Origin of the sequence: Blautia coccoides (genome assembly GCF_034355335.1) — a bacterium.
GTDB classification, from domain to species: Bacteria; Bacillota; Clostridia; order Lachnospirales; family Lachnospiraceae; genus Blautia; species Blautia producta.
In genome coordinates this window covers 1,780,760-2,011,445 of record NZ_CP136422.1, presented here as the reverse complement: position 1 = coordinate 2,011,445, position 230,686 = coordinate 1,780,760, and the positions used below count along the sequence as shown (strand labels likewise).

210 protein-coding genes, 6 tRNA genes, 3 pseudogenes, 1 riboswitch and 1 other annotated feature (2 of these 221 cut by a window edge) are annotated in these 230,686 nt (G+C 46.1%); of the genes and pseudogenes, 34 read left to right on the top strand and 185 right to left on the bottom strand.

The genetic code is table 11. The annotated features are described in order from the left end of the window. From BLCOC_RS08845 to BLCOC_RS08835, 3 genes are all read right to left on the bottom strand, one after another. Positions 1-212 carry the 5' end (the start) of a DUF3793 family protein gene (locus BLCOC_RS08845; RefSeq protein ID WP_115625061.1) on the bottom strand. The gene continues 340 nt to the left of window position 1, outside the view, so only the first 212 of its 552 coding nucleotides appear in the window; it begins with the start codon at positions 210-212; the stop codon falls past the left edge of the window. 6 nt (positions 213-218) lie between these two features. Next, positions 219-506, bottom strand: a complete 288-nt coding sequence (locus BLCOC_RS08840; RefSeq protein WP_018593533.1) for a DUF2325 domain-containing protein — start codon at positions 504-506, stop codon at positions 219-221. A 283-nt stretch (positions 507-789) separates the two neighbouring features. Further along, complete coding sequence (locus tag BLCOC_RS08835) at positions 790-1,590, bottom strand: MBL fold metallo-hydrolase (protein WP_115625060.1); 801 nt, start codon at positions 1,588-1,590, stop codon at positions 790-792. 198 nt (positions 1,591-1,788) lie between these two features. Here BLCOC_RS08835 and BLCOC_RS08830 point away from each other — a divergent pair, with 198 nt between their 5' ends. Beyond that, the gene (locus BLCOC_RS08830; protein WP_115625059.1) at positions 1,789-2,259 is read left to right on the top strand and encodes a DUF1648 domain-containing protein; all 471 of its coding nucleotides are present in this window, start codon (positions 1,789-1,791) and stop codon (positions 2,257-2,259) included. Positions 2,260-2,366: 107 nt separating this feature from the next. On the opposite strand, the gene BLCOC_RS08825 is transcribed toward BLCOC_RS08830, so the two are convergent. The 22 genes from BLCOC_RS08825 to BLCOC_RS08720 all read right to left on the bottom strand — a co-directional run bounded on the left by BLCOC_RS08825 (position 2,367) and on the right by BLCOC_RS08720 (position 23,391). Continuing rightward, a complete protein-coding gene (locus tag BLCOC_RS08825; RefSeq protein WP_115625058.1) occupies positions 2,367-3,974 on the bottom strand; it encodes a xylulokinase in 1,608 nt (535 codons plus the stop codon). A gap of 79 nt (positions 3,975-4,053) precedes the next feature. Continuing rightward, entirely contained in the window at positions 4,054-4,743 is a 690-nt protein-coding gene (locus BLCOC_RS08820; RefSeq protein ID WP_018593537.1) for an L-ribulose-5-phosphate 4-epimerase, read from the bottom strand. A 3-nt stretch (positions 4,744-4,746) separates the two neighbouring features. After that, complete coding sequence (locus BLCOC_RS08815) at positions 4,747-6,417, bottom strand: ribulokinase (RefSeq protein ID WP_115625057.1); 1,671 nt, start codon at positions 6,415-6,417, stop codon at positions 4,747-4,749. A gap of 14 nt (positions 6,418-6,431) precedes the next feature. Continuing rightward, positions 6,432-7,538, bottom strand: a complete 1,107-nt coding sequence (locus BLCOC_RS08810) for a GntR family transcriptional regulator (RefSeq protein ID WP_018593539.1) — start codon at positions 7,536-7,538, stop codon at positions 6,432-6,434. Between the two features lie 146 nt (positions 7,539-7,684). Then, positions 7,685-8,707, bottom strand: a complete 1,023-nt coding sequence (locus BLCOC_RS08805; protein WP_018593540.1) for a DUF7309 domain-containing protein — start codon at positions 8,705-8,707, stop codon at positions 7,685-7,687. Between the two features lie 78 nt (positions 8,708-8,785). Then, on the bottom strand, positions 8,786-9,466 hold the full coding sequence (locus BLCOC_RS08800) for a TIGR00266 family protein (protein WP_018593541.1): 681 nt from the start codon (positions 9,464-9,466) through the stop codon (positions 8,786-8,788). Between the two features lie 118 nt (positions 9,467-9,584). Next, positions 9,585-10,520, bottom strand: a complete 936-nt coding sequence (locus BLCOC_RS08795) for a GNAT family N-acetyltransferase (protein WP_115625056.1) — start codon at positions 10,518-10,520, stop codon at positions 9,585-9,587. Positions 10,521-10,573: 53 nt separating this feature from the next. Next, positions 10,574-11,167, bottom strand: a complete 594-nt coding sequence (locus BLCOC_RS08790) for a methyltransferase family protein (protein WP_018593544.1) — start codon at positions 11,165-11,167, stop codon at positions 10,574-10,576. A 409-nt stretch (positions 11,168-11,576) separates the two neighbouring features. Beyond that, positions 11,577-12,455, bottom strand: a complete 879-nt coding sequence (locus tag BLCOC_RS08785) for an SPL family radical SAM protein (RefSeq protein WP_115625054.1) — start codon at positions 12,453-12,455, stop codon at positions 11,577-11,579. 15 nt (positions 12,456-12,470) lie between these two features. After that, positions 12,471-13,166: an HD domain-containing protein gene (locus BLCOC_RS08780; protein WP_115625053.1), complete on the bottom strand. Its 696-nt coding sequence runs from the start codon at positions 13,164-13,166 to the stop codon at positions 12,471-12,473. A 69-nt stretch (positions 13,167-13,235) separates the two neighbouring features. Then, positions 13,236-14,252, bottom strand: a complete 1,017-nt coding sequence (locus BLCOC_RS08775; RefSeq protein WP_026255299.1) for a nucleotidyltransferase domain-containing protein — start codon at positions 14,250-14,252, stop codon at positions 13,236-13,238. Positions 14,253-14,365: 113 nt separating this feature from the next. Then, positions 14,366-15,016 (bottom strand): DUF3786 domain-containing protein, encoded by a 651-nt coding sequence (locus BLCOC_RS08770; protein ID WP_115625052.1) that lies wholly within the window; start codon positions 15,014-15,016, stop codon positions 14,366-14,368. Between the two features lie 526 nt (positions 15,017-15,542). Beyond that, positions 15,543-15,914 carry a DUF4180 domain-containing protein gene (locus BLCOC_RS08765; RefSeq protein ID WP_018593551.1) on the bottom strand — a complete coding sequence of 124 codons (372 nt, stop codon included), beginning with the start codon at positions 15,912-15,914 and terminating at the stop codon, positions 15,543-15,545. 79 nt (positions 15,915-15,993) lie between these two features. Beyond that, positions 15,994-16,377, bottom strand: a complete 384-nt coding sequence (locus BLCOC_RS08760; protein ID WP_115625051.1) for an MATE family efflux transporter — start codon at positions 16,375-16,377, stop codon at positions 15,994-15,996. A gap of 30 nt (positions 16,378-16,407) precedes the next feature. After that, positions 16,408-16,986 carry a TetR/AcrR family transcriptional regulator gene (locus tag BLCOC_RS08755; RefSeq protein WP_115625050.1) on the bottom strand — a complete coding sequence of 193 codons (579 nt, stop codon included), beginning with the start codon at positions 16,984-16,986 and terminating at the stop codon, positions 16,408-16,410. 142 nt (positions 16,987-17,128) lie between these two features. After that, on the bottom strand, positions 17,129-17,503 hold the full coding sequence (locus tag BLCOC_RS08750) for a TnpV protein (RefSeq protein ID WP_115625049.1): 375 nt from the start codon (positions 17,501-17,503) through the stop codon (positions 17,129-17,131). Next, positions 17,484-17,690, bottom strand: a complete 207-nt coding sequence (locus tag BLCOC_RS08745; protein WP_029469819.1) for a hypothetical protein — start codon at positions 17,688-17,690, stop codon at positions 17,484-17,486. Before BLCOC_RS08745 ends, BLCOC_RS08750 begins: the two co-directional genes overlap by 20 nt. A gap of 213 nt (positions 17,691-17,903) precedes the next feature. Then, entirely contained in the window at positions 17,904-19,409 is a 1,506-nt protein-coding gene (locus BLCOC_RS08740; RefSeq protein ID WP_115625048.1) for a 4Fe-4S dicluster domain-containing protein, read from the bottom strand. Between the two features lie 140 nt (positions 19,410-19,549). Continuing rightward, positions 19,550-20,356 (bottom strand): ABC transporter ATP-binding protein, encoded by an 807-nt coding sequence (locus BLCOC_RS08735; RefSeq protein ID WP_018593557.1) that lies wholly within the window; start codon positions 20,354-20,356, stop codon positions 19,550-19,552. Between the two features lie 14 nt (positions 20,357-20,370). Continuing rightward, positions 20,371-21,375, bottom strand: coding sequence for a FecCD family ABC transporter permease (locus BLCOC_RS08730; RefSeq protein ID WP_018593558.1), 1,005 nt, complete (start codon positions 21,373-21,375; stop codon positions 20,371-20,373). After that, entirely contained in the window at positions 21,368-22,375 is a 1,008-nt protein-coding gene (locus BLCOC_RS08725; RefSeq protein ID WP_018593559.1) for a FecCD family ABC transporter permease, read from the bottom strand. The genes BLCOC_RS08730 and BLCOC_RS08725 overlap by 8 nt, the downstream gene beginning before the upstream one ends. After that, complete coding sequence (locus tag BLCOC_RS08720) at positions 22,375-23,391, bottom strand: ABC transporter substrate-binding protein (RefSeq protein WP_115625047.1); 1,017 nt, start codon at positions 23,389-23,391, stop codon at positions 22,375-22,377. The genes BLCOC_RS08725 and BLCOC_RS08720 overlap by 1 nt, the downstream gene beginning before the upstream one ends. 295 nt (positions 23,392-23,686) lie before the next feature. Between BLCOC_RS08720 and BLCOC_RS08715 the strand changes: the two genes are divergently transcribed. After that, positions 23,687-24,682 carry a helix-turn-helix transcriptional regulator gene (locus BLCOC_RS08715; protein ID WP_165907201.1) on the top strand — a complete coding sequence of 332 codons (996 nt, stop codon included), beginning with the start codon at positions 23,687-23,689 and terminating at the stop codon, positions 24,680-24,682. On the opposite strand, the gene BLCOC_RS08710 is transcribed toward BLCOC_RS08715, so the two are convergent. The 7 genes from BLCOC_RS08710 to BLCOC_RS08680 form a co-directional block, all read right to left on the bottom strand. Then, on the bottom strand, positions 24,649-25,227 hold the full coding sequence (locus BLCOC_RS08710) for a GNAT family N-acetyltransferase (protein WP_029469821.1): 579 nt from the start codon (positions 25,225-25,227) through the stop codon (positions 24,649-24,651). The genes BLCOC_RS08715 and BLCOC_RS08710 overlap by 34 nt on opposite strands. A 4-nt stretch (positions 25,228-25,231) precedes the next feature. Next, a complete protein-coding gene (locus BLCOC_RS08705) occupies positions 25,232-25,366 on the bottom strand; it encodes a hypothetical protein (RefSeq protein ID WP_313735758.1) in 135 nt (44 codons plus the stop codon). Between the two features lie 23 nt (positions 25,367-25,389). Further along, on the bottom strand, positions 25,390-25,830 hold the full coding sequence (locus BLCOC_RS08700) for a GNAT family N-acetyltransferase (protein ID WP_115625045.1): 441 nt from the start codon (positions 25,828-25,830) through the stop codon (positions 25,390-25,392). Between the two features lie 27 nt (positions 25,831-25,857). Further along, the gene (locus BLCOC_RS08695; RefSeq protein WP_165907202.1) at positions 25,858-26,706 is read right to left on the bottom strand and encodes a class I SAM-dependent methyltransferase; all 849 of its coding nucleotides are present in this window, start codon (positions 26,704-26,706) and stop codon (positions 25,858-25,860) included. Between the two features lie 42 nt (positions 26,707-26,748). Continuing rightward, the gene (locus BLCOC_RS08690; RefSeq protein WP_018593568.1) at positions 26,749-27,372 is read right to left on the bottom strand and encodes an NUDIX hydrolase N-terminal domain-containing protein; all 624 of its coding nucleotides are present in this window, start codon (positions 27,370-27,372) and stop codon (positions 26,749-26,751) included. 495 nt (positions 27,373-27,867) lie between these two features. Then, positions 27,868-28,215 carry a hypothetical protein gene (locus BLCOC_RS08685; protein WP_115625043.1) on the bottom strand — a complete coding sequence of 116 codons (348 nt, stop codon included), beginning with the start codon at positions 28,213-28,215 and terminating at the stop codon, positions 27,868-27,870. Between the two features lie 23 nt (positions 28,216-28,238). Beyond that, on the bottom strand, positions 28,239-28,763 hold the full coding sequence (locus BLCOC_RS08680) for a hypothetical protein (protein WP_115625042.1): 525 nt from the start codon (positions 28,761-28,763) through the stop codon (positions 28,239-28,241). A 479-nt stretch (positions 28,764-29,242) separates the two neighbouring features. On the opposite strand from BLCOC_RS08680, the gene BLCOC_RS08675 reads away from it, so the two are divergent. Both BLCOC_RS08675 and BLCOC_RS08670 read left to right on the top strand, forming a co-directional pair. After that, positions 29,243-30,043, top strand: a complete 801-nt coding sequence (locus tag BLCOC_RS08675) for a MerR family transcriptional regulator (protein WP_115625041.1) — start codon at positions 29,243-29,245, stop codon at positions 30,041-30,043. Between the two features lie 12 nt (positions 30,044-30,055). Then, entirely contained in the window at positions 30,056-31,126 is a 1,071-nt protein-coding gene (locus BLCOC_RS08670) for a BtrH N-terminal domain-containing protein (protein WP_018593573.1), read from the top strand. Positions 31,127-31,252: 126 nt separating this feature from the next. Here the strand turns inward: BLCOC_RS08670 and BLCOC_RS08665 are convergent, their stop codons facing one another. The 18 genes from BLCOC_RS08665 to BLCOC_RS08580 form a co-directional block, all read right to left on the bottom strand. Continuing rightward, complete coding sequence (locus BLCOC_RS08665; RefSeq protein ID WP_115625040.1) at positions 31,253-31,969, bottom strand: alpha/beta hydrolase; 717 nt, start codon at positions 31,967-31,969, stop codon at positions 31,253-31,255. Between the two features lie 13 nt (positions 31,970-31,982). Beyond that, positions 31,983-33,293 (bottom strand): MFS transporter, encoded by a 1,311-nt coding sequence (locus tag BLCOC_RS08660; RefSeq protein WP_115625039.1) that lies wholly within the window; start codon positions 33,291-33,293, stop codon positions 31,983-31,985. 285 nt (positions 33,294-33,578) lie between these two features. Next, positions 33,579-34,499, bottom strand: a complete 921-nt coding sequence (locus BLCOC_RS08655) for an aldo/keto reductase (protein WP_115625038.1) — start codon at positions 34,497-34,499, stop codon at positions 33,579-33,581. Next, complete coding sequence (locus BLCOC_RS08650; protein WP_115625037.1) at positions 34,499-35,935, bottom strand: four-carbon acid sugar kinase family protein; 1,437 nt, start codon at positions 35,933-35,935, stop codon at positions 34,499-34,501. The genes BLCOC_RS08655 and BLCOC_RS08650 overlap by 1 nt, the downstream gene beginning before the upstream one ends. Positions 35,936-36,087: 152 nt before the next feature. Continuing rightward, positions 36,088-37,281 carry a Gfo/Idh/MocA family protein gene (locus BLCOC_RS08645; RefSeq protein ID WP_165907203.1) on the bottom strand — a complete coding sequence of 398 codons (1,194 nt, stop codon included), beginning with the start codon at positions 37,279-37,281 and terminating at the stop codon, positions 36,088-36,090. An 89-nt stretch (positions 37,282-37,370) separates the two neighbouring features. Further along, positions 37,371-38,219 carry a sugar phosphate isomerase/epimerase family protein gene (locus BLCOC_RS08640; protein WP_165907204.1) on the bottom strand — a complete coding sequence of 283 codons (849 nt, stop codon included), beginning with the start codon at positions 38,217-38,219 and terminating at the stop codon, positions 37,371-37,373. Positions 38,220-38,238: 19 nt separating this feature from the next. Beyond that, positions 38,239-39,390: a Gfo/Idh/MocA family protein gene (locus BLCOC_RS08635; RefSeq protein ID WP_115625034.1), complete on the bottom strand. Its 1,152-nt coding sequence runs from the start codon at positions 39,388-39,390 to the stop codon at positions 38,239-38,241. Between the two features lie 19 nt (positions 39,391-39,409). Further along, positions 39,410-40,201 (bottom strand): sugar phosphate isomerase/epimerase family protein, encoded by a 792-nt coding sequence (locus BLCOC_RS08630; protein WP_115625033.1) that lies wholly within the window; start codon positions 40,199-40,201, stop codon positions 39,410-39,412. A gap of 112 nt (positions 40,202-40,313) precedes the next feature. After that, positions 40,314-42,059 carry an extracellular solute-binding protein gene (locus tag BLCOC_RS08625; protein ID WP_115625032.1) on the bottom strand — a complete coding sequence of 582 codons (1,746 nt, stop codon included), beginning with the start codon at positions 42,057-42,059 and terminating at the stop codon, positions 40,314-40,316. 164 nt (positions 42,060-42,223) lie between these two features. Further along, positions 42,224-43,126, bottom strand: coding sequence for a carbohydrate ABC transporter permease (locus BLCOC_RS08620; RefSeq protein ID WP_115625031.1), 903 nt, complete (start codon positions 43,124-43,126; stop codon positions 42,224-42,226). Positions 43,127-43,142: 16 nt separating this feature from the next. Beyond that, positions 43,143-44,087 (bottom strand): ABC transporter permease, encoded by a 945-nt coding sequence (locus BLCOC_RS08615; protein WP_330412209.1) that lies wholly within the window; start codon positions 44,085-44,087, stop codon positions 43,143-43,145. A 16-nt stretch (positions 44,088-44,103) separates the two neighbouring features. Continuing rightward, positions 44,104-45,552 (bottom strand): L-fucose/L-arabinose isomerase family protein, encoded by a 1,449-nt coding sequence (locus BLCOC_RS08610; RefSeq protein ID WP_242999067.1) that lies wholly within the window; start codon positions 45,550-45,552, stop codon positions 44,104-44,106. Positions 45,553-45,575: 23 nt separating this feature from the next. Beyond that, the gene (locus tag BLCOC_RS08605) at positions 45,576-46,451 is read right to left on the bottom strand and encodes a class II fructose-bisphosphate aldolase (RefSeq protein ID WP_242999066.1); all 876 of its coding nucleotides are present in this window, start codon (positions 46,449-46,451) and stop codon (positions 45,576-45,578) included. Positions 46,452-46,469: 18 nt separating this feature from the next. Further along, entirely contained in the window at positions 46,470-47,321 is an 852-nt protein-coding gene (locus tag BLCOC_RS08600) for a sugar phosphate isomerase/epimerase family protein (protein WP_115625030.1), read from the bottom strand. Between the two features lie 43 nt (positions 47,322-47,364). Further along, positions 47,365-48,198, bottom strand: a complete 834-nt coding sequence (locus BLCOC_RS08595; RefSeq protein WP_115625029.1) for a sugar phosphate isomerase/epimerase family protein — start codon at positions 48,196-48,198, stop codon at positions 47,365-47,367. A gap of 25 nt (positions 48,199-48,223) precedes the next feature. Then, positions 48,224-49,138, bottom strand: a complete 915-nt coding sequence (locus tag BLCOC_RS08590; protein WP_115625028.1) for a carbohydrate kinase family protein — start codon at positions 49,136-49,138, stop codon at positions 48,224-48,226. Positions 49,139-49,147: 9 nt separating this feature from the next. After that, complete coding sequence (locus tag BLCOC_RS08585) at positions 49,148-49,807, bottom strand: aspartate/glutamate racemase family protein (RefSeq protein WP_115625027.1); 660 nt, start codon at positions 49,805-49,807, stop codon at positions 49,148-49,150. A gap of 40 nt (positions 49,808-49,847) precedes the next feature. After that, positions 49,848-51,023: a serine hydrolase domain-containing protein gene (locus tag BLCOC_RS08580; protein WP_165907205.1), complete on the bottom strand. Its 1,176-nt coding sequence runs from the start codon at positions 51,021-51,023 to the stop codon at positions 49,848-49,850. Between the two features lie 255 nt (positions 51,024-51,278). Here BLCOC_RS08580 and BLCOC_RS08575 point away from each other — a divergent pair, with 255 nt between their 5' ends. The 3 genes from BLCOC_RS08575 to BLCOC_RS08565 all read left to right on the top strand — a co-directional run bounded on the left by BLCOC_RS08575 (position 51,279) and on the right by BLCOC_RS08565 (position 56,436). Then, a complete protein-coding gene (locus BLCOC_RS08575) occupies positions 51,279-53,096 on the top strand; it encodes a sensor histidine kinase (protein ID WP_165907206.1) in 1,818 nt (605 codons plus the stop codon). A gap of 22 nt (positions 53,097-53,118) precedes the next feature. Next, positions 53,119-54,627: a response regulator transcription factor gene (locus tag BLCOC_RS08570; protein ID WP_115625024.1), complete on the top strand. Its 1,509-nt coding sequence runs from the start codon at positions 53,119-53,121 to the stop codon at positions 54,625-54,627. A gap of 99 nt (positions 54,628-54,726) precedes the next feature. Then, positions 54,727-56,436 carry a hypothetical protein gene (locus BLCOC_RS08565; protein ID WP_115625023.1) on the top strand — a complete coding sequence of 570 codons (1,710 nt, stop codon included), beginning with the start codon at positions 54,727-54,729 and terminating at the stop codon, positions 56,434-56,436. Between the two features lie 231 nt (positions 56,437-56,667). Here the strand turns inward: BLCOC_RS08565 and BLCOC_RS08560 are convergent, their stop codons facing one another. The 24 genes from BLCOC_RS08560 to BLCOC_RS08445 form a co-directional block, all read right to left on the bottom strand. Further along, positions 56,668-58,260, bottom strand: a complete 1,593-nt coding sequence (locus tag BLCOC_RS08560; RefSeq protein ID WP_115625022.1) for a BCCT family transporter — start codon at positions 58,258-58,260, stop codon at positions 56,668-56,670. Positions 58,261-58,295: 35 nt separating this feature from the next. Further along, positions 58,296-60,404: an acetate--CoA ligase family protein gene (locus tag BLCOC_RS08555; RefSeq protein WP_115625021.1), complete on the bottom strand. Its 2,109-nt coding sequence runs from the start codon at positions 60,402-60,404 to the stop codon at positions 58,296-58,298. 58 nt (positions 60,405-60,462) lie between these two features. Further along, entirely contained in the window at positions 60,463-61,002 is a 540-nt protein-coding gene (locus BLCOC_RS08550; RefSeq protein WP_018593578.1) for a 2-oxoacid:acceptor oxidoreductase family protein, read from the bottom strand. Positions 61,003-61,004: 2 nt separating this feature from the next. Next, the gene (locus BLCOC_RS08545; protein WP_018593579.1) at positions 61,005-61,742 is read right to left on the bottom strand and encodes a thiamine pyrophosphate-dependent enzyme; all 738 of its coding nucleotides are present in this window, start codon (positions 61,740-61,742) and stop codon (positions 61,005-61,007) included. Between the two features lies 1 nt (position 61,743). Continuing rightward, the gene (gene vorB / locus BLCOC_RS08540) at positions 61,744-62,796 is read right to left on the bottom strand and encodes a 3-methyl-2-oxobutanoate dehydrogenase subunit VorB (RefSeq protein WP_115625020.1); all 1,053 of its coding nucleotides are present in this window, start codon (positions 62,794-62,796) and stop codon (positions 61,744-61,746) included. 12 nt (positions 62,797-62,808) lie between these two features. After that, complete coding sequence (locus tag BLCOC_RS08535) at positions 62,809-63,012, bottom strand: 4Fe-4S binding protein (protein ID WP_018593581.1); 204 nt, start codon at positions 63,010-63,012, stop codon at positions 62,809-62,811. Positions 63,013-63,092: 80 nt separating this feature from the next. Beyond that, complete coding sequence (locus BLCOC_RS08530; protein ID WP_029469831.1) at positions 63,093-64,343, bottom strand: MFS transporter; 1,251 nt, start codon at positions 64,341-64,343, stop codon at positions 63,093-63,095. Positions 64,344-64,412: 69 nt separating this feature from the next. Continuing rightward, complete coding sequence (locus BLCOC_RS08525; RefSeq protein WP_029469832.1) at positions 64,413-65,585, bottom strand: Glu/Leu/Phe/Val family dehydrogenase; 1,173 nt, start codon at positions 65,583-65,585, stop codon at positions 64,413-64,415. 243 nt (positions 65,586-65,828) lie between these two features. Next, complete coding sequence (locus tag BLCOC_RS08520) at positions 65,829-66,587, bottom strand: IclR family transcriptional regulator (RefSeq protein WP_115625019.1); 759 nt, start codon at positions 66,585-66,587, stop codon at positions 65,829-65,831. 434 nt (positions 66,588-67,021) lie between these two features. Continuing rightward, entirely contained in the window at positions 67,022-67,306 is a 285-nt protein-coding gene (locus tag BLCOC_RS08515) for a metal-sensing transcriptional repressor (RefSeq protein WP_018593585.1), read from the bottom strand. A gap of 33 nt (positions 67,307-67,339) precedes the next feature. Next, entirely contained in the window at positions 67,340-67,927 is a 588-nt protein-coding gene (locus BLCOC_RS08510) for a DJ-1/PfpI family protein (protein ID WP_115625018.1), read from the bottom strand. Then, the gene (locus BLCOC_RS08505; protein ID WP_115625017.1) at positions 67,902-68,564 is read right to left on the bottom strand and encodes an ABC transporter ATP-binding protein; all 663 of its coding nucleotides are present in this window, start codon (positions 68,562-68,564) and stop codon (positions 67,902-67,904) included. Before BLCOC_RS08505 ends, BLCOC_RS08510 begins: the two co-directional genes overlap by 26 nt. Further along, positions 68,554-69,498: an ABC transporter ATP-binding protein gene (locus BLCOC_RS08500; RefSeq protein ID WP_174717649.1), complete on the bottom strand. Its 945-nt coding sequence runs from the start codon at positions 69,496-69,498 to the stop codon at positions 68,554-68,556. The genes BLCOC_RS08505 and BLCOC_RS08500 overlap by 11 nt, the downstream gene beginning before the upstream one ends. Before the next feature lie 9 nt (positions 69,499-69,507). Then, complete coding sequence (locus tag BLCOC_RS08495; RefSeq protein WP_115625016.1) at positions 69,508-70,374, bottom strand: ABC transporter permease; 867 nt, start codon at positions 70,372-70,374, stop codon at positions 69,508-69,510. Further along, positions 70,367-71,359 carry an ABC transporter permease gene (locus tag BLCOC_RS08490; protein ID WP_029469839.1) on the bottom strand — a complete coding sequence of 331 codons (993 nt, stop codon included), beginning with the start codon at positions 71,357-71,359 and terminating at the stop codon, positions 70,367-70,369. Before BLCOC_RS08490 ends, BLCOC_RS08495 begins: the two co-directional genes overlap by 8 nt. A gap of 118 nt (positions 71,360-71,477) precedes the next feature. Then, entirely contained in the window at positions 71,478-73,157 is a 1,680-nt protein-coding gene (locus BLCOC_RS08485; protein WP_026255301.1) for an ABC transporter substrate-binding protein, read from the bottom strand. A gap of 223 nt (positions 73,158-73,380) precedes the next feature. Continuing rightward, positions 73,381-74,217, bottom strand: a complete 837-nt coding sequence (locus BLCOC_RS08480; RefSeq protein ID WP_115625014.1) for a hypothetical protein — start codon at positions 74,215-74,217, stop codon at positions 73,381-73,383. 73 nt (positions 74,218-74,290) lie between these two features. Further along, positions 74,291-75,118, bottom strand: coding sequence for an ABC transporter permease (locus BLCOC_RS08475; protein ID WP_018593593.1), 828 nt, complete (start codon positions 75,116-75,118; stop codon positions 74,291-74,293). 15 nt (positions 75,119-75,133) lie between these two features. Next, positions 75,134-76,054, bottom strand: coding sequence for a nickel ABC transporter permease (gene nikB, locus BLCOC_RS08470; RefSeq protein WP_115625013.1), 921 nt, complete (start codon positions 76,052-76,054; stop codon positions 75,134-75,136). A gap of 57 nt (positions 76,055-76,111) precedes the next feature. Then, complete coding sequence (locus tag BLCOC_RS08465) at positions 76,112-77,725, bottom strand: glutathione ABC transporter substrate-binding protein (protein ID WP_115625012.1); 1,614 nt, start codon at positions 77,723-77,725, stop codon at positions 76,112-76,114. A 20-nt stretch (positions 77,726-77,745) separates the two neighbouring features. After that, positions 77,746-79,254 (bottom strand): argininosuccinate lyase, encoded by a 1,509-nt coding sequence (argH, locus tag BLCOC_RS08460; RefSeq protein WP_115625011.1) that lies wholly within the window; start codon positions 79,252-79,254, stop codon positions 77,746-77,748. Between the two features lie 8 nt (positions 79,255-79,262). Continuing rightward, a complete protein-coding gene (locus BLCOC_RS08455; protein WP_115625010.1) occupies positions 79,263-80,645 on the bottom strand; it encodes an MmgE/PrpD family protein in 1,383 nt (460 codons plus the stop codon). Next, positions 80,646-81,620: an ABC transporter ATP-binding protein gene (locus BLCOC_RS08450; protein ID WP_115625009.1), complete on the bottom strand. Its 975-nt coding sequence runs from the start codon at positions 81,618-81,620 to the stop codon at positions 80,646-80,648. Continuing rightward, positions 81,621-82,601 (bottom strand): ABC transporter ATP-binding protein, encoded by a 981-nt coding sequence (locus BLCOC_RS08445; protein ID WP_115625008.1) that lies wholly within the window; start codon positions 82,599-82,601, stop codon positions 81,621-81,623. 386 nt (positions 82,602-82,987) lie between these two features. Between BLCOC_RS08445 and BLCOC_RS08440 the strand changes: the two genes are divergently transcribed. From BLCOC_RS08440 to BLCOC_RS08420, 5 genes are all read left to right on the top strand, one after another. Continuing rightward, on the top strand, positions 82,988-83,851 hold the full coding sequence (locus BLCOC_RS08440) for a helix-turn-helix transcriptional regulator (protein WP_018593600.1): 864 nt from the start codon (positions 82,988-82,990) through the stop codon (positions 83,849-83,851). Between the two features lie 284 nt (positions 83,852-84,135). Continuing rightward, the gene (locus BLCOC_RS08435; protein WP_115625007.1) at positions 84,136-84,783 is read left to right on the top strand and encodes a TetR/AcrR family transcriptional regulator; all 648 of its coding nucleotides are present in this window, start codon (positions 84,136-84,138) and stop codon (positions 84,781-84,783) included. Between the two features lie 200 nt (positions 84,784-84,983). Beyond that, positions 84,984-86,402 (top strand): trimethylamine methyltransferase family protein, encoded by a 1,419-nt coding sequence (locus tag BLCOC_RS08430; protein WP_165907207.1) that lies wholly within the window; start codon positions 84,984-84,986, stop codon positions 86,400-86,402. Positions 86,403-86,430: 28 nt separating this feature from the next. Continuing rightward, positions 86,431-87,660, top strand: coding sequence for an MFS transporter (locus tag BLCOC_RS08425; RefSeq protein WP_165392452.1), 1,230 nt, complete (start codon positions 86,431-86,433; stop codon positions 87,658-87,660). 151 nt (positions 87,661-87,811) lie between these two features. Continuing rightward, a complete protein-coding gene (locus tag BLCOC_RS08420; RefSeq protein WP_130180991.1) occupies positions 87,812-89,344 on the top strand; it encodes a BCCT family transporter in 1,533 nt (510 codons plus the stop codon). A 118-nt stretch (positions 89,345-89,462) separates the two neighbouring features. Here BLCOC_RS08420 and BLCOC_RS08415 read toward each other — a convergent pair whose 3' ends face one another. From BLCOC_RS08415 to pdxA, 8 genes are all read right to left on the bottom strand, one after another. Beyond that, positions 89,463-90,740 (bottom strand): TRAP transporter large permease, encoded by a 1,278-nt coding sequence (locus BLCOC_RS08415; protein ID WP_115625003.1) that lies wholly within the window; start codon positions 90,738-90,740, stop codon positions 89,463-89,465. An 11-nt stretch (positions 90,741-90,751) separates the two neighbouring features. Then, on the bottom strand, positions 90,752-91,246 hold the full coding sequence (locus BLCOC_RS08410; protein WP_115625002.1) for a TRAP transporter small permease: 495 nt from the start codon (positions 91,244-91,246) through the stop codon (positions 90,752-90,754). A gap of 85 nt (positions 91,247-91,331) precedes the next feature. Then, on the bottom strand, positions 91,332-92,399 hold the full coding sequence (locus BLCOC_RS08405) for a TRAP transporter substrate-binding protein (RefSeq protein ID WP_115625001.1): 1,068 nt from the start codon (positions 92,397-92,399) through the stop codon (positions 91,332-91,334). Positions 92,400-92,415: 16 nt separating this feature from the next. Further along, on the bottom strand, positions 92,416-93,477 hold the full coding sequence (locus tag BLCOC_RS08400) for a uroporphyrinogen decarboxylase family protein (protein WP_115625000.1): 1,062 nt from the start codon (positions 93,475-93,477) through the stop codon (positions 92,416-92,418). Between the two features lie 28 nt (positions 93,478-93,505). Further along, positions 93,506-94,549, bottom strand: coding sequence for a zinc-binding dehydrogenase (locus BLCOC_RS08395; protein WP_115624999.1), 1,044 nt, complete (start codon positions 94,547-94,549; stop codon positions 93,506-93,508). Continuing rightward, positions 94,546-95,592 (bottom strand): zinc-dependent alcohol dehydrogenase, encoded by a 1,047-nt coding sequence (locus BLCOC_RS08390; protein ID WP_115624998.1) that lies wholly within the window; start codon positions 95,590-95,592, stop codon positions 94,546-94,548. Before BLCOC_RS08390 ends, BLCOC_RS08395 begins: the two co-directional genes overlap by 4 nt. Further along, entirely contained in the window at positions 95,546-96,856 is a 1,311-nt protein-coding gene (locus BLCOC_RS08385) for a four-carbon acid sugar kinase family protein (protein WP_115624997.1), read from the bottom strand. The genes BLCOC_RS08390 and BLCOC_RS08385 overlap by 47 nt, the downstream gene beginning before the upstream one ends. Before the next feature lie 9 nt (positions 96,857-96,865). Next, a complete protein-coding gene (gene pdxA, locus BLCOC_RS08380) occupies positions 96,866-97,906 on the bottom strand; it encodes a 4-hydroxythreonine-4-phosphate dehydrogenase PdxA (RefSeq protein ID WP_115624996.1) in 1,041 nt (346 codons plus the stop codon). Between the two features lie 218 nt (positions 97,907-98,124). On the opposite strand from pdxA, the gene BLCOC_RS08375 reads away from it, so the two are divergent. Beyond that, positions 98,125-99,924 carry a sigma-54-dependent Fis family transcriptional regulator gene (locus BLCOC_RS08375; RefSeq protein ID WP_115624995.1) on the top strand — a complete coding sequence of 600 codons (1,800 nt, stop codon included), beginning with the start codon at positions 98,125-98,127 and terminating at the stop codon, positions 99,922-99,924. Between the two features lie 70 nt (positions 99,925-99,994). Here the strand turns inward: BLCOC_RS08375 and BLCOC_RS08370 are convergent. The 13 genes from BLCOC_RS08370 to BLCOC_RS08310 form a co-directional block, all read right to left on the bottom strand. Continuing rightward, positions 99,995-100,068, bottom strand: a tRNA-Met gene (locus BLCOC_RS08370). Between the two features lie 32 nt (positions 100,069-100,100). After that, positions 100,101-100,173 (bottom strand) — tRNA-Val (locus BLCOC_RS08365). Between the two features lie 38 nt (positions 100,174-100,211). Next, positions 100,212-100,285: transfer RNA gene (locus BLCOC_RS08360), tRNA-Met, on the bottom strand. A gap of 31 nt (positions 100,286-100,316) precedes the next feature. Further along, positions 100,317-100,389 (bottom strand) — tRNA-Val (locus BLCOC_RS08355). A gap of 313 nt (positions 100,390-100,702) precedes the next feature. Next, complete coding sequence (locus BLCOC_RS08350) at positions 100,703-102,256, bottom strand: response regulator (RefSeq protein WP_115624994.1); 1,554 nt, start codon at positions 102,254-102,256, stop codon at positions 100,703-100,705. Further along, entirely contained in the window at positions 102,249-104,021 is a 1,773-nt protein-coding gene (locus tag BLCOC_RS08345; RefSeq protein WP_165907208.1) for a sensor histidine kinase, read from the bottom strand. The genes BLCOC_RS08350 and BLCOC_RS08345 overlap by 8 nt, the downstream gene beginning before the upstream one ends. 74 nt (positions 104,022-104,095) lie before the next feature. After that, positions 104,096-105,412: an extracellular solute-binding protein gene (locus BLCOC_RS08340; protein ID WP_018593603.1), complete on the bottom strand. Its 1,317-nt coding sequence runs from the start codon at positions 105,410-105,412 to the stop codon at positions 104,096-104,098. A 159-nt stretch (positions 105,413-105,571) separates the two neighbouring features. Continuing rightward, positions 105,572-106,750: a M20/M25/M40 family metallo-hydrolase gene (locus tag BLCOC_RS08335; protein ID WP_115624992.1), complete on the bottom strand. Its 1,179-nt coding sequence runs from the start codon at positions 106,748-106,750 to the stop codon at positions 105,572-105,574. A 20-nt stretch (positions 106,751-106,770) separates the two neighbouring features. Continuing rightward, positions 106,771-107,292 carry a dCTP deaminase gene (gene dcd / locus BLCOC_RS08330; protein ID WP_115624991.1) on the bottom strand — a complete coding sequence of 174 codons (522 nt, stop codon included), beginning with the start codon at positions 107,290-107,292 and terminating at the stop codon, positions 106,771-106,773. A 201-nt stretch (positions 107,293-107,493) separates the two neighbouring features. Beyond that, positions 107,494-108,792 (bottom strand): TRAP transporter large permease, encoded by a 1,299-nt coding sequence (locus tag BLCOC_RS08325; RefSeq protein ID WP_115624990.1) that lies wholly within the window; start codon positions 108,790-108,792, stop codon positions 107,494-107,496. A 16-nt stretch (positions 108,793-108,808) separates the two neighbouring features. Further along, positions 108,809-109,300, bottom strand: coding sequence for a TRAP transporter small permease (locus BLCOC_RS08320; protein ID WP_018593607.1), 492 nt, complete (start codon positions 109,298-109,300; stop codon positions 108,809-108,811). Between the two features lie 70 nt (positions 109,301-109,370). Then, complete coding sequence (locus BLCOC_RS08315; protein WP_115624989.1) at positions 109,371-110,444, bottom strand: TRAP transporter substrate-binding protein; 1,074 nt, start codon at positions 110,442-110,444, stop codon at positions 109,371-109,373. Positions 110,445-110,736: 292 nt separating this feature from the next. Then, positions 110,737-111,861 (bottom strand): CdaR family transcriptional regulator, encoded by a 1,125-nt coding sequence (locus BLCOC_RS08310; RefSeq protein ID WP_115624987.1) that lies wholly within the window; start codon positions 111,859-111,861, stop codon positions 110,737-110,739. 337 nt (positions 111,862-112,198) lie between these two features. On the opposite strand from BLCOC_RS08310, the gene BLCOC_RS08305 reads away from it, so the two are divergent. The 3 genes and pseudogenes from BLCOC_RS08305 to BLCOC_RS08295 all read left to right on the top strand — a co-directional run bounded on the left by BLCOC_RS08305 (position 112,199) and on the right by BLCOC_RS08295 (position 114,342). Next, positions 112,199-113,398 (top strand): uroporphyrinogen decarboxylase family protein, encoded by a 1,200-nt coding sequence (locus BLCOC_RS08305; RefSeq protein ID WP_115624986.1) that lies wholly within the window; start codon positions 112,199-112,201, stop codon positions 113,396-113,398. 170 nt (positions 113,399-113,568) lie between these two features. Beyond that, a pseudogene (locus tag BLCOC_RS08300) lies at positions 113,569-113,781 on the top strand (replication initiator protein A); the annotation flags it as partial. Between the two features lie 333 nt (positions 113,782-114,114). After that, positions 114,115-114,342 (top strand): hypothetical protein, encoded by a 228-nt coding sequence (locus BLCOC_RS08295; protein ID WP_115624985.1) that lies wholly within the window; start codon positions 114,115-114,117, stop codon positions 114,340-114,342. Positions 114,343-114,470: 128 nt separating this feature from the next. Here the strand turns inward: BLCOC_RS08295 and BLCOC_RS08290 are convergent, their stop codons facing one another. After that, positions 114,471-115,934 carry a GntR family transcriptional regulator gene (locus BLCOC_RS08290; protein WP_115624984.1) on the bottom strand — a complete coding sequence of 488 codons (1,464 nt, stop codon included), beginning with the start codon at positions 115,932-115,934 and terminating at the stop codon, positions 114,471-114,473. Positions 115,935-116,093: 159 nt separating this feature from the next. On the opposite strand from BLCOC_RS08290, the gene BLCOC_RS08285 reads away from it, so the two are divergent. The 4 genes from BLCOC_RS08285 to BLCOC_RS08270 all read left to right on the top strand — a co-directional run bounded on the left by BLCOC_RS08285 (position 116,094) and on the right by BLCOC_RS08270 (position 121,462). Beyond that, positions 116,094-117,746, top strand: a complete 1,653-nt coding sequence (locus BLCOC_RS08285) for a diguanylate cyclase (RefSeq protein WP_115624983.1) — start codon at positions 116,094-116,096, stop codon at positions 117,744-117,746. Between the two features lie 18 nt (positions 117,747-117,764). After that, complete coding sequence (locus tag BLCOC_RS08280; protein WP_018593618.1) at positions 117,765-118,127, top strand: Hpt domain-containing protein; 363 nt, start codon at positions 117,765-117,767, stop codon at positions 118,125-118,127. Positions 118,128-118,132: 5 nt separating this feature from the next. Next, positions 118,133-120,691 carry a hybrid sensor histidine kinase/response regulator gene (locus BLCOC_RS08275; RefSeq protein ID WP_115624982.1) on the top strand — a complete coding sequence of 853 codons (2,559 nt, stop codon included), beginning with the start codon at positions 118,133-118,135 and terminating at the stop codon, positions 120,689-120,691. A gap of 249 nt (positions 120,692-120,940) precedes the next feature. Further along, positions 120,941-121,462: an RNA polymerase sigma factor gene (locus BLCOC_RS08270; protein WP_242999064.1), complete on the top strand. Its 522-nt coding sequence runs from the start codon at positions 120,941-120,943 to the stop codon at positions 121,460-121,462. Between the two features lie 22 nt (positions 121,463-121,484). Here BLCOC_RS08270 and BLCOC_RS08265 read toward each other — a convergent pair whose 3' ends face one another. The 8 genes and pseudogenes from BLCOC_RS08265 to BLCOC_RS08230 all read right to left on the bottom strand — a co-directional run bounded on the left by BLCOC_RS08265 (position 121,485) and on the right by BLCOC_RS08230 (position 133,128). Next, positions 121,485-125,252 carry a phosphoribosylformylglycinamidine synthase gene (locus BLCOC_RS08265; RefSeq protein WP_115624981.1) on the bottom strand — a complete coding sequence of 1,256 codons (3,768 nt, stop codon included), beginning with the start codon at positions 125,250-125,252 and terminating at the stop codon, positions 121,485-121,487. Between the two features lie 225 nt (positions 125,253-125,477). Beyond that, complete coding sequence (locus BLCOC_RS08260; RefSeq protein ID WP_115624980.1) at positions 125,478-126,053, bottom strand: hypothetical protein; 576 nt, start codon at positions 126,051-126,053, stop codon at positions 125,478-125,480. Continuing rightward, the gene (locus tag BLCOC_RS08255; protein WP_115624979.1) at positions 126,050-128,317 is read right to left on the bottom strand and encodes a CRISPR-associated endonuclease Cas3''; all 2,268 of its coding nucleotides are present in this window, start codon (positions 128,315-128,317) and stop codon (positions 126,050-126,052) included. Before BLCOC_RS08255 ends, BLCOC_RS08260 begins: the two co-directional genes overlap by 4 nt. Continuing rightward, on the bottom strand, positions 128,317-129,192 hold the full coding sequence (locus tag BLCOC_RS08250) for a type I CRISPR-associated protein Cas7 (protein ID WP_115624978.1): 876 nt from the start codon (positions 129,190-129,192) through the stop codon (positions 128,317-128,319). Before BLCOC_RS08250 ends, BLCOC_RS08255 begins: the two co-directional genes overlap by 1 nt. Further along, the gene (locus BLCOC_RS08245) at positions 129,185-131,329 is read right to left on the bottom strand and encodes a type I-C CRISPR-associated protein Cas8c/Csd1 (RefSeq protein WP_165907209.1); all 2,145 of its coding nucleotides are present in this window, start codon (positions 131,327-131,329) and stop codon (positions 129,185-129,187) included. Before BLCOC_RS08245 ends, BLCOC_RS08250 begins: the two co-directional genes overlap by 8 nt. After that, complete coding sequence (locus BLCOC_RS08240) at positions 131,319-131,510, bottom strand: hypothetical protein (protein WP_242999125.1); 192 nt, start codon at positions 131,508-131,510, stop codon at positions 131,319-131,321. Before BLCOC_RS08240 ends, BLCOC_RS08245 begins: the two co-directional genes overlap by 11 nt. Before the next feature lie 270 nt (positions 131,511-131,780). Next, positions 131,781-131,921 (bottom strand): annotated as a pseudogene (cas5, locus tag BLCOC_RS27540) (CRISPR-associated protein Cas5); the annotation flags it as partial. 1,057 nt (positions 131,922-132,978) lie between these two features. Continuing rightward, positions 132,979-133,128 carry a hypothetical protein gene (locus BLCOC_RS08230; protein WP_165907210.1) on the bottom strand — a complete coding sequence of 50 codons (150 nt, stop codon included), beginning with the start codon at positions 133,126-133,128 and terminating at the stop codon, positions 132,979-132,981. Between the two features lie 32 nt (positions 133,129-133,160). On the opposite strand from BLCOC_RS08230, the gene BLCOC_RS08225 reads away from it, so the two are divergent. After that, positions 133,161-134,405, top strand: coding sequence for an MFS transporter (locus tag BLCOC_RS08225; RefSeq protein ID WP_115624975.1), 1,245 nt, complete (start codon positions 133,161-133,163; stop codon positions 134,403-134,405). Between the two features lie 21 nt (positions 134,406-134,426). Further along, positions 134,427-135,308 carry a LysR family transcriptional regulator gene (locus BLCOC_RS08220; protein ID WP_115624974.1) on the top strand — a complete coding sequence of 294 codons (882 nt, stop codon included), beginning with the start codon at positions 134,427-134,429 and terminating at the stop codon, positions 135,306-135,308. 17 nt (positions 135,309-135,325) lie between these two features. Here the strand turns inward: BLCOC_RS08220 and BLCOC_RS08215 are convergent, their stop codons facing one another. From BLCOC_RS08215 to BLCOC_RS08160, 12 genes are all read right to left on the bottom strand, one after another. Further along, positions 135,326-136,081, bottom strand: coding sequence for an ABC transporter ATP-binding protein (locus BLCOC_RS08215; RefSeq protein ID WP_115624973.1), 756 nt, complete (start codon positions 136,079-136,081; stop codon positions 135,326-135,328). Positions 136,082-136,083: 2 nt separating this feature from the next. Then, positions 136,084-136,869, bottom strand: a complete 786-nt coding sequence (locus BLCOC_RS08210) for an ABC transporter ATP-binding protein (RefSeq protein ID WP_115624972.1) — start codon at positions 136,867-136,869, stop codon at positions 136,084-136,086. Positions 136,870-136,896: 27 nt separating this feature from the next. Beyond that, on the bottom strand, positions 136,897-138,498 hold the full coding sequence (locus tag BLCOC_RS08205; protein WP_115624971.1) for an ABC transporter substrate-binding protein: 1,602 nt from the start codon (positions 138,496-138,498) through the stop codon (positions 136,897-136,899). A gap of 2 nt (positions 138,499-138,500) precedes the next feature. Further along, positions 138,501-139,343: a nickel transporter permease gene (gene nikC / locus BLCOC_RS08200; protein ID WP_115624970.1), complete on the bottom strand. Its 843-nt coding sequence runs from the start codon at positions 139,341-139,343 to the stop codon at positions 138,501-138,503. Next, a complete protein-coding gene (gene nikB / locus BLCOC_RS08195) occupies positions 139,340-140,287 on the bottom strand; it encodes a nickel ABC transporter permease (protein WP_115624969.1) in 948 nt (315 codons plus the stop codon). The genes nikC and nikB (BLCOC_RS08195) overlap by 4 nt, the downstream gene beginning before the upstream one ends. After that, positions 140,284-141,996 carry a M14 family metallopeptidase gene (locus tag BLCOC_RS08190; RefSeq protein WP_115624968.1) on the bottom strand — a complete coding sequence of 571 codons (1,713 nt, stop codon included), beginning with the start codon at positions 141,994-141,996 and terminating at the stop codon, positions 140,284-140,286. Before BLCOC_RS08190 ends, nikB (BLCOC_RS08195) begins: the two co-directional genes overlap by 4 nt. Then, positions 141,989-142,762: a class I SAM-dependent methyltransferase gene (locus BLCOC_RS08185; RefSeq protein WP_207660203.1), complete on the bottom strand. Its 774-nt coding sequence runs from the start codon at positions 142,760-142,762 to the stop codon at positions 141,989-141,991. The genes BLCOC_RS08190 and BLCOC_RS08185 overlap by 8 nt, the downstream gene beginning before the upstream one ends. A gap of 219 nt (positions 142,763-142,981) precedes the next feature. Beyond that, entirely contained in the window at positions 142,982-143,353 is a 372-nt protein-coding gene (locus BLCOC_RS08180) for a RidA family protein (RefSeq protein ID WP_115625566.1), read from the bottom strand. A gap of 147 nt (positions 143,354-143,500) precedes the next feature. Next, positions 143,501-144,628: a Gfo/Idh/MocA family protein gene (locus tag BLCOC_RS08175; RefSeq protein WP_115624966.1), complete on the bottom strand. Its 1,128-nt coding sequence runs from the start codon at positions 144,626-144,628 to the stop codon at positions 143,501-143,503. Next, positions 144,616-145,377, bottom strand: coding sequence for a hydroxypyruvate isomerase family protein (locus BLCOC_RS08170; RefSeq protein WP_115624965.1), 762 nt, complete (start codon positions 145,375-145,377; stop codon positions 144,616-144,618). The genes BLCOC_RS08175 and BLCOC_RS08170 overlap by 13 nt, the downstream gene beginning before the upstream one ends. Before the next feature lie 18 nt (positions 145,378-145,395). Next, a complete protein-coding gene (locus BLCOC_RS08165; protein WP_242999063.1) occupies positions 145,396-146,442 on the bottom strand; it encodes a zinc-dependent alcohol dehydrogenase in 1,047 nt (348 codons plus the stop codon). Between the two features lie 78 nt (positions 146,443-146,520). Continuing rightward, positions 146,521-147,906: an extracellular solute-binding protein gene (locus tag BLCOC_RS08160; protein ID WP_115624964.1), complete on the bottom strand. Its 1,386-nt coding sequence runs from the start codon at positions 147,904-147,906 to the stop codon at positions 146,521-146,523. Between the two features lie 261 nt (positions 147,907-148,167). On the opposite strand from BLCOC_RS08160, the gene BLCOC_RS08155 reads away from it, so the two are divergent. Further along, positions 148,168-149,343, top strand: coding sequence for an IS110 family RNA-guided transposase (locus BLCOC_RS08155; RefSeq protein WP_115622538.1), 1,176 nt, complete (start codon positions 148,168-148,170; stop codon positions 149,341-149,343). A 169-nt stretch (positions 149,344-149,512) separates the two neighbouring features. On the opposite strand, the gene BLCOC_RS08150 is transcribed toward BLCOC_RS08155, so the two are convergent. The 11 genes from BLCOC_RS08150 to BLCOC_RS08100 form a co-directional block, all read right to left on the bottom strand. Continuing rightward, positions 149,513-150,364, bottom strand: coding sequence for a carbohydrate ABC transporter permease (locus BLCOC_RS08150; protein WP_115624963.1), 852 nt, complete (start codon positions 150,362-150,364; stop codon positions 149,513-149,515). A gap of 18 nt (positions 150,365-150,382) precedes the next feature. Then, positions 150,383-151,312: a carbohydrate ABC transporter permease gene (locus BLCOC_RS08145; RefSeq protein WP_018593647.1), complete on the bottom strand. Its 930-nt coding sequence runs from the start codon at positions 151,310-151,312 to the stop codon at positions 150,383-150,385. Positions 151,313-151,340: 28 nt separating this feature from the next. After that, positions 151,341-152,381 carry a LacI family DNA-binding transcriptional regulator gene (locus BLCOC_RS08140; RefSeq protein ID WP_165907298.1) on the bottom strand — a complete coding sequence of 347 codons (1,041 nt, stop codon included), beginning with the start codon at positions 152,379-152,381 and terminating at the stop codon, positions 151,341-151,343. Positions 152,382-153,003: 622 nt separating this feature from the next. After that, positions 153,004-155,412, bottom strand: a complete 2,409-nt coding sequence (locus BLCOC_RS08135) for a helicase C-terminal domain-containing protein (RefSeq protein WP_115624961.1) — start codon at positions 155,410-155,412, stop codon at positions 153,004-153,006. Continuing rightward, on the bottom strand, positions 155,405-155,599 hold the full coding sequence (locus BLCOC_RS08130; protein WP_147298909.1) for a hypothetical protein: 195 nt from the start codon (positions 155,597-155,599) through the stop codon (positions 155,405-155,407). The genes BLCOC_RS08135 and BLCOC_RS08130 overlap by 8 nt, the downstream gene beginning before the upstream one ends. A gap of 754 nt (positions 155,600-156,353) precedes the next feature. Beyond that, on the bottom strand, positions 156,354-156,581 hold the full coding sequence (locus BLCOC_RS08125; protein WP_018593653.1) for an HPr family phosphocarrier protein: 228 nt from the start codon (positions 156,579-156,581) through the stop codon (positions 156,354-156,356). Between the two features lie 312 nt (positions 156,582-156,893). Further along, a complete protein-coding gene (locus BLCOC_RS08120) occupies positions 156,894-157,736 on the bottom strand; it encodes an Mrp/NBP35 family ATP-binding protein (RefSeq protein WP_029469883.1) in 843 nt (280 codons plus the stop codon). A gap of 31 nt (positions 157,737-157,767) precedes the next feature. Continuing rightward, on the bottom strand, positions 157,768-158,142 hold the full coding sequence (locus BLCOC_RS08115; protein ID WP_018593655.1) for a metal-sensing transcriptional repressor: 375 nt from the start codon (positions 158,140-158,142) through the stop codon (positions 157,768-157,770). Between the two features lie 163 nt (positions 158,143-158,305). After that, positions 158,306-158,536 (bottom strand): hypothetical protein, encoded by a 231-nt coding sequence (locus tag BLCOC_RS08110; protein WP_018593657.1) that lies wholly within the window; start codon positions 158,534-158,536, stop codon positions 158,306-158,308. 125 nt (positions 158,537-158,661) lie between these two features. Further along, a complete protein-coding gene (locus tag BLCOC_RS08105) occupies positions 158,662-159,936 on the bottom strand; it encodes an alkyl/aryl-sulfatase (protein ID WP_115624957.1) in 1,275 nt (424 codons plus the stop codon). Positions 159,937-159,970: 34 nt separating this feature from the next. Then, the gene (locus BLCOC_RS08100) at positions 159,971-160,669 is read right to left on the bottom strand and encodes a 5'-methylthioadenosine/adenosylhomocysteine nucleosidase (RefSeq protein ID WP_018593658.1); all 699 of its coding nucleotides are present in this window, start codon (positions 160,667-160,669) and stop codon (positions 159,971-159,973) included. A gap of 181 nt (positions 160,670-160,850) precedes the next feature. Here BLCOC_RS08100 and BLCOC_RS08095 point away from each other — a divergent pair, with 181 nt between their 5' ends. Next, positions 160,851-161,423: a xanthine phosphoribosyltransferase gene (locus BLCOC_RS08095; RefSeq protein ID WP_115624956.1), complete on the top strand. Its 573-nt coding sequence runs from the start codon at positions 160,851-160,853 to the stop codon at positions 161,421-161,423. A gap of 201 nt (positions 161,424-161,624) precedes the next feature. Beyond that, positions 161,625-162,146 carry an ECF transporter S component gene (locus tag BLCOC_RS08090; protein ID WP_115624955.1) on the top strand — a complete coding sequence of 174 codons (522 nt, stop codon included), beginning with the start codon at positions 161,625-161,627 and terminating at the stop codon, positions 162,144-162,146. A gap of 130 nt (positions 162,147-162,276) precedes the next feature. Here BLCOC_RS08090 and BLCOC_RS08085 read toward each other — a convergent pair whose 3' ends face one another. From BLCOC_RS08085 to BLCOC_RS08075, 3 genes are read right to left on the bottom strand one after another with little or no spacing between them, the layout of a single operon-like run. Beyond that, positions 162,277-162,720, bottom strand: a complete 444-nt coding sequence (locus BLCOC_RS08085) for a GNAT family N-acetyltransferase (protein ID WP_018593661.1) — start codon at positions 162,718-162,720, stop codon at positions 162,277-162,279. Positions 162,721-162,774: 54 nt separating this feature from the next. After that, positions 162,775-162,972 carry a hypothetical protein gene (locus tag BLCOC_RS08080; RefSeq protein WP_018593662.1) on the bottom strand — a complete coding sequence of 66 codons (198 nt, stop codon included), beginning with the start codon at positions 162,970-162,972 and terminating at the stop codon, positions 162,775-162,777. Beyond that, positions 162,965-164,278: a DNA polymerase Y family protein gene (locus tag BLCOC_RS08075; RefSeq protein WP_115624954.1), complete on the bottom strand. Its 1,314-nt coding sequence runs from the start codon at positions 164,276-164,278 to the stop codon at positions 162,965-162,967. The genes BLCOC_RS08080 and BLCOC_RS08075 overlap by 8 nt, the downstream gene beginning before the upstream one ends. A gap of 193 nt (positions 164,279-164,471) precedes the next feature. On the opposite strand from BLCOC_RS08075, the gene BLCOC_RS08070 reads away from it, so the two are divergent. Then, a complete protein-coding gene (locus tag BLCOC_RS08070; protein WP_115624953.1) occupies positions 164,472-165,665 on the top strand; it encodes a metallophosphoesterase in 1,194 nt (397 codons plus the stop codon). A 31-nt stretch (positions 165,666-165,696) separates the two neighbouring features. Here the strand turns inward: BLCOC_RS08070 and BLCOC_RS08065 are convergent, their stop codons facing one another. The 4 genes from BLCOC_RS08065 to BLCOC_RS08050 form a co-directional block, all read right to left on the bottom strand. After that, the gene (locus tag BLCOC_RS08065) at positions 165,697-166,836 is read right to left on the bottom strand and encodes an aminotransferase class V-fold PLP-dependent enzyme (RefSeq protein ID WP_018593665.1); all 1,140 of its coding nucleotides are present in this window, start codon (positions 166,834-166,836) and stop codon (positions 165,697-165,699) included. A 21-nt stretch (positions 166,837-166,857) separates the two neighbouring features. Continuing rightward, a complete protein-coding gene (selD, locus tag BLCOC_RS08060) occupies positions 166,858-167,901 on the bottom strand; it encodes a selenide, water dikinase SelD (protein WP_115624952.1) in 1,044 nt (347 codons plus the stop codon). Between the two features lie 589 nt (positions 167,902-168,490). After that, on the bottom strand, positions 168,491-169,246 hold the full coding sequence (locus BLCOC_RS08055) for an exodeoxyribonuclease III (RefSeq protein ID WP_115624951.1): 756 nt from the start codon (positions 169,244-169,246) through the stop codon (positions 168,491-168,493). 20 nt (positions 169,247-169,266) lie between these two features. Then, entirely contained in the window at positions 169,267-169,767 is a 501-nt protein-coding gene (locus BLCOC_RS08050; RefSeq protein ID WP_018593669.1) for a DNA-deoxyinosine glycosylase, read from the bottom strand. A 391-nt stretch (positions 169,768-170,158) separates the two neighbouring features. Here BLCOC_RS08050 and BLCOC_RS08045 point away from each other — a divergent pair, with 391 nt between their 5' ends. After that, the gene (locus tag BLCOC_RS08045; protein WP_115624950.1) at positions 170,159-171,577 is read left to right on the top strand and encodes an amidophosphoribosyltransferase; all 1,419 of its coding nucleotides are present in this window, start codon (positions 170,159-170,161) and stop codon (positions 171,575-171,577) included. A 42-nt stretch (positions 171,578-171,619) separates the two neighbouring features. On the opposite strand, the gene BLCOC_RS08040 is transcribed toward BLCOC_RS08045, so the two are convergent. The 35 genes and pseudogenes from BLCOC_RS08040 to BLCOC_RS07870 form a co-directional block, all read right to left on the bottom strand. Beyond that, entirely contained in the window at positions 171,620-172,366 is a 747-nt protein-coding gene (locus BLCOC_RS08040; RefSeq protein WP_115624949.1) for a sugar phosphate isomerase/epimerase family protein, read from the bottom strand. A 192-nt stretch (positions 172,367-172,558) separates the two neighbouring features. Further along, positions 172,559-173,425, bottom strand: coding sequence for a YitT family protein (locus BLCOC_RS08035; protein WP_029469898.1), 867 nt, complete (start codon positions 173,423-173,425; stop codon positions 172,559-172,561). Between the two features lie 19 nt (positions 173,426-173,444). Beyond that, positions 173,445-174,431, bottom strand: coding sequence for a diaminopimelate dehydrogenase (locus BLCOC_RS08030; protein ID WP_029469899.1), 987 nt, complete (start codon positions 174,429-174,431; stop codon positions 173,445-173,447). 126 nt (positions 174,432-174,557) lie between these two features. After that, positions 174,558-175,895, bottom strand: coding sequence for a sodium-dependent transporter (locus BLCOC_RS08025; RefSeq protein ID WP_115624948.1), 1,338 nt, complete (start codon positions 175,893-175,895; stop codon positions 174,558-174,560). A 131-nt stretch (positions 175,896-176,026) separates the two neighbouring features. Then, positions 176,027-176,914, bottom strand: a complete 888-nt coding sequence (locus BLCOC_RS08020) for a carbohydrate ABC transporter permease (RefSeq protein WP_029469900.1) — start codon at positions 176,912-176,914, stop codon at positions 176,027-176,029. Between the two features lie 14 nt (positions 176,915-176,928). Next, positions 176,929-177,876, bottom strand: coding sequence for an ABC transporter permease (locus BLCOC_RS08015; protein ID WP_115624947.1), 948 nt, complete (start codon positions 177,874-177,876; stop codon positions 176,929-176,931). Between the two features lie 11 nt (positions 177,877-177,887). After that, positions 177,888-179,354, bottom strand: coding sequence for an ABC transporter substrate-binding protein (locus BLCOC_RS08010; RefSeq protein WP_165907299.1), 1,467 nt, complete (start codon positions 179,352-179,354; stop codon positions 177,888-177,890). Positions 179,355-179,549: 195 nt separating this feature from the next. Next, entirely contained in the window at positions 179,550-180,818 is a 1,269-nt protein-coding gene (locus tag BLCOC_RS08005; RefSeq protein WP_029469903.1) for a response regulator transcription factor, read from the bottom strand. Further along, complete coding sequence (locus BLCOC_RS08000; RefSeq protein WP_115624945.1) at positions 180,796-182,541, bottom strand: sensor histidine kinase; 1,746 nt, start codon at positions 182,539-182,541, stop codon at positions 180,796-180,798. The genes BLCOC_RS08005 and BLCOC_RS08000 overlap by 23 nt, the downstream gene beginning before the upstream one ends. Before the next feature lie 136 nt (positions 182,542-182,677). Beyond that, positions 182,678-184,903, bottom strand: coding sequence for a beta-glucosidase BglX (gene bglX / locus BLCOC_RS07995; protein WP_115624944.1), 2,226 nt, complete (start codon positions 184,901-184,903; stop codon positions 182,678-182,680). After that, a complete protein-coding gene (locus tag BLCOC_RS07990; protein ID WP_115624943.1) occupies positions 184,900-186,906 on the bottom strand; it encodes an alpha-L-rhamnosidase-related protein in 2,007 nt (668 codons plus the stop codon). Before BLCOC_RS07990 ends, bglX begins: the two co-directional genes overlap by 4 nt. A 235-nt stretch (positions 186,907-187,141) precedes the next feature. Beyond that, positions 187,142-188,041, bottom strand: coding sequence for a carbohydrate kinase family protein (locus tag BLCOC_RS07985; protein ID WP_029469908.1), 900 nt, complete (start codon positions 188,039-188,041; stop codon positions 187,142-187,144). Then, the gene (locus BLCOC_RS07980) at positions 188,042-189,409 is read right to left on the bottom strand and encodes a family 4 glycosyl hydrolase (protein WP_115624942.1); all 1,368 of its coding nucleotides are present in this window, start codon (positions 189,407-189,409) and stop codon (positions 188,042-188,044) included. 21 nt (positions 189,410-189,430) lie between these two features. Next, positions 189,431-190,300, bottom strand: coding sequence for a carbohydrate ABC transporter permease (locus BLCOC_RS07975; protein WP_029469910.1), 870 nt, complete (start codon positions 190,298-190,300; stop codon positions 189,431-189,433). Positions 190,301-190,362: 62 nt separating this feature from the next. After that, a complete protein-coding gene (locus tag BLCOC_RS07970; RefSeq protein ID WP_115624941.1) occupies positions 190,363-191,661 on the bottom strand; it encodes an ABC transporter substrate-binding protein in 1,299 nt (432 codons plus the stop codon). Positions 191,662-191,691: 30 nt separating this feature from the next. Continuing rightward, positions 191,692-192,537, bottom strand: a complete 846-nt coding sequence (locus BLCOC_RS07965) for a carbohydrate ABC transporter permease (RefSeq protein ID WP_029469912.1) — start codon at positions 192,535-192,537, stop codon at positions 191,692-191,694. After that, on the bottom strand, positions 192,534-193,532 hold the full coding sequence (locus tag BLCOC_RS07960; RefSeq protein ID WP_115624940.1) for a LacI family DNA-binding transcriptional regulator: 999 nt from the start codon (positions 193,530-193,532) through the stop codon (positions 192,534-192,536). The genes BLCOC_RS07965 and BLCOC_RS07960 overlap by 4 nt, the downstream gene beginning before the upstream one ends. 402 nt (positions 193,533-193,934) lie before the next feature. Beyond that, positions 193,935-194,984 (bottom strand): NAD(P)-dependent alcohol dehydrogenase, encoded by a 1,050-nt coding sequence (locus BLCOC_RS07955; protein WP_029469914.1) that lies wholly within the window; start codon positions 194,982-194,984, stop codon positions 193,935-193,937. A 204-nt stretch (positions 194,985-195,188) separates the two neighbouring features. Further along, positions 195,189-196,367: a phosphoribosylaminoimidazolecarboxamide formyltransferase gene (locus tag BLCOC_RS07950; protein ID WP_029469915.1), complete on the bottom strand. Its 1,179-nt coding sequence runs from the start codon at positions 196,365-196,367 to the stop codon at positions 195,189-195,191. Positions 196,368-196,394: 27 nt separating this feature from the next. After that, complete coding sequence (locus BLCOC_RS07945) at positions 196,395-197,108, bottom strand: IMP cyclohydrolase (protein ID WP_115624939.1); 714 nt, start codon at positions 197,106-197,108, stop codon at positions 196,395-196,397. Positions 197,109-197,244: 136 nt separating this feature from the next. Further along, positions 197,245-197,323, bottom strand: a riboswitch (ZMP/ZTP riboswitch). Between the two features lie 243 nt (positions 197,324-197,566). Then, the gene (locus BLCOC_RS07940; RefSeq protein WP_115624938.1) at positions 197,567-198,766 is read right to left on the bottom strand and encodes a class I SAM-dependent rRNA methyltransferase; all 1,200 of its coding nucleotides are present in this window, start codon (positions 198,764-198,766) and stop codon (positions 197,567-197,569) included. A gap of 18 nt (positions 198,767-198,784) precedes the next feature. Further along, positions 198,785-199,612, bottom strand: coding sequence for a hypothetical protein (locus tag BLCOC_RS07935; protein ID WP_242999124.1), 828 nt, complete (start codon positions 199,610-199,612; stop codon positions 198,785-198,787). Positions 199,613-199,641: 29 nt separating this feature from the next. Beyond that, positions 199,642-199,713, bottom strand: a pseudogene (locus BLCOC_RS27740) (helix-turn-helix domain-containing protein); the annotation flags it as partial. Positions 199,714-199,817: 104 nt separating this feature from the next. Next, entirely contained in the window at positions 199,818-200,420 is a 603-nt protein-coding gene (locus tag BLCOC_RS07925) for a M48 family metallopeptidase (protein WP_242999062.1), read from the bottom strand. Then, positions 200,414-201,286 carry a methionyl aminopeptidase gene (locus BLCOC_RS07920; protein WP_029469919.1) on the bottom strand — a complete coding sequence of 291 codons (873 nt, stop codon included), beginning with the start codon at positions 201,284-201,286 and terminating at the stop codon, positions 200,414-200,416. Before BLCOC_RS07920 ends, BLCOC_RS07925 begins: the two co-directional genes overlap by 7 nt. Positions 201,287-201,291: 5 nt before the next feature. Then, positions 201,292-201,945: an SGNH/GDSL hydrolase family protein gene (locus BLCOC_RS07915; protein ID WP_115624937.1), complete on the bottom strand. Its 654-nt coding sequence runs from the start codon at positions 201,943-201,945 to the stop codon at positions 201,292-201,294. Between the two features lie 3 nt (positions 201,946-201,948). Further along, complete coding sequence (locus BLCOC_RS07910) at positions 201,949-202,491, bottom strand: GNAT family N-acetyltransferase (protein ID WP_207660206.1); 543 nt, start codon at positions 202,489-202,491, stop codon at positions 201,949-201,951. Next, positions 202,491-202,991: a GNAT family N-acetyltransferase gene (locus BLCOC_RS07905; protein WP_242999061.1), complete on the bottom strand. Its 501-nt coding sequence runs from the start codon at positions 202,989-202,991 to the stop codon at positions 202,491-202,493. The genes BLCOC_RS07910 and BLCOC_RS07905 overlap by 1 nt, the downstream gene beginning before the upstream one ends. A 567-nt stretch (positions 202,992-203,558) precedes the next feature. Beyond that, entirely contained in the window at positions 203,559-204,155 is a 597-nt protein-coding gene (gene rbr / locus BLCOC_RS07900; protein WP_115624934.1) for a rubrerythrin, read from the bottom strand. Between the two features lie 75 nt (positions 204,156-204,230). After that, a complete protein-coding gene (locus BLCOC_RS07895; RefSeq protein ID WP_115625563.1) occupies positions 204,231-204,833 on the bottom strand; it encodes a cytidylate kinase-like family protein in 603 nt (200 codons plus the stop codon). 228 nt (positions 204,834-205,061) lie between these two features. Beyond that, the gene (locus BLCOC_RS07890; protein WP_115624933.1) at positions 205,062-206,522 is read right to left on the bottom strand and encodes an FAD-dependent oxidoreductase; all 1,461 of its coding nucleotides are present in this window, start codon (positions 206,520-206,522) and stop codon (positions 205,062-205,064) included. Between the two features lie 171 nt (positions 206,523-206,693). Continuing rightward, positions 206,694-207,128 (bottom strand): MOSC domain-containing protein, encoded by a 435-nt coding sequence (locus tag BLCOC_RS07885; RefSeq protein WP_115624932.1) that lies wholly within the window; start codon positions 207,126-207,128, stop codon positions 206,694-206,696. A gap of 4 nt (positions 207,129-207,132) precedes the next feature. Then, a complete protein-coding gene (gene moaA, locus BLCOC_RS07880; protein ID WP_115624931.1) occupies positions 207,133-208,113 on the bottom strand; it encodes a GTP 3',8-cyclase MoaA in 981 nt (326 codons plus the stop codon). A 224-nt stretch (positions 208,114-208,337) separates the two neighbouring features. Next, positions 208,338-208,877 (bottom strand): rubrerythrin family protein, encoded by a 540-nt coding sequence (locus BLCOC_RS07875; RefSeq protein ID WP_115624930.1) that lies wholly within the window; start codon positions 208,875-208,877, stop codon positions 208,338-208,340. A 32-nt stretch (positions 208,878-208,909) separates the two neighbouring features. Further along, positions 208,910-209,260 (bottom strand): MmcQ/YjbR family DNA-binding protein, encoded by a 351-nt coding sequence (locus BLCOC_RS07870; RefSeq protein ID WP_115624929.1) that lies wholly within the window; start codon positions 209,258-209,260, stop codon positions 208,910-208,912. Between the two features lie 132 nt (positions 209,261-209,392). Next, positions 209,393-209,651, top strand: a binding site (T-box leader). A gap of 69 nt (positions 209,652-209,720) precedes the next feature. On the opposite strand from BLCOC_RS07870, the gene ilvB reads away from it, so the two are divergent. After that, a complete protein-coding gene (gene ilvB / locus BLCOC_RS07865; protein ID WP_018593707.1) occupies positions 209,721-211,439 on the top strand; it encodes a biosynthetic-type acetolactate synthase large subunit in 1,719 nt (572 codons plus the stop codon). A 13-nt stretch (positions 211,440-211,452) separates the two neighbouring features. Further along, positions 211,453-211,950 carry an acetolactate synthase small subunit gene (ilvN, locus tag BLCOC_RS07860; RefSeq protein ID WP_018593708.1) on the top strand — a complete coding sequence of 166 codons (498 nt, stop codon included), beginning with the start codon at positions 211,453-211,455 and terminating at the stop codon, positions 211,948-211,950. 196 nt (positions 211,951-212,146) lie between these two features. Here the strand turns inward: ilvN and BLCOC_RS07855 are convergent, their stop codons facing one another. Together BLCOC_RS07855 and BLCOC_RS07850 are read right to left on the bottom strand one after the other, a co-directional pair. After that, positions 212,147-214,441, bottom strand: coding sequence for a sensor domain-containing diguanylate cyclase (locus BLCOC_RS07855; RefSeq protein ID WP_242999059.1), 2,295 nt, complete (start codon positions 214,439-214,441; stop codon positions 212,147-212,149). A 165-nt stretch (positions 214,442-214,606) separates the two neighbouring features. Next, positions 214,607-214,801, bottom strand: coding sequence for a hypothetical protein (locus tag BLCOC_RS07850; RefSeq protein ID WP_115624927.1), 195 nt, complete (start codon positions 214,799-214,801; stop codon positions 214,607-214,609). A gap of 212 nt (positions 214,802-215,013) precedes the next feature. Between BLCOC_RS07850 and BLCOC_RS07845 the strand changes: the two genes are divergently transcribed. Both BLCOC_RS07845 and BLCOC_RS07840 read left to right on the top strand, forming a co-directional pair. Continuing rightward, a tRNA-Tyr gene (locus BLCOC_RS07845) sits at positions 215,014-215,095 on the top strand. A 35-nt stretch (positions 215,096-215,130) separates the two neighbouring features. Beyond that, positions 215,131-215,216 (top strand) — tRNA-Leu (locus tag BLCOC_RS07840). An 83-nt stretch (positions 215,217-215,299) separates the two neighbouring features. Here the strand turns inward: BLCOC_RS07840 and BLCOC_RS07835 are convergent. From BLCOC_RS07835 to BLCOC_RS07825, 3 genes are all read right to left on the bottom strand, one after another. Beyond that, entirely contained in the window at positions 215,300-216,556 is a 1,257-nt protein-coding gene (locus tag BLCOC_RS07835) for a tyrosine-type recombinase/integrase (protein ID WP_072522834.1), read from the bottom strand. Then, positions 216,549-217,382, bottom strand: coding sequence for a rolling circle replication-associated protein (locus BLCOC_RS07830; RefSeq protein WP_174717641.1), 834 nt, complete (start codon positions 217,380-217,382; stop codon positions 216,549-216,551). The genes BLCOC_RS07835 and BLCOC_RS07830 overlap by 8 nt, the downstream gene beginning before the upstream one ends. A 161-nt stretch (positions 217,383-217,543) precedes the next feature. Then, positions 217,544-217,864 carry a hypothetical protein gene (locus BLCOC_RS07825; protein WP_033143642.1) on the bottom strand — a complete coding sequence of 107 codons (321 nt, stop codon included), beginning with the start codon at positions 217,862-217,864 and terminating at the stop codon, positions 217,544-217,546. Positions 217,865-218,027: 163 nt separating this feature from the next. On the opposite strand from BLCOC_RS07825, the gene BLCOC_RS07820 reads away from it, so the two are divergent. The 3 genes from BLCOC_RS07820 (at position 218,028) to BLCOC_RS07810 (ending at position 220,424) form a co-directional block, all read left to right on the top strand. Next, a complete protein-coding gene (locus BLCOC_RS07820; protein WP_115624445.1) occupies positions 218,028-218,444 on the top strand; it encodes a helix-turn-helix domain-containing protein in 417 nt (138 codons plus the stop codon). 262 nt (positions 218,445-218,706) lie between these two features. Beyond that, positions 218,707-219,207, top strand: coding sequence for a GrpB family protein (locus tag BLCOC_RS07815; RefSeq protein WP_165907354.1), 501 nt, complete (start codon positions 218,707-218,709; stop codon positions 219,205-219,207). Positions 219,208-220,241: 1,034 nt separating this feature from the next. Next, positions 220,242-220,424, top strand: coding sequence for a hypothetical protein (locus BLCOC_RS07810; protein ID WP_115624925.1), 183 nt, complete (start codon positions 220,242-220,244; stop codon positions 220,422-220,424). A gap of 60 nt (positions 220,425-220,484) precedes the next feature. Here the strand turns inward: BLCOC_RS07810 and BLCOC_RS07805 are convergent, their stop codons facing one another. The 11 genes from BLCOC_RS07805 to BLCOC_RS07755 form a co-directional block, all read right to left on the bottom strand. Then, the gene (locus tag BLCOC_RS07805) at positions 220,485-222,611 is read right to left on the bottom strand and encodes a glycoside hydrolase family 13 protein (protein ID WP_018593713.1); all 2,127 of its coding nucleotides are present in this window, start codon (positions 222,609-222,611) and stop codon (positions 220,485-220,487) included. Between the two features lie 505 nt (positions 222,612-223,116). Then, on the bottom strand, positions 223,117-224,949 hold the full coding sequence (ftsH, locus tag BLCOC_RS07800; RefSeq protein ID WP_018593715.1) for an ATP-dependent zinc metalloprotease FtsH: 1,833 nt from the start codon (positions 224,947-224,949) through the stop codon (positions 223,117-223,119). Between the two features lie 27 nt (positions 224,950-224,976). After that, the gene (hpt, locus tag BLCOC_RS07795; protein ID WP_018593716.1) at positions 224,977-225,498 is read right to left on the bottom strand and encodes a hypoxanthine phosphoribosyltransferase; all 522 of its coding nucleotides are present in this window, start codon (positions 225,496-225,498) and stop codon (positions 224,977-224,979) included. After that, positions 225,491-226,834: a tRNA lysidine(34) synthetase TilS gene (gene tilS, locus BLCOC_RS07790; protein WP_115625562.1), complete on the bottom strand. Its 1,344-nt coding sequence runs from the start codon at positions 226,832-226,834 to the stop codon at positions 225,491-225,493. Before tilS ends, hpt begins: the two co-directional genes overlap by 8 nt. 41 nt (positions 226,835-226,875) lie before the next feature. Further along, positions 226,876-228,363: a SpoIIE family protein phosphatase gene (locus BLCOC_RS07785; RefSeq protein ID WP_018593718.1), complete on the bottom strand. Its 1,488-nt coding sequence runs from the start codon at positions 228,361-228,363 to the stop codon at positions 226,876-226,878. Positions 228,364-228,483: 120 nt separating this feature from the next. Continuing rightward, on the bottom strand, positions 228,484-228,783 hold the full coding sequence (locus BLCOC_RS07780) for a septum formation initiator family protein (RefSeq protein WP_018593719.1): 300 nt from the start codon (positions 228,781-228,783) through the stop codon (positions 228,484-228,486). After that, positions 228,734-229,210, bottom strand: a complete 477-nt coding sequence (gene yabQ, locus BLCOC_RS27535) for a spore cortex biosynthesis protein YabQ (RefSeq protein ID WP_226985307.1) — start codon at positions 229,208-229,210, stop codon at positions 228,734-228,736. The genes BLCOC_RS07780 and yabQ overlap by 50 nt, the downstream gene beginning before the upstream one ends. Positions 229,211-229,223: 13 nt before the next feature. Then, positions 229,224-229,511 carry a sporulation protein YabP gene (gene yabP / locus BLCOC_RS07770; RefSeq protein ID WP_018593721.1) on the bottom strand — a complete coding sequence of 96 codons (288 nt, stop codon included), beginning with the start codon at positions 229,509-229,511 and terminating at the stop codon, positions 229,224-229,226. Positions 229,512-229,629: 118 nt separating this feature from the next. Continuing rightward, positions 229,630-229,869, bottom strand: a complete 240-nt coding sequence (locus tag BLCOC_RS07765; protein WP_018593722.1) for an RNA-binding S4 domain-containing protein — start codon at positions 229,867-229,869, stop codon at positions 229,630-229,632. 5 nt (positions 229,870-229,874) lie between these two features. After that, a complete protein-coding gene (locus BLCOC_RS07760) occupies positions 229,875-230,150 on the bottom strand; it encodes an HU family DNA-binding protein (protein ID WP_018593723.1) in 276 nt (91 codons plus the stop codon). A gap of 181 nt (positions 230,151-230,331) precedes the next feature. Further along, a protein-coding gene (locus tag BLCOC_RS07755; protein WP_029469935.1) for a phospho-sugar mutase crosses the window boundary here: on the bottom strand, positions 230,332-230,686 show its end. It continues 1,382 nt past the right edge of the window; the window shows 355 of its 1,737 coding nt (coding positions 1,383-1,737); its start codon lies beyond the right edge, outside the window; it ends in the stop codon at positions 230,332-230,334.

The window sequence follows — 230,686 nt, the reverse complement described above, 5'->3', positions numbered from 1 at the left end:
AGCTTCTGCCTTCTGTACACATAAATCAATGCCGTGCCTTCCCGTCTTCTCACTACGGAAAAGGATATCCCCTTTGCCGCAAACTGCTGCGTCAGACTTGTAAGCTGCTCCTCCAGTTCTTCCCAGGACTTGTATGGCATATTAAAAAGATTTGCTGTCTTGATAGATGCCAGTGTGGGTGAACAATGTTCTACCAGATAACGTTCCAGCATAGTTACTCATTCCTTTCCTGCATACTCTTCCAAAACATTGTGCAGGGCAGCCGCACTGCTTGTGTGTACCCTGGCTACCGGGATCTGATTCTTTTTCGCCTCCTGAAGAGCACTCACCACCATTTTATGTGAGACAGTGTTGGTGAACAGGATCATCAAATCCGGGCAGCCCAGCTTTTTTTTCATGGCACCTTTCTCTTTTGCAAAAACCTTGGCCTTACAGCCATGACATTTACAGATATTTTGATACTGACAGACCATTCTTTCATTCCCGCCTACAATGACAATACTCATGGGCAAATTCTCCTTTTTCGAGTTAGCTTTAACTAACTTATGTTTTTTATTATAGCGGATGTATCAAGGTACATCCGCTTATTGGGTTATGTATGTGTGTGTGGAGTGATAAATTGGTTAGCTTTAGCTAACTTATTACATACTATACACAGTTTTTTGGCTTGTGTCAATATATTTTTCAAAAAATATAAGAAGAGAATGTCTGAAGTTACCGTTGGCGGGCTGCTATCCCGGGAGACGTTCCCCCCAAGAGGAGGCTGTGAACAGTAACTGTCAGAAAAATTTATAGCTCAAAACACTCCAAATCTTCCGGAACAAAAAGATTTCCGCTATAGTACGCTTCGCCCTCCTCTGTATAAAGGCGTTTTCTGTGGGCCAAATTTCTGTCCTCTGTATGATACAGTATAAGATTGGGCACCTCCAGCTCCCCGGCTGTCACGCAGGCATCCTTTACCGTGCTGTGATGTTTTTCATAGGGTTTAAATACATCTCTCTGTGAATAGAGACAAAAGGCCTCGTGCATGAGCCAGTCACTGCCTTTTATAAATACTTCATCCTTCTCGTTATAAGGCTCGTCTCCCGCACAGGTCAGCCTGACTCCCTCTTTCGTCTTCAGGGTAAATCCGAACTGTTTCGCTTTTGTTGAAAATATGTCAAAAAAGACCGTCTCACAGCCCAGAATTTCCGCCCGTCCTCCATGTTCCACTGTGACGAAACGGATGCGTTCCCCCAGGTGCCTGGTCACTTTCTTCTGAATGGTCATTTCCGTGATGGTGGTGAGGATTTTTTTCAATTCCTCGTGGCAGTAAATCCGCAGTTCTCCATTATACTTTCCCTGTTCTACTGCAGTGCCTATCATGCGTATCATCCAGACAACACCGAGAAGGTGATCCACATGTTCATGTGTCACAAATATGTCATGTATATCTGTGATGGAAATATCTGCCGCCTTCAGTCTTCCCAGAATTCCGTTTCCCCCTCCTGCATCCACCAGAAAGTGCTGTCCGCCTTCCGTCAGGGCAAAACAGGTATTGTAACATTTTGTCACCGTAGCATGGCCGGTGCCAAGCATAGTAAGTTTCATAAATGGCCTCCCTTTTGTTAAAAACCGTATATCATAAACTATCATAGACATATTTCGGAAAAAAATCAATTTCTTTCTGTGTTTTATCTTCTGTGTTTTATCTCCTGTTCCCTATTTCCTGTCTTTTATGCTGTGTGTCTTGACATTCTGAGTTCTATTGTCTATATTAGCCGTAAATACAGATTGGGGGACTACTGCATGAAGATCAAATTACCTGTTACGCTTTACCAGCGTATTCTCGGCATATTGTCGTTTTTGTTCCTGATGGGACAATTTATATGTCTCATACTTCGGTGGAATCACATGCCTGATGAGATTCCCATCCATTTCGGACTGAATGGCCGGGTGGATGCTTATGGTACCAAGGGGAGCGTACTGTTACTGCCTGTCATAAGTATTCTGATCTATCTCCTGATCCTATTTGTAGAAAAATTCCCTGAACTCTGGAATGTCCCCGGACACGTGACACCTGAGAATATGGGGTGGATCTATGGAAACGTGAAAAGTATGCTGGCCTCCACAAAGTTAGGCGTCTGTTTTATATTCTTTTATATCAATTACTGTACTGTATTTAGCCGTAATCTGGGTGCCTGGTTCATGCCTGTCTCTCTGCTCTATCTTTCTGGCTCCATGGCTTTCTTTCTCTGGAGGGCAGTACACTTTAAATGATCCTGCGCGCTCTGCCGTGCCACATATAAAAGTACACACATAAAAGTGAAAAGCATACTATAAAGGGCACATAAACGCATTTTCATGCATTCATGTGCCCTTTTTACTTATTTCAGTGTGTCAACAGCAGCTCTCTCAATTGTAAGTCCTTCTTTATACCGTTTGATAAATTTATCATATCCGGCTGCATCTGCCGGGTCCGGAGCGATCTCACTGCCTGTTTCCCCTGCAAATACTTTATTTGTCAGATAATCATCCAGCGTTTCGTTCTCCTCTTTGCGGATCATATAGGATGCCAAAAGGGCAATTCCCCAGGCTCCGCCTTCTCCCGCAGTCTCCATCACAGATACAGGCACATTGATCGCCCCTGCCATAATTTTCTGTCCCACGCCTTTTGTCTTGAACAGACCGCCGTGGCCCAGGATCTTGTCCAGCTTCACACCCTCATCCTTTAACAGAATGTCAAGACCTGTCTTCAACGCGCCCAGGGCAGTGAACAGATGTACCCTCATAAAGTTAGCCAGATTGAATCTGCTCTCCGGCATACGGACAAACAGGGGACGTCCCTCCTCAAATCCGGTGATATGCTCTCCTGAGAAATAATTGTATGCCAGCAGTCCGCCGCAGTCATCATCTCCCTCAAGCGCTTTATTGTACAGGGTTCCGAACAGCTTATTCATATCCACTTCCACACCGAACGCCTCTGCGAATTCCTTAAACAGAGATACCCAGGCGTTCAGATCAGAGGTACAGTTGTTGCAGTGCACCATCGCCACAAGGTTGCCGGTGGGAGTGGTCACCATATCGATCTCTTTATATACTTTGGAAAGTTCCTTCTCCAGAACGACCATGGCAAATACGGAGGTTCCGGCAGAAACATTGCCTGTGCGTTTTGCAATGCTGTTCGTGGCTGTCATGCCTGTACCGGCGTCTCCCTCCGGCGGGCATACCGGAATACCTGCCTGCAGGTTTCCGCTCACATCCAGTAGTTTTGCGCCTTCCGCAGTCAGTACACCTGCATCTTCGCCTGCGCTTAACACCTTCGGCAGAATGTCTCCCAGCTTCCAGGAATAATTTTTCTCTGCCACCAGCGCATCGAACTGCTCTATCATACGTGCATGATAGTCCCCTGTGTTCATGTCGATGGGGAACATACCGGAAGCCTCCCCGACTCCCAGCACCTTTTCTCCTGTCAGTTTCCAGTGAATGTATCCGGCCAGAGTTGTCTGGAATCTAATCTCTGATACATGCTCCTCTTTGTTCAGAATAGCCTGATACAGATGGGCAATGCTCCATCTCTGGGGAATATTGAAATCAAACACTTCTGTCAGCTTGTCAGAAGCCTCCTCTGTCATGGTATTTCTCCAGGTGCGGAAAGGTACCAGCAGTTCATCCTTTTCATCGAATACCATGTAGCCGTGCATCATGGCGCTGAATCCCACAGCTCCCAGTTTTGTAATGACAACACCGTATTTTTCCTTTACGTCCTCTGCCATCTTTGCGTAGCTGTCCTGAAGCCCTGCCCAGACATCCTCCAGAGTATAGGTCCAGATATTATTTTCCAGACGGTTTTCCCAGTCATGGCTGCCGGATGCAATGGGGGCATTATCTTCCCCGATGAGCACTGCTTTAATGCGGGTGGAACCAAACTCAATACCCAGCACTGCGTTTCCGCTTTCAATCACATTTTTTACATTTTCCAGATCAAATCCCATAAAATCTTACCTCCGATATTTTTCTCATTTCGTAACTGTTCAGTACCCTTACAGTTACCTGGCTGTTACTTGATTTTCACTATTTCTGTCCGTAATAGGCATTTGCCCCGTGTTTTCTGTAATAGTGCTTGTCCTGCAGTTCCTGGGGTGCCGGCTTTACCTGCGGATTGATCGTCTCACACCGCGCCGCCATCTTTGCAACCTCCTCCAGAACCACTGCATTGTGGACTGCCTCATGGCCGTCTTTGCCCCAGGTAAACGGGCCGTGGTTCTTGCACAGCACTGCCGGAACCGCTTCATAGTCATTATTTTTGAAATATTCCGCAATAAGAAGGCCTGTATTCTGCTCATATGCCCCGTCAATCTCTTCTTTTGTCAGGCATCTGACGCATGGGATTTCTCCATACATATAATCCGCGTGAGTGGTGCCATAGCAGGGGATTCCCCTTCCGGCCTGTGCCCAGCTCGTGGCCCATGAGGAATGTGTATGTACGATACCGCCGATATTTGGAAATGCTTTATAAAGCTCAATATGTGTAGGTGTATCGGAGGATGGGTTGTATTTTCCCTCGATCTTATTTCCTTCCAGATCCATGATGACCATATCATCCGGAGTCAGTTTGTCATAGTCAACACCACTTGGTTTGATGGCAAAATAGCCTGTCTCCTTGTCGATCTGACTTACATTTCCCCAGGTAAAGGTTACCAATCCATACTTTGGCAGCAGCATATTCGCTTCGTACACCACTTTTTTCAATTCTTCCAACATCATTTATCTCCTCGCTTCCGCTTTTATTTTTTTCAGTCTTTTCATAACATCATTGCCGCCCCGCCCGAAATGATCGTGCAGGATTTTATATTCCCGGTACAGTCTGTCATAAGCTGCCGCATTTTCCGAATTTGGCCTGTAGGTCCTCTCCTCTACACGTCCCATGGCTTTGGCCGCTTCAAAGATCGTATCATAGCCGCCCTTTTCCTTTCCTGCCGCCACAGCGCCGAACATGGCTGAACCAAGGGCAGGGGACTGGTCAGAGGCACCGATAAAAATCTCCCGGTTGGCAACATCCGCGTAAATCTGCATCATCATGGCGTTCTTCTTGGAAATGCCGCCGCAGGCGTAAAGCTCCTCCACCGGTACTCCCGCCTCCTCAAAATTATCAATGATGGTGCGCATACCATAGGCTGTGGACTCGATCAAAGCCCTGTAGATCTCCTCCGGCTTTGTGGTCAATGTCAGACCCAGGATCATACCTGTCAAATCTGCGTCTACCAGCACAGAGCGGCTGCCGTTCCACCAATCCAGAGCAATCAGCCCGCTCTCCCCTATTTTCAGACGGGATGCCTTCTCTGTGAGAAGCTCATGGATATTCATGTCTCTGCTGTCCGCCTCCTGATAATATCCCGCGGGCACACAGTTCTTTACAAACCATTCAAACTGGTCCCCCACACAGGGCTGTCCCGCCTCATATCCGTAGAGACCCGGAAGGACACCGTCCTCCACTACGCCGCAGATGCCGGGAACCATTTTCTCCTGACTGCTGCACATAATACCGCAGGTGGAGGTACCCATGATCATCAGCAGCTTATTGGGCTCAGTGATCCCCACTGCCGGCAGGGATACATGGGCATCCACATTCGCCACCCCCACTGCCATGCCTTCTCTAAGACCCAGACGCTTCGCCATCTCTTTTGTCAGTTCACCGGCTTTCATCCCCTGGGGGCAGACCTCAGCTCCCAGCTTCTCCTTAACCACATGCTCCAGGCGCGGATCGAGAGCCTTAAAAAATCCGGGGTCAGGGTATCCTTCCCTCTTATTCCAGAAAGCCTTGTATCCGGCAGCGCAGCCGCTGCGCTTTTCCTGATCAGTCAGCTTAAAGATCACCCAGTCTGCAGCCTCCACAAAACGGTCAGCCTGTTCATAGACTTCCGGGGTCTCTTTCAAGATCTCCATAAGTTTTGGTATCATCCACTCAGAGGAAACTTTGCCCCCGTATCTTGAGAGAAATGTCTCTCCCCGCTCCTCTGCCATGCGGGTACAGATATTTGCCTCCTCCTGTGCCGCGTGGTGCTTCCACAGCTTCAGCCATGCATGGGGAACATGTTCCCACTCCTCCTGCAGACAGAGAGGCGTGCCCTCTGCGTCCACCGGCATGACGGTACAGGCTGTAAAATCAATAGACAGGCCAATAATATCCCCGGGATCCACACTGCTTTCCCTCAGAACAGCAGGTATGGTGATATCCAGTACCTCCAGGTAGTCCAGAGGATGTTCCAGTGCCCAGTCCGGGGGCAGCCTGGTTCCGTCCGGCAGGTATTCCTCCATCACTCCGTGGGTGTAAGGTTTTGTGCTCTGGGCGATCACGGTTCCGTCAGACACATCCACAAGGACTGCCCGTCCGGACTGTGTGCCGTAATCCACGCCGATTGCGTATTTTCTATTCATCTGCCTTATTTCTCCTATTTATTCTCCGTATTTCTGCTTTTAGTAGACCCGCGCACGATCAGCTCCGGCTGGATCAGACGCGGAATCCTGCTTTTATCCTCCGGTACTTTACGGATTTTTTCCAAAAGCAGTTCAGCAGCCATTTCACCCAGCTTTTCCTGGGGATGTGCAATGGTTGTCAGTCCCACGGTACCCTCTGCGATGACGGAATTGTCATATCCCGTCACAGAAATATCTTCCGGCACTCTTTTTCCGTTTTTCTGAAGGGAACGGATGACTTCCAGTGCGATCTGGTCGTTGTAGCATACAACGGCATCCATCTCCACCTGCTGCTGAAGCAGAAGTTCTGTCATCTGGGCAGGTTTCATCTTCCGGTCCTCTGTATGGAACCATACCACCATGTCAGGATCATAAGAAAGCCCGCTCTCCTGGAGCGCTTTCACATATCCCTTGTGCCGTTCCTTTCCCTGAAAGTCATCGGCCTTGAATATCCCCAGTATTTTCCTGTGTCCGCAGTCCAGCAGATGTTTTGTGACAAGATAGCCGCCCTTGCAGTCGTCCATTAAGATATGGGGTTTGTCCATCATCTGCGGATATACCCCCTGAATAAATACATAGGGGATCTCATACTGGTCCAGCATTGCATACAAGTTTGTGTGCCTGCAGAAAATCTGGCTCTTGCTCGGTTCAATGATCAGGCCTTCTATATCCTTTGTCAGAATGTCCTCCAGAACACGTTCCTCTATGGTACGGCTGTTGGCTGTGTTTTTCAGGATGATGCTGTATCCGTTGGCTGTCATCACCTTGTCCATGCCCTGTATCAGGCGCGGAAAAATATAGTCGGATATGTAGGTTGTCACAACTGCAATATTCCTTGAATTCTTCATGTGCCCCATGCGTTGGGAGCAGAAGGTTCCGCGGCCGTGCTCCGCTTCGATATACCCTTCATTTATGAGAATTGACAGGGCCTTGCGCACCGTATGGCGGCTGATCTGATAGCGGGCAGACAGTTCATTTTCCGAGGGCAGCTTCTCTCCCGGCTTGATTTCTCCGCTCAAAATGGACTGCTTTAGTTCCTCCATGAGCACATAATATTTTGTCTTTCCGTTTTCGTTTGTCATATGCCCCTCCTTATAGTTGTTATTGTACAACTTGTATGGTTCTCTTCACAAGTTGTTTCCAAACAAAGAAATGAATTTTTAGACACACTTTGGCGTAGATAGAAAAAGAGCCCGGTTTTACCGGACCCCTGCGATATTTTGTTTTTTCAAAAATTCTCAAACATATGCTCCCTGATCTCACTTATGATCTGGTCCATCTCCTCCAGCTCATCTTTTTCAAGCTGGATACCGCACTCCTCGCAGATATCCCGAAGAGCAGCAAATACCCATGGATTTCTGGCTTTGATGCGCAGCATCTTCCCGTTATCCTGCAGATAGTTCACAAAGAAATCAAGCACTACATCTATCTCTGAATCCTCAGGATTCACCATCTTCATGTCCAGAACCATACCCGACGCGTGGTCCAGTGTCACAAACAGAAGGGGACTGATGGGACGTTCGTATTCTTCAACTTCAATACTGGCGTGGACGTATGCGAAATCAACGGAAATCTCTGTCCCTACCTTCGGCCTTTTTTTCAGACGTCTTTTCAGGATCTCATCCTGCAGTACAATGATTGGATATTCCCGCTCCACCATAGGAATGGACTCTGCAAACATGTTCCACAGCCCTGTCTTTTCATTATAGGCTCTCCACAGTATTTCTCCCTTATCCCAGTCCACAAAAATCCTTTCTTCTTTCACAGCACGCACTGCCATGAACAGGTTCTGAAAGGTTTCCGTGAGTACCTCCACCTCCCGTGCATCCGGTGTACAGGGCACGAATCTGGGCATACAGGACTGATAAAAAGGCCATGCCCCACGTCCTCGGAATTTGAGTTCCAGCTCTTTTATCATTTTTTTCTGGTCAGGGGGAACTTCTTCCCTGTCTCCGAAATAACAGGTAAGCGAACGCTGTTCCAGCATTGCATAGTCAGGAGGAAGCCCGGTTTCCTCTGTAGAGGCGATCATATCAAAATCCCTCAGACCTTCCAGCCCTTCGTAGACACTGACCCCGTAACAGTTTCCGCCGCAGCCCATAATGCTCACGAAAACAGGCTCCTCACTGTCTTGTAAGAAGATAGCTACAAGCTGTGTGTCCCAGAAATATTTCCACGGCTCCAGAGCCTTCAGATTGCAGGTTACCTCATATAATCTCTCCCACTGCTTCGGCGATGCCTCATCTCTCATACACAAACCTCCTCCTACGCTTTTATCCGTCTTTCCCTGAAGTAAGCAGCTGCCCGCTTCCCTCTTTTCATCAGGAGATCAGTCATGGGACGGTATGTACTGGCGGATCCTGCCGCAGAATTCTCCGAAGTTCTGGGTCTGTAAAATGATCTTTCCCGGTCCGGTAAGCCTTGTGAGAAACAGCCCCTCACCTCCCAAAAAGATATTCATACCGCCTTTTACCATCTCGATCTCGTACTGTACACTGGACTCAAAGCCCACCACATTTCCGGTATCCACCTTGATAACCTCTCCCGGCAGAAGTTCTTTTTCTACCTTATTTCCATCCACTTCCAGAAATACCATGCCATTTCCCTGCATCTCCTGGAGAATAAAGCCTTCCCCTCCGAAAAAGCCGGAGGACACTTTCTTTGTAAATGCCACTTTTGTCTCCACCATGCTCTCCGCGCAGAGAAAAGACCCCTTCTGGCAGTAAAATCCTCTGTACTGCCTTAAGTCAACCGGGACAATTTCACCCGGAACCGTGGACGCAAACGCAACCATGGCTCCATCCATCTCCGCCTGATAGCTTGTCATGAAAAAGGATTCTCCGGAAAACATACGGCCCAATCCCCGCATAAGACCGCCTCTCGCATTGGTGCTCATGCTTATGCCCTCACTCATCCAGCACATTCCGCCTGTCTGCGTATAAATACTCTCTCCTCTGTTCAGCAGCATTTCCACTGCCGGCATTACACTGCCCTCCAACTTATATCTCATGATCCATGCGCCTCCTTTTCTCTCATTACTTTTTCAACCAGTTTTGGCTGTATCTCAGGATATGTCAAAGCCTCCGGAAGTCTGTCAAAAAGCTCTCTGTTTAAGCGTCAAATACACTCTAATCCTCGATTTTATACCCCATCACATAATCATCCATATAAAATCCATTGCCTATATCATTTTTTTCTTCCCTGAGAATCTGAAATCCCATATGCCTGTATATTTCAACAGCAGGATTATTTTTATTCACATTCAGAAAAATCTCTCCCAGCCCCATCTCCGCCGCTTTTTTCCTCACAAATCCCAACATATGGCCAGCGTATCCTCTGCCTCTTTTGCTGTTTTTCAGATAGAATTTACTCAGATAAAGCATACCTTCCCGGGGATAAAAAGCCAGAAATCCAGCTTCCTCACATGGGTCCTTTACTATATAATAAGTGTAACCTCTGTCCAACTGTTCTTTTATGGCGGAAACCGTCTGGAATAAATTAATCATATAGTCATTTTGTTTTGCACCGATAATGGGGTCAAAGAATTCCTTAACGATAGAGGATGCCATATGTGACAAATCCTCCACACGCTTTTCATCCTGCAGTGTTATCTGCTCAAATTCCAGCTCTCCATATCTTTCATATCTCATAAGAAACTCTGTTTCTCCAGTCTCTGTATCCGTCTCTGTCTTTTGTATGGCAAAGCCGGATTTTTTATAAAAATGGACCGCTCTTTCATTTTTCTCATATACACGCAGCGACAGCTCCGTATTATGTCTGCAGACTTCTCTCAGAAGTGCAGTTCCGATCCCCCGTCCCTGATTCCCGGTCCGTACAAAAAGCCCTGCTATATAACCATCCTGTACGCCTATAAACCCCTCTGCCTGATGATGTGTCTCATAGACAAGAATCTCTGCTCTTGGAAGCTCCTGCCTGACATATTCATAATGCTCTTCCCAATAGGACGAGGGTATAAAGCTGTGAGCCTGACAGTTGGCCTGCAGCCAGATTTCCATTAGTACTTCTATATCGGCAGGGGTAAATTTTCTTATCATACCTGTCATTTCTATTTTCCTTTGTAACTGATTCACAGCCTTTTCTTTTACTTATCAGCCTATCACTCCGCCCGGCAGTTCCTGCCCAGATAACGGAAAACTTTTCTTCTGTATTCCCTGTATTCTATTCCAAAAACTTTTTCCAAATATTTTTCTTCCTGCAAAATCTGCAGATGCAGTGTAAATATGGCAAAGCAGGTAAATACAAGAAGCGGGATATTAAAGAACATAAGTAAGATTCCAATGTAAGTCAGATCAAACCCGCAAAACGCAGGGTTTCTACTGATTGAATATATACCTTCAGACACCATTTTTGTCCTGTCACTCTCCGGAATGCCTGCACGCCAACTGTCACGCATGGTATACACAGAAAGTCCAAAAATCATCACCCCAACTGTGGCAATGATCAGCCCTGCAATACGCATATTCTCAGATGCCTTATTGATTCCCCATAAGATAGATACCAACTCATAAACAGGTACGCCGATGGTTGCTATTTTCATGATAAACTCTATGTACATGAGTTCCTCCGCTTTGTCCCCCTTAGCAATCTGGTTCGTCCTGATTCCTTTCTTTTTCTGCCCCAGCATTTTGCCGAAATAGATGCCATAAAACACAAGCAATAATACAATGCTGCCTGACTGAAACTTGTCCATTTGTGGTATCTCCTCTGTTATGTTATTGTCCGAATCCACTTTCTATCCTGTCACAGACGCCGGAAGCTTCCTGCTCTTTTTCACTCTGTTCTAAGCAGTACACTCTGCCACGTGCAGATATGGAACATCCACTCTGCATCACACTAACAGCCCTGGAGCTTTCCTGCATTCTGTATGAAAATCTGTATGAAAACACCCGGCAGAACAGCAGTCTGTGGACAGCAGTGAATTCTTTCAATACAGTATACCCTACATGCCTCAGGATTGCAATTGCTAAAATTTTGAGGTATATGGGCAGCATATCTCGGGCTTTTACATTGCTGTATGGCCTGATAAACCCAGGATTCCGTAACAGTCAGCCGGCTCAAACTATCGGTCTTACGCTGCCCTTGCTGCGTTATCTCTATATTCACATAAAATCAAAAAGGCTCATCTGGCTGGCCGTATTTTTCTCCTCGAACTTATGCAGGTAAGAAAAGATTTTGTCCATATTGCTTTCCAGACCATTTTCCCTGCAAATCTCATAAAAAACGGATATGAGTCTCTTTCCGTTGGGACTGCCCACTTCATAGGCATTTCCATAAGTTTCGATATATTTTCTGCGAAGCCCAGGAAAATGCTGTTCCAGTTTTTCATAAAAATACTGCCTGTCACCATCCCGCAGGGTGACTCCCATGCCAAAGTTCAATACACCGTATGTTTTTGCCCTGGCCGCATAGTCCATAACGCCCCTTATATTTTCCTCCGTATCATTTATAAAAGGCAGAACAGGACACAGCCATACTACTGTGGGAATTCCTTCTTCCCGGAGGATATTTAATACCTCTGCACGCCGTTTTGTGGTACACACATTCGGCTCCAGGATACGACACAAGTCCTCATCCGCTGTAGTCAGGGTCATCTGCACCACGCACTTTGTCTTTTCATTGATCCTCTTCAGCAGATCCAGATCCCGCAGGACTAAATCGGATTTTGTCTGCACCGCTGCGCCGAAACCATAATGTTCAATAAGCTCCAGACATTTCCTGGTCAGGCAGAGCTTCTTCTCCAGGGGCAGATAGGGATCACTCATAGCTCCTGTTCCTATCATGCACTTCTTCCGCTTGCTTCTGAGGGCTGATTCCAAAAGCTGCGGAGCATTTATCTTTACTTCTATATCCTCAAAATCATGTTTCATTCCATAGCAAGTACTCCTGGAATCACAGTATATACAGCCATGGCTGCAGCCACGGTACAGGTTCATACCATTTTGGGAGGATAAAATAGATTTTGCCTCTGCTTTGTGCATACCGCTGTCTGCCTCCTATGATAAACTGCCATTCAATCTCTCTTCCAAAATTTCTGTTCCTGTATGGAAAGCGCTGTTGACTTCCCGGTAAAGATTTTCATAGAAATCAACTGCCGCGGCTTTCCGTTCCATAGCGATTTCACGGCCTCTCTTGGTGTGCATCATATCATAAATCTTAATGAGCTTATGTTTATATTCATGGAAATAGGAGTCCGCTGTCTCTTCTTCCCCGTTCGCTATCTGTCCGTCAGGCAGACGTGTATATATGGGTTCGGACTCCTGTCCCCCATACTGAAGTGTCCGGGCAGCCCCGACAGCGCCGGTCACATCAATTTTGTCTGCGTCAAACAATATTTTCGCCTCTGTACTTTCCGGCTGTGTTCCTTTCCCTTTCCTGAACCTGTGCGCCCGGATACAATGTTCTACTTTGGCGATATAATCCCGGTCACAGCCCCGTTCTGCCAAAAATCTTCCGGCCATCTCCGCGCCTGCCACAGCGTGGCATATCTTTTTCCCCTCCGCTTGCGCTTTCCTGCCGATATCGTGCAGAAGACAGGCACAGATCAGAACATCATGATCAACATCTTTCTCATGTTCTGCAATGTCCAGAGCTGTATAAAGAACACGGTAAATATGTTCCACATCGTGTGCACTGTCCTGCATACAGGATTTCATATACGCCTCTATCTGTTCATATGTCTTTTTATCCATTTTTATTTTCACTCCCTTCTGATCTATGTAGGATCATACGTGTTTTTCTGAGCAGATGGTACCTTCGCATTACATGTCAACAGCAATTCTGTTCACATGCTCCACAAAAGCCTCCACCCTCTCCATATCAGGATTGTCCGGCAGACAGCTCTCGTTGGACGCCTTCTCCATTCTCAACTCATAGTCTGCCAGGATATCATAAAATTCACTGGAGAATGTTTTATCCTCTTTCTGAAATCCTCCGTTCCGTATTTTCAGGAGCAGATCCAGATCTTTCTTCCGATTTGTCCGTATTTCCCCTTTTTCCAGAATATCAATGGCCATCATAAATAACCGGATCAAATGCATGGCATGTTTGTTCAGATGGTCATCATCCTTTTTCCGGTTGCGTTTCCCCACTTTATCATAGTCTTTGACCACATTATGCATGACTGACCACATATTCTCATAGTCACGCAGAGGCAGGTGCTGATAATCCGCATCCACAAAAATTTCCGTTTCCAGATCCGGGTTCTCCGATTTGTCTATATATAAATGTATCCTGCCCTTGTCAAAACTGCTGTAACGCCGTTCAAAATCATTGAGCGCGTTTCTGACGGAATTCAAAATATGCTTCTCCTTTTCCGTCTGAGGAAGTGCATCCCTGGCAGCGGCATTCTGGAGCCTTCTCAACTGCGCTCCTGCGTAGCCGCCAAAAGATTTGACTGCCCGCTTTGATAAAAACAGCCCCCTGTTGTCCAGAAGCTCCTGCCCAAGCTCTGTCCTGATCAGATACTGTTCCTCGTCCAGGCCTAAAATCTCACAGGTATTCGGATTACAGTCCAGCAGCAATTTGACTATCTTATTAAAAGCGTAGATCACGGTATCTGTTTTCTTGTCCTCATACTGTTCAAACACGGTCAGTCCCAAAAGGTCAGAAGGCAGGTTCAGGGTAATTCCCCTGAAATCCACATCACTGTTCTCATTATTTGTCCCGTAAGCGTAGCTCCCGCCCAAACCCAAAAGAATGATCCTGTCCCCCAGCCTCTTGTCTTCCCTCAGAAAATCATAAGCTTCTGTGCGCATCAGCTGCCTGAAATCTATCATTTCCTGCTGCCCGCCTTTCCTATCGATCAAGAACAGTATACACGCCCAAACATGACAACCGTGTGTCATATTTTTTCCAACTGTCCTCATTTACCGTTCTCCTGCCGCATATGTTACATTGCAAACATTTTTCCTTTTAACTCTGCCCCCGCCAATTCTGCCAGCCGTATGATCCCCTCCTCAGCCAGCGTCACTGTGGACTCCACATGGATAAAATCCGTCACGCTATAGTCAAAGAGGATATTTCCCTGTGCCGGGAATTCCTCATCTTGGTCCCAGAACAGATACTGCATGGGAATACAGGAAAATGCATTCAGAATATATCCCGCATCCCCCTGCCGGACGGGCCTGCCGCCCATTTTTTCGGCGGCATACTTCAGTTCCCGGGTCTTCCCTGCAAAGGTCATGGCAAAAGGTTTCAATATATTTCTTTCAAAGGCCGGCGCAAAAGGTCCGGCATTTTTTACATCTCTGAAAGGCACCCAGCGATCTGCAAAACTCACATTCTCCTTGGAATACCAGAACAGGTTGTAAATATTCATCCTGGTCCCGTTACTGATGGGACTGCTGTCCTCCATGGCTTTTATATATCCGTCTTTTCTGTGGATGCCATATTTCCTTCCGAAATGTAAAACAGTCAGGTACTCACCTTCCGCTTTTATTTCCGGCAGTTTCCTCATCAGCGCTTCCTGGTCCATCTGTAAAAATTTTTCTCTCCAGGTTTCACTGAGCTTATCGTAATTTGATTGCTGCGGCTTCTGCATCTTTCCTCTCCCTTCTGTCCCCTTAATATGAACGGATGCCTTCTCTGTCCTATTACCAAATATATGTATACGACAGTTGTTTTCTATTGCTTTATTATACCGGATTCCCTTAGTGATTACAATCAAATACCGGCATTGGAATACTGCCGGCCCGAATGTATAACGTTTTTTTCATCCTTAAAAAAGAAAAGCGCATACCATAATGGCAACGCCCCATAAGGAAGTTTTTATGTAAGGTACAGTGTAACCTCAGAAATGGGGTTGCACCGTTTCCTTTTGCCCTTATGCTACAAAGCGGAAGTCCTGCGAATTTTCCCGTATTTCTTCCATCATAGCAAGGATTTCCTGTTCGGTAGGAATGCCTTAATTTTATTTACTTCTTCATCCGAAAGAAACAAGTGCGTTGCCCGAACAGAATTTTCCCAAACAGTCAAGAGTACTTCCAGCAACTGCTGATTTCTGTCCTGTACCTCGTATATTCTCATATTATCGTATCCTCACAACTTTAGATTTATCTTCTCATCTTTTATTTGGAATACCCAGAGAGTTTATCCACGGCACGAGAAACACTTGGTTGAAAGAAAATATCTTTACCTCTATTGCTCTCGTACATAAAATCTCTTAATGGCTTGCTTGTATATTGTGAGAAATCGCCGTATATAGCAAATTTCACTCCATAATTTATAAACTTTTGAAGTATCTCTCCTGCCATACAGGTACTCAAAATGAAGAAATCATCCACAATCGCTTCTTTGTTTACCGCAATATTTTTACATCCCGTTTCATATTTTACACTCATAATCAGATCCAACGCTGACTGAACATCCGTGATTAAGTGTTCATCGCTATGAATAACAGCAACAGACACATTATTCTTTTTTACAACTTCTGTTTTCATTTTTACCTCCATAAATTCTATATTGTTTTTATTACTGACTTCGTTTGCCAACGATTGCCTTTATATCGCAAAGCAACAATTACACTTGATACACACCATCCGCAGCAAGAAGCCCTAATTTCCCTATAAAAAGAATAGTAACGAGCATTTTTACCATAATGAAAGCAAGTGAGTAAATCCCCGCAATCAGCGTATCGCCTGCTTCTGACAGGACATCGCCTAAACCGTATATTATGGCATTAACTGGATAAAACCACAAACAAACTTTGAAGTAACTATAACCAATTAAAATCATTGCTTTGTTATTACCAATAATCAATCCCAATATTTGCTTCCCGCCCAGTAATAATGCGACAGACAGCGTTATTGTGACCGCAATAGAAAGAACTACACCGAATCTCGTTCCTCGCTTCATTCGCTCCTTTTCATTCGCACCAATGTTTTGCCCCGCAAAAATACTCAAAGAATTTCCGAGAGCTTGAACAGGTAATAGTTACTCATATAAATCGTCAATCAATTTGTCAGCCATAAAATCAAAGACTTCCAAATGATTTTGCGGTAAAATATCTTTATTCTTGATATTCATAATCAGCGAATAGATAACTGAAATAGCCATATTGGCATTGACTCTAAATTTCAAAGCGGGGTGACAAAGAAATAGTTGTCTGCTTAGTTCGCCTGCTTGTTCCATTTCTTTTGCCTGTTCCTCTGATACTTTGTTCATTAGAATTGTATAGTCGGCGGTATCCGAGCCATACAAAAAAGAATTCTTATCATAAGCTCGATAGATAAGTTTCAAGGCTTTTACCACACCTGATTTTCCTTTTTCTTCTTCCATTGCCGCCTCAGCCATTTCACAAATTTCACGCTGTACAGAACACAATACCTCACAAAAAAGAGCTTCTTTCGACTCAAAAAAAAGATAAAATGCTCCTTTGGATATGCCAACCTGTTTACACATTTCATCAACACTTGTTTTTTTATATCCATACTGTGTCCAGCTCTGCTTACAAATGTCAATCAAACTTTTTCTAATATTTTCTTTTTCCCTTTCAGAAAAGCTCCTTGCCATAATTCAATCTCCCTTCTATGACTTAAAATACCAATTCAGTCATAGATATAATAACACTTAAATTTTCACAAGTCAAGTAGGATAAAAAATCTGCTTTTTTGCTAAAAACAGACAGAGGTTTTACACCCTGTCTGTTATCCATTTATGCATAGATTATCTCGCTATTCACAATTTCCATAGCACACACCCGTATGTTATTCATTCGTCCAACCCATTCTAAAGCGTTTTCAGCTTTTAACTGCTCCGTGATACCCTGTGCCTGTTTCATCTGCTCTGTGAGCGTTTCAAAGCATTCCTGTGCCTGTCTGTCAATGTCGGCAAGGTAAGCATTCAGTTTGCCGCTTGTGAGCAGATTAGTGTATGTAATTCTGTGATGTTCCTTTAAGTACCGCAAATGCCGCTGACCGAATAAGCCTATCGGCTGTTCCTTTTCGGTTGGTAAAGTAAGGCAGGGTATAAAGTAATCGTCCCGCATTTCGTATGTACCGCCCATTTCTTCAAAAATTGATTTTGCCATTGTGTTGTCCTCCATAAATGATTTTGAATTTCTTTTTCTTGGCGTTTGCAAATTTTATGAGCAATTCATTTACTGCGTCTGTGTATCTGCCTTCCGAAAGCAAGCGGTTACGCAATTCATTTAGACTTCGTATAATAACACCTCCCTCAAGCTCATCAAAAACTAAATAATAATTCTGCTCTCGCATAGCTTCGACCTCCTTGTTTACATTTGTAAACAAACGGGGAAATAATTACGAATGTGCGATTTGATTTTTTATACAGAAAAAGACACCGAGAAAAGTATTTCTACCTTTCTCAGTGTCTTTCGCCTTTGCAACGCCCGTAATGGTTAGTATTCTGATGTGTTTTCAAATTACTTCCTTATCGGGCGTTAGCAAAAGGTATACACTTTTTCTTAGTTAATCCAATTCTATCTCTATGAGTTCTGCCGCCGGAAGTTTTTTGGTAGAGGAAGCCTTATACTTCTTCAACTCCGCTGCCGCCTCCTTTAACGGAATGTTGGTTCCCGCTCCCGCCATACATCCGCCGGGACAGCCCATGCCTTCTATGAGACATCCTTTCATTTTGCCTGCCTTGGCTAGGGTGAGCACTTTTTTACACTCTGCCAGGCCTTCTGCATGTTCAATATGTACCGGGACATCCGGGTGGTATTCCTGCAGACATTCCTCAATGGCCTGTGCCACGCCTCCTGCTACCGCATAGCCTCTTCCGGCTGCGGTGGCATTGTGCAGGCTTCCATCTTCCTCCATCAAAGCCGGGTCTATCTCTTTTGCGTCAAACATGCCCTGCAGTTCCTCAAAGGTAATGACAAAATCCACATCGCTGCGGACATCGGTTCTGGATGCCTCCAGTTTTTTTGCCGCACAGGGACCTATGAAGACCACACCTGCATTGGGGTATTTCTGCTTAATGCTTCTCGCAGAAGCCACCATAGGAGTCAGTTCCTGGGACACACTTTCTATCAGATCCGGGAACTGCTTCTTAGCCAGCATAGACCATGAAGGGCAGCAGGATGTAAGCAGAAACGGAAGTTCTCCGGTGCTCACCTTTTCCGCATAGTGATGGGCTTCCGCAATTGCCCCTATGTCGGCTCCGAGCGCTACCTCGTATACTTCCTGAAAACCCAGTTTTATCAGTGCTGCTTTGAACTTTGCCGGGGTTACATCCTTTCCGAACTGCCCTACAAATGCCGGCGCTACTTCTGCAATGATCTTTTTTCCCTCGCGCAGCGCTCTGGAGAGCTGGAAGATCTGGGATTTATCCGATATTGCCCCAAAAGGACAGCTCACCATACACATGCCGCAGGATACACATTTCTCCGGGTCAATGGCTGCTCTGCCCAGATTGTCGCTGCCGATGGCTTTGACACCGCAGGCCCTGGCACAGGGACGTTCCATTTTGGAGATGGCATCATAAGGGCAGATTGCTTTGCATTTACCGCATTTGATACATTTTTCCTGATCGATCACAGACTTTCCATTCACTATGGAAATGGCATCCTTGGGACAGACCTGTTTACATGGATGAGCCACACAGCCTCTGCACATATTGCTGACCTGATATTTGTTCGGCTCACAGGCATCACAGGCAGAGGGGATGACCTGCATAAGGGGAGGCTCATAATACTTTTCATCTATGTTGCTATTTTCCATTCCGGCAGTGATGTGAACGGCTTCATTTTCCGGCCGCAGGGACATACCCATGGCAAGGCGGACACGTTCGCTGGCAACCGCTCTTTCCCTGTAAATGCTCTCCCTGTAGGAGGCCCGCTCTTTCACAATGTGATACGGAATGGCTTCTATCTCGTCATTGAAATTATCCTTTGTGGATTCAAAAGCTACCTTGCAGATTTCTGTAAATACTTCACGCCTGATTTTCTTTACCGGGGTTTCCACACTTCTCATTTTAAAATCTCCTGTTCTCAATCGCGCTCTAATACCATCTATCCGCACTAAAATGGTTAGAATCTATAGTTTCATACATCTTCCATTCTATGGATTGTCAGAAGAAATGCAAGTTTTTTATTCCATACACGACATATCTGCTACATCTCATTCCTATCTTTTTTCATCATCTTATAAGACAGACATATGGGTTTACCCGTCCACGGGTCCCGGCTGATACAGGCATCCAGGGAAAATACATCCGCCAGAGTTTCTTTTGTCATGATCTCTTTTGGGGTTCCCTCATACAGCATTCTGCCGGAGCGCATGGCTATCATCCAGTCCGAAAATCTGGCTGCCAGATTCAGATCATGAAGGACCATGGCTATGGTTTTCTTCTGTTTTTTATTCAATTCCTCCAAAAGCTCCAGCACTTCAAGCTGGTGAGCCATATCCAGATACGTGGTCGGCTCATCTAAAAGGATCAGGGGCGTATCCTGGGCAAGAGCCATAGCTATCCAGGCTCTCTGCCTCTGCCCTCCGGAAAGAGCATCTATATCCCTGTCTGCCAATTCCTCCATATCGGTGATGGACAACGCCCACTTCACTGCTTCCTGGTCTTCCTTCTTCAGACGTCCGAATCCCTTTTGATGAGGATATCTGCCGTAAGCCACCAGTTCCTTTACGGTCAATCCCCCCGGTGCCTGAGGCCCTTGTGGAAGAATCGCCATTTTCTTTGCCACCTCCACAGTGGACATCTTGGCAATCTGTCTGCCGTCCAGCAGTACATGGCCTTCCCGAATGGGTGTCATACGGGACAGGGCTTTTAAAAGGGTGGATTTTCCGCATCCGTTAGGACCGATGACAGAAGTAATACGTCCTCTTGGAATCTGCACATCCATGGCGGGGATGACAATGTTTTGATGGTATGCAACGGAAACTCCTTTTCCTGAAAGTACAGCATCCATATTAAAATTCTCCTTTACGTTTTGATCAGCAGATACAGAAAATACGGGGCACCGATCACGGCCGCCACGATTCCAACAGGAATCTCATTTGGTGACAACAGTGTACGTGAGATCATATCGGAATATGTCATCAGCACGGCCCCCGTAAGCACTGCAGCCGGAACCAGTATCCTGAAATTCGGCCCCACCAGGCGGCGTGCCATATGTGGGCAGACAAGTCCTACAAAGCTCAGTCCGCCGCCCACTGCACAGCAGAGACCGGACATGGCAACGGCCGCTCCCAGAAGGATCACCGTCTGTCGTGGCACGTCTGCTCCCAGTCCTGCCGCAGTCTGATCACTGAGGGACAGCACATTCAGGGTACGGCTTTTGTAAAAGACAAACAGCCCAAGAATAAGAAGGCAGTAAAAAAGCAGCCGCACATTCTTCCAGTCAGCACCCCAGATGCTGCCTGACAGCCATTTCTGCACAAATGCGTGATTGCTGTCAGGCAGGCGCAGCATTAATATGGTAGTCACACTTGACACAGCAGTGGAAACTGCCACGCCCATCAAAAGCAGCCTGCCAGGAGAAATCCCCTGTCTTGTAAGCGCCAGTCTGTAATCCAGCGCTGCCACTGCTATCGAACCGGCAAAGGCCAGAAGAGGAAGCAGCACGGTCAAACTGACTGGACTTTGCGGTACAAATACCAGAAATCCCGCCACAAAAAGTCCGGCTCCAGCATTGATTCCCAGGATTCCGGGTTCAGCCATATGGTTTCCGGATACTCCCTGGATCACACAGCCGGAGACTGCCAGGCCCACACCCACCAGAAGACTGGTAAAAACTCTGGGAAGCCTCAGGTTAATAAGTGTATAACGTACACCTTCTGCACCTTTGCCCCGCAGGATTTCCCAAATTTCCTCCGGACTTATCTTCCGGTAACCCGCGTTTATCTCCAGCCATATTCCCCAAAGCAGCAGCAGGGTCAAAAGGATAAATACCGTACCTGTACGGATCCTGCGTCTTCTCTCACTCAAAAGTCCTCTCCTCCTTCCGGGCTGTCCAGATAAAAAACGGCACACCGATCACAGCAAATACCAGGCCCACAGGCACTTCTCCCGGCGCGTTGATAACTCTTGAGAGAATGTCTGCCGCCAGCATAAAGAAAGCCCCCGCTGCCATGGAGCAGGGGATAACTGACCTGTAATCCGCACCGGTAAAATACCGCACAACGTGAGGCACCATCAGCCCCACAAAAGCCACCGGACCGGCAAGCGCCACAGAGCCGCCGGCAAGCAGCAGCACGGTCAAAAGACAGACTGCGCGGGAGCGTTCCACAGAAAGGCCAAGACCTCTCGCAGCGTCCTCCCCCAGACTCAGAAGAGAAACCCTGCCGGAAAGCGCGGCTGCCCCTGCAAGCCCCAAAAGGATCACTGGTCCTGCAAATATAAGCTGCTCTCTTCGTATCCCCGCCACACCTCCTGCAGTCCAAAAGGTAAGATCATATCCGATTTTATACAAAATCGCCACTGCCTGACTCAGAGAGGTGAGAAATATACTCACAGCACTTCCCGCAAGCACAAGCCGTACCGGGTCCAGTCTGCGTCTGTTCAGGCTCATAAGACCATATACCACCAGCATAGCTGCCGCTGCCCCCAAAAACGAAAAAACTACCACGCCGGAAAAACTCAGCCCCGGAAGAAAGGCCAGGCAGAGCGCCAGCGCAAAAGAAGCGCCTGCATTGATGCCCAGAAGCCCGGAATCTGCCAGAGGGTTTCTTGTCACTCCCTGCATCATGGCACCTGCTGTTGAAAATGCTGCGCCTACCAGAATACATCCCGCTGTCCGCGGCAGCCTCAGCTCCCGAATGACCAGATGCTGCTGGTCTGTAAGATCCGGGTTTATCAATGCATTCATAACCTGCCGGGGAGGAATACCGGTGCTTCCATATAATATGGAAAGGACTGCGGCAGTCAAAACCGCCGCAGCTCCTGCTGTCAAAAACCATACTGTTCTCTTTTTTGCATTTAGGCCCATTATTTTCCCTCAAATCCTCGGAAGAAATCAATAAAGATATCAAGCTGTGCATTATAGGTGATGGGGTCCCTGTGCATAAAGGACACCTGCTCATAAGGAAGTATCCGCCCTTTTTGTACAGCTTCCAGACTGTTCCAGAGCCGGGAATCATCCACATAGGATCCGTCCGTATCAGCCAGAACGCCATACAGGATAAAATCCCCTGTATATTCCGGCAGGGCTTCCAGAGATACCACCTGATACTGGGTATCGCCGTCCACCATTTCTCTCTGTACTGCCTCAGGTGCTTTCAGTTCCCACATATCGTAGAGAATGGAGCCGCCCCTTGCAAAGTGACTGCCCATGGTGTAAATCTGCTGAGGCCATACCTCCACTATAGATACGGTCCTGTCACCTACAATCCCTTGTATCTCATCTTTTACACTCAGCGCACGCTCCTTAAAATCAGCAATGTACTCCTCCGCTTCCCCGCTTTTTCCTACCAGATCGGCAATATAGCGGAAGACTTCCTCATCACTTCTCTTTCCGTCCTGAATATAAACAGTGGGAGCAATTTCAGAATATTTCTCATAATCCGCCTCTGTAATCGTCACGATCAGATCCGGCTCCTTGGCCACTATCATTTCCAGAGAAGTCTCCGCACTGGTAATGTCCATTTCTTTAATGCCCTCCGTTTTATCTGAAAGAAACGGATTAGACAGAGAATAAGGAGAGGCTATGGCCGGTTTTACATCCACAGCCAAAAATTCACCCAGATAATAGTCAGAAACAATGGTCTGTGGATTTTCAGGAATTTCAACCTGACCTTTATCTGTCTGGACTGTGCGCATTCCCTCCTTCACTGCGGAAGAGGAAATATTCTTATCAGGACTTTCTGCACCCTGAACCGTACTCTCGTTACCTGTACCCACCTTTCCTTTTTCTGCATCTGCCCTCTGTCCCGAACAGCCTGTCAGCAGGCCCGCAGCAGTCAGTACAGCAAAAAACGGTACCAGTTTATTCCTCATATTCATCATAATGTCTGCCCTTTCTCCATACCATAATTTTCTTTAGTTAGTTATAGCTAATTGACAGCAGTCATTCTAGCATACTATACTATTTAAGGCAACATTTTTTTATAATTGCACCTAAATAGAATATATCTGTCACCGTATTAAAAAACATGATTTATGTGGTAAATCACAGAAGCTGAGGAATAATAAGATTACATCTGGATAATAAGAATGCCGATGCAGGATGATCCGAACTGCTGTCTACGAGACGGTTATGGCTGCTGATAAGTCGTTTCATCATCGGAAAAGGAGTATAAAAATGAGTATACACAGTCACCGTGACCTTCAAAATAATATTCTGCAAAACCTGGGATTTCATTCGGTCAAAGGTAATCACTGCACCCGTTTTGCCAACAAAAGCCGCCCAGAGGACGGAATTTTTGTTTTATATGAACGGCCCGGTCTTTACTCACTTGCCGCGGCAGACTATACGGCTGCAACCTCCTTTTCTCTTGCCTTTGAATCAGAGGAGACCGTGCTCCGGTTCGGCAGTTTCTACGACGGCAAAACCCATTTTGAAATTGAAGGGATTACGTCACACTCCTCCTCCCCTTCATCCTTTCTGGTACGGGAGGAGAAGATAAAGGGCCGGCAGTTCTGGAATGCAGGACAGTACTGCAGGGGAATTGAATTTGCCTTATTCCCTGCTTTCTTAAAACAATTAAAAACAATCGACCCGCATGCTTCTGTACTGGACAGTCTCTCCAAAAACCGCACTTACCATTCATTACCCCCGGCAATCATCACCATATTTCACCAATTATTACCAATAATACAAACAGACAGCCTCACCCCGCTTATGCTGGAAGGCTGTCTGCTGCAGTGCATGGGAATACTGACCGAGTCCATCAGGCAGGGGGCACTCCGTGCACCGGATGTAATGCCCAGCGTATTTTTAGGCAGGAAAAAAATCACCTTTGACGAGTTTGATCTGTCGGCAGTTCAGCAGGCTAAACAGATACTGACAGAAAATCCGGCCAATGCTCCAACCATCTCACAACTCAGTAAACAGGTTTGTCTAAATGAACAGAAGCTGAAAGCAGGTTTTTCCATGTGCTTTCACATGACCATTGGCCGCTACCTGAAAGAATGCCGTATGGCTAAGGCTGCCGACCTGCTCACCTCCACCTCCCTGAGTGTCCGGGAGATTGGGTTAGCTGTGGGGTATACAAGCAGTGCTGCCTTTATCAAAACCTTCCGGCAGCACTATAAAATGACGCCTCAAAAGTTCCGCTGCGCGGATACCCCAAAATAGTCCTCTGCCAATATGGCATACCCTGATGCATCGCATATCCCCTGGTTATTCCTGTCCGCCTGTCTTCTGGTACCTTCGTAAACCATACCGCATTTTTTCATTACTTTTCCAGAATTGACATTTCGTGGGTCATGGCGGGTTTCTACACGATTTACCTTCACTTCCTCCATGAAAAAACGGATGACCTCTTTAAGCGCCTCCGAAGTCACACCCTGATGCCACCATCTCTTTCCAATACAGTAACCGATGTGAACCATCTCTATGGAGTCATCTTTGGAAACAACTGAAATAGAGCCTATAGGCTCCTCCCCGTTTTCCTTTACAGTGATCGCCCACTGATAGAAATCCTTCTCACCATAGTGGAAAATCCAGTCTTCCAAAACTTCTCGGGACACCTCCGGGCTTTTGTGGGACGGCCACATAAGGTATTTTGTTACCTGGTCATCATTTGCCCAATTGCGGAACATAGCTGCTGCATCCCGTATGGTAAAACGCCGCAGGATCAATCTTTCTGTCTGGAGTTTCTCTGTTCCTTTGTGCTGCATATTTTCATTCCCCTTCCTTTATTAGTATTCTAAAATAGTTCATCCAGCAAGATATAATACCTGATCTTATCCCAGTCTGGAACAATTCCCAACTCCTCAAAAAGCTGTTTTTTACACTTTCCGGAAGCTTTCTTTCCATAACTGCCTCTCATTCTATTGTGGTCAGAGCTGCTTTTTCATAAAGATCAAATCTTTCTCTGTCTCAAAACCGTTCTTTTCATAAAAATGCTCTGTGGCATTCCCGCGCAGGGTCATAAGCATAATTTCTTTAATGTTTCTCTCACGCAGTCTTTTCTCAAATTCCCGGTAGATAGCCGAACCGATGCCATTTCCCCGGCTGGCATTTTTCACACAAAATTCTTTTATTTCAAATAATACTCCATCATAAAACTGTTCGGCAAATCCGAATATCATACCGCAGAGCACTTCCCCCTCAAACGCACAGATACCATAAAATGTCTTTGCCTCTGCCATCTGCCTAAGCCTGATCTCTGCGGTCTCCTGGGACCACGCATCATTCCAGGGCGGGGCATTAAAGGTTTCCACATACATGGCCGCAAGAGCTGCCAAATCATCTTTTTCAATTTCTTTATATGTAAACATCAAACTGTCCTCCTCTTTATGTTTGTTTTATTCTGTCCGCAAAAAATGTTTCTGCAATGGGCCTGCATAAACCATGGTATGGTTGGGCATCTTCAGAATATCCGATACTGCATACCTGTCAAATGCTTTTTCCAATTCCAGGATATACTCCTTGTACCCTTTATCTGTCTCTTTCAGTGAATAAGAACCAGAGCGGCTCCTTTTGATAAATTTTTCTTTGGTAAAATACAACGGATGATCAAAACTCATGACTTCACAGACGTTTCGGAAATCTGCTTCACATTCCCCCATATCAGCAGCGCTGCTTTCCAGATACTCCTCTCCTGTAAAAAACTGACGAATGCGGCTGTCATTCTTTTTTATCCCACCGCCAAAGCCCAAAAAACCGGGACAATATTTTTTATAAATCTGATAGCTTTCTCTGTTTATTTCACAATCCATATCCCGCATATTCCAAATCAAAAACACATAGCCTCCGGGCTTTAATATCCGTATACATTCCCGTCTGAAATCCAGTGGGGAAAACCAGTGAAATGCCTGGGCAGCCGTCACAAGATCACAGCTTGACACAGGCAGATTCAAAGAAGACGCATCTCCTTTCACAGAACAAAAAAGTGGATTCTTTCCCAAAATCCGCTCTGCTTCCAGCCGCATGTGTTCATTTGGCTCCACACTATATACACGACAGCCTAGTTTCAGGAGCTGGCCGGAAAACTTTCCTGTACCAGAACCAATATCCGCTGTTACAGTTGCAGAACCCACACCAAATCTTTCAGCCAGCAGCTTTATAAACGCCTCTGCGTAAAGAGGCCTTCCATGTGTGTAATCAAAAGCACGTCCTGTAAACATCCCTGTATCCATCTTCTCACCTTCCATATACTCAGCTTCCATTATTCCTCGCGATGTTTATACCATATCTCAGTCAAACTGCGTCTTCCAGTGCTCCGCTCTGGCTGCTTCAAAACACATAGCAATCTGTTCCCTTGTATTTTTATCTTCTGCCAACAGGGGAAGTTCATCCATGGAAAAATAACCGCTGTCCACAGTTTCCAGATTTTTCTCAAAATGTCCGCCTATTACTGTACACAACACAATCACTTTGCAAATTTTATAGGCGTACCGGGGCTGATTGTGTTTTTCCCTGTCTTGTATGGCAATAACCATATCAGCCGTCACATCAAGGCCTGCCTCCTCCTTCACCTCTTTGATGGTATTCTCCTTCACAGACAGATCTACATCCACCCATCCGCCGGGCATGGACCATCTGCCGTCATTTTCTTTCACCAAAAGGATCTTGTCCCCCTCAATGATCGCTGCCCTGCAGTCCATTTTCGGTGTCTGATACCCCACCTCACAGCAGAACAAATCCTTTGCTTTCTCAAAAGGCATTTCTGCCTGCTGGCTGATGATCTCCGCAGAGATTTCACGGATACGTTCAAAACGTTCTATATCGTACTTATCTTTGCAGTAATACAGGGCACTCTGGGCCAGACTCTGCAGTTCCACTGCCCAGTCTAACCAGTTTTGTTTTTCGTCTTTCATATGTACTGATTGCAGGTTTTTCCCACTGATGCTATACGGTGAGAAGCCACGGCTTTTCCGGCCTGCTGCTCCTTTCTTTATTCAGTTATTCTTGTAACTGCCTAATCCCTTCACTGTTACCAACAAAAATCCATGCCATGCCTGTACCGTGCCTTCCCCAAAGCCGTTTTGATAAGTCTCATCTTCCATTAACCCCATCTACTGAATACACAAAACAGCACTACAATTGGCAGGACAGCGGTACCTGGTCCTTTGTTTTGATTATACAAGATTCTTTATCTATTGACAACGGAACCTCTGCATTTCCTGCAGACATATCACAAAAGCCTGCGTACATATTTACAGTTCTCCACCGTCTGTGATAGTTATGGGCATAAAAATGCCCCTTTGAGGTAAGGAATGCCGCATTTTGATTCATACCCCAAAAGAGCTGTTTTTATTTATGATACAAAGTAATTTATATTGTCAATGTAGACTAATAAATCTTATAAATTATTACAATTTATATTTATTCTTAAACTTTTTCCTTCTCAAAAATATCACTCCAAAAATTATAAATACAATAACTGCAGAGGCTGTTATCACATACTGTGCAATCGGCTGTGACTTTTTTCCAATATCTATTACTGCTGATCCACCCCCTTGCCCAAATGTATCCGGAACATTGGCCGCCGCTTGCATTGCGCTTTTAAAATCGTATGCTTGAAAGCCATCTGGATCTGAAGGCTCCAGTTCTTCATCTGAATATATATTACTACGCGTTTTACTGCTGTCAGTTATCATTGCAGCAGCAGATGTCCGTGCTGGAATCACATACAAAATTCTCTCGTTATCAAGTGCCATGAATAAAGGCTGTCTAATAGGAGCTACACCACCGACCAAAAAAATTGATATGCATTGATTCCAATTTCGTTTTTTTCCAGAGATGCGTTTAACTGTTCTTCTAGTGTTAAATTTCCGGGTTCGTAAACATACACCCCTTCCACTCCCCATGGGCCAGTCTGCTGCCCATTTTCATCTCGTTCTCTTGTAACACAAGCTTCATACAAAACATCATCAGCACGAATAGAAACTATCCACATATACGGACTTTTGTTTAAAGCATCCATTGCTTCTGCATAATCAATAAGCTTATTTTCAATTAGAGGTGTATCTAAGTATTCCTTAACTGCATTATCAAGGTCAACATCCTCAATTGTTATTTGTCGTCCTCCTGATGATGTCGTTGGACCATTATTTACAAATTGAACAATTTGACTTTCAATATTATATATTGAATCATAATCCTCGGAGTCCTTTAATTTTTCTATAGAGTCTGCCATGACATCTTGAGCTATAAAAAAGATTGAAATCAGCACTCCCAGTATAATAACCCTGCTCTTCTTTTTCATTATTGTCCCTTCTCCTTCGCCGTGTTTTATTTAAATCACGTGCTACTAAATAATGCCTATTAAGTCGTGTTGACGTATTCTTCCAATTGGCATAGATTTCATACAGATTATTTTTATCATTCGTTTATTTGTAAGTGCTCTTAAGCTTCTGTTACGGCAAAGAAGACCGGAAATAAAATTGCTGCATAGAAGTGACCCGTGAAAAACTGGATACGATCCTGTAACCTATTATCAAAGAGTTGAGATTTAGTCTCGTCAGAACTCCTTTGTTTTGATTATACAAGATTCTTTATCTATTGACAACGGAACCTCTGCATTTCCTGCAGACATAACACAAAAGCCTGCGTACTCATTTACAGTTCTCCACCGTCTGTGATAGACTTGTTTTATATCAGGCAGAGAAATTCCTGCGAAATACTTTCGTTTCTCTTGACCTTCCCCTGCAGGGGACGGTTTAAACTAGAATAAGAGGAGGTTATATGTATAAAATCAGTCAATTTTCCAAAATTTCCGATCTAACTGTGAAAGCACTGCGTTATTACGATAAAGAAGGGATTCTGTCACCCTCCTTCCGGGATGAGGAGAATCAATACCGGTATTATAATGATGCGGATTTTGAAAAAGCCCGGCTCATCAAATATCTTCGTTCCCTGGACTTCTCAATAATGGAAATCCGAGAAATTCTGGAAACTGCAGAGACTGAGAATGATTTGGCATTTATACTAAGAGAGAAAATAAAAATAATTGAAAAGAATATTTCAAAGGAAAAAGAACTCATACGAAAAATCAGCAAAGGACTCCCTGCATATGAAACAAAACAGCCTGCTCTGCCATACAAGATTGACGTTACAGACGTAAAAGAAATGCTTGCAGCCACAATTCGCTTTACAGGCAGATATAGTGACCTTGGAAAGTATGTGCCGCTTCTCTATCAGGCAGTGAAGGACTGCAAGACAGGCAGACATTTTAACTGTTATTATGATGACGCCTGTGTGGAACAGGCAGATATTGAACTCTGCCTGCCCGTCAAATGCAGAATAACCCATCCATCTGTGACTTGCAAAAAACTGCCCGGCATTAAAGCACTGCGTACCCTCCATTATGGCAGCTACGATACTTTATATCTTGCGTATAAATCTGTCTTTGCCTATGCCAACGCCAACAACTATAAAATTTTGGTTCCCACAAGAGAGGTATACCTAAAAAGTCCCGGCATGATTTTCAAAGGAAATCCTGCCAACTATACTACAGAGATTCTTTTACCCTTTGAAATCCTTTAAAGGAGTAAAAATATGAAAACAATAATTGAAGATTTTATCCCTCAGGGTGGAAAACATTGTATCACCAATTCCCTGAAACAGATTTTTACCTATTACGGATATCCCATGTCAGAGGAAATGATATTCGGTCTGGCATCCGGTTTGTCCTTCCTCTACCTCAACCAGTCAGACAGCCCTATGGTAAATGGCAGGATAAAAGTATTTGAATTTGAAGAAAAACTGGCAAAACGCCTTGGTATCTCCATTAAATGTAAATCCGGAAGACATTATCCTCAGATTTTTGAAACCACAAAGCAGCTCATTGAGGAACAAAACCCCGTTCTTATCTACACGGATATGCCGTATCTGAAATACTTGGGCATGGATCCAAACAGCCACTTTGGAGGACATGCCGTGGTTCTGTTTGGCTTCGATGATACTGCGCAGAAATTCTTTGTAAGCGACAGAGATAACCACGATTTTCCCATCAAAGTCCCCTCAGGTCAGATAGCTGAGGATTATCACATGGTAGATTATGCAGAAATTGAAAAGGCCCGCAGGAGTTCACACAGACCATTTCCGGCCAACAACAAGTATTTGACATTTGATTTTAGCGGATACAAAAAGGCAGAAAAAAAAGTCCTGTGTCAGGCCATAGAAGAAACCTGTACCACAATGCTATTTCCCTCCGCACAATTGCTGGGTATAAACGGCATCAAAAAGTTTTCAAAAGAAATCCTGAAATGGAAACAGTTCAGCTCCCAAAAGCTTCGGCTGGCAGGTACCACTAATTATTTTCAGATCAATGAGGCAGGCGGCACCGGCGGAGGGATTTTCCGCAGAATGTATGGTGATTTTCTCATAGAATGCGCACCTGTTTTTCAGGATGAAAGGCTTGTGGACTCAGGACAGCGTTTCCTCTATGCCTCCCGGCAATGGGATTCCTTGGCTTTAGATCTATGGCAGTTATCCCTTGACCCAGACACGGAACTTTTAATAAAAATGTCAGCCGCCATCGCAGACCTTTATGTCATTGAAAAAGATATTTATTTGTCATTGCTTGAGACTGTGAAACAACATACCTTGGACCGGGAAGAAATGTAACATACGATTCTGGAAACACACTTGAATGGATTTTCTTCCCCTCTGCTTTAACCTTAAGGATTATATAAAAACAAGCCGTACAACATTTTTATCTGCTGCACGGCTGTTTTTCGTTACTCTTTTCTTTTACATCGGATACACTCCGAACTCTTCCCGCAGCCACCTTCTATACCGCTCAAGCTGCCCCTCAGTATGAAAATAGTGTTCCCCTTGTTCCGCCACTTCCAGGCGGCACGAGAAGCGTTCTGTAAATGCCAGTATCCTGTCATACTCACACAAATCGTCCTCACTGCCATACAGGATACTTGTGGGAGAATTCCATTTCACAATAGGATTTTCCTTTGTATAGCAGTAATAGTCCCAGTAAAGCTTTTGTCCAATGGGGGTATCCAGCTCTCCGTTTTCTTTTAGCTGACCGGATGTAATGTGAAACCAGGCCATCATATTTTCTATTATCCGCTCCATATCCACCACCGGGGACAAAAACAGGCATCTTTCAAATTCCTCTTCCCTATAAGCTAGGAGACTGAAATACGCGCCCAAACTGCAGGCAAATAATCCCACTGTGTTCCATTTTTCTCGGACAAATCCCAGGATTACTTTCAGTTCTTCCACACAATTCTGCACCTTACAGGGAATTCCTTCTTCTTTTCTCTCCCCGTGTTCCGGCAGATCAAAGCTAAGTACCTGATACCCCTTTTCCGAAGCTGTCTCTGCCAGGATCCGCACAGGTACATCTGTCTTGCTGGACTGGTTTCCATGTACTGCCACGATCACCTTGTCCGCCTGCTCACCATATAGAACAGACGGTATCTTATCTATCTGAAAAATCTGCATCTTCATATTACTTCTGTCCTCACCTTTCTTCTTCCAACTCCCACAGATGTCTGTCCTTTCTAAAATACAGGCAGATAAGCACACCCGCTATTCCCAGAAAGAAAAACAGCATTGCAGCCCCGGAACCTTTTCCGCTCCCAAAAGCACGCACCAGATAACTTCCCGATGCCTGTGTGCCCATTATAGGTTCAAACACTTTATCCACAAACAATCCGCCTAAAAGATATCCCACCGGGATTGTAAAAAACTGCAGAGTGTTGCGCACAGAATACACGCGTCCCTGTATTTCCAGAGGGGTATGGGAACGGATCAGCACATCCATATTGGCTGACATAAAGGGAATAAACAGCCATCCCAGCACCGCCCCCAAACACCAGACCGGTGTACTTTTCCCAAAGGCCAGAAAAAAGTTCTCTGTACTCATGGAAAACAAAAGGGAATTACAGATGATCCGCATTCTGCTCTTCGGTGGTGCGGACATAGATACCCAGATACTGCCTGCCAGATTTGCAATTCCTCCACAGGCGTTCACCCATCCAAGCGCCATTTTACTGCCTCCGTTTCTGGACAGAAGCATAGCCGGCAATGCCGCGTCGTACATGGATGCCACCAGATTGATGGCTGCCAGAAAAAGGATCAGGTCCAGGATCCCTCTGTTCTCCCGCATATATCCAAGGCCTTCCCCGGCCGCTTTTATAAGAGAACCCGGCCGCTCCCCGGATACCGGCCTGTTCTCCGGGATCCGGATAAAAAATGCAAGGGTAAAAAACGCAGCGGCGAAGGTTGTCAGGTCAATGGCTATCACCGCCCCAATCCCCCAAAAGGACATAACCGTCATGGCAGCAATGGGATTCAGCACAGTGATAAGAGAGTTGGAAAACGAACGCATACCGCTCACCCTCTGGTATTGTTTTTTCGGTGTGAGCAGGCTCACCGCCACATCCGAGGCAGGCTGCTGAATGGTATTCATCAGGCCGTTCAGCCCATTGATAAAATACAGGTGCCAAATTTCCAGGCTTCCTGCCCTCAGCAGATAAAATACCGCTGCTGTACTGACTGCCGCAATGGTGTCGCACACAAGCATGGTATGCTTTTTGTTCCATCGGTCACTCAAAGCCCCGGCAAAAATGCTCAGAAGTACATAAGGAGCATAGGAACAGATTGCCAGAAGGGAAGTAGACAGCGCCGAACCGGTCTGCTGATACGACCAGATCACTAAGGCATAGCTTGTCATGGAACTGCCCAGCGCGGAAAGCGCCTGGGTCGCCCACAGCAGAATAAAAGTATGTAGTCCTTCAAATAGTGCTTTTACGTTATTTTGTTTTTTCATTTTGACTTTGCCCTTTCTTTCATAAACTTGGTTTATTCAAAGAACGCAAAGTCTGACGGACGAAAAGGCATTACACCCAAAATTCGTCTCCATACAAATCCGTCCGCATCTCAGACTTTGCATGGAGCTTTTAAAATGCAGAGCATCACTGTTATCATCCTCTCTTCGTTTTTTTGATATTATCATTAACTGCGGTATTTGTAAAGGTTCCTCTGCTGACTGCCAAAAACACGGCAGATGGCAAAGCGGAGCGTATTTGTCCAATGCGCCGGCAGGATAAAAATCTCATGGAAGTCTGTGTCCTGCCGCCAGATAAAGCCGGTACCACTCTTCTCTGGTCAGCTTAACATCCGCCGCCTTTGCTGTCTCTGCAAGCCTCTCTTCGTTCATGGTCCCGGCGATCACCTGGATTTTGGCAGGATGGCGCAGGATCCAGGCTGCCCCCACAGCCGCAGGCGTGATCCGGTACTTATCACTCAACTCCTCCATCACCGAATTTAGATCCGAATAGTTTTCATTTCCAAGGTAAGTACCTGTTCCGTCCCCCGCCTGGAAAGGGGACCATGCCTGGATCGTGATATCCTCCAGCCTGCAGTAGTCCAGTATGCCTCCGTCCCGATCCTCTGCTCCGTCTGTATCCATATTCACTTCCATTCCCCTGGAGATCATCTGGGAAAATGGGATGCTGAACTGAAGCTGATCTACAGCAATGTGCTGCCTCACACATTTTTTTAACAGGCGGATCTGGGAAGAATTCTGATTCGATACACCAAAGACCCTGACCTTCCCGGACTGTTCCAGCCGGTCAAAAGCTTCCGCAACCTCCTCCGGCTCCATCAAGGCATCAGGCCGGTGAAGCAGAAATACATCCAGATAGTCTGTGCGCAGACGCTTTAAGATTCCATCTACAGAGGAAAGGATATAGCTTTTGGAGCAGTCATATCCCACTCCCGGAAGAATACCGCATTTGGATTGGATCATAATTTTCTCCCTCACCGAAGATGTCATGGGAAGCGTTTTTGCGAAAATCTCTTCGCAGTATCCGCCTCCATAGATATCTGAATGATCAAAAAAACAAATCCCCAGCTCCAGGCACTTGTGCAGATAGGATGCAGCCTGCTTCTCATCTAATCCATTAAGCCGCATACAGCCGGATGCGATCACCGGCACCGAAAGCCCCGTTTTTCCCAATTTCATTGTTCTCATCACACAACTCCTCCTTGTCTTCCTTCCAGTATGGATACCACACGCAGCAAATCCGTATCTGCTCCCACATTTCCCGGAAATACCACATAAGGGATTCCGGGAAAACGGCTCTCACTTCCGGGCATCCATACAGGAATCCCGGGCAGGATCTGTCCCGGCACATAGGCCCTTTTCACCTTCAGCGCCTTGGTTCCAATATCACTGGAGGTAATTCCCCCCTTGGCCACCAGATATTTTGGAATTACAGGCAGGGTGGATACAATCTGCGTCACTGCATCAGAGATCTGTACAGACAGCCTTAAATTTTCCTCCCTGTCAGCCTTCCCTGCCTCTATCCTCTCCCTGCTTGTATAGACTGCCACTGTTTTCCCTTCCTCCAGCAGCTCTGCACACAGTTTTCTTACCCTTTTCTGCTCCTTTAAAAATGCGGTCTTATCTGCCGCCATCCCCACATGAAATTCCAGAAAAGAGATTCCGGGATATGTCTCCAGAGCTTTCAGTTGTCTAGTGGTTTTATTCACATGGGAACCCACCACGATCAGTCCGCCCGTCCCCCTGTCCTCTACGCCCAGCTCTTCCCTGGTAAGAAGCGGCTTTTCCGGTATCCCCCCAAGCACTCTCACCGCCGAGGCCGCCGTTCTCAGCATAAAACGTTTTCCCTGGGAAACGGCTCTGGCAAACACCGTCGCAAATACCTTCAGATCCCCGTAACAGGCCGCGTTTACTATGATTTTTCCAAAAGCATTGACATCCATCAGCTTTCGGATGATCTCATCGATCCGCCTCTCCCGCAGTTCTTCCACTGTGATGGACTGTATCTCCTCCCTTTTGACAGCTCCATGGGTTTTCTCCTCTACCCAGTCTTTTATATCAGAGCTGCGGTAGCCGAACGTGGCATCCCCGGCAAACTCCGTTTCCCCCGCAGGAGTCAGAGTGCCGTCTGCACCTCTCACATAATGGATATCCCCAATGGTAAATCTTCCCCCTTCCAGAAAAAATGGGCAGAGGATCTCCCCGTCTGTCCGGAATCCCTGCTGCTCTAATTCTTCCTTTAAAGCCGCTGTCTCTGCGGGATAATGCCCCCTCAAAGTGGAATCCCCCCTGCTTACCAGCAGAAAATCTTTTCCTGTCTCTTTTGACACAGCCGCCACATGGTAGGCAATCTCCCTGTGGATCCTGACAGATTCCTCCTCCCCCATGCTCCGGGAATTGGTCAATACATAAAAAACCTTCTCATCCCCGTCAAATCCCTTTCGTATGGTTTCCAGGTCCCAGTCTGTGTACACATAGATTCCATGCACGGTTTGAATTCCTGTCGGATCATCATCCAACACCACGATCTTTGCATCCAGTCCTTTTACGGCATCCAGATACGCTTTTTCTTCCGGCTCCACTAAACAGCCTTTTCCTGAAGAAATAATCTCATCTTCTCTCATCCCTAAACTCCTTATCCGTTTTCTTTTCCCATTCGTTTTCCTATCCGCTTTTCCATCCGTTTTTTCATCCGCTTTTTCACCAGGATTTACACAATAAAAAGAAACAGGAGACGGGTAGCTTTCAACTCCCGTCTCCTCTGCATCTCTGACTTTTATTTTGTATCAAGACAAGCTTCCGCCGCCGTATCGTAGATGAATCCCTGTGGGATCATAACAGGCTGCTCTGGCTTTGTTGTCATATGGTACATTTTTTCCGCTCTGCAGCTCTCTCCGATCCCGTCGATGATTTCGATGGCGTGCAGTCCCAGTTCAGCGCTGCAGCGGTGGGCACGTCCGTTTCTGATGGCCCAGGCCATGTCAGCCACACCGATTCCCCGGTAGCTGTCTTTCCAGGTCCTCTCCTCTCCGGTCATATCGGGAGTTTCCGGTATCATTTTTCCGTATCCGTGAGTCAGCGGTACTGCCACTGTCTCCTCCTCCCGGTCTCCTCTGACCAGCTTCACCGGTCCGTAAAAATAGTTGGGATCCTGTAGGATCAGTGTACCCTCCGTTCCATAGATCTCCAGGCGGGCTGTCTGTTCCCTGTGACTGTCGCTGATCGCGGTAAATGTTCCGTAACACCCATTATAGAAATCAAGTGCTCCTGTCACAGAGGTTGGGAATTTCATATCAAAAGGTTTCTGATATCCCGGATTTCTGGGATTGCGCTGCATCTCCTTGGCATGGAATGCCTTTGACAATCCTGTCACCCGTTCCACCGGGCCAAGCAGATGGATGAGTGCGTGAAGGTAATAGCACCCCATATCATAGGGAATACTTCCCCCCGCAGTGAACACAAACGGCAGATCCGGATGATTCTCATCCTGAGCCAGATTATAACATCTTGCCACCATAGCCTGTGCATTCACCGGTTCGCCGATCATCCCCTTGTCGATCAAGTTTCTGGCTGTCTGCAGCCCGCCCCCAAGAAAGGTATCCGGAGCCTGGCCTATGCGCAGTCCTTTGCTCTTTGCCAGGTCATAAAGCTCCTTGGCAGACGCAAAATCCGTGGACATCATCTTCTCGGAGAAGACATGTTTTCCTGCCTCCAGCGCTCTTTTGCTGATCTCATAGTGGGATAACGGATAAGTGAGATTTACTATGATCTCGATATCCGGATCATTTATGATCTCATCCACGGTCATCTGACGAACCTGAAACTGTTCCGCTCTTCTCCTGCTTTTCTCCTCCACTATATCGGCAATTCCCATCACCTCAGTGATATGAAATGTCTGTGTCATATTCTTTAAGTATGTATAGCTGATTCCGCCGGCGCCGATCACACCGACCTTCACTCTCTCGACCATGATTAGTCTCCCTTCTTCTCTATCTGTCATTGACTGTCTGCAGTTGGCAGCAGCTCAGACAAGCTGAACTGTTGCCACTGCTTTTCCTTTTATTCAAAGCAGACACCGTTATATTTTTCCAATGCCCGGATTCCAAATTCCGCTGCCTTCAGCATATTTTCTTTGTACGCGCTATTGGCACTGCTGAGTTCGATAAAACCATATTCCACATCATTGTATGCAGCAGCCGCATCCAGAACTTCCTGTATGTTCATCACTCCCGTTCCGATATCTGTCGCCACATCAAAATTATATTTTCCCATAAATTCGCCGTCGATGACGGTATTCTCGGGCAGACCGTCAAAGAAGCTTCTGTGCTCCATATATTTCGGATGGAAATCATCCACGTGGAGCATCTTCACACGGTTTCCGAACTTTTTCAGGACCTCCACGGGATCCTCTCCGCCGCGGAATACCCACATGGTATCAATCTCAAAATTCACATAGTCCGGGTCAGTATTCTCCACCAGCAGCTCCAATGCGGATTTTCCCTCAAATTTCTGAAACTCATGGGCATGGTTGTGATAGATATATTTAAGCCCATTCTCTTTTAAGAGCTTTCCCTGCTGATTATATTTCTCACAGCGCTCCAGAACGTCATCCCTGCTCCTGAAAAAATCAGAAGCCAATACCAAATATTCTCCGCCTATGATATGCAGCCTGTCAATATCCTGATAAATGTCATCTCCTATATTAAAGTGCTTGGAGGGATGGACGATGCCCAGATCATCCATTATTTTTTTCAGCTCACACAGTTCTGCTTTCAGTTCCTCTGTAAACATGGTTCCTGCGGACTCAATGTATCGATAGCCGTAGCCAGCCAACTCCTTCAGTGTCCCATAAGGATCATTTAAAAACGCATCCGTCACGGAACAAGCCTGTAATCCACCTTTTATCACGTCAAATCCTCCTATATTCCTATTTCATTTTCTCATAAAAATCTTCCGGAAGACGTTCTGTCCCCTCAAAAGTCGTCTGGACCTGATACGGTTTTCCCGTAGCGATGGCGATGTTAAAGCCGTCTAAAAGCTCTGTCACATGACAGGCAAAATCGCCGTTGGCCCTGGCTGTCCGGCCCTCCTTGATCGCCTCGATCATCTCGCACAACCCCAGGCCCCTGTTCTCAGCCGGAGAGGAAAAGATCAGCGGAATATCCTTCTTGTAAGCATCTGCATTGCTGGATCTCTCCCTGGAAATCTTTCCGTCTTCCCCCTTCAAATCCTCCTCCAGCAGCACGTGAACTCTGCTTCCCTCGCCGTAATTGTCGGGATCGGATAAAAACAGAGAGCCTTTTGTGCCGTAGACCTGGACGCAGGGACCGTTCTGGGCACCCCAGGTATCCCAGCTAAAATTCACACTGGCACTGGTTCCGTTTGCGAATTTAACGATACCGTTGTAATTCGTGTTTACTTCCACGTCCACAAAGTGATCCTTGATGGGCCGGTGGGGGATCCCAATCCCCCCGTAGCAGCAAAGCTCCACTGCCGGCCCCATAAAATACAGCATTTCCGAGATTCCATAAGGACCGATGTCCAGCATAGGACCGGCACCCTTTCTGTAAAAGAAATCCGGTGCGGGATGTATATTCTCAGGTCCGTGATACATATTGGCAACCTTTGCACTCATCACTTCGCCGATCACACCATCCTCAATGACCTTTTTACAGGTCTGCACCCCTGCACCCAGGAATACATCCGGAGCACATCCCACATACAGATTTTTCTCCCTGGCCAGCTCTGTGATATCGGAAGCCTCCTTCAGGGTAAGTCCCAAGGGCTTTTCTGAATAAACATGTTTTCCTGCGCGAAGCGCCCTCATATTTACATCGTAGTGGGCCTGGGGATTGGTCAGGTTTACGATCACATCGATCTCGGGTTCCTGAAAAATCTCATCCAAAGTAAGTACATGGGCAATTCCGTGGCGGTCTGCCAGAGCTTTGGCCCGTTCCAGATCCAGGTCGCACAGAGCATAGATTTCCATGTTTCGGAAACGGCTGGTGATATTTGGCACATAATTTCTCGTACTGATGTCCCCGCAGCCGATAATACCTATCTTAAATACTTCTTTCATCCTCGGTTCCTCCTGTCCTTTATGCCCCGAATTTTACCATTCCGTCATAGCTTCTCTGCGCACATCCGTAAGGCTCCATATCGTAACAGGAATCCTGCTCCACCACAGCATACTCCACACCGATCTCCTTGCAGGCTGCCACTACAGACGGCCAGTCAATATTTCCCTGTCCCACTTCCGCAAAGCGTTTCTCAACCTGTTCACAGCTCTCGATACCCGGAACGATGGCATAATCCTTAAAGTGTATGATCTTCATTCTCCCTTTTACTTTGCGGATCCAATCTGCCAGCACGACGCCGCCGCAGGTCATCCAGTGGGTATCTAAGATAAAGTTCACACCTTCCGGGTCTGTCTCATTGATCAGAATATCCATACCGATCTCTCCGTCACCAAAGGAAGCGTACTCCAGGGCATGAGGATGATAGAGAATGGTTTTTCCTGCTTTTTTCGCCACTTCAGCCACTTTATTCAGCTTGTCTGCATACTCCCTGAATCCCTCTTTTGTACTCCGGTATTCCACGGGCATGGTGTTCACATCGATATAATCCGTCTCAAACAGATCGGACATCTTGATGGCATCCTGGATCGCCTGGGGATCTTCTGACATTTTTTCAAAGCTGGCACCGCAGCAGAGATATTTCATCCCGTGTTTGTCGAGCAGTGCTTTGTATTCCTCGGGTGTCACATAGTCTGGGATGATATACTGTACAGCCTCATATCCCATCTCTTTTGCCTTTCCCAACACTTCATCCAGTTTTTCTTTATCTCCCATATATTTCTGGAGGATTGCTAATATAATACCTTTTTTCATCTCATTATCTCCTATTTATTATGTTATCGTTTGTAACTGTTCAGCGGCCAGGTAATAATCCCATCGCCAACCGCGGTGCTGAACAGTTACCATTGTTTATACCTTATTTACATTATTTCGTTGCTTCCTGAATTGCCTGGCTTGCTTCCTGGAAGTTCTCCATATCATAGGCCACCACATCATCGTAGCCAAATCCTTTGATCTTATCTTTCATCTCGCTCCACAGGGAATCAAAGGTACTCTGGTCCTCGGCATAGATCATCTGCCAGGAATAAGCCTTGATCACTTCCCCGCACTCGGAACGTTTTGTTTTGATATCACCGGGATCCTGCGGTTTCCGGAAGGAATTGCCGGGCATAGGATCCAGAGCATTCTTTTCTTTCAGATAATCCAGCGGCCATTTTGCCCCAAAGGTTTCTGTCCACTGCTCGTCAATTTTAGAACGGTTCTCGTCCATTGTGGTAGACCACATGGAAGGATCGTATGGCTCATTGTATGTAGGATTGGTATCCATCTTATAGACAACTGAGGATACGATACGGTTTCCTCCGTCTGAGAAGTTACCGCCGCCCCACTCTTCCGGCACAGGGATATTCTGCGGATCTCCTCCCTGCAGCGCTTCTTTTCCATATTCAGTCAGATATGGCCTTCCATCCTTTTCCTCCCAGGTCAGACCCTCCGGGCCTGCAAATGTGAGCATCATACCTTCCTCTGAATTCAGCCATTCAAAGAATTTAAATACACGTTCCGGATCCTTCACTGTGGAACCCATGGCCATAGCTGCGCCCTGGCCGTGAACGGAATGTCCGAGAGGAGCATAATCCATATCGCCCACCGGCACAAATACCTGTCCTTTGCCCTCGCTGATGTGTTCCGGCGTATTGTACTGGTAGATGGGGAACGGAGAGTTGAACGCCGCGCCGTCCGCTACTTTCGCATTCAGATCATCAAAGGACTGTGTGCTGGAATCGGGATCCAGCATTCCCATCTGATTAGCCTTAAAATACATCTCAAGTGTTTTGTGGTAGATTCCGTCATCGTCATCCAGCACAAAGTAATCTTTGCCGTTTGCTTTGTAATTCACAAATCCATTGTCATTGCGTCCATACCCATACATGATCGCGTATTTATCGGCACAGGTCATGGAAGTTCCGTCCCAATCCGGGAACAGGGAAAAGGCATAGGCCGGTTTTCCGGAATCACTGGTTGGATGGGCATCCTGCATCTGCTTGCTCACAGTCAGGATATCATCCATGTTCTTGATCTCCGGCGCGCCCAATTCATAATAATAGTCCCATCGGGTATAAAAGCCGTTCTCTGGTGCGCCGTTTCTCACCTGAGCCGCATCTGTGTTCTTTGCAATGCCGGAAGCATTGACCGGATAAGCGTAAATCTTTCCCTCTGTACCAAAATAATCGGAAAATGCATCGGCACCTTCTTCAAAAGGTTTTAACACATCGCTGTCTTTTGCCAGATCCGTCATGTCATAGATCAGCCCGGCTTCCACACAGTCCTTCATCTTATCCGCATCCAGGCAGATAATATCCCCCAGTTCGCCGGCTGCGGAGCGTGTCTGATAGACGGATTCCCCGGAAATATTCTGTGAGATGATATTCATCTCAATGTTAAACTTATCCTTTATGATCTTGGCAAACCAGCCGCTCTGGATTCCCTGATAGTTGACATTACGGGAAAACACATCAATGGTGAGCAGGTCTTCCTTGCCCTCTTTCGACGCTGCGGAAGCGTCTTTTGAATCTGCGGAATTATTTGATTTCTCTGAGGAACACCCCGCAAAAGATGCTGTCATAGCTGCGCAGAGCATCAGTGCTGTAACTTTTTTCATTCTTTTTTTCATAACTTTCTCCCTTTCTTGTTTTGCTTTTCCTCTTCATTATTTTTATGGATACATTTACTTTTAAAGATTCTTTTGATCCCCCTTGTTTAGCTGTCACCTCCTACTAATTCTATGTCATATCCATCCCCTACACAAGCCAAATATCACGCTGGCCACGCCTGTCTCTATCCCTTTACAGAGCCGATCATAATACCCTTTACAAAATATCTCTGGAAATACGGATACACCAGAAGAATGGGCAGGATCACCACCACGGATACCGTCATGCGTATGGAGGTAGGCGTCTGCATGGTAGCCAGGGAGGCAGTGCTCATGACAGCTCCGTTTTTCATCATGGCTGCCAGGGAACTTGCTTGGTTGATATACTGGTAGAGTAAAAACTGCAGGGTGTACAGCTTCGGCTCTGTCATCAGGATCAGGGTATCCTGGAAGGAGTTCCACTGGTTCACAGCAGAGAAGATCGCGATGGTGGCCATAATTGGCTTTGCCAGCGGCAGCATGATCTTATAGAAAACTTTGAACACACTGGCGCCATCGATCTCAGCGGCCTCCTGAAGAGCCGTGGGGATAGACTCCATATAAGTTTTTACCAGGATAATATTAAACGGCTGCACAATAGCAGGAAGCACATAGGCCAAAAAGTTATTGGTCAGATGCAGGTTCCTCATGGTAATGTACCAGGGGATCAGACCCGCGTTAAAATACATGGTGATCACTGTAAAACGGTACCAGAACTTTCTCCCCCACATATTCTGCTGAGAGAACATAAATCCCAGAAAAGCCGAACCCAGAACTGTGACAACCGTGCCGATCACGGTTCTGGCTACCGTCACAAATGCGGCGTTTGCCAGAGCAGGAATCTTAAATACATCTATGTAGTTTTGCAGATGTATGCCCTTGGGCCAGAATATGATATCCCCGTTAGCACTCAGTTCATTAGAGCTGATGGTGTTGATGATCAGGTAGTAAAAAGGATAGATGCAGACAATTGTGAATGCGGTAAAAAAAAGTATCAGGCAGAAGTCAAACACCTTGTCTCCGGTAATCCGTTTTCTCTTTTTATTCATTTAATTTCCCTCCTCTCTAAACGATAGACTCACCGCGCACCGCCTTGGAAATCCCGTTGACACAGAATAAAAGAGTGACACTGATGATGCTCTTTAACATACTGATCGCCGTGGCCAGAGAATAGTTGCCTGTCTTGATACCCAAATTGTATACGTACAGATCCAGCACCTGGATCTTATCTGTGTTAAACGCGTTCTGGAATACCAGAAATTGATCCATACCATTGTTCAGGAAGTTGGCCACGTTCATGATCAGAAGTACAAAGAACGTGGGCAGAAGGCTTGGAATCGTAATATTCCAGATGAGCCGGAACCTTCCTGCTCCATCTACTCTGGCCGCCTCATACAGTTCCTGGTCGATACCGGCTATAGAGGCTAGATACATGATGGCTCCCCAGCCAAGTCCTTTCCACTGTCCCCACAGCCACATGTTCAGCCACGTATGGGAGTTGTCCTGCAAAAACTGGATGGGCTTTGTGGTGATCCCTAAAGCCTGCAGCAGATGGTTTGCCATACCCGTTGAGGAAAGCAGAGAAAAAGCAATGGAGTAAACCAGCACCCAGCTAATAAAGTTGGGGATCGTGGTAAAAGTCTGGACTGCTTTTTTAAATCGTCTGCCCTTGATCTCTGAGAGCAGGATTGCAAATGCCATGGGAAGCCAGGAGGTCAGAAGCGCCAGTCCGCTCATGACAAAGGTATTGCGGAGCACTTGAAGTATCTGCAGTCGTTTCTCCGGCGTGCCCACCATACTTTTAAACCAATCCAGTCCTACAAAGGCACAGTCGGAAAGGCTTTTTGGGGGTCTGTAATCAAAAAACGCATAGATCCATCCATAGAGCGGCAGGTAACTGAACAGGAACAAAAGTACCAGAAATGGCAGGACCATCAGAAACAACTGCACACTTTTACTCTTTTTGTTCATTGTAATATTTTTTCTCGTTTTTGTTTTTACCCCATACAAACTGACTCCTCCTCCTTTACCACAGCCTCTCACCGGGCTGTGGGTATTCCGTTTCCACCGGGTCTGCCTCCACGCCGTTCAGGTATTTTACAGCTTCCCGGAAAATACGGGCGTACGTTCCGTAGATACCGGTACAGTGGTGAATGTACGGCCCGCAGACAAACTTGCGCTCCCAGGCAGGCCAATCTCTGAATTTTGCCCACACATAAGTTCCTTTGCTGTATGGTCCTGTGGTGGTCTTTCCCTCCCCATACAGGAGCTTGTAATCTCCGCGCAGCGAGTCAAAACGAAGCAGTGTGATATCTCCCTGTTTTAACTCAAACTGCCCTGCCCCCTTAAAACCTTTTCCCTGATGGCATCCGATGGTCACACCCTGATTCCCTGCAAGGCTGGGCGGAAATACACCGCAGTGCCACAAAAGCTCTGCATTGTCATCCGTGGGATGACGCCCCGTAAGATCCGCGAAGAAGGGGGGAGCGGATGCCCCGTTGGCACCCAGAGCCATGATGGAGGTGACTGCGCCGTGAATGTCATTCTCACAGGCAATGGGGAATCCTTCATCTGTGCTGTCCCCCATGAGATAACAGGGAGCGATCCCCGAAATATCCGTGAAAGGTGCCCAGCACTGGGTTGCGGCGGCACTTAAATTTTCTTCTGCCGCCCATTCCCGTATGGCCATCTTCATGGCGCAGATCCGCTCCACTGCGTCTCTTCCCACGATCTCCTGCTTAGCCTTTCCCAGGATACCCTCAAGCTCTTCCTGGAACAGGCTGTCTTTTTTTTCCAGGATCTTTTCAAACCGCTTTTGCATCTCCACCAGAGTCACCGGAACCACTTCCACTCCAAACCGTTCCAACAGCTCCGCCTCATTGCTTTTTACAGACCAGAAGGCTGCCGGCCGTACACTGATCTGCCCGATCCTGGGAGCGTTCATGGCCTTGGCCACCCCTGCGGCTGACAAAAAGTCTGTGACTCCGCTCTTAAACGTCTCCTCTTCCACCCAGCAGTTCGTGATGTAGGTAAACGGAAGGCCAAACCGCATCAGTACCTTGCTGCTGGCAAACACCCCGCACTGGGCATCCCGGAAACGAAAGCCCTCCGGTTCCGGGGCATCATCTCTCACTGCCCACAAAAGCACCGGCTTCTTCATCATAGATGCCAGACGGCAGACTGCCTCCTCACATCCAAAGTTCACATGTGCAATGAATATGGTGTCCACTTTTTCCTTTTTAAAATGTTCCGCCACCGCCTCGGCATCCCTGCTTCTATAGAGCAGCCCTTCCTCGTTGAGAAAGTCGATGTTTACAAAGTCCACTCCCAGATCATTCAGGCGCGCTTCCACTTTTTTCTTTGTCTGCGCGGCACGGTCCAGACGGAATGCGGTATCACTGTAGGTTTCCCTCCTGGTGGGGACGAACCCTAGTTTGACCCGGTATCTCTCCTTATACGTCTCTCTGATTCCCATAGTATTGGATCCCTCTTCCTCTCTTAAACCCGTCCGCTGCTTAAAAGGTAGTGTGTCATCTTGTCCTCCACCAGCTCTGTCACAGCCTGGTGCGCCAGCTTTAACTCTGCCTCTCCGATTTTCGGAACGTCTTCGTTGGTGATGGATTGTGACAGACCCAGCGCGTTTAAAAAGGCCTGCTCCAGATCCGTAGCAATATTGATCTTGCTCACCCCGCCATTTGGAAGTGTAATAGCATCCTGCACCAACTGTGCCGGAACCCCGGAGGCCCCGTGGAGTACCAGAGGCAGATCCACCCTTCTCCGTATCTCCTCAATACGTTTTAATTCGATATGGGGTTTTCTAGTCAGATAAGCCCCGTGTACTGTTCCCACGGAGACTGCCAGCAGATCTACGTCCGTTGCATCCACAAATTCTGCTGCTTCATCGGGATCTGTGTACAGCTCCGTACTGGAATCCGTCTCTATCCTGTCATTGGAGGAGATTTTTCCCAGCTCTGCCTCCACTTCCACACCGTAGCTGTGAGCGTATTTCGCCACCTCTTTTACAATGGAAATATTTTTGTCCAGTTCATATTCCGAGGCATCGATCATCACGCTGTCAAAACCGGCTGCAACTGCATCCCGGATCACCTGAAGATCCTTTGTGTGATCCAGATGCAGTATTGCTGGCACCCGGATATCCAGTTCTTTTTCACAGCGCCTGTATTCCCGCGCAAACTCCTCACAACTGCCTCCATACCGTTTCAGCTCTTTCTGGGATACCTGTACGATCACCGGTGAATTTAAATTCTGGGCTGCCTGCAGTACAGGGCTGATATTCGTAAGATATCTGGCTGAAAAAGACCCCACCGCGTATCTCTCATCTCTTGCTTTTAATAAAATTTCTTTTACACTCATCTCATCTCTCCTCTGCTGTCATCTTTCACAACGCCTGAAGGCTTCTGCCGACTGGATAATACTGGTCTCAGGATCCTGAACGGCAAACCGGTCTGTGGTGGGGATCATAGGCTCCAGCATAGCCGGCCCCTGGTATCCGTATTTTTCAAAGAGCTGGTAGATTCTCGCGGCGTCGATGACCCCTGTAGTCATAGGCATGGCCCTGACCTGATCTTCCTGTTCATCCGGCCCTTTTCCTGCAGCTCCGTCATTCAGATGCAAATTCACCATACGGTCACAGTTCGCTGCCGCAAAGTAGAGATCATCCTCCCTGCCGCTTCCGCAGAACCAATGATACGTGTCAAACAGGAATCCCGTCTTTCCTCCCGCCGCGTCCGCAATGGACAGCACACCGCTTATGGTATGTACAAATGGATGAGGGTGTTTTACCCGCAGCTCATATGGTCCCAGACATTCAAATCCATACAGAATTCCATAGTCCGTAAACACTTTCTGAAGCTTTTCAAGCCGTCTCACATGCCATTCAAAGTTCTCATCAAAGGGCCTCACACTGCTGGGCCAGATATGGTTGTATGCATACTTTACCCCCATTTTTTCTCCGGTCTCTGCCCATCGTTTCTGAATCTCTATTGCCTTTTCCAGACGTCTCTCATCCACGCTGTCGTCAAAAAAATCTTCCACCGTGGGTAAAAGTCCCCATTTCAGATCATATCTTTTCATTGCCTCCTGGGCAGATTCTACCCGCTTCGGATCATCCAGGATAGCCGCCGGGACATCCAGTCCCTCCAGACCATGTTTTTTTGCCAGCGGAGCCAGTTCCTCCACTGTTCCCGGAATCTTCAGCAAACGCACATCCAATACCTGATACATCTCTTTGCCTCTCTTTCTTTTTTTATCTTCCTATGTCACAAACTTATAGCCCGCACATAAAATGAACTGCTTTTTGGAAGTCCTCCTCGGACTTGATCCCATGAAGGATCATTCCCCCCTGATATCCGGCCCTGTCAAGCTTTTCTATAAAATACGGAAAATCTACGATTCCATGGCCGGCGTAGGTATATTGAAGCGTTTCCCCCTCCAAAATATCCTTGCCGTGGGCCAGGCAGATCTGCTGTCCCAGCCGTTCAAATGCATCATCCATATATGCTCTCACATGTTCTTTTTTTGCCTGTCCTTTCGGAAACAGGTTTGCCACATCCATGATGATCTTAAGATGGCTGTCCCATCCGAAATATTCCAACAGCTCCTGGGCTTTTTCAGCAGAGTCAATACAGTTGTTTGGCTCGCACTCAATACCCAGGACCACATCATACTTTCTGGCAGACGCAAGTGCTTCTGTCACAGTTTTTTTCAGATCTTCCATAGCCTGCGGCAGTTGATTATCCTCATGGCCCTTCCACATATTATCCGCATTTCTGCTTCCCGTGCACAGGGTGACAATACCGCATCCCAATGTCTTGCAGGCCTTTGCGATCACTTCCAGTCTCCGGGTGCCTTCCTCCCGCACTGCCGGATCCGGATGGATCATGTTGTACGTCCCATTCACGGATACGATCTGGATCTGATTGGCATCCGCGGCTGCCCGTATCCTGCAGAGCAGGCTGTCATCCAGCCTTTCTGGCATCTGCTCTTCACATACAGATCCAAAGTCAAACTGCATCTGTGAAAATCCATATGACTTTACAGACTGAAACAGTTCTTCCACTGTAGGGCGTTCCAATTCAATTGAATACATTCCAAGCTTCATAGTTTTCCTCCTTATGGACAGCCGGTCAAGCGATCCGGTTTATCACTTCTTCCAGTGCAGGTATCCCTTTTCTTCCGCCTATCTGGCCGCAGGTCAGGCTGGCAAAAACACCTGCGAATTCCATACATTTTTTAAGCTCCCAGCCCTGTCCCAGGGCATACAGGAAAGCACCGTGGTAATTATCCCCCGCCCCCGTGGTATCCACCACAGGTACGTCTATAGATTCCATATACAAAAAGCTTTCCCCATCAAATCCCACAGCCCCTTTTTCTCCTCTTGTCACTGCGGTGAACATCCCTTGTTTTCCCCTGGAGGCATAGTATCTGCAGGCTTCTTCCGCGTCCAGATCCAGAGTCTTCTCTGTCGTGGCCTCATCCAGGATCCAGATATCCGTGTAGGGAAGGAGCTGATCTGCCAGTTTTCTCGGAAGATTTCCCCCGTCAATAGAGAGCAGGACTTCCCCCTCTTCCCTGCAGAATTTTGCAAGATCCACCATCAGCTTCTCCCCCATCACACCAAGATGGATGACTTTCGCGCTTTTTAAAAGGTTTTTATCCAGCATCTCAAATTCCAGATCATAGATACATCCCCCATAGTGGGTAATGCTTCGGCTTCCATCTCTGTCCACAAGGATCATGCTCACAGAAGATCTGGAATGGGATGTCTCGATCATCTGCACTGCCCGAAACCCCTGCTTCGCCAGGTCCTGCCGGATAAATGTCCCCGCCTCATCCTCTCCAACAATGGTGATCATGCCTGTGACGCCTCCCAGACTCTGATGGGCCGCCGCTGCCGTGGCAGATACGCCGCCGCAGCACTGCACATACTCAGACGCCTGTACTCTCTGGTCACTGCCCGGCATCTGCTCCACCCGCATCATGAGATCCTGGGTGCTGCCCCCGATAAACAGGCAGTCAATGGGCTTTTCTTCTCGTCTCATGCCGGTCTCCTATTCTCCAAGAATCTCTTTTACTCTCTCGATACACAGCCTTGGACTGGTGAGCACAGGTGTCTCTATACTGCTTACCAGCGGCAGAAGCACCGTCATACTTCCCTGGGCCAGCACCACCACGTCATTTTCTTTGGCGGCTTTTTCCACTTCCCCAAGCACCATCCTGTTATGTGTCTCAGCGTCATTTTTCTCAATGAGAACCATCATCGCGCCTTCCACCAGATGCAGGTCCACCTCCACCTCTTTGCCCAGCTCTTTTGCTTTTTTCTCGATCAGCCGGACACTGGGGCCTGTGGTGGATTCCACCGTGGCCACCACTGCAATCTTTCTCCCCATCTGTACCGCTTTTTCAGCCATGGCCTCATCAATCTTCAGGATAGGAACATTCAGAAACGGGGCGATCTGGTCCGCTGCCTCCCCCACACTGGAGCACTGATTGACGATAAGATCCACTCCCAGCTCCTGGGCATTTCTGAAATACTCAAACATCCTGCGCTTTACAAAAGGTGTGGGGCCTCCGTTTTGATTTACTTCCTGTATCAGGCTCTCATCTATGATCTGTGTCACTTTCACATTAGGGATGATCTCCCGGCACAGCTCTTTTAACTCTGCAAAGGAAACCGCGCTGGTCTCCACAATGGCGATTGATTTACTCATATTCCTCTGTCCTCCTATATTTTTACACTTGCTGTCTGCCTCAGATGATACTGTACACCGCATTTAAAATCCGTGGATGGCAGAACTCCTCCCGGTTATCAGGCATAAGCTGATGGGCATATACCACAGACAGCCTGTTTACCGGATCCATGGACAAAAGTGTCCCTGCAGCCCCGGCCCAACTGAATTCCCCGGAACTTCCCAGGCAGTTGGAATCTGCCAGGTCTATCAGGGTCTTCACGCCTAATCCATACCCATAACCGGACATAAAGTTCCAGCCATGGCGGTGCGTATCCTGGAAATCTTCCAGGGCCTCCCCCCTGAGATGATTCCTGCTCATCAGTTCAATGGATCTGTAATTTAAAATCCTTTTATCCTTCCAGATGCCTCCCTTGGCCATCATTCCGGCAAAATGTGACATATCTTCCACGGTGGATAACAATCCCCCGCCTCCGCTTTCCAGACGGTATACAGAAGAAAATTTATACTCTTCCGACTCATTTGGCAGTCTTTTTCCGTCCTGATACCGGTACATCACCGCCAACTGCTCCCGGGGGATTTCTTCCTTAAAAAATCCTGTGTTTGGCATCTCCAAAGGCTCAAACAGCCTTTTTTTCAAAAATTCTCCAAATCCCATACCGCTTGCTTCCTCGATCACAGCTCCCATCACATCCAGTCCCAGTCCGTAATTCCAATGGCTCCCTGGCTGAAAAGCAAGAGGAACCCGGGCAAGCCTTCCTGCAAATTCTCTGGTGGATACAAAACCTTCCTGTTTGATGGCATCCAGCACTTTTTTTGTCTCCCGCTGGGTACCATTACATTCCCCGTCATAGGTAAAACCCGATGTCATGGTGAGCAGATGCTTGATGGTCATGTCAGCAGCGGGTATCAGGGTCTCCATGTTATTTCCTGCGTAATGGCAGCAGGTGAGATTTTTATATTCCGGCAGATACCACCACACCGGATCATCCAACAGAATCTTTCCCTCCTCCAAAAGGATCATAGCGGAAGCGGCCGTAATGGGTTTTGTACAGGAATACATGCGATACACGGTATCTCTTCCGATTTTTTTACCTGCACCTTCATCGGCGTATCCCTGATATCCCTCATAGAGGATCTCTTCACCCAGCCTCACTGTCAGCGCACATCCCGCAGGCCCTCTCTCCATTTCCACAAAATTCTTCAGCAACGCGTCTAATTTCTCTGTGCCTCTCACTTTTTTCCCTCCCATTATTTCAATCTCAAATCTACCCCTATGGCTCTTTATATGACCTGTTCCCACTGCTCTGTCACATTGTCCTGTTTCCTTGTTTCTGGTTGCATTATAGCATTCCGAATTTTAGAACTTAATAAAAAAAACCGAGGTCCCATGTAAAAAAACCGACTTTATGCTCTATTTTATTGTTTTCCTTTACACTTTCTTATATAATTTAGCTAACATTTTAACGAGAGAAAAAGGGAGATGCCGTCAATGTTTACGATTAAAAATATAGGTACAAAAATACAGAAAAACATATCCAATTTTAAGTTAGGGCGCAAGATCATGCTGATCGTGCTGGCATGTATTTTTCTGATCAGCGGGTTTTCCATGCTCGCTTATTACTTTACTGTCCGCAGCAATAACCATCTGTTATACAGCAGCACTGCTGATAATCTGTCCTACTCAGCCTCTAACCTGAGCAGCCACATTGACAATATCCAGGCACTCTCCACAGCTATGATCGCGGATGATACGTTACAGGACATGCTGTCTATGCGCAAGGATTCCGGAAAGCCGCTGGACCCTTCCTCTTACAGCACTCTGTGCACCACCCTGGAGTCCTATCTGCAGCAGTACCAAAACAACAGTCTTTCCTATATCATGCTGGCCGGGGATGAGGTCATGGCCAAAACCTATATTCCTCTGTCTGACCGGCTCCCGGTTGAGGTGATCCGGGAATTGATAAAAAGCGCCAAAGGACACATGGGCCGTTCCACATGGGTAACACAATACAGCGAAGACTATGGTCTCTTTCTCGTCCGGGAGATCCGGCGGACCAAAAATGCGCGCCTGGACTCTCTGGGATATGTCATCATACGGGTAAATAGCCGACGGATGTTAGAAGACTGCAGCCATTTTTCCAATCAATACGGGCAGGCCTCCTATCTGCTGGCGAACGAAGATTCCGTGATCCAGAGCAGCATCACCCTGTCGGAACAGGATTCCAAAACGCTTCTGGAACCCTTTGAGCACCCCTACCGCATCCAGAATTTGTCCGGAGACAAATACTTTGTGGTCAAAAATACAGTCCCCAATGTGGGCTGGGACTTTTTCTGCCTGGTTCCTTATGGTACGGTCTATGATTCGATCCTAGTCACCAGAATCCTGTTCGTTGCCATTGTTCTGTTGAGTATCTTGTTAAGCCTCCTGCTCTCCACGCACTTTATCCGCTCCCTGACCAGGCACATTGACAACCTGATCTGCAAGATCCAGTCCTTTGCCCGTGAAGACGCAACCTTTTCCCCCGCCGATTTCCCTTTTGACTATACAGAGAGAAAAGACGAACTGGGGCTTCTGCACCAGCAGTTTGATCAGATGGCCCTGCAGATTCAGCAGTTGATCCATGTAAACTATAAAAATGAGCTGTTGGTCAAGGACGCGCAGCTAAAAGCTCTGGAGACACAGATCAACCCCCATTTTCTATATAACACTCTGGAATCCATCAACTGGCGGGCAAAAGCTTCCGGAGAGAAGGATATTTCCAAAATGGTAGAAGCTCTTGGCTTTTTATTGAGAGCCGCTCTGTCCCAGTCTTCCAAAACCGTTCCGCTCAGGCAGGAGCTTGATTTTGTCCACTGCTACCTGACGATCCAGGAGACACGCTACGAGGATCAGCTTGTCTATACTATGGAGGTGGACGAAGCTCTGAATGAAGTACCTGTTCCCAAACTGCTCATTCAGCCTCTTGTGGAAAATGCCATTCAGCATGCCCTGGAGGAGATGGTAGATACCTGCCGGATCCTGATCCGCGTGTATCACGACAGCCGGTATCTGTATATTCAGGTGGAGAACAGCGGCTCTTCTTTCCCGAATCATTTACTGGAAAAATTAAGTGACAAGACCATCAAACCGGAGGGCTTCGGCATTGGTCTTACCAATATCAACCAACGGATCCAACTGACCTATGGAAAAGAGTATGGTCTTGAATTCTTTAACAAGGATGGCTTTGCTGTGGCCATGATCCGGCTTCCCTTTCAGGGAACAGCAGCAGAAGGAATCGGGAATATAACGCAGCAACAGCAGCGGTGAAAACAGTATAGGAGGGATATAGATGTTACGATTGATCATTGTGGATGATGAGAAGATCATACGGGAATCTATCCGCAGTCTGATCGACTGGGAGAGCCTGGGTGTGGAGGTTGTGGATGTGTGCAAAAACGGTCTGGAGGCTTACGACGCGATCCTGGACGAATACCCGGATATCGTGCTCACTGATATTAAGATGCCGGGACTTTCCGGACTGGAACTGATCGAGAAGTTAAGGGATACCCGGGAGCACATTCAATTTATCCTATTATCAGGATACGGAGAGTTTGAGTATGCCAAACAGGCCATGCGCTACGGAATCCGGCACTATCTTCTGAAACCCTGTAATGAAAAACAGATCATAGACGCTATCGAAGATGTAAAAAAAGACTGCCTGATCCAGCAGCAGTCTGCCGTGGTGGAGGAACAGACTGCTGAATTCGAGAAGTCTCTGTTTCGGAACATGGTGACAGACGGGGTGACAGGAGGGGTAGATCCTTCTAAAATCGCTGATTCCTACCAGTGCTATTTGGATTTCCACAGCACCTCTTATGATCTTCACTATCTGTTTTTTTTGGAGGAGCAGTATGTGCGGGACTGTGTTTTAAAAATCAGTGAATATATGCAGGAAAATTTTCCGGGATTTTTATTTCATCTGTTCTATGTAAAAAACACTCTGTTGTTTGTCTTAAAGGACATCCACGGTGAGTGTCCAGGCTGCGATGCTTTTTTGGACAGCCTGCATTTTCCCCGGGAGACAGTGTCTCTGAAGCATGAAAAAGAACACTTTGAGAATCTGACCGGACTATTCATTACACTGATACAAAAATCAATCCGTTATGACAAGATCTACTATCTGGATGGGGATACCAGAATTCCCATCTGCAACTATAACGGATGTCTTTTGAGCGCCAGATCCATGATCCAGAGATACGAGTCAGGAGCTGTTGCCTACGAGGCCTTTTCGGAAGAACTATTTTCCCTTCTGGAGACCATCGAGGACAGGGATTTCTTAAATCTTCTGATCACCAATATTATTTTTCAGGAATCACAGACAGCCTCAGAACCGGATGCTGTCACCGGAGCGGAATTCTTCCGCCTGATCAACAGAGCACAGACCACAGAGGAGATTCTCTCCTCTTTCCGGGGAAATTTTAACCGTTTTTTCCCCACATCTCATTCCAGCAGCTATAAACCGTTTATTGAAAAACTGTTGTCCTACACAAAGGAACACCTGTCAGATTCCACTTTGTCTTTAAAATGGCTTTCTAATAATTATCTCTTCATGAATGTGGACTATGTGAGCAAGCAGTTTTATAAACAGACCGGGGAAAAGTTCTCCGCCTATCTGAACCGGATCAGGATCGAGAAAGCCCAGGAGCTGCTGCTCCACTGCGATGGGGAGAAAAATACAGAGAAGGTATACATGGTGGCAGAAGCCGTGGGCTGCGGGAACAATCCCCAGTATTTCAGCCAGCTCTTTCGGAAATGCACAGGTATGACACCCACGGAATACATCAAAAAAATGATTTGAGGACAGAACCTTATCCGGTTTTCCCTTTTATCATAGATAACAGGAACGCAAAAAATCAGCGGTCCTGTGTAAATTTATTATATCAACGAGGAGGATTTTATGCAGCACTACAAGAATTTTAAATTGGCATCCTATGTACGCGGAGAGTTTTTGGCACAGGCAGATATGAAAGAGGTGGAAAAAGGAATTCGGTATTTTTCAAAATACCTTCCACTTGATAAGGTTTATCTGGACACGCACCGGGAAACCTTTGACGTACCTCAGGAGAAAATGAAGCAGGTCAAAGAATTATTTGAGAAGGAGGGTATCCAGGTATCCGGAGCTATCACCTCCACCATACGTATGGAGAATGATACAAAATTCCGCATATTTGACGCCTTCTGCTTCACAGATCAGGCTTACCGGCAAAAATACTATGACATCGTCCGATATACCGCTTCCCTTTTTGATGAGATCATCCTGGATGATTTCTTCTATACTTCCTGCCGCTGTGGTGACTGTCTTCAGGCCAAGGGAGAGAAAACATGGGCAGAGTTTCGGCTGGATCAGATGGAAGAAGTCTCCCGGGAGATCGTCTCTATCGCAAAGTCTGTGAATCCCAACTGCAAATTCATCATCAAATTTCCAAACTGGTATGAGTCCTACCAGGAAACCGGATATAACCCTAAAAAAGAGAGGGATATCTTTGACGGAATCTATACAGGTACAGAGTCCCGCCACTCCACCTACAGCCAGCAGCATCTGCAGAGGTATCTGAGTTACAGCATGATACGGCTGATGGAGAATACAGCGCCGGGAAAAAACGGCGGAGGATGGATCGATCAAGGGGATTCCAATGCCAACCTGAACATATGGCTGGAGCAGGCTTATCTCACTTTATTTGCAGGCGCCAGGGAACTGACCTTATTCAGCTTCTCTGAATTGATCGGTATGCCTGCGCTGCCGCCTCTCGGCCAGCAGTTGGAACGGATCGACAGGATTCTGTCCATGACTGGAAATCCGGTGGGTATCCCTATGTATGAGCCATTTGACGCGGATGGGGAGGATCAGCTCATGAACTATCTGGGTATGACGGGACTTCCTCTGGAGCCTACGCCATTCTTTGATGAGAACGCTGATGTTCTTCTGCTCACAGCCAGCGCGGCATGTGACAAAGATATCGTGGAAAAGCTAAAGGCTTTCGTCCGATCCGGCAGGAGTGCCGCGGTTACCAGCGGATTTTTAAAGGCTGTGCAGGATAAGGGTATCCGGGATATGACCTCGGTCACCTGCACAGGACGAAAGGCCGCAGGAAGACAATACTGGGCCGACGTATTCCAGAGCGGACCGCCGGCTTGTATCGAAGGCGTATCACCCATATTTGCAGATGTGCTGCAGTATAAGACAAACGCCACCTGGTGTGAGCTGGCTTTTGTTTCCAGGGACAGCAATTTCCCGCTGCTGACACATGATTTTTATGGGAAAGGACACCTGTATGTTCTGGATATTCCCGATGATTTTGCAGACTTGTATCTGCTGCCGGGAAAAGTAAACGGAATCATTCACAGACTGTTTTCTAAGGGTCTGGATGTCTATTTGAATGTGCAGGCAAAATGTAACCTGTTTTTGTATGACAATGACACTTTTGGTATTTTTTCTTATCACGACTATCCCACAGATATGGATGTGGTGCTGAATCGGGAGGACGTCCGGGGGATACAGGATTTAGAAACAGGAGAAATATACTGCCCGGCAAAGAATGAAAAAGGGGAGAGATATATCCACGTGGGTATGTGTAATGGGTGTTACCGGTTTTTCAAGTTGATCTAAGCACCTGTCTTAATTCTGCGCAGACCGGATCTTCTTGTCACGACCACCTGTGACCAAAACGGACATACAAAGGAGGCTGCCCCGCCAAAGCGGATACAGCCTCCTTTGTATGTCATGCGTGAATTCAAATCCATTTGGAGCCGCAGTTTGCGGAGGATGCGGCTATGTCTATATCATAGCTAACCACCACCCGTTTTACAAGCCACCCCAGGGGATAATTTTGAAAAAATTTCAGTTTTTCGTCTGTATCTTCTTCTCCTGCTCCGGCTTAGATAACTCTAAAGGCTCACCTTCGGCACTGCCGTCCTTTTTGCTTTTATCTTCCCCGGTAAGCATTTTCTTCACAGAAACGATCAGCAGGATCAGCACCGCGATCAGCGGCAGCCCTGTGAGTACGGAAATGGTTTTTACCGCCTCCAGTCCTCCGATCAGCATTAGGCCGATCGACAAAAGACAGAACAGAATTGCCCAGAATATCCTGTTCCATCTGGCAGGCTCCTCATTTCCCTTCAGACGCTTCATGGTGGTCCCGGCCAGAACATAGGCACAGGAATCAATTGTCGTTGCAAGATATACAAAACAGACAATGCATAAAAATATCATCATGAGCTTCGGCATAGGCAAAGTCCGAAGAATTGCCACAATGGCAGCGCTCTGGCCTTGGCTCTGGAGAATAGATGCCAAATCCACTCTGCCTGTCTCCTGCAGAAACAAAGAGTATCCTCCGAATATCATAAAGCTTACACAGCAGCCCAGACTTCCCCATATGAGTTGTCCCCACACGACATTTCTTATGGTGCGCCCTCTGGAAATACGTCCCACAAACATTCCCATCATAGGCATAAAAGCCAGCCACCATCCCCAGTAGAAAACGGTCCATTCCTGCGTAAATTTCCCGCTTCCGAAGGGGTCCGTATATGTACTCATTTTGACAAAATCAGAGGCATACAGACCAAGAGAATTTATTTCCATTTTGAAGATATCTGTTGTCGGTCCCACAAAAAGTACAATCGCCATAAAGACAAACGCCAGCACTACATTTATATTGCTGAGCTTTTGGATCCCTTTATCCAATCCCAGGTACACTGAGGTTCCAAAGATACAGACCCAGATGACCAATACTACAATACGCACAACAAAGTCATAATTCTGCGGAATTCCGAATACCTCCCGTATGATCACAGAAAGTACCGGCGCTCCAATCCCAAGAGATGTGGAAATAGACCCCACAATGCCAAAGATGACCAGCATGTCGATCACGTTTCCCACAAATCCCCTGGACTGCTTTTTGAGTACAGGTTCACAGGCAACGCTCAGGCGCATACTCGGTTTTTTCCGGACAAACATCATATAAGCCGTGGCAATAATAGCCGGATTATAGAATGCCCAGGCGCTCAGTCCCCAGTGGAACTGCCCGTACATATGCGCATACTCATACGCCTGCTTGCTGAATGGCTCCAGATCAAAAGGAGGGCCGCTCACATAATAGATCGGCTCCAGAAAGCCCAGGATCACGATGCTCGTTCCCACACCCGCAGTAAAAAGCATGGCGATCCAGGAAACGTTGGAATACTGCGGTTTATCCTCAGCGCTGCCCAGCTTTACATTCCCGTGCCTGCTCACTGTCAGCCAGATCAAAAATCCAAAAGACACAAGGCAGGCAAGCAGGTACAGAAAACCCAGTCTTCCTGTGCAGAACTCAAATACGCTTGAAATTATCTGGTTGGAAATCTCCGGTGCCAGATACAGCGGAATAATAATGACTGCCAGGATCACCACAGCCGGGATGAAAACCTTCTTTTCAATCTTCTCAAACAGTTTCACATCGTGTCCCTCCTTTATGGATGCCGATCATTCCGTCAAGTTAAGCTGCCATATTTGACAACGAGGGCGTCAGCAACACCTACTCCTTCCCCTTCCGGGTATACAAACAGCGGATTGATATCCAGCTCTTTGAGGGTATCCCTGTTTGCACTGGCGAAATCAGCAATACTTACAATGGTATCACACAGAGCGTCTATATCACATTTGGCCCCGCCGCGATATCCGTTCAATAATTTAAAAGATTTCAGTGATCTGAGCATGTCTAAGGCCTCCGCTTTGCTGATCGGAGCCGGGTACAATGCCACATCCCTGAACACCTCAACGAACACGCCGCCCATTCCCACCATGACCATGGGACCAAACTGCGGGTCGTTATTCACACCAATGATCATCTCTACTCCTGATTTTAACATGGGAACTGTTAATATCCCATTAATTTTTGCGTCAGGACGCTTGGATGACACACTGTCCATAATTTCATTATATGCCCGAACTGCTTCTTCAGGACCATGAATATTCAGCTTCACACCGCCCACATCGCTTTTGTGCAGAATATCGGCGGACTCCACCTTCATGACAAGGGCTTCCTCTGTATTCTTTGCAAATTCTGCCGCTTCCTCTGCAGAGGTGACAATGACTTCCTTGGGAACCGGAACCCCGTAGGCGCCCAGTTCTTTCTTGCTGTCATGCTCAGACAGAGCATATGTCTCATTGCTCTTCTTCTGTCCTACCGCAAGGCTCAGGCTCTTATTATCCGGTGTATAGGAAATAAAATCAGCCAGATGGCGGAGTATCTTAAATGCATAGACCGTAGGGGGAAGTACCGGCACACCGATATTAAACAGCTTTTCCTGGTATTCCGGGTTCCTGGTATTTTCTGCAAAAGGGATCATGGCAATGGGTTTGCAGTTATCCCCTTTTTCTTTTACAACCTTCTCAATTCCCTCATACATATAGTGAATAGCCGGGTCTGCGATATCCAGAAGCAGTGTGTAGCCGATCAGGACCATACCGATATTGGGGTCATCCATTACAGTCCGCAGCGCTCCTGCGTACAGGTCCGCGTCATAGGAAAGGCTTGCCGTCATATCCAGGGGATTGTTAGGTGATGCGTAGGAGGGAAGCTGCTCTTTTAAAGAGGCCAGCGTCTCCTCTGCAAAATCGGGGTACTCGATACCGTTTAAGCTGCCCACGTCGGCACAGATCCCTGTCTCCCCCCCTGAGAGGTTCATAGACGCGAATGTGGCCTGCTTCGGCATCTGCTTTAAAGTGGAGAGCATCAGGGACATGGCCATCAGCTCCTCCAGGTCATCCACACGGATCGCTCCGAACTTTTTCAGCACAGCCTCAAAGGCCGCATCGGAACCGGAAAGGCTTCCTGTATGGGAGGCAGCAATGGCGCCGCCCTTGGCACTTCTTCCCGCTTTTAAAATGACAACAGGTTTTCTCTTGTCCGCGGCCTTTTTTAGAACAGCCGCAAATTTATCCGCATTCTTAACACCTTCGATATAAACACTGACCACCCTGGTATTCTCATCTTCAACCAGGAAATCCATGTAATCCTCCATCTGGACGATCTTTCCGTTTCCGGCTGATATGCTGTAGGAAAAACGCATGCCGGGGCAGTCCATCAGGGACAGACAGAGCTGACCGCTCTGGGATACCACACCCACACTGCCTTTTCTGTCTCTCTTGTCAGAGATAAACGCAAAGGCCTGCACATTGTCCACATAATTGACAAATCCCGCACAGTTTGGACCCATAACAGCGATCCCAAGCTCTTTTGCTGTGTCCATCAGTTCCTTTTCATTGGCTCTTCCCTGGTCCGTCCCCACTTCACCATATCCGCTGGCAAATACCACCGCACCGCCGCAGCCCTTTGCCGCGCCTTCTCTCAGAAGCGGGATAACCGTTTTCTGGGAAGTACAAATGACCATCATATCCACATTTCCCGGCACATCCGATACGCTCTTATAACAGGGAACTCCAAATACTTGGTCACGCTTTGGATGGATAAAATATACATGGCTTCTGTCTTCCATATAAGTAAGGATATTGCGGCACACATCACCGCCGAAGCCTTCCTTCTCACTGGCACCGATGACTGCTACGGACTTCGGTTTCAGCAGTTTTGTCAAATCCATAGTTTTTTACCTCCTGTGAGAGGGCGGCCAATTCCGCCCTCCTGCTCAAACCCCTTTATTATTTACCTTCCACCCCACGGCGATAGCAGGCTACATTCTTTTCATTGAATTTGCCTTTTCCCTTTTTTTCAAAAAAGGAGACAATGGCTGTTTCCATATATTCGATCGTAAACAAATCACTGTGGGCAGCCAGTGCTCCCAGCATGACCAGGTTGGCACCCTTAGGATTTTTCACTTCCGCGGCTATGTCTGTGGCGGGAATCTTTACTACCGTGATATCTTCCCTGTAGGTTCTGTCCTCCGGTACAATGGAGGAGTTCACCAGCAGAAGCCCTCCGGGTTTCAGACGCTCCTCGAATTTATCAATAGCCGGAGTGTTCATGGTGAACAGAATATCCGGGTGCTTGGATACCGGACTGGCGATCAGCTTATCGCTGATCTTTACCGTACAATTGGCAGTTCCGCCCCGCATCTCCGAACCGTAGGAGGGATAGAATAACACATTTTTGTCCTGTTCCATGCCGGCATTGATGAGCAGCATTCCGGCTGTCAGCACTCCCTGTCCGCCGAATCCGGCACAAATAATTTCTTTTGCCATGTCTATTCCTCCTCCTTTTTGTCTTTAAATTCACCCAGAGGGAAGTATTTTTCCATCTCATTTTTCAGGTGCTCCATGCTCTTTACAGGAGTCATGTTCAGGTTTGTGGGACACGGGGAGAGCAGTTCAACCAGACAGAATCCCTGGCCCTTCATATGTTTTTCAAAGGCTTTTTTGATGTATTTTTTACACTGGATCATCCCCTTGGCATCTGCCATGGTCCCTCTTGCCAGGTAGGCAATGTCAAAGCCTGTAAATGCCTGCTCAACTCTGAAAGGCATTCCCATTTTTTCGGGATCTTTTCCTCTCGGTGTGGAAGTGGTGATCTGGCCCGGAAGAGATGTGGGTGCGCATTGCCCGCCGGTCATGCCGTATAAGCTGTTGTTGATGACTACAGTCACCACATTGTCGTTTCTCAGTGCAGTGTGCATCGTCTCCGCCATGCCGATGGAGTACGCTGCGCCGTCACCGATATAGGCAAGCACCGGGTTATCCGGGCGTACTTTCTTGATGCCTACCGCTGTGGCCACGGGACGGCCGTGAGCTGCCATAACTGTGTCAAATCTCCAGGAATCAATATTTAAAGAACCGCAGGCCACATCTACCACAGCCAGAAGTTTTTCACTTAAGCCCATCTCTTCCATTACTTCAGCGATCAGACGGACTGCCAGGCCGTGTCCGCATCCGGGACAGAAGCCGCTTTGCGTAAATGTTACGGTTTCAGGAGCTACCAGTCTCATATTATACTCCCTCCTTTTTCAGCATTTCTTTTGCTTTAGCAATGATTCCGTCAGATTCCGGAATCTCGAAAATAGAACCAAAATGGTCAACCGGATATTTTCCGCCGGTAGCCAGGCGCACGTCGTCTGTCATCTGACCTAAAATATTCATCTCCACTGTGAGGAAGGCTTTTACATTCTTTGCCTCCTCAAAGGCTTTTACCGGGAACGGCCACAGGGTAATGGGACGGATAAGCCCCAGTTTCAGGCCCTCTTCCCTTGCAAGCTCAACTGTCTCACGGCATACCCTTGAACTGATCCCATAAGCCACAAGTACCAGATCTGCGTCTTCCACCTGGATATTCTCAAAGCGCTGTTCGTCCCGCTCCATGTCATCGTATTTTTCTCTCAGGTAATTCTCATAATCCGGATGGGTGTAATAAACATTCTGGATCTTACGCTGCTCACAGCCTTTTTCACAGCCCTTGATACTCCAGTCAAATTTGTCGATGTCGTGTTCCCTGAATTCGGGGATTTCCACAGCTTCGATCATCTGCCCGATAGCCGCGTCGGAGGCAATGAGAACAGGATGACGGTATTTCTCCGCCAGATCAAAAGCTTCCACCATCAGATCTGCATTTTCCTGGACAGACGCAGGTGCCAGTACCAGTGTGTGATAATCGCCGTGACCGCCGCCTCTTGTGAGCTGCCAGTAATCTCCCTGCCCCTGGGCAATATCTCCCAAGCCTGTGCCGATACGCATAACATCCACGATCACAGCCGGAAGATCTGCTGCCACCAGATAGGAAATCCCCTCCTGTTTCAGAGAAAATCCGGGGCCTGCAGATGTGGTCAGCGCCCTTGCGCCTGCTGCGGATGCCCCCAATACCATATTTACGCCTGCCAGTTCAGACTCTGCCTGGATAAATACACCGCCCACATCTTCCATTCTCCAGGAGAGATATTCCAGGATCTCTGTCTGCGGAGTGATCGGATATCCGCTGTAGAAGCGGCATCCGGCCGCCAGTGCCGCCTCTGCCAGAGCCTCATTTCCTTTAAATAATACTTTTCCCATAATGAACCTCCCTCATCGTATTTCAAATACATAGTCCGGGCATACGCGGTAACACATGCCGCATACCACACATTTTTCTGCATCCACTTCAACCGTATTGTACCCCTTGGCATTCACATGGCCGGATTCCCGGATGGCCTCCTGGGGACACGCATTCATACAATAACCGCAGCCTTTGCAGCGGACGGGATTGGTGTAAACTTTTTCTTTTCCCATAATTTCATTTTCCTTTCTATGATCATTCACAGGGGGTACTGCTTTCCTTGTCTTTTTCGCGTACCGTCAAGAGCCGCGCATCAGACCGCATTTCCCTGTTTTGCTTTCTTACCGTGTCTGTAGATCAACATTGCAAGTGTGGCGCCCACCAGTCCTGAGACTGCAAGGAAACCAAAGATAAAATTGTATCCTGTGCCGCCAAAAGAATCCAGCCACTTTCCGAAGAGCACAGAGTAGATGGAATCCGGCAGATAGCCGATAATAGACGCGATTCCGATCACGGTTCCTGTCATCACTCTGGGGATTCCCGCTTCACTGACTGTGGAGAACACAACTCCGTACATCATCATGGCAAATGCTCCCGGGATCAGGGTATACAGGCTGGCTGCCATGGGGCTGATGCCGGAGGGCAGGATAAGAACCGCTCCGAACAGAGCTGCCAGTATGATAAATGCCGTGGAGAGCCATTTACATGTGGACTTAAATACTTTATCTGCAATGATGCCTCCCACAGGAGCCAGCAGCAGAAGCAGATAGTTACGGACAATGGAGATAAATCCGGAGCTTTCCGGGGATACACCTATCACTTCTGTCAGATAAGGATTGAAATAGGAGATGCTGGTATAAAATCCGTATCCGCAGAAGATAGTAAAGGAAACGATCCATACCACCGGATTTTTCAGCAGTTTTCCCACATCACCCATGTTGAATTTCGGTTCCCCGCCGCCGGCTTTTTCTTCCTGTTTGTCACTGTCTTTCATAAGGAAGAACAGCAGAACCGCTGCAAGGATCGCCACAGAACCGCCGGCTAAAACTGCGCGGAAGAATCCCTGTTCCATATCTCCGCCGGCTGTCTTGTAAATATTCAGGGCCAGTGTGTTGGTCAGGGCCGCCGTGATTCCGTTGCAGGCATAGTAAAGGCCATACATGAATCCCTGTTCTTCCTCTGTTCCGATAATACGGACAGCTTTCATAAGCGCGGACCAGAACACAAAAGCCGTGCTGAAGGAAAGTCCCATCCAGATGAACATGGCGATCTTAAAGTTCATGGTAAAGGCATATAAATAGGCAAGTGCCGATGTACTCAGAAGGGAGATCATCAGTGCTTTTTTCGGGGATACTTTGTCAGCAATGATACCGCCCGGTATGTAGAGGATCATATTTCCCACCGTGTACATGGTGAGCAGCAGGCCGGACTGGGTGTTGCTCATATGCATGGCCGCAAGCTGTGCGTCATAAAAAATGTATTTCACGTAGGGCAGAAAATAGATGGAACCTCCTGCCAGGCCAAGTGTTATGACCGTAAGGTATTTTCTCACTTTAGAATTCATAAAAACCTCCATATACATGGAATGGGGATGCTTTTTTCGCATCCCCACCCTATCCAGCAGAATAACGGATTACATATCCGGAGTGTCGGATTTGTCCGGTGTGAACAGCCTTCTGGCTACGTCACGGGTGAATTCACCTGTCTTTTTGGACTCTTCAAATACCCGGCGTGTCTGTTTGCGGATCAAGTCTACTGTGTCTTTCACAATAGCTGCTGCCGCATCCTCATCACTCATATCTTCGATCTTTACAAGGCGGAAGATAACCGCTTCATAGATACGGATGCCGCCCAGATTGGAAATAAAGTCAACGGCTACATCAACACCGTTTTTACGGAGGATCTCGTCTGCTTCCGGTGTGGTCGGGATATTGGCTGCCTCCACTAACAGGGATGCTTTGATCTTGTCAGCATTGTCTTTATTGATCACATCTTCCAGAGCTGCGGGAATGAGGATATCACATTCTTTTTCCAGCCACTGGCTGTTCGGATAGATCTCATAATTATCTTCAAAAGCTTCCTTGTTCATCTCACCTTTTGGAAGTCTGGTAGCTACCAGCTTGGGAATATCCAGGCCGTCCTTGCAGTAAACCAATCCGTTTACATCAGCGATGCCCACAACCTTGTAGCCCATATTGTTCAGGGAGTTTACACAGCTTGCGCCTACACATCCGAATCCCTGGATAACAACAGACGCGCCTTCTTTGCCGCCCTTCATCTTCCAAGCTTCATCGGCTGCCGCCGCAACGCCGTAGCCGGTGATCATATCATACATTTTGAAACCGTCGTAGGTCAGTTCTTTTTCTGCTCTGTCATGATTTACGATACCCTGATGGATATCAGGATCTTCCTTCATGGCCTTTGTCTGGGGAATACCGATTCCCAGGTCATCTAAGATCCTTAAAACGTCGGAGTAATCCACACCTAAATCTCCGCCGATGGAAACACCTGCATTGATCACCGGTGCGGTAGCAGTCAGGAAACGCCTCAGAACGTCCAGGGCATCCGGTGCTTTATAGTCATATGCGATCCCCGCTTTGCATCCGCCTGTTGTGAGGGATTCACATGCCTTATATTTGTACCCCATAGTCGTTGCAAGACGGATAACCTCCTCTTTTGTAACCGTCGGATGCATTCTTGTTCCGCCTCCGCAATAATGATTAACGAAGTTGTATGCGCACATCCATCCCTTTGCATCTGTCTCTGTGTCGTTCCATTCCACTACTAAATACGGTTTGTTTGCCATTGTAAAAATCCTCCCATTTTTTAATCTGTTCTCTATTACAGAACTTCGTTCTTTATAGTTTTAATTTTTTTACTCGGCATTTCGCCGAGTAATTATATTATTTCTTTTTACTATTCGTTCTGTATTTAAGAACTTCGTTCTTTTTTTATGATATGAGCATATCACACCTTGTTTGTTTTTTCAATATCTTACTTTAATCTTTTTCTTTTTTGTGCAAACTATCCAAATTCCGCTCTTTATTTTCTATAGACGTCTTTGAATCTCATTGGCATACCTCTTGAGGATCTGTACAAAAATGTCACGCTTCTCATCATCCATGCGCAGAGACGGAGTGCTGATACTTATGGCGCCTTCCACTTTTCCTAAATGATTCAACAGAGGCACCCCCACACATTTGACGCCGAAGGTGTTCTCCATATTATCCACTGCATAGCCGTCCCTCCGTGCGTTCCTGACTTCCTCCCACAGCTTCTCCTTATCCGTGATCGTATAATCTGTGAAGGCTTTTTTCTCACGGCTCAGGATCTCCTCCACCGCTTCATCAGGCATATGGGAAAGGATGACTTTCCCCACACTGGTGCAGTACATTTTGGAGCGCTCTCCTGTCACTGATCTGCCGGGCAGCATCTGGCCTTCCGGATAGATACCTTCCAGATACACTACCTCGTCTTCATGTGGGATGGCCAGATATACCAGCTCTCCCGCTTCTTTTGCGATCTGGTGCATATAAGGAAGCACCACCCGGGTAATGGTAAGGCTCTCCCTCAGCGCACGGCTCAGGGTGAACACAGCTGTTCCCAGCCTGAACTTGCCGGTCTCCGGATCCTGCTCCAGATAGTCCATGGCCTTAAAGGTCATTAAAATATTATGCACGTTGCTCTTGTATAATCCCAGCTTTTCACTGATCTCCGTTACACCCAGAGGTTGTTTTTCCACGAAACATCCCAGAATCTCCAGAGCCTTCTGCAGGCTCTTTACCTTGATCTCTTTCTCTTCACTCATAGTGGTTTCCCTCCTAATATTCATGGCGGCACCGCTTGTTCCGTATATAAGAACTCTGTTCAATATTGTACCTTACTAAAATATTACCATTTCTGCCCTTATATTACAAGACCGTGTTTAAAAATGACATGCAAAAAGCCGCATCCCGGCGTTAGGATGCGGCTTTTTGAACTTGGAGTGTCTGTGAATTCAAATCAGACTTCACGTGCCGTTAATAAGCGGAGGGAACGGCACAAAAGCCAATACTGTAAATTTTCCGGTCAACTTTTGGAGGAAGATTAACCGTGATATCATCATATAACACCTGATTGCTTCCCGCAAGCCGCCCCCTGGGTTAAAAATAAAAAAGAGCTTTCGCCTTCCCTTCCGGCAGTTTTTTCACACCCGATTTCCCGATCCCGGGGTTCTCTCCTTGGCGTCTCTCTCCGGGAATTCTATTTCAGGAAAGAATCAAGGGCCTTGTTCAGCCGCTCCAGGCTCTTTTCGTCCCCCTTTTCCAATGCTTCCTCAATACATTCGTCCATGTACTGCTTCAGGACTTCCTTTCCCGCGCCATTGACAGCTGAGCGCACAGCGGCAAGCTGGATCAGGACTTCGCTGCAGTCACGGCCCTGTTCCACCATACCTCGTATGGACTTCAGATGGCCGGAAGCCCTGGCAAGACGGTTGACCATGCTCTTGTCATACTTTGTCCCTGTATCTTTTTTATCCTCTCTCATCGCACAGATCCTTTCTCACTTTGCCCGCCTTTTTCAGCAATAGATCTCTTCCCCTCCGGCCGGATCCCAGGCATATCCCATCTGCCGGGCAGCCTCTGCCGCCACGTCAATATCAATTTGATCTGCCACCATCCAGAGTGTCATATCAAGGCCTGCAGCCGTACTGCTGCAGGAATAATATTTTCCGTCAGCCGCCACTCTGGCCCCTTCTATCCTCTCGATCCCTGCCGTGAACATCCTGTTCCAGTTCTTGTCAAGAGGACAGTCTGCCAGCTTCCGCCTATACAGAAGCCCTGTCTGTGCCAGGATCGCGGAACCATTGCCCACCATCATACAGGTATCCGCATTCTCTGCGGCTCTTTTCACCAGGTTCAAAGTGCGCTCATCCTGCCAGAGCAGCCGCCTTGCTCCCTTTCCCCCGGGGATCAGCAGGATTCCCTCTATTTCCTCGGGGATCAGGAAATCTGTCCAGATTTTGGCTCCCTGTACACTGTTTATCACATCCCCGGACACAGAGAGATAACGGATGTGGAAATACTTCTGCAGTTTCCCCAGTATCTCTGCCGGCCCAAATACATCCATGGCCTCAAAATCATCAAACAGTACCATATTCACATCCATTTTTACACCTGCTTTCCTCTGTAGATTTTATATGATTCACCTCCGCCAGATTTATGTTCCTGGTACACACCTGTTCTGCCAGAGCCATGTTGTGTGTGACTGCCAGCAGCCCTATTTTTCTCTTTTCCACCTCATGGAGCATGAGATTCCATATCTGTGCCTGGGTGATCACATCCAGCATGGTGCTCATCTCGTCCGCCAGCAGAAAATGGGTTCCGTCAAACAGAGAGCGCGCCACACAGAACCGCTGCAGTTCTCCGCCGGATAGTTCCCGAGGATACCGCTCCAGCCACTCCTTCTCAATTCCCAGTGCACACAGCACCTCCTCCCGGAACATGCCTGACTCCTCCAGAACTTTCTTCATCTTCCATCGCGGATTGATAGCCTTCTCCGGGTGTTGGTAAATGAGCTGGACCGGACAGATTCCCTCCTTCTCCATAGGCTTTCCATCCAACAGGATTTCCCCCTCACAGGGTTCCAGATAACCTCCCAGAAGCTTTACCAGAGTGCTTTTGCCGTAACCGCTTGGTCCAACCAGGCCCACGCGTTCTCCTTCTTCTATGGAAAAGTTTACATTCTTCAGTATCCACGGCCCATTTGTATAGCGGAATCCTAAATTTTTCGCTTCAAGTCGCATGTATACACCTCACATATCCTCCCCTGATCTCTCTCATGGGGATATCTTTTTCACATTCTTCTGTTCTGTGGGGACACCTGGGAGAAAAGAGACAGCCTTTTGGCAGATATTTGGCATAGGGCTGAAATCCGGGGATCGGCTGAAATCCATTCTGGGGCAGGGCCTGCCAGAGCGCCTTGGAATAGGGATGACGCAGTTCCTGCATCCCTCTCCTGAAGTCCTCAGCCTTTGCCATCTCTACTGTGGTACCCGCATAAAACACGGCAATCCTGTCCGCAATATTAAAGGCCAGATCAATGTCGTGAGTGATGAGCACCACGGCCTTCCCCTCATCTGCCAGCTCACGGAATATCTTCAGTGCCTCCAGTGCCATCTCCAGATCCAGCCCGGGTGTAGGCTCGTCCGCTATGATCAGGGAGGCGTTGCTGATAACAGCCGTTGACACCAGGACTCTCCTTGCCATTCCCCCGGATATCTGGAAGGGATAATATCTCTCTACCTTTTCATCCAGATGAAATCTCTTGAAAATCTCTTTCTGGGATCTTTTCCTGTCTTTACCGCTGTCACTGCCTGTCACCTGTTTTCCCACTCTCATAAGGGGATCCAGATAGGCTACAGACTGGGGCACCAGAGCAATCTTCGTACCTCTGAGTGCCTCCTTCTTCTTCTGGTCAAGACACTCTCCCCTGTATATGACCTTTCCCGTAACCGCTGCGTTCTCCGGCAGGATTCCCATAACGGCATGTGCCAGAAGGCTTTTTCCGGAACCGCTGGAGCCGGCGATGGCTACAATCTCCCCCGGTTTCACATCCAGGCTCAAGTTAGATATTACCTTCAGGTCATACTGCTCCAGTCCCCTGTCATACATATGGAACGCTACGGATAAGTCCTCCACCTTCAGGATCGGTTCTCTCTCTATTTTTTCTCTCTTCATGTTTTACTCCTATTCATGTGCGCTGTACGGATCTAATATTTTCTTCATATTTTCTCCCAGACGGTCAAAGAGCAGCACAATGATCACAAGCATTAGACCCGGGAAAAACGCAAGCCACCACATGCCCGATGACAGATATTTCATGGATTCCGACAAAATAATCCCTATGGCAGGCTGCTCCGGTGAGAGGCCGAACCCTAAAAATGTAAGTCCCGACTCATGCATGATGGCATGGGGAAAGAGAAGGATCAGGCCTATGATAAACTGGGGCACCATATGAGGCAGAATATGGTGGACCGTGATCCACCAGCTTGAATGTCCCAGTCTCTTTGACACACCTATATATTGCTGGGAGCGTATCTGGAGAACCTCACTTCTTATAATACGGGCAAGTCCTGTCCAGTGGGTGACTGCCACCCCGATCAGAACGCCTTTCAGCCCCTTTCCACAGGCAAAGGAAATGAGGATCAGCAGAACTGTATGGGGAATTCCCATAACAAGATCGATCAGCCAATTGATAAAGTGATCCAGCCAGGAACGTCCCGTGGCTGCTGCCACACCTACAAACAAAGCGATCACCGCACTCACACTTGACGCGATCATGCCCACAGATATACTGACAGACAGCCCTTTTATGGTACGCACCAGCATATCCCGCCCCAGAAGATCCGTTCCAAAGGGATGCTCTAAAGAGGGTTTCAGTGCTTTTTGGGAAAAATCAGCCTGGATAAGGTCATCACTTAAAAAAGCCCCTGACAGATATACCCCCAGGATCACCAGGAAAATCAGCGCTGCAAAAATAATCGTTTTGGTCCTCCGGTTCACTCTCGTCCTTCTTCCCCGTACACCGGACACCACTGCGGTCATATCACTCATTTATGTATCCCTCCCTTATCTGCGGGTCCACAACCCCGTATATTATATTTGCCAGCATATTTCCCACAAAGACAAAGAGTGCCGAAAACAGGGTGATCCCTAAAAGCAAGGGCACGTCAGACCCCATACCCGCCGCAGAAGCCGCGGCACCTAAACCCGGATAGGAAAACACCGTTTCCGCCAGCACAGAGCCTCCGAACAATTCACTGAAGGAACCAAACTGCATAGTCACAGCCGGCAGCATAATATTTCGCAGACCATGCCTTTTTAAAATACTCCACCCGGATTCTCCTCTGGCTTTTGCAAAAAGAACATACTCACTTTCCAGCACATCCACTAATTTTTCCCTTGTGTGAAGCGCCACATTGGCAAAAGACAGAAAACTCAAGGTCAGAGCCGGCAGGATCAGGTGGTGGATCCTCTGCAGTACGGTCACCTGGTCCGTGGGAACGCCTTTCGGCACGCTCATTCCCATGGGAAACCATCCCAGCTTCACGGAAAAAATCATAAGAAACACAATGCCGATCCAGAAAGTCGGGATGGAACACATGATCAGACAGACCTTTTTCAGGACTTTATCCGGTCCTTTCCCGTGAAATGCTCCCATCACACAGCCCACGGTAAATCCAATGATCCCCGAAAACAGCCAGGCAGCCGCCATGAGAGCCAGAGAAGTGACAAACTTTTCTTTGATGATATCCAGCACCGGCCTTCGGTAGATCAGAGACACTCCAAAGTCTCCATGCAGCACCGACTTTGCCCATGCAAAGAAGCGTTCCACAGGCGGGTCATTTAACCCCCAGTATTCCGCTATCTTTGCCCTCTGTTCCATGCTCACATTTGGCACTGCTCCCACATACTGCTGCACCGGGTCAACCGGAGACATACTGACCAGAAGAAAGCTGATGATGCTGACTGCTATGAGAAGTGTCACCATGCGGAGCAGATATTTCCCTGTCAATTTCATATAATATTTATTTTTCATTCTGCTTCTCCATTCGATTTTCTCTTATAAATCTTGTAAAATACGCGCTGGAACACGAACAGCCCCGAACGTAAAATCTGAGAGATTTTACGCCCGGAGCAGTATTTCCCGACTTATTTTATTTCCATGTCCATTCTGCAAGGTTGGCAACCAGAGGCCACGCCGCACCGTGCGCATGAATTCTCTGTTTTCCTATATCCAGCCCATCCTTTACATAGTAGAGATGTGACATATTAACATAGAACGCCCAGGGCGCCTCACCTCTCATAGATGTACCTGTCTCACCGTCCCACTGGGCCTTCTGCCACCACTGGTAGGAATCCTCTATGGTAAGGGAATTCATGGCCTTGTCCAGATATTCATCTGTCTTTTCGCTGGTATAGAATTCAGGATTGTAGAAATCCGTCTTGCCCGCATTACTGCTGTGGTACAGCATATAGGAGGTCATGGGACTATCGGAACCCCAGCCCATGATCATGGGTTCTGAAAACATTCTCTTCACCGTGTCATCCGCGCTGACGCCTTCCACTGTGATATCAAATCCCATATTCTCTTTTGCCTGATTTGCCACGGACATGGCAACTGCCTGGCGCATGGAATCCCCTGCAAAATACATCAGATGAAAGGCCAGCTTTGTCCCGTCTTTCTCACGGATCCCGTCGCCGTCTTCGTCCTTCCATCCCGCTTCATCCAGAAGCTGTTTTGCATAGTCCACATCTGTATCTATAACAGTATCCTCATTCCACCAGGGCATACCGTCGCACTCTGTATAGGCCGGTTTTGCAAAGCCGTTTAAAGCCTCTGTTATGATCTTTTCCCTGTCAATGCCATAGCACAGAGCCTTCCTGACATTCACATCTGAGGTAATGTTATTCCCAATCTTGTAACCATCTTCTGTTGTTTTACCTTCATCCGGCACGGTGGGAAGCGTGATCCCTCTGTTGTCCACAGATTCCACCTCTTCCACGTGCATGCCGTCTATATCATTGGTGGCAATGGTCGCGGAGGTAAGTGCGATGTCCACATCCCCTGCTTTGGCAGATACAAACCGCGCATCCTCCTCCTGTACCAGGAACACTGCTTTTTTGATGGCCGGCTGTTCCCCGTAGTAGTTTTCATTGGCCTCCATGATAAACTGCTGGCCTTTATCCCACTGGGTCAGCCTGTACGGTCCGGAACCAATGGTCTCCTCAGCAGACAGTCCGAAATTATCGCTGTATGACTTTTCCGGTACGATCCCGATCTGGGCTACTGTATAGATAAAGGTCACACACGGCTTGTTCAGCTTGAATTCTACAGTTGTGTCATCCTTTGCCGTACATTCCTCCAGCATGGTAAGATCCATGTAAGTTGCCTTTTCTTTCGTGGTGTTGAATGTAAAAGCCACGTCTGAGGCCTTCAGCGGCTCTTTGTTTGAAAATACTACGTCATCCCTGATTTTAAACGTCCAGGTCAGTGCATCTTCGCTCACACTGTACTCTGTGGCCAGGTCATTTTCCAGTTTGTCATCTCCGTTCACTTTCACCAGGGAGGAATAGAGAGGCGAACCGGTGTAGCCGAACCCGGTGCAGGGGTCCCAGCTATCCGCGTCATTTGAAAATCCAATGGTAACTTCATCCTTTGCAGAAGTCCCCTCCTGCTCTTCTTTGGGAGCATCCGCCTTGGCTGACGCTTCCGTCCCCTTCTGTTTTGCCTCTTTTGCGGAATCCGTACCGGAATCCCCTCCGCTGCCGCAGCCTGTAAGCAGGGATACGGTCATTGCCATACAGCAGAGAACTGCCGCAATCTTTTTCTTCATGTGTTCTGCTCCTTTTTCTGTTTTGTATTTACTTTGTCTCTTCCCGGAATATTTCCCCGCTTCCGGGCTTTCATGAATGGAGTATAGCAGAGGGAAAAATGACCCGCAAGCCGCCCCCGGGGTTTTAAAAAGAAGGTTTTTCAAACAAAAAAAAGCCTGTAATCGGCAGGTTTTTTGCCAACTACAGACTTTTATCCCATAGATTTTAACCCCATCCCGGGGTTCAGTCTTCGCCTTGAGCCAGTTCTTTATAATAACAGCCAACGTGACGCTGGCAGTGTCTGCATCCCCCCACACAGGTGAAGAGACTGTCCTCACATGCGGACACGCCCGCACCTTTTAATCCCAGGCAGAGTTCCCATGCCTGCTGGATGGCTGCTTCTTCCCCGTGCAGAACAAACGTCCTGGTTCCGTCACCGGTTCCGAATCCGCTTCCGGCTATCACCACCGCTTCCACACCGAAAAGGGTCTCAAACGCTTTCAGCTCTGTGATGACAGGGCCGAAGAGATTATACAATCCGATCGCAGCTCCCATGGACAGATCAATACCGGCTCTTCCGCTGTGAGCCTGGGCTGCTCCCAGATCCGGGATCAATTTGTTGATGCCTGCCAGGATCAGCATGGGCACTCCCTGCATATACGCGCCGTGGAGGGCATATCCCCTGCTGCCTCCGCCCAGTGCCGCAAAAGCCAACGCCGCTCTTCCCATGGGATCAATGGCATTTGCTCCCACAACAACCAGGTCTTTGTCATTGAGTGATTCTGCAACCTTCTGGATACTGCCGTCTACATTCACTCCTTTTCCCTGATCCAGCAGCAGATTATGAGGCGCCTTTGCCTTTTTCAGGGCAGTCCTCGTGCCGCTGGCATCAATTCTTCCGGAAATGCGCAGAGGTCCAAATCCCAGTTCCTCCGAGAGCGCGGACACGGTAGTGCCTCCGCACAGAAGGATCTTATTCTTCTCCAGACGCTCCTGTATCTCCGGCATCCTGACTGCCGCTTTTGCGATCAGACGCTTCCCTTCATTTCCCGTCAATGTAACCTGTACTTTTTTCGCCATATTTATCCTCCCAACATAAATGCGCATACCTGCCGAACAGCTACCCGCCCGAATCTTTTTCTTACGGCAGACATTACATATTTCTTGTTCTGGGGTCCAGATAGTCCCGCAGTGCATCTCCGATCAAATTCACTGCCACTACGGTGATGGTGATGGCCAGACCCGGAATCAAAGCAAGATAAGAGGCTGTCCATACATAATTTCTGGCAGCGCTCAACATGGCTCCCCACTCAGGTGTAGGCGGCTGTGCGCCCAATCCCAAAAAACTCAATGTCGCCGCAAGCAATATGGAGGAACCGATCCTGAGCGTGGCCTGGATGATAATGGGACCGATGGAATTCGGCAGCAGATGCCGGAAAATGATCCGCAGATCTCCCGCCCCCGCCGAGCGCACAGCCTCCACAAAGCAGCTCTCCCGAAGTGACATGAACTGTGCTCTCACAAGGCGGGCAAACACGGGTATGGAGCTGATCCCCACCGCCACCATAGGCGTATAGATTCCCGGCTGCATTACCATGACAATTGCCATTGCCAACAAGACACTTGGAAACGCCAGCAGTATATCACAGACTGTCATGAGGATCTGATCTAAAAGTCCGCCGTAAAATCCGGCAAAAGCCCCCAGCAAAAGTCCTCCTGTGAGGCCCAGGATCACGGATATAAAACCTGCCAGAAGAGAATAATGCGCCCCTGTGACAATCCTGCTGAACACATCACGCCCAAAGTCATCTGTGCCGAACCAGTGTTCCGAAGAAGGCGGCATTAGTTTGATGGCTGTATTCTGTTCATAGGGGGACTGTACCAGAAAAGGCCCTGCTATACTCACAACGATCAGGAGCAGAAGAATACAAAGCCCCGCAGCCGCGCTGGGGTTTCTCAATATTTTACGAAATGTACTCACATTCTTCCCTCCCTTCTAAGAATACCTGATACGAGGATCCAGCAGTGCATACACCAGATCCGTTATCAGATTGATCAATGTAAAAGTAACCGCAAGGATCAAAATACCTCCCTGCACGATCTGCAGATCTCTTGTGTTGAGTGCATCCACGATCATCCTGCCGATACCCGGCCATGAAAATACAGTTTCCGTCACAACCTGCCCTCCAAGAAGCACTCCAAACTGCAGACCGATGATAGTGACCACAGGGACTGCTGCATTTCTCAGCGCGTGGACCCATATGATCTTTCTGTTTTTAACGCCCTTTCCTTTTGCCGTCCTTATATAGTCCTGTCCCAGAACCTCCAGCATACTGGTTCTGGTAAGCCTGGCGATATTGGCAGCCACTCCAAGCCCCAGGGTCAGTGACGGCAGGACAAAACTGGAAATCCCCTCTCTGCCGTAGAAAGGAAACCAGTTATGGTTCACGGAAAATTCTATGATCAGAAGCAGCGCCAGCCAGAACGAGGGCATGGACACCCCTAAAAAGGCAGCCACCATGGCTATGGTGTCTCCTATCTTCCCCCTGTGAATGGCTGCAAATATGCCGATGGGAACGCCCAGCAGCACTGCCACGATCATACTACACACAGCAAGCTGAAGGGTTGCCGGCCACGCGGATCTGAGGATTTCCATAACCGGCTTGTTGGTCCTGTATGAGTATCCCAAATCACCGTGGAGCAGATTCCCCATATAGCTCACATACTGCTTTCCTAAGGGCTGGTCCAGCTCCATGGCACGGCGCAGATTATCCACATCCTCCACGGTTGCCTGCGGCCCTGCCAGCGCCTCCGCAGTATCTCCCGGAATTGCGTGGAGGAGCAGAAAGGCACATGTGGCAGCCCCCACTAATACAATGCAGGTAAAAATGATTTTCTTTATAATATATTTCAGCAAACAACCGCCTCCTTGACCTGTATGGCCTGCGGATGTCCGCAGGCCGGTAATCTGAATCTACTGCTTAGTGACTTTTTCCAGCATAATGTGTTCTGTCGGCAGCATCTCAATACCTGAAATATTGCTGCGGTAGGATAATGCCTGCTTCGGATAATACAAGAAGGTCCAGGCTGCATCTTCCATGATGGTCTTTTCCGCCTTTGCGTACATTTCCCTGCGGGCAGTTTCATCCACCTCTGTCTTTGCCTGGTCAAGCAGCGCATCTACATCCGGATTATTATAGAATGCCCTGTTGGAATTAGGCGGGAACTGGGAGGAATGGAATACAGGATATAATCCCTGGTCCGCATCTCCGGTGGATGGGCTCCATCCGAGCAGGACCATGTCAAATCCTCCGTTTTTCACCTCTGACATCAGTGCCTGGAATTCCCACTGCCGGATATTCACATGGATCCCTGCTTTCTCCCACTGTGCCTGCAGGTTCTCACACACCTGTGTATCCATGAGATAGCAGCCCACAGGAGTCCACAATTCAAGCTCTATGCCGTCGGGATATCCCGCTTCTGTCAGAAGTTCTTTTGCCTTTTCCACATCACACGCATACTTCATGCTGGAGTTGTATCCCCAGGTATACGGGGAGATCGGTGAGTCTGAAACCGTGGCCATGCCCCCGAGGATATCATTGACGATCACATCTTTGTCCACCGCATAGTTCATAGCCTGACGTACCTTCTCGTCCTTTAGCACGCCTTTGCTGTTGTTCAGGGCAACATACATGGTCATGACCGTATCCCCCTTCTGGATCGTCACATTGGGGTCACTTTCCAGTCTGTCCGTCTCTGTCACAGGGAGCCTCAGAGCCACATCTGCCTGTCCTGACTGGAGCAGAAGCGCTCTGGTTGCATCCTCGGGGACAACTCTGAAATACACCTTTTCCACAGCCGGCGCGCCTTTAAAATAATCTGTGTTTCTCTCAAGAACAAGCTCTTCTCCTGTTTTCCATTCCACGAACTTAAATGCGCCTGTCCCCACCGGGTGTGTGGAGATATCTTCCCCGTAGTCCTCCAGGGACTTTGGACTGATCACTGCCGCTACCGGATGGCATAACTGCTGCAGCAAAGCACCGCACGGCACGTCTGTGGATATGTTCACTGTATATTCATCCACGGCCTCTATCTTGGTAATAGCCGCCAGGACAGACCTTCTGGGAGAACCCAGGCTTTCGTCCAGCACTCTTTCAAAGGATGTCTTCACAGCCTCTGCGTTAAAATCTGTGCCGTCATGAAATTTTACACCTTCCTCCAGCTTAAAGGTCCAAGTGAGCTGGTCCTCCGAGACAGACCATTCCTTTGCCAGATCCGGCTCTATCTCCATTTCTTCATTGAAACGCACCAGGTTGTTGAAAATATTTTTGTTAAAAATCTCTGTCGCGGAATCCGTACAGAAGTGCGGATCAAAGGTAGACGCGTCACTTCCTGTCAGCACAATAAGCTCGTCTGCCACCTGGGCAGTCTGGCTGTCAGACTGTTCTGTTTTATCCCCCTGGTTTTGTTCCTGGTTCTGGCCCTGTTCCCCGTTCTGCTCTTTCTTACTCCCGGAATCGCCTCCGCAGGCTGATAATGCCAATACCAATATCCCGGTTAAAATCATGGAACACATTCTTCTCTTCATCAGCTAAACCCTCCTCGCCTTTACGGCCTTTCCTCTGAGATAAATGCCTGCACACATTGGCGCATCTTCTTCTCCGCATCGTTCCATACGCTTCTTTTCCTCACGGCATCCTCTCGCACCAAATGGCTCTGTTCCTTTTGCAGCTCCAGCATCCTGTGCACCTGGGACGGTGCCGCTGCCCCCTGACAGTCTCTTCTCTCCACTGCGATCCTAAAATTCTTAGCCTTATCCACCTGCTCTTTTGACAGGGGCAGGCCGGTTTTACAGATTTCACGGCACCAGTTATCCAGCAGATCCCAGGTCAGGTCATCCTGGCCTTTTCCCCCGCGGAAAAGCTCACTGACTGCTCCGCCTACCACTCTGTGCGCCTGCCTGAAAGACAATTTACCTTCCAGCACCAGGCTGTCCGCCAGCTCCGTGGCATTTGAGAAACCTTTATACAAGATCTCCTCCATGACGTCCTTATTAAACTTTAATGATTTTACATATTCCGCGCTGATCCTGCACATGCCTTTTGCGGTCTCCACACACTCCAGTACATCTGTCCAGGCCGCAGTCATATCTCTGCTTGCCTGAAATTCTACCGAACAGGCAGAGCATATGCCGGCATACCGCCCTGACATCAGCCTTGCCTGGGAACGCACCGTTGCGCAGATAACAGGGTTCCGCTTCTGGGGCATAATACTGCTTGAATCGATCAGATCATCTGACAGATCAGCAAATCCTGCCTCATTGGAACACCAGTTGATAATATCCTCCGCCAGTCTTGCCAAAGTGACAAGAACGGAGATCCCGATACCTGCTGCCTCCATCATATAATCAGCACTGGCCACCGCATCCCCGGTGTGTTCCCATACACCCTCAAACCCCAGAAGCTCTTTTGTCCGTTCCCGGTCTATGTTGTACTCGGTCCCTGACATGGCTGCTGCCCCCAGTGGATTTTTATTAAACCGGTCAATACACTGGATGATCCTCTCCGCGTCCCTCAGAAGCGGCGCTGCAATTCCCGAGAGATAAAATCCCATATTGACAGGCTGTGCCTGCTGTCCGTATGTATAGCCAGGGAAAATATGATCTACCGTTTCCTCTGCGCGCTTATGCAGCACCTCCACATGTTCCAGTACCGCGTCTGCTAAAAACAACAGTTTTTCCCGCAGCTCTATCCTCCACATGGCTGCCTCCACGTCATTACGGCTTCTGGCAACTGGCAGGTAACTGCATATATCCTCCCCTGCCTCCAAAGTGATCAGGTGTTCCAGGTTGATATACAAGTCCTCCAGAGAAGGGTCCAGCTCCGGAATCCCTTCCCCCCATCCCTCCATGACACAAAGCAGTCTGCGCGCTGCCTCTTCCGGGATAATGCTCTGCTCTTTCAGCATGATGACATGGGCTTTCATAACCCGGACCAGATAGGGAAATGACGTATCTGATTCCTTCATTTTGGGCCCATAATAATATTTCAGAACTACCGGATTGATATTTCCCTGTATCTGTTCAAAAAATCCTCCCTTTTTCTCCCTGTTCTCCATTTTTCCTCCTAATACTTCCTTTTTAAAATTTCTGTGATCTCCCGGATATTTTCAAAGGCACTACTTTTAAGAACCACATCCGCTATTTCCCGGGATGTTTTCTCTCCCACTATGCCGCTGGTCAGATCCATAAATTTTCCGGTAATATCCTCTTTTGACAAAGGATTGAACATGGATCCCTTTGGAGCTGTCACAGTTTCCGTATCCATACTTCCATCCTTCCATTGAACTGTGACCTTAGCGGCACTGCGCTTTTCATCTCTTCTCAGGCGGTTCATGTCCCCGCTTTCCGTCACCCTGACCTTTTTAGCAATGGCAAGGATCTTCTCATCCCTGAGACGTTCTTCCGTATAATCTGATGCCTGCCCCCCGCAGCCCATCAAACCAAGCGCCACACCGTAGGGAATGCTGATCTGTGCGGATACAATAGAATCCTGCCGGTAGATCCCTCCTGCCATCTCTATGGCTGATTGATTCACCTCTGCCTGTACTGCTACAATATCCGAAGGTTCTCTAAATCCATGGCGTTTAAAAATCTCATAAGCTGCAGAGTAGGGGGAATGTACGGATTTGCAGGATGCAAACCATTTGTACTCCACCTCCTCTATGGCGGCTTTTTCTTTCACCTCATCCAGAACCTCCAGGCAATACGCCTTACTCATCATGCGGTAGATGCCCCCATCCTCTGCTTCCAGTATATAATGCGGTCCTGTAACTCCGTTCTCTGCCAGATATGCGCTCCATATGCCGTCCCTGGCTGCCTGTCCGGGATGGATTCGTTTTGTCATAGCTCCGTCCGCGGCAAAGGCCCAGCTTCCGCCTGTTCTGCTTCCTGCGATTCCCAGAGCGTTAATCATCTGCTGCTTATCCAGTCCCATCAGCACTCCAGCAGCAGCGGCAGCGCCAAACACTCCGCAGGTAGCCGTTCCGTGCCAGCCTCTTTCCCTGTGATCTAGAAAGTCCATACCCTCCGCAATTCTCACCGCTGCCTCTACCCCTGCGGTGACTGCCCACAGCAACTGCCCCCATGAAGAATCACAGCGCTGTGCTGCGGCCAGGGCTGACGGCACGCATACGGCTCCTGTATGTAAAATGGCATAGTGGACATCATCCAGTTCCCTGATATGGCACAGCGCACCGTTTACCATGGCGGCCGTATCCTCAGCAAACAAGTGGCCGGTGCCCCATACAGGAATCTCACCGCAGCTTCCAAGGTCTGCAGCAGCTTTGATAATTCTCTGCCCATCCTGCGTCCGGCTGCCGTAAATGCCGCACCCGATCTCATCCAAAATGCACATTCTGGCTGCCTGTTCTGCCTCCACAGACCGCAGAGCATCTTCATTGTCAAAAAGAAATGTAACCAGTCTCTCAATTCCCGTTTTCTCTCTCATCTATTCCAGTGGAAAGTGACATGCCACGATCCTGTCTCCTATCTGCCGATACGGCGGTTCTTGTTCCCTGCAAATCTGTCTGCAGTATCTGCATCTGGTGTGAAAGGCACATCCAGACGGCAGGTTGGACGCGGAAGGGATATCCCCCTCCAGTATGATCCTCTGCTTTTCATAATCCGGATCCGGTATGGGATTTGCCGACAAAAGAGCCTGTGTGTAGGGATGGGCAGGATTTTCAAACAGTTGTTCCGCGTTCACAACCTCCGCCATTTTACCCAGATACATAACCCCTACCCTGTCTGAAATATGTTTTACAACACTTAATCCGTGAGCAATGAAGATATAGGTCAGCCCCAGTTCTTTCTGCAGTTCATCCAAAAGATTGAGGATCTGGGACTGTACAGAGACGTCCAGCGCCGATACCGGTTCGTCGCATATGATCAGTTTCGGATTCAAGATCAGTGCTCTGGCAATCCCGATCCTCTGTCTCTGACCACCGGAGAACTCGTGGGGATAGCGGTTATAATAATCGGGCTGCAGTCCAACACGCTCCAGCATCTGCTTTACTTTTTCCCTGCGCTCCGCTCTGGTGCCCATACGGTGGATAATAAGAGGTTCCTCAATGATCTGTCCGATGGTCATTCTGGGATCCAGGGATGCAAAGGGATCCTGAAATATCATCTGTATTTCTCTTCTTACCTTTTTCATCTCCGCTTTTGACATCTGAAACAAATCCTTCCCCTCAAATAACACCTGGCCCTGGGTAGGTTTTGTCAGACAGTTGATGACTCTGCCTGCAGTGGTCTTGCCGCATCCGCTCTCTCCCACAAGCCCAAAGGTTTCCCCCCTGTAAACCGTGAAAGAGATCCCATTAAGAGCATGTACGGTCTTTTTTCCTTTACTCCCCTTACTGACAAAATCTTTCCCCAGATTTTTTACTTCCAGCAGGGGTGTATTTTTATCACGTTCTCCCATTCACGCTCCCTCCTTATCTGTGTGCAGCGGAAAATGACATGTTACCCTTGTGGTCCCGATCATCTGCTGGGGAGGTTCTTCGCGGGAGCATAATTCCTTTGCATAGGGACATCTGGGATGGAAACGGCATCCCTTGGCAAACTGGTCCGGTGACGGCACCATACCTTTGATCACTTCCAGTTTCTGTCTACTGTCCATTCTGGGAATGCACTTTAACAGGCCAAGGGTATAGGGATGTCTGGGGTGTTTAAATATTTCCTTTACCTCTGCCTCCTCCACAACTCTTCCCCCGTACATCACGATCACCCGCTGTGCCATCTCAGCCACTACGCCCAGGTCATGAGTGATAAAGAGTATGGTCATATCCAACTCTTGTTTCAACTTTTTCATCAGATCCAGTATCTGCGCCTGTATGGTCACATCCAGCGCTGTGGTAGGTTCATCCGCGATCAGCAGTTTAGGTTCACAGCTCAGTCCCATGGCGATCATGACCCTCTGTCTCATACCACCGGATAATTGATGAGGGTATTCCCTCATACGCGACTCCGGGTCTGAGATTCCTACCAGCTTCAGCATGTGGACTGCCTTTTTTCCAGCCTCCTTTTTATTCAGTTTCTGATGGATCTGCAGTGTTTCCATTAATTGATGTCCAATGGAGAAGACCGGATTTAACGAAGTCATGGGTTCTTGGTATATCATGGAGATGACATTGCCTCTTATGGCGCACATTTCACTCTCCGTTTTTTTCAGAATATCCTCCCCCTCAAACAGTATCTGGCCGCTCACATATTTACCGGGAGGCGTGGGCACAAGCTGCATGACTGACAGAGAGGTCACACTTTTGCCGCTTCCCGATTCCCCGACTATGCACAGCGTCTCGCCTTTGTTGATATGAAAACTCACCCCGTCTACTGCCGGTATTGTCTTATCCGGAGTAAAAAAATAGGTTCTCAGATCATTCACTTCCAATAGTTTTTCCAAAATCACACCTCCTGGGAAAAATCAGTAAATATTAAATTGTTGTATTAAATTTCTATTAACTGTTTTCAATTATACCTAATCGTTTTGTTTAAATGTTCTTTTAACTTGCTTTGTTAAGACATTAAATTTGCTGTTTTTCCATATAGATGACAGGAATCCCGAAAACCTTATTTTCCCCGCAGAAATTCGTACCGCTTTCCCCTTTTTGATTTTTCGCGGTTCCTGAATCTTGCTTTTTTTTGTGATAAATATGTGTTATTTTGCGATTCCATTGTGGAATTATTTACCATTTTTACTTATTTTGACATCTATTGACAAAAGAAACGGCCTGGGATATACTTTTCAAAAAGTAATGTGCAATACAGAGAAAGAGGGGGAAAACAGATATGGAGATACGCTTTTTTACAAAAGAAATCTGGCAGGAAAGTCCATTTCACTTTCATGACCAGATGGAAATACTGCTCATCATGTCCGAAGGCGAAAATTTCTATATCCGCGACAAGATATACCCCATTTCCAGAGGCAGCATCTTTATTTTGAACAGCAGTGACCTGCACAGAAGTGTGCCGAAACCCCGTTCTATTTACCAGTATTATTCCATTCGTTTTTATCAGGAGGAAGTGGAAGGAATCTCCACAGAAGAATTTGATCTGCTGAAATGTTTCAGAAACCACAACCGGTTCAATCACATGAACAAACTTAACATTGACCAGATAGACCATTTGCTGAAGCTGATCAACAAGATAGAATATTATCTTGCCTCAGACTGTTCTGCCTTTGGCAAAGACATTTTTGCAAAGACCCTGCTGGCCGAGGTATTGGTCTACATCAACTTTCTCTATGATACACCGCTGCTCTCGCAGGTACCCAGTGAGGAGCAGCTATCTGCTTATTATCCTGTTATCGACTATATAAATGAGCACATAACTGAAAAAATAAGTCTGGACTGCCTCGCTCAGAATTTCTATGTGAGCAAATATTATTTAAGTCATCGCTTTAAGGATCTGACTGGGATGACTATCACAGATTATATCATCAAAAGACGTCTTACCCTGGCAAAATCATATCTGCGGCAGGGCTTTTCTGTTATGCTGGCCGGCGAGCGTGCCGGATTTAACAGTAACAATCATTTTATACATACCTTCACAAAAACGGTTGGCATATCACCAAAACAGTATGCCAGACAGTATTTGACACTGGACAGTTATGTATCCCCTACTCCCCCGAAACGTGATATATTTACACGCTGAAAATACAGTTATGTCTTGACAAAATCTTAAATATAGATTATGATTCAGCTATATGGTAAACATGTTCACCGCCGTGGGCGGTTCACATGAATTTTACCTATAGCTGCAGGGGTACTAAACTGCTGTATCCATAAAATAAGAATCTCTGAGGGGATGCTGAACTGCTGTATTTATAAAATAAGAATTTCTGAGAGAATACTGAACTGCTGTATTTATAAAATAAGAATTTCTGAGAGAATACTGAACTGTTGTATCCATAATAATCATAATATAGAAGGTAAAAAATGAATCCGGAAAATAACACCAAAAAAATGCTGATTGAAACAGCTTATAATATGATCCTGGAAAAAGGCGCAGAAAATATCCGTGTACGTGATTTGTCAAAGCGGGTCGGCTGTTCGCCCGCCGCCTTATACAAACACTTTGAAAGCCTGGACTATTTACTGGCACTGGCCTCCGTAAGGTTTCTCCAGCCTTACATCGAAGAATTGGAGGAAAATCTAAAAAATGCAGACGATATCATCGAAGCAGAGATAAATGCCTGGAGACTTTTTAACAAATATGCTTTTATGCACCCCTACATATTTTTAAATTTGTTTTGGGGCAACATACGCAACGACCTGGAATCCATACTGCAGGAATATCTTAAAATGTACCCTGTCTTTGTGGAAGGAAGCAATACTGCAATGTTTTACTGCTCCATTTTTAGTGGATGTATTGAAGACAGAGATTACATCTGGTTTCGCCGTGCTGCTGCAGAAGGACGGCTCAGCTATGATGATGCGGAATATGTAAGTCAGATCAACTGCCTGATCGCCAGGGGACTTTTAAGTGAATACATCAACACTCCAAAAGACCCTGACACTTACAAAAAAGCTGTTGCCCACTGCAATGCTCTGATTGAAAAAAACATCCGCATGTATCTCATATGAATGGTCTGTGTTCTGTCATGGACGGAACATAAGGCGGATATTGAACATCTGCCCAGAAATGAAACATACGGCAGATATTGAACATCTGCCCGGAATCGGATAAGAAATCTAAAGCTGATTGTCCGGATTTCTTATCCTGCCCAATTTTTTTTACCCTACAGGTTAACATGTTCACCAAAAGAAAAGGAGGTTTTTTCCAAATGAATGACAATGTAAAAAAGATTCACGAAGCCAGCATGATGATCCTGCAGAAAACAGGAATGAAATTCTGTCATCCCGACGCTGTCCAAATACTGAAAAACCACGGTATCAGGACAGATGGAGATGTGGCGTATTTTACAGAAGAACAGATCATGGATTGGGTCAAAAAGGCACCATCTGTTGCTCCGCTCTACGCTTCAGATTCCAGGTATGACATGCAGATTGGCGGAAACAGGCGCTATAACGGCCCATGCGGCGGTGCCACTTTCATTATGGACAAAGATGGACAGACCAGACATGCCCTGTTCTCAGATTTTATCAAGCTGATAAAACTTTTCGAGGGAAATCCGTCTTATTGTCTGAACGGTGGACTAGCCTGTCAGCCTGATGATATTCCCACAGACTCCTACATAACCCTTCTTGCCCTGGCCAGTATGCTGCATACACAGAAATGTATCTTCGCCGCTGCGGGAGATTATGAATCTATGGAAACACTGATTCAAATGGCCTGTATCCGGTTTGCAGTCACGGCAGAGGAGCTGAAAGAAAAACCGCGTGTATGCACCATTGCAAATACAAACACGCCCCTGTATCTGGACAAAACCATGACAGAGACCATACTCACCATGGCCAAATACCACCAGCCTGTTATCATCGCCTCCGCCGCAATGGCAGGTACTACCGCCCCTGTCACACTGGCAGGTATGATCGCCCTTGTCAATGCAGAGGTTCTCGCCACGATCGCATTGGCACAGATGGCAGAGCCGGGAACCCCTGTCATCTATGGCTCCCAGTCCACAAATGCTGACATGGCAACCGGCGCGATCGCTATCGGCTCCCCGGAAGGCGCACTCAGCTATAAGTATTGTGCGAAAATGGCAAAATTCTATGGACTCCCAAGCCGGGCAGGTGGTTCGCTAAGCGATGCGAAGACATTTAATGTACAGGCCGGTTATGAATCTATGATGACCTGTATGGCCTGCAAGGAAAGCGGGATCAACATTATGACACAAAGCGCCGGAATCATAAACAGCTATCTGGCCGTATCTTATGAAAAGCTCATAACCGATTTTGAGATTCTGGATTTTACGGACCGGTACATGAAGGACATCCATGCAGACGCAGACACGATCCCCATTGACCTCATCCATGAAGTAGGGCACGCCGGTCAATATCTCATAGAAGAACACACGCTGGAATACTGCCGCAAAGAATTATTTGCCCCCAATGTAAGTGTGAGAGGCGCTGTTGCAGATCCCCGCGGGCAGCTTGACGTAAACATTGAAAAACGTATGACCCGGCTTCTTGAAACATATAAAAAACCTGAAGTACCTGCAGAAATACGCAGGGATTTAAAAACACTGCTTCTAAAACAGAATATTGAAGAAAAATATCTTGATATGGCAATTGACTCGTGATCTTATGTCAAACAGGGAGGGAATAAGAATGGAACTTTCCAAATCTAAACGCAACTTATTAGTAACCCTTTTAAGTTTTATGGTGGGAATGATTTATTTCATTCCGTTTATCCGTATCTCATTTTATGACCAGACGATCGCCGCACTCAGCCTTACCAACACGCAGTTGGGATTCCTTGGCTCCGTATACGGAACCCTGGCAATCTTCTGCTATGCTGTAGGGGGAATTCTTGCACAGAAGTTCAGTCCCAAGATCCTGATCGGAATCTCTCTGGCAGGCACCGGCGCCACAACGCTGTGGCAGGCGTCTTTTCCGTCTTATAACAGTCTTATAATCATCTTTGCGCTTTATGCTGTATTCACTACGGCGACACTCTGGTCTCCCTATATAACCCTGATGAGGAGTTTTGGCTCTGATGCAGAGCAGGGAAGACTGTTCGGAATCAGTGAATCCCTGAGAAGCCTTGTTTCTGCGGCTGTCGGATTTCTTTTTATCTGGATCTTCAGCCTGTTCTCTGATGAAATGGGCGGATATCGGATGATATTGATCATTGCCGCTGTCATTTATTTCGTTTTTGCGGTTCTGGCACTGCTTGTATTTCCCTCTACCGTTCAGGCAGAAAAGAAAGAAGCAGCAAAAAAGGGCAGTATTCTTGCGGCTTTAAAACTTCCCGGTGTGTGGCTGGTAGGTCTGTTCATTTTCTTCTGCTATGCGCTTAACTGCGGCGGAGCCTATTATTTCGGCACGTATACCACACAAGTGCTACACACCAGTACAGCGGTATCCAGCGGCCTTCAGATTTTAAGGACTTATATTCTGGCCATCGGTCTGGGTGTCATCGGAGGAATTGTGGCCGACAGGTTCAAATACCGCTCCAGATTTCTCATCTGTGTACTGATCGCAGCCACGGCAGCCAGTGCCGTAATGCCTTTCCTGGGTAACTTCTTATGGGTAGCTATTGTTGTTTCCGTGATCATTTCCGGAATAAATTATATGATAAAATCCATCTATTATTCTATTATGGACGAGGCAGTCATTCCAAGGGATTTGACAGGTGCTGCCAGCGGTATCATTGCTTTTATTGCATATATACCGGATGCCTTTATTACATCCATGGTGGGTGTCTGGCTGGACAAAGATATTACGGGAGGTTTTAATAAGCTTTTTGCCTTTATGGCTGTGTGCGGTCTGGCTGCTATCATTATTGCGTTCATTATAAATAAACGATACATAAAGATGGATGGCCGAAACAGTTAGAATAAGTCTGCGCATTTACTGCACTGACCATATGCTCTGTGAACACTCTTCTGAAAACAGAAGATGGACGAGAAAAAAATACAGTCCTATTTCACTTTTGTTTTCAGAAGAACAGAAAGATAAGAAACAACTCTCAGGGGAGGGGTACTGCATGAAAAAAATAAAACCAGAAGTTTTTTTACCACCATTTTTTCTGTTTTTGGTGTGTATTATAATAAATCTTGCGGACAGTAATCTGTTTACCAGGATTGTCAATACTGCCAATTCTTTCATTGTCAATGAATTCGGCTGGCTGATCATCTTACTTCCTGTCCTCATATTTTTTGTATGTATTGCCATATACTTTTCCGGATTCGGAAAAGTAAGGATCGGAGGACCGGAGGCCAAGCCTAAAATGAGCCTTCTGTCCTGGTTCAGTATTAATATCTGTACCACCATTGCCTGCGGCATTATCTTCTGGTCAGCCGCTGAACCGGTTCAACATCTGCTGCATCCTCCTGACAGCCTCCACATCGAAGCTATGTCGCCGGATGCCGCAAAATTTGCCATGTCAGCCATCTACACCCACTGGACTGTGCTGCCATATGCCATTTATACACTTCCGGCTGTCATGTTCGCCTTTGGATATTACAATAAAAAGAAATCCTTTTCACTGACAACCATGATTTCCGTTCTGCTTGGAGGGCGGGAACACAAATACATGAACGCAGTGATAGACAGTATCTGCCTGTTCACTCTTGTGGCCGGACTTACCGGTTCACTTGGCGTAGGCGTTCTCAATCTCAGCGGCGGCCTTCATAAACTGTTCGGAATTGACTCTACCCCGTTTCTGTGGTCTGTTATCATGCTTGTGGTCATCATTACCTTTCTGATCTCCGCGCTCTCCGGAATCATGCGGGGCGTGCGGCGATTATCAAATATCAACGTTTATATTTATTTCATCATTATCGGTTTTGTGCTGGTATTTGGAGGAACGCATTTTATATGCAATTTTGGTGTGGAATGTCTGGGGGATTATCTCAATAATTTTTTCACAAAATCACTCTATACAGGAGCTTTCGCCACAGATTCCTGGACGGCTCAGTGGCCTGTTTTTTACTTTGCCAGTTGGATGTCCTGGGCTCCCATCACTGCAATCTTTCTGGGAAAAATTGCATATGGACGAAGGATCAAGGATTTAGTAGCCATGAATCTGTTTTCCACTTCTGTATTCAGTATCCTGTGGTTCACCATCATGTCCGGCTCCACTATTCATTTTACCCTGGACCAACAAAATGGCGGAATGGTCGAAGCGTTTCAGTCTGGAATCGAAAACACCATTTATCAGCTTTTTGAAAACATGCCGTTCACCGGCTTACTTGTTTTTATCTTCCTCATAGCAGTATTCCTCTCCTTTGTAACAGCGGCAGACTCAACGGTTATCGCTATCTCCGACTTGTCTACCCACGGTTTGGAAAGTGAAGGAGCTGAGTCTCCCCACTGGATCAAAATTCTCTGGGCAGGGGAGATTTCCTTGATCACTCTCATTATGATGAATGTTGGAAGCGGGGTTGACGGACTGAAAATGATATCCAACATTGGCGGCCTTCCGGCGGCGATCTTCCTGCTGTTTGTTATGATAAGCGCAGTAAAACTAATGTTTACACCGCAAATGTATCAGGAAAAAAGGGAACCGCCTGCTTAGTGAATCTATTTCATACTTCAAGCTTACGAATGATAAAGGGAGACTGTGCTCCAGCAGAAAAATATTCTGCCGTACGTCAGTCTCCCTTTTTGTGTATCCATCGCCCGTATTTCCTTGATTATAGATTAGGCAAAAATAAAGAAATACCCGGCAAGTAAGTTATCAAGAGCAGACACAAAATAAGCGCCAATATAAGCGGCCATGTCTTTTTTGTATACTCTTGTATCGATACCCCTGTGGCCGCACATGTAGTAAACATGAAGGTTCCAAACGGCGGTGTTGTACCTCCAATCTGGATATTAATAGCAAACAGGATACCAAAGTGAACCGGATTGATACCCAGAGCCTGTACAACAGGAATCAAAAGCGGCACAAGAATAATGGTAGATGCCGTACCTTCAAGAAACATTCCACAAATCAGCAGAAAAATATTTATGATCAAAAGAAATACATACTTATTGGTTGTTAGTCCCAAAATGCCGGCAGATACCAATTGTGGAATACGTTCCCAGCTCAGATAGTAGCTAAACGCAGCTGCACCTGCTATAATGAACATAATGTTTGCTGTAGTTTTCAAAGACTCCATAAATATTCTGGGCAATATCCGCACTTTTAATTTTCTGTACACAAGGAATCCCACAAGTACACAATAGATAAATACCATTGCCCCACCCTCTGTGGGAGTAAACATTCCAATTCGTAATCCCATTAAAAGGCCCAGAGGAATAAATAATGCCCAAATTGACTTTGCTGTGGTGGCAGCGATTTCCTTTAAGGAAGGCCATGTATCACGTGTTGGCGCATACCCTTTTTTCTTTGAGATGATCGATACCGCTGCCATTAAAATAATACACATCATAGCTCCTGGAAAATATCCTGCTAAAAACATATCAGAGACTGATACACTTGCCAGCGTTGCATAGAGAATCAATGTAATACCCGGTGGGATAATTGGGGTAATACAAGCCGATGTAGCTGTTACGCCAGCCGAAAAGGCAGGGTCATATCCTCTTTTTGTCATTTCCGGAACAAGCATCTTTGCTTCCATCGCAGCATCAGCATTTGCAGATCCAGAGCATCCACCCATCAATGTACTGAGCAGAACATTCACTTGAGCAAGCCCGCCCCGCATACGTCCGGTAAATAAATCGGCAAAGTTTAACATATGGGTGGCAACCCCCGAATATTCCATCATAACGCCAGCAGTAACAAAAAAAGGGACTGCAAGCAGCGTAAATGATTCACACTGGGCGATCATTCTCTGAAACAGCATTACCACAGACATACCTGTATTAAAAAATCCGAAATAGAAAAGAGAAGACAGCATCAAAGAATACGATACGGGAAAATCTAATAATATTAATACCACAAGCAGTAATAAAGGCCAAAGGTTCATACAATGTCCTCCTATTCAGTCTTTCTCTCTGTTTCTGCAAGTTCCTTTTTCTTAACTGCATAAATAAAATCTTTAATCGCTATCAATGTCATGCAAAAAAACATAATTGCCATAGAAGCATCGATATATGTGTACTGTATACGCATTAAAGTTGTAAATTTTGCGCTCCCCTGTCTGGTAAACTCAATTGTCAAATAGAGCAAAACCCCATTTATGATCACAAGAAAAAATCTTTTCAGATAAAAGACCATATTTTGAATATTTCTGGGCAACATGAGTACAAATGCATTGATAGATATGATTTCCTTACTTTGATAAATAAGAACTGTCCCTAAAAAAACTGCGTAACAGAAAAAAATATAGGAGTATTCCTCTGCCCATTTTATAGAGCTGCTCAGTGCAAAGCGTAAGATAACATTCACAGCTATCAGACAAATCATACTTACCAGTGACAGACAACCGAATACGCTACAAGCACGCGTGATCCATTTATCTATCTTATCCATAAGAAACCTCCTTTTTCAGCAGCCGATTCATGAGATGACCATGCCATGTATCGGCTGCAGTTAGTAAGATTTTGATCAATTTTTGTCAATGTCCAAGTATCTCCATGCATTTTTCATAAGTTCCTTCTGTAAAATCCATTTTACTATAGGCTGATTTAGTCGCTTCTGCCCATTCATCTTTATCCTGTACCTCCACAAAGGTCACTCCCTCAGATTCCAAAAACTCACGCTGTTTGATATCATCTGCTTTTACGAATTCAATGGAATCAGCACATACTTCATCAACTGCCTTTTGGATGTTACTCTGAGTATCCTCAGGCAGTGTATCAAACCATGTTTTTGACGCGGATACACCTATAAATGCATGGATATGTTCATCCATTGTAATATAAGGACAGACTTCATAAATCTTAGTTCCCACTATAGAACCCAGTGGCGCTTCACACATATCTGCCACACCTGTATTTAATGCAGAATAAATTTCTGACCATGCTACTGTTGTCACATTACCGGTAATAGCCTCACACATGGCATACCGCATAGGCGTATTGGCTGTACGCATACACACACCTTTAAAATCACTAGGAGAATCAGCATCTGGTCCTACTTTATGGATCACATTTCTGCTGCCGAAATAAATAGTACCCAGGCAGTAAAGATTAGATCCACCTAAAGTATCCATCTGTTCCTTCCACCAGTCAGACTTTTCCAGAGTTCTCATTTCTTCAGGCTCATAAAAGAAAAACGGTCCGTCCAGAATACCCAAATCATATGCATAGGACGCATAAAAATCCATAGTTTCAAAGCTAAAAATATTAGCCCCCTGCTGTACCATCTCGTTCACATCATTACTTGTCCCAAGTTCGCCATTATAATATCTTTCTACAGTCACCTGCCCTCCCGTATATTCATTTATCTTATCAGCCAGAATCTCCATCTGCTGGCCAATGGCTTCTTCTTTGCTCATAGATGTAGCCAATTTTAATACATATGTTCCGCTTTCCTCTGTCTGCTCTGTTTTCTCTTCCTGCTTTGAATCGGAGGGAGATTTTTCTGTCTGCGCTGTGGAATCATTTCCTGTGCCGCAGGCGGTCAGGGACAATATCAAAGTTAAAATCATACAAACAGCCACTGTTAATTTTATCCTCTTCATTTTTTTCCTCCTGTATTTAATAAATATATCTATATTTTTCCACTGCTTCGCTCATAGCAATTACATTTCGGGGTGAGCACCATCCGGGAACACTGTTGGAATCCGCAAGGACATAACCACCTCCGGGTCCAAAAGTCTCAATTCTCGTCCGTACGTCTTCGTATACCTCTTGCACAGATGCATCAAACAAAATATGGTTGATATCAATATTTCCTACCATGGCCAGTTTTCCTTTATAGTTTTTTAGCAGCCAATCCTGATCTATAGATCCGCGTTCTATTGGATGGATTGCATCCACACCTATCTCAATAAGATCATCAAGGACCAGAGAATAATTCCCATCACTGTGATAAATAAAAGGCTTTTTAATTGGTTCCATAGCATACTTCATTCTATCTTTAAAATACTCACGAAACATCACAGGCGAAATAAGCATAGATTTTGTATACGCGATGTCATCTGCAGTCCAAAAATAATCAAACCCCAACTCCATAAGATTTTTATTGAACCGATGTGTCCAGTTGGTATACATCTGAATGCATCTCTCAAAGGTGTCATCCTCCTCTGCAATCATCATAGCGATGTTATCCATTCCAAGACTCAGCAATGTTGGAGACGCTCCAAGACGAATTTTAGCACCGACGGCAAATTCATAGTCTCTGCACATATCTACCATATTCTTAATCTCTTCTAACAATTTTGAATCATCCGGATCCGGCATGGCCTCTTCGCATTGTCTCAGCACATTCCCACTGTCAACAATTCCACCAGCCACACAGGCATCATTACCTCTGATTTCCTTTTTTACAAACATGGGCGGTATTACCTGGATCGTCATAGCATCCAGATTTAACTTTTCCGCTGTTTCCGGTATACAACAAAACACAGGTTCCACCTTTGCCTCCTCTGTTGGAGAACCAAGCCATCCCGCATTATTCAATCCATTGTATACAGGAAGTGTGATTTCATGACCAATGATTGCTTCTTGTACGTTTTGATATAGAGAAATAAGCGCATACGGCACTTTATCCGGGGTTCCGCCTTTTATAGCTGTTAAAAATCTTTCTTTTTTATTCATATTGCCTCCCAATATAATTCTGCTGCTGTCATGGTATCAATATAAGCTTTCCGGGTATTCCCATTTCAATATCTTTAAAAGCTTTTTCATAATTCTTCAGCGGATAAATACCACCAATCATTTTATCCAATTTATACTCCGGAGAATTGAGGATTTCAATACATTCATCCCAGGTTTCATACATCAGACGTCCTGTCACTCCATATACCGATGCCTCTTTGTATATAATATCATTTGTCCAATCCAGCGTAATATCCTTTGAGGGAAGGCCCACCACCACAAAAGTGCCATTTTTTCTCAAACAGGCAAAACCTGATTTTAGGGCCTGATTGTTTCCAGTATAATCAATCACTACATCCACCCCCATACCTTCTGTCTCCTGATAAATGATATCCTGAAGTTCTTCATCTTTCGTATTAACTATAACATCCGCCCCAACCGCTTTAGCTACTTTTAATTTTGAATCGAATAAATCTGCACAGAATATCTTCTTTGCCTTTCTTACCTTTGCCGCACCAACTGCCATTAATCCAATCGGGCCAGCTCCATAGATGAGTACGGTCTGTCCTGTTACCTCTGCTCTTGATACACCATGGACCGCTACACCCATTGGTTCCAACATACACCCATGCTCATAGCTCAGTTCATCATGCAGCACATAAACACAGTCAGCCGGAAAGGAAATATATTCCGCAAAACACCCTGCTGCATGTACACCGATAATTTTCATATTCATGCAATTGTGCCTCCGGTTTGATCTGCACATATAGCATTCATTACATGGTATGTGTGTTTCACCTGCCACCCTTTGTCCAGGATGAAATTCAGTAACCTGTGAGCCTGTTTCCACGATATCTCCTGCAAATTCATGTCCAAATACCATAGGCAGTTTTAAACGAGACTGCGCATAGGGCGTCCAGGAAAAAATATGCTGATCGGTCCCGCAAATAGCCGCAGCGCGCACCCGCACCAGTACATCCCTGGGTCCAACTTTAGGAACAGATAAATCTTCATGCCAGACAGCTCCTGCTTCCGGCCTATCCTTTACCACACCGCACATGACATCCTTCATTCTTTGCCTTCTCCCTTCCTATTCTTCCACTCGAGAATAATTTTAATGATATTTTCTTTCTTTTCAGCAAGCATTTCCATTGCCTTTTGTACATCATCCATAGACATACGCTGTGTAACAAAGGAGGACAGCCTCTCATCCGTCTGAACTACCTCTAAAGCATCTTCAAAATCGCCGGTCTGGTAAATCTGACTTCCAAAAATACGCTGCTCTCGAAATACAATTGAATAGCAATAAAAATTTATTGGTTTTGTAATCATAGCGACCAGACCGATTTCTCCTCCTTTTCTGGTCATCTGTGAAGCCTGGTCTAAAATCATGGATGCTCCGGCAGCCACAATACAAAGATCAACACCTTCTCCGTCTGTAATCTGCATAGCTGCCTTTACAGGATCTTCCGTAAATGGATTTACTGCAAGATCAGCACCAAATCGCAATGCCTGATCCCGATTGTAAGCGGCTGGGTCACTGCATACTATCTTCCCAACCCCCCTCTTTTTTGCAAGATACAAGGTCATCAAACCAATCGTTCCGCAGCCGATAATCGCCATTGTCTTTATATCTTGTACACTCGCCCGTCCAAGAATGTGTGTGGCTACAGACAGCGGTTCTGTCAGTGCTGCCCTGGAGAACTCCACATCATCATGAATTTTGTAAACAGTTTCCTCAGGCGCAGGAAAATATTCCACAAAACATCCAATCCAGTCATCTGTTCCAGGCGCTTTTCTCTGCTCACAAATATTTTCCAATCCACGTTTGCATGTCAAACATTTACCACAACTGACGGATGGATTTACAGTCACCCTGTCACCTATCAGGAATTTTGTTACACCTTCTCCCAGCTCACAGACCGTACCTGACATTTCATGCCCCAGAATAACGGGCGGCTTCCGAAACGCATGGACTCCCAGAAAAAGATGCAGATCCGAACCACATATTCCTACTGATTCAATTTTTATAAGCACTTCTCCTTTTTTTGGTACAGGTTTGTCTATTTCACGTATTTCCGTTTGCTTTACGCCTGTTATGTACGCTGCCCTCATAATTTTCCCCCTTGCCTTCCACTAATTTATCCGCAATTTCAGTTAATACATTTTCTGCGCCAAATCCTCCTGATTTTGATACAATCTGCAGATTTTTATCTTTCCATTTAAGTCTTGACAGCACCACCCCCTGACTAAGTTCACAAACAGGTATAAATTCAGGATTTTCCACAGTCTTCATAAGTCCCATGAGTGTATCCCCTCCGGTCATAAATATCGTGTAATCTACTCCCTTCTCGATAAGATAGCGAACTATTATGCTATGGCATTTTGTTATAGAGAATCTGATTTCTTCCGTATCAATACCCATCGTCTGTGCATATTTTCTGGTCTCCTCCTTTCTTCTGTCAAAAGTATCAACAATGACCCGAGGATTAAAAATGCATTGTTGATATACTTTTTCCAGAAATTCTTTTCCCTCCTCTGTTTCATAATATCCAATATCCAATTTCTGACGTGGTGTCAGACTGATTCTTAAAAAACCACTTTGCTCCGCATATATAACCTGAGTTTTCGTAATGGGATTTAAACTTCCACAGGCCACATACAGCCCTTTCTTTTTTTCATATTTACGATAAACAGTTCCCTCAAGTCCCAGCGCCGCAGGCAAAAAAGCTGCAAATCCGGCACAACCGGCCAGGTAACTGAGTTTTCTCTCCTCCTTCAGTTCCTGTATACGCACTTCTATGTCTTTATTTGACCCTGCATCAAAGATTATTATTTTTTTCTTTTCCTTTATATAGGCCTCCTTACTCTCCATGCGCTCAATACATTTCACCTTATTTTTAGCAAAATCCCCCAAAATAGCCGGAAGATAAGAAAAATGCACGGGTTCAAAAGGATCTTCTTTAAACGCGCTCCTTTCCAAAGGGACATCACCAATATAATGTATGCCGTTTAAGGTTACCCTCCCAATATCAGGAAAAGCAGGAATGAAATACAGATTTTCTTCTGATGCATCTACAACTGCACTTAGCTCTGCACCAACATTCCCTCTGAGCGCTGAATCTGTTTTTTTATAGATGATAGGAATACTGAAACGAATGGCCCATCTTGTCAACTGATAGACTGCACTGTAAGCGTCTTCTGCTTTCATTGGCCTAGTCTCCAAATCCACCACCAGAACACGTGCGGTTTCCGACACCTTAATCTGCTCTGTCCGTGAGCCTATTATTACCTGAGTAATTATCCCTTTCTTGGCAAACTGTATTCCCGTGTCCAGAGCACCCGTAAAATCATCAGCAATTATCAGCATTTTTACCATGGTTTCACCCTATCTGTTATTGGCGAATCTGACAGCATATTCTATGGCATTAGCCAAACTCCGTTCATTTGCACTGCCATCACCTGCATGTCCAAATCCTGTTCCATGATCTACAGAAGTACGGATGATCGGCAGTCCCAATGTAATATTTACACCCGCCACTGCATCCCACTTCTTCAGAGTTTTATTGTAAACAAATCCCTTAACCTTCAGCGGAATGTGCCCCTGGTCATGATACATGGCAACTACAATATCATACCAGCCTCCCAGAGCTTTGGAGAAAACTGTATCAGGAGGAGTTGGCCTTAATTCTGGTATATTGATACCCTCTGCTACGGCAATATCAATTGCGGGTTGGATCTCTTCAATCTCCTCCATACCAAACATACCATTTTCCCCACAATGGGGATTAAGCCCAGCCACACCAATCTTTGGTTCTTTAATCCCCAAAGCTTTACATCCTTCATCTGCAATGCGAATAACCTCCAGAACCCTATTTTTCTTCACATTATCACAGGCTTGACGAAGAGATACGTGAGTCGATACATGCACTACCCGCAGATTCTCATGGGCCAGCATCATTGTATACTTATCTGTATCTGTGTAGTGAGCATAAATTTCCGTATGACCGGAATAATGATGACCAGCCAGATTAATGGCTTCTTTATTTATCGCATTTGTTACAGTTGCATCCACTTCCCCCTCCATAGCCAGCTGAATAACTTTCTCCACATAACGAAACGCAGCCTCACCACATTCGGCAGTCACTTTACCATAGATACGCTTTTTTATATCTATGATTTTCATGTCATAGACATCTACCGTACCATATTCAAATTTTGCATTTTTTACATCTTCAACCGTATTAATTTTTAATTGATTCTCATTTCCGGTAATCTTTATTGCCTCCTCGATGCAAGCTGCATCTCCGATAATAAGAGGACAGCACTGTTCATAAATTTCACGCCTTGCCAAAACTTTTACAGAAAGCTCCGGTCCATTTCCAGCCGGATCTCCCATAGTAATTCCAATTATTGGTTTTTTGTTCATCATATGCCTCTCCATCGTTTTATTATGAAACACAATTAATTATTTTTATGTTCTTTTTTATATATTACTTCGTTATTCATATGTTATCAATAGTCCAGTATAATTAAATCGTATCTTTTTGAAACATTTTTATTTTTTTCCTTGTCACATATACTTTTTTAATGTAAAATAAGTATATGGTTTCATTTTAAAACATTAATTAAAATAAGAGGATATATATGAAGAAAACAAAGATATTAGTAGTTGCCCCTTATGAAGGCATGGCAGAATCTATAACTGCTACTGCTCAAAGAAGAAAAGACATTGATTTAACGGTACAGATTGGTGATTTAAGTATAGGACGGAAGATTGCACAGGAACTGGCGCACAATAATTATGATGTCATTATTTCCCGAGGCGGTACAGCCGATATGATTCGCGCCGCAGTAGAACTTCCGGTAGTAGAGGTTGCCATCTCCGTATACGACATACTTCGCGCTATAAAAATGGCGGAAAATTATTCCGGCAAGTTTGTCATCGCGGGTTTTCCCAGCATTACCAACTGTGCCCACGTATTGTGTGATCTGCTGCAGTATAACATTGATATCATCACCTTTACCAATGAGACCGATGCTGAACCGGCTCTGCGAAATGCTATGGAACACGGATGCACTCTGACTCTATGCGATATGATCGGTTCAACTGTGGCCCAAAAACTCGGGCTGAATTCAATCCTTCTCTCCTCCGGCACAGAAAGCATTGATACAGCCTTAAATGAAGCTGTTAAGCTGGTAAATTCTTCTCAGTATGTCCATAAACAAAAAGATTTGTTTCAGGCCATACTCACAGAAGGTGAAAATGATTTCCTGATCTATGATGCCTCCGGTACGCTTTGGTTCTCGAGTCTCTCCGCAAGTGACATGGATTCCCATCTGATGAACCTGGTCCATTGTTATTTGGATTCTTTTCTCCAAATCCCTGATCAGACAGTGGAACGGCAAATCGATCATGAAACCGTCATTCTCTCCAACAGACACCTGCTATATGAAGAACATACTTACACAACGATCAGTATACAGAAGAAAAAAGCGCTATATGAACCTGAAGACAACAGCATATCCATTTATAATAAACCCGACCGACAACCCAGTGATTTTATCACTTACTACAGTAGTGCAAATAATGTAGGCAGTGTAAAGCAATCCATTACAGAATACAGTAAAACAAATCAGCCCGTCCTGATATTGGGCGAAACCGGAACCGGAAAGGATAAAGCCGCACATCTTTTATATGAAAACGGTCCCTATGAGAGCAATCCGCTCTATACGATAGATTGCCCCCTTATGAATGAACGCAAATGGAATTCGCTAATAGGCAGTGAAAATTCTCCTCTGACTCACGTACACACCACCATATACATCAAAAATCCCGGAGCACTAAATAAAAACCAGCTTTCCAAATTGTTTACCTATCTGGAACAGACTGACCTGCATAAGCACAACCGACTGATATTTTCACTGGTAACCAATGAAAAGGCTTATGCTGAAACGGAAACAGTTTATAATTATTTGGCAAACCATCTTTCATGCCTTATTTTAAACCTTCCGCCGCTTCGGGAGCGCAAAGAGGATATACCCAGTATTTCTACATTATATATCAACAAGCTTAATGCTGCCCTTGGAAAACAGATCATAGGATTTGATGGGGATGCTATGGCTATTATGAAGGATTTTCCCTGGAAAAATAACTTAGATCAACTTAAAAGAATCATTAAAGAGCTTGTGGTGATCACACCTACCTCTTATATTTCTGTAGAAAGTGTTAAACAACTGCTCCGCCGGGAAGAACCTTATATTCCTGCTGCCCCCGCTGATCGTGCTATGTCCATAGATTTGAAACAATCTCTGGATGAAATCAATTACCAGATTATTAAATTAATATTAAACGAGGAAAAGGGAAACAAAGAAAAAACTGCCCGGCGTCTTGGCATCGGACGCAGTACACTGTGGCGAATATTAAAAAGTAGAGAAAACAATTGAGAATAGAACCAAATATCACAAAAGAGGATTTTCAACTCAATAAAATAAGTTGAAAATCCTCTTTCTATAGTAGCGAGAGGGGGACTTGAACCCTCGACACTACGGGTATGAACCGTATGCTCTAGCCAGCTGAGCTATCTCGCCGTCTGTAATCCTTCTGCTTTTTGGCAAAAGAATGGGACCTATAGGGCTCGAACCTATGACCCTCTGCTTGTAAGGCAGATGCTCTCCCAGCTGAGCTAAGATCCCATGACTTTTATTTGATTGTATGCTGCTTGTACAGCAAGTAGCGAGAGGGGGACTTGAACCCTCGACACTACGGGTATGAACCGTATGCTCTAGCCAGCTGAGCTATCTCGCCATGTGTAATTCTTCTGCTTTTGGCATAAGAATGGGACCTATAGGGCTCGAACCTATGACCCTCTGCTTGTAAGGCAGATGCTCTCCCAGCTGAGCTAAGATCCCATTTTGTTTTACAGTCTTTGCCATCGCTTGACTGCTTTGCTATTATAACCTTAAATTGTGTCAAATGTCAATACCTTTTTTTCAAAAAAATACAAAAATCTCTTTTTCTTCCATCTCTAATATCTGGCAGCCGCAAAGCATGGAAATTTCGGATATCTTCACCGGAATTTCAGAGGAAGGGTACTGTATTGATCAGACCGTTTCCTCCGTATTCCTCCTTATATCTCCTTATGTCACAATATCACCCCTTCTCCAAAATCCTCTCCTGGCTCTTTGCCTGAAGCTCCAGCATAGGACGGTAAACGCAGTCTCTCTAAACCGCCCTGGATTTCTCTCTGTATTTTATAGGCGACAGGCCCGTCTGTTTTTTAAATGCCAGAGAGAAATAATTGATTTCATGGTATCCCACAGCCTGCCCAATTTCCCCCGCTTTCAGATCTGTGCTCTCCAAGAGCTGTTTTGCTTTCTCCATGCGGCAGAACACTATATACTCATTACATCCTTTCCCTGTAAATTTTTTAAAGAGCTTTGAAAAATAATTGGGTGAAAGATATACCTGCGCAGCTAAACCACCCACTGACAGCTCTTCCTCCAGATGGTTCTTGATGTAGGTTTCCACTTTTCTCACAATCTGGTGGCCGCCCTCCTCCTGATAGAATAATTTTTCAATATAATCTTTTGTATAAGAAAAAATCTCTTTTCTCTGGCTATGGAGGATCATATAAGAAAAAGAATCCAGATTTCCCTTCTTCTCCTCCCCGCAATTACTGACAACTGCAAAATACAGGGTGGATACCAATTCAAAACAGCATCTGCGCACTACCGAGTCAGACACATTATAAGAATCCGAAGCAATTTCAAAGATATCCATGATCCGGGCTGCCTCTTCCACATTTCCCAATTCAACAAGCATCTTGTTTTTTAACTCTGTAAAAGTATCCATGAAAAGCCGGCGTCTGTTTTTTGCTTTGACTGTCTGGGTGACCTGCTGGAGCGGCATGGATGACTCTATGAGATATTGCGCACTGTTGTAGGAAATACAAAGCTCCTCCGGCTCTGTTACAACACTCCCCAGGACAGCCTTCACACGAATGTCCAGTTCTTCCCGCAGTACATTGACGATCTCCTCCGTTTTTTCCACGGCCTCCATATTGCTGTTATCTCCGAACAGCAAAAGAAGTGCCCTGTCCTGCCTGTCGAAAAACGTGATTCCTTCCTGATGCGCGTCGAGAAGTCCCATACAGATATTGCGGATCGTCATATTTAAAAGTCCTTCGGCAATACCGTCTTTTTCCTCATCCTGTATTTCACATATGAGGATCACCAACTGCATGGTCTTGCCGCTCTCAATGCCATAGGCTCCGGCTGCGGATACCAGATCTTTTGCATTCTGGTCATAGATCAGGCCTCTCATGATGTTCTCCAGGATTTCCTGCTGACGGCTTCCGGCAGTGCGCAGGACTGCTTCCTGCTCCTTCTGTTTTCGCTTCTCTCCTTCCAGTTGTTCTGTCAGTTTACGGATTTCCTTTTCAAGGGTCTTCTCGTCTACGGGTTTTAAAAGGAACTCTTGGACCTTCAGTCTGAGACATGTTCTGGCATACTCAAAGTCATCGTATCCGGTAAGCACCAGCACCTTCATTTCCGGCAGGATCTCCCTGACCTGCTCTATCAGCTCGATCCCTGTCATCCGTCTCATATTGATATCCGTTATCATGATTTCAGGCTGTTTTTCGGCAATAATTTCCAATGCCTTCCTGCCGCTGGACGCTGTATAGACCTCTCCGATTCCAACCTGCTCCCATCGGATCGTATCTCGTATCCCTTCACGTATCATCTTCTCATCATCTACAACGATTGCTTTATACATGATCTTCTCCCTCTGTTTTTTGCTTTCCCGCAGGAAGAGTAATCTCCACCGTAACCCCTCCCTCTTTATTCATTTTATAATACAGTCCATATCCTTTTCCAAAAAGCAGTTCGATTCTCTTATGTACATTGCGGACGCCATATCCAAAGTTCTCATCATACTCTGATATGGACGCGTTTATCCTGTCGATCTCCTCTTCTGTCATGCCGATACCGCTGTCTGAGACAGAGATCACGGCGCTCTCCCCTTTTACTTCCGCACCTATCACTAACTTACCTCTCGTCTCATCTTCTATCCTGATTCCGTGATATATGGCATTTTCCACGAGAGGCTGCAGAGTCAGTTTTGGTATCTGAAGGGAATACATTTCCGGCGCTATCCTGAACTCACTCTCAATTATCGAACCATATCTCAAATTCTGGATCGTCAGATAACTCTCAATATGAGCAATTTCCTGTTTCAGAGGTATGATATCCCTGCCTTTGCTGAGACAGAGCCTGTAATAGTTGGCTAAGGCTTTTACCATAGTAGAAACCTGTTCATCCCCCCTGGATGTAGCCTGCCAGTGGATACATTCCAGTGTATTATACAAAAAATGCGGTTTTATCTGATCCTGAAGGGCATTAAAGCGAATTTGCTCAGCCTGGTGCTGCTCAAACTTTACCCGGTCCACAAGCTCTGTCATCTGGTCCATCATATAGTTGAAGCCCTGCTCCATCTGCTTAAAATCCTCGCCTGTATTGTCAAGGGTTATCCTATGTTCCAAATCCCCTTCAGAAACACGTCTCATACCGTTCACCACCTTTTCCACTACTCTATAGGAATAGCGGACCAGACGGCTGCCTGCCGCTATGCCGGCTATGACCATCAGTACAATACATACACACAAAAGAGCCACTGTTTTGAGACTGTCGTTGTATAAGGCTTTATAAGGGATCCTCCCCACAAGATAATAATTCCATATGCCCATTTTCCGGTACACAAACAGAGACTTGTCTTTTTTAAACTCCCCTTTTTCTCCCTGAAGCTCCTCCATAAAGGCAAATCCCGTGCCCAGCAGAGATTTATCACCGGCGGAGAAGATTTCGCCGCTGCTGTGAACCATCATGATTTCCAGAGGCATCTGCGCGTGATCGGTATCTGCCATACGCTCCAGAAGATTTCCCCTGATGTTGATGCAAACCATACCCAATAGATTTTTTACATGGTTTACATCGTAAAGGGGGGAATATAAAGTCATGGAATACTCTTCCCTGCCATTGTACCGGTCTGCGTAGCTCAGGATCACATCTCCTTTTTTTGCCAGCGTGCCTGCCTGATAGTCTTCCCGGATCTTTCTTTCTAATCCGGCGTATTCCAGTGATGTCTTTCCTTTATATGCGTACTCCTGTGTCCTCACATTTATGATCGCCATGAAATTAATATTGGACTGTACGTTCATATTATTGTGGATGGTCTGTCTGACCTGTTCCAGAAGCTCCGGCGCTGTCCTGTCTTTCTGCTTGAGAAATGATTTTACCTGTTCATCCATCATAAGTCCTTTTGCCATATCATAATATCCGGAAAGACTCATCTGATAATCATTTGCCAGGGTTTCCATCTGTATCTCCGCCAAAGAACCTGATTTTTCCGTAACGATTTTTATAGAAGAAAAAGTGGATATCCCCAGTACGCACAACGTGGTAACTGTAATAGCCAGTGATATGAAGATTTTTATTTTCTTATCAAAATTATACGACATGTATTTTTTTATCATTCTTCTCATTTTCTTCCTCATCTGTACGTGTTTACGCCGAAAAAGGCATGAGATTCCCCATGCCCTTTTCTTCTTATTCTCTTTTACTCTTCTTTATTTTCCTTCAGATATGTCTGCATAGCCTCCTGCAGTGTGGCATTTGCCTCCTGTGGTGTAACAGCCAGACCGAAGATTTGCTGACAGGTATCCTTGTGCACCTCTGCCACTGTGGGCGGCATATACTGGTCATAGAAAATCTGCATATTACTTGCTTTGTTGGCTGCTTCCAGAATTTGTTTTACCACAGGATCCTTGATAAGTTCCCCTGCATTCTTAACCGGCGGTATTTTGTTTTCTTCCACCATCTTCTCAATTATCTCATCATCATAATAATATTCACACATTTCAAAGGCAGCTTTTAACTTTTCGTCTTCACAATTAAATGACACAAAATAACCGCTGGTGCCGATCTGTATGGAGGCATCCGCATCAGAACCATCCACAGCCGGGAAGGAAAACCATCCTATTTTCTTATAAAATTCCTCATTATCACTCTTGAATGTTCCCGTATTCCAGGAACCACCCAGAAACATAGCTGCTGACTCCTGATAGAGCAATTGCTTTGCCTGCCCGTCATCCTCGCTGAGACTGTTCACACCCTCCGGAAAATATCCCTTTTTAACCCATTCCTGAATCTTTTCTCCCGCGTACTCAAAACTTTCATCCTCAAAAGTACCGCTTCCGTCAACTGCCTTCTGAATAGGCTCCAGACCGCCTTTTCTCGTTGCCAGGCTCATAAAATACATGGAACCTGTCCATTTTGACGCATTCGCCAGCGCGAATGGGGTGATTCCATTTTCAACCAGAGTGTCACATACCTGCTCAAGCTGGGAAACGGTCTGGGGAACCTCCAGGTTGTATTGTTCAAATATCTCTTTGTTATAAAATACACCGCTGATGGTCAGCTGCATAAACGGAAAAGCATATAATTCTCCGTTATAACTGGACTGTTCAATGGCGCTGTCAATGATCCTGTCTTTTACAGGACTTGCGTCCATAAGATCCTGGATCGGCTGTGCGTAGCCTGCCTCAATGTATTCCTTCATAGGGCCGCCCACCCAGGTGACATATACATCGGGACATTCATCCGCGCTCATGGAGATCACAAGTTTTTCTTTGTATGTATCATTCTGGATTGCCTCACTGGTGACATGATATCCGCTGTCTGTTTTCTCATTGAACTTATCCACAGCATATTTGAGTATGTCTTTATCCGGATTTTCTGTTCCGATATTCCAATACACGATTTCTTCTTTTCCCTTATCTTTCGCCGCAGACGGCTCGTCTTTGCCTGAACAACCCGCACAAAGAGACATTACCATAGATACGATCACTACAGATGCCGCAATTTTCTTTTTCATTCTTTTTCCTCCCTGATATACATTTGCTCATACCTGTTACTGTCCTTTATTATATCAGGGCCGTTCAGAAAAATATCTTAAATAAATCCGCATCAATCTATAATAATCAGCCATCTTATTACAGAAAAGAAAAAAATCACCAGATATAAAATGCTGTTTTTACAATTTCCTGTATTTTTTATGGTCCTCTTTTATCCGTGCCATCACTTTCGGCTCTGCCGCCAGCTTATAGCCCAGACCCGCAATGATTTCCGCCCCATCTCTTAATACCGTTCCTGCCGCCTCTGTATGCAGAAGCCGCTCAAATTCCCTGTCGTGGATCACAATCTCTTTCTTTCCCCCTGTAATGTCTATCATGGGATGAAAGACCGGTATTTTCATATTCACATTGCCCAGGTCCGTGGAGCCGCCCGGCCCCTTGGATCTCACTGTCTTTCTTCCCGTATCCAGAAACAGTTCCCGCATTATGCCATCCATATGATCGTTCCAGAAGATTTCCCCGTAATCAGGATACCGCTGGCACCATTCCACCGTAGTTCCAGCAGCCATAGCTGCTCCCTCTGCACAGGTTTCGGATATCTTGTTGAGTTTCCACAAATTCTCCACAGTGGCAGCCCGGTAATAATAATCCAGACACACCTCATCCGGAACAATATTGGGAGCTGCTCCCCCTTTTGCCACAATGCCGTGGAACTGACAGTCCTTTGTAATGTGCTGGCGCCACATATCCATGGCCTCCATAAAGAGGCGGGCAGCGTTCAGCGCGTTCAGGCCCTCCTCTGGACAGGCGGAGGCATGGGCGGCTTTTCCGTGGAATGTAAAATATCTGTCATTGGATGCCAGTACCTGAAAATAAGTGACATTCTCATTGTTCAGATGTACCATGGCCGCATACTCGTAGCCGTCAAAGCCTCCGTTCCCGGTCATATAACATTTTCCGCCTACAAACTCCTCCCCCGGCGTGCCTATGAGATCGATCCGCATCGGCAGGTCGGGATATGCCTCCCGCAGAGCAAGTGCTCCCAGTATGCTGATGGCACAGCTATAAGAGTGCCCACATGCGTGTCCCACCTCAGGCAGAGCGTCATACTCACACAAAAATGCTGCTTTTGGTCCCGTAAAATCCTTTTTTGCCTTGTCTACAGCCAGAAAAGAGTGGGGCATCCCCGCATACGGCGATGTTATCTCATATCCCATTTCTTTTAGAAACCTTGTGATATACTCACAGGACTCCTTTTCCTCCCCGCTGATCTCGGGGTGTTCTGTCAGATGATCCGCAAGCATCCTGGCCTTATCAAAATATTTCCCAACCTGATCCTTAATCGCTTTTTCTATCATATCCTTCTCCTTAAATCCTGTTATTTTTCAAAATCCTGATACATTTTGCTGGCCTCAACCCCTGTGTTATTCTGATATTTGTCGCTCTTATAGAGGTCATATTCGCCGTCAATGTCATGGTAATAGATCTGACACACCTCCACATTGGGGTATATCTTCACCGGATGGATGCAGAATATCTCCAAAGTCCAATGTCCCGCAAAGCCGATATCCCCAAATCCCGCACTCACATGGATGAAAAGCCCCAGCCTGCCTGTAGAAGAACGGCCTTCCAGCATAGGCACATAATAATCTGTCCTGGTATATTCCTGCGTTCTGCCAAGATACAACTTGTTCGGCTCCAGAACCAGCCCGTCCTCGGGAATGGTCAGCTTTTTAACCGGATTGGGTTTCTTCATATCCAGAACCGGTGTATCGTACACCAGAAGCTCATCTGCCAGTGAAAGATTATAGCTGTTGGGATTGATCCTTTTTTCATCAAAGGGTTCAATTATAATTTCCCTGCCCATGTGTTTCCTGATTTCTTTTCCTGATAATATCATTGTTTTTATCCCCCAATACTGATTTAGATTCCTGTAATCAAAATACTGTCTTGAGTATATCATTACTGCATAAGCTCTGGCAAGAGCATCCCCTCACGGGGATATCTGCCGGACTTATGCTGTGCAAAAAAATGCTGCCTGATACCATGTTGGATACCAGACAGCAGACGCATTTAAAATAAACGTCATGAAAAATAAATATCAGGAATAAAACAGATTCGGCAGCCATGTGGACAAAGCCGGACAGAATATGATCAGCAGTAGGACAAGGAACATGGCCGGAAGATATTTGGCGCACTCTTTCGTCACTGAAGATACCGGCAGTCCTGACACATCTGACATGACAAACAGACATATTCCAAAAGGCGGTGTGACAATGCCCGAAATCAGGGCAACGGTCATCATCACGCCAAAATGTACCTGGTCCAATCCCAGATTATTGATGATCGGCATAAAAATAGGCGTGATCAGCAAAATGGCGGCTGTAGTGTCCATGAAACACCCAACGATAACCAGTATGACAGCCAATACAAGCAGAACGAACACCGGCCCTGCCGAATACAGCGGAGACAACATATTTTGCAACACCGTGGCAAGCCCTTCTTTGGTGATGATCCATGTGAAAAATCCTGCAATTGCAATGATCAGCATAAAGGTTCCCGATGTCTCCACCGCGTCCTTCAGCGCCTTCATAAAGCTTTTGAATGTCAGCTCTTTATAGATGATCCCCAGAATAATAGAATAGTCGATAGCCACGATCGCCGCCTCTGTGGGTGTAAATATGCCTGTGGTGATACCTCCGATAATGATGACCGGCGACATCAGTGCCGGAACTGCTTTCAGCAGTTTGATGGGGATTTCTTTTGTCGGAATTTTGGCAACCGGCCAGTTTTTCCCCTCTTTAGTTGTCCTTGACTGAACAAAGATGGAGACCATCAGAGCCAGTCCCATGATAATGCCCGGTATGAGGCCTCCCAAAAATAATTTACCTGTTGAGATTCCCGCTGAAGCGCCCAGAACCACCATGGCGACAGAGGGAGGGATCAGCGGCCCTATCACACTGGATGAGGCTGTGATACCGGCAGAAAAAGATTTCTTATATCCAGCCTTGTTCATCATTTTCATCTCAATAGCTCCCAGACCGCCGGTATCTCCCACTGCCGTTCCGGACATGGAGGCAAACATCATGCTTGCCACAACATTGGCATAGGCGAGTCCGCCTTTAAATCTTCCCACAATGGCAAGGGCCGCGTCAAAGAGACGTGTTGTCACTCCGGCAGAATTCATCATCCGGCCTGAAAGAAGAAAAGCCGGAAGCGCGATCAGCACATAGGAAAACAGGGGTGTTGTCATAGAATGAGGAAGATTGACAATGGAGACAGATCCCCCCTGCATCAGAAGATATACAAGCCCGGGCAGCCCTAATGCAAAGGCTATGGGCATTCCAATAAAAAGTAAAATCAAAAATGTAAGAAGCAGTATCGTTATGTTTAGTCCCATTTTTTTCTCTCCTCTCTCAGCCTGTTTCCGTTGTGTAGGTGCCCTTTACCATCTCGATCAATTCCACTGTGTAGACACAAACCATATAAAAAGAGCTGAACAGTATGGGTATATAATAGAGATTTTTAGGCAGATCCAGGTTGGTACTGGAGTGCCCCATCATTTTCGGCTGTAAGATAATGGCTCCAAAAAACATGACCGCCAACAACAGAATCATCAAAGCTCTCTGGCATATCAGTAAAATCTTATTGGCCTTTGGTGATAACTTTGTCGTCAGAAAATCCGCACTCACATGCTTCTTGTTCATAGCCGCCACGCTGGCCCCGCAAAAGGCCAGGTAGATAAAGAGAAAAGTACATAACTCTTCCACCCAGTTTAACGGGCTGTTGAAAAATTTTCTGCAGATAACCCCCGCTGTCACAGAGATCATGATCACCAGCATACAGACAACCCCCATATACCACTGGACCGTACCGCCGATTTTTATAAATTTTTTCACAAATTTCATAGCTTACCACCTCCCAAATATCAGACTGCCGCAGCCCCATGGCCGCGGCAGCACATCCGCGTTCAGTTGATCACTCAGCAAGCGCTTTTATATCTTCAAAAAGTCCCTTTTTCCAGGCGCCTTTTTCCTCCAGTTCTGCGGCTTTGTCAGCGATCACATCAGACATTTCCTGTATGGCTTCCTCTGACGGAGTGGTGAAATTGGTCCCCTCGGATTCCATTGTCTTTTTGTATTCCTCGGATACCTTTTTCACTTCATCCGTATACCAGTCTCCTGCATCATTGGCAGCTTCTGTCAGCACTTTTCTCTGCGCACTGCTAAGCTCTCCATACAGGGCATCGTTCATATAAACTGCCGCGTTGTCACGGATATGTTCTGTCAGGGTGACCTGTTTTGTAGGTTCATAGAATTTCATGGTGTAAATGGAATCCAGAGGAGATTCACATGCGTCCACAACGCCCTGCTGAAGAGCAAGGTAGGTCTCCCCCCAGGCTACCTGTGCGGTTCCCAGTCCAAGCGCAGTGGCAGATTCCATATAAGACTTGATGTCCGGCACACGCATTTTCAGGCCTTTTAAATCTCCCAGTGACTGAATTTCTTTGGAACAGGAAATAGATCTGGGAGATCTGAGCCAGTTATTGGCCACCACACGGATTCCCTGCTGGTCAATGAGCTGCTGCTCCATATTCGCATTGATATCGCTCTCCAGGAATTTTCTGTAATGATCTTCATCCTTAAACAGGAAAAACATGGAGGTTACCTGCGCGTCATCTACAAATGTAGAGAGCCAGGATCCGGCATCCACGAACATCTCCTGGGTTCCCAGAGATACTGCCTCCATCTGACTGGTAGCATCCCCAAGCTGCGCCGCCGGGGACACGGTAATGGTGATCGTGCCGCCGGATTTTTCTTTTACCTCATCTGCCATTTTCTGCATTGCCAGAGTGACTGTATCCTCTGCCGCCTGAATTCCCCCGGCTGTAATGTCAAAGGATTTATCCTGACTGAAATCATAGGATTCCACATCCACCTCTGACTGTCCGCTGTCCCCGTTATCTTTCCCGTCTTTTCCTTCCCCGCAGCCTGACAGCACCATGCCAAACACAGCCATACTGAAACACATACAAACCAGTTTTCTTTTCATTTGCTTCCCTCCATTTTAGATTTACCTTATCCTTTTAGATTTTCTTAGCTCTCAGTTACCCGTTCCTGCCCTTGTCTGATTATCTGTTTCTGCACCCCGCATAAAGCAGAAATTTTCAGTGATTTCACTCAGTTTACAGGTAATTCTTTTAAAGTTATTGTACATTATCGCTAATTTCTTTACCATAACACCACAGCATAAAAATATATTTGATTTTTGTGTTATCAGCATAATTACCGCACTGTGCTGCCTGGATTCCGGAAACAAATGGGACAACGGATCTTACAGACTGCTACGCCCTGTTATTTTTGATAAAATAATGGAGATATTCCAGGAATTCCCGGTCTGCCACCTGCTGCATGGGATTTACTCCCAGAAGTTCCCTTATCTTGTTAAAGCGGAATACCAGCGTATTTTTATGTATATAAAGTTCTTTGCTGCTGGCATTGAAATTATAGTTATTTTTCTGCAGGGATTCCACCACATCCAGTATGTTCTCCCTGCCCTTATCATCCAGGAGCCGTTCATAAACCCCGTAAATATCCCGGTATTCCACCATAGCGATCAGTGATTTTATATACTCGCTCACGTGTTCATAGAAAAAGCCGATCTGTCCTTTCACACGGTCCCTCATCCAGATACAGTGCTGATAACCGATCCTGTATTTTTCAAAGCGGTTCTGAAAAGTCCCAGCAAGAAACTGGTATTTAGCCCCTGCCATATCCAGGTAATTTTTGCAGGAGGCAACCGATTCCGCAATGATCTCTTTGTACTGGCAGAGACTGGCGGGATCCGGCTTAAAGCTTTTGAAAATGATCACATTTTTATCCTGCACAACAGATATAATATCCTGATGACTGTACAATGCGCTCTCCTTCAGCTTTCTCAGTACTGTGGGCATATCTGCCATCTCATCCAAAAAAAGAAGGACCGGCAGCCGTACGTAGGATTCCTCCCATCCCAGTGTCTCTGCATCCTCCCTTAATTTTTCAACATCAGCAACCTCATTTGACAAAATGCCGTAAATAAACCTGTCCTTCATGCTCTTTCGCTTTGCGTTCATCTCATGCTGTGACTCAAATTCATACATGGTCTCAATGGCAAATTTCATCACCTTTGCAATATCCCGCACCTCATCCGGCTCGCCGGTCACACCTATGGCTCCTGTTCTCTTTCCCCTGTGCTCGATGGGCAGCATTACGCCTGGCTTTACCCCCAGGTATTTTCCTCCGTCCGGGACATCAATGATCTCCTCGTCACCATGAATGATCCAATATGCCACCTCGTGAAAATTGCCGATCCGCTCTGCGTCTTTGCTGGCTATGATCACCCCTTTTTCGTCCATGATATTGATATTGTATTCCGTAGACTCTCCCGCTTTTTTAATAAATTTTTCCGCCAAAAAATTATCCAGCAATCCAATCCCTCCATTCTATCTGTTTCCAATTCCAATCTCAAAAAAGATTCCCGTCTGCAAAAGAGACAGGCCGCTGCCCGAAATTTAAATGCGCAGACCTACTGTATAGTTACCAGAATTCATTTGTATTTCATGATAACATTCCGAAAATATCTTGTCCATAGACAAAAGTTTTCTGGAATATTTTGGTATGTCTTTGTGTTTTCACGACACAATTTCCTGCGCCTTTTTTGTTTTCCTGTCCCATGGGAAACCTTATTTTTTTATGCTATACTCAACAAAAATCAAGCACGAATATCCATCTACCCCGCAGTGGATAAAAGTAAAGGAGGATTTTATGACACCAAAAGAACGGATACTGGCTGCGCTGAACGGGCAGCCAACGGATACTCTGCCTTTCATTCCACGTCTAGATATCTGGTACAATGCAAATGCCGGAAATGGTACTCTTCCTGCGCCTTATCAGCATGCAACCCTGAGGGAGATGGTGGATGATCTGGGGCTTGGCTATCACGCCATTATTCCTGATTTTAAAGATTTTACAGACCCGGAGCAGGGGGATCTGGATGTGGGACTTGGAATCTACCACTTAAAAAAATATCCTTACCGGATAAAGCTCCATAATGTAAAACGTACGTATGAGCGCAGCGGTGACGGTATTCTCAAAGTAAAATACGAAACGCCCAAGGGAGACATTACCACCACTGTAGTCCATAGCCAGGACATGAAAAAAAACGGAATAACTCTGTATGTTATAAAAGAACACGCCATTAAATCCAAGGATGATTATCCTGCCATGAAATATATTTTTGACAACATGGAAGTGATTCCTGACTATGACAATTATACTCATTTCCAGCAGGATTTCATCGGAGAACGGGGTGTTGCCGTGGCATTGTCTGCCATGTGGGCATCTCCCGGACATTACCTGATCAAAGAGCTGATGGCATTTGATACCTATTATTATGAACAATATGACAATCCGGATGAGATGAACGAATTCATAGAGCAGATCACGCCTTTTTGCAGCAAGCTCTTCGATGCCGCATTAAACAGTCCCGCTGAGGTAATACTCTCCGGCGCCAATTATGATACCTCATTTACTGCGCCGTCTATGTTTGAAGAATATATCATGCCCGCCTTAAAGGAACAATCCGACAGGGCACACGCCCGCGGCAAATTCCTGGCCACCCACACGGATGGTGAAAATACAGGGCTTATGGAGCTTTACCTGAAATCAGGATTTGACATTGCTGATTCCATCTGTCCTGCTCCCATGACCAAAATTTCTCTGGAGGACACACGGCGTATGTTCGGCCATACCTGTACAGTCTGGGGCGGCATCCCTTCCATTTCCGTGCTGGAGGATTCTATGAATGACCTGACTTTCAAACGGTTTGTGGAAGAAAAGTTCGAGAACCTTGGAAGAGGGGACCACCTCATATTATCCGTTGCGGACACAGTGCCCCCTGCCGCCAAATTTGACAGGATCTTATATCTGCAAAAAAAGGCAATGGAGTTCGGTCCGGTCAAATAACAGAGAAAAAAACCGCGTGGCATATTAGCTGGTGCCGATTAAGGGAACTAAAAAATAATAAGGCAGACGGCTAAACGGGCAAGGGTTTAAGGCAACATGCACGAAAAGGGACACTGTTTTTACGGTGTCCCTTTTTTCGGGCAGCCGTCCCCAGGAAAGGGGGCGAAAACATGGCCGAGCCGGGCGCATTGGAATACTTCTATGGCACCGAGGCAGAGCAATATACCTTTTACCCGATTCCCAAGGTGTTGTTCACCGCCCCCGGTTTCAAACAGACAACTGGCGACGCGAAAATTCTATATGGCTTGATGTTGGACCGTATGGGGCTTTCCGTACGCAACGACTGGCTGGACAAACAAAACCGGGTGTTCATCTACTTCACAGAAGCAGGACCAGGGCCGCCCCACCAAAATCTATGTCAAGAACTTCATTCGGAGGGAGGAAGTCAATCAATACTGATAAGAATAATACTGAATTGAATGATACCGATCCATCTATCTATCCGGCAGCAAGGCCAGCCTCAGGGAAAAGGCGACGTTTCGTTCTGCCCATGAAGCGGATCTGCTGTTGCATGAATCAGCCAAACGGGCCTTTAACGATTTAGGCACAAAGAAACTGCCCACGGTCAAAATTTTGCAGGCGGAATATGCTGATTTGCTTGCAAAGAAGAAAACGGCTTATGAGGATTTAAACGCTTACGAAAAGAGAGCCTGGAATTGCAGATAGTCAAGGCAAGTGTAGACGCACTTCTGCGTATTGAGAGGTACAGGACTACGAACAGGAAAAAGAGAAAAATCAGAAGCAGGACAGGTAGAGCCGCACTGTGGTTTTACCGCCTTGTCTACCTAAAAGCAAAAGCCGGGAATGGTGTCAGGGGCGCGCCGTGGCGCGTTCATTTTACCCTTGACACCGTTCTCGGCTTTTGCTATGTCCTTGACCTTTAAGCGTCCGCCAGGGCGCGGCAGCCACCATGCTCTGCATGGTGTTCTGCCCACACACTTCTGTGTTGGGCCGGGGGCTTGGGGAACTCCCCAACAAGCGGAAAAGAATATCCTTTTCCATTGCTTGCTAACTAATATTTTTCTGGAACCCGAATATTAGCTACATGATAAAATTTATACTTTTCTACCATATGCTTCTTCATACGACTCAAATTGTAACGATAACAATCTGCTATGCTATCCGCAAAGGCGTCTGCATTACCTTCCCTTAACTGTTGAAGCGCAAGAATGACTTGCTTGTTGAGATGTGAAAGTGTATGTTTCTTGGACGGATAATAAGCAAAATGGTGTCCCCATTCAAGAAGATGATTGGTTTCAGACAATATAATATATAAAGGTTCTAACGTGGTATTTCTCATTATGGCTTTCAAAATATCCGACAAATAAATAGAGTCAAAAGAGGTAAATCTATCTGCCAACTCGTCCAGTTCTTCTTTAGTAAACTGTGGAGCTGCAGCTAAAGCGGCAGGACGAATAATTAGTACCATTAACTGCAAAGCGTGAAGGTAACGTAGTGCTTTTTCTACATATCCGGAATTAAGAGCCAACCGATGAAGTTTCGTATCATCCGGTTCTATCACTATAGTGCCTTTACCATTTAATGTCTTTACGAAACCTCTTTGCTCGAGCTCTGATAATGCCTTTCTGACCGTCGATATAGAGACCTCATACTGGTTGGCCAGTTGCTTTTCATATGGTAGAAACATTCCAACAGAATACTCTCCAAGACCGATTTTTAAATTCAAGTCATCAACAATTTTTGAGTAACAATAATCCTGACCACGCATGGGGTTCCATGAAAACCTCAAACCAGTTTGTGAATGACATTTTGGGGTGGCCTCTGACAGATAATTTAAGGTATTTTCAATGAATTCCGTAAGTTTCTGATACATATTTGAGAGCAAGTTGTACTTTATGTGTGGATCATCGCCTTTTAAGACATCTGGAATGACATTGGCTACAGATACCGCTTCCTGTGAAAAATGCTTAGAGAAATAAGTACACTCTTCTGTAAAAAATGTAAGTTTATTATAAAGGCCAAACGTAGAGTAGAGTTCGCTGAATAGGGAATTACCGCCTATTCTTAATATCTCGTATCCTAATTTAGAGGGAGGACGCCATCCACCAGCAGTATATCCTAAACGCAATGCTTTCACAGCCTGTTTATAGTAAGGCAGTACCTCCACATCACATCCCTGTAAGGAAAAAACCAAAAGTGAAGGCAGTATTAGAGCAAAAGTTTGATATACCTGTAAAATACATTCCTTTTGTTTTAGAATCTCAAGAACAGTGCTTGATGAATTACAGGTATCTTTTGTTGAAACAACAATCGGCGCAAGGCGAGGCCGGATATCAACCAGTCCTTCCGCTCTCAATGCATCGAAAACACGGTTAATCGTATACCTGCTAACATGGAATTGTTCGCAATACATCCTTGAAGATGGCAAAGCATTTCCATGAGGTATCTGTCCATCTAAAATACACTGCTTAATTTCATTATATACAAATTCAAATTTTGTCTCTTGTGGTTTCATAACTCGCCTCCTATCTGTCTGATTATATCATGATGAGTCTATTTTGTCAGTATAAAAAGCGCTTACCTATTTGTACACCTTACCAATATGGATATTGCCAGTATGTAAGGATAACATTTATAATAAAAATGCGAAAATATTAGGAAAGCGTTAAGTATCATGGATAAACAAAAAATTTTAATTGTGGACGATTCAGAAATGAATCGAGCTCTTTTGGTAGATATTTTGGAAGAGCGATATGATGTGGTTGAGGCTGAGAATGGTGTAGAAGCAATTTCTCTCCTTTCAAAGCAAAGGGCTGATTTCTCCCTTCTGCTTCTGGATATTATGATGCCTGAAATAGACGGATTTGAAGTATTAGCTTGCATAAACAAATACCATTGGAATGACACCTTCGCTGTTATTATGATTTCTGCTGATGACACTCCTGCTAATATAAAGAGGGCCTATGACTTGGGCGCTTTTGACTATATCAGCCGGCCTTTTGATTCAACCATTGTCCAGCGTCGAATTTCTAATACGATGTTTTTATACGCAAGGCAGCAGCGCCTTGAAAAAATTATTGCAGAACAATTTCACGAGCAGGAAAAGAATAATAAGTTGATGATCTCAATTCTGTCTCATATTGTGGAATTTCGTAATGGAGAGAGCGGCCTACATATACTGCATGTTAATACGATTACAAAATATTTGCTGAAGCAGTTGGTTCAGCTGACAGATCAATATCCTTTGTCTAAAGCAGATATTTCTTTGATCAGCACTGCTTCTGCGCTGCATGATATTGGGAAAATCTCAATTTCAGATGCAATATTAAATAAACCCAGCCGACTTACGGCAGAGGAATTTGAAGTGATAAAAAAGCACTCAGTGATCGGTGCTAACATGCTGTTAGACCTGCCCATAGAGCAGCAGGAAGCTCCGCTTGTCAAAGTGGCTTCTGAGATCTGCCGATGGCACCACGAAAGGTATGATGGCAATGGTTACCCGGATGGATTAAAGGGAGACGAAATTCCCATAGCCGCTCAAGCGGTTGCGCTGGCCGATGTATACGATGCCTTGACCAGTGAGCGATGCTATAAGAAAGCTTATCCACATGAAGAAGCTTTGAAAATGATTTTAGAAGGACAATGTGGTGCATTTAATCCTACCCTTTTACTGTGCCTGCAAGAAATTGCAGATACACTTGAAAACGAGCTAATGGATGTCTCCCAGGAACAAGAAACTAAAAATATTCAGGATATAAGAAATAAAATAGACTACGATAGGCTGTTTTCCTATGAAAAATACACCGTCTTGTCTCGCAAACAGCAGCAACTGCAGTTATTATATATTGATTCCTTAACCAGTATTTACAATCGCCGCTATTATGACGAGCATTTTCAAGGCGCAGATGATATTCAGGCAATGGTTGTAATAGATGTAGATAATTTTAAGTACATCAATGATAATTATGGCCACGATGTAGGCGATATCGTATTGCAGAGCATTGCACAAACTGTTTTATCCTGTGTGCGAAAAACAGATGCAGTTATTCGTTATGGCGGCGATGAATTTGTAATCATCTTTTTCGGTATACCTCAAGAGATATTTGAAAAAAAACTGGAGAGGATCAGGTATTCTGTTGATGGTCTGATAATTGACGGACATCCAGAACTACATATGTCTGTAAGCATAGGTGGAGCATATGGAAGCGGAACCGCAAAAAAACTGTTCAAAGTTGCAGACAATATGATGTATCAATCAAAAAAACAAAAAAATCAGGTGACCATTTGTTTTCTGAACGAGATGGTAGGCAGCGCAGACGGCATTTAAAAAGGAGGAATTGTGATTATGAATCTAAAAGATTGTTATATAAAATTTGGCGGCGATTTTGATGAAGTGCTGGGTAGACTGCGCCGTGAGCAAATCGTTCAGAAATTTATGTATAAATTCCTGGACGATAAAAGCTTTCATTTGTTTGAAGCGTCTATGGAGAATAAGGACTATGAAGAGGCTCTAAGAGCCGTTCATACACTCAAAGGAATTTGTCAAAATCTTTCATTTACCAGATTGTTTGAAAGCAGTAGTTTGGTAACAAACGCATTAAAAGAAAACGATTGGAATAAGGCTGTCGATATGATGCCGAAATTATCAAAGGATTACTATGAAACCATCAATGTTATTAAAGATTTTAAGAATTCCAGGGAGGAATAACATCAATGAGAAATAGTAAAACCAAGGATTCTACAACACGTTTTCTGATATACAGTTTCATTGGACTATTAATATTTAGTATTATTATTTTCAGTCTGCTCAGAATCTATATGAACCGAAAAAGTAAAAATGCCGTTTATGAAATTGGAAATATTTATATGTCTGGAATGAATAAAGAGATGTCCAGACACTTTGAAACTGTGATTAAACTGCGTTTTGATCAGGTCAGCGGCGTTGTTTCTGTTGTTTCAGCAGATAATCAGGATAAGGAGACTCTATATGAGGAACTCATCTTCAGGGCGCAGGTTAGGGGATTTGACTATTTAGCGCTTTGTTCTGTCGAGGGAGAGTTTCAGACAATTTATGGAGAATCCATACAGCCACTTAATCCAGAACCTTTTGTAGAAGCATTATTGCATGGAGAACAACGAGTCGCTGTAGGTGTTGATTCTTCTGGAAATGAGGTAGTATTGTTTGGCGTTGACGCTGCTTATCCGATGAACAATGGCGATAAGAGCACGGGCCTGATCGCAGCTGTCCCTCTGGAATATGTTACCGACTTCCTTTTCTCAGCGGATGACGGGCAGTTAATGTATTATCATATCATCAGGCCAGACGGTAGTTTTGTAATACAGAACTCTAACACGGAGTTGTGTCATTTCTTTGAACAACTACAAAAGCAGCTTGATTCTACGGCCAAGGAGTTATCTGTAGAAAATTCAGTTAAAGAATTTGGTGCTGCACTAAAAAACCATAAAGAATTTACCACAACACTTGAAGTGAATGGTGAGGAACGGCAAATATACGGTATATCATTACCCTGTTCTGAGTGGTATTTAGTGTCGGTTATGCCTTATGATATATTGGACGATTCCATAAACAATCTGAGCAGCCAGCGTATGTTCATGACATTATTGTCTTGTGCTTCTGTTTTGATTATCCTAACATTGATTTTTCTTCGGTATTTCTCCATAACCCGTTCTCAGGTGCATGAATTGGAGAAGGCCCGGCAGTCGGCTCTTGAAGCGAACAAAGCCAAAAGCGAATTTTTAGCAAATATGAGCCACGATATCCGTACGCCCATGAATGCAATCGTAGGCATGACCGCAATTGCCACAGCTCACATAGATGACCGAAAACAGGTACAGAACTGCCTTAGAAAAATTACATTATCAAGTAAACATCTATTAAGGCTGATCAATGATGTTTTGGATATGTCTAAAATTGAAAGCGGGAAATTAACTTTAACAACAGAACAAATTTCATTAAAGGAAGTTGTTGAAGGAATCGTTAATATTATGCAGCCACAGGTTAAGACAAAAAGGCAAACCTTTGACATACATGTTGAAAATATCTTAACCGAAAATGTGTGGTGCGATGGAGTACGCTTGAATCAGGTTTTGTTAAACCTTTTATCGAACGCAACAAAGTATACACCGGAGGGCGGTTCGATACAATTATCCCTCTCTGAAAAAAAATCTCCGAAAGGAGAAAACTATGTCCGAATTCATATTAAGGTCAAGGATAACGGAATTGGTATGTCGCCAGATTTCCTGAAAAAAATATATGAATCCTATAGCCGTGCAGATGGAGCCAGAATACATAAAACTGAGGGTGCTGGTTTGGGAATGGCGATTACTAAGTACATTGTGGACGCGATGGAGGGAACCATTGATATAAAAAGTGAACTTGATAAAGGCACCGAGTTCTTTCTCAGCTTTGATTTTGAAAAAGCGGTTGCTGAGGAGATGGATATGGTCCTTCCCTCGTGGAATATGCTGGTGGTTGATGATGACGAATTGTTATGTGAGACAGCAACGGACACGCTAAAATCTATCGGAATAAAAGCAGAATGGACATTAAGTGGAGAAAAAGCGATAAATCTGGTAATTCAACACCATAAAAAAAGAGATGATTATCAAATCATTCTATTAGACTGGAAACTGCCAGGCATGAATGGGATTCAGGTTGCAAAGGAAATCCGACGTAATTTAGGAGATGAAGTGCCGATTTTGCTGATTTCTGCATATGACTGGAGTGAATTTGAAGCGGAGGCTCGTGAAGCAGGTATTAGTGGTTTTATTTCCAAACCCCTTTTTAAATCCACGCTGTATCATGCTTTGCGTCAGTATATGGACGCTGAAACAGAAAATGATCAGACATTGAACCCCAATATCGATCTATCCGGACGTCGTATTCTGCTTGCTGAGGATAATGAACTAAACTGGGAAGTTGCTAAAGAATTGCTATCCGATTTAGGGGTGGAACTGGATTGGGCAGAGGATGGCCTGATCTGTCTGGACAAGTTCCAAAGATCACCAGAGGGATATTACGATGCCATTCTTATGGACATACGGATGCCGCATATGACAGGGTATGAGGCCACAAAAGCTATCCGTGGACTGAATCATCCTAACGCCCTATCTGTTCCAATTATAGCTATGAGCGCAGATGCTTTTTCTGACGACATACAGCATTGCCTGGAGTGCGGTATGAATGCCCATATAGCAAAACCGATCGATGATATAGAATTGACCCGCTTACTAAAAAGGTATTTAATCTAAATCTAGCACTAAAAGCGCGTGTCCGAAGGCACGCGCTTTTCAGACTGTAGACAAAACGGTTCGCGGACATGACATCGCGAACCGTTTTGTCTACAGTCTGAGCAAGGGCAGTATCCACGCGATACTGCCCTTGCCTTTTTCTATTTATTTTTTGAAAATTGTATCGTTCCCCTTTAATTTACAGGTTCTCTAATCTCCCATAGATAAGAGGGATAAACCCTCTAATACAAAAATCGGAGATGTTCTATTATGGTAAAAGCCATCAAAGTAATTCATCTGGCTCCCGGGGAATCCGTTTTAATCACAGCGGCCCTGGCCCTACGCCACCTTGTCAGGCTGCCGCAAGCTGTCCTTATGCCTGCGGCGAACCAAAACAGTTCTATGATACTCATGCAAAACAGACGCCGAAAGAGATCATCGCTTTTTTTCGCGTTGCATGAACTGACGACGGAACCTTTGGAGCAGACCTATGAACGCATAGAACAGCTGCGGGAAATACAGGCCGTTCTGCAAGATATTCCACCGCAGCAACGTGAGAGATTTATCCTGCATTTTGCCTACGGTTACTCTTACTCGGAGATTGCCAAAATGCAGGGGTGTCATAAGGCGGCTGTCATGCGTTCCGCTAAATCTGCGTTGAAAAAATCCGTGAAAATCTGGCTGCCTGACTATCAACTTTTGCCCGTTTTCTCTCCTAACCACGCGGTTTTTTTGTTATATAAAATATATTACCGGTTACTATTGCGCAGGTCTGCGCATCTGCTGCGCTGAACGGCTGCCATTACCGAATCATTTATTTAAAATATTCCACACCGGATTCAAAAATCTGAATATCCTGCTCACCATAAATATTCATGGCCACACCGCAGTCACGGCGCTCACTGTGAGCCATCTTGCCCAAAATACGTCCGTCAGGGCTGGTGATACCCTCAATAGAAGCGTAAGAACCGTTTACATTCCACTCTTCATCCATAGTCACATTGCCGTCCAGGTCACAATACTGAGTAGCTACCTGACCGTTTGCAAAGAGCTTCCGGATCCACTCTTCATTTGCCACAAAGCGTCCCTCACCGTGAGATGCAGGATTTGCGTAGACATTGCCCAGTACAGCTTTCTGCAGCCATGGGGATTTGTTGGAGACCACTTTTGTGTAAACCATTTTGGATATGTGGCGTCCAATCGTGTTGTATGTCAGAGTCGGGGAATCGGCTGTCTGTCCTGTGATCTCTCCGTTTGGTACGAGTCCCAGCTTAACCAGTGCCTGGAATCCGTTGCAGATACCAAGAGCAAGGCCGTCTCTTTCGTTGACCAGTCTCATAACCGCGTCTTTGATCTTTGCATTCTGGAACGCGGTTGCGAAGAATTTTGCGGAGCCGTCCGGTTCATCACCTGCTGAGAATCCGCCCGGGAACATTATGATCTGTGCCTGGTCAATGGATTTTTCAAAGGCTTCAACAGAATCACGGATATCCGCTGCATCCAGGTTCTTGAATACTTTTGTAATAACATTTGCGCCGGCTCTCTCAAAAGCTTTTCTGCTGTCATATTCACAGTTGGTTCCCGGGAATACCGGAATAAATACAGTTGGCTGTGCAATCTTATGCGCGCAGATATGAATGCTGTCTGCTTTGTACAGACCTCTGTCCTCATCCTTTGTAATGTCATCTGTCTCGGAACCGGAACGTGTCTTGAATACCTTCTCAAGAGGTGCCTTCCAGGTTTCCAGGGCCTCTGCCATGGAGATACTCATATCTTTATATTCGATTGCTGCCTTGTCTGTCACTTCACCGATAACCGTATATGTGACAGCCAGCTCACCTACTTTGTCTGCCTTCACTTCACAGATAATATCACCGAATCCTGCGCTGAACAGATCTCTCTCATCTACATTATGCTCGATCTTAACACCCATCTGGTTTCCGAATGCCATTTTGCTCACTGCTGACGCGATACCGCTGCGGTCGAGTGCATATGCAGCCACAACTCTGCCTGCCTGAATGTCCTCATGCAGCTTGCTGTACTGTTCTTTCAAAGCCTCGAAGTCCGGAAGATCGTATTCTGCTTTGGGAGCGCGCAGCCATACCAGCTTGTCCCCCGGTGTTTTCAGTTCCGGTGTGATAATGTCTTTTTCTTTTGCAACATCCACAGCAAAGGATACCAGTGTAGGCGGCACATCAATTTCATTGAAGGTACCGGACATGGAATCCTTACCGCCGATAGAGGGAAGACCGAATCCCATCTGTGCGGCATAGGCACCCAACAGGGCAGCAAAAGGCTGGCTCCAGCGGTGGGGATCTTCTGTCATTCTGCGGAAATATTCCTGGAATGTAAAACGGATCTTGCTGTGGTCGCCGCCTGCCGCAACGATTCTGGCAACAGATTCCGTCACTGCGTAGACAGCACCGTGGTATGGACTCCAGCTTGACAGATACGGATCAAATCCATAGCTCATCATAGTGACTGTCTCTGTTTTACCATTTAAAACAGGAACCTTGGCTACCATAGCCTGTGTCTCTGTGAGCTGGTATTTTCCGCCATAAGGCATCAATACGCTGCCTGCTCCGATGGAGCTGTCGAACATTTCCACAAGGCCTTTCTGGGAACAGGTATTTAAGTCAGAGAGAGTATCCATCCAGCGTTTTTTCACGTCAACGGATTCCTCTGCCCGGTCCAGAACATTTCCTTCTCTGTTGGGAACGTCTACATATACATCTGTCTCCTGATGAGCACCGTTGGTATCCAGGAATGCTCTGGACAGATCAACGATCGTGTTTCCTCTCCAGTTCATTACAAGACGCGGACTTTCCGTTACCACCGCTACCGGAATCGCCTCCAGGTTCTCCTCTTTTGCGTAATCCAGGAACTGCTCAACATCTTTTGGATCTACCACAACTGCCATACGCTCCTGGGATTCAGAGATCGCGATCTCTGTTCCATCCAGACCGGCATATTTTTTCGGCACCTTGTCCAGATCGATCTGCAGTCCTGCTGCCAGCTCGCCGATGGCAACAGAGACACCGCCAGCACCGAAGTCGTTACATTTTTTAATGATCCTGCTGACTTCCTCTCTTCTGAAAAGTCTCTGGATCTTTCTCTCCGTAGGGGCATTACCTTTCTGTACCTCAGCACCGCAAGTCTCAATAGATTCTTCTGTGTGCACTTTTGAGGAACCTGTAGCACCACCGCATCCATCACGTCCGGTACGACCGCCCAGAAGGATAATGATATCATTGGGGTCAGAGTTCTCACGGATAACCGCGCGTCTGGGAGCAGCACCTAACACGGCACCGATCTCCATACGTTTTGCCACATAGTTGGGATGATACACTTCTTTTACATATCCTGTAGCCAGGCCAATCTGATTTCCATAGGAGGAATAGCCATGAGCCGCACTTCTGACCAGCTTCTTCTGCGGCAGTTTTCCCTTCATGGTATCTTTTACAGACACTGTCGGATCAGCCGCGCCGGTCACTCGCATTGCCTGATATACATAGGTACGTCCTGACAGCGGGTCACGGATAGCACCGCCAAGGCAGGTAGCAGCACCGCCGAAAGGCTCGATCTCTGTGGGATGGTTATGTGTCTCATTTTTAAAGTTGATCAGCCATTCCTCTTCCCTGCCGTCCACATCAACAGGGACAACAATACTGCAGGCATTGATCTCGTCAGACTCTTCCTGGTCCTCAAGCTTTCCTTCTGCCTTTAATTTTTTCATTGCCATCAAAGCCAGGTCCATAAGGCATACAAACTTGTCATCCCTGTCTTTGTAGATCACCTGACGGTCAGCCAGATATTTTTCATACGTTTTTACAATCGGCTCTTTGTAATCGCCCTCGCCAAATACCACATTTTTCAGCTCTGTAGAGAAAGTGGTATGGCGGCAGTGATCTGACCAGTAAGTATCCAGTACGCGGATCTCTGTCATGGACGGGTCACGCTTTTCTTCATTTATAAAATAGTTCTGGATGTGCTGGAAATCCTTAAAGGTCATAGCCAGATTCAGGGAGGAATACAGTTCCTTCAGCTCCGCCTCAGGCATCTCCCGGAATCCTTCAAAAATCTTCACATCAGCAGGGTCATCAAAGTTTGCGACCAGTGTCTCCGGCTTCGCCGCATCTGCCTCTCTGGAATCCACAGGGTTGATACAGTGTTCCTTAACAGCCTCAAACTCCTCGTCAGAAATATTTCCCTCGATCACATAGGTGGTTGCAGAGCGGATGATAGGTTCCTCATCTGCCTTTAAGAACTGTATGCACTGTACCGCGGAATCTGCTCTCTGGTCAAACTGTCCCGGAAGGAACTCTACGGAAAATACCCTGTCCCCTTCCTTCTTCTCAAATGTTTCCTGATATAATACATCCACCGGAGGCTCAGAAAATACACAGTTACATGCTTTCTCAAATGCCTCATCGGAAATATTTTCTACGTCATAACGAATCAAAACGCGGACTCCTGCTACGTCCTTAATGCCCAAATACGTGCTGATCTCATGGGAAAGCTCCTTTGCCTGTACTGCAAAAGCCGGCTTCTTCTCTACATAGACACGTCTTACACTGCTCATGTTGGCTCCTTTCTGCCTTTTTCTTCGGCACACCAAAACCCGTACTGCGGTTTTTATGGATAGTGTTTGGATAGTGTTGTTTTGCGGCGGAGGTAATTTACTCCATGGGCCGCTTTCGTTACTATCATAACATGGATCGCTTCATTAATAAAATTAATATATCTTATATTTTTTATAATTACCACTAATATATAAGTACAGAAAACATCTATACAAACACTGGATTTATGATGCCGGGTAATAAACAGTGTTTTTTCCTGAACCACGCCTTTCTAACAGACCTTCTCTTGTCATTCTGCTTAATATATCTCTTGCTCTTCTCTGTTTTATATGCAAAAGGGTCTCCGTTTGGGAAGAAGTAATATATCCATTTATTTTTATATGATCCATTATGATCCGATGCTGCTCTTTCGCATATAATTTAGATAATTGCTTTCCGGCATTACTCGAAATCTTTCCACTGTGTTCCGGCACTCTCCGGGCACTCTCTGATACGCTTCCGGCACTTTCCGGCACTGTTCCGGCACTCTTTGATGCGTTTCCGGCATTTTCCGGCACTGTTCCAGCACTCTCTGATGCGTTTCCGGCATTTTCCGGCACTGTTCCGGCACTCTTTGATGTGTTTCCGGCATTTTTCTGCACCGTTCCGGCACTCTCTGATACATTTCCGGCACTGGTTGTCAGTTCTAAGGGATTACCATCCGTTAATAATTCTTTCCGATACAAATTCACTCTGAAATCTCCATCATAATCCATTAATTCCGGCTCTTCCAGTTCATAATTTTTACATTCTTGAATCATTCTAAGTTTTCAGTAACCCACCCTTTTAGGTATCCCAATAATTCCGAATCATATTTTTCCGGCGGCAGATATCTTAACTCTGGAAATTCTTCAACTGCTGCAAGCTGCATTTCATCTGCAAGACTTTTGTAAATAGATACGCTCTTTTTCTGAAGCAAATCTCTTACTTCCTTTTTGTTTCCTGTCATGGCATTTTTCAGAATCTCCAAGTCAGTAATTGCCATGATTTCCTGTTCTTCCGGTATGATCTTAAACTTTTGAGCCAGCTCTTCAAACTGAAAAGATCGCTCTGCAGACAATAATTCTGATTGTTTACTGGCAGTTCCAAAACTTCGCTTACACTCTTCCCGAAACGCATAGGTTGCTAATTGTGAAGGCGAAAAACTTTTCAGAGGATCCCCATCGATGCCCTCCTGGATCATTTCTGTCCATACTTCTCTCGAAAGCTTCAGTCCTTTATTCTCCGGTACCTTTGCTTCATTCAATGTAAACGCCCACAGACCTGCATTATCGTATTCTCCATTTCTATTGATCCTCCCTGCAAGCTGTAAAAAAACGGTACAGGAAAACGTACGGCAAAACCCATTTCTAAATGATAGATTTAACCCCATACTCGCATACGTGGTGCAAACTAACGTCCAATTTTCTTTTAAAGGGTCTTTGTTCTCATCTTTGAGTTTTTTCTCCACATCTTTTAAAATACGTGCGCTATCCTCCGGCTTGAACACATTAGATAAATGATAGACTTTATGTCCTTTCATTTTAAGCCTGTAAGCCGCCAATGCGGAAGCCTTGCGTGTGTCCATCATCAATATCCTTGGACCTCTTTTGCTCAATACAAATTCCAATAAACTATCCAGTTCATTAAAATGATGCTCCGCAAATTCTTCTTTAGATATTCCAAGATAAATCCTGTTTTTTTCCTGTTCCTCCAGTGACTTTCTCAACGAAGACGGCAGCAGCTCTTCTGGTTTCTGAATATTATGACAACTGGCGCGGCTGCCTTTATAAACCTTCTTAATATTTATATTATCCCAAAAACGTATCATAGTTCCAGAAGATAATATAATTTTACATCCCCATACATTTGACAATTCTGTGAGCCATTGCCATACTATAGGAATACAGGTAACCGGAACCGATGCGTGGAACTCATCCAGAAAAATCCCGGAACCAGGCAGTTGATGAAGTTTTCTTAACCGCCCTGGCTTATTTGACGCGAGAGTCTCAAAGAATTGTACCGCTGTCGTGAGAATAATCGGTGTATTCCATGTATCAGCCAGCATTTTCAACTCAGCAGATGAATATTCAGCCCTGTGATGTAGTACAGCAATAACGTTCTTAGCAGACTCCCCTGGTAAAACAACTGCCTCATCCAGTACCTTCTCCACCTGCTCCAAAATATTTGTATAAGGCAATATTATAAATATATGTCTCAGCCTTTGCATTTTGGCACAGCGAAGCAGATGGGCTAAAAATGCCGTCGTCTTTCCGGTTCCTACTGCCGCATCTCCATTGAGCAGAGAATTGTTTATATCTGTTTTCTCTCTACACGCATAATACATTTCATGACGTCTGCGATTCCGCTCTTCATTACTTAAATCTACTGCACATTCCGCCTCTTTTTCTTTGATATATCTGTCAAGCGATGCCTGCCGTTCCTCCCATCGTGGAAAAATATCCTCTTTCGTCTCTCCTGCAGTATCACTCCAATCCGCGTCCACCAGGCATGACAGCATGATACGCATTTCCATTGCTGTAGGTACCTCTCGCTGCACATTCAGCCCGATCTCTCCTCTTATCTGCCTATGGATTTCCAGATACTCTTGAAGATGAGTCTCAATATGATTGATCAACTCCTCTTTTTTCATAATACAGTTTTGGGGATAATAGCAAAATAGTTCTTTTGTATCCCCATTCAAATCCGGAAGTCCAGGCATATGATGCCCAAATATCAATGCCGCCGCATATATATCCCTATACTCCTCATATAAGTATTTTGCGCCAGCAATCTGATGCGGTATTGGCAAAGCAATTTTCCTTTTATTTTCACGTAGAACCTGTTGATCCTCCTTGTCCAGTTTTCCTACATCATGAAACTCACCGGCCCAAAGTACCCTCTCTAATCTTGTATAAAGCACTTTTGGCACATAAGGCTGTATGTCTTTCAACATATCTTTTATAAGTTTTGTCACACCCTCGGTGTGATTCTCATATGTCTGTTCTCTCCCGCAGTTTACAGCGCTGTGAGCCAGTTTCTCCATCAGATCATCTCCATTAGATCAACAACAGGACCCGCCTTACCTTCCATTTTCTTATTTAAATCTTCAATACATTTTTTCATTTGTTCCATATCATAATCCCGTATATTATGTGCCGGTTTTTCTTTTTCGTAGGCATTTGGAGTCAGTGCCTCAATGATTTCAAAATCATTAAAACAGCCCCTGGCTTTCCTATGTTCAACATAAAAAGCATGGCGTATATTTACCTGTGCTCTGATATAGGAAGCAGTCTCCTGATATGCAAATGGCAAAACACGGAATAGGATCTGTATATCCAACCAGGTACACTGTGTCCGCCGTGCCATAGTGGCATTTACAAAAAATGGCATGGCATAAAGCCCATAGGGAACAATACGATACGCCAGAGGTGCCATACCTTTATCCCTGCCCTCCTGAGCCGGCAGAACCTTTGTTGTTGTCAGTCTCTCTATTTCAATCGGGGAAAGTGAAATACCAAGTCCAAATTGAACCACACCTGTATGAATAAATGTGCTATTCTGCTCCTTGCCTTCAAGGAAGGTTGAACCAAATACACGCGCATCCCAGTATTTGTCCAGAAATTCCTGCGCTGAAAGCTTTTTCACTTCTTTTCTGTCCGTTGATTTTTGTTCAAGAATATCATAATGATCAAACTCATCCTCTGTGATTCCCAGATCACTGCTGATTTCCTGCCACACAGGCCCTTCTTTATCACTGATCAGTTCCCTTATTTTGTGTTTAAAAGACACTGGTGAAATTTCTCCATATCCATCATTACGGCGTCTGGGATCGCTGTCCTGATCCGGATTACCATTTGGATTGGAATTCACTGCTTCGATCAACAACATACCTGTACCACGATGTAATTCATTACTCATTATCATGTTCCTCCTTTTTTTGATCTGCTTCCGATTTTTGATCTGCTTCCGATTTTACTGTATTTTTCTCCTTAAATGGAAGTGATGCCATATAACCGAATAATAATAACGTCTTTTCCTGGGAAGTCGGCTGCTTTGGCAGTATTCCTCCCCCATCTTCCATGATAGCTGAAACAGTCTTTTCAATTTCTCTGAGTATCCATCTTCCCCTGTCCTTTTTATCTGTCTCCGCCCAATTAATGTACATTGCAATTTTTTCTTCCAGACGTACCATTGCTTCCGTTGGTGTCTGCATAGCCATCTGAAGCACCGCATTTCCCATTAACTGCCCTGGAAGTGAATTGTTGCGCTCACTGATACAATATTCTTTATGGAGCTTATCTGCCAGCTTCAAAAGACGGCCTAACATAAACATAGTATCCATCATATATTTTTCCTTTCTGATTTCCAATTTATAGAGCAAAATACCCAGCAAAGCTGCCGCTGTACATACACGTTTCATATATTCCTCTGAAAATGGCTGTTCTTTCCCATATACGGTCTGAAAATATGCAGCATCTATCAATAGATCCTGACTTACATATAGAACCCTTTCCAATACGCTGGAGAAAAACCCCTTATCAACGGTTCTCTCACTAGCTTCCGGCAGAAAAAGATAATAGATTTCCTGTAAAGTCATGGAAGAACTTTTTCGCACGATCAATTCCCCCGGAATACTGCCTTGTCTGCTCTTATAATGAATCTGCATCAGCCTGCTGATCCCCGCCGGTCCGGGACAATAGGGACGATAGGAATGGATTTCTTTCCCGTCTTTATTCCTGAACTTTACCTTAAATACAAACGCCGGAAGATTTTCGGCCGCTTCCAGCCATGTATTCATATCTTCAGACAGCTGACTTTGGCTCATTGATCTGCTATAAGCTATCTGTTTGCGTCCTTTATCCAAGATCTCAAATAGCTGCAGATGCACCAGGGACGAGGGAGCGGAAACTTTCCTTTCTTTTAATATGTCCAAGACATTTTTACATATTTCCAAATATTTAAAGGTAGCTCCATCATCACCAACTGCGGCAGCCAGTTCTGCTTCATTTTGCGGGTCATCTTCCAGCCAGGCCAAAAGCAGCATAGGCGTTTTTTCGTTTTTTCCGGGAAAACTCGTCCATGTATATCCTTTCCGGGAATTGAGCATCAAAAATAACAACGCATCATTTATCTTCTGTACCTGCTGCTTTCCCGCAGAAAATGCCTGAATTCCTTCCATTCCATAATGTAACAGACATGGATTTGCTTTCGTGTTATTTGAAAAGAGATATGCAGGGCCAATTACCTGAAATTTGGGATTTGGATATTTCTCTTCAATTGGCACAACAGGGGTTCCTGAAAGTGCAGAAATAATACAGTGTTCATCTTTCTCTTTCTCACCAATATCTCTTTCTGCTTCCAGAAGGCACCGCACCAAAGCTTCTTCTGTTTCTAAACTAGCCACCGGACAGTCAACTTGAGATAATTCTTTAATATCAAAATAGCATAGACATTCTGCCGTATATTTTTGTTTTTTAGAGTTGAACCCTCCAACTAACATCTTTTTAACAAGATCCGATTCGCTTTTATCTAATTCCGATGCTTTTGATTTAAGAAAATTACGCAAAGCCTCATAAAATAATTCGTTTTTTTCATTTGGAAATCTCATGATCAACTTTTGTAATGCCTCAAGATTTGGATCATCACTTTCCATAACAGGTTTTAATTTTTCCTTCGTCCACGGTTTTATCTGAATCTCATTACTCTTAGGATTTTTATCATCGTAATCCAGTCCATATAATATCTGGCGCCTCTCCTCTAAATCTGCGGCATCCCATTTTTTCTCATCAAATGCTGCGGAAACCGTCTCCGCTAATAAAGGGATCTGTATACGTATTGCAGGAAACCTGTTATGATTTCCTTTTCCATGCAGCCAAAGTTCACCTGTTTCATTCTTATTTAGCAAACGCATAGAGACCGGAAATCCATCACTGTCCAGACGAAAATAGAGACATGGAAATTTACCCAATTTATACATATCACGGTGCGTATTATCATCCGAAAGCAGCCCCAGCTTTTCCAACGTACAGGAAAGTTGATACAGTTCATTCAGCATAACAGAGGACCCCCTCTCTGATTTGAACATTCTGAAGATATTGGGGTTTCAATTTCCCATCCACCTGTCTGTCGTACATGACATCCAGCATGGAAGGGATTTCCAGGTTAATGCTTCTATCCACAACCGTATCCGAACGCACCGGACCAAAATATCTCGGTGTAAATTCTTTCAGACCCATGCTTGGCATCCTATATAAAACCCCATTTGCCAGACGCCGCATAAAAACCTCTTGTAACTGATGCATAGGATTATGAACAGATGTGGGAGGTGAAAACCCTTTTATACACCCATATACTTTATAATCAACATTTTCTAGGACAGTAAGCATCAGTTGAAATGGCCCGCCCGACTTTCGGAGTGGTCCATTATAATTTTGTATATATTTATGATAAGAAATCGGACTGCATATTTCTACTCGTTCCGGCCAAAAATAAGCATCCCTGCTGAACACCACACACCCGAGCATTCCTATTATCGCCGACCTGGTAGGCGCCGGATAAGATAAAACCGAAGACCCAGAATCCGGACGCGAAAACAATGCACTGGGACCAGATATTTCAAAGGACCATTCATAACGTTTCTCAACCATTTTCTATAACCTCCTCTTACAGTCAAATTAAAAAAGCTGATCCCCAATGATTTACCAATGATCATTAAGCAGCAGCTCATTATGTATAAATTATATTAATCTAAAAGTTTTAATGCATTAAATATTAATAAAGCTTTCTATTTCGCCACTTATATTACCTCTGCATGAACCCAATACGATAATAACCTGTTTTCAAAGAGCAGAATAAAATCAACCGAAGAATAAGGCTGCCGCTTAAAAACCATATCTAATACGGCAGCTTATTTTTCTTATAGCACTACAATATTTCTAAATTTCAATTCACATCACCGCAAAGATGACGACTTGGCATCTAAAAAAAGAGTTAATATCTTTTTACAATTTTACTCCACGCCAAGCACTTAAATTTTTACATTTTTATTTTAACATAAACTAACAAAAACAGCAATTGAATTCTTAGATATATTGTATATTGAATTTCTAGAAGGTTTATTTTATAATATAATTGCTGTTGACTTTTTCCAGCAGGAGGGAGGTGTCATAATGCAATACATAGTATCCTTTCTGATTTCTGTTTTGGCTGGTATAATATGCTATTATATCGGCAAATGGTTAGACAGAAAATAAACTTCAACAGCTAGCCTGGGTTATTCTGCCCTAAAAGTAAAAAAAGAATCCCCGAAGAGCCACCACTCTTCGGGGATTCCCTTTGTGTCATAATACACATAGTATCTTTCCTACTAATAATATACTACAACATATATATAAAAATGTCAAGTCGACAATTTTTATCAACAAAGCAAATAATACCCTCAAAAAACAGAATCCTTAAACCCTCTTAAACAACCACCTCCCCAAAAAACAACCACGCCATCCCCCACACCCAACAACTCCATATCCTGCCGACATCCAAAACCAGGAAGTGTATGGGAGAGGGGCCGGGGAGCCATATGCCTGTGAGCGATGTACAGTGGAGCGCCAGGGAGACCCACCTGCCCCAGATACTTAATGAAGAGGCCTCTGCCGATGAATTTAGTATCTGGGAGCTGGTTAGCTCCATGGCAGCGGAACGCTTCGCTCACAGGCATATGGCTCCCCGGCCCCTCTCCCATACACTTCCGTCCGCTTCCAGTTTTCTGTCCGCTTCCAGTTTTCCGTCCGCTTCCAGTTTTCCAAAATGTTTTTCCCCAATCCCATTGACTTGTCCCACCCCCTTTGCTAAACTCAAATAAGCCATCACTATTACAAAGGAGACTCCACATGAAACTAACCGCGAAACACACCATATACAGCTGCTATCTCGGCTACATCACACAGGCAATCGTCAACAATCTGCCGCCCCTTTTGTTCCTCACGTTCCACAACCAGTTCGGCATCTCACTGGAGAAGATCAGCCTGCTGATCACCGTGAATTTCTGCATCCAGATCCTCATAGATTTCCTGGCACCGGGAATCATAAAAAAAGTGGGATACCGGGCAGTAGGAATCACATCCTTCATTGTCACCACCCTTGGTCTTACAGGCTTTGCCTGGCTTCCTTTTCTTCTTCCCAACGCCTACACAGGCATCCTTATCTGTATGGCGTTCAACGCAGTGGGCGGCGGTATCTTGGAGGTTATCGTAAGCCCCATTGTGGAGTCCTGTCCCAGTGAGAATAAGGAATCTGCCATGAGCCTTCTCCACTCCTTCTACTGCTGGGGGCACATGGGCGTGGTAATCCTCTCCACCCTGTTCTTTGTGGCAGCGGGCATTGATTCCTGGCGGTATCTCCCGGCTCTTTGGGCTTTGGTTCCGCTGTTCACCTGTCTGATGTTTATTAAAATCCCCATCTACAGCATTGAGGGCGATGACGAGGAGACGAAAATCCCCGGAGGGATTTTCAAAAGCGGTATTTTCTGGGTCCTCTTTCTGCTGATGATATGTGCCGGTGCATCGGAACAAGCTGTAAGCCAGTGGTCCTCTCTATTCGCCGAAGACGGGCTCGGGGTCAGCAAGACAGTAGGCGACCTTCTGGGCCCCTGTGCCTTTGCCTTTTTCATGGGACTTTCACGGCTTCTGTACGGAATCAAGGGCGATAAGCTGAATATCCGCCACGGCCTGCTGGGTACCAGTGCGCTGTGTATCGTTGGATATCTCATCACCAGCCTGTCCCCTATACCGCTTTTATCCCTGGCCGGCTGCGCACTTTGCGGCTTCTCCGTGGGTCTTATGTGGCCCGGAGTTTTCTCCCTGGGCGCAGCCCTCTGCCGGGGCGGCGGCACTATGATGTACGCTATGTTTGCGCTGGCCGGTGACGTGGGCTGTTCTGCCGGACCGTCTGTTGTGGGATTCGTAACGGATGCGGCAGGCTCCATGAAGACAGGTATCCTGGCAGCCCTGATCTTCCCGGTGATCTTATTCCTGATCATGCTGGGACTGCACAAAAATTCCGCAAAAGAAAAGCATCCTGCAGACAAAAAGACAGCAGACACTGCCGCGGCCAGAGACTTAAGGAGCCAGGAATAGGCTCAGAATGAGAGGAATTTTATGGATATCAGCTTTGAACTATATAAAGTATTTTACCATGTAGCTTCCACCCTGAGCTTTTCGGAGGCTTCCAGACAGCTCTTTATCTCCCAGTCAGCGGTGAGCCAGTCCATAAAATCCCTGGAGCAGAAGCTTGGGCACCCTCTCTTTGTCCGCAACACAAAAAAAGTGGAGCTGACCCCAGAGGGAGAGACTCTTTTCCGCCACGTGCAGCCGGCTGTCTCTCTGCTTCTCCAGGGTGAGAACCAGCTCATGCACACAGCTTCCGCGGAAGCGCCTCTCAGGATCGGGGCCAGCGACACTATCTGCCGCTATTTTCTCGTGCCCTATCTGCGGCGTTTCCACCAGGAATTCCCGGATATCCATATCAAAGTCACCAATGCCACTTCCATTGGATGTGTGGAACTGTTGGAAAACAGACAGGTGGATTTCATTGTCTGCAATTATCCCAACTCAAGGCTTCGGATAAAAGAACACTACAAGACAATCCTGACCTTCCGGGATGTCTTTGCCGCAAATAAGCATTATTTTGACTTTACGGACAGGAAACTGTCCCTGACTGAACTGCACCGGTACCCCCTCCTCATGCTCAGCAAAAAGAGCACTACCAGTGAGTTTCTGCACAGCCTCTTTCTCCAGAAAGGCCTGAATCTCACACCTGAGGTGGAACTGTCCAGTAATGACCTGCTTCTTGATCTGGCGTACATCGGCCTTGGGATCGCCTTTGTGCCGGACTTTGTCCTGGAGCAGAGAAAAAAAGGACTGTACCGCCTTGAAATAAAAGAAGAGCTGCCCGAAAGGCATCTGGTTCTGGCTTACACCGAACAGCAGAGCACCTCCGCGGCAGCTAATAAATTCCTGGAATATTTTAATAATGCCTGATTTATAAAAGGCAGACCTCACAACACAGAATCGATCAATAATTTTGTATACTCTTGTTTCGGATGAATGATCACCTCATCCGGGGTGCCTTCTTCCACAATTTTCCCCTGGTACATCACCAGCACATAGTCACAGAAATTCTGTACAAGCGCCAGATCATGGCAGATCAGCAGAATGGAAAGCCCCATTTCCTCCTTCAGCCTTTGAAGCAGTCCTATTATCTGGGACTGCACTGTCACATCCAGAGCGCTGGTAGCTTCATCGCAGATGAGCAGACGTGGTTCCACAGCCAGCGCTCTTGCTATAGCTGCCCTCTGACACTGACCTCCGCTGACTTCATGGGGATAGCGGGCCGCGTACTTTTCTTCCAGCTCCACCATAGCCAGCAGTTCTCTCATCCTCTTTTGTGCGTCTTTTCTCTTGATCCCGTAATTTATCATTCCCTCCATAATCCCATCACCCAGACTTCGCCTGGGGTCAAAGGAATCCTGAGGTGTCTGGAATACTATCTGCACATTTTTATACAGATCTCTCAACTGTCTTTTTCCGGCTCCCATCATCTCCTGCCCATACAGAAGAATACTTCCCGAGTCCGGTTCTGTAAGGCGTGTCACCATCCTGGCTGTAGTGCTTTTTCCGCAGCCGCTCTCCCCCACTATACCCACGCAGGAGGCCTCCCCCACAGAAAAGCTCACATCATCCACAGCCGTATATGCTTTTTTTGCCTTATAAAATGTCTTTTTCAAATTTTTTACTTCCAGTATTTTTCCCATGCCTAACCTCTGTGGATCCGCAGCACAGCGCTGATCAGCCTGCGGGTATATTCTTTTTGGGGATGGTGCATCACCTCTTTTGTATCACCATATTCCACCAGTCTGCCCCTGTGCATGACAGCCACCTTGTCCGCCATATATTCCACCACGCCAATATTGTGTGTCACAATAACAATGGTTGTGCCGAACAGTTCCCTCATCTTCATCATTTCCCGCACTACCTGAGCCTGCACCGTCACATCCAGAGCGCTGGTAGGCTCGTCACCAAAGAGCAGGGACGGCTGCAGGATCATGGCCATCATGATGCCCACTCTCTGATTCATGCCGCCTGACAGTTCAAAGGGATAGCTTTTCAATATTCTGTCCCCGTCTGCCAGCTTCATTTTATCAAACAATTCCATGGCCCGCTCCCTGATCTCCTGTCTGGATATTTTCTCATGTTGGAGAACTGCTTCAAAAAGCTGGTCCTGTATCGTGCGGATGGGACAAAGGGATGCCCCTGTATTCTGGAATATCATTCCCATCTGAGGCCCCCGCAGTCTGCGCAGTTCTTCCCCTCTAAGCGCTGTGATATCCTGGTCCTTATACAGGATACGGCCTCCGGTCACTGCTCCGTCACTGTCCAAAAGTCCCATGGCAGCTTTGATCAAAGTGCTCTTTCCGCTGCCGCTCTCCCCTACGATTCCAAGGATCTGCCCCGGCTCAATGGTCAGGCTGACATCTTCCAGAACAGGTTTTCCCGTATAACACACCTGCAGATGTTCCACCGCTAAAATCGGCTGTCCCATATCTTTGATCCTTTCTTTCTGTGTCTCTTAGTTTTTATCCAGATTCACTGTAATTTCATAATAATCGCAGGGATGTGCCTCCAAACCGGTTACTCCTTTTGCGGATACTATTGACATTTTCAGATGTGAGGCAAAAATAAAGGCATTGTCATCCAAAATAGTCTGTGTCATCTGCACCGCCAGCTTTGCCCTCTCATCCGTGTCAAAGGTAGACTTCATCTCTTTTTCCAGTTCCTCCAGCTTGTCACTGTGATAACCGCCGCGGTTTTTTGAAGATTCATCCAGACAGTGTGTGGTAAAAAAGTATTCCGGATCACCTGTGGGTGCGCAGACAAACGCGCCTGCATAAATGTCCCACTCCCCGCTGTCCAGAAAACTCTGAAAATCGGCTGAACAATTCACATCCACCTTGATACCGATCTCTTTTAAAGTGGCCTGCACAGATTCCGCAAGCAGCGGAAGTTCCTGCCGGCTTGGATATGTGACCCAGCGGATCGTCAGGTTCTCTCCGTCCTTGTCCACATATCCGTCCCCGTCGCTGTCCTTCCAGCCTGCCTCTTCCAAAAGCTTCTTTGCTTTCTCAGGTTCATATCCCGGTGCCGTAACCATATCATCTCCAAAAGCAAAGTTTGCCGGGAAAGGTCCTGCCGCCGCTGTGCCGTTTCCATCCAAAAGTGTCTTGGTGAAATTTTCTTTATCAATTGACATGGCAATGGCTTCTCTTACCTTTTCATCCTGAAGCGCCGGAGTGTCATAATTGATCTGTCCAAAGAAGGAGCGTGAAGTTTCTACCGAAGATATGGTATAGGAATCTCCCGAAAACAGCGGCAGACTGGCATAGGGAAGGCCATAGGCCGCGTCAAGCTCACCGGACTGCATAGCCATGGTCATGGTATCCCCATCCGAAATAGTCTTAACATGTATGGTATCCAGCTTTGGCTCCCCATCCCAATAATTTTCATTTTTCACTAAAGTAAGGCCTATATCTGTCTTTACCTCCTTGGCAGTATAAGGCCCTGTTCCGGACACATTACCGTCCTCTGTAACGCCGGCATCCATGTCTATGATACATCCATAGGGATCTGACAGGTAATTGATCAGCGCGGGAACGGGTTCTTCTGTGACTATAGTCAAAACCTGGCCATCCGCCGTAGTTTCCTTGATCTTTAGATCTCCTTTTGCCCTCTCATGAACACTTACCAGGTCATCCAGGCATTCCCTTACTGCCTGGGCGTCCAGTTTGCGGCCGCTGGTAAAAGTCACATTTTCCCGCAGAGTGATCTTCCAGGTATTTTCATCCACCAGTTCATACCCTTCTGCAAGCCATGGTTCTGGTTCCATTTCCTTGGAATATTTAAACAGGGTCTCCCCAATGCCATAGCGGATACAAGCCCATCCGGAATACCCGTTGTGAGGATTTACATCCGATTCATCGTTCTCTGCATTGAATGTGGTATCTCCGAAATTCAATACCTTTCCTTCTCCTGACGCGCTGCCCTTTGTCTCTGTTTCCGTCCCTGCTTTCTCTTCTGTGCCGCTGCCGCCGCAGCCGGATAAAACACCTGTGGTCATACAGAGGGCCAGTAATACAGCCCCCGCTTTCCTGCTGAACAATCTCTTTTTATACATGACTAATCTCCTTTTCTTTTCTGTTTTTTATTTCCGCGGGGATCCATAACGTCCCTCACGGTATCGCCTAACAGATTAAATAACATAACTGTGAAAAATATTGCAAAACCCGGGGCAAGGATCACCCAGGGAGACGTCTGAAGCATACTCCTTCCACTGCTCATCATAGATCCCCACTCTGCTATAGGGGGAACTGCTCCCAGTCCCAAAAAGGACAGGCCCGCGATCTCCATCATCATAGTACCGATATCCAGGACACCGGTGATAAGGATCGGTCCTGCAATATTTGGCAGCATATGCTTTCCGATGATCTTCCACGTTTTGCAGCCTGACAACCGGGCTGCCGCGATAAAAGGCGCTTCTTTCAGGGTCATCACCTGGCTTCTGGCGATCCTGGCAAATTTCGGCCAGGATATACATGCCAGCGCAGCCACTGCATTGATAACCCCTCCCCCGGTAACCCCTGCCACCGCAATAGCAAAAACCATTCCCGGAAATGCCAGAAAGATATCGGAGATCCTCATGAGCACAGTGTCCGTTTTTCCTCCCTTATATCCGCAAAATACCCCTATAACAGTTCCCACTGCCATAATGATGAGCACCAGCGCCAGAGAGGAAAAGATTGTTGTCTGTCCTCCCATGATCACCCGGGAAAGCATATCTCTTCCGTATCGGTCTGTCCCCAATAAATGCGCCCCTCCCGGCGGCTGAAGCGCATGTTCCAAATCCTGTGCATAAGGATCATAGGGCACAATGTATTGGGCAAAAACTGCGGCCAAAAGCAGAAGTCCCACTAATACAGCCAAAATAACACATTTCAGTTTTGTATGGTCTCTCTTCCTCATCCGGCTTCCTCCTGTCCCATGCGGATCCTTGGGTCCAGACAGCAGTAAATGATATCTGTAACAAGATTCACCAGCACATAAATGACAGCCATCCAGATGACATACGCCTGGATCACCGGATAATCACGCATAGTTATGGCATCGACAGCCATTTTCCCTACACCGTCCCACATAAATATGGACTCGACAATGGCTGTCCCTCCCAGCAGGGAACCGATGGATAACGCCAGAAGTGTGACGATGGTCAGCATAGATGCTTTCAGCACACTGAAATATAATATTTTATTTTCCTGTACCCCCCGTGCCCTTGCCCCCTGTACATACTCTTTATTCAGCTCCTCCAGCACTGCGGCACGCACCTGTCTGGTGTATTTTGCCGCCATTGCAAGAGCCAGGGTAAGCGTTGGCAGGATAATACTCTTCCATCCCTGGGTGTTTCCCATAACCGGAAACCAGCCAAGCTTCAGGGCGAAAAAATAGATCAGCAGCAAAGACACAAAAAAGTTCGGAAGGGAATTTCCGATAAAACTGAAAAAGCGTATCAGATAATCCCAAAAGCTGTTCTGCTTTACAGCCGATAGGATTCCAAAAGGAATCGAGATCAATACAGTCAGCAAAACAGATGTGACGGCCAGCGCCATCGTGGCCGGAAGCTTTGATACAAAAGTTGTAAATACAGGCTGTCCCGATACAAAGGATTTCCCCATATCACCTGTGAGCACACCTTTCAGCCACACCACATACTGCTCGGGAAGAGGCTTATCCAGTCCCAGTTCTTCCCTCGCCGCAGCTTTCTCAACCTCAGACATAGACCCCCCTGTATTCTGCTCCATTACATCAATGGCATCCATGGAAGACGTCTGCATTAAAATAAAGGACAGCAAAGTGATCCCTATCAGGATCGGAATAAGCTGCAGAAGCCTTTTTATTATGTACTTTCTCATCCTCTCATCCCTTGTCCACTCTTTCCCGCGCATATCATAAACATAGGCGTGGGGTTATAGAATTCATCCTTCTCTCTATAGATCCGCCTGCTGATCCCCAAATCTATGGAAAACTCCTCCATTCCCATCTGCCCCAGCGTCTCCACATCCCAGGCCGGGCGGACACGGGAACTGATGGGAAGCTGGCGCTTGATCTCCTCACACTCCTGCATCATTTCATTCCCGAGGGTGTGATGTGCATGGCTTTTTGGCAGTTCTGATGTATCTGCAAAATTACTGGCACCATAATTGGCATCAAAATTCAAAAGGATTCCCTCCGCCTTCAGTACCCTTTTCCACTCCGCGTAAGCCTCCTTTACATGGGGCAGCGTCCAGGTCAGATTCCTGGAGATAACAACATCAAAGCTGTTATCTTCAAATTCCAGCTTCTCCGCATCCATGACCAGAAAACGGCAGGAGACCTTTTCTTCCTCTGCAAGCTGTTTGGAATTGACGATCATCTCCGGGGTCAGATCTGTCCCTGTCACTTCGTGCCCTTGTTTTGCCAAAAGAATGGAAAAGAAACCTGAGCCGCATCCCACGTCCAGAATTTTTAATTTCTTACCTTTTGGAAGCCTCTGGCAAATTTCCTGCAGCCAGCGCTCTGCGAGAGGGCTTTTCAGTTCTCTCCGCCTCTGCTCCATAAAGCTCTCGCTGCGCTTTGCCCAGTATTCTGTGATCCTCTCTTTTCTGTCATCAAAGTTCTTGACGATTCTTCCGTAAGCAATCATAGGGCCGTTTTCCAGAACCTGCAGACTGCCTGTCTGACACAGGATAACACCGTCGCATTCCGCACGGCAGACCTCCATCACATTCCCCTCATAGTCCTTTACAATACCCAGAACCTCCCCGCCCTGGATCATATCTCCCGGCGTCTTATAGGGATACCAGCAGCCAGTGGCAGACGCGGCTTGATATCTGATATCCACCACGTCAAGAGGATAGTAGACACGGTAGTCTCTCTGCCCATCATAAATACCCAGTGAACATAGAATGTTCCGCACATCCCTTCTGGTGGAACGGACCTCCTCCATGGTCCAGCCGCCCATGCCGCCTCTCTCTATGAGGATACCGGGAATCCCCGTATGTGCCGCATAATTATAAGCTCCGCCTGTGGCAACCGTGGACCGAACCATATAGGGCACATCCACCTGCTCTGCCATCTTTCTTGACATTGCCACAACAGATTCCTCTGCCCTCCCCGCATAATACACATAGGGGGTGAGCTGTTCGTAATCGTCGCCGCTGTGCAGGTCAATGCAGAAATCAGCCGCAGGAAACAATTCTTTTGTGATCGCCCATGCAAGCTGCTGTGTGGCCGTCCCTTCCGGATCTCCGGGAAATTCCCGGTTCAGGTTTTTCTTATCCTCCACGCCCAAACTTCCGCCTCTGCACTCAAAGGCATCCCTGCATATGACTTTTACAAGGATGATCCTTCCGTTGATCTTCTCTGTTTTTAGTTTTTCCGAAAGTTCAATGGCTGCCTGGATGCCCACATATTCTCCTGCGTGAACTCCTGACATGATGAGAACCGTCTTACCCGGTTTCTCACCGTTTAGGATGGTCACAGGCAGCTTGAATCTTCCCTCTGCCAGTTCCAGAAAACCACTGCATCTCTCCCCCGGCTCTGCCTTTATATTTCCCAAAATAAATGTTTCCTTATTAAACATAGACTTTGCTGTCCCCTTTCTGCGCGTTGATCATAAACATAGGTGTTGATCCGTAATTCAGTTTTTCTTCCCTGCTCCATACCCTGTCCCACACTTCCGTATCTGTGCGTACCTTTGCAAATCCTGTGTTTTTCAATATCTCCCAATCCCATTCAGGACGCATCCTGGCGGAGAGGGGCATCTGAAGGGCGATCTGCTCCATAGCGTCAATATCTGTGCACAGGTAATGGTCATCCAGGCTTAACTGCTCCACATTTTTCCTATCCTGTTCATAGGCCTCCCGCTTTTTCTCATCATAGAGATATCCGTACCAGTTGGCGTCAAAATTCAGAAGCTTTCCGCCCGGCTTCAGCACCCGGTGCCATTCTTTATAGGCCTGTTCCGGCTTTTCCAAGTTCCAGGTCAGGTTTCTGGAGATCACCACATCAAATGTGTTGTCCTCAAACTCCAGATTCTGAGCATCCATCCGGTAAAAATTTATTTTTTCACACAGACTTCCCGCATTTTCCATAGCCTTCTCCAGCATTTCACGGGTGTAATCCACGGCTGTAACCATATATCCTGCCCCTGCCAGAATAATGGGGAAAAATCCCGGGCCGGTGCCAATGTCCAGTATTTTTATCTCTTCTTTGGGCAGCCTTGGAAATTCTCCCTCCAGCAATTCCAGCCAGGCCTCCTTTTGATTTCCCTCCAGTTCCTTGTGGTTCACTTCCGAATATCCTTCTGTGCGCGTGCTCCAGTATCTCTCTATTTTCTCCAATAACATTTCTATAATTCCATCCTTTTCGCTAAGATATTTCTATTTTCGTAACTGTTCGATCCTATCACAGCCACTGTTTTCCTACTTTTCTACTTTACCAAAACAAAAAAAATGCCACAAGCCCCGTGGGGGGATTATGGCATTCTTCCAGACAAAAAAATATTATCCTATTGTTTTATTTTGCGCCCCGTATCTCTGCGGACACGGTATGCACAGCAAATCTGCTTAAATTTCAGCGATTGCCTCCACTTCACACAGTACATTCTTAGGCAGTGTCTTTACTGCTACGCAGGAACGTGCCGGTTTGCCTGTGAAATATTTTCCATATACCTCATTAAATGATGCAAAGTTGCCCATATCTGACAGAAAACAGGTTGTCTTAACTGTTTTCTCATAGCTGCTTCCCGCCTCTTTGAGCACCTCGCCCAGATTCTTCATCACCTGTTCTGCCTGCTCCTCAATGGTCATTGCTGTAATTTCGCCTGTGGCCGGGTCAATGGGGATCTGACCGGAAGTGAATACCACTCCGTTTAAAATCATTGCCTGTGAATATGGTCCGATCGCTGCCGGAGCCTTGTCAGTGCTTACTACCTTCATAAAAATATCTCCCTTCTGAAATACAAATCCTCCCCCTTTTCCAAAATCACATCTGTCCATACACACTCTGACAGTTATGAACAGACATCCGTATTGGTTATTCAGGGGAATGTATATATTATACGTTTCTAAAAGGGAACGGTCAAGCTAAAGTAGCGCACTTTCCTCTGTATGTCCCCAGAATCCATTCCCTATATATCCCTCGGGGAGCGGCTCCGGAACCGTAAATACCGTTTTCATGTTATATGTGTTTCCCGTCTCCAGGCTCTCTGTCATTCCCTGTGCTGCCTCCAATACATGGAGCGCCATCTCTTTGCCCGCTCTGTGGGGCCGTCCTTTCCGAATAGCCCAGGCCATCTCCGCTGCCCCCAGCCCCCGGGATTGTTCCCGGTATCCGTGTGTATAGGGAAGGACAGCCGGCGGGTTCCCTGTTTTTTGAAGGGTTGTTTTCCCCTCAAAGGTATTGGGATCGCCCAGCGTCAGAATCCCTTTACTGCCGCACAGCTCTAAATGAAAGGTCTCCTCCGCTATACATGCCCCATTTAAATGGAAGGTTACCAGTGTCCCACAGGCAAATTCCAGCAGGGCTGTGAGTACGTTACAGTCCTCCACAGTAAACTCTTTTTCAAAGAGCGGCCCTCCCACTCTGTTTCCGTGCCTCACAGGATTTCTTTTTTTTCCAAAGGCGCTGATCCGTTCAATGGGTCCAAGGATACTGCACAGGGCTGTCAGGTAATAACAGCCCATATCATACAGGATAGATCCGCCTTTCCGGTTCAGATGCGGAAGGATTTCTCCCAACAGGCTGTAATCCCTGGTGAGGGACACAATACCGCTTATGATCTCCCCTGCCAGTCCCCGGCGGACCGCATCGGCAGCAGTCTGAAGCCCTCCGCCCAAAAATGTGTCCGGCGCTGCGCCCAGGCGTACCTGATGCAGATCTGCCTGACGGCAGAGTTCCAGTCCCTCCTCAAAGGTGACTGCCAGCATTTTTTCCGAAAATACATGCTTTCCCGCCTCTATTGCCTGAAGTGTGAGAGTATAGTGGACCGACGGATTTGTCAGGTTCACCACCAGTTCTATGCTGCTGTCTTCCAGGATTTCCTGCCACTGCATAGGACGGATGCCGTATTTTTTTGCCGTGTGCTCCATCTTTTCCCGGTCTATATCTGAGCAGGCTGTAAGTTCTATGACGCGGAATTTCTCCTGAAACGCCTGAAGGTATACCTCACTGATAACCCCGCAGCCCACTACCGCAGTTCTCACTCTTTCCATCCTGACACCTTCTTTGCATAGACAAGTCCTGCCTCCGGCGCATCCTCCGGGAAATATTCCAGTCCCATATATCCTTCATACGCTTCGTTCTCTATTGCCTGGAAAACATAAGGGTAATTGATCTCCGACTGATACAACTCATGCCGTCCCGGATTGCCTGCCGCATGAAAATGGCCTATGCAGGGAAGGTACTTCTGTATCCTGCGGATCAGATCGCCTTCTGTGATCTGCTGATGGTAGATGTCAAACAGCATTTTCACATTCGGACTGCCCACTTCCTTTAGGATCTCTGCCGCCTCATCCGAGCCGGAAAGGAAGTACCCCTGATGATCCACTCTCAGATTCAGCGGCTCCACCACCAAGGTGACCCCCTTCCTTTCCAGAATAGGCGCGCAGGCTTTCAGTCCTTCTATCAGAGATTTTTTCTGTATTTCCCGGTCCTTTCCTGTATCTGCCCCGGTCTGTGTGATCAGGCATCTGCAATTTAAACGCTCTGCGATTTCCAGCGTTTCCTCCAGTCCCTTCACATAATCCCCCCGAAGCAGCGGGTCTGTGAGGCTGATAAACTTAGTACAAAAGGCAGCAACCCGGAATCCCTTTTTCTTCTGATATTGGGCAAGCTTCTGTATATCCTTATCCTCCCAGCCCCAAAATTCAATGGTATCCAGCCCATTTGCCATCACATCATCAATGGCGGCCGTGATGTCTTTCCCTGCATAGACTGCGTCTATACACACAGAAATTTTCAAATTTTTTTCCTCCTTTTATCAGTACGTAAACATAACCTGTATCACTTGTCCGGGATCTTTGTCAATAACCTTGTACGCATGGGCTATGTCTTCATATGGAAATCTGTCCATGAGATTATCTGTTTTCAAATGTCTCAAAATCTCTATACAGGCCTCCACTCTCCGCCCATAATTCCACAGATTGGAAAAGGAAGGGTCCACAGCCCCTGTCTGTGACTGCTTTATGCCTATCCTGTTATGATGGAATTCCTCCGACAGATTTACATCCGCCATCGCTCCCTGGTACCAGGCCAGTGCTGTCACTGTGGTATCCGGCGCCGCAATGCGTATGGCCTCATTGAGGGCTTTTGCGTTACCGGAGGCTTCTATCACCTTGTCTGCCCCTCGGTTACCTGTAAGCCTGCGTATCTCCAGAGCCACATCCTGTTCCGATGGGTCAAAGACCCGGTCACAGCCGTTCTCCAGAGCAGCCGCTCTTCTCTTTTCTATCATATCGATTCCATACACCTTGTGTGCACCGCTCATACGGGCCATCTGTACCAGGAGCTGCCCTAGTACGCCCAGACCGCTGATCACCACAACATCCCCCAGATTTATATGAGTATCCATGATTCCATTATACGCCGTGATCAGGTTGGTGAGCAAGATGCCTTTTTCCGGCGGGATATCTTTTGGAAGTACAACCGCATCCTCTGCGTTGATCACATTCTCCTCCTGGTGGGGCGCACTGCAAGCCACAATGTCTCCTCCTTTGATTCCCTTTACCGCTTTTCCTGTCTCGACCACCTCCCCAACGGAGGCATATCCCATATACCATACACCGGGGTCAAAGCTTCTGATGGGATATTCCCAGGTCTCATCCTCCCCTGCCGCTAAAAACAGGCGGGTATCCGGATCCTGCTTTTTCCTGAAAAACGGGGCAAGCCCTCTGTATACATTCATCTCTGTCCCATGGCTGACGCCGGAGCATAAGGATTTTAATCTGATCTGATCCTCCTTCATAGGCAGCTTTGGCATTTCAATCACCTTTAGCTGTCTTGGTCCCTCATACATGATCGCTTTCATAATTTTTAGTCCTTTCTTTTTTCTCTTGTCCGCAGCCGGGCAGACACCCAAAGTCCTCCCGGCTGCTTCCCTGCGGGGTCAATATCCGATTTCCTGCAGGCCTTTCATACACTTCTCAATGGCACTTTCAATATCTGTGCCGTTGACAACTTCTGAACACATTTTCGGAATAGGTCCGTCCGGCCATGCATCCAGCTGGCTCCATGTTGTGAGAGGCATATCACCTGCCTGGGAGCGTTTTGAAGTCTCCACATAGGCATTCAGCCATGCATCCTCTGTAAAATAGGAATCCTTCATAACATTTACATTAGAATTAAGAAGGGAAAGCTGCTTGCTCAGGTAGAGCTGAACCTCCTCGCTGCAAAAATATTTCACCCATTCCTTGGCCGCATCCGGGTATTGTGTGGTCTTAAAAACTGCAATGGGAGCGGAGAAGGCAATGGCATGGTTCTCATTTTCCGCCCCTGTTGCAGTGGGGAGCGGGGCTGCGGCAAACTTACCCTCCATCTGGGGTGCAGAACTTAAAATGGATGTCCTGTTGTCTGCTGCACCGCCGAACACCATAGACACATTGCCCCCCATGAATTCCGTCAGGGCATCATAGGATGCATCCACACTGCTGTTGCAGATCTTGTATTTATTGATACAGTCTGATAAAAACTGAAGGGATTTCTTACCCTCTTCGCTGTTGAAGGTAAACTCGGAAAAATCTTCACTCATCATCTTCCCGCCGCTCTGGGCCAGCATGGAAAACCAGGACTGGTCATATCGGCCCATATCTGAATACCAGGCAAGGCCTGCATGGGTAATGTTTCCGCTGTCATCTGTCTCGGTGAGCTTTTCGGCGGTCTCGATCAATTCATCCCAGGTCTCCGGGGCTTTTGTGATCCCTGCTTTTTCAAAGTCTTCTGTGTTGTAGATCAGCGCACGTGTGTCAAATCTCCACAGAACGCCATACCAGTCTCCATCCACACAGGCCTCATCTTTTCCTGCTGAGTACCAGGTATCCTCCCCGCCCAGCTCTTGGATCACATCATTGATCTCCATAAGTCCGTAATCATCAGAACTCATCTCCACAAAAGAGTTTGTGAAAAATACATCTCCCACATCAGGCGCTTCCCCGCCGGTACAGGCCAGTGTCAGTTTCTGATTGGCACTGCCCCAGTCGTTGATCACATAGTTCACCTGGATCCCTGTCTTTTCAAGAAAATCCGAGGTCACCTTGTCCATGGCTTCCGTCTGGTTGGAGGGGTCATTGCCATAACTCTGCATCCAGAAGGTAAGCTCTGTGCCGTCATATGGCTTTTCTTTTGCCGCGCTGCCTTCCTCTGCCGCGGCATTGCCATCCGCCTCCTCTTTTTTTGTCTCTGCAGTCTCCTGGGCAGCCTCCTTTCCGCATGCGGACAGCATCCCCGCTGTCATCACTGCTGTCAGGCCAAGCGCCAGCCATTTCTTTTCTCTCATACTTTTTTCCTCCTACTATTATATAAAGTCATAGTCTTTCTTTACCTTTTCTACAGGTTTGACTATGCTATTTTAAGATACTGTGGATTGGTTATCACCTCCTACCACTTGATGGTTTAAAAAAGGCTCCAACCACAGTCTCTTTGTTTATTTGTTAATCAGTTAGTTACCGCATGACGGTTTATCAAGAAGTAGGTTACGATTGCAAGGAGCCCTGTGGATCTTAAGACAGTATCAATACTTTATATCAGGAGGTCCTATATGATTTACGTAGGAATTGATGTCGCAAAAGATAAGCATGATTGCTTTATCACAAACTCTGATGGCGAAGTCCTTTTCAAGGCTTTTACCATCAAAAACAATCTCGATGGGTTCGACGAGCTTTATCAGAAAATAGAATCCGTTATGGAAGATGCTTCTAAAGTAAAAGTAGGCCTAGAAGCCACTGGACACTATAGTTACAATCTTCTCGGATATCTGCTTGATAAAGGTCTGGCCACCTTTGTTATCAACCCGTTACATACTAATCTGTACAGAAAAAGTCTAAGCCTTAGACAGACGAAAACGGATAAAGTTGATGCCCATACAATTGCTTCTATGCTAATGTCTGACGTGAACTTAAAGTCCTACTCAGACACATCGTATCACAACGAAGAGCTTAAGTCACTTACTCGCTATCGTTTTGATAAAGTTAAAGAACGCGCGAAGCTTAAAACATCTATATCCCGTCTTGTATGTATCCTTTTCCCTGAGTTAGAAAAGCTTGTTCCAACACTTCATCAGAATTCTGTTTATGAGTTACTCTACGAATTTCCTGGTGCAAAACAGGTAGCTAATGCACATCTCACAAGACTTTCAAATCTTCTTGAAACCGCATCTAAAGGCCACTACACAAAAGAAACCTCTATCGCTTTTAGAGAGGCTGCAAGAACCTCTATCGGTTCAAATATGCCAGCTAAATCGCTTGAATTAAAGCACACCATTAAGCTCATTAGAGAGCTAGATTCTGAAATCGAAGAGATTGAAAACGAGATTAAAGTCATCATGGATGAAATCAATTCTCCAATCCTTAGCATTCCTGGAATCAGCTATCGAATGGGTGCCATGATTATTGCTGAAATAGGTGACTTTAGCCAATTCGACTCTCCAGATAAGATCCTTGCTTATGCAGGAATGTCGCCTTCTACCTATCAATCCGGCCAGTTAGATAACTGTTATGCCAGAATGGAAAAACGTGGTTCTAGATACCTTAGATATGCTCTGTTTAATGCAACCGCATATGTTTGTCTATGGGATCCAACCTACAAGGCTTATCTTGCCAAGAAACGAGCTGAAGGCAAGCATTACTATGTTGCAATGTCTCACGCGACCAAGAAACTAGTTCGGCTAATTTATCATCTCGAACGCACTGGACAGCAATACCAAAAAGCAATCTAATTCTTCCAACATCATATCTTCTTGTCAGAGCATCATACTCGATGCTCTATTTGTCATGCAATTTTCAAGGTACTGATTGCGATGAATAAGTCATCGCCACTATACTCAAAACATCTCTGTTTTTGAAACTATTTATTGACTTTCTTTAATAGTTAGTCTTTTTTTATTGTTAACCCTTGACCGCTCCTGCAGCAAGTCCGCTGATCAAATATTTCTGCAGAAACGCAAAAATTATTACCGCCGGCAGTGTTATAAAAATTCCCGCCGTCATGGTGAGTGCCAGCTTTGTATTTGCCCCGTACTGTCCTATAAAATCATAGACTCCCACTGACACAGGTTTCAGTTTATTATTAGATAAAAGGATGCTCGCCCACATATATTCGTTCCACGCCAGTATAAACGCAAAAATCGCAGTGGAAATGATCCCCGGCACAGAAATCGGCAGACAGATCCTGAAAAATGTCCCAAACTGGCTGCAGCCGTCCACACGCGCGCTCTCCTCGATCTCTCTTGGAATGGCAGCGTCAAAATATCCTTTGATCATCAGGGTACAAAAGGGAACCGCCCAGACGGTATAGGCAATGATAAGCCCTCTATATGTATTGGTCATCCCCATGTTAAACATAATGAAATATAGGCTTATCATGGTCACGATCCCCGGTATCAATTGTGTGCAGAGCATCAGCACAAGGGAGATTTTCTGTGCCCTTCTCCTGATATATCTGCTGATACTGTATCCGCACAGAGTGGCAAAAACCACGCTCACCGCTGTGACTGCCACGGACACAACAAAAGAATTCCTCATATAAGATCCCAGCGGAATAGACTGCCAGACTCTGGAGAAATTGTCCAGAGAGATCCTGGAGGGCAGAAGCGTTGCCGGGGAAATCATAACCTCCTCCGTGGGCTTCACCGCTGTCACCACCATCCAGTAATATGGAAGCAGAACAAACGCGCTGATAATGATCAATGACAGGTAATGCCGAAATATCTCACCTGTTTTCTTTACCTTCTTCCTCATTTTCTTCACCCCCTGCCGTCAGCTTATTTCTTTCAGAGATGAACGGATATAGACAACTGCCGGAACCAGGGCAATGCACATCATGATCACACTGACCGCTGACGCATATCCGTATCTGAAATTTGTAAATGCCTGCTGGTATACTTCCACAGCCAGCAGCTTAGTCAGCCCCAAAGGCCCGCCCTGTGTCACCATATAACTGATATTAAAGTTATTAAACTGCCAGATCAGCTCCAACAGCACAGACACGGATATGACCGGCCTGATACATGGGACTGTGATCTTCCAAAAGCTTTTTATCTTTCCCGCTCCGTCCATAGTGGCGGCCTCATACAGCTCCTTAGGCACAGTCTGCAGTCCGGCAATAAACATCACCATGAGGAAGGGGAAAATGGACCACACATTTATGAGCGTGATCATAATGAGCGGCACCGAGAGAAAACCGAAATACGTCTGTGTACTCTCCAGAAAGCTCACCGGCACCTTCACAATTCCCAGCTTCAGCAAAATAGAATTCAGAGGGCTGAAGTTTGCACTCAGTATGGTCCTCCACACAAAGGAGGCCACCAGAGGAGGCGTCACCCAGGGAATCAGAAACATCGCCCGGAAAAAGCCGCGTCCGGGATACGGCTTGATCAACTTCACGGCAATGAACATAGCAAGCGCCACCCCCAGGATCAAAGACACTGCCGCAAAAAACAATGTATTGAAGATCACCTGCCAGGTATCCGGATTTTTAAGAGCCGTCCCGTAATTGGACAGTCCTATAAAAGATACCGTTTTTTTCAAAAGCTGTTTGTCAAAAAAAGACATCCACATAGTCTTTAATGTGGGATATACCGATACCAGCAAAACAGCCGCTGCTGCGGGAAGCAGCATGAGAAGCGGCGTATGTTTATCCAGTTTCTCCACCCCGTTTTTCTTATCTTTCCTTCCTTTTTCAGTCATCGTACCCTTCCTTCTCCAATATCCGCCCTCATTGCCTGTTCAGGCCTCTGACGGAATTCCGTTCCACGTATACTGGTCCAATCTTTACTGTTCTGTTCCCGCTGTTTCCTCCCGGCTTCTCCAGTTTTGTGATCAATGCCACCACAGCCGCCTCCGCGATTTCCCGGACCGGCAGCCGCATGGTGGACAGCGGCGGTGAAAGAAACTTGGCAATGGTATCATCATATCCGATCACAGAGATATCTTCGGGAACTTTTATATTTCTCTCATACAATGCGCGCAGCACCCCCGCCGCCAGAATATCCGACGATGCGAAAATGGCAGTGGGCATGTCCCCCTTCATCTCCTCCAGGATCTCCATACACTTCATGAATCCATGTTCCACGGTATACTCCTGCGTAAAATAAGAATGCCTCTGCACATATGTATCATCCACTCCGCGCATTGCCTGCACATATCCGTGATAGCGTTCCTGCTCCACAGGCTCCTCTGACTCTCTTCCCAGATATACGATCTTCCTGTGCCCTGCTGCCAGCAGCTTCTCCGTGGCAATATAACTGCCCTCTGTGTTGTCCACCAGCACCTTTTCCACCTCATACACATCTGCAGGCCGTTCAATCATCACCATGGGAATGGTCAGTCCCTTTACCTTCTCTCCCAATTCCTTTACAATCTTCCCGTTGATGCCCGGGTTCAGAATGATCCCATCCACCCGGTAGGCCAGCAGATCCCTCAGTTGGTTCTCCACCATCTCCATATTGCCCTCTTCAAAGGCAATGGAAATTGTCTTATACCCTCTGGAAAAACTTTCTCGCTCAATGGTTGCAGCTATCTTTGTAAAGAAAATATTCTCCTCTGAAGTCACATGAATATGACCGATCAATTTCGAGCATCCGTCCCGCAGACACTTTGCCTGCTGGTTTGGAATGTAATGCAGCCTGTCCATCACCTCACTGATCCTCCGCCTCTTTTCCTCCGCCACATACCCGCTGTTATTCACACATCTTGCCACACAGGAAACAGACACAGAGGCCTCTTCGGCAATCCTTTTCATTGTGATTTTTTTCACATTTTCATCCTTTTTATATGAAATTTTTTCACATTCCATATTTTCAAGCATTTCTTTAAATTTCACCTCTTTTCACAACTTTTGTATACTTTCTACATTTTTTTCTGTTTTATATCTTATATTTCGTATTATATAACCATAGTTTTACAGATTTCAACCCTTAAAATTATTTTCGTTAATAGTTACCAGATTTCAAATATGTGGCAACCTTGCCACATTATGCACATTGTACACGGAAATCATATCGTTATTATTTTCACATAATTCCACAATTTTCCACCCTCCCCGCCACAAAAAAATACCCCACAGAGACAGCCATCAATCACCGTCCCCACAGGGCATCACACCATCCAATTTTTAATTTTCTGCATTCCTAAACACTTTTTTTACCATCTTTTTTCTTTTCTCCCTATCCCCCTCCAAATCCTACACCTCCCGCACAGCCAGCCCCAGGGAAATCCAGGGTGCCGGGGGAGGCAGGGGACGTGTGTTGAGATGAACGAGGTTAAGCGAAGCGGTAGTCAGATCCACCTGCCCCGGCTGATTAATGAGGAAGCCATTGCTGACGAATTTAGCAGCCGGGAGCAGGTTAGCTGAATGCCGGCGGAGCGTCGAGAGAATCTCAACACACGTCCCCTGCCTCCCCCGGCGCCCTGGATTTCCCGTCCCCATACACATCCCCCCAAAACTCCTCCACTCTCCCTCTCTCATCCTCCAGTGAACAGATCTCATACCCTCCCCACTCCACCGGAAACAGTTCTCTGTAAGCCCTCTGCAGAAACCGCTCATCCAAAAGCAGAACAATCCCTCTGTCTTCTTTTGTCCTGATCACCCTTCCCGCAGACTGCAGCACCTTATTCATTCCCGGATACCGATAGGCATACTCGAATCCCGCCCTATTTTTCTCATCATAATAATTCTTTAATATTTCCCTCTCATACCCCACCTGGGGCAGTCCTGTCCCTACTAAAATGGCCCCGATCAACTTCTCCCCGGTCAGATCGATCCCCTCAGAAAAAATGCCTCCCATCACACAAAATCCCACAAGCGTTCCGTCCTGATCCCCCTCAAACCGTTCCAGAAATTCTTCCTTCTCCCCTTCCGTCATATTCCCGGACTGCAGCACAGACTGCAGACCCATCCCTGAACTCTTCTCCTCAAAAATCTCATACACATCCTGCAGCATCTTATAAGAGGGGAAAAACACCATATAATTTCCCTTTTTCACTGTAACTGTCTGCAGAATATACTGAGCCAGCTTTCCATATTCCTCCTGTCCCCGTCTCGTATACTTACTGCTCACATCTCTAGCGATCATAAGCTTCAGGTTCTCCCGGGGAAAAGGCGATCTGGCACAGATAGCATAATCATCTTCCCTTGTGCTGAACAACGACCTGTAATACCCCATAGGCAGCAGTGTGGCGGAAAAAAACACAGTGCCTCTGCCCTTGTTCAGGCATTCCTGCAGATTCACTTTTGGATTTACACAGAACAGCGTCAGATAGAATCTCCCCTCTGCCCCATGGTACGTATAAATCACATAGTTTTCATCCAGCAGGTCATACATATTCAAAAAATGCCGCACCTCAAAGGAAAATTCCAGCACTGCACTGCGCACTTTCTCCTCCTGCTCCCTCTCCAGGAAATTTTCCATCTCCCCCAGAAGATTCATAAGCTGCAGTGCCAGAGTGCCTATATTTTCCATCACTCTGTACTCATCCTGGCATTCCCTCTTATATTCCAGCAAAACCTTATTACACTTTTCCAGGATCCTCTCCAGCTTTCTGCTGTGCTCTTTCACAACTTTCTTCACTTCCAGAAAATCCTCTTTACAGAGAACCGCGCTGTACATATTCCGCCCTCTGTCCACCAGGTTATGGGCCTCATCAATGAGAAACAGATAATCCCCCTTCACACCATCTCCGAAAAAACGTTTCAGATACACATTGGGATCGAACACATAATTATAATCGCAGATCACCGCATCCACCCAGGTAGAGGTATCCAGACACATTTCAAAGGGACACACCTGCCATTTTTCTGCCTGTTCAAGCAGCACTTCTCTCTGATAAGTATCCTGCTCAGTCAGCAGTTCGTATACCGCATCATTCACCCTGTCAAAATGTCCCTTTGCATAGGGACACTTCTCCGGATTACACTCCACTTCATCCATCAAACACATTTTCTCCTTGGAAGTGATGGTAAGCGTCTTATACGACAGTCCTTTTCCTTTTAAAATTGAAAATGCCTCCTCTGCTACCGTCCTGGTGATCGTCTTGGCTGTCAGATAGAAAATCTTATCCCCATAGCCTTCCCCCACGGCTCTCACAGCAGGAAAAAGAGCCGCCATAGTCTTTCCGATTCCGGTGGGTGCCTGAATAAACAACTGTTTCCCGCTCCTGAATGTGTGGTAGACCCCAGCCGTCAGATTCTTCTGCCCTTCCCGGTACTCATAGGGAAACTCCAGCCCCTGCATGGACTCCCTGCGTTCTATTCTTCTCCTGTACTGGAAATAAGCCCACTTATAATATTGTTCCATCAGATCCGAGAACCACTTTTTGAGCACAGACATAGACATTTCTTCCCGGAAACGCTTTACCTGCTCAGATTCCAACTGGCAGTAAGTCATCTGTACCCCTATCTGCTCCAGTCCCTTCTGGGTTCCGTAAATATAAGCATAACACATAGCCTGTGCCCTATGAACCGGCACAGGCTCTTCCAAAAATTCAAGATCCCGGTAGACACCTTTGATCTCATCAATGGTAACTCCATCCTTCTCCTCTATGATCCCATCCGCTCTGCCTTCCAGCCGGACAACAAATTCATCGAATTCTTCCTCCCACAAAAGCGGAACCTCCGCCCGATAAGACAATCCCATCTGCTTCTGGATCTTCCGGTGCGCCTTACTCCCCTTCCTCATAGCCTCCCGGTCCGCAGACACTGTCCTCCGGTTATCCAAATTCCCGCTGCGCAGGATAAACTCCACTAAATTCCTAACCGATATCCGAATAACTTCTTTCATCTCACTCATACCCATATTCTAACACAGAACCTATGTTCCTGTACATCCCCAACCCCATCCCACACCCTTTTCCTTCCATAGACACATTTATCTTTATACTGCATTCCTTTCTCCTCACAGCCAATTTTCCCATTCTGACCACATCTATTGGTAACACAGACACTTTCCCATTCTGACCGCATCTCTCTTTTGCCACACAGACACTTTCCCATTCTGACCACATCTATCTTTTTGTCACAGACATTTTCCCATTCTGACCACATCTCTTTTGGTAACACAGACATTTTCTCATTCTGACCACATCTCTTTTGGTAATACAGACACTTTCCCATTCTGACCGCATCTCTCTTTTGCCACACAGACACTTTCCCATTCTGACCACATCTATCTTTTTGCCACAGACATTTTCCCATTCTGACCACATCTCTTTTGGTAACACAGACATTTTCTCATTCTTACCACATCTTTTTGGTAACACAGACTCTTTCCCATTCTGACCCAATCTTATTCTCCCACAGCCCATTTCCTTGGCTTATATCACATCTTTTTCTGTTCCACAGCCAACCCCAGGGGAAGCATGACGGATACGGGAGGAGGAGGGGATTGCCTGTGGACGGTGTTTCGCGGAGCGGTGACCAGATCCACCTGCCCCAGACACTTAGTGAAGAGCGCTCTCGCGATGAACTTAGTGACTGGGAGCCGGTTAGCTGGGCTCCAGCGGAGTGCATCGTCCACAGGCAATCCCCTCCTCCTCCCGTATCCGTCATGCTTCCCCGTCCTCTTATTTCCTCCCGTATCCGCCATGCTTCCCCGTCCCCTTATTCCCACCCGCATCCGTCATGCTTCCCCGTCCTCTTATTTCTCCCCACAAAAAAAGGGCAGAAGCCCACATCCGTGTCTCCTGCCCTAAAATTAACATATCATTTTATCAGTTTCCGAGAAATCCCCCTCTAAGGAATTGCAAATCTGTCCAGAAATCTGTCGAATTTCTCATCATGCCCATTACATCTTACCGTGAGCACGCGTGTCAAATCCATACTTAAAACTCCAAGGATTGACTTCGCATCAATGATGACTCTGTTGTAAAAAACATCGATATCAAATTCGTATTTACTGGCCTCATTGACAAACTCCTTAACGTCGCCTGTCTCATTCAGCTTAATCTGGCGTTGTACCATATTTACCATCCTTTCTTTAAGAAACAACACGCCAACTGATATTTTAGTTATGTCTTGATTCTTTATTGTTAGGACGTATTATGACAGCTATGCCTATATTTGTCAAGAATTTGACAAGATTTTCCTACTTGTACCAAAAACCGTCATTTTATCGCGTTTTTTAGCAAAATGAACAGGAAATATTTTGTCGAATCTTGTCTGTTCTGTGCAGTTTGACGTCTCAGTTTATCCATGATATACCAGATATCATTTTACTCAGAGAAATATTCCCAAATCAGAGACTCAAATTTTGTCACTGTATCAGCCGTCCGCTCAGGCTTTCGGCAGATATTTCATGGAACCTTTCAGATATTCATTGATCACATCCGCATAACCGCCGGCATCTACGATGGCAGCCAGTTCAGGTTCCAGCGGCATCTTGGCAATAACCGGAACACCCAGCTCCGCTCCGATGGCATCTACTTTGCTCTCTCCGAACACATAAATTTTTTTGCCGCAGTCCGGACATTTCACAAAGCTGTAGTTTTCCACCAGACCGACAACCGGCACATTCATCATTTTGGCCATGTTGTAAGCCTTTCTCACGATCATGTGCACCAAGTCCTGTGGAGATGACACGATGACGATACCGTCCACCGGCAGAGACTGGAATACAGTCAGCGGAACGTCTCCTGTTCCCGGAGGCATGTCCACAAACAGATAATCCAGTTCACCCCATATTACATCTGTCCAGAATTGTTTTACCATATTTGCAAGAATCGGGCCTCTCCAGATAACCGGTGCCTCTTCCTGGGGCAAAAGCAGATTGATGGACATGATTTTAATATCATTCTTTGTCAGGATCGGATATATGCCGTTGTCATCGGCTGTAGCGGAACCTTTGATTCCGTACATTCTCGGAATAGATGGTCCTGTGATATCTGCATCCAGAATACCTACGCGATATCCCTTGGATGCCATCTCATTGGCCAGTGACGCAGTGACAAAAGATTTGCCCACGCCGCCTTTTCCGCTGACAACCCCGATAACTTTCTTAATATCAGAGAATGCATTCAACTCTTCTTTTGGGATTCCGCCGCCTTTTGCATGGCTGCATCCCTCACAACTTTTTTTATCACAGCTCTTGCTGTCGCATTGTTTCTTTTCTTCACTCATGATTCTTTCCTTTCCCACAGAGGTTTATACCTTATTTCATAAACCTGTCAATGGCTTTATTTAATTCTTCCAGGGCTTCTTTATCCCCGCTCTCCACTGCATCCACGATACAGTGCTCAATATGATCCTGCAGGATCACCTTTCCCGTATTATTGATCGCCGCCTTCACTGCCGAAAGCTGTATCAGCACCTCACTGCAGTCTCTGCCGTCCTCCACCATGCGGCGGATGGATTCCAGATGACCGATGGCTCTGGACAATCGGTTCAGCACCGCTTTTGTATGGGTGTGGGTGTGTGTATGGGAATGGGAGTGCCCATGTCCCTCTGCGCCGGCATCTTCATGCACATGCTCAATCACCGTTCCGTCAGGAAGACTGTGTGTATGGACATGTTTTGTCTCTTCCATTGTGGTTTCCTCCTCGCGCTTTCTCTATTATATCAAACCCAGAAAAAAAAGCAATGGTTTACCAGCCCGCGCAGCACAGATATAGAATATCTGTAACCTTTTGCACCGGCAAGTCTGGGGATTTCCATGCTTCCTGCATGAAAAGGCCGTGTAAAAGCAACGTCTAAATCTCCGAAAATGTAAATCTCTGGTGTACATCCGCTGTCATCACATCATATACCACGCTTCCGTCTTCCTTCTCTGTCTTCTCCATACGAAGCTCCTTCTCGGACCTAAACTTTGCGTTAAGCCATATTTCCGGACTCTCCATATCAATTTCTTGAATAAAATTATCTCTGGAATGGTTTCCCGGACACTGGTTAAATATTTCATGTATCACTTCATACGTTTTCATATCTTCGCTTCCTTTCAAATTCTGTAATTTCACCGTTACAAACAACTATCCATACAGGACCTTCTACGGCAAAAAAACGCTGCCAATCGTTTTCTCAATTATGCCGCCGGTCAAAGGGCATCCTTTTATTTTTCCCTCAACTCTTTGGCATATGCAATATAATAATGCCGTCCATTAGCACTGGTCTCATATTCTGCTGTCATTTCCAATGCAGCGGCCTTTAACTGAAAGACCTCTTTACCGGCTGATGCTTCATCTGCCAGGAGTATATCACATAATTCCAGGCACCACTGATAGTCCTTTTCACGGACAGCACTTTTTGCTGCATCCAAAACAGCCTGTCTACCGCCCATCAATGCTATCATCTTTTGAGAACGTTTTTTCGGAGGCGTTGGATGCAGGTTGGTGGGATTTCCGTCAAACCACCCCAGATATGCCGTATAAATAGCCCGCACGGTCCATTCCAAACAGCCATAATGTTCTGCCAAATATGGCAGATCCGCATATTCAGGCGGCAATTGGATTTCCGATGCCAACTGATCTGGACCTTTGCCCGAATTCATCCCCTCCAGAGTGTGCGTCAGAATATATTCAAAAGCACCTCGAAAATGCCCCAGTGTCCTCTTAATTTCTTCTCTACCGGAAACAATCCCTGTGTGCCCAGGTAAAAGGAACTTGGCCGGATAAGACATAAGTACATCTAAACTGTTTATCCATGCTGACAGATCCCGGTATTGTCCGCCCCGTATTGCATAAAGATTCGGGAAACAGCCATAGTAATTATCTCCACAGCATAATACTTCCTTCTGTGGAAACCATATCATGATCTGATCCTCCGCCTCGCCGGGAAGACGGACCATTTCTACCTGTACACCATCTATTTCACGGATCATCTGCTCCTGATCATACACGGTATTGGGCGGGATGAATGCTCGGTGTTCCCCATGCGTTATCCCCTCTCTCGGTCCAATCCCCTGTGAAATAGCCTCCTCATCCGATAACGTGTAGCCGAACTGCCTTGCACCTCGCAGACTCTGGATATCCTGTAAAAGCTCAGTTTTCTCTAAAACAGGGTTTTTAGGCTTAAAAGCTATAATCTCCGGACCGCATTCCACAAAAGCCCCTGCGCCGCCCCGGTGGTCCGGATGGCTGTGGGTATATATAATGGTTCCCACTTCTTTGTTTGTACACTCCCTTATGATCTTCAGCAGCTTTTCGCCCCGTTCCCGCGTGTCCAGTGTATCGATCAAAATAACGCTGGTCTCAGCCTCCGCAAAAACTGCATTGCTGTGGCCCAGCCCTGACACAAACCACACACCTTTCGTCACTTCCGTAATCGTTTCCTTATAATTCTTTTCCGTAAAATCCTGCAGCCGTTGATTTCCATTTTCTATCAGCATGGTTTCTATTCCTTTCCCGGGTGTATCTCAAACCTCATTCTGACAAGCTCTGATTTATTTGTTCCACTATCCCTGCAACGATTTTTGCTGATATCCCAGATGCCGCTTCACAGTTCTTATCAAAATTCTCTATCCCTTTGTGTGTGACAGTATCTGTAATCGTCCTGACTGCCAAAAACGGAATCTTATTTACATAGCAGACATGGGCAACACTGGCTGTTTCCATGTCAACAGAGAGAGGGGCATATTTTCTATTGATCTCCTCTCTTTTTTCATCTTCTATGAATTGCTCTCCTGTCACCATTGTTCCGAAACGGACAGGGTATTTGGCTGTACGGCTGTATTTTTTAGCCATGGCTGATAAATTCTTATCTGCCGCGAAATAATTATTTTTTAACCATGGGTGAAACTCCGTCAGGATGTCATCCGCCACATCATGGTAAATCACACGTTCCGATATGACCGTATCGAAAAGCTGTACACTTTCCTCCATTCCCCCGGCAGTTCCCCCATTGATGATACAGTCTACGTGATAGACATCAATCAGTAACTGAGCTGCAACAGCGGCATTTACTTTACAGACTCCACTGTATACTGCCACCACGTCCACCTGCTTCATGGTCCCTTCATAAAATTTAAGCATGGCCTTTTCTGTTGTTTTATAATTCCGGATATAATTTAAAAAAGGCGCCAGTTCCGTATCGCTGGCACATAGGATTCCTATTTTTTTCATCACTTATTTACCTCGCCTTCTATTTTATCACAATCGTACAGATTTTGTGTCATTTTCTCCCCTGTTTTTACAAAAAAACCAAAAATAAATTGCAAAGCCCGTATAAATATCGTATTATGGTAGTTACCAGAAAAACCGGGGTATCTGACACCCGGATACGTAAAACCAGGGAGGAATTCAAATGCAGCTTTTAAAAGAGCGTATTCTTAAAGACGGCACGGTAAAGCCGGGTAATATACTGAAGGTGGACAGTTTCCTGAACCACCAGATGGACATACCATTCATCAACGAGATTGGCAAAGAGTTCAAACGCAGATTTGCCGACTCCCCTATCACAAAAATTCTGACAATTGAGGCCTCAGGCATCGGTATTGCCTGTATCGTGGCACAGTATTTCGGCGTCCCGGTGGTTTTTGCAAAAAAAGCCCAGAGCCTGAACCTGGACGGAGAGATGTATACAACTAAAGTCCAGTCTTTTACCCATAAAAAAGTTTACGATGTGATCTTATCAAAAAAATTCCTGCAGCCGGATGACCATGTACTCATCATTGACGATTTCCTGGCCAACGGATGCGCACTCCAGGGATTGATCGAGATTGTAGAGACAGCCGGTGCAACCCTGGAAGGAGCCGGTATTGTCATTGAAAAAGGCTTTCAGCAAGGCGGCGACGCGCTGAGAGAAAAGGGAATCCGTGTGGAGTCCCTGGCTATTGTGGATTCCATGAGCGACGATTCTCTCACCTTCCGCGCATAGTATTGTATCGGGCAGTCCAAAACTGGACTGCTCTTTTTTTATAAAACTGGCTCTTTATAGAATGCCAATTTTCGGCTATATTGTGTAGAAAGAACGTGTTTGGCAGCCAGGCAGAATCCCGTCACCCGAAGCGTTTCCGCATGGATTTTGCTTGTAACTGTAAAATACGGAACAATTGGTCTATTTAAAGGAGTTGTTATCATGGAAAACAAAACGAAAAAGATTGTCATGACCGCACTTTTCGCGGCTCTGGCCTGTGTTGCCACTATGTCCATCCGCATTCCCACACCCGGAACAGGCGGTTACATCCATCCGGGAGATGCCGTTGTAATTCTGTCCGGAATCATTCTTGGCCCTGTCTACGGATTCCTGGCTGCCGGTATTGGTTCCTGTATGGCTGACCTGCTGGGCGGATATTTTATCTATGTCCCCATCACCTTCGCCATAAAAGGCCTGGTGGCCCTATTGGCTGCCTTTGCCTACAAAAAAATAGCAAAAGACAGTAAAACAGCCTGGGCAGGTGTTCTGGCCGGCGGCATCATCGACATGATACTGGTTGCGGGGGGATACTGCCTGTGTGAATTCTTCCTATATGGCACAGCCGCATTTTTAAGCGTACCGTCCAATCTGATCCAGGGTGCCAGCGGACTGATCATCTCACTGGTCCTCTATCCGCTTCTCACTGCAGTGCCGGATATCAAACAGATGATCGCCTCCGCGTAAGTGTCTGCCCGGCTTATTTTCAGCAACACTGTGTGATAGAATCAAGGATGCGTTTTAGATTTTACAGTTCCCGGCAGACGGCACTGTATCATCAAAACGCATCCTTTTATTATCTACAAACCTTTATTTTCTACAAGTCTTTGATCATCTGGAAATAATGCAGTTCCTCATACCCCAGCCGCTCATACAGGGCAATAGCTCTCTTGTTGCTATAGGTAGCCTCCAGACGGAATCTCTTTGCATGAGAATATTCCTGCTCCAGCCATGCAAAGACTTCACTGCCGTATCCCTTTCCTCGGGCACTTTCCATAAAATACAGTTCCTCCAGCCATACCGTCAGACCTCCCGCCTCATTGCTGAACGTAAAGGCAAGAAGCAGATACCCCTTCACGCCGCTTTCATCCTCCAGCATCAGCACTCTGGCGCGTTCTTTGCTCCGCAGACACTCCTGGAGTGTAGCCTCAAAATGCTCCTGCGGCACTGTATGAATGCAGGCTTCACCGCCGTAAAACTCTTTCTCCATCTTAAAGAATATGTCTCTGTCTTCCTCTCTGATATCTCTGATCGTCAACATAAATATTGTTATCCAGTAACTGTCCTTCAACCCACAGTTACGTTATCCTTTCTCTTATTTTTCTGTTTCTGTCATTGCAAAAACTTTATTCATCATTTCACAGTTCTTACTGTGGGGACATTCACCGTAATCACAGTCGACCCTGTCAAAATGCAGGCCATTTTCATCCTGTATGAATTCACATATGGCACTTCTAGCCATATCGTAATTCTTGCAGTATCCATTCACAAATTCTTCTACTATCTCACTCATCCTGCTTGTCCTTCCCTTCCGTTTCTTTTTGCTTCCAGTTTTGGGAAAGCCCCTCCGCGGCACTCACCTCAGGAGCCGGAAGTTTTCCCTCGGGATGGCCTCCCGCCATATTTTCAATGGGCTGTTTCAGGAAGGAGGCACGCATGATGGCCCCTGTTCCGAATTTTTTACGGATCTCATCTACAGCCTGGTCCATTTTCTCCAGTTTATCATAATCCGTATGATCAAACAAGGACAACTGCCGGCCGCTCTCCTCCCTGGATACACGGCTGGTCCGGACCCCCAGAAGGCGGATAGGTGCTCCATCCCACAGTTCATCGAACAGCCTGCAGGAATGGAAATAAAGTTCGGAGGTGATATTTGTCGGCGCTTTCAGCACGGTCTGGTGAGAGACTGACTGCAATTCACAGTCCTTGATGGTGACTGAGACCACTTCCGCTTTCATTCCGTCACTGCGCAGCCTGGAGGCCACCGTCTCACACAGGGAAAGCAGCACCTGCTTTGCAGTCTCTTCATCCACCACATTAAAAGCTATGGTTGTGCTGTTGCCATATCCTTTATTATCCTCCTGCACTGCCTCCACCACTGCGCTGTCCCTGCCGTTGGCAGAATTCCAGATGGCCTCCCCATGCTTTTTCAGATGATGCTTCAAAATTTCCACATCTGCAGCAGCCAGATCCCCGATGGTATAGATTCCCAGCTTTTTCAGGGTGTTTTCCGTGGATCTACCTACAAACAGCAGTTCTGATACCGGCAAGGGCCACATCTTTTCAGTAATTTCTTCCGGAAACAGGGTGTGCACTCTGTCCGGTTTCTGAAAATCAGATGCCATCTTTGCCAACAGCTTATTGCTGGAGATTCCTATATTTACCGTAAATCCCAGCTCCGTTCTGATACGGTCCTTGAGCTTATGAGCAAATGCCACGGGTTCCCCCAAAAGCCGCTCCATCCCTGTCATATTCATAAATGCTTCGTCTATGCTGTATTTTTCCACTTCCGGCGTGTATTCTCTCAGGATATCCATAAACTTTTTTGAAAATTCCTTATACATTCCATGGTGTGATGGGATAATCGTCAGGGAGGGACATTTCCGCATGGCATCCACGATTGGCTCTCCTGTCCTGACACCGAATGCTTTAGCGGGAATGGACTTTGCCAGAATGATCCCCCGCCTTTTTGATCTGTCACCTCCGACTGCACTTGGAATATCACGAAGATCCACGCTTCCTCCGTTTTTAAGTCTGTAAACCGCTTCCCAGGAGAGAAATGCGCTGTTTACATCAATATGAAAAATGACGTTTTTCAACTTAATCCCACTTCCTTAATCTGTAACTGCTCAGTACCCTCACAGTCATGAGCGATAACCTATACTGAATGGTTTCCTTAATTTTTCTTTATCTATATTATATCAGAACATACGTTCTCAGTAAATACTTGACAAAACTTCCAACCTATTTTATTCTGAAAGAAATAAATTGAATCTACAAAAGGAGTCTGCTATGCTGGCTATCATACTTGCACCATTTTATCTCTTGATCAATTATTATGTCGTCCGCTGGATGATCCGCTGGACAGGCACCTGCCACCGGCACCTGAAATCCAGACCTTTCCGGGCGGTTTTTCTCTGCATATATATTTTTATGTGCCTGACGCCCCTGACCTCCTACCTGGTCTCCGTCAATCCCTGGCACAGTTGGCTGAAGCGGCTATTCAATTACTGGCTGGGCACATTTTTGTATATTGTACTTATCATTATTATCTTTGATATCATAAGGATCATATTAAAACATACAAACTGGATAAAAAATGAAACCCTGGCTAGACGGCGTACCTTTATCCTGAGCGGCGGTGCCGCCGCCTGCCTTATCATATGTCTGAGTGCCTACGGAATCATCCATGAACACCGCCTCTATGTAAATCACTACGAGGCAAGAGTTGAAAAATCCGGCGGCAAACTGGACCATCTGCGAATCGCTCTCACCGCAGACCTGCATCTGGGCTACAGCATCGGCACCTACCATGTAAAGTCCATGGTGGACAAAATAAATGCGGAGAATGTGGACCTGGTCTGCATTGCCGGTGACTTCTTCGACAATGAGTACGATGCTGTTCAGTATCCTGAAAAAACCATCTCTATTCTGAAGAACTTGAAAAGCACCTACGGCGTATACGCCTGTTGGGGCAATCACGACTTTAAAGAAAAGCTCCTGGCCGGATTTACGGTACCTGTTAAGAACGGCCAGCATACCGATGCACGTATGGACGATTTTCTGGAACAGGCCGGAATCCGGCTTCTGGATGACAAGTCAGTGCTCATAGACGACTCCTTCTATCTGGCAGGCCGCAAAGACCCGCAGCGCTCTAAAAAAATGAAGGAAGACCGCCTTTCACCTGACGAACTTCTCAAAGATCTGGATCCGAACAAGCCTATACTGGTCATTGACCATCAGCCCAAACAGCTTCAGGAACTGGCTGATGCCGGATGCGACATTGACCTCTCAGGCCATACCCACGACGGCCAGATGTTCCCGGGCAATCTGACCACAAAACTTATGTGGGAAAACTCTTGGGGAGAGTTAAAAAAGGACAATATGTATTCCTACGTAACCTCCGGTGTAGGTGTCTGGGGTCCGGCCATGCGGGTGGGAACAGATGCCGAAATCATGATCATTGATGTCTATTTCACAAAATAAAACCAGTGTATTTTTTAAGGGAACCGGCTGCTCAGTCTTCTGCAGCCAGTTCCCTCAATGCTTTTGCTGTCTGTTCCGCTTCTTCCATAGTATTGAACCAGGAAAAGGAAAAACGCACTGCCCCCTGTTCCCGGGTTCCCAGCGCCTCATGCATCAGCGGTGCACAGTGCGCCCCGGACCGGGCATAAATCTCATATGTGCAGGATAATTCATCACTCACCTGCGCAGAATCATAGTCTCCCATATTGAGAGTTACAATTGCAGCTCTCTCTCTGCACGTAAAATCCCCGTATACCTTAATTCCCGGTATTTCCCTGACTGCCTCATAAAAAGCCCGTGCAAGCTTCCGCTCATGTGCCCCGATATTTTCCACTCCGATTTCCTTCACATACTGTACAGCACTGCACAGACCCACGATCCCGTGTCCGTTCAGCGTACCCGCTTCCAGTCTCCCCGGCATGATCGCGGGATGCTCCCGCTCAAAAGAATGGATTCCGCTGCCTCCTGTCTTCAGAGGCCGGATCTCCACTTCCTCCCCCACGCAGATTCCTCCTGTCCCCTGTGGTCCCATAAGCCCCTTATGGCCTGTAAAGCAGAGCACGTCTATCCCGCATTCTTCCATTCGGATCGGAACCGAACCTGCCGTCTGGGATGCATCCAGAACAAATAAAATCCCTTTCCTGCGGCAGATTTCTCCAATCCTTCTGATATCCAGCAGATTCCCCGTAACATTAGAGGCATGTGTACAGATCACAGCCCTCGTCTTATCCCCAATGGCCTTTTCCATCTCATCATAAGAAATATTTCCGTTCTCATCCGCCGGAAGAATAGTCAATAATACTCCGGCCTTCTCCATTTCATACAGCGGTCTGAGAACGGAATTATGCTCCAAGGCTGTAGTCACCACATGCTCCCCAGGCTTAAAAAGCCCGCGGATCACTGTATTCAGCGCCTCCGTGGCGTTACAGGTAAATACTACACCTGAAGGATCTCCCAGCCCAAAAAAGTCCGCAATGACTTCCCTGGCCTCATAAATCTTTCTGGAAGTTTCAAGTGTGATCCCATGTCCGCCTCTTCCGTAATTTCCGAGAGTGCCCATTGCCTCATAGACAGCTTTTCTCACACATTCCGGTTTTTTCAGCGTGGTTGCCGCATTATCCAGATAAATCATTACACTCACCGTCTTTCCGTCCTATCGGATGAGCAGATACTTATCCTGCAGATCCGTAACAAATCCTACAATACCTGCCTTCAAAGGATATCCCGCCTGTTCAAGCTTTCTGAGTACCATCTCCGCGTCTCTCCCGGGCAGGCTCACTAAAAGTCCCCCTGAAGTCTGGGGATCAAAGACCAGATCTTCCAGTGCCTCATCCACCTGTTCCTCGATCCTGACATCCTTTTTATTAAACTCCTTATTCCTGTATGTCCCCTCAGGAACCAAGCCCATAGAAGCATAAAAAAGGGCATCCGGCAGCACTTCCAGCTTTTTTGTTTCAATCACAAGTGAAGCTTTGCTCGCCCTTGCCGTCTCCAATGCATGGCCTGTCAGGCCAAACCCTGTCACATCTGTACAGCTATGTATCTCAGCCTCCCTGAGCACTTCCATCGCTATTTTATTCAGACAGCTCATACTCTCAACCGCCCTTTTCTCCGCCTCAGCAGATGCCATACCTGCCTTCACAGCCGTATTGATCAGGCCCACCCCTAAAGGCTTAGTCAAAAGCAGCACATCGCCAGCCTGCGCTCCTCCATTCTTCCAAATCCTGTCCGGATGCACAAATCCCGAAACACAGAGCCCATATTTAGGCTCCTCATCATTGATCGAGTGTCCGCCAGCCAGCACTGCCCCGGCCTCCTGCACCTTAGAAGCTCCACCTGCCAGTATCTCCCCCAGCACCTCAGCGCCCAAGCAGTTAGGGAAGGCAACCACATTCAAAGCCAGCCGTGGCTCACCGCCCATAGCATACACATCACTCAGTGCATTAGCCGCCGCGATCTGACCGAACGTATAAGGGTCATCCACCATAGGCGGAAAAAAATCCACGGTCTGGATCAGCGCCACCTCATCTGACACCCGATATACTGCCGCGTCATCTGCCGTCTCAACCCCCACCATCAAATTTTCATCCACAGCCGAAGGCAGTCTCCCAACCACCTCCGCCAAAACCCCCGGCCCAATCTTAGCCGCACACCCCGCACTCTTAGAAAACTCCGTCAATTTCACCCCAACACCCATAACAATCTCCTATCCAAGCCCATTCCTCTCAATCCATACATAATTTAATCTTTTAATCTTTAATCTATTATTTTTAATCTTTTATTTTCTTGTCCTTTATTCTCTTGTCTTTTTGAATTTTTTCTTTTTTGTCCCTCTTGTCTTTGTTATCTTTTTGACTTTCTTATCTTTTTATCTTTTTCTCTTTCTTATCTTTTTAACTTTCTTATTTTTGTCCCTCTTGTCTTTTTGACTTTCTTATCTTTTTCTCTTTCTCATTTTTTAATCTTTTTTGTCTTTCTTCTTTTATGTCTTTCTTCTTTTTTATCTTTTATCTTTCTTCTTTTCCTCCACCCCCGTGGGATACCAGCCACCAGGGAAGCAGTCTGTGAGCGGAGGGCAGCCGGGGCAGAGGGCATCAGGCAGGCGGTGTTTCGCGGAGCGGGCGGAAGATCCACCTGCCCCAGACACTTAGCGAAGAGCCCTAAGGCGATGAGCTTAGTGACTGGGAGCAGGTTAGCTTCTGCCCAGCGGAGTGCTCCGTCTGTCTGATGCCCTCTGCCCCGGCTGCCCTCCGCTCACAGACTGCTTCCCGTCCGCCTTAACCCACCTAAATTTCTATAACCACTTCCACCGGACAATGATCCGACCCAAACACCTCCGTATGAATCCCCGCAGAAACCAATTTCTCCTCCAATCTCTGAGACACACAGAAGTAATCAATCCTCCACCCCGCATTTTTTTCTCTAGCCTCAAACCGATAAGACCACCAGGAATAAATTCCTGTCTCCTCCGGATAAAAATACCGGAAACTATCCGTAAATCCAGCCTCCAGAAGCTCTGTAAACTTACCCCTCTCCTCATCTGTAAAGCCTGCATTATGCCTGTTCGTCTTAGGATTCTTCAAATCGATCTCTTTATGTGCCACATTCAGATCTCCGCACATGACCACTGCCTTTTTCTCATCCAGCTTTAAAAGATACGCCCTGAACGCATCCTCCCACTCCATCCTGTAAGATAACCTTGCCAGCTCGTTCTGTGAATTAGGCGTATAACAGGTCACAAGATAGAACTCATCATATTCCAGAGTGATCACCCTGCCCTCCTGATCATGCTCTTCAATTCCAATTCCATAAGCCACAGAAATCGGCTCCTTCTTGGCAAATATTGCAGTACCTGAATACCCTTTCTTCACCGCATAATTCCAATAGGCGTAATATCCCTCCGGGGCAAAATCAATCTGTCCCTCCTGAAGCTTGGTCTCCTGCAGACAAAAAAAGTCCGCGTCCGCCTCCTGAAAATACTCCGTAAATCCTTTCTGTACACAGGCACGAAGGCCATTCACATTCCATGATATAAATTTCATATACTACTCCTCTCTGTTCCTCACAAATATTTTAAAATTTCCCGGTAAGCATCCAGGATCGTCTCATATTTCATACCGCAGTTTGCCGGACTGGTTGACGGAAGCTGTATCACCGGCATACCCGTACACGGCTCACAATATTTTCTGTAAAGCGCTGCCGCCTTCTGCCCTGTAGCAAAAACAGCTTTTATGGGCGCAGCTTCCAGCACTACTGACATATCATTTGCAGCCGGATTTTTAATACTCCCGTCATCCGCCCCGCGTATCTCACAGCTTTTGAGCACATCCCACACTGCAACCTTGTGAGCCAGCAGCATCCTTTTCTTCTCTTCTATTGTACCGGGAGTCTCTTCACCGAGCACTTCCCCCATCACTTTCCAGAACCGGTTCCTGGGGTGCCCGTAGTAAAATCCTTCTTCTCTGGATTTAGGCGAAGGCATCGTCCCCAACAGCAGAACCCTGGAACTGCTGTCATAAACCGGTGCAAACGTATGCTTCACATATTCTGTCTGATTTTTCATCGGCTCATTCCCATATAGATGAAATATTGTAACCATTTTCCACCTTCACGGTAACAGGCAAAATCCACGCTGAATCTCCTCAGATCATAGAATTTCTGTCCGGCTGCCCAACACATTCATACGGGCAGCGCGGTCCATGCGCAGACCTGCCAAATGATGACGAAATATTTACATCTTCTTTTCTTTTATAATTGTAGAATTTTACTTCTTTCGTCCTCATTATACACTATTTTTTCTCTCCTGCGAAGTAAAAAAAGTTGGCAAAACGACTTTACGAACCCAGTCTTATGAGTATATAATAAAGACTGCATCGGAAAAACTGCGGAAATTGCACACAGTGAACTTTCTGTAGTCACAATAACAGAATTCTTATGAAAAAGGAGAAAAATCAATGGGTGGAATATTTGGAGTAGCTTCTAAATCCAGCTGCACTCTGGATTTGTTTTTCGGAACAGACTATCATTCTCATCTAGGCACAAGAAGAGGCGGTTTGGCAGTCTATGGACCAAATGGATTCAACCGTTCGATTCACAATATCGAAAATACCCCCTTCCGTACAAAGTTCGACGGAGACTTAAACGAACTGGAGGGCAATATGGGTATTGGCTGTATCTCTGACAACGAGCCGCAGCCGCTTTTAGTACAGTCACATCTGGGCAGCTTCGCCATCACTACCGTGGGAAAGATCAACAATATGGAGGAACTTGTGGATATCTCTTACAAAAACGGATGTACGCATTTTCTGGAAATGAGCGGCGGAAGCATCAACCCAACCGAGATGGTGGCGTCCCTGATCAACCAGAAATCCACCATTGTAGAAGGCATACAGTATGTACAGGAGCTGGTGGAAGGTTCCATGACACTGATGCTGCTTACCCCAAAGGGAATCTATGCCGCCCGTGACCGGATGGGCCGTACCCCTGTAATCCTGGGCAAAAAAGAAGATGCGTTCTGCGCATCCTTTGAAAGCTTTGCCTTTTTCAATCTGGGATACGAAACCTGCCGTGAACTTGGCCCCGGAGAGGTTGTATTCCTCACCCCGGAAAGCGCTGAGACTTTAGTAAAGCCCCGTGAGGAAATGAAAATCTGTTCCTTCCTGTGGGTGTATTACGGCTACCCCACCTCTACCTACGAAGGCATCAATGTAGAAGAAATGCGCTATGAATGCGGCAAGAAACTGGCACAGCGTGATGCCCAGAGAGAAAACGTAAAACCGGACCTGGTTGCCGGTGTTCCTGACTCCGGTATTGCGCACGCCATCGGCTATGCCAATGAATCCGGCATTCCATTCTCCCGCCCGTTTATCAAATATACACCAACCTGGCCCCGCTCCTTCATGCCGACACAGCAGAGCCAGAGAAACCTTATCGCCCGTATGAAGCTGATCCCTGTGGAAGCGCTGATCAAGAACAAGAGTCTTCTGCTGATCGACGACTCCATTGTCCGCGGAACACAGCTCCGCGAGACAACAGAATTCCTGTACAGCAGCGGAGCCAAAGAAGTTCATATCCGTCCGGCCTGCCCGCCGCTTTTGTTCGGCTGTCCGTACCTGAACTTCTCCCGTTCCAAATCTGAAATGGATCTGATCACCCGCCGTATCATTGCAGACCGGGAGGGAGACAATGTCTCCGATGAAGTACTGGCCGACTACGCCAACCCGGATTCCGCCAACTATAAGGAAATGCTGGAGGAGATTGGCAGACAGCTTAATTTCACCACGCTTCACTATCACCGTCTGGATGATTTGACCGCCTCCATTGGCCTTAGCCCTTGTAAAATGTGTACACACTGTTTCGACGGTAAAAAATAAAATCATCTACTGAAAAAAGCAGCTCGCTTGGAGCTGCTTTTTTTACAGAGCCTGAAGTTCTGAAACAGACTGCAGCACATCCTCTTTCTGGCTGCACTCTATCGTAAAAGATACCTTCGGATTGTTCTTTTTTATTGTCTTTATTACCTTTTTATAATCCAGGTTTCCTTTTCCCAGTCCCCAGTGGGCATCCCTGTCTCCCATATTGTCGTGCACATGCACATGTTTGATATAACTGCCAAACAGTTCTGCCCATGCGGCAGCCGGCATATCTGAATAGCAATGTGCATGTCCCATATCCAGACAGATTCCAAAATCAGGATGATCCACTTTCCGAACCGCCTCAAGGACAGGCTCCGCCTCCCTGTCAAACACATTTTCCATCACAATCTGGATTCCTTCTCTGCCTTCCAGAAAACGCTTATAAAAATCAGCGATCCTGTCAGCCCACCCAATCAGCAGATATACATCCGGCACATAACAGGTATGGAACACCAGCTTGTCGGCGCCCAGCCTCTTTGCCGCCCAGTACGCCTGTTCATATCTTTTCCTTGTGACATCCAGGATCAGAGAATCAAAAGTCATAGGATTCAGATCCAAAAATGGCCCGTGAAGGATCAGGTTTCTGCACCCCATCTCCTCCAACCTCTTTTCATACCTGTCAGCTTTCTCTTCCAGACAGTCCAGGTTCTCTGAAATGGCAAACTCTATACTCTCAACACCGGCCCCTGTCTGTCCTATCACTTCCCTCATATCCATGTCATCCAGCAAATGACTCACATAATTCATACTTCACCCACCCAGTCTGATCATAATGTAACCGTGCTGTACCTCTACAGTTTCTAGTATTCCATCTAACTGTCCGGTGCCCACACAGCTTCTGACAAAAAGCAATCTATCATTTATGATACCACAAAATATCCTATAAATCTCTCTTTCCCCCAAAAAAGAACTGCTGTATCTCCACAGCAGTCCTTTTTCCTAATAATCTGTCTTCTGATAAAAATGCCCCTCCAGAAAATCCGTCTTGATCACATTGATAAACGCCTTGGGGTCTGCCTTTCGCACTCTTGTCACCAGCACTTTTGCCTCCGCGCTGGAAACTACGGAGTACAGCATCTTCCGCCCTTCGTTGGAATAGCATCCGGTAGCGGCAAACTCCGTTGCGCTGTGATTGGTAACCTCGTAAATCTCCTGATATACTTCATCGGGACAATCTGTAACGATAAACAGGGTCTCTTTTTTATATGCTGTGTGAAGCATATGGATGATCTGTGTGGATGTAAACTGGAAGATGATAGAATAAAGAGCCTTATCCCATCCAAACAAAATACCCGCGATCACCAGCACACACCCGTTGCCCAGCAGGATAAAATTCCAGACATCCCTGTTTTTCTTCTCAGCGAAATAAATAGCGATAAAATCCGTACCTCCGCCGCTGGTTCCTCCCATAAGACAAAGACTCACAGCGAAACCGTTCAGCAGTCCGCCGAACACGGAGATCAGCAGGATATCCTGGGTGATCGGCTGATACGGTATGATATCGGTAAGAACACTGGTCAGCACAATGATCAGGGCCGAACTGACTGTAAATTTCTTACCTATGGCTTTAAAGCAAACAATCGTTGGGATCGCATTCAGAACCAGGTTGATCAGTGTAAACGGCAGGGCGATTCCCATAAACCGTTCAAATATAGTCTGGATCAGAAGAGTGACTCCATTAAATCCACCCGGATACAAACCGCCTGCCCTTACAAATGTTTTAATATTTACAGCCATGATAATGGCGCCTGCAAGCCCAAAGACAACTCTCTTTGCCTCTGTTTTAAAATCAATATTCGCTTTCATTTTTCCTCATCTGCTGTTCTTACAGCATGTGTTTCCGAAGTTCCTCCGGAGATTTTACAGTTAAATAGGCCGGCGCAATGTCAAAGACGGTTCTGCATCCGCTCTGTCCTTCCCGGTTCAGACGATATGCCGCTCTAGCATAAGCCACAATGACAGAGGACGTGAACTCAGGGTTGGAATCCAGTTTCAAACTGTATTCGATCACATGGCTGTGCTCCTGTTCCCATCCTGTCTTACCTGTACGGATCACAAATCCGCCGTGAGGAAGCCCGGCATGTTCTGCCTTCATCTGCTCCTCGCTGATGAAATGTACTGTTGTCTCATATTCATCAAAATAATTTGGCATGGTCTTGATCTCTTTTTCTATCCGCTCTCTATCAGCGCCCTCTTCTACCGTCACAAACACCTCACGGGTATGTTTTTCACCTGTTGTGAGTGTGGGATTCTCCCCGTTTCTGACTGCTGTAAGAGCTTTTTCCACAGGAATGGTATACTGCCTTGCATCCACTACGCCTTCAATCCTTCTGACTGCATCGGAATGTCCCTGGCTGACGCCTTTTCCCCAGAAGGTATAATCTGTTCCCTCCGGCAGAACAGCATTGGCATACAGACGGTTTAAAGAAAACATTCCCGGATCCCAGCCAACAGAGATCAGGCCGATCTTACCGCTCTTCTTTGCGGCTGCGTCCACATCTGCAAAATGCTCCGGTATTTTCGCATGAGTATCAAAGCTGTCCACTACGTTAAAATACTGTGCAAACTCAGGTGTCTGCTTCGGTAGATCAGTAGCGCTTCCGCCGCACAGGATCAGGACGTCGATCTCATCCTTCATCTTCACAGCCTCATCCACATGATAAACCTTTGCAGTCTCTGTCATGATATGGACGTCCGCAGGATTACGGCGTGTAAAAACAGCAGCCAGTTCCATATCCGGGTTCTGTTTTACCGCACATTCCACTCCGCGTCCCAGATTACCATAGCCTAAAATTCCGATTCTTATACTCATCCTTTACCTCTCCTGTCAATTTTTCTATAGTGTATACGACAAAGCCGTTTTGTAAACAAACCGTCCTTTTCGTCTCACTAAGTATAACAAATTCCCTTTTTCACTTCAACCTGCAAAATTCATAAATCAACCAATCCCACCATAGAAAATTCCTAAAATATACACAACAAAAGTCAGTCCCACAAAGAGATATTTTGTGGCCGGCTCGAACCATTTTCCAAGAGGTTTTCTGCGTCCGGTCTGCACCTGTTCTCTGGCAAATCCCCTGGGCGCTGCCCAGAAAAACATCACTGCCGCCAGAAGTGCTCCCAGAGGAATAATATAGATGGAAACCACATCCATCCACACACTGACCATATCAGCACTCTCAATAAAGATTCCCACAGCGGCAGCGGCAAACGCCACCAGGATCACCGCCATCTTTCTGGACAGGCCAAACTGTTCCTGGAGCGCCTCAATGGGCGTCTCAAAGAGATTCATCAAAGAGGTGACCGCTGCAAACAGCACCGCCACAAAAAACACCACTGCGAACACCTGTCCAAAAGGCATCTGTCTGAAGACCTCGGGAAGGGTAATGAACATAAGGGGCGGCCCTGCTGACACATCCAATCCAAAGGCAAAAACCGCAGGGATCACTACCAGGCCGGCAAGGATAGCCGCACAGGTATCAAAAAACGCCACGTTTCTGGCACTCTCCACCACATCCACATCCTTTGACAGATAACTGCCGTATACCAGTGTGCCGGAACCGGCCAAAGACAGGGAAAAGAACGCCTGCCCAAGGGCAAACACCCAGGTCTTGGGCTGCATGAGATATTCCCATTTCGGCACGAAGAGATATTTATATCCCGCACCCGCATTCCCCAGGGTCAGCACACGGATCATGAGAAATAAAAAGAATATAAAAAACAGGGGCATCATGATCTTGTTCATCTTCTCTATGCCCTTGGAAACCCCGAAAGCCATAATAACAAAGGTCACAGCCAGACCGGCCATATGCCAGCCCGTACTCCCAAAGTTACCGGCTATCTCTCCAAAATAGGCTGAGACATCAGCGGCGTGAAACATGTTCCCTGAAAGAGACCCCCACAAAAACCGCAGAAACCAGCCAACCACCACGGAATAGCCGATGCCGATGGCCAGTGAGCCAAGGACAGGGATCATTCCGATGAGCCTTCCTCCCTTCAGCCCCCGCATCTCCATCACTTTCCCGAAAGCTCCCAGGGGTCCTGTCTTCATAGCGCGCCCAAAAGCCATCTCTCCCACCACTCCGGAGAATCCCAATATTGCAACGAATATAAAATAGGGAATCAGAAAAGCCGCTCCGCCGTACTGTCCGGTCCGGTAAGGAAACATCCAGATATTTCCCATCCCCACCGCAGAACCCACACATGCCACAATAAAACCAAATTTTGAGCGGAAGGCATCCCTGGTCCGGGAGGTTCCCGCTGAATTCTTTTTCATATTTTGTCCCATCCTTTTATGTAAGATTTTCAGACATACGTTAGTCCTTTCAAAGGATAACACACAACAAATGTACTGTCCATACGCAAAAACAGCCGTAATGATTTCTCATTACAGCCGTCTTTTTTGTTTTAACCTTTCACGCCGCCCACAACAATACCTTTTACAAAATACTTCTGGAAGAACGGATAAATACATAACACCGGAAGGATTCCGATAACCGCAATCGCCATCCTGATCCCCACACTGGGGAGCTGTGACAGATCCACATTGGAGGCTGCCGCACTCTGTCCGCTGGTAAGGAACTGGATATTGGTGATGATCGTGTTCAAAATCGCCTGGATACTGAACAGCTTTTCATTCGTGATATAGTAAAGGCTGTTCATCCAGTCATTCCAGTAACCCAGCCCGATCATCAGCGCCAACGTAGCCATCATTGGTTTTGAAAGGGGAAGCACAATCTTAAACAGTATCTTATATTCCCCTGCCCCGTCAATCCTGGCAGCTTCCACCAGTGCATCCGGTATATTTGCAGTAAAGAAGGAGCGCATCATGATGACGTAAAAGGCATTCATCAAAAGCCCCGGAAGGATTAGTGCCCAAAGTGTATCCTTAATATGAAATGTCTGTGTCCACATCATATAAGTCGGGACCAGCCCCCCGTTAAACAGCATGGTAAAAAATACGAAAAACGAAAACAGGTATCTCCCCGGAAGCTCTTTTCTAGATAGGGGATAGGCAAAGAGTGTGGTGATCAGAACACTCAGCACAGTACCCACCACTGTGACAAAAATGGTAATCCCATATCCTCTCAGGATTTTCGTGCTGCTTTTGAACAGATAGGCATAAGACGCCAGACTGAACTCCTTCGGCCAGAAGCTGTACCCTTCTTTCATGAGTACAGGTTCACTGGTCAGAGAGGAGGAGATGAGCAGCAGAAACGGCGCCAGAGCTGTTACTGCCAGCAGAATGAAGATAATGTTCAAGACGATCTGTCCTGTTTTATTTTTACTGACCATAATTTCCTCCTTTCTCAGAACAGTGCATTTTCTTCATCGACCTTACGGACAATAAAGTTGACAGTCAGGACCAGTATAAAACCCAGAACGGACTGTAAAAATCCGGCTGCTGACGCACGGCCTATATCATTTAACTGGGTCAGTCCCTTATAAACGAATACGTCGATGGTATCTGTCACGGATGATATCAGCCCGGAGCGCATGGGCACCTGATAAAACAGACCAAAATCCGTGTAAAACATACGTCCGATATTCAAAAGTACCATGGTGATAATTGTTCCTTTCAGCCCCGGAAGTGTCACATGCCATACCTGGCGCCACCGTCCAGCTCCGTCCACAGTGGCTGCTTCATAGAGTGCAGAATCAATACCGATAACCGTTGCGTAATAGAGAATACTGGAGTATCCAAATCCCTTCCAAAGATTTACAAGGACCAATATAAAGGGCCAGTATTTTGCCTCTGTGTACCAGCTTACAGTATCTCCGCCCATGGAAACGATCATCTTGTTCAGGAAACCATTTTCCTGACTGAGAAACCCAAAGACTATGTAAGAAACCACAACCATGGATATCAGATACGGGATCAAAATTACTGTCTGGTAGATTTTTTTGTTCATCCTGCCCCGCAGGAAGTTCAGCATAACGGCAACCGCAACCGCTAAAAGATTTCCCAACAGAATGAATACCAGGTTATAGCAGACTGTATTTCTTATAATATTCAGGGCATCCTGGGTTTTAAACAAGTAAGTAAAGTTGCTCAAACCGCACCAGTCACTTCCCCATATCCCCTTGCTGTAGTCAAAACGTTTGAACGCTATGACCAGGCCTGCCATGGGAATATAATTATTGATGATCAGGTAGATAAAACCCGGCAGCATCATGGACAGTAGAGCCAGAGTCATTTTTCTCTTGGCCATCTTCCGATGAAGTCCGCCTGCCGGTTTAACCGCTGTTTTCGCCATGGGTTTCCCTCCTATCTGCCTGCCAGGAAGGTGTCGAGCTGCTCCTGTTTTGCTTTGATGATATCATTCAAACCGGCTGCCTCAAACTCCTTATCAGCCTGTTCAATGGTGCTCTCCACATCCACAGTTCCGGACATAAGAGCCTTATAGTATTTGTCCATAACACTGCAGCAGGCAGCATACTGATCTGCAACTTCCGTTGTGTCAAAAGCGAATCCGAAGGCTTTGGATTTCATGGTCTCCTCATTAAATTTCAGCAGATCCTCAAAGAAAGATGCTCCGTTGACATCCAGAGGAAGGCTGTTTGCAGAGTAAGGTGTGATCCAATACTCATCAGCCATGCCGTAACCGCAGTCAGCGGCTGTCTTGCCGTCCGGGAAAGATATGGTGCCGTCATCATTTTTTACATAATGCGTTCCCTCAATACCGTCATTTAAAAGCTTTGAGACTTCTGCATCTGTGTACAGGATCTCCATGACTTCCCAGGCCGCATCCTTGTCTTTGGAGTTCATATTGATACCGTAGCACAGCTCCGAATAGGAATTAGCCACAGCCCATTTATCTAAAATGACCGTACGGATCATACCGTTCAATCCGTTTACACCATAATTATCAAGGCAGGCAATCGCCTGTTTATTGCCGATCATGGTCTGCCATGGCTGTGTATTGCTCAGAATATCCTGCATGATCAGGCCGTCCTTGTACCAGGCTCGTGTCCAGGTGCAGAATTCCCGGAAATCTTTTGTATCAAACAGGTTCTGTACCTCTGTGGACTGTCCGCATTCCGGAAGGACACCGATGTATTTGCTGTCTCCCAGACCATCCCAGCTCCACTGTCCGATAATCGTATCCGTTCCCTGAGGTGCCAGCGCGTAACGGTCAGGATACTTCTCGTGTGCTGCCCTTAAGAAGGTATCCACGTCCTCCATAGTCAGCTTCTGGCCTTCCTCTATGCCAAATTCTGCCGCAATATCGGAGTCGATATTCAGTCCAAAATAGTTTCCGAAATTCCTCATATTCGGCACTGCATAAATCTTTCCGTTTACCGTTGTACCCTGCATCTCCTCCTGGGACCACACAGCTTTAAACGCATCAGATGCCTTGTCGTAATACTCTGTCAAATCCACAAGCTGCCCATTCTTCACATATGTTGTGAGCGGTGTGGAGTATACAGCGATCACATCTGCCTCGTCACCGGTAAAGAGCAGATTGGACTGCTGCAGCCAGTTTCCTGTTGTAATAAAATTCAGATCCAGGCGGATTTTATATTTCTCCTCTGTGATCTTGTTGATCTCATCCTCCACTTTCTGCGCATCCGGCAGATCATATACGGTAGGGATATGGACATTTACAGTTTTTACCTCATCTCTCCCGGATTCTTTTGAAGAGGCACTATCCCCGCCTCCGCAGGCTGCCAGGGAAACCGCCATGGCCGCCGCACTGATCACAGCTGCTGTTCTTCTGATGTTTTTTCTCATTTCAAACATCCTCCATTCCTTTTCTTTTCCTGCCCATCGACAAGCTTTATGATGTCTCTATTTTATCCGGGATCTCTGTTTTTATCTGTAACTTTCATGATGGGAATTCGTACTTTTGTGATGTTCTGCGTGACTCCTGCCATAGTCCCACCGGAATTCTGCCACTTTCGTGATAGGTCCTGTCGCTTCTGTGACTTATCTCTTTTGATTGTCCTTTCTGTACTCCTGGGGTGTCATCTCTGTCATTTTTTTAAACATTTTAGAAAAGTGAGAAAAATTGTCATATCCCACCTTGGACGCCACAATACTGACTGACAGATGGGTCTCTGCCAAAAGCTTCTTGGCTGCTTTCATTTTCTCCATCATCATAAAATCTTTGAAGGTATCCCCTGTCTCCTGTCTGAACAGCCTGGAAAAATACTCCTCATTTAAATGTACCAGTTCTGCCACCTCCGCTCTGGAAATATTTTTGCTGAGGTTTTTTCTGATATATTTCACTGCCGTATCAATGGGATCTATCTCATCTATATGTCCTGCTGCCTCCACATCATCCCAATAGATCCCCGGCTTTTTCTCCCTATTTCCCTCGATCCGCCTGCCCAGACGCATGAATATATGGCTAAAGGCATAGTCCTCGTCCAGCTCTGCAATGGGATATACGCTCACAGAGAAATCCATATTTTCATTGACAAAAGCATAAAATTCTTCCAGTCTCCTGTGCCACAGCTCCTCCCCAACCGCTCCTCTCTCAGCCGCAAGAAACAGCCAGTAGCGGTTCTCTCTGAGGCAGGAAATCCCTGCCCGAACATCCTGGTCCGCAAACAGTTCCTCCGCAATATTGCAGAGAGTCATGCGTACCAAATTTTCCTCCCACGTTTCTGAAAGCCTTTTCCACTTTAAAATCTGTACAAGAACAGGATGTACAGCACAGCTGTCATACTCCATGCGGAACATCTCCACATAATGCCGGTATATCTGGTCAGCTTCCTCCCCTTTATCCCGCGTCATTTTGGAGAGCATGGCATCCAAAATAGTATTTCTCTGTTCTATGACCAGCTTTCTGGTATTTTCCAGGCGGCGCAGTTTTTTCCTGCTGCTGATGTTATCCCATGCTTTTAGGAGCACTGCCTCCACCTCTTCGTATCTTACAGGCTGCAGCACATAGTCAAATCCCCCCATAGCGATAGCCTCCTTCGCATAGGCAAAATCCGCATGGGACGTGAGAAAAATGCATTCTATCTCCTGGAACTGCTCTTTTGCCCATCTACACAGGGACAGACCGTTCTCCTCGGGCATTTCAATATCACTAACCAGTACGTCCACCTCAAAATTGCGCAGCACCAGCTTTGCCTCCTTTGCGCTGCACGCAGTATAGACCTGACTCACAGGCAATTTCCCCCACTGAATTCCATTCTTCAGGCTCTCCACGATGGCCTTCTGGTCATCCACTAATAATACATTCATCGTTTTGCATCTCCTCCGGTAATATTAACTCACTCATAGCTCCGTCCTGATTGGTAAAATAATACTCTGCCCTCTCCCCATATAAAAGCTGGCAGCGCCGCTTTATGTTGTTGATCCCCACACTGCGGCTGCCTGTATTTGTTTCTTTGTTGATCTCCTCCAAAATTTCCTCAGGATACCCCTGTCCGTTATCCTGAATACTGAGATCCAGAAAACGTCCCTCCTCAGTCACAAGCACATCTGCCGTAATCTGAATCTGCAGGGGCACCTGCACACTTCCGAATCTGGCATATTTCACACTGTTCTCCACAAATGTCTGAATGCATAATACCGGGACCATCCACTGCTCTGCATCCTCCACAGTCTGCACCTCACAAAAAACCTGGCGCCCGGTCACATGTTTCTGCAGTTCTACATAATTTTGTACAAATTCAATCTCCATTTTCAGCGTTACCGTCTCCCTGTCCACCTGCAGAAGATAACGGATGTGTTTTGACAGATTCAGAATCAGCTCCTGCATCTTATCTGTCTCCTTCTCCAGGACCAAGGCATTGAGGGTTTTCAGCCCATTCAGATAGAAATGTGGTTTTAACTGGAGCTGGAGATATTGCATCTGTGCTTTCTGCTTCTCCACAGCCTCCTCCACAGTTCTCACCCGCTGCTTTTCCAGAGCCTGCACCATCTGGGACAGGGTGTCATTGATCTGCCTTATTTCATAAAACCGCGCATCCATATCCGGAACCACAGCACTCTCTCCCGCTCTGATCTCATCCATAATCTCAGTCAGTCTGCGGATAGGTGTGAGCACCTGTCTCCTGGTAAATCGATACAACACACAGACAGCCAGCACAGACAGCACTGTGACAATAAGCAACAGCAGCTGCTGTACATTCATCACACTCCAGAGGTTGGTTTCATATGCTGTAAAAATCCAGAGATTAGTATTGCGGATCCGCTCACCGTAAACCTGGTATTTTCCGATACGATTCGTGTATTCTTCTCTGGAGTCCTGCACCTTTCCCAGCAGTTCCAACTGTTTAGCCAGCTCTTTGTTCTTCAGAATGATACCGTCCTCTAAAATCATCACATCCGTTTTTTTTCCCGCGCTTTCCTGCACCTCATTTTCTATATTACCCAGACTGTGAAGCCCGTACAGAGCTACCTTTCCCTTCTCACAACTGATGGCAAGACAGACCTCATCCTCTGCGGACACTGTCACCCAGCTCCTCATCTGACTCTCCCTGCTGTCCGGCGTATTTAGATTCCTGTTCAAAAGCTGGGTGAGCAGATTTTTCAGAACCGGAGCCTTTTCCGGTGCGATCAGCTCTGTGTTCACATTGTACCAGGGTTTTGTCCTGCCCCCGTAGAAAATATAATAGCCGTGCAGATTCTCCTCGATCAGCATTTTCTGGTTCATGGTCTCCTTTAGTTCCCAGGCATCTCCATATTCCAGAACATCCGGCTGTATCCGGCTCAGCCTGTCAAAATTATCGTCAAAAGAATAGATGTCATAGATGAGCTTGTCCACCTTGTTCATGGCTGCCTCTGTGCTCTCCACATAAGTATGGAGAAGGCCCTTCTCCTGTTCTCTGTTCTTACGCTGGTACTCCCCAATGAGATACCAGTCCATACACAACATAAGTATCAGCAGCGCCAGATAACCTATCATCATTACCAGAACTATAGTTCTATTGAGATATAAGGTTCTGTGTGTTCTTTTCATGATCTTCCCCCTTATGATATAAATGCAAAGGAGCCATAGACACTGCTGGACGCATCCGCCAGTGTCTATGGCAATTACGATTCTAAAATAACTGTTCAGAATACCTTAACAGTTACTTTCAGATAACATACAGACCTTATTTACAGAGGCAAAAATGAGCCTGGTTTTCTGTTGTGCTGTCAGTTCCGATAAACACCAGAAAATCCCCCGGTTCACTGGCAAAGCCGTTACTAGCGGTATGGAAACGCAGCATAGGTTCATCGATGAAAAACACGATTTCCCGCTCCTCCCCTGGCTCCAGCGTTACTTTCTCAAATCCTTTCAGCTCCTTTACCGGCCGCACCACACTGGCCGCCACATCTCTGATATATAGCTGTACTGTCTCTGTTCCTCTTCTTGTCCCCGTATTTTTGATTCTCACACCTGCCCGGACAGTATCCTGCAGGCCCATCTCCTCTTTATCCAACACGACCGGAGATATATGGAAATCTGTATAGCTCAACCCATATCCAAAAGGATAAAGCGGCTCATTGGGAATGTCAATATATCTGGAACGAAAACGCTCCTGCATACCTTTCCTGTTGGGCCTTCCCGTAAAAAACTCATTATAGTGTACTGGCACCTGCCCTACACAATAAGGAAAGCTCATGGGCAGCTTACCGGACGGATATTCTTTTCCTGTCAGCACATCCACAACTGCATTTCCGCCCTCTGTACCGGGACGCCATACTTCCAGCACAGCTCTGGATTTCCCTGCGATCTCCCTGATATCCAGAGGGCGGCCATTGAACAGAACCACAACAATATTAGGATTCACCGCCCGGACAGCCCTGTAAAGCTCCATCTGTATCTCCGGTATGGTAATTTCCCCGCGGCTGGCAGCTTCTCCGCTCTGCAGGTAATGTTCCCCCAAAGGCATGATGACTGTGTCCGCGTTTTTTGCTGCCTTCACTGCCTCAGAAAGCATCTCTTTTTGTTCTTCCGCTGTGAGTTCTTCCGTAGCGTCCTCCCGGAAATCTGCCGGCTGAAATCCAACAAGTCCGCTGTCCCCTCCCATAACTGGGGAACCTTTCAGGTATACAGTCCTCCTGTTGTCAAACACGCGTTCGGCTGCCTCCTTTATCGTCACACAGTCCTTATCATCCCCTGTAAAAGACCAACTGCTCTTTATCTGTTTTTCATCTGTAAAAGGCCCGATAAAAGCAATTTTTTTATTCATATCCAACGGCAGTATCCCGTCATTTTTCAGCAGTACAAAGGATCTCACAGCTGCTTCCCTTGCCAGTTCCCGGTGTTCCTTACACAGGATCACTTCTTTTTCTTTCTCTTCATCAGCGTCCTTATAAGGATTCTCAAATAATCCAAGTTTATTTTTAAGCTCCAGTATCCGCATGACGCATTCGTCGATCCGGGAGATTGACACCTGTCCCTCTTTTACTAGATTTTCAAGATTGGCAGCATACACATTTGTCATCATATCAATGTCCACACCTGCCTCCAGTGCTTTTTTCGCTGCCTCTTTGCTGTCTTTGGCACAGCCATGGGCAACCGTCTCAAGTATGGCAGAAAAATCTGAGATCAGCACACCGTCGAATCCCATCTCGTCTCTCAGAATATCACGCATCAGCCATTTATTCGCACTGGCCGGGATACCGTTTACTGTGTTGAAGGAGGTCATGACTAGCGCTGCTCCCGCGTCAATTCCCGCTTTGTAAGCTGGGAGATAATACTCTCTCAGTGTATGTTCTGAAAGCTCCACTGTATTATAATCCCTTCCCGCCTGGGCTGCGCCATACGCCGCAAAGTGTTTCACACAGGCAGCGATCTGATACGGACTGCTCAGATCATCCCCCTGAAAACCTTCCACCATAGCCTCGGCAAAAAGGCTGTTCAGGTAAGTGTCCTCACCTGTGGCTTCCATCACACGTCCCCACCTTGCATCACGGACCAAGTCTGCCATGGGAGCAAATGTCACGTGAAGGCCTGTAACCGCAGCCTCCTTCGCCGCAGCCCTTGCACATCTTTTTGACAGTTCCGGTTCAAAAGCTGCACCCTGTCCCAGAGGAATGGGAAATATGGTTTTCATGCCATGGATCACATCCATCATAAAAAGCATAGGAATATGATGAGGCTGTGTCTCCATATAATTTTTTTGTATGTCTTTTAGTTTCTTCGCCCCTGCAGTTCCCAGAATGGATCCTGCCATTCGGATATCTCCCTCGTTAACGCCCAGGTCTCCTGCGGGTCCTGTCATGACGCTGTCCGCATCCTCATAAAAATCTCCTGTAAGCTGCAGCATCTGGTCAATTTTCTCCTGAAGTGACATACTGTTTAACAAATCCTGTAACTCTTCCTGTCTCATATCTTCTCAATCCTCCCTTTCTTCCCGCTCTCATTTTTCAAAATAACTTCTCTCTCCGGTTCCAGGGAAATTTCCGTTCCCCAGACCCTCAAAGTGCCTCCCGGCACCGTGGACATCACCCTGACTTCCCGGCTGTCCATGGACACTGACACACTGCCGCCCGCCACAGGAACTCTGCCCGAAAAGGATGTAATCCCTCCCAGATCTGGACACACTGTAAACGTATCATAACCGATACCGGTATTCTGCACACCCAACCGGTAATTTCCCAATAGATAGACAGGGCTTGCACTCCATGCATGGCATAGGGATTTCTCATAAGGATTTCCATACATGGCATAGTGTTCTGCCCCCTGCTGTTTTGGATCATATGCCTCATACAGAGTCGTGGCCCCTGTTCCCAGCATACTTCCGTAATAGGTGCGGATGGACTGCTCCAGAATATCTGTATTTCCTTCCATACAGTGTACCTGATTTTCATAAAATTTGAAATAAGGTGTGGTGATCTGCGGCACCTTTTCATTCAGAATCACATGGGTATAAATATCCCTTTTCTGTTCCTCTGTACAGGGAAGAAAAAGATATGCCAGAATATTTGTCTGGCGGGTCACAATATTCTTTCCGGACTCATAACTGTCAATAAACACATGGTCCTGCCGGTCATAAAAACGCTCAAAAACCGCTTTCTGCACATCCTCCGCCAGCCTTTGATATCCTTTGTCGTCCCCTTCCAATAGCTGCAGGATTTTTCCAAAACATTCCATCGCCTTTGCGTAGAGGATCTGCTCTGCGCAGACTGCCCCGGTCTTATCCATGGGTGCCCAGTCAATGAAGATCCAGTCTCCCGGCTTTTCCCGCATAAATCCGTCACTGTCCGTTCTGCTTCTGCAGAAATCCATTACATACTCCATCTGGGGCCTGATCTGCTCCATGAATTTCCGGTCCCCATATGTACGGTAATACTCATACAGACTGATGATCCAGAAAAAACTATAGTCCATAATAGTATTAATGTGCACCTTAAACGGGGTCTTCCCTCCCAGCGCAATCAGGGTTCTCCTCTCCAGATCCCGATCCAGAAACAAGTACCGGTTTACAAACAGACACTGGTACGCATCCGCTGCCCACACCCACCTGTCCCTCTTAATGCCGTCCAGAAAAAACTCTCTGCAGTTCAGATGGAACGTATATGCCGCTGTGTCCCATACCCGGTTCAGAACCTCATCGCTGCAGCAAAAGCTCCCTCTGTATGTAAGAGGCAAGTATTCATACTCCGCCTCCACTTCCGCATTTCTGTCACTGACAAAAATATAGCGGAATGCATACGGTTCAAAGGAAATATTTCCCTCAACAGGCTGTCTGTCAAAATGTATCACACTCCATTCCCTGTCCAGAGCCTCCTCCCTGGATTCCCCGAATTGAATATACACTTTTCTGTCACTCAGCCCGAAGAATCTGGTTCCTGCAAAGGTCTCTCTGCCAAAGTCAAAGAGCACACCGTTTTCCAGTACCTCTCTCTTTTTATAATATATCTTTTCATAGGAAAAAGGAAATACTTCCGGCGTTTTCTCCGCCTCTGTGAACATGGAATTCGTCCCCACAGGTGCCCAGTCCTGGCTCATATCATCTGCCGTCCAGGTCTCATCGCTGTTTACTAAACCCTCCACATAAATACAGGGAAAGGACTCTTTATTCGATGTACGTATAGTAATTTCTACAGTTCCCGGATCTAAGTCAATGACACTTCTGCCGCCGTATTTTCTGATATTTTCACCTCTGTATTTGTCTCCGATTTTTGCCACAGTGACTGAAAAAGTTCCGCATGCCCGAATCCGAATGCTGCCTCCCTTTGTGGTCACTGTCTTTCTGAACTGCACTACAGGCTCCGGTGTGTACATTTTCCACACAACCGGCTCCGGATATCCATACTGCTGTCTCCTGTTGTGCAGTAAGAGACTGTGATATATTTCAAAATCTCCGAATTTCCAAATCCACTGGCTCACTCCGTCGTCCTCCTTCTATCTCTCAAATGCTGATCTGGCTTCTGAATGGTTACGTTCAAGATAACATTTTTGTTTCATTTGGACTACTTTTTTCATGACTCCCTTTGTCGGTTTTGTGACTTTGTAAAAAAATACCGGTTCTGTATCATAAATGATACAGAACCGGCGAATATACACCAATACCATATATTGATCTGTAAAAGCCTTGCCCCTGCAAAGTTTTCCATCCTGATCCCTATGGAATTTGACTGGCAAACTGCAGCAGCTCCTCCTCATATACATATTTTGTAAGACATCCAACCCCCTGTACGCATGTGCCTCCTGTCACATTTCCAAACCGGATACACTGCTCCACGGGATAATCATGGTATAATCCATAAATAAAACCACTTAAAAATGCATCGCCGGCTCCTGTGGCGTCTACAGCCTCCACATTTTTCATAGATGGAATGATAGATATACCGTCTTTATTCTTAAGAAGACATCCATCCCGGTCCAGTTTAATAATAACATCACTGAAAAATTCCGACAGCCGGTCCGCTGCCCCTTCTACTGTACTCTCACCTGTTATTTTTAAGGCTTCTTTCTGATTGGGAACGTAATAATCCGCAATCTGCAGATACTCTCTGTATTTATCAATAGACAGATCATCACTCCACCCTGTATCAAACACCTGTATTGTTCCTTCTCCCTGCAGTTTTCTATACACATCTAAAAATCCCTCGTGCATATCCACCACTTTCGCCCCTTTCAGGCTTTCATATATCTGGTCAAGGACCTCAGAAGTGATCTCCACCTCATCCCTGTAAGAGACAAAACTCCTGTCATGCTCCCAAACCATTGTGGAGGAAAGAACTACCGGCATTTTATTCCCTTTATAAAGGTTTACCAGCTCCACATGGTATGCCTCAAACTCCTTTCTCACGAAATCTGAAAAGCAGTCCTCCCCGATGAATGTTACAACCCTGGAAGGGATACCCAGGCGCTGGAGATTGATCATGGTAGCAGGAATGCCTCCTCCCAGCTGCATGTCAAAACTCTTGGAATATATCTCTTCACCGGCCACTGGCATCCGGCTCAATCCCTGATAGAGTAAATCAATATTGGTAAAGCCTGCTCCTCCAACGAAATCCATCTATGTCCACTCCTCTGTATAGTTTTTGTTTGATTCTATATATTGTGAAACCAGCTTCTGTGCAAGGGAGTAGGAATTCACCAGCGGGTGCAGCATCAGGCAGTCAACTGCTTTGGAACGGCTGTTTGTCCTTAATGCCTGGGACGCATAGCGCTCATAGCTTTTAACCCTTCTGATCAGTTCCATCTGCAGTTCTCCCGGCTCGTCAATTTTGTGGGGTATATACTTTCCGTCTCGGATGGTGCAAGTGATCTCCACCACATCCGTATCTCTCAGTCCCGGAATTGCCCCCTGGTTCGGGACACAGAGGATCATCTCACTCTCCTGTCCGCTCAACTCGGAATACATGTATTTTAGCGCAACTCCGGCATATCCTCCGCTGTCTTTTTCGTAAATATCAAAAGAAAATGGCGGTTTCCCGGTCTTTATTCCCGTTTCATTGGCCATATATGCATTTTCACGCATACCATACCACTTTTCAAATACACGGAGGCAATTATCGAAATCATGTTCGATATCCATATGGGAAAGTTCTTCTGTCATACCGCGGTTCACATCCCTGATAACCTCACCTCTCGTAATACCTGCTTTCAGGATATTCTCAAGTGCCATTTCCCTATAATAGAAGTAATATAAATATTCATTTAATATACATCCCAGGTGCTTTGCAAGATCTTTTTCAAAAAAACGCATATCCGTCTTTTGGTATACTTCATCTTCCTCCAGCAGTCTGGGCATAATATCCTGTCCTTTAAGCTTTACATTACTGAAAAAGGACAGATGGTTCAGTCCATAGCAGTCACCGGTAACCTCATCCTGACTTACATGGTTCAATTTAGCAAATGCATGGAGCAGGCTGCTGGGAGCGTCACAGATACCATAGGTAAAATCATATCCCAAATCCCGCAGTGTCTGGGATACTACTCCCGCCGGATTTGTAAAGTTGAATATTTTGACATTAGGAGATGCGTATTTTCTTGCCAATTCACAATATGTACGCAGTGCAGGTACTGAACGCATAGCAAAGGAAAATCCGGCAGCTCCCGTGGTCTCCTGTCCCAAAACGCCCAGATCAAGGGCTATTTTTTCATCCCGGATACGCATATCGTCTCCGCCCACCCGAATGGTGGTGATGATGTAGTCCGCATCGGTGACTGCCTCCACCGGATCTGTTGTCAGTTTAAAATCAAGTTCCGGTCTGATCCGCCTGGAGACCTGCTCTGCCATCTTCCCGTAGATATTCAGCTTTTCTGCATCATTATCCATAAATAAAACCTGTGTGAATCCCAGTTTACCTGCACTCTGTGCCAGGCTTTTTGCCAAAAACATAGAGCGGACACCTCCGCCTCCTATTACTGTTATCTTCATTTATCGTCCTCTTTCCTGTTTTTAATAATCCGCCTCATTCATGCGGAATAAACGGTTGATGAGATAGACCACCATGACACCTGATATGATCAGGATAACTCCCATCATGTTGGCATAACCATAATTATTGTCTGTCATGGAGGTTTTATATAGATATAGCGGCAGGTTAAGCGTCACATCCCCCGGTCCTCCATTTGTCGTCAGATAGATCAATTCAAATTCCCTCAGCATACTGGTAGCTGCCAGGATCACACTGGTTCCCATGATCGTCCGAATAAGCGGAAGCCGTATCCTGATATTCACCGCCATCTCAGAAGCTCCGTCTATTCTCGCTGCCTCAACCACATCCTGTGGGATGGACAGGATCCCAGCCAAGATCAGGATGATGACAAGTCCCGTATACAAAAGCCAGCTCCATGTGACAGTAATAAATGCCGAGTTAGGTTCAAAAAACCAATTCTTAGTAAATGCGCTGCCAGTCACTTTTGTGAGAAATGAATTGATAATTCCATATTTTGCATTAAACACATTTAAAAATATAACACCAAGCGCAGCAGCCGAAACTACATTTGGTATCATATAAATCGTTCTGAGTATCTTCCATCCTCTTTTCTGCCGGGATAACATAAACGCAACAACGGTTCCCAGGCCCACATGCACCACGGACTGCAGTAAAACCCAAATGCCTGTATTTCTCAGTGCAGTCCCCATCCTGGCATCATGAAGCGCGTCCATATAATTCTGAAACCCTACAAATTTAAAAATGCCTCCTGCTTTCCATTCAAAGAATGAACTTCCGAATACCATGCACATGGGCACCAGATAGATCAGCCCAAACAACAGCATACACGGAAGAAGGAAGCTTGCCAGCTTCCACTTATTCACCTTCATCTGTTATCCCTCCCTATGAGGCGGCATACCGCCAGAGGCGATATGCCGTATTCTGCTATATATTAGTTTTTGCCTGCTGCGTCTGTCAATGCCTGAGCAAATTGTTCCGGTGTGATCTGCCCCTGTGCCAAAAGAGGATACTGTATACTTATCTCATCCACCACATTTGCATACCATAAGCTCTGGAAATCATTGATACAGCGCTCCGCTTTGTTGCCATTTTCCAACACTTCATTGACAAGTGGTTTTACATTGTCGGATTTTACATTCTCCGAAGCAGGAGTATCCCCTGTCATTTCCAGCATCAGTCTCTGGCTCTCATCACTGGTCATGAATTTCACAAATTCCAGTGTTGCCTCCAGTGTTTTTTCGTCTTTTGATGCCACGTTAAAACCAATCTTCCCGCTGTTGTACATAACTTTTCCGGGATACATAGCTGTACCTACTTTATCCGCAAACCCTTCCTCTACCAGTGAAGTATCATAAAAATCGCTTATCATCCAAGGTCCGTTTGCAATGATGGCTGTCTCACCCATGAAGAAATTACTGGCAGCATTCTCATATTTCCCGCCCACAGCATCCGGCGTAGTATATTTCTGGAACATTGTCTGAATTTTTCCGGCGGCATCTATAAATTCGGGAGTATTATAATCTGTCGGAAGATTGGTATTCATAAACTTCTCACCTTCCTCTGTCTGTCCGATCATCGCTCCCAGCATAAGTGATGTCACCCAGCCTGAATCTGCTGTGTCCATAGATAACGGGGTAATACCCGCTGCCATCAGTTTATCGCACTGTTCAAAAAATTCATCCCAGGTTTCTGCCGGTTTCTCAATTCCTGCCTGTTGAAACAGGTCTTTGTTATAAAAATATCCGATAACCTGCCTGGTATAAGGTATCCCATAGATCTTACCATCCCTGGAATTCACATCCCAGCATACATCGGAAGACTGTTTCTTCCATTCCTCATCCACATAGGGGGTAAGATCCACAAGCTGGTCTTTCATGGAATCGATCAGGTTATAGCCTCCCGTGGCAAAGGCATCCGGCAGCGCATTGGAGGAGTACAGCACCTTCATTTTATCTACATATGCCTGGTCTCCTGCAATTTCTTCCACATTAACTTTAATCTTATCACCATATTCCTCGTTAAATGCTTCCATCCTGTTGTTAAACCATTCCGTGTTTACACTGACTCCCACCCAGGATGTGGGAAAACTGATTTCTGTCACTGCCTCTGTACCTTTTTCCTCTTTGGCCGGTGCCTCTTTCCCACTGTCTCCGTTTGAACCGCAGCCTGCCATTAAGGATACTGCCGTTACTGCCGCCGCTGATAATGCAATTGCTTTTTTCATTTTCATAACTTGTTCCTCCTTATAATAAATTTTATATTAACCTTTGATCGAACCCGCCACCATACTGGCTGTAACCTGCTCCTGCAGTATAATATAAATTACAATACTAGGGAGGATCACCATGGTGAGCGCTGCAAACATTGCGGTATAGTTAAATGAAAACTGTGAAGTAAAATAATTTAGTGCCAACGGCAGTGTCCTGACCTTCGTGCTTTTTGTCAATATGAGGCCAAACATAAATTCATTCCAGGATGTAAGGAATTGTAAAATGGCGCCTGTCGCCAGACCCGACTTTGCAAGGGGAAAAATAATTGTAAAAAAGGTCCTATAAAATCCTGCCCCGTCAATATACGCTGCCTCCTCCAGCTCTCTGGGTATGCTTTGGAAATAGCTTTTGAATATAAACAACGATGTGGGAAGTCCCAATGCTGCATAGACCAGTATCAGCCCGCTTCTCGTATCATACAGACCCAACCCCATCATAATTTTATATATTGGCATGAGCAGCGCAGAGGTTGGTATGAGTAATGACGAAGAGAGCAGCAGGGTTATCAATGCATTTCCTTTGAACCGGTATCTGGACAAAACATACGCCGCCATAGAAATAATGAGCACATTCAAAAGTGTACTGCTCACCGCGATCAGGACGCTGTTCCCATAGAATTTAAAAATAGGTGCCAGCTCCAGCGCAGCCCGATAGCCGCCCAGCCCCCAGTTTTCCGGGAGAGAAAATGCGGAAGACAAAATTTCTTTGTTCGTCTTAAATGATGATATGACGATCCAGAGCAGAGGACCCAATGAAATCAAAACCAGGAATCCCAGGAATAGAAATCTTATGATTCCCCATAACAACTGCTTCCCCGATACTTTTTTACCAGTCATTCATCTACCTCCCGTTTCTTACATGTGCCTCTTTTCAACAGCTGGTATGGCAATGTATACTCCATATTCTGATTCTGTTCTTTTTCATTCATATTGCAGAACGTATTCAGAGTCCATTCCACCATTTTGTCAATTGGCTGATACAAGGTTGAAAGCTTTGGAATCGTTCTTCCCGAAACACTGATACCGTCAAAACCAAGTACAGATATGTCATCAGGCACACGGTATCCATGGTCATGCAGTGCTGAAATTGCTCCCATGGCTGTCTCATCGCTAAATGCAAAGACAGCTGTAAATTTCTTTCCTTTCTTTATCGCATTTTCTGTCAAACGATAGCCATTATCAAATGTCAGGTAACCGAATTCTGTCATCTCATCCCTGTCAAGCTGTATTCCGTATTCAGCCAATGCCTGCTGACATCCCATAAGCCTCTGAAATCCTGAGCTGAGGCTGTGAGAATAATCTGATAATATGAGTATTTGCTTATGGTTCAGATCAAGCAGATACTTCATACCTTCATACGCAGCCGACATATCGTTGATATGTACCATCTCGCATCTGCTGTCAAAAGACGCACCACCCAGCATTACCACCTTGATATTTTTTGCCTGTATATATCTGAGCATATCTCGGTCTATATCCTCATCCAGATAAATAACACCTCTTACATACAATTCTTTAAAAAATAACTTGTAACCGTCATCACCGACAACCGTTGGGAGAATTACCAGTTTATACTTATATTTTGGCATCTGCTCTATGATTTCCCGTAATACCTCACTGAAATACCCCAGACGCAAATGCGGAACCAGAACAATGATCACTCCCTGCTCACTTCTCTTCTTGGTATTCGGAGTATAATGAAGCTCACGCGCTGCTTCCTCAATTTTTTTTGCAAGTTCATCTCCCACAACATTACTCCCTGAAAAATATCGTGAAACAGTCGCCGGAGAAACCTGTGCTTTTTTCGCAACATCTCGTATTGTTGCTGCCATCTTATCAGTCCCCTCCCACTTTTTAGTCAATTTAAACTATTTTTTTAACTTATCAGCTGTTTTATGGTCAATTTAACAATAAATCTCATACTCAAAAAAGTCAACGCAGTTTCATGTGTTTCATATTTGTTTCATCGTTTTCCTGCTTTTCTCATAGAAACACTCCGCAGCTGCAGAAAATTTTACTTTCGCCATATGGCCGCTCCCTATATCATTACCATAATTTACCATTCCCCCATAAATGCAAAAAAGACAATCAAATGCTCTTACTCGAGCATTTGATCATCTTTTTTATCATAACATCTTTGCTCATCAGGCAGGAAGCCATATAAACAAAGATGTTATGAGTTATGAAATTTCTGCAGCGCTGCCATCTAAAAGCAGTCGACTTGAAACCGGCGTTTATTCATGGATCTTAATAACCGCCTTCACAATATCCGCCTTGTTATTCATAGAGAACTCCATAGCCTTATCCGCCTCATCCAGCGGGAATTCATCCGTCACGATTCCCTTCAGATTGATCTTGCCGTCCGCAACTGCCTGGATGGCCATAGGATAGATATGGCGATAACGGAACACCGTCTTGAATGTCAGTTCCTTGTCAAGAGCGATGCTCATAGGCAGAGTTACCTCTCCTGTTCTGCTGTATCCTACAAATACGATGGTGGAGCCTTTTCTGGCCATGAGAATTGCCTGTCTGGAGGTCACTTCTGCCCCTGCAGTCTCGATCACCAGATCTGTTCCTCTGCCGCCGGTCAGCTCTTTTACTTTGGCTACCACGTCCTCTTTCATGCCGTTGATAACACCTGTGGCACCCAGCTCCATAGCTTTTTCCAGACGTTTGTCCATCACGTCCACAACGTAAACTTCACTGACACCTCTGGCTTTTAATGCCATCATGGAAACCAGGCCGATACAGCCTGCGCCCATAACAACTGCCTTCTGTCCCAAATGTGCATCTCCCTGGATCGCGGCGTGGAATCCAACTGCCAGAGGCTCGATCAGAGCGCCCTCCAGAGTGCTTACATTGTCCGGCAGCTTGAAGCAGAGATTTGCCTCATGTGCCACGTACTCCTGGAACACACCGTCAACCGGCGGAGTCGCGAAGAACACCACATCCGGGCAGAGATTATACTTGCCTTCCTTGCAGAATTCACACTGTCCACAGGTCTTTCCCGGCTCCAGAGCCACGCGGTCTCCTACCTGCAGATGCTTAACATCCTTACCCACTTCCACTACAACACCGCCCGGTTCATGGCCCAGTACAAAAGGCGGTTTTACCACGTAATCTCCGATAGCTCCCGTCTCATAATAGTGCAGGTCAGAACCGCAGATTCCCACATAATCCAGCTTTACCAAAACCTCGTCATCCTTTGGCTGCGGGATGGGTCTTTCTTCAAAATCCATCTTCTGGATATCCGTCATTATTGCTACTTTCATCATGCCTTCCATCTCTTGTTTTCCTCCTCTTATGAATGTGCATTATGTGACTTCATTATAAGCCAGAAACACATATATCACAAGTGAAATTCATGTCTTTTTACTACAAAATTCTTTGAATTTTATATCTCATATTCGTCCTTGACTAAAAAAAGAGGCAGGGATAAAACCGGAAATCCCGGTCTTATCTCTGCCCCAAAGCGGAGGCGAAATAAATTAGTGATGGAACAGACGAATGCCTGTAAATGCCATCGCCATGTTGTACTTATTGCAGCACTCAATGACTGCATCATCGCGTACGGAACCACCCGGCTCTGCGATGTATTTTACGCCGCTCTTGTAAGCGCGCTCGATATTGTCTGAGAACGGGAAGAAGGCATCAGAGCCTAAGGTGACATCTGTCAGTTTGTCCAGCCATGCGCGTTTTTCCTCACGTGTGAACACTTCCGGTTTCTCTTTGAAAATTTTTTCCCATGCTCCGTCAGCCAGAACATCCATATATTCCTCACCGATGTAGACATCAATGGCATTGTCTCTGTCAGCGCGGCGGATACCGTCGATAAACGGCAGATCCAGTACCTTCGGGCACTGTCTCAGCCACCAGTTGTCAGCTTTCTGACCTGCCAGACGGGTACAGTGTACACGTGACTGCTGGCCTGCACCGATACCGATCGCCTGTCCGTCTTTTACGAAACAGACTGAGTTTGACTGTGTATATTTCAGTGTGATCAGAGAAATTTTTAAATCCATCAATGCGTTTGCCGGAATCTCTTTATTCTCTGTCACAACATTGGAAAGCAGTTCATCGTCAATAGAAAGCTCCTGTCTTCCCTGCTCAAATGTGATGCCGAATACCTCTTTATGCTCCAACGGAGCCGGCTGATAATCCGGATCGATCTTGATCACATTGTAGTTGCCGTTTTTCTTCTGTTTCAGGATTTCCAGTGCCTCATCTGTATATCCGGGAGCGATAACACCGTCGGAAACCTCTCTCTTGATCAGCATCGCTGTATCTTTATCACATACATCAGACAGGGAAATAAAATCACCGAAAGAAGACATTCTGTCAGCGCCCCTTGCCCTGGCATAGGCACATGCCAATGGTGATAATTCACCCATATCATCTACCCAGTAAATCTTTTTCAGTACATCTGACATGGGAAGTCCAACTGCAGCACCTGCCGGTGACACATGTTTAAAGGATGTGGCGGCCGGAAGTCCTGTGGCCTTTTTCAGCTCTTTCACAAGCTGCCAGCCATTAAAAGCATCCAGGAAATTAATATATCCCGGCTTGCCGCTCAGAACTTCAATAGGAAGCTCGCTGCCGTCAGCCACATAGATTCTGGAAGGTTTCTGGTTCGGATTACATCCGTACTTTAACGCTAATTCTTTCATTTTCCCATTCTCCTTTATGCTTTTCAATTATTTATTTTTATTTACGATCCTTGTCTCATACTTACCGGTTGCAATATCAATAAAACGGACAAACAGAGACACTTTGTTGTCTTCATTCAGGCTCTCCCAAACATTCTCAGCAAATGCATCAATATCATTGGGAATTCCCACCAGCTTTGGTTCTCCTTCAAAGCTTGGCAGCGGATTGCCGTCATGCATATAAGTGTGTATAAAATGTCCCTCCCCGGCTGCCGGGTTCTCATAAGTAAATGTATAACGGCAGCAGCTCTCGGGATTGCCGTTATTACTCTTCAAAATGGACATAGCATAATGGTATATGCCGGCTTCCACCTGCATAATACCAGAAATCCTTGGTGTGTAATTGGGGCCGTCCGGCTCAAATTCACGCGTTCTCAGGGACTGCTCAAAAGTGATGCCCTTTTCCATTCCTTCATAGACAGTATCTGTCTGGTCACCGTTGGTCACGATCGTCTTATTGCCGATCACACGCACCGGTGCATATATGATCAAACTGGGATCAGTCAGCTTAGACGGGTCAAATGCCTGGGTGCGGATACCCTCTCCCTCTTCCACGAACACACGGTTCCTGCTGTTCTCACTTCTGCCCATGATAAAATATGCAGTAACTGCCTTTGTTCCATCCTCAGACTTACCAATAACAATTCCCCTGCCAGGGTACGCATTTTCTCTCAATTCATTTTCAAGTGATAACATTTTCATGAATTCCTTCTCCTTCTCATTTTGACCATGATCATCAGCTGCCAATCCATCGGCAACTTTACCGTAATAAATGTAACGTAACTGTTCACTACCTTCGCAATTACAATAAAACAACAAAAAAAGCCCACACTCTGAACATACTTGCCCAGACGGTCGGCTTCCTACGCTTATACTCCCTGTGGTTCATTCCACTTCCGTCAGTCATATAAGCAATTTAAACATTATCATGTAATCTTTCTCTTGTCAACGCTTTTTTGACATTTTTCATCAAAAAATAAATTGCAAAAAAATCACCGGCTTATTCATACGGCCCTAGTAACGTCTCTTGAGTATTTTAAACTAAGCATCAGAACCGACGGCAGACTTCAGAAACAGCATAATAAATCAGCCCTCCAGGTGTCCGCCGCGGTGATCAGTCTGACACTACAAGATCACAGCACCGGCATAATCGGTGTTGTTCACCCTTCACATACCTGAAAAATGTAAAACTTCAAATAATAAGATTCCTCTGCCGCCCAAAGAATGGGATGATCTGCTGCCTGTGTCCGATATTCCACCTGCCGCAGTCTCTTGTGCACATTCCTGGCCGCCTGCCCAATGGTCTGAGTAAACATCTCATAGGACATAAAATGTGAGCAGGAACAAGTGGCCAAAAATCCTCCGTCCTTCACCAGCTTCATAGCCCGCAGATTGATCTCCCGATAGCCCTTCACTGCGTTCTTAACAGAATTCCGGGATTTGGTAAATGCCGGCGGATCAAGTATCACAACATCGAACTTCTCCCCCTCTTCTTCCAGTCTGGGAAGCAGTTCAAACACATCTTCACACACGAATTTCACAGTACCTGACAGGCCGTTCAGCTTGGCATTTTCCCTAGCCTGCTCCACCGCAAGCTGGGAAGCGTCCACGCCCAGCACACTCTTTGCTCCCGCGACCCCCGCGTTCAGCGCAAATGATCCTGTATGTGTAAAACAATCCAGTACCTTTGCATCCCTGCATAATTTCTGGATGGCCAGCCTGTTATATTTCTGGTCCAGGAAAAATCCGGTCTTCTGGCCGTCCTCCACATCTACCAGATATCTCACTCCATTTTCACAGATCTCCACCTTGGTATCGAAAGGCTCCCCAATAAACCCTTTAAAAGGCTCCATGCCTTCCTGCCTTCTCACCTTGGCATCGCTCCGCTCGTAAACACCGCGTATCATCACACCGTCCTGTGCCATCTCTTCCTTCAAAAGCTCCAGAATCTTCATTTTCATCCTGTCAATTCCAAGAGCCAGTGACTGCACGACTAAAACATCGGAAAATTTGTCCACAACAAGTCCCGGCAGAAAGTCTGCCTCACCGAAGATCACACGGCAGCTGCTGGTGTCCACTGTCTTTTTCCTGTACTCCCAGGCATCTCTGACCCGTTTTCTCAGAAACCCCTCATCAATCTCCTGCTCTGACTTTCTTGTCATCATACGGATCCTGATCTTGGAGTTGGTATTGATAAACCCTCTTCCCAGGGGATATCCGTCAAAATCGTGGACCATCACCATATCTCCGTTCTCAAAGCTTCCCAGGATACTGGCCACTTCATTGTCATATATCCAGGGGCCTCCAGCTTTCAGGGAACGGCCCTCTCCTTTTTTCAGTGTCGCAATTGCCAGACTCATGTGTCTTCCTCCATTTTTCTATTTTTTCTGTCCCAGCAAAATATAAGCGATTCCGCAGAACAGCCCTCCTACCGGGAATAATACCCAACTGATCTGCCAGGCATTCTGTAAAAAACTCCAGAGCAGATAAACCGCTGTTGTCACGATTATGATACAGGCAGACCATTTTGCTGCCAACGGCATATGGCTTTCCTCGTCCAGTATACGCTGCTGCTCCGGGGTCAGACGCTCACGGTACAGCGGATCATGCTCTTTGTTGTACTCCTCTATATTATACTTGCTTTTTTCCATGCCGGAGTGGACCAGAAGCATCACACCCGCGCTGATAAGCAGGAGCATTAAGAAGCTGTAGAAAGCAGATGCCTCCACTCCCGCAGGGGCGGGCAGGAACTTCTGCAGTTCATCCACTACTATGCTCATCAGAACGATTCCGATCCCCGCCGCTATCTTAATGGGAAAACTGCGGTCAAATGACTCCTTCTCCTCCTCTGTGTAAAAGGGCAGTATATAAGGATGTCTTTTTGTAAAATCACTGTGCCGGATTCCCGCCACTACAAAAGTCAAAACCGCCACAATGAGAAACGGGAACATGACAATATCCTGCAGCGCTTTCCAAAGTCCATTCATTCCTTCCAGGAGAGTGGAAAAAGCTCCTCCTAGAATCAGAATTCCCACACCGGCTGTGACAGCCTTTCCAAATCTTTTCATATGTTCTTCATATTGGGCGGAATCCTCCACAACTTCTGCCTGGGCGTCTTTGCGCAGCAGAGTGTCCATACTGCAGGAAAACATATCACAGAGCTGCATGATCTTTTCCATCTCCGGATAGGATGGCCTGCCTCCCATTTAGAAATCGTCTGTCTGGACACCTCCATCCTCTCCGCAAGCTGTTCCTGTGTGATTTCCTCCCGCTTCCTGTAATACTGTAAATTTTCTCCAAAGCTCATAATGATTTCCTCCATTTCTCATATCTGATCTTGGAATCATTATAGAATTGCATCCATGTAAACTCTACCAATTTCCTGTTGCTTTTGAGGAAATCCATGTAAACTTACGGTTGCACCCCGCTGTTTAAGCGGGTTTTCACATTTTTCCACTGGGGATAGAACGCATCCATATATCCATAAAAAATTTTGTTGTGTCCTCTCTCCAAAAGATGGACCAATTCATGGGTAACCACATATTCCAGACATTCCCTGGGGTATTCACCCAGCCAGACATTAAGCCATATCCTCTTTTTTTCCACATTGCAGGTTCCCCATCTTGTCTTCATATCCCGCAGACGCCACTCCTCTGCATGGACGCCGGTCTTCTGTTCACATTCCTGTATGACCTGGGGAAGGATTTTTTCCAGACGCTTTCTACACTCCTGCTTTTTCTCCTCACGCTCCCCGCCTTTATATAGCTCCCAGGGGGGCTGGCTCTGCCCCGTTCCCTGCCGCTTTTCTTCTATCCAATCCATTCTCTCCAGGATAAATCTTCTGATATCCCGCTCCGGCATTCTAAGAGGTGCGGATACCCGGACGCTTCCGTCCCCGCCCACACGCAGATACATGTTGCGGATCGCTTTTTTGGTCACCTGGATATCAAGGCCGTTCTCCGTCAGATAATACGTCTTTGTCATCTTTGTCCGTTTTCCGGAAGTCTTTACCACGCCAGGACCTCCGGTCCGTTCTCTGTCACCAGCACCATGATTTCCCACTGAGCAGAGGGCAGCCCGTCTTCTGTATAGACCGTCCAGCCGTCATCCTCGTCAATGAAGATTTCACTTGCCCCCATATTCACCATTGGCTCTATGGTAAACATCAGTCCCGGCGCCATCACCATTCCTGTTCCGGCTCTGCCAATATACCCCACCCAGGGATCTTCATGGAACTCCAGGCCAATACCGTGGCCTCCGATCTCCTTCACCACACTGTATCCGTTTTTCTGCGCATGCTCATGGACTGCCTGACTCATATCACCCAAAAATCCCCAGGGCTTTACCTGTTCCAGACCTTTCTCCACACATTCCTTTGTAACTTGCACAAGACGCTCTTTTTCCTGCCCCACGTCGCCGATGCAGAACATCCTGGAGGAATCAGAGTAATACCCGTTCAGGATCGTGGAAACATCCACATTGATAATATCTCCCTCCATGAGTACGATCTCCTCCGACGGAATGCCATGGCAGACCTGGTTATTGATGGATGTGCAGACACTGTTCGGGAACCCTTCATAATTGAGCGGTGCCGGCACTGCTCCTGCTTTTGTAGTGATATCATATACCCAGCGGTCAATTTCTGCTGTGCATATGCCCTCTTTGATATGTTCTGCAACGTAATCCAGTATGGCCACATTGATTTCCGCGCTTTTTTTGATCCCTGCGATCTGTTCCGCAGTCTTTATGATCCCGCGCTTTGGAACGATCCGTCCCTGAGCCTGCAGATGGTTCAGTTTATCATCAAACGGTCCATGGCATTTTTTATATTTTTTTCCGCTGCCGCACCAGCACGCGTCATTTCTTCCTAAATGATTCAATTGTTTTACTTCCTTTCCCGAAAAATCTCCCTCAATTTTTCTGTAACAGCCATAGCCAGCGCTCTGTGCCCCTCCGGATCCAGATGGACAGAATCCTCTAAACATGGCATTGTCACTTTGGCCGCATCCAAAAAGACACAGCCCTGCCGCGCAGCGGCCTCTCTGTAATAGCAGGCCAGCTCGCCTGACATCTTCACTGCCCGTTCACCGCCAAACATAGGTGCGCATCTGTGATGTACGATCTCTTCCCTGATCCTCAAAGGTGAGATCAGCAGGATCTCCGGTATGGTTTCCTGGTTTTCCCGAAAATACATCTTTATGGTTTTCACCAGGGTCTCTGCGCCTGCTGCCACATCAGCGGCAGTCAAGGAAAATCTCTGTTTCATATCATTGGTGCCCAGCATCAGCACCACCACATCCAAAGGGCTGTGGCTTTCCAGACAGGGAATCAGGTATTTCAGACCGTTTTTCATCCCTTCAACAGGATCATCCCAGACTGTTGTCCTTCCATTCTGCCCTTCCTCTATGATCCGTATCTGTTCCTCCTTCAGGGCCTCCTGTACCAGACTGGTCCAGCGCACGCCCCAAGGGAAGCGATTTCCGGTCACACCGTCATATCCATGGGTATTGGAATCCCCGTAGCATAATACATTCTTCATCTCTTATTTCTCCATTGCCTCATATTCTTCTCTTGTAATGCAAAAGAGATCATGCGGCATATCAATTCCATAGTAATGCTTTACAAAGGAACCTCTTATCTTCATGCCGTTTCTCTTTGCCACATTCCGGGATGCCGTATTGTTATCCCTGATAATGGAATAGACTTCCCCGGCATTTAAGATCTCAAAGGCGTAATCTCTGCAGGCCGCTGCCGCCTCCGCAGCATAGCCCTGATGCCAGAATTCTTTACAGAACAAATATCCGACCTCCAACACCTGTTCTCCTCTGCAGTCCTGCATCGTAAGACCGCACTGGCCGATAAATTCCCCTGTCTCTTTTAAGATAACTGCCCACAGGCCGAAACCATACTGCCTGTAACGGTCAAGCTGCCTCTCCAGCCACTCCTTTGCCTCTCGATCGGAAAATGCATGGGCATAGGCATACATAACTTCCGGATCCTGCAGCATTTTATTCAGGGAATCCTGATCTTCCCTGCGCATTTTTCTCAGCATAAGACGTTTTGTCTCAAGCACAGCCTTTTCCATCATCCTGTCTCCTTCTGATATGCGATCCTCTGTGTTCCGTCTTTCATATATACAATACCGCAGCGTATGAAACCGTTTTTCTCAAATACTCTCTGCATGGGTATATTATCCTGGTGTGTATCTCCCCGCATGTTGTCACACCGGGCCAGACACCACTGTACGCAAAAGGATGCCACGCCCTTTTTTCTTCCGGCAGAAGCTATTCTGTGCAGGAATCCGTAAGGCTTATCGTTCAGCCAGCACCCCTGCTCTATCCTTTGGTAATTGGGCTCTTCTCCCACATCAAACATGAAAACGCCTTCCATCCCGTCCAAAGACTCACAGATATATAAAACACCGCGGTTTACATCTGTCTCCACATCTTCCCGCGCCGGGTAGCCGTTTACCCACTGTCCGGGATTTCCGTTCTCAGCCATGAACCTTCTTGCCCGTTCATAAAGGGACAAGGCTTCTTCTATATCCTTTTCCTCAGCTCTGCGAATATATAATCCTGTTTTCATCTCCGTATACTCCTCCCCGGTACTGTGCTCTGCGGCTGTGATCCGCCTCTGTTGTATCTCCGCAAAAAGACTATGCACAGTATACCACGGTTTATTCTGTTTTTCCATATGACCCACAGGATTTATAAAGGATCCTATTGTACGAAACCAATATAATTATCTGATAACATAAGAATTTTCAATCATTTTTACAGTTATAAAAATAAATATTGATAAATTTTCATTTTACTTATTGACAAATCAATACCTGACTGCTATAATGAATTCATAAACAAAGAGAGAACAAAATAAAAACAGAAAGGACTGATACCACCGAAAACGTAAAGGAACATCCATTAATTTAAAAGAAAGGAAGGTACGGACCACCAAGAACTTAACGATTTAACCCATAATAAAACAAGGAAGGTAAAGTCCCATGGACACATCAGAATAGAAGAGTCATTCGGAATGTAAACTTCGGATGACTCTTTCCTATTGCGTAAATACGTTCTGTTTCTCTTCTATCACCAAAAAGAAACCCTTCAGGAATCCTCCCAAAGGGTTTTATCATGTCCTAAATCTCCATGTTTAATGTGCAAAAGGCGAAAGCTCCAGCCTGATAAAATATCCCTGGTCATGAGAGCATACCGGGCATTTTTTCGGCGCTTCTTTGCCCCAGTGGATATAACCGCATTTCAGACAGATCCACCCTGTCTCCACATCTGACACAAAAAGCTTCTTCTCCTCCAGATACTGAGCAAACTTTCCGAAGCGGTCTCCATGGAATTTTTCGATATCCGCTATCATATGAAAGGAATTGGCGATCTGCGTAAATCCTTCCTCTTTTGCCTTATCTCCGAAATTCTTATACACATCATCATGCTCTTCGTACTCATTGTGCTGTGCCATGCGCAGAAGCTTATCTATGTCAGGCGAGATATCCACCGGATAACCACCGTCGATCTGAATCGTTTCTCCTGCCATCTCTTTTAAATGCTGATAAAAAATGTATGCATGCTGGCGCTCCTGGTCTGCTGTATAGTTGAAGACAGCCTCCACAACATGCAGATGTTCCTTTTTCGCCTGTGCTGCTGCGAAGGTGTAGCGGTTCCTGGCCTGGCTCTCACCTGCAAAGGCGCGCATCAGGTTTTCTTTTGTTACGCTTTCTCTAAAATCTACAGACATACAATTGCCTCCTGGTATTTATTTTCCATGTTATTTTTTCCAGAAGTGACAATTTTATACCTGGATCTCTCAGTCTTATCCGATGGTATGATAGAGTGCGGTCAGTATTTCCAGAATCTGTTCCCTGGTAAAACGGCTGCTGTCCAGACACAGGTCATACCCCTTCATGCTGCCCCACTTCTCATCTGTATAATTGTTATAGTAATATTTTCTCTGCTTATCTACTTTCTTGATAAGCTGTTCCGCTCCTCTTTCATCCCAAACCGTCCGTGCCCGTATGGTTTTGATCCTGGCCTCCATAGGCGCATAGATAAAAACACTTCTGCAGTCCGGTTTATCTTTGAGAATGTAGTTTGCACACCGCCCTACGATCACACAGTCTTCGTTTCGGGCGGCCTCTTCAATGATCTCTGTCTGCGCATTGAACAGCACATCATTGAGAGGTTCATAGTGAAACTGACGCTCCATGGCCATATTCTCATCAAAGGAATAACGCCAGGGGCTTTCCCGCTTCTCATCCACTTCTTCCAGCTTCTCTTTTGGAATATTCTTTTTCTGGGCGGCAAGGGTGATCAAATCCTTGTCATAATATTTGATGCCCAGATGCTCTGCCAGATCCTGCGCAATTTTTCTTCCATTGCTTCCAAATTCTCTGCCGAGTGCTATCACTTTACCCATAACATACCATCCTTCCCCATTCACCTGGCGTCCGCAGCGTTCCCATACTTCAGAACGACCCGTCCGCATTTTCATGCTGCCGCAGGTTTCAGCCTTCTACTTTTGCAAAACTAAAGACTGAACTCTTATATTGATTATACTAAATTTTCATAATCTTTACAACTTTTCTTAACAACTTTTTAGCAGGCGCATGAAATCACCTCGCGGGACAGTGACTGTGAATCGTAACTAAGAATTTTCCTTACTTTCCAGTGAAATGCCACTCTGTGCCGGGCTGTCTACACAGTTCCCCATGTAGTCGAACCTGGAACCGTGACAGGGGCATTCAAAACATTTTTCATCCGGATTCCATTCAAGCTGGCATCCAAGATGGGGACATTTGGCAGATACCAAATAGATCTCTCCCTCCTCATCTCTGTATGCTCCCACTTTTTCTCCGTCATAGTCAACAATGCCGCCGTGTCCTGGGGGAAGTTCATCCAGATCACTTCTTCCCTGTGTAAAAATCCTTCTGCTCAAATCCTTCACTGCATGGATACCATCCTTGCAGAAATTTTCCGCGGAGGCCTTGGGCGTAAAGCGCTGCGGCGAAAATATGCCGAACACATTCTCCTCCTCATCCCCCAGAATACTCTCTGTTATCATACCGGCTGCTGCCATGGAAGAACTCATTCCCCACTTTCCATATCCTGTGGCAGCATACCAGTCAGGGGTATCCGCAGAGAACCTGCCAATGTAGGGAATCTGGTCCACAGGCATACAGTCCTGTGCTGACCAGTGATACCGCACCCGGCTTCCCGGAAAGAACTCTTCTGCTTTTCTTTTCAGCAGGTCGTACTTTCCCCCTGCGCGGTTTTCTCCTGTGCGGTGGCCGCCTCCGCCAAAGAGCAGATACTCTCCTGCGCTTCTGAAAGACCAGGCGTTATTGCTGTCTATGCCCAGGTACATCCCTTCAGGCTTCAAGGCATTTTCAAGCCCCAGCACATAACTGCGCTCCTGATGCATCCGCATGAAATAATACCCCGGCACATTGAGAAAAGGATAGTGGCAGGCAAAGACGATTTTCTTTGCCCTGACACTTCCCTTTTCCGTGACAAGCCGGTCTCCCTCTGCCTGCAGTACCCTTGAATGTTCATAGACTGTCAGCCCCCGAATGACTGATTCCAGAAAAAGAAGAGGATGAAACCTGGCCTGATCGTCAAAGCGCACAGCACCTGCCACTTCAAAAGGAAGCTCCGTATCCCTGGTAAAAACAGCATCAATCCCAAGCCCCGCAGCACTTTGGGCCTCCTCCTTTAAAAGCTCAGGTAATTCCAATGTATATAAATACGCCGGGCATCTGACAAATCCGCAGTCGATCTGTCTGTCCTGTACTATTTTCTCGTACCTGTCTATTGCCTTCTGGTTTTCCCGGCTGTATTTTTCTGCTGCCTCCTTCCCGTGGAGGGATATGATCTTCTGATAGATCACTCCGTGCTGGGAGGTGATCTTGGCTGTTGTCCTCCCTGTCTGACCACCTCCGATCCGGTCTGCTTCCAGCACGATCACCTGCAGTCCCTGTTCTTTAAGAAAATATGCTGTCAGTATCCCGGTCATTCCTCCTCCCACCACAGCCACATCCGCTGTGATATCCCGAGTCAGCTCCGGGAATGACTGTATTTTTGTTTCATCCATCCATAAACTATCCATAGCAGCCTCCGTTTTATATATTCCTGTCCTTAGAATGCTCCCGATCCTTTCAGGGTATACAAAAATTGCCGTTTTCCTCTTGACAGACTGCTGCTTTGGCATAAAAAAACAGGGGCCGCTGTTTTTATGCAGTCCCTGTCAAATATTTCATGGCACATTTTCCTGTCTGTGTCATACTTCCTCGATCACCATCTCATCACCGACTTTGATCCTGCCGCCGTGAAGAACTTTTGTAAATACACCTTCTCTTGGCATAATGCAGTCACCCATCTTCTGAAAGATCTCACAGCCGTGATGACATTCCTTCCCGATCTGTGTCAGTTCCAGCACCACGTCGTTGCAGCGGAATCTTGTCCCAATAGGCAGGTTCTTAAAGTCAAACCCGCTGACTACCAGATTCTCACCAAAGGCGCCATCCGCTACTTCAGCACCGCGGTTCCTGAAATCCTCAATCTTTTCATAGCTGAGAAGGCTTACCTGACGGTGCCATTTTCCGGCGTGCGCATCTTTCTCTATGCCAAAATCTTCAATAAATTCAGCCTCCTGAATGTTTTTTTTCTGAGTTCCCTTCTTCTCGCTGATACAGACAGCCAGTACCTTTCCCATTGCTTCATCCTCCAATTTCTGACATCTTTTTATTTTCCAGACCTTCCTCCCGGTCCTCTCCAAAGCGGTGGCTTCTGGGCTTCTCAAATATGGTCTTCTCAGCCACAATGCCGATTTGTTCATCTGAGCTTCCGTCCCTGAGCAGGCTGCGCATATCTGCTCCATGCGAAAACTGCAGACACGGTTTTAAAAATCCCTCCGAAGTGAGCCGCACCCGATTGCAGTCTTCACAGAACTTATGGGAAATGGCACTGATAAAGCCGATTTTTCCTTTAAATCCCTCCAACTGCATATATGTACTGGGACCGTTGCCGAATCTTCCGCTTAAGGAATCCGCTTTGCCGTAAGCACCCTCCAGCAGATGGCGCACATGGTCTTCGGTCTCTTCCCCGCAGTATTTCCTGCCGTATCCTATAGGCATCATTTCAATAAAGCGCACATCCACCGGTCTGTCCTTTGCAAGGCCTGCGATGGGAATCCACTGGTCCTCATTCACACCGTGGAGAAGGACACAGTTCACCTTCACACGAACATGAGGAAACTGTAGAGCCTTATCCATCCCCTCCAATACCCTGTCAAGTCCTTTTCTCCTTGTTATCTTCTCAAACATATCCTCTGTAAGAGCATCAAGGCTGATATTAACCGCATCGATTCCCGCCCGGGCCAAATCTTGTATCTGTTCCCCCAGCAGTATCCCATTGGTAGTAAGAGTCACATTGTCGATACCGGGTATGCTTTTTATCATACTTACCAGCTCTGCCGCATTCTTTCGCACCAGAGGCTCCCCGCCGGTGATTTTTACCTTGCAGATGCCTTTTGGGGCCAAAATGCGGCACAGCCTGGTAATCTCGTCATAGGTTAGGATATCACTGTGCTCCACCTGTTCGATCCCGCCTTCCGGCATACAATACATGCAGCGAAGATTACAGCGGTCTGTTATAGATATGCGGATATATTCAATATTCCGTCTGTACTGATCCAACATAATTTTATCTTCCTGTGTAACTGTTCAGCCTTCACAGTCCTGCTGCACAGTCACCTTCCTGTTTTCTTAATATATTTGTAACTTTCAGTCTCCTTACAGTGATGGGTCAAAACCCATATGGAACAGTTACATATATTTACAGTATACCTCAAAATCACTGAAATTGCACCTGGAATTTTACTCAAATATGACATTTTACACAAAATGCCAAAGGCTGGTCTTTTTCAGCATTCCTCACAATTCAGTTTAAAAAAGCCCTGGGGACAACCACATACGGAACACCTGACCGGCGCACAGTCACCGTAAGCCAGATGACCGCAGTTCATGCAGATCCACACCCTGTCTATCTCTTTGCAGAAAACACGGTTGGTCAGAATATCCCGGGACAATTGTTCAAAACGGTAGTCGTGGTGCCTTTCGATCTGCCCCACCTCTCTGAAAAGCCTGGCAATTCCATTAAAGCCCTCCTGTTCCGCTTTTTTGGCGAAATCCTCATACATCTCCGACCATTCTTTTTTCTCATCCTCGTGGGCATTTTCCAGATTTCTGCTGGTCTCCGGCAACCGTCCTCCGTTCAGCAGGTTCAGCCAGATCTCCGCATGATGCTCCTCATTTCCCGATGTCTCCTCAAAAATTTCCGCTATGTCTATATAGCCCTCAACTCTGGCCCGTTTTGCGTAAACACGGTATTTTCCGCTGGCTTTCAATTCTCCTTCGTAGGCCTTAATCAGATTCCTAAAGGTTTCACTCTCTCTTAATTCCATCTTCTCTCCGCTGTTTCCGGCTTTACACTATTCTATGTACAGCGGGAAGATTTCTTTCCTCTCACCAGGTCATAACTTTCCTCTATCATTCTGCCTATCTCCTTTTCCGGTATGGAGCCGTCTAAAATGACAGAGTTCCAGTGTTCTTTATTCAAGTGATAGGCAGGAAGCACAGATGCATACATCCTGCGCCAGAAATCCCGCCACTGGGGGTCTGTCTTTAAATTCACCCAGATATTTCCCTCACGCTCAAAGATCCAGGCAAATATTTTTCTGCTGTCTTTCATCCGGATCACCGTCCAGTTTTGGTCGTGAAACGGATAGTCCTCAAACACATCCGGCATTTTCAGACAATAGGAAATCGCTTCCTCTCTGGTCCTCATATTGGCCTCCTTTCTTTTTTACATAATACCAGTATACAGGATTCCATATATGCCGTCAAATTGTTCATTTTTCACCCATTGACAGAATTCCATTTGTGTGTTATGCTATAAAACAATTAAAAAAGCATTTTGATAAATGCGGTGACGGGGAGGAGTACATACCCAGCCGGCTTTCAGAGAGAAGATGTGTGGTGCGAATCTTCAGCTAGGAAGTATGGAAGTAGCCCCTGAGCAGTGAGACGAACGAAGATTCTTGATATCTTTCAGTAGACCTCAACGTCCCTTTCCCACGTTACAGGGAAAACAGTATCGATTTTTTTATCCGTACTGGCAAAGCGCAGGATTTTTCCTGAAATCAGGTGGTACCACGGATGACTTATCCGCCCTGAACTGAGAACTCAGTTCAGGGCGTTTTTCATTTTCAAACCATCTAAAAATGAGTTAAAGGAGGATTTTGTCCATGACAGGAAATGAATTATTTGTAAAAGCACTGCAGAAAGAGGGCATTGATTATCTATTCGCATATCCCGGCGGCTACGCCATCGATATTTTCGATGAGCTGTACAAACAGGATTCCATCCAGGTGATACTCCCCCGCCACGAGCAGGGTTTGATCCACGCTGCAGACGGCTACGCCAGAGCAACCGGACGCACCGGTGTCTGCCTGGTAACAAGCGGCCCGGGAGCCACCAATCTGGTAACCGGTATCGCCACAGCCAATTATGACAGTGTTCCCCTGGTATGCTTTACCGGCCAGGTTCCCACAAACCTCATTGGAAATGACGCGTTCCAGGAGGTAGATATTGTAGGGATCACCCGCGGTATCTGCAAATACGCTGTGACCGTGCGCGACCGCAAGGACCTGGGCCGTATTATTAAAGAAGCCTTCTACATTGCCAGCACCGGCAAAAAAGGGCCTGTTGTGATCGATCTTCCAAAAGATATCATGCTGTTGGAGGGGGATGACTACTATCCCAAAGAAGTACACATCCGGGGCTACAAGCCCAGCAGCGGCGTACACATGGGACAGTTAAAAAAGGCCATGGCTCTGCTGAAAGAAGCCCAAAAGCCCCTGTTTCTCATGGGAGGCGGCGTGAATATCGGAAGGGCAAATGAGACAGCGCTGACCCTTGCGGAGACCACCAGAGTTCCGGTCATCACTACTATTATGGGCAAAGGTTCCATACCTACCAGCCACGAACTCTATGTTGGCAATGTAGGAATGCACGGCTGCTATGCCGCCAATCGTGCCATCAGTGAGTGCGACCTGCTCTTCTCCATCGGCACCCGTTTTAATGACCGTATCACCGGAAAAATAGATGAATTTGCCAAGAACGCCAAGATTGTCCATGTGGACATAGACGCGGCCTCCATCTCCAGGAACATCCAGGTGGATATCCCCATAGTGGCAGATGCCCGGGAAGCCATGGAAGCCATGCTGAAACATATCAAGTGCTGCGAGCATAGGGAGTGGCTGGATGAAATCGCTGACTGGAAGAAGGAGCATCCTCTGGATATGGACCAGAATAAAGGCATCACACCTCAGAAGATCGTACAGTGCATTAATGAACAGTTTGAGGAGGGTATCTTTGTCACAGACGTAGGCCAGCATCAGATGTGGGTAACACAATATCTGGAAATGGATGAAAAGAAACAGCTTCTCACCTCCGGCGGCCTGGGCACCATGGGCTATGGTTTTCCGGCATCCCTGGGCGCCAAATTTGCGTATCCGGGGAAACCTGTGGTATGTGTTTCCGGTGACGGAGGAATGCAGATGAACATCCAGGAAATGGCAACCGCCGTAGCATACGGCCTTCCGGTCATCATTTGTATCTTCAACAACAGTTATCTGGGCATGGTACGCCAGTGGCAGCAGCTTTTCTATGATAAACGCTACTCCTCCACCTGTACACGCCGCAGAAAGACCTGCAGCGCCAACTGCAAAGGCCCCGGAAAGGACTGCCCGGAATACACACCCAACTTTGTAAAGCTGGCAGAGAGTTATGGCGCATACGGTATGCGCGTGGAGAAAGAGGAAGATATGGCCCGGGCCTTCCAGTTTGCAAAAGGCAACACAGACGCCCCCACCATTCTGGAATTTATCATTGACAGCGATGAACTGGTTCTGCCTATGGTACAGGGCGGAAAACCACTGCATAACATGATCTTGGACTGCTAGGAGGAGAAAGAATATGAAGAAAAGATGGATTTCCTTATATGTAGAAAATGAAATCGGTGTGCTGGCAAAGATCGCAGGCCTGTTCTCCGGAAAATCATACAACCTCACAAGCCTCACAGTGGGCACCACAGAAGATCCCACTGTGTCCCGTATGACCATCAGCGTGGAGAGCGATGACGCCACCTTTGAACAGATCAAAAAACAGTTGAACCGCTGTGTGGAGGTGATCGAGGTGATCGACTTCACCAATTCCCGTATCCATAGAAAAGAAGTTCTGTACATTAAGATCAAAGACTGCGATGAAGCTGTAAAGACCGAAGTTTTCCGTATCGCAACCATTTTCCATCTGTCTGTAGTTGACTATGGGAAGACAGAGATGCTCCTGGAAAGCCTTCAGACGGAGAAACGCAATGACGAGATCATTTCCTACTTCTCCAATTACTTTAAGCATATCGAAGTGGTACGCGGAGGAAGTGTGGCGATCAAGGGCGTAAGCATTCAAGACAAATAATATCAGAGATGCTATTACAGCCATGTTTCACTTAAGATATCCCCCTTAAACGGTCTGTCTGACAAAGGGTACATCTTAACAGAAACATGGCTGCTTTTTTATGGTTCTATTCTATTGTTTATTCTATTGTTCTGTCTTCTATTTTTTGTTTTCTATTTTTCTGTTTTTATTTTTCTGTTTTCTATTTTCTATTTTTCTATTTTTCACTGTCATCTATGCTGCCGTCCCGGGCGTTTTCCAATTCTCTTTTTAAATCCGTAATATCATGGCAGGTGAGAAGAACTGCCTTTTCCCCTTTCCACTCTATAAAACACGCATCTGCAGATGTCCAGATATGAAAAAACGGATTATAAACCTGCCGGACGCAGCGGGGATGTTCGCTGTCCATCACTTTGATCGGACAAAAATCACAGGGTGTATCCCGATAAAAGAAAGCCTCATGACAGGTAATGCCAAGCTTTGCCTCCGGCACCCACTCTTTTGTTTTCCGGTTGATGTACAGCATCTCTTTTGTATCCGGGCGTATCACATAAACCCAGGAGCTTTGATTGTCAAGAATCGCTTCCAGTGACGCCGCATTCTGTATTGCCTTATCCTGAGCCCGAAGTTTCAGTAAGAATGTGCTCAGTATTTCCGCGATGAAGACCAGTGCATTCACCTGTTCCTGTGTCCAATAGCGGTTGACACGGCACTCATCAAATCCGACAAACCCTTTGAACTGTCCTTTGTCATAGATGGCACACTGCAACAGGGATTTAATTCCCTGGGGCTCCAGCGTTGCCCTCTGCTGTTGTGTCAGCCCATCAATATCACGGCAGTAAAACACGCCGCTCTCATTAAAGTTGCTTTGATATCCGCCCTCCAGATCATTGGCATAAGGCACATGCTGAAGATTCTCTATCTCGGGCTTAACGCCTTCATTGCACCATTCATATGTATTTCTACAATATTTTTCGTCCTCTTCATCCTCAAATATATAAACGCGGCTCACATCAAACTGGCGGCCTACTACTTCCAGTATGGCATTCACTGCCGTGTCCAGATTTGAGGATTTATACAAGATCCTGAACACATACTCAAACAGCCGCAGTTCACCACTACTGTCCCCTTCCTCATCAGAATCTATCCGGGTATTGGCTGTACTGTTGAGTTGTTTGGGAAACTCCTCTGAGGTCAGGTTTTTATCTGCTACACAGTATCTATTCTTCCCCTGGTTCTTGGCCCGATATAACGCCTGGTCAGCACGCTTAAAAAGTTCATTATAGGTCTGTCCGCAGTCCGGGAAAACAGCTATGCCAATACTGCAGGAAAGCTCCACATCCGTCAGCTCCTGCACTGCCATCTCTCCAATAGCTTTCATGACCTGATACGCTTTTTGCTCTGCCAGAGAAGCATCCGGTATCTGCCCGAGAAAAACTAAAAATTCATCTCCGCCTATACGGCCTACAATGTCTTCGCTGCGAAACTGCTTCTGAATGGTGTGGGCAACTTCTGAGAGCAGGGCATCTCCAAAGAGGTGGCCCATGGTATCATTCATATGCTTGAAATTGTCCAGGTCAATGATCATCAGCGCTGCCTTTTTCCCCGGCGCGCTGTCAGACAGGACTGTCTGGATATAATCCTGACTTGTTCCCTTGTTATACAATTTTGTAAGCATATCACGCTGTGCCCGTTCCATGAGATTCTGGGCTTTTTTCTTTTCCGCATCTATATCCAGAATAGCTCCCACGGCACGAACCACCCGTCCGGCTTTGTCTGTCACACCCGTTATCCTTATACGGCACCAGACAGCCTTTTGTTCCCCGTTTACAATACGGACCTCCTCCTCAGCGTAATGTTCCCCGCTGCGGATTCGGACCAAAAGTTTAGAAAAGATCATCTGGTCATCCGAATAAATATACGGCGCCCGCCAGAAAAGGCGGCTGACCTGCTGTGTGATCGGAGTACAACCGAATTTTTTCTCCCAGTTGTTAGAAAAAATCATGGTGTCAGCATCGATATCCCATTCAAAAAGAATATCCGTGGTCTGATCCATTATGATCTGATGCCTCTCCAAAGAAATCCGCAGATTCTCTTCTATCTCCTTGCTCCGTGTCACATCCACGAGCACACAACAGAAATATTCCCCATCCTCTTCATCACGGATCAGATGCCCTTTATCAAGAACCCATATAGTGCACCCATCCTTGCGTGTCATCCGGTATTCCAGCTCTTTGTCCGGCCCAAGGGCAGTCTGTCTGAGTGCCTCCGCCAAAGCACCCTGCCGGTCTCTTGGGTCTATCATCTCCCAAAAGCTGTTATTAAACTTTTCCTCTATCTCCTGCTTGGTATATCCCAGCATGGATAAAAATCCTTTGTTCATCTGCAGAAGAGTAAGTTTCTCGTCAAATCGGCAGGAAAACATTCCACCGGGAATATTATCACTTAATATCTGCAGATTATGGCCGCCTTCTCCTTCCGGCAGTGACACAATATTCTTTTCACTCTTCATATTGCCCATATGGCTCCTATTTATTGTTCCCTGTATCCATTTGATATCTGAAAGTACAGAAACGCACTGTTTATTTTCTATCATTCTATCAAATGCCTTGTATTTATGCAAGGAACAAAAAGAGGAAAAGTCTATAATGGCAATATTCTGTAATGTTTCTTTTTTTCACATCCACCCACATGCCCACGCGATTGGGCATATTACAGCAGAGGCGAGAATATAGACTGCCCCGATAATAAAAATCGGCACTCCAATAAAGGTACAGAGCAGTGACAGGCACGGATGCCTCCGTGTAAAATGGGCTGCCGCAGTATCAAACTCACACTCTGTTCTTTGGATCGACTCTCTGATATGTGTCATAACTATTCCTCCTATGGCATTTATCCTATCACCAGCCGCATTAAAACGGTAAAAGTGATAGGGGAATCGAATAAAAATACCATAAAAAGGCTGTCATATCTCTGCTTCTCTCCTGCTCTTTCCAACAAATGGCGAAAAAGTCCTTGCAATCCGAAAAAAATCTGTTATAATAATAACGTATCAGAGATGATTGCTATATTTTAATAAAACATGGACGGTTTCCCGAGTGGCCAAAGGGGACAGACTGTAAATCTGCTGCAAATTGCTTCGGTGGTTCGAATCCACCACCGTCCATTTTATCGGATAGGTTCGCCTATCCGATATCTTTTGCCGCAGTGGCGGAACTGGCAGACGCCCGGGACTTAAAATCCCGTGGGTAGTGATACCCGTACCGGTTCGATTCCGGTCTGCGGCAGTAGGTAAAAGTGAGAGAAACGTTGAATTTACAGCGTTTCTCTTCTTTTTTTGCTTCAAAAAGTTTGAACACCTTTGAACACTTTATGAGGAAATCCCCAGTTTTTGAAAAGCAAAGCGGTCATTCTTCCTCTTGTTGACGTTCCGTAAATAGTGAAGCGTGGTTGCCGTTTCGCTATGCCCCATTAAATAACTCAAGGTTGTGAGATTGTTTCCGTCAAAGGCAGTTGAGGCATTGTAGAAACGGATTTTATGACTGGAATGGTAAGGAACACCAGCTTCTTTGCAATACTTCTTTAAACGGCGGTTGAAGCTGTCTGTTGTCATGATTTCTCCATTGGGTTCAAAGACATACACTCCATGCGGATTTAATTCTCTGGCTTTCTGAAGAATCTTGATTGCTTCATCAGTCAAGAACTGTTTGCGGAAACCATGAGAGGTATTTCCTTTCATCTGGTTGACTACCTTTACTTCTCTTTTGGAAAAGGTTAAATCATCGTTTAGTGTCCGTTCACAGGTAGCCTGTCGGTGCAGATAGACCATTCTGTTTTCATAGTCAATATCTTCCCAGCGGATTGCTTTTGTTTCCCCGATACGGATAAACAGATAAAAGGATAGTTGTATCGCAAGGGAATAAGGCTCTGTGATACAGCTAAGATAATGCAGTAGCTTATGTGTATCGTCACGGGAAAATACGTTGTCACTTTGTACTTCCACAGGCTTGTAGGTGAACTGCTTGAAATTCACATCAGAGACAGGATTGTGGGAGATGATTTCTTCCTCAATGGCATAACTCATGATTCCATTTAAGACAGAACGGGCGTTGCTGATTCTCTTGTGGGTATGCTGACGTTCTTTTGTGGCTTCTCTGAAAAAGCGGATAAGGGTAATCGGTCTGATTTCTCCTATCTTCATTTTGGAAAGAGCCGTGTCTTTGAAAAATCTGTTCCATTCAGAAACATACTCTTGAATCGTCTTTGCCTTTACAGAAGTGTAATCTCTTTTGTATAAGAGCCATTCTGTATATAACTCTTCCAGTGTGATATTCTCACGGTTTTCGATTTTTTGCTTCTCAATATAAAATCTGATGATTTCTTTTTCAAGGTTCTCTTTACTCTTCCGCTTGATCGGACGGCGGTTGTTGGGTTTGGTGTCATCTGGTAAATAGGTACGCCAGCTTTTTTCAGATTCCGAGTAATAAATTTCATATTTGTGATTCTCCAAGATTTTCTTATTTGCCATAATTTCAAAATCTTTGAAGACTTCATCTGGAGTCATATTAGCACAAGCGGCTAATGTGTTCAATAACGTAATATCGGAAGATGTAACAGGGTTATTCATCAGAATCCCCCCTTACACCCATAGTTTCTTTTTTGATTTTGATGTAGGTAACACTGCTGTCCTTTAAATAAGAACCAGTAGCTAAAAAGGATTTTGTATCATATATCTGCCGTGTGTACTCTTTTTGAAAAATGATAGTTTCATTCTGTAATTCGAGAATCATATCATCAGTCAGCATGAGTCTTGTTTCTTTCGGCATTTTCAGGTTTTGTGATTTGAAAAACGCCTTTTTCTTATGCTCCTTTACATCAAGGTCTTTCCCAAAATATTTGCTGAGATAGCGACCACGGTTCTCCTTGCTGTCTACATCAATACGGTTTATCTTAATAAAACCATGCGACCATAAATCTTGTAATTTTTCTTTTGCTATGTATGGAAAATCAAAGAAAATAACATGGTAGTGGATTGCACCACGTTTTTGTTTCTCCCACGTTGCAATATACTTTAATAATTGTCTTTTGGTTTGATACAGGTAATAATTTAATCGCTGGATAAAATACTTAAATTCTCGGTTCGTTATGGTAATGTCTTGAATATTATCTCTGAATGTCAGCGTTACAAATTTGGTTCTGTTATTGAAATTACAGTCCACGATACGGGCAATCTCCCAACGTGTCTGTTCATAATGTTTTTGTTTGCGTTTCAGGCTGTCATATTGCTTATGAGCTGACATCTCATCAAAGGTTTTACGTTTGCTTGTTTTCTCTAAATCTGCATTTTCTGTTGAATGACTGAAAATAGGATTCTTATAGATATATACTTCTTTGGTGGTAGGAGTTTCAATGATTTTCGTATTGTATGCAAAACATTCCTTTGCTTTGCTCACGAAATCCACCTCGTATCCTATTTTGTAATGTGTTTTCTTCCTGTTTTCGGAAGATGTTGTTTTATATATCAAGTCTAGTCAGAAGAAATATCTGCCCTTTCCAAGTCAGACAGCCAGCACCTAAGACGCTGTCCGGCACTGTCTGTCTGACAGGAGAGAGACTATTTCATTCCGGCTATCTTGATGTTATTTGCTTCTGCTTTGACAGAAAGCCGTCCGTTATAGAGACTCGCCCATGTATGTAATCCCTCAAACATGACAGGGACTTGCCCTTTCTGTTCCAGTTCTTCATTGGAAATCAGCGGACTGGACGTTTTTACACCTACTTTGACTTTTTCAAATTTCAGCTTTGGAAAGAGAACAGTATAGTAGAAGCCGAGCTTTTCTTTTGTAGAAAAATCTACCCAGTCGGAAACTTCTACAAGCTGGAACTGTTCTTCCAGTTTGTTTGGATTTAAAATAAAGTCGCTTCCTCGAATCATGGTATCACCTCCTTTTGAAATATCTAAAAATCAGATATTAAGATAATCATATGATAAACCAAACTAAATGAAATGTCAATAGAAAATATCTGAATATCCGATAAAAAGATTGACAAGGGAAAATTGATGAAATATAATGTGCTTAGAAAGGAGGACGTTCAACATGAACAAAATTAAAGAATTACGGAAAGAAAAGAATATCACGGTTGCAGAACTAGCAAAAGAACTGGGAATCTCACAGAGTATGCTGACAAACTACGAAAACGGAAATGGAACGCCAAGAGATGAATCTATCTGGGAAAAACTGTCACAGATATTTGGAGTGAGTAAAAGCCATGTTATGGGGCTAACTACGGATATTGAAACGGCAAATAAGAAAAAGCCGTTGAAAGTGGTGGTGGATATGTCACAGCCTGTTTCTATCCAGCCGAAGAACCAGACCGACCTTGACGTGCTGATGAAACTGGATTTAATAGACAGTGATGATATGGAAGAAGTGTCGGAGTTCCTCGACAAACTCTTAGAAAAAGAGAGATATGAGGGGCGGAGAGAATCAAACATGAAGTATGTTGCAGGATAGGAATGCTTTCTAAGCCGTCCGCTTGCCCAGCCGACCCGCCGCCCTGTTAGGAACCGTCGCTCTGGGCACCCTGCGGGACACTGGTTAGCAGAAAAGCACGAACAAGGGAATATGGACGGCAGACTATGCTTAAAGTCGGTACAGTGCGGAAAAGGGTATGTAGAGATGTCAGAGTCTTACATACTTTTTTCTTGTGCGCTTCATATATTTAGATTATACTGAATAGTAGTTAAGTAAATTGGAATGGTGGAGGTTAAAACAGTTGATATTGAATGAAAAAGTACATATAGAAAATCATAATCTTCATTGGCGCTATGATTTTAATGATGAAATAAAAATGTTAAAAAATAAACCGCACTTAAAAACACTGACTTTTGAACATATTGGTAGCACTTCAATTCCAAACATAAAAGCAAAACCGATTATAGATATTATTATAGGGGTGAGGAGCTTCCCGCCAGAAAAGATAGTAATACAAGAAATAGAAGCAAGCGGCTATACATATATGCGGGAAATGAGTGTATCTGACAGATTATATTTTATAAAAAGAGATATAAAGAATTTTAACTTACATATCGTCGAATACAAAGGGGATGTATGGAAAAAGGATATATTGTTTCGTGACTATATGATAAAGTATCCGGAAAAAGCACAGGCATACTCGGACTTAAAAGAACAAATTTTAGCCGGTGGAATTGATACCTTATTGGAATATTCTGAAAAGAAAGCAGAGTTTATTTCGGAAGTTCTACGAGATATATAGCGTTTGCAAATTCCAGTTTGAGAGAGACAAGCGTTTGAACACTTTTTGAACACCGCAGACGTGATGAAGTCTCCAAAGCCCCTTTCTTTCGGTATTTTTGATTACTTAAAACGGTTCGATTCCGGTCTGCGGCATTAGTAAAAAGCAGAGGAAACGTTGATCATTCAGCGTTTCCTTATTTTTTGTCAAAAATGGCGTGTCTTGTGAAAACTGAGCATCATGCAGGAAATCCGGCTGCCGGAATAAGAAGTAATATCCTATTTTCTACAGGCAGATTTTCCTCCTGCGCTTGACATACAACGACATGTGCTGTTATAAATAAATCAGAACCGGAAGTCTCAGCAAGGACTTACAGCCCATAGACTTTTCTTCACGCACTCGTTGACCGTATTGATGACAGCCATAGATAAGAAGGATTTATAATGAAAATAAATAATAAGAAAAATCATCTGTCTCCCATTAGAGTCTCTTTTATTATGATCCTTTTTGCTATGTGCCTCGCTATGAATGTGTTCCTCTGTAGCTCTAATGACCTTTATGGACCATTAGATAAAACAACCGCAATTGAGACATGGGCCGCCTCAGAAAGTACCATTGTCAATGGAGACGGGAATATTACTGCCCATCTCAGGACTTCATTTCTGAACAGAAATAATTCTTATAATGAAACGATGACGAAGGAGATCTGTACATCTCCTATAATTGCAGTTATCCCAAAGGGTTTCCCCTTGTTTCTTTTCCTTGTTATAGCTTTTCTTTTTTTCTTTCTGACCTTATTTATATTATTGCCTGACGGATGGACATTAATTAATCTGAAAGTACGTCTGGACAATTGAGTCAACTCCCTTTCAAATCATGGACAAAATAAAATATTTGCTGCAATAAGACTCCTATATGGCAAGTGTTATGGTGGTGATAAGTCATTTTTTGGATCAAACAATGGCTTCCTTTTTGTATGCAAACAGGCAGCGGGTATGAACCACATACTTATTACGAGAGTGAAGCAAAGCTGAGATTGAAACGGAGGAATACGATTGAAAAAAAAGATATATAAATTATTTCTCATTCTAATGGTGAGCCTGTCCCTGTCTTCAGGCCCCGCAGCTCAAAATGAGATGCGAAAGGTACTTGAAACTCTATTGGGAACAGGTGATGCGCAGATTCAAGAACTTGATGAAGAAGAAGCGGAAGAAATAAAAAAGAAGAAAAAGCGCTAAATTATTTCCTAATTATATAAGGGCCGGCTCACAGATAAATGAGCCGGCCCTTATATGCTTTTATTTACTTCTTCTGTCTCTGTCTACAACACATTTTATTACCATAGCCCCGTGTGAGGGAACTCTCATCCGCACAACACCGCCCTTACAGACGTGGATCTTCTTAATGAGACTGTATCCAAAATCACCAGTCACCATGAGCTGTTTGAAATGTGCCTCCCTGCTTCTGGATATGCCAAGCTCCCAGACAGACAGCTCTACCAGCTTGGTCTGGTCACTGTTGTTCACAGCCACCACTGTTTTTTCCCTGTCCGTAAATCTACCGTAACACAAAAGCTGATAATCATTTGCCAGGAACTTTAAGGAACCCTCTATCAGTTCACGGTTTTCCTTGTGTATGGCGATCATGTCTCTGTGGAACTGGATCAGTTCCCGGTCTTCTCTGCCCCAGGGATACGTTCTCCGGTTATCAGGGTCAGTGAATCCGCACAGTCCGGCCTCATCTCCGTAATAGATCGTAGGAGCACCAGGCCACGTCATCTGCATGACCACAGCTTCCCTGAAAATCGCCTTGTTTATCTCCTGCCCTGCCGCCTCGGACCCCATATGCGCCACTCGGCCCACCTTGTGGTTTGTCCTTGTCAGGAAACGGGAATGGTCATGGTTGGACAGCTCATTCATGGCTGTCATCAGCGATGGCGCATAAAAACTTGCCATATGGTACTGCATGGCACTGATAAAGCAGTCACTGTTGCCAAACATGCCCTCACTGTACTCGTCACTGTGCTTTTCCATCCCGGTCAGAAACCAGGTAACCGGCTCCATAAAGGCGTCATAGTTCATAACAGTATCCCACTGGTCACCTTGGAGCCAGGATTTTGCCTCCCCGTAATGCTCAGCCAGAATAATGGCCTCCGGGTTGGCCTCCTTCACATTTCTTCGGAAATCCCGCCAGAACTGATGGTTGTATTCATTGCTGTGCCCCAGATCTGCAGCCACATCCAGACGCCATCCATCCACATTGTAGGGCGGTGACACCCACTTTCTGGCAATCTTCATAATATATTCATACAGCATGGGGGAGTCCTCGTAGTTCAGCTTCGGCAAGGTATCATGCCCCCACCATCCGTCATAAAACTGATTATACGGCCAGTCATATTCATTGTGGAAACGGAAAAACGTGCGGTAGGGACTGTCCCCGGTAATATACGCACCCTTCTCATATCCCTCCTGATACTCATAGATCCGCTCCCTGTCAAGCCATTTATTAAAAGAGCCGCAGTGATTGAACACACCATCCAGGATCACCTTCATGCCCCTTTTATGCACTTCCTCCACAAACTCCGCAAAGAATTTATTGCTGGCTTCCAGATTCTCGTAATCGGTCACTCTCTTGATGTATTTGGATGCATGGGCATTGTCCTTGTCGCCCCAGTTTAAGGGATTCCCGCCGTCACTGACAATTTTCCCGTAATGAGGATCAATGTAATCATAATCCTGGCTGTCATACTTGTGGTTGGAGGGCGAGACAAATATAGGATTGAAATAGATCACATCCACACCCAGTCCCTGCAGGTAATCCAGCTTATCCCAAACACCCTGAAGATCTCCGCCGTAGAAATCACGCACATCCATAGCCTGAGGCCATCGGTACCAGTCCTCTACTCTCTGGACATGTTCATCAATATAGCAGTATTCCCCTGTCACCACATCATTTGACGCGTCCCCATTACAGAAACGATCCACAAATATCTGGTACATAACCGCCCCTTTTGCCCATTCCGGGGTCTTGAATCCAGGTACAATGCCAAAAGAATAATGGGGATCGATCTCCCGCACCACACCCATCCGATTGTAAAAACAACTTAATTTGCCTGTATATATCTCAAAATAATACCTGACTGTTTCAGTACCAAGAGGAATGTTGGCCTCATAATAATCAAAACCATCCCTGGAGTCAGCCAGGTCCATCACTTTTTTCTTATCTTCGTATACCAGATAGACCAAATCCACATTATTTTTCTTAGTGCGGATTCTGACATTCACAACGTCTCCCGGCTCCGGCTCAAAAGGTGTCCTGTAATTTTCTGTCTCATCACTGAACACCGCACGTTTATTGAAAGCAGGACGCATGTTTGTCACATACTCCTGAATTTTCTGTGCATTCTTCATATATTCGTAATTCATAATGCATCCTCTCCATCATTCAGTCGAAAAAGTCCTGTAGTTCTGCTTTTTCTGAATTACTGTAACTATACAATTTCCCCATAGTTACGAATTACTAATCAATGCTGGTCTTGGGTATACTTACCCATCATTAATCTATTTTATCCCACCCTTACTTCATATACAACTATTTTTTGAAAACGAATACTTTTATGCAAAAAATGACACTTTTTGTACAAATCTTTCCATAAAAGTCGAATATTTACGCTCTGCCTTCTATAAAGTAAAAGAGACAGTCTTACGACTGCCTCTTTTGGAGAAGGTATTTCTTCTTATGGGGTGTAGCAAAAACTATATAATGTATTGGGGGGTTTTTACATTTATTATAATACCACGCAGCACAGAAAAAGTGTGCACAATCTTAAATAAATTTTTAACGATTTTTTGACCATTTTCACATCCATCAAAAATCCGCATTTCCTGTTCTTTCGGAAATCTGTACAAAACCTGCCGAAAAACCCACATTTTAGCTTTCTGCCACCACATTTTCCTGAAATAATGCCTCGAACTCTTCCCGTCCGATTTTTTCCTTTTCCAACAGCAGCTCCACACATCTGTGAAGAACATCCATATGTGCACTGATCAATTCTTTTGCCTTGCTGTAAGACTCATCAATGATCCGCTTTACTTCACTGTCGATCAGAGCCGCTGTCTGTTCGCCATAATTTCTGGCATGGGCTAGATCACGTCCGATGAACACTTCATCCTCATCGGAGCCGTAATTGATAAGCCCTACTTTATCCGACATACCATACTGGGTCACCATGGAACGGGCAAGCTGTGTCGCCTGTTTGATGTCCTGGGAGGCACCTGTTGTCACATCCCCGAAGATCATCTCCTCGGCCACACGTCCGCCCAGATCTACAATGATATTTTCCAGCATTTTATTCCTGCTGTTGAACATTTCATCCTGTTCCGGCAGAGGCATGGTATAGCCCGCAGCACCCATTCCGGTGGGAATGATAGATATGGTGTGCACAGGTCCCATCTCCGGCAGCACATGGAACAAAATCGCATGGCCTGCTTCATGGTATGCGGTGATCTTCTTTTCTTTATCAGAAATCACACGGCTTTTCTTCTCCGCTCCGATTCCCGTCTTGATGAATGCCTGGCGAATATCCTTCTGGGTCAGGAAATACCTTCCGTCCCTGGCAGTGATGATAGCCGCTTCATTCATCAGGTTCTCCAGGTCAGCGCCTGTAAACCCTGCTGTAGTTCTGGCAATCTCTTTCAGGTCCACATCTTCGCCCAGAGGCTTTTTCCTGGCATGAACCTGTAATATTTCTTCTCTTCCTTTTACATCAGGCCTTCCGACACCTACTTTACGGTCAAAACGGCCGGGGCGCAGTATTGCAGGGTCAAGAATATCCACACGGTTGGTGGCTGACATTACGATGATGCCTTCGTTGACACCGAAACCATCCATTTCCACCAAAAGCTGATTCAGGGTCTGCTCCCGTTCATCATGGCCGCCTCCCATACCGGTGCCCCTTCTTCTGGCAACTGCGTCAATCTCATCAATAAATATAATACAGGGCGCGTTCTTCTTGCCTTCCTCAAACAAATCTCTTACACGGGAAGCACCCACACCTACGAACATCTCCACAAAATCAGAACCGGAGATAGAGAAAAACGGAACGCCCGCTTCCCCTGCCACGGCTTTTGCCAGGAGAGTCTTACCTGTTCCAGGAGGGCCTACGAGAAGAACACCCTTGGGAATTCTGGCACCTACTTTCACATACTTCTGGGGACTTTTCAGGAAATCCACGATCTCCCGAAGCTCCTCCTTCTCTTCCTGAAGCCCTGCCACATCCTTAAAGGTAACGCTCTTCTCACTGTCCACAGTCATTTTGGCACGGCTCTTGCCGAAATTCATCATCTTGGCATTGCTGCCGCCTGACATCTGCCGGCTCATAAGATTAAAGACAAAGATGACCATGATTCCCACCAAGATAAGGGGAAGGATGGAAGACATGAATGTATTGTCCCCCGGCACGTCACCCACTTTGGGTTTTACCCCCTTTTCGGCCAGAAAATTGCTTAGCTTCTGGACATCTGTTGTGTTGAACTGCTCCTGGTCACCATTTTTCAGTTCTACACTGACTTTTCCGTAGGGGCTTACCTTTTCAGGATGGATGTAAACTTCCACAACCTGATCATTTTCAACTGCGACTTTAAATTCTGCCTCGCTGTAATCGTTATTTACTGTGAGCTGCCGGCTGAAGATCCAATATCCGCCTATGACCAGTACAATGATCAAAATGACACTGGGCAGCCAGCTTTTTGCCTGTCTATTCACGTCATGTTCTCCTTTCACCTTATATCACTATAATTCCACCACACCAATATAAGGCAGGTTTCTGTATTTCTGTGCGTAATCCAGCCCATATCCCACTACGAATTCATCCGGGATGTTGAAACATACATAATCCACTTTCACGTCTTTCACTCTGCGCTCCGGCTTGTCAAGAAGGGTACAGAGACGAAGGCTGTTTGGTTTCCTCTGCTTCAGCACCTCTATGAGATAGCTCAGAGTCCTGCCTGAATCAATGATGTCCTCCACGATCAGAACATCCTTGCCCTCAATACTCTCATCTAAATCCTTTACGATCCTGACCACACCGCTGGAACTGGTGTCATCCCCATAGCTGGATACTGACATAAAATCAAGACTCACGGGAACGCTGATCCTCTTTGCCAGCTCACAGGTAAAAAATACGCCGCCCTTGAGCACGCAGATCAAATGCACCTGCCTGCCCTCATAATCCCTGCTTATCTGCTCTCCAATCTCGCGGATTTTTCTGTCCACGTCTTCTTCGCTGATCAGCTGTCTGATTGTTTCACTCATCTTCCTTTTCTCCTTTGACCTGTACTTTGATTACTGTTTTTGTCTGCTCGGTAATTTTGTAATATTCACTGATGCGGTAGCCTACCACCCATATAATGTGGGAACCGTCCGCCAGCAGGGTCAGGTTTTCCCGCTCCTGCCTTGGAATCTTGCAGTCTATAAGATAATCTTTTAATTTTTTTCTTCCTCCCGCCGGGGTGACAGTCAGATAATCTCCGGGCTGCCTTTTTCTCACGGTGAGGTTTCCTTTTATTTTATCATAATCGAACCATTTCGTATACTTTTTTTCCGGAATTTGCTGGTTTTCCCAGGAAAAAACCTGAAAATCCAGCTCTTTCTCCCGGATTTCCTGATCCTCTTTTTTATAAAACAGGAGATTGCCGTAGGACTGCTGTGCTGTTATGCCGTGTGCCAGGGATCTCTTTCTTCCTGTCCTCTGTCCCAGCAGTTCCAGGGCTTCTTCCACATGGACGGAAGTGATGTCTCTCTCCCCTCCCGCCAGTTTTGCCAGCACTCTCTTAACAACATAGGCCTGCATCACCGGATGCTCTGTGGAAATATCCTTTGAAAGGAAAAGTCCCTCTTCATTGTCCCTGACATACCTACTATAAAGCATATCCGCCTGCTGTCCAAGATATTCCTCCACAGACAGAAAAGTTTGTGCTGCCCTTGCAATGTGCTCTGATGCACGGAGATTTACTTTTTCCAACTGGGGCAGGACTTTTTGGCGGATCTTATTTCTGGTGTAGGACAGTTCCCGGTTGGTGCTGTCCTCCATCCATCGGATGCCCTTATTTGTCAGCCATCCTTCTATCTCACTTCTTCCCACACACAAAAGGGGACGGATATAGACTCCGTCCCCCATCCGGCGTACAGGATGGATTCCCGCCAGGCCGGCGGCTCCGCTTCCCCTTGCCAGGTTGTGAAGGACCGTTTCCGCCAGGTCATCCCGGTGATGGGCAAGTGCTGTGCGTTTTCCGCCTGCTTTTCTGCTCTCTTCGCCAAAAGCCTGCTGACGCACAGTTCTTCCTGCCTCCTCCACCGTCATATGTCTCTCGCGGGCAATCTGCTCCACATCATAAGAATACACGCTGCAGGGTATGGATAACCCCCTGCACAGCTCGACCACATACTCCTCATCGCGCTTTGCCTCGCTGCCTCGAAGCTGATGGTTTACATGTACTGCCTGTACGGAAAACGGCACCTTTTTTTGATATTCCCATAACAAAAACAACAGGCACACCGAATCTGCTCCGCCGGAAACTCCGACGATCACCCGGTCGCCCGCTTCTATCATCCCGTACTGCTCTATATAAGAAAATACCTTTTCCTCCATATTTTTTCCTTGGTCCATTGGGCATCTAAGTCCTTTCTGTCTCACTTTTTCCACAGCCCTGCCGCGAGTATTGTCATATCATCAACAGCCTTATACTCGCACTGGGCCAGTACCCGCTCCAGAATCCCTCTTCCCAGGTCCTGTGCAGCTTCTGCGTGGGTCTGCAGGATTATCTCTTTCATGGTATCCTCCGCGTTCTCCGGAGGCAGAGCATCCAGTACCCCGTCTGTGACCATGATGATAAAATCTCCCTCGTAGAGCTTCTTGCTGGTAGATTCGTAATCCACCTGCTGCACCAGCCCAAGAGCCAGACTTGTGGAGGAAATGGCTTCCACCCAGTGGTCTCTCTTGATAAAGGTAGTGGCTGCTCCGGCTTTCAGGAAATGGCACATACCGGAGTACAGATCCACAATGGAGATATCCACAGTGGAAAATTTGCCCTCCCTGGTCTGCAGATTCAGAACAGAGTTGACCATTCTGGCGGCTGTCTCTCCGGTAAAACCGGAATCCACAAACTGTTCCAGCATATCCACCACATTCTCACTCTCCCGGCAGGCCTCCAGACCGGAGCCCATACCGTCAGACAGACACATGAAAAACTGGCCGTTGTCCTCCGTGGTGCACATGTAGTTGTCACCGGATATGGTTTCTCTCTCCTTTGTCACTTTAGCCACCCCGTACAACATCTTGAAGTTCACTTCCTCCACAAATCGAACAACGGTGAACTCCCGTGTGATCAGGGTTTTTCCCTCCACCTTTGGTGTCATTCTGCTGCCGCTCATTTTAGAGAGCACTGCCCCGGCCTCCTGGGCGGAGATACAGGCTTGTCCCTTTGCCCGCATCTCGCAGAAATACTGCAGCTTTCCGTCTGGCTGCTCCAGCATCCAGACATTTCTCAGAAGTATATGCTTCTTTTTCAGTCTCTTGGCAAATTCTTCCCGGAATACAGGGTCTGTCTGAACAATATCGAACAAATCCCTGGACAGCACCTTCATAAGCTGTGCCATCTCTCCTAATTGTTCTGCAACCGCTATCCGGTTCTCCAAAAGTTTATTATTCCACATCAGATTCTGTCGTTCTCTCTCCATTAACCTCTGCATTTCCTGCGTAAGCTTGCCCTGATTAATACAGACCCCGGTCAACTCCGTCTTGGCCACCCTGAGCTTCTCCTCGTCCCCTTCCTCCATAACACGGAAAAGGCTGTAGACTCTCTGGTATGACTGTACGGAATGCTGCTTCCAGCAGATGTGGTTTGCCGGGCATGTCTTACACTGTCTCTCTCTAAGTTGTTCCACCAGTTCTTCCAGTTCCCCGCCTGATAAGTAATCTTTACGGTATGGCATGCCGTAAAAGCTGTCTGCAAGTTTCTGGAAGGATCGTGCATAGCGCTGCATTTTCTCTTTCTGTGGATGCTGGTCGTACACCAAAGTGGCCGCACTTTTTTTCATGTCTGAAAAAATAGTTTTTGCCATGTCCCGCAGTATCAACAGGGCGCTGACCACGAGCATGGCAATGATCCATTCCTGCATCTGGTATTACCTCCCCTGAATAAGCAATCGCTATCAAAGGTGTATTATAGATGCTTTTGGCTTCAATCTTTGTCAAAAACACGCTGCAAAAGCGAAAAACTTTTAGACAAAATCCGTTCCTTATTCTTCCTCTTTAAAGATAATCTGATTCCCTTCCACAAGTCCCAGCTTATCTCTCGCCACTTCCTTGGCGTATTCATCTGTCTGCATGTACTTTTTCAGCTCATCAATTTCTTTTGTCCGTGCTTCCTCGTCTTCTATTTTGGCACTGACTTCGCTCTTTTTCGTCTCGTACTCTGCTACTTTTCCTTTTAATCTGCTGCTTTCTGCCATCAAACCTATAAATAAAACACCTACAACAAACGTCACGCTAACCATGGCGATCTTGTTTTGCAGGCTTTTTTTCTTTTTTCTTCTCATTCTGATTCTTCCTGACTTTTCGTATCGACTTTTGTTTAGATAAGGAAATTTTAACCCCTGACAGCCAAAATTTCAACCTTTTTCTTAGATAGTACAGTGGTTTCAGCGGTATTTTTAATAAACACTTAATCTTTGACAAAAAAAGCGAAAGATACTTAACCAGAAAACCACTCAAGCCCCAATGATAGATCAGCGCGCCCAGGCATATCCCTGCAAGAGCATATACCCTTATGATCCCGTCATTCTCAAGATATATGACGGAGAAAAGAAAAACGCCTGCTGCACACCAGTATAGCAGGTCTTCTAGGCTTACAAAAAAATCGTTGTGGGATATGACATTCCGGAAAATACGGAGTATATCGTAAGCTGCCGCAAGCAGGACTCCGGCCAGAAAGGTCCTGCAGAAAAACAGCAGCTCCTGCTGCATATATCCGCTCATATTACTTAAAAAGCCTCTTCAGCATGCCGTCTCCGCCCTTGGACTTAAGAACCGTCCCCTGGCTGTAGACAAGACTGTCCACCTGGCCTGCAATGTCCACCTCCTGTTTATCCAGATCAAGGCGGGTCACATGAAGCTCAGACCCTTTTATAGTCAGCATGCCGGCGCTGGTAATCAGACTGATTTCTCCATCATCAAAAGCGACCACATCCTTCACTCCGGTTATGCTTCCCGTCTCTCTGTCAGTCATCTGCAGCTTATGTGCGGTCTTCACCTGCTTCTCTTCCAAAATAGCAAATCCCCCATATATCTCTCTTAAAAGATTATATGGGGGGTTCAAAAACAATATACCGATTTCAATTCACATTCTGTAAAAGCACAGGATCACACAGCAAATTCCGGCCGCTTTAAAGATAACGGAACAACTCGCTGGCCGCCTCTTTTTTCACAGTCTCCTGTACGTCAAGCACTTCCACACGCACATTCTTGCTGCCGAACTGAATCTCCAGGATATCACCGGCCTTTACCTGTGCAGATGCCTTGGCAGGCTTGTCATTGATCAGGACACGTCCTGCATCACAGGCCTCATTTGCAACGGTTCTGCGCTTTATCAGGCGGGATACCTTTAAATACTTGTCAAGTCTCATTTTTCTTATTCGTTCACAGCGTCTTTTAAAGCTTTGCCTGCTTTGAATTTCGGAGATTTGGAAGCTGCGATGGTCATAGTCTCGCCAGTCTGAGGATTTCTTCCCTCTCTTGCAGCTCTCTCAGATACTTCAAATGTACCAAAACCGACTAACTGAACTTTTTCACCTTTCTTCATCTCAGCAGTTACAACATCGATAAATGCTTTTAAAGCTGCCTCTGCGTCTTTTTTGGATAATTCTGTTGCTTCAGCCATAGCTGCAACTAATTCTGTTCTGTTCATGAGTATTTCCTCCTAAATGAATTCTCCCTTATTTCTCAATAAGTTTCATAGTCTCATAAGGCTTTTTACCACTTACCCGGTAAAAGCCTACTGTTATTTATACCTTTTTTCCCAGTGTTTGTCAAGCACATACATGATGCTTACAGAGAATTTTTTTGAATCTTCGGGCAAATACCCATTTTTACATCATTTTATCTATTAATTCCTTTACAGCCTGTCCCAGTGCAGCGGATTTCTCATCTGCATCTGCCAGGGATGTCCCCTTGATCCCGTAATATAATTTGATCTTAGGTTCCGTGCCGGACGGACGTACGCATACCCATGCATCGTCTGTCAGGTCATAGTAAAGCACATTGGAGCTTGGAAGTCCGGTTGCTTTTACCTCTTTTGTCTCCATATTGATGACTGTATCTGCCTTGTAATCTCTTGCAGAGGTCACCTGGTAATCACCGATCACGGATGGAGGGTTCTTTCTCAGGTTCTCCAGTATGGTCTGGATCTTCTCCAGGCCTTCAATTCCCTTCAGGGTGATGGAC

What these genes read in the sequence shown, in the direction of transcription:
- BLCOC_RS08505 (WP_115625017.1), bottom strand. Translation starts at nt 68,564, where the DNA reads ATGCGACTTGAAGCGAAAAATTTAGGATTCCGCTATACAAATGGGCCG.
- BLCOC_RS08495 (WP_115625016.1), bottom strand. Translation starts at nt 70,374, where the DNA reads ATGAGTGATATGACCGCAGTGGTGTCCGGTGTACGGGGAAGAAGGACG.
- BLCOC_RS07950 (WP_029469915.1), bottom strand. Translation starts at nt 196,367, where the DNA reads ATGAAAGAATTAGCGTTAAAGTACGGATGTAATCCGAACCAGAAACCT.
- BLCOC_RS08680 (WP_115625042.1), bottom strand. Translation starts at nt 28,763, where the DNA reads ATGAAAAAGAAGAGCAGGGTTATTATACTGGGAGTGCTGATTTCAATC.
- BLCOC_RS08160 (WP_115624964.1), bottom strand. Translation starts at nt 147,906, where the DNA reads ATGAGAGAAAAGAAATGGCTGGCGCTTGGCCTGACAGCAGTGATGACA.
- BLCOC_RS08100 (WP_018593658.1), bottom strand. Translation starts at nt 160,669, where the DNA reads ATGAAAAAAATAGGAATCCTATGTGCCAGCGATACGGAACTGGCGCCT.
- BLCOC_RS08780 (WP_115625053.1), bottom strand. Translation starts at nt 13,166, where the DNA reads ATGGATAAAAAGACATATGAACAGATAGAGGCGTATATGAAATCCTGT.
- BLCOC_RS08765 (WP_018593551.1), bottom strand. Translation starts at nt 15,914, where the DNA reads ATGAAAACAGAAGTTGTAAAAAAGAATAATGTGTCTGTTGCTGTTATT.
- BLCOC_RS08190 (WP_115624968.1), bottom strand. Translation starts at nt 141,996, where the DNA reads ATGTTTAATAAGGAAACATTTATTTTGGGAAATATAAAGGCAGAGCCG.
- BLCOC_RS08520 (WP_115625019.1), bottom strand. Translation starts at nt 66,587, where the DNA reads ATGAGTGAAGAGAAAGAGATCAAGGTAAAGAGCCTGCAGAAGGCTCTG.
- BLCOC_RS07870 (WP_115624929.1), bottom strand. Translation starts at nt 209,260, where the DNA reads ATGAGGACCAGAGAGGAAGCGATTTCCTATTGTCTGAAAATGCCGGAT.
- BLCOC_RS07965 (WP_029469912.1), bottom strand. Translation starts at nt 192,537, where the DNA reads ATGACTGGTAAAAAAGTATCGGGGAAGCAGTTGTTATGGGGAATCATA.
- BLCOC_RS07935 (WP_242999124.1), bottom strand. Translation starts at nt 199,612, where the DNA reads ATGGGAGGCAGGCCATCCTATCCGGAGATGGAAAAGATCATGCAGCTC.
- BLCOC_RS08610 (WP_242999067.1), bottom strand. Translation starts at nt 45,552, where the DNA reads ATGGGAATCAGAGAGACGTATAAGGAGAGATACCGGGTCAAACTAGGG.
- BLCOC_RS08025 (WP_115624948.1), bottom strand. Translation starts at nt 175,895, where the DNA reads ATGAAAAAGAATTCAGCGGGAACCTCCCGGACCAGGGATGCCTTCCGC.
- BLCOC_RS08585 (WP_115625027.1), bottom strand. Translation starts at nt 49,807, where the DNA reads ATGAGTAAATCAATCGCCATTGTGGAGACCAGCGCGGTTTCCTTTGCA.
- BLCOC_RS08275 (WP_115624982.1), top strand. Translation starts at nt 118,133, where the DNA reads ATGAGAAATAGTAAAACCAAGGATTCTACAACACGTTTTCTGATATAC.
- BLCOC_RS08675 (WP_115625041.1), top strand. Translation starts at nt 29,243, where the DNA reads ATGTATAAAATCAGTCAATTTTCCAAAATTTCCGATCTAACTGTGAAA.
- nikC (WP_115624970.1), bottom strand. Translation starts at nt 139,343, where the DNA reads ATGAGGAAGAGAGACCATACAAAACTGAAATGTGTTATTTTGGCTGTA.
- BLCOC_RS08770 (WP_115625052.1), bottom strand. Translation starts at nt 15,016, where the DNA reads ATGCAGAAGCCGCAGCAATCAAATTACGATAAGCTCAGTGAAACCTGG.
- BLCOC_RS08340 (WP_018593603.1), bottom strand. Translation starts at nt 105,412, where the DNA reads ATGAAAAAGAAAATTGCGGCATCTGTAGTGATCGTATCTATGGTAATG.
- BLCOC_RS07980 (WP_115624942.1), bottom strand. Translation starts at nt 189,409, where the DNA reads ATGAAGATAACAGTAATAGGAGGCGGAGGTGTCCGCTCTATGTTTTTG.
- BLCOC_RS08465 (WP_115625012.1), bottom strand. Translation starts at nt 77,725, where the DNA reads ATGAAGAGAAGAATGTGTTCCATGATTTTAACCGGGATATTGGTATTG.
- BLCOC_RS08515 (WP_018593585.1), bottom strand. Translation starts at nt 67,306, where the DNA reads ATGAGAGAGGATAAAAAAGATACAGGGACAAAGTATGACAAGAGCATG.
- hpt (WP_018593716.1), bottom strand. Translation starts at nt 225,498, where the DNA reads ATGAGTGAAACAATCAGACAGCTGATCAGCGAAGAAGACGTGGACAGA.
- BLCOC_RS08650 (WP_115625037.1), bottom strand. Translation starts at nt 35,935, where the DNA reads ATGAGAGAAGATGAGATTATTTCTTCAGGAAAAGGCTGTTTAGTGGAG.
- BLCOC_RS07760 (WP_018593723.1), bottom strand. Translation starts at nt 230,150, where the DNA reads ATGAACAGAACAGAATTAGTTGCAGCTATGGCTGAAGCAACAGAATTA.
- BLCOC_RS07765 (WP_018593722.1), bottom strand. Translation starts at nt 229,869, where the DNA reads ATGAGACTTGACAAGTATTTAAAGGTATCCCGCCTGATAAAGCGCAGA.
- BLCOC_RS07785 (WP_018593718.1), bottom strand. Translation starts at nt 228,363, where the DNA reads ATGCAGGAATGGATCATTGCCATGCTCGTGGTCAGCGCCCTGTTGATA.
- BLCOC_RS08535 (WP_018593581.1), bottom strand. Translation starts at nt 63,012, where the DNA reads ATGGGAAAAGAAAAAGTTTACACCAATCCCGTCCGCTGCAAAGGCTGC.
- BLCOC_RS08280 (WP_018593618.1), top strand. Translation starts at nt 117,765, where the DNA reads ATGAATCTAAAAGATTGTTATATAAAATTTGGCGGCGATTTTGATGAA.
- BLCOC_RS08490 (WP_029469839.1), bottom strand. Translation starts at nt 71,359, where the DNA reads ATGAAAAATAAATATTATATGAAATTGACAGGGAAATATCTGCTCCGC.
- BLCOC_RS08545 (WP_018593579.1), bottom strand. Translation starts at nt 61,742, where the DNA reads ATGAGACTGGTAGCTCCTGAAACCGTAACATTTACGCAAAGCGGCTTC.
- BLCOC_RS08260 (WP_115624980.1), bottom strand. Translation starts at nt 126,053, where the DNA reads ATGATTCAAGAATGTAAAAATTATGAACTGGAAGAGCCGGAATTAATG.
- BLCOC_RS08095 (WP_115624956.1), top strand. Translation starts at nt 160,851, where the DNA reads ATGCAGCTTTTAAAAGAGCGTATTCTTAAAGACGGCACGGTAAAGCCG.
- BLCOC_RS07820 (WP_115624445.1), top strand. Translation starts at nt 218,028, where the DNA reads ATGAACAAAATTAAAGAATTACGGAAAGAAAAGAATATCACGGTTGCA.
- BLCOC_RS08425 (WP_165392452.1), top strand. Translation starts at nt 86,431, where the DNA reads ATGGAACTTTCCAAATCTAAACGCAACTTATTAGTAACCCTTTTAAGT.
- BLCOC_RS08265 (WP_115624981.1), bottom strand. Translation starts at nt 125,252, where the DNA reads ATGAGCAGTGTAAGACGTGTCTATGTAGAGAAGAAGCCGGCTTTTGCA.
- argH (WP_115625011.1), bottom strand. Translation starts at nt 79,254, where the DNA reads ATGGAGAACAGGGAGAAAAAGGGAGGATTTTTTGAACAGATACAGGGA.
- BLCOC_RS08020 (WP_029469900.1), bottom strand. Translation starts at nt 176,914, where the DNA reads ATGGTCAGTAAAAATAAAACAGGACAGATCGTCTTGAACATTATCTTC.
- BLCOC_RS07875 (WP_115624930.1), bottom strand. Translation starts at nt 208,877, where the DNA reads ATGGAATTAAGAGAGAGTGAAACCTTTAGGAATCTGATTAAGGCCTAC.
- BLCOC_RS07835 (WP_072522834.1), bottom strand. Translation starts at nt 216,556, where the DNA reads ATGAATAACCCTGTTACATCTTCCGATATTACGTTATTGAACACATTA.
- BLCOC_RS07895 (WP_115625563.1), bottom strand. Translation starts at nt 204,833, where the DNA reads ATGGGTAAAGTGATAGCACTCGGCAGAGAATTTGGAAGCAATGGAAGA.
- BLCOC_RS08125 (WP_018593653.1), bottom strand. Translation starts at nt 156,581, where the DNA reads ATGGTACAACGCCAGATTAAGCTGAATGAGACAGGCGACGTTAAGGAG.
- BLCOC_RS08105 (WP_115624957.1), bottom strand. Translation starts at nt 159,936, where the DNA reads ATGCTGATAGAAAATGGAAATCAACGGCTGCAGGATTTTACGGAAAAG.
- BLCOC_RS08155 (WP_115622538.1), top strand. Translation starts at nt 148,168, where the DNA reads ATGATTTACGTAGGAATTGATGTCGCAAAAGATAAGCATGATTGCTTT.
- BLCOC_RS08435 (WP_115625007.1), top strand. Translation starts at nt 84,136, where the DNA reads ATGAATCCGGAAAATAACACCAAAAAAATGCTGATTGAAACAGCTTAT.
- BLCOC_RS07890 (WP_115624933.1), bottom strand. Translation starts at nt 206,522, where the DNA reads ATGGATAGTTTATGGATGGATGAAACAAAAATACAGTCATTCCCGGAG.
- BLCOC_RS08350 (WP_115624994.1), bottom strand. Translation starts at nt 102,256, where the DNA reads ATGTATAAAGCAATCGTTGTAGATGATGAGAAGATGATACGTGAAGGG.
- BLCOC_RS08840 (WP_018593533.1), bottom strand. Translation starts at nt 506, where the DNA reads ATGAGTATTGTCATTGTAGGCGGGAATGAAAGAATGGTCTGTCAGTAT.
- BLCOC_RS08635 (WP_115625034.1), bottom strand. Translation starts at nt 39,390, where the DNA reads ATGAAAGAAGTATTTAAGATAGGTATTATCGGCTGCGGGGACATCAGT.
- BLCOC_RS07850 (WP_115624927.1), bottom strand. Translation starts at nt 214,801, where the DNA reads ATGACACATATCAGAGAGTCGATCCAAAGAACAGAGTGTGAGTTTGAT.
- BLCOC_RS08055 (WP_115624951.1), bottom strand. Translation starts at nt 169,246, where the DNA reads ATGAAATTTATATCATGGAATGTGAATGGCCTTCGTGCCTGTGTACAG.
- BLCOC_RS07945 (WP_115624939.1), bottom strand. Translation starts at nt 197,108, where the DNA reads ATGAAAATGTTATCACTTGAAAATGAATTGAGAGAAAATGCGTACCCT.
- BLCOC_RS07805 (WP_018593713.1), bottom strand. Translation starts at nt 222,611, where the DNA reads ATGAATTACGAATATATGAAGAATGCACAGAAAATTCAGGAGTATGTG.
- BLCOC_RS07970 (WP_115624941.1), bottom strand. Translation starts at nt 191,661, where the DNA reads ATGAAAATGAAAAAAGCAATTGCATTATCAGCGGCGGCAGTAACGGCA.
- BLCOC_RS08795 (WP_115625056.1), bottom strand. Translation starts at nt 10,520, where the DNA reads ATGACAGGTATGATAAGAAAATTTACCCCTGCCGATATAGAAGTACTA.
- BLCOC_RS08050 (WP_018593669.1), bottom strand. Translation starts at nt 169,767, where the DNA reads ATGAAAAATCAGACAGAATATGTGAAGCATACGTTTGCACCGGTTTAT.
- BLCOC_RS08440 (WP_018593600.1), top strand. Translation starts at nt 82,988, where the DNA reads ATGGAGATACGCTTTTTTACAAAAGAAATCTGGCAGGAAAGTCCATTT.
- BLCOC_RS08395 (WP_115624999.1), bottom strand. Translation starts at nt 94,549, where the DNA reads ATGAAGGATGTCATGTGCGGTGTGGTAAAGGATAGGCCGGAAGCAGGA.
- BLCOC_RS07905 (WP_242999061.1), bottom strand. Translation starts at nt 202,991, where the DNA reads ATGAAAACAGGATTATATATTCGCAGAGCTGAGGAAAAGGATATAGAA.
- BLCOC_RS08145 (WP_018593647.1), bottom strand. Translation starts at nt 151,312, where the DNA reads ATGACTGAAAAAGGAAGGAAAGATAAGAAAAACGGGGTGGAGAAACTG.
- BLCOC_RS08480 (WP_115625014.1), bottom strand. Translation starts at nt 74,217, where the DNA reads ATGGCGAAAAAAGTACAGGTTACATTGACGGGAAATGAAGGGAAGCGT.
- BLCOC_RS08005 (WP_029469903.1), bottom strand. Translation starts at nt 180,818, where the DNA reads ATGAATGTATTATTAGTGGATGACCAGAAGGCCATCGTGGAGAGCCTG.
- BLCOC_RS08010 (WP_165907299.1), bottom strand. Translation starts at nt 179,354, where the DNA reads ATGAGAAAAAACATCAGAAGAACAGCAGCTGTGATCAGTGCGGCGGCC.
- BLCOC_RS08420 (WP_130180991.1), top strand. Translation starts at nt 87,812, where the DNA reads ATGAAAAAAATAAAACCAGAAGTTTTTTTACCACCATTTTTTCTGTTT.
- BLCOC_RS08035 (WP_029469898.1), bottom strand. Translation starts at nt 173,425, where the DNA reads ATGAAAGCGAATATTGATTTTAAAACAGAGGCAAAGAGAGTTGTCTTT.
- BLCOC_RS08605 (WP_242999066.1), bottom strand. Translation starts at nt 46,451, where the DNA reads ATGAGTGTAAAAGAAATTTTATTAAAAGCAAGAGATGAGAGATACGCG.
- BLCOC_RS07940 (WP_115624938.1), bottom strand. Translation starts at nt 198,766, where the DNA reads ATGAGTCTGGCAATTGCGACACTGAAAAAAGGAGAGGGCCGTTCCCTG.
- bglX (WP_115624944.1), bottom strand. Translation starts at nt 184,903, where the DNA reads ATGAGACAGGAAGAGTTACAGGATTTGTTAAACAGTATGTCACTTCAG.
- BLCOC_RS08410 (WP_115625002.1), bottom strand. Translation starts at nt 91,246, where the DNA reads ATGGATAAGATAGATAAATGGATCACGCGTGCTTGTAGCGTATTCGGT.
- BLCOC_RS08600 (WP_115625030.1), bottom strand. Translation starts at nt 47,321, where the DNA reads ATGTATCAGGTATTGGATGTGCGTTTGCTGAAGATTCCGGGAACAGTG.
- BLCOC_RS08165 (WP_242999063.1), bottom strand. Translation starts at nt 146,442, where the DNA reads ATGAAAGCGATCATGTATGAGGGACCAAGACAGCTAAAGGTGATTGAA.
- BLCOC_RS08735 (WP_018593557.1), bottom strand. Translation starts at nt 20,356, where the DNA reads ATGGATGCTGTACTTTCAGGAAAAGGAGTTTCCGTTGCATACCATCAA.
- BLCOC_RS08740 (WP_115625048.1), bottom strand. Translation starts at nt 19,409, where the DNA reads ATGAGAAGTGTGGAAACCCCGGTAAAGAAAATCAGGCGTGAAGTATTT.
- BLCOC_RS08810 (WP_018593539.1), bottom strand. Translation starts at nt 7,538, where the DNA reads ATGACAAACGAAAACGGAAAGACAAAATATTATGTGCTCATGGAGGAA.
- BLCOC_RS07955 (WP_029469914.1), bottom strand. Translation starts at nt 194,984, where the DNA reads ATGGAAGGCATGATGAAAGTAGCAATAATGACGGATATCCAGAAGATG.
- yabQ (WP_226985307.1), bottom strand. Translation starts at nt 229,210, where the DNA reads ATGCAGCAGGAGCTGCTGTTTTTCTGCAGGACCTTTCTGGCCGGAGTC.
- BLCOC_RS08220 (WP_115624974.1), top strand. Translation starts at nt 134,427, where the DNA reads ATGGATATCAGCTTTGAACTATATAAAGTATTTTACCATGTAGCTTCC.
- BLCOC_RS08570 (WP_115625024.1), top strand. Translation starts at nt 53,119, where the DNA reads ATGTTACGATTGATCATTGTGGATGATGAGAAGATCATACGGGAATCT.
- BLCOC_RS08595 (WP_115625029.1), bottom strand. Translation starts at nt 48,198, where the DNA reads ATGAAGCTTGGAATGTATTCAATTGAATTGGAACGCCCTACAGTGGAA.
- BLCOC_RS08710 (WP_029469821.1), bottom strand. Translation starts at nt 25,227, where the DNA reads ATGCAGCACAAAGGAACAGAGAAACTCCAGACAGAAAGATTGATCCTG.
- BLCOC_RS08630 (WP_115625033.1), bottom strand. Translation starts at nt 40,201, where the DNA reads ATGAAAAAAGGTATTATATTAGCAATCCTCCAGAAATATATGGGAGAT.
- BLCOC_RS08685 (WP_115625043.1), bottom strand. Translation starts at nt 28,215, where the DNA reads ATGGCACTTGATAACGAGAGAATTTTGTATGTGATTCCAGCACGGACA.
- BLCOC_RS08825 (WP_115625058.1), bottom strand. Translation starts at nt 3,974, where the DNA reads ATGGGATTTGATCTGGAAAATGTAAAAAATGTGATTGAAAGCGGAAAC.
- BLCOC_RS08250 (WP_115624978.1), bottom strand. Translation starts at nt 129,192, where the DNA reads ATGAGTAATGAATTACATCGTGGTACAGGTATGTTGTTGATCGAAGCA.
- BLCOC_RS08815 (WP_115625057.1), bottom strand. Translation starts at nt 6,417, where the DNA reads ATGAATAGAAAATACGCAATCGGCGTGGATTACGGCACACAGTCCGGA.
- rbr (WP_115624934.1), bottom strand. Translation starts at nt 204,155, where the DNA reads ATGTCTGTAGATTTTAGAGAAAGCGTAACAAAAGAAAACCTGATGCGC.
- BLCOC_RS08590 (WP_115625028.1), bottom strand. Translation starts at nt 49,138, where the DNA reads ATGAGACGAGAAGAAAAGCCCATTGACTGCCTGTTTATCGGGGGCAGC.
- BLCOC_RS08315 (WP_115624989.1), bottom strand. Translation starts at nt 110,444, where the DNA reads ATGAAAAGAAAACTGGTTTGTATGTGTTTCAGTATGGCTGTGTTTGGC.
- BLCOC_RS08790 (WP_018593544.1), bottom strand. Translation starts at nt 11,167, where the DNA reads ATGGACAAGTTTCAGTCAGGCAGCATTGTATTATTGCTTGTGTTTTAT.
- BLCOC_RS08240 (WP_242999125.1), bottom strand. Translation starts at nt 131,510, where the DNA reads ATGGGTCTGAAAGAATTTACACCGAGATATTTTGGTCCGGTGCGTTCG.
- BLCOC_RS08800 (WP_018593541.1), bottom strand. Translation starts at nt 9,466, where the DNA reads ATGAGATATAAGTTGGAGGGCAGTGTAATGCCGGCAGTGGAAATGCTG.
- BLCOC_RS08510 (WP_115625018.1), bottom strand. Translation starts at nt 67,927, where the DNA reads ATGGATGTGAATATGGTACTGTTTGATGATTTTGAGGCCATGGATGTA.
- BLCOC_RS08525 (WP_029469832.1), bottom strand. Translation starts at nt 65,585, where the DNA reads ATGGCAAACAAACCGTATTTAGTAGTGGAATGGAACGACACAGAGACA.
- BLCOC_RS08655 (WP_115625038.1), bottom strand. Translation starts at nt 34,499, where the DNA reads ATGAGAACAATGAAATTGGGAAAAACGGGGCTTTCGGTGCCGGTGATC.
- BLCOC_RS08325 (WP_115624990.1), bottom strand. Translation starts at nt 108,792, where the DNA reads ATGGGACTAAACATAACGATACTGCTTCTTACATTTTTGATTTTACTT.
- BLCOC_RS08750 (WP_115625049.1), bottom strand. Translation starts at nt 17,503, where the DNA reads ATGGCAAAATCAATTTTTGAAGAAATGGGCGGTACATACGAAATGCGG.
- BLCOC_RS08720 (WP_115625047.1), bottom strand. Translation starts at nt 23,391, where the DNA reads ATGATGAATATGAGGAATAAACTGGTACCGTTTTTTGCTGTACTGACT.
- BLCOC_RS08375 (WP_115624995.1), top strand. Translation starts at nt 98,125, where the DNA reads ATGAAGAAAACAAAGATATTAGTAGTTGCCCCTTATGAAGGCATGGCA.
- BLCOC_RS08575 (WP_165907206.1), top strand. Translation starts at nt 51,279, where the DNA reads ATGTTTACGATTAAAAATATAGGTACAAAAATACAGAAAAACATATCC.
- BLCOC_RS08205 (WP_115624971.1), bottom strand. Translation starts at nt 138,498, where the DNA reads ATGTATAAAAAGAGATTGTTCAGCAGGAAAGCGGGGGCTGTATTACTG.
- BLCOC_RS08620 (WP_115625031.1), bottom strand. Translation starts at nt 43,126, where the DNA reads ATGAATAAAAAGAGAAAACGGATTACCGGAGACAAGGTGTTTGACTTC.
- BLCOC_RS08045 (WP_115624950.1), top strand. Translation starts at nt 170,159, where the DNA reads ATGGGTGGAATATTTGGAGTAGCTTCTAAATCCAGCTGCACTCTGGAT.
- nikB (WP_115624969.1), bottom strand. Translation starts at nt 140,287, where the DNA reads ATGAGAAAGTACATAATAAAAAGGCTTCTGCAGCTTATTCCGATCCTG.
- BLCOC_RS08645 (WP_165907203.1), bottom strand. Translation starts at nt 37,281, where the DNA reads ATGGTCGAGAGAGTGAAGGTCGGTGTGATCGGCGCCGGCGGAATCAGC.
- BLCOC_RS07910 (WP_207660206.1), bottom strand. Translation starts at nt 202,491, where the DNA reads ATGGAAAAGGCTGTGCTTGAGACAAAACGTCTTATGCTGAGAAAAATG.
- BLCOC_RS08390 (WP_115624998.1), bottom strand. Translation starts at nt 95,592, where the DNA reads ATGAGGGCAGCGTACATAACAGGCGTAAAGCAAACGGAAATACGTGAA.
- BLCOC_RS08820 (WP_018593537.1), bottom strand. Translation starts at nt 4,743, where the DNA reads ATGTTGGAAGAATTGAAAAAAGTGGTGTACGAAGCGAATATGCTGCTG.
- BLCOC_RS08625 (WP_115625032.1), bottom strand. Translation starts at nt 42,059, where the DNA reads ATGAAAAAAAGAATGAAAAAAGTTACAGCACTGATGCTCTGCGCAGCT.
- BLCOC_RS08745 (WP_029469819.1), bottom strand. Translation starts at nt 17,690, where the DNA reads ATGCGAGAGCAGAATTATTATTTAGTTTTTGATGAGCTTGAGGGAGGT.
- BLCOC_RS08555 (WP_115625021.1), bottom strand. Translation starts at nt 60,404, where the DNA reads ATGGATTTGACAAAACTGCTGAAACCGAAGTCCGTAGCAGTCATCGGT.
- BLCOC_RS08065 (WP_018593665.1), bottom strand. Translation starts at nt 166,836, where the DNA reads ATGATTTATCTGGATAATGCGGCAACCACGCTGAAAAAACCGGAATGT.
- vorB (WP_115625020.1), bottom strand. Translation starts at nt 62,796, where the DNA reads ATGGGAAAAGTATTATTTAAAGGAAATGAGGCTCTGGCAGAGGCGGCA.
- BLCOC_RS08485 (WP_026255301.1), bottom strand. Translation starts at nt 73,157, where the DNA reads ATGAAGAAAAAGATTGCGGCAGTTCTCTGCTGTATGGCAATGACCGTA.
- ilvN (WP_018593708.1), top strand. Translation starts at nt 211,453, where the DNA reads ATGAAGAAAAGATGGATTTCCTTATATGTAGAAAATGAAATCGGTGTG.
- selD (WP_115624952.1), bottom strand. Translation starts at nt 167,901, where the DNA reads ATGGGTGTTGGGGTGAAATTGACGGAGTTTTCTAAGAGTGCGGGGTGT.
- BLCOC_RS08115 (WP_018593655.1), bottom strand. Translation starts at nt 158,142, where the DNA reads ATGGAAGAGACAAAACATGTCCATACACACAGTCTTCCTGACGGAACG.
- BLCOC_RS08405 (WP_115625001.1), bottom strand. Translation starts at nt 92,399, where the DNA reads ATGAAGAGGATAAAATTAACAGTGGCTGTTTGTATGATTTTAACTTTG.
- BLCOC_RS07985 (WP_029469908.1), bottom strand. Translation starts at nt 188,041, where the DNA reads ATGGATTTCGTTGGAGGAGCAGGCTTTACCAATATTGATTTACTCTAT.
- BLCOC_RS08385 (WP_115624997.1), bottom strand. Translation starts at nt 96,856, where the DNA reads ATGGTAAAAATGCTGATAATTGCTGATGATTTTACGGGTGCTCTGGAC.
- BLCOC_RS08090 (WP_115624955.1), top strand. Translation starts at nt 161,625, where the DNA reads ATGGAAAACAAAACGAAAAAGATTGTCATGACCGCACTTTTCGCGGCT.
- BLCOC_RS08290 (WP_115624984.1), bottom strand. Translation starts at nt 115,934, where the DNA reads ATGAAACCACAAGAGACAAAATTTGAATTTGTATATAATGAAATTAAG.
- BLCOC_RS08085 (WP_018593661.1), bottom strand. Translation starts at nt 162,720, where the DNA reads ATGTTGACGATCAGAGATATCAGAGAGGAAGACAGAGACATATTCTTT.
- BLCOC_RS07975 (WP_029469910.1), bottom strand. Translation starts at nt 190,300, where the DNA reads ATGAAGGTGAATAAGTGGAAGCTGGCAAGCTTCCTTCTTCCGTGTATG.
- BLCOC_RS07960 (WP_115624940.1), bottom strand. Translation starts at nt 193,532, where the DNA reads ATGGCAGCAACAATACGAGATGTTGCGAAAAAAGCACAGGTTTCTCCG.
- BLCOC_RS08430 (WP_165907207.1), top strand. Translation starts at nt 84,984, where the DNA reads ATGAATGACAATGTAAAAAAGATTCACGAAGCCAGCATGATGATCCTG.
- BLCOC_RS08345 (WP_165907208.1), bottom strand. Translation starts at nt 104,021, where the DNA reads ATGAGAAGAATGATAAAAAAATACATGTCGTATAATTTTGATAAGAAA.
- BLCOC_RS08700 (WP_115625045.1), bottom strand. Translation starts at nt 25,830, where the DNA reads ATGTTTACATATAAAGAAATTGAAAAAGATGATTTGGCAGCTCTTGCG.
- moaA (WP_115624931.1), bottom strand. Translation starts at nt 208,113, where the DNA reads ATGTTGGATCAGTACAGACGGAATATTGAATATATCCGCATATCTATA.
- BLCOC_RS08305 (WP_115624986.1), top strand. Translation starts at nt 112,199, where the DNA reads ATGACACCAAAAGAACGGATACTGGCTGCGCTGAACGGGCAGCCAACG.
- BLCOC_RS08335 (WP_115624992.1), bottom strand. Translation starts at nt 106,750, where the DNA reads ATGATAGAAAAAGCGATTAAGGATCAGGTTGGGAAATATTTTGATAAG.
- BLCOC_RS08245 (WP_165907209.1), bottom strand. Translation starts at nt 131,329, where the DNA reads ATGCTGAATGAACTGTATCAACTTTCCTGTACGTTGGAAAAGCTGGGG.
- BLCOC_RS08400 (WP_115625000.1), bottom strand. Translation starts at nt 93,477, where the DNA reads ATGAATAAAAAAGAAAGATTTTTAACAGCTATAAAAGGCGGAACCCCG.
- BLCOC_RS08180 (WP_115625566.1), bottom strand. Translation starts at nt 143,353, where the DNA reads ATGAAGGTAGTAAGCACTGACAAGGCTCCGGCAGCGATCGGACCATAT.
- BLCOC_RS08175 (WP_115624966.1), bottom strand. Translation starts at nt 144,628, where the DNA reads ATGGAAAGAGTGAGAACTGCGGTAGTGGGCTGCGGGGTTATCAGTGAG.
- BLCOC_RS08080 (WP_018593662.1), bottom strand. Translation starts at nt 162,972, where the DNA reads ATGAGTGAGATAGTAGAAGAATTTGTGAATGGATACTGCAAGAATTAC.
- BLCOC_RS08185 (WP_207660203.1), bottom strand. Translation starts at nt 142,762, where the DNA reads ATGTTATTGGAGAAAATAGAGAGATACTGGAGCACGCGCACAGAAGGA.
- BLCOC_RS08415 (WP_115625003.1), bottom strand. Translation starts at nt 90,740, where the DNA reads ATGAACCTTTGGCCTTTATTACTGCTTGTGGTATTAATATTATTAGAT.
- BLCOC_RS08830 (WP_115625059.1), top strand. Translation starts at nt 1,789, where the DNA reads ATGAAGATCAAATTACCTGTTACGCTTTACCAGCGTATTCTCGGCATA.
- BLCOC_RS08705 (WP_313735758.1), bottom strand. Translation starts at nt 25,366, where the DNA reads ATGGAAAGAAAGCTTCCGGAAAGTGTAAAAAACAGCTTTTTGAGGAGT.
- BLCOC_RS07780 (WP_018593719.1), bottom strand. Translation starts at nt 228,783, where the DNA reads ATGAGAAGAAAAAAGAAAAAAAGCCTGCAAAACAAGATCGCCATGGTT.
- BLCOC_RS08210 (WP_115624972.1), bottom strand. Translation starts at nt 136,869, where the DNA reads ATGGGACAGCCGATTTTAGCGGTGGAACATCTGCAGGTGTGTTATACG.
- BLCOC_RS08455 (WP_115625010.1), bottom strand. Translation starts at nt 80,645, where the DNA reads ATGAGAGAGAAAACGGGAATTGAGAGACTGGTTACATTTCTTTTTGAC.
- BLCOC_RS08530 (WP_029469831.1), bottom strand. Translation starts at nt 64,343, where the DNA reads ATGAATTCTAAAGTGAGAAAATACCTTACGGTCATAACACTTGGCCTG.
- BLCOC_RS08695 (WP_165907202.1), bottom strand. Translation starts at nt 26,706, where the DNA reads ATGGAAGGTGAGAAGATGGATACAGGGATGTTTACAGGACGTGCTTTT.
- BLCOC_RS08665 (WP_115625040.1), bottom strand. Translation starts at nt 31,969, where the DNA reads ATGAAGATGCAGATTTTTCAGATAGATAAGATACCGTCTGTTCTATAT.
- BLCOC_RS08150 (WP_115624963.1), bottom strand. Translation starts at nt 150,364, where the DNA reads ATGAGGAAGAAGGTAAAGAAAACAGGTGAGATATTTCGGCATTACCTG.
- BLCOC_RS08550 (WP_018593578.1), bottom strand. Translation starts at nt 61,002, where the DNA reads ATGGCAAAAGAAATTATTTGTGCCGGATTCGGCGGACAGGGAGTGCTG.
- BLCOC_RS07825 (WP_033143642.1), bottom strand. Translation starts at nt 217,864, where the DNA reads ATGATTCGAGGAAGCGACTTTATTTTAAATCCAAACAAACTGGAAGAA.
- BLCOC_RS08660 (WP_115625039.1), bottom strand. Translation starts at nt 33,293, where the DNA reads ATGAAAAAACAAAATAACGTAAAAGCACTATTTGAAGGACTACATACT.
- BLCOC_RS08135 (WP_115624961.1), bottom strand. Translation starts at nt 155,412, where the DNA reads ATGAGTGAGATGAAAGAAGTTATTCGGATATCGGTTAGGAATTTAGTG.
- BLCOC_RS08690 (WP_018593568.1), bottom strand. Translation starts at nt 27,372, where the DNA reads ATGAAAGACGAAAAACAAAACTGGTTAGACTGGGCAGTGGAACTGCAG.
- BLCOC_RS08670 (WP_018593573.1), top strand. Translation starts at nt 30,056, where the DNA reads ATGAAAACAATAATTGAAGATTTTATCCCTCAGGGTGGAAAACATTGT.
- BLCOC_RS08320 (WP_018593607.1), bottom strand. Translation starts at nt 109,300, where the DNA reads ATGAAATTTGTGAAAAAATTTATAAAAATCGGCGGTACGGTCCAGTGG.
- BLCOC_RS07855 (WP_242999059.1), bottom strand. Translation starts at nt 214,441, where the DNA reads ATGAAGAGTGAAAAGAATATTGTGTCACTGCCGGAAGGAGAAGGCGGC.
- BLCOC_RS08215 (WP_115624973.1), bottom strand. Translation starts at nt 136,081, where the DNA reads ATGGGAAAAATACTGGAAGTAAAAAATTTGAAAAAGACATTTTATAAG.
- BLCOC_RS08450 (WP_115625009.1), bottom strand. Translation starts at nt 81,620, where the DNA reads ATGGGAGAACGTGATAAAAATACACCCCTGCTGGAAGTAAAAAATCTG.
- BLCOC_RS08270 (WP_242999064.1), top strand. Translation starts at nt 120,941, where the DNA reads ATGGTAAAAGCCATCAAAGTAATTCATCTGGCTCCCGGGGAATCCGTT.
- BLCOC_RS08725 (WP_018593559.1), bottom strand. Translation starts at nt 22,375, where the DNA reads ATGGGCCTAAATGCAAAAAAGAGAACAGTATGGTTTTTGACAGCAGGA.
- dcd (WP_115624991.1), bottom strand. Translation starts at nt 107,292, where the DNA reads ATGATATTATCAGGAAAAGAAATCAGGAAACACATGGGCAGGGAAATT.
- ilvB (WP_018593707.1), top strand. Translation starts at nt 209,721, where the DNA reads ATGACAGGAAATGAATTATTTGTAAAAGCACTGCAGAAAGAGGGCATT.
- BLCOC_RS08030 (WP_029469899.1), bottom strand. Translation starts at nt 174,431, where the DNA reads ATGAGTATAAGAATCGGAATTTTAGGCTATGGTAATCTGGGACGCGGA.
- BLCOC_RS08835 (WP_115625060.1), bottom strand. Translation starts at nt 1,590, where the DNA reads ATGAAACTTACTATGCTTGGCACCGGCCATGCTACGGTGACAAAATGT.
- BLCOC_RS08805 (WP_018593540.1), bottom strand. Translation starts at nt 8,707, where the DNA reads ATGAGAGATGAGGCATCGCCGAAGCAGTGGGAGAGATTATATGAGGTA.
- BLCOC_RS08285 (WP_115624983.1), top strand. Translation starts at nt 116,094, where the DNA reads ATGGATAAACAAAAAATTTTAATTGTGGACGATTCAGAAATGAATCGA.
- BLCOC_RS08225 (WP_115624975.1), top strand. Translation starts at nt 133,161, where the DNA reads ATGAAACTAACCGCGAAACACACCATATACAGCTGCTATCTCGGCTAC.
- BLCOC_RS08000 (WP_115624945.1), bottom strand. Translation starts at nt 182,541, where the DNA reads ATGAAAAGAACACACAGAACCTTATATCTCAATAGAACTATAGTTCTG.
- BLCOC_RS08775 (WP_026255299.1), bottom strand. Translation starts at nt 14,252, where the DNA reads ATGATAGATTTCAGGCAGCTGATGCGCACAGAAGCTTATGATTTTCTG.
- tilS (WP_115625562.1), bottom strand. Translation starts at nt 226,834, where the DNA reads ATGGAGGAAAAGGTATTTTCTTATATAGAGCAGTACGGGATGATAGAA.
- BLCOC_RS07885 (WP_115624932.1), bottom strand. Translation starts at nt 207,128, where the DNA reads ATGGGAAAGGTACTGGCTGTCTGTATCAGCGAGAAGAAGGGAACTCAG.
- BLCOC_RS08110 (WP_018593657.1), bottom strand. Translation starts at nt 158,536, where the DNA reads ATGAAAACGTATGAAGTGATACATGAAATATTTAACCAGTGTCCGGGA.
- BLCOC_RS08755 (WP_115625050.1), bottom strand. Translation starts at nt 16,986, where the DNA reads ATGGCAAGGAGCTTTTCTGAAAGGGAAAAAGAAAATATTAGAAAAAGT.
- BLCOC_RS08040 (WP_115624949.1), bottom strand. Translation starts at nt 172,366, where the DNA reads ATGAATTATGTGAGTCATTTGCTGGATGACATGGATATGAGGGAAGTG.
- BLCOC_RS08715 (WP_165907201.1), top strand. Translation starts at nt 23,687, where the DNA reads ATGAGTATACACAGTCACCGTGACCTTCAAAATAATATTCTGCAAAAC.
- BLCOC_RS07915 (WP_115624937.1), bottom strand. Translation starts at nt 201,945, where the DNA reads ATGAAGAATGTATTATGCTACGGGGATTCCAATACCCATGGATATGAC.
- pdxA (WP_115624996.1), bottom strand. Translation starts at nt 97,906, where the DNA reads ATGAACAAAAAACCAATAATTGGAATTACTATGGGAGATCCGGCTGGA.
- BLCOC_RS08015 (WP_115624947.1), bottom strand. Translation starts at nt 177,876, where the DNA reads ATGGCGAAAACAGCGGTTAAACCGGCAGGCGGACTTCATCGGAAGATG.
- BLCOC_RS08070 (WP_115624953.1), top strand. Translation starts at nt 164,472, where the DNA reads ATGCTGGCTATCATACTTGCACCATTTTATCTCTTGATCAATTATTAT.
- BLCOC_RS08255 (WP_115624979.1), bottom strand. Translation starts at nt 128,317, where the DNA reads ATGGAGAAACTGGCTCACAGCGCTGTAAACTGCGGGAGAGAACAGACA.
- BLCOC_RS08565 (WP_115625023.1), top strand. Translation starts at nt 54,727, where the DNA reads ATGCAGCACTACAAGAATTTTAAATTGGCATCCTATGTACGCGGAGAG.
- BLCOC_RS08120 (WP_029469883.1), bottom strand. Translation starts at nt 157,736, where the DNA reads ATGAGTGAAGAAAAGAAACAATGCGACAGCAAGAGCTGTGATAAAAAA.
- BLCOC_RS08785 (WP_115625054.1), bottom strand. Translation starts at nt 12,455, where the DNA reads ATGCACAAAGCAGAGGCAAAATCTATTTTATCCTCCCAAAATGGTATG.
- BLCOC_RS08500 (WP_174717649.1), bottom strand. Translation starts at nt 69,498, where the DNA reads ATGAAGAGAGAAAAAATAGAGAGAGAACCGATCCTGAAGGTGGAGGAC.